Origin of the sequence: Salinicola avicenniae (assembly GCF_023736115.1) — a bacterium.
In the GTDB taxonomy this organism is placed as follows: domain Bacteria; phylum Pseudomonadota; class Gammaproteobacteria; order Pseudomonadales; family Halomonadaceae; genus Salinicola; species Salinicola avicenniae.
In genome coordinates this window covers 115344-346029 of the sequence record NZ_JAKQZC010000002.1, presented here as the reverse complement: position 1 = coordinate 346029, position 230686 = coordinate 115344, and the positions used below count along the sequence as shown (strand labels likewise).

Sequence of the window (230686 nt, the reverse complement as noted above, 5' to 3'; positions counted from 1 at the left end):
CTCGCTGGCGCGCCCGAGCCAGTATTGCCAGTGCGCGTCGCTACGGACCTCGGGCGGCAGCGTTTCGGTCCAGTGCACTACGTTATCCCAATGGCCCGCGGTCACGGCGTTGCGGATCCGCAGTTCGATCAGGTCGGCATCCGCCAGCCGCGGGAGCGTGTCGTCCACCCAGCCCTGGTTGTTGTCGACGTTGCGCACCATCGAGTAGAAGGCCAGGTCGTGCTCGACCTGCTCGCGCTGGGCGTCCTCGAGCGGGGCGTGGGGTGCGATCTTGCGCCAGGCTTCCAGTGCGGCTTCGGTGTCCGCGCGGGTGAAACCGTGCATGGCCGCGGTAATCAGGGCGCCACTGGCCTGCCCCTGCGGCCCCAGGTCCAGCGGAATCTGCGTGACGGCGGGATAGCTGCCCCGCACGGTATCGAAGCTGTCCAGCGCGCGCTGCCAGCGGTCGTCGAGGCTGCGTTCGAGATAGGTGACCAGCCCGCTCTGGCCGTTTTCCCACGCCAGCATCATGCGTTCCCAGATATCTTGGTCGTCGATCTCGCCGCGTGCCTGTAGCGTCGAGAATAACGTGTCGCATTCGTTCGGCTGGGATTCTCCGACATGCCATAGCGTGTCGCCGCCGCTCGCGGCCCGTGCCGGGTCGCGGTCCAGCAGCGCGGTATAGTAGTAGCACTGGCGGATCGTGCCGGACGGCTCGCCGTCGCTGATCGCCAGCAGATCATCGAAGCGGCCTAGCTGACCGAAGCGCGTCTGGGCCGAGCCGCGCATCCAGTCGGCCAGGGGCGAGTCGCCGTAGCGTGTGATGAAGGCGTTGACGTCGTCGGCGGAGGCGCTGGAGAGCCGTGCGCGTAGCCGATGATAGGCGACGTAACCTGCCAGGATATGATCGTTGATCGCCGTCTGATCGATATCGCCCCAGCGGTGGTCGCGGGCGGCCGCCAGGGCGGATTTCATGGCAGCGTCGGCGGCGGGCGTCGCAGCGTCATCCAGGGCGCTGGCTTGACTGACGACGCCCAGGCCCAGCGCGCCGATCAGCCCCCATTGGAGCCAGCGTCTATGGGTAGGAAATGCGGGCATGGGCACTCTCTCTCGCTATGGTGCTCGTAAAAAACTCGGCGTTTCCGCCTCGGGGGCGCTCGTCGTCGATTATCGTCGGCGAGTGCCGTGCCGGAAACGGCAATACCATTGAATCCTAGCTGGATCATAACCACATAACGAGCCGTTCAATGCGAAATGAGTGGGTCGTTTTGCGGCGCAATCACCGCGATGGATTGCGACCCCGGGTCGGCGACATCCCTGAATCACGGAGGTAGACCATGAATCCCTGGCGTTTCTTCTCTCGCCTGACCCAGCTCAGGCAGCGCGGCGGCGCACTGGCGCGCGTCGGACGCGCTTTTCGTGTCTTCGGACCAATGTGTGCCGATGTCATACGCGGCCGCTATCGGCCGATCCCGTGGGCCGCCTTCGGCTGGATGGTGCTGGCGGTGGTCTATCTCGTTTCACCGCTGGATCTCATTCCCGATTTCATCATGATTCTCGGACTGGTTGACGATGTCTTCGTTGTCGGCTGGCTTCTGACCCGAGTCGATCGGGCATTGACGGACTACCGCCGCTGGAAGGGAGTCGAGGTGCCGGAAGCGGATGGCGAGCGCTGACGGCTCGCTGGGCCCTTGGTCATCGTTGTCGGCAAGCCGGATGCCGGGGCGAGCTTCGAGGTCGTCATCGATCGACGCACGCAACCTCTTGAAATGCATCTACCCAACCCCATATCGCAGAACATCTTCGACAGACTTGTCTTCATCTGAACCGCGTCAACCAAGAGGGGCCCGTTCATGACCACCGCCACGCAAGAAGAGACGCTCGGCTTCCAGACCGAGGTCAAGCAGCTGCTGCACCTGATGATCCACTCCCTTTACTCCAATCGGGAAATCTTCCTGCGGGAGTTGATCTCCAATGCGGCGGACGCCTGCGACAAGCTGCGCTACGAGGCGCTGGACAACGATGCGCTTTACGCCGGCGATGCCGAGCTGCGCGTCGAGATCGAGCATGATGCCGACGCCGGCACGGTCACGGTGCGTGATACCGGTATCGGCATGAGCCGCGACGAGGTCATTCAGAACCTGGGGACGATCGCCAAGAGCGGCACTGCCGAATTTCTCAAGCAACTGTCCGGCGAGAAGCAGAAGGATGCCAAGCTGATCGGCCAGTTTGGTGTCGGCTTCTATTCCGGCTTCATCGTGGCCGACGAGATGGTGGTGCGCACGCGACGCGCTGACAGCGACCAGGGCATCGAGTGGCGTTCCAAGGGGGAAGGCGAGTTCACCATCGCTGACATCGACCGCCCCGAGCGCGGCACCGAAATCGTGCTGCATTTGAAAGAAGACGCTCGTGAGTTCGCCGACGACTTTCGACTCAAGAATCTGGTTCAGAAATACTCCGACCATATCGACGTCCCCGTGCGCATGCCGAAGGTCGAGAAGGCGCAGGACGAGGACGGTAACGAGATCGAGGGTAGCGAGACCGTTACATGGGAAACCGTCAACGAGGCGACAGCGCTGTGGGTACGCCCCAAGGCCGAGATCACCGATGACGAGTACAAGGCGTTCTACAAGCATATCGCCCATGATTTCAGCGATCCGCTAACCTGGAGCCACAACAAGGTCGAAGGCAAGCTCGAATATACCAGCCTGCTTTATCTGCCGGAGCGCGCGCCTTTCGATCTCTACCAGCGCGATGGCGTGCGGGGCCTCAAGCTTTACGTGCAGCGCGTCTTCATCATGGACGATGCCGAAGCCTTCCTGCCGCTCTACCTGCGTTTCGTCAAGGGCGTGCTGGACTCCAAGGATCTGCCGCTCAACGTCTCGCGTGAACTGCTGCAGAAGTCGCCGCAGGTCGATTCGATGAAGTCGGCGCTGACCAAGCGCGCCCTGGACATGCTCAAGAAGCTGGCCAAGGACAAGGAGGCGTATCAGACCTTCTGGAATACCTTTGGCGATGTGCTCAAGGAAGGTCCGGCGGAGGATCACGCCAACCGTGACAAGATCGCCGAGCTGCTGCGATTCTCCACCACGCATACCGACAGTACGACCCAAGATCAGTCACTGGCCGATTACGTCGGGCGCATGAAGGAAGGCCAGCAGAAGATCTACTACATCGTCGCGGATAGCTTCAACGCCGCGCGTCACAGCCCGCATCTCGAAATCTTCCGCAAGAAGGGTATCGAGGTCGTGCTGCTGCATGACCGGATCGATGAGTGGCTAATGAGCCATCTGACCGAGTTCGACGGCAAGGCTTTCGCCGACGTCGCCAAGGGCGACCTCGATCTCGACGACATGGCCGACGAGGAAGAGAAGAAGGCGCAGGAAGAGACAGCCAAGGCGAAGGAAGATCTGGTCAAGCGGGTCAAGGACGCCTTGGGTGACGACGTGCAGGAAGTGCGCGTTACGCACCGCCTCACCGATTCGCCGGCGTGCGTGGTGCTGCCGGAGCACGAGATGGGCTTCCAGATGCGTCGCTTGATGGAAGCGGCCGGTCAACCCGTGCCGGAGGTCAAGCCGATTCTCGAGCTCAATCCGGCCCACGCGCTGGTCTCGCGTCTCGAAGGCGCCGATGGCAGCGGCTTCGACGATCTCGCGCGCATCCTGCTCGATCAGGCCGTGATCGCCGAGGGCGGTCATCTGGACGATCCGGCGGCGTACGTGCAGCGTCTGAATGCTTTGCTAAGTGCCTGATTGATTTATCAGTCACGGCGTCAGCGCCAGGACGGCCGGCCCCTCGGGGCCGGCCGTTGTCGTTGTCGCGCCAGCCCCATTGCACGTTTTTTCCTCAACCCTGCGGCCAATTGCTGTTAATCTGCCGCGATCTTTAGTAACGGAGAGCGAATATGTCGCGATCCCTTTCGATCGATCATTCGCGTCGGCGGCCGCGCCTCGCCAGGCTGGCTGCCGCCGCCCTGCTGAGCCTGGCCGTTTCGGTCCCGCTAGCGGTCACGGCCCAAGCCGACGCCCGGCCGGCGGCACCGACGCTCGACGGCGAGGTCCACCAGCCCGCGCTGGACCCGGTCAATGAACTGCCGGACCTGCGTGACATTCAGGCCGGTCCGAAGCGCAAGGCTGCCTTTCTCGAGATGCTGGTGCCGCTGGTCCAGGCCGAGAACGCGCGTATCCAGCGCGAGCGCAACTGGCTGATCGGTGTGACGACACGGGTCAACCCGGTGTCGCCGGACGAATCTCGGCGCCTGCAAGCGCTGTGTGACGAATACGCGATTGCCTGTGACAGTCGCGAGGTCAACGACGAGCTGCTGTCTCGCGTCAATACGGTGCCGCTGGAGATGGTCGTGATCCAGGCGGTCGAGGAGTCGGGATGGGGCACCTCGCGCATTGCCAGGGACAGCAACAATCTGTTCGGCATGCGCTGTTTCCGGCGCGGTTGCGGCATCGCACAGCAGGGGACTTCGCGCCGCTTCCAGACTTTCGACAGCGTCCGGGATGGGGTTCGCGCCTATCTGCACAACCTCAATACGCATCGTGCCTACGCGCAGCTACGTAATCGCCGTGCCACGCTGGCGGCGAGGGGCAAGTCGATCTCAGCCGAGGCGATGATCGACGAGCTGCACAATTATTCGACGTCGGCGGATTACCAGCAGCAACTCTTGTCGCTGCTGCGAACCAACGGTGATCTGATTCGCCGCCACGGTAGCGAGAGCGTGGTGGCAGCCGCCAGCCCGGCCTGATTTCGCCTTGGGTGATGACGTTAGCCCTCGCTCGCGGTCTGCGTGCCGGGCGGTCGCACCACTTTTGGCGTGTCGTCTTGGCCGCTTGCGCTGCGCTACAATGCTCTTCCTTTTTCCCAGCCTCCCGAGGAGTTCGTCATGACCCTCGAGTCCCTGACCTTCGACAACGTCTGGTCACGCTTTCCTGAAGATTTTTTTGTGCGGGTCGCGCCCACGGCATGGCGCGAGACGCGCGTGCTGGATGTCAGCCCCACGGCTGCGCTGCGGCTGGGTTTGGATATCGAGTCGATCGATCCTGATCGCCTGGCGGCGTTGATGAGCGGCGAACGATTGCTGGCCGGTATGGACCCGCTGGCGCAGAAATACACCGGTCATCAGTTCGGTACCTACAACCCGGCGCTGGGCGACGGGCGCGGCCTGCTCCTGGGCGAGGCGCTGACGCCGCACGGCCCGGTCGATCTGCACCTCAAGGGCGCTGGGCAGACACCGTATTCGCGTTTCGGCGATGGCCGCGCGGTGCTGCGCTCCTCGATTCGTGAATATCTCGCCGGGGAGGCAATGAGTGGTCTGCGCATCCCCACCACGCAGGCGTTGGCGGTGGCGGTCAACGGCGAGAAGGTGATGCGCGAGCGCGTCGAGCCGGGCGCGACGCTGTTGCGGCTGGCCGACAGCCATGTTCGCTTCGGCCACTTCGAGTGGCTCTACCAGCAGCAGCGCCACGACGATCTCGAGCGGCTGATGCGCCACGTCATCGATCGTCACCGCTCGGATCTGGCGCAGCACGAGGCGCCGATGGAGGCGATGTTCCAAGACGCCGTCACGCGCACGGCGGAGCTGATTGCCCGCTGGCAGGCCTACGGTTTCGTGCATGCGGTCATGAACACCGACAACATGTCGATTCTGGGGCTGACGCTGGATTATGGCCCCTATGCCTTCATGGATCGCTACGAGCCGGACCTGACGCCCAACCATACCGATTCCAGCGGACGCTACGCGTTCGATCAACAGCCTGGCGTAGCGCTCTGGAATCTGACCGTGCTGGGTCAATCGTTGACGCCGCTGATTGCCGTGGAGCGGCTGCGCGAGATTCTCGATAGCTACGAACCGACCCTGCAGGCGGCTTACGCGATCCTGATGCGCGCACGTCTGGGACTGGAAACCGAACAGGATGACGACGGCGAGCTGATCGATGCCTGGCTGGATCTGCTGGCGCGTTCCCGTGCGGATTTCCATCGCAGTTTTCGCGCGCTGGCCGACCAGGACGTGGTGGGTGGCCTGTCGTTGAGCGAGGAGATCGACGACCCGGGCTTGGCCGATTGGCTGGAGCGCTATCGGCGGCGGTTGGCAATGGAGTCGCGTAGCGAGACCGAACGCCTGGCCGCGATGCGTCGCGTCAATCCGCTCTACGTGCTGCGAACCCATCTGGCGCAGCAGGTGATCGAGGCCGCGCAGGCCGGTGACACGGTGCCGCTGCAGACCTTCCGCGAGCTATTGGCGTCACCTTTCGAGGCGCGTCCTGGTATGGCGGCCTGGAGCGAGGCGCCGCCGCGCAATGCGCCCCCGGTCTGTCTCTCCTGTTCGTCGTGAGTCGATGCCTTGTCATGTGGCGGTGCCTTGTCATGTGGCGGTGCCTTGTCATGTGCCGGTACCTGGCGTGCGTTCATCCCCGAGGTGATCGGTAGTGGGCGGGTGCCAGGCAAACCGTCGAGCGCATCGACAATGGTGGAGTATCGACGCGCGACTATCGTAAAAGTCTGAAATAAGCGATCCATTATAATCAGGATAAAGCAGACCACAGGTCTGCTTTTTTATTGTCTAATCAAAATGTTAGTGGCGATATTTAGTATAACTTCAAGCTTATGATGTCTATAGGCGATTGATCGGGTTGGTTTTTCTCACGATGGCTTGATCCTCTCCCTCGCTTTCCTCAAAACTAGGATTACCCACCGTAGTTCACGGTTTTCATCGTTAACGTTAAGACGTTTATCGAGACCGCTCGCGGCGTTGTCATGCTGCTCGTCCAGCTTGGCAGTCGGTGACGGCTTGTCGTCATTCAGGAGGCTACACGCATGGCTCAGCGTTCCATGCCCCGAGGCTTCGGGAATCAGTCTGGCGTGGTCTGCGCAGGACGCGTGATCGCACATTTCAAGGAGGGGACCGCATGAAGATCGGTGCGCCGAAGGAGCTGGCCAAGGGCGAGGCGCGCGTGGCGTTGACGCCGGAAAGTGCCCAGCAGATACAGAAACTGGGGCATGACTGCCTGATCGAGAGCGGGGCAGGAGCCGCCGCCGGGTTCAGCGATGAGGCCTATCGCGAGGCCGGCGTCGTCGTGGTCGACGGTGCCGATGCGCTCTGGCGCGATGCCGAGGTGGTAATCAAGGTACGTGAGCCGGAAGAGCGCGAGGTCGAGCGACTGCGCGAGGGCCAGACGCTGATCGCCTTCTTCTGGCCGGCACAGAATGAAGACCGGCTCGAACGCTGTCGCGAGAAGGGGGCCACCGTGGTCGCCATGGATATGGTGCCGCGAATCTCCCGCGCCCAGAAGATGGATGCGCTTTCCAGTACCGCCAATATCGCCGGCTATCGGGCGGTGATCGAGGCCGGTAACCAGTTCGGCCGTTTTTTCACCGGCCAGGTGACCGCCGCGGGCAAGGTGCCACCGGCAAAGGTACTCGTCGTCGGTGCCGGCGTGGCGGGGCTTGCGGCCATCGGCACGGCGACCAGCCTCGGCGCCGTGGTACGCGCCTTTGACGTGCGTCCGGAAGTTGCCGAGCAGATCGAGTCGATGGGGGCGGAGTTCCTGTTCCTTGATTTCGAAGAGAACCAGGATGGTGCCGGTAGCGGCGGTTACGCGGCGCCCTCCAGTCCCGAATTCCGCGAAAAGCAGCTAGCGCTGTTCCGTGAGCAGGCGCCGGAGGTGGACATTGTCATCACCACGGCGCTGATTCCCGGCAGGCCCGCCCCGAAGCTGTGGCTCGACGAGATGGTCGCGTTGATGAAGCCAGGCTCGGTCGTTGTCGATCTGGCCGCCGAGAAGGGCGGCAACTGCGACGCCACCGTGCCGGACGAGCGTATTGTCACCGATAACGGCGTGATCGTGGTAGGTTACACCGATTTTCCCTCGCGCATGGCGACGCAGTCTTCGCTGCTCTACGCGACCAACATTCGCCATATGCTGACCGATCTGACGCCCGAGAAAGACGGTGTCATCGTGCACGATATGGAGGATGACGTGATTCGCGGCGCTACGGTGACGCACGGCGGCGAGATCACCTTCCCGCCGCCGCCGCCCAAGGTGAAGGCGATCGGTGCGAGCCAGCCCAAGGCCAAGCCGAAGGAGCCGACGCCGGAGGAGAAGCGCGCCGCCGAGCACGCGGCCTTCGTCAAGCAGACGCGGACCCAGGTCGGCATGCTGGTGGCCGGCGGCGTGGTGATGTGGCTGCTGGGCCTGGTGGCGCCGGCCTCGTTCATGCAGCACTTCATCGTCTTTGCGCTCGCCTGTTTCGTCGGGTTCCAGGTGATCTGGAGCGTCAGTCACTCGCTGCACACGCCGTTGATGGCCGTCACCAACGCTATTTCCGGCATCGTGATTCTCGGCGCAATTCTGCAGATCGGCTCGGGCAGTTGGCTGATCGCGTTGCTGGCCGGTATTTCGGTGCTGATTGCCTCGATCAACGTCGTCGGCGGCTTCCTCGTGACGCGTCGCATGCTCGCCATGTTCCAGAAATCTTGATCCGCGGAGACTCGATATGTTGCAGCAAGAATTCGTTTCCGCCGCGGCGATCGCGGCGAGTGTGCTGTTCATCCTGTCGCTGGGCGGGCTGAGCAATCAGGAAAAGGCCAAACGGGCGGTCTGGTACGGCATCGCCGGTATGGCTATCGCGGTGCTGTCGACCGCACTCGGGCCACGAATCGGCGGCTTCGGCTGGCTGATTCCGATGGCGTTGATCGGGGCGGCCATCGGTGTCTGGCTGGCACGCAAGGTCGAGATGACCGAGATGCCGCAGCTGGTGGCGGCCCTGCACAGCTTCGTCGGCCTGGCTGCGGTCTTCATCGGCTGGAATGCCGATATGGAGCGCACGCGGGTAGCGGCGATCCAGGCCGCCGGGGTCTCCTTCGACGGTCTCTCTGCCTTCGCCACGATGCTGGCGCACAAGACGCCGGCGGAGCTGACCTTCCTGCAGGTAGAAGTCGTACTGGGCGTCTTCATCGGCGCGGTAACGTTTACCGGCTCCGTGGTGGCTTTCGGCAAACTAGCCGGCAAAGTCGGTGGCAAGCCACATAAGCTGCCCGGCGGCCACTGGCTCAATGGGGGGGCGGTACTGCTTTCGCTGATTCTCGCGATCGCCTATTTCAACGGCGCTGGCTTCTGGACGCTGTTTCTGATCGCGGGACTGGCCTTCTTCATCGGTTGGCATCTGATCATGGGCATTGGCGGGGCCGATATGCCGGTCGTCGTGTCGATGCTCAATAGCTACTCCGGCTGGGCGGCGGCAGCGATCGGCTTCACGCTCTCCAACGATCTGCTGATCGTCACCGGCGCGCTGGTCGGCTCTTCGGGGGCGATCCTCTCCTACATCATGTGCAAGGCGATGAATCGCAATTTCGTCAGCGTGATTCTGGGCGGTTTCGGTGCGACGCAGAGCGAAGCGGCCGAGATCGAGGGCGAGCAGATATCGATCGATACCGGTGGCGTCGCCAGCGCGTTGAACGATGCGGAGAACGTGATCATCGTGCCGGGCTACGGTATGGCCGTGGCGCAGGCGCAGAATGCGGTCAGCGAACTGGTGCGCAAGCTGCGGGCGTCTGGCAAGAATGTGCGTTTCGGCATTCACCCGGTCGCCGGTCGCTTGCCGGGCCATATGAACGTACTGCTGGCGGAAGCGCGGGTGCCGTACGACATCGTCATGGAGATGGACGAGATCAATGACGACTTTGCCGACACCGACGTGGTGATCGTCATCGGCTCCAACGACATCGTCAATCCGGCCGCGCAGGAAGATCCGGGTAGCCCGATTGCTGGCATGCCGGTGCTCAAGGTCTGGGAGGCCAAGCAGGTCTTCGTCTGCAAGCGCGGGCAGGGGACCGGCTACTCCGGCATCGAGAACCCGCTGTTCTTCAAGGAGAACACGCGCATGCTCTACGGCGATGCGCGCTCGAGCATCGACGCGCTGGTGCCGATGATCGACTGAATCGCGTCGCTCGGCCACGCGTCGGCCCTTTTCTCGACCGACGAACCAACTCGCCCCGGGACTGCTCGCCAGTTACGGGGCGTTTTTCGTTACACTGTGGCTATCGCTCATCGTCAATGGAACGACAATGCCAGATAAAGCCGGATCAGACGAACGCATGCAGGTGGCCGTCCTTGGTGGCGGCAGTTTCGGCACCGCCATCGCGAGTATCGCCGCGGATAACGGCGCCGAGGTTCGCCAGTGGCTGCGCGACGAGACATTGGTCGAGCAGATCAACCGCGAGCATCGCAACGGGCGCTATCTGCCCGAGTACCCGATCAATGAGAACGTCGTGGCGTCGACCGATCTCGCATGGACCGTAGCCGAGGCGGCAGTGGTCTTTATCGCCATTCCGTCAAAGGCGTTTCGTGCCGTATTGCGTCAGGTGCGCGAGCATCTGCGCCCGGAGCAGATACTGGTCACCACGACCAAGGGGATTCAGGCGGAAGGCTTCAAGCTGATGAGCCAGTTGATCGAGGAGGAAACCGGTTCGCCTCACATCGGCGTACTTTCCGGCCCCAACCTCGCCGCTGAAATCGCGCAGAAACAGCTGACAGGAACGGTCATCGCCAGCGACGACCCGGTCACGCGGGCCTATGTGCAGGCTGCGCTCGGCTGCAGCTATTTCCGCGTCTACGCGGGTAATGACCGCTACGGCGCCGAGCTGGGCGGTTCGCTCAAGAACATCTATGCCATTGCCGCCGGGATGGCTGCGGCGCTCGGCATGGGCGAGAACACGCGCGCCATGCTGATGACCCGGGCGCTGGCGGAAATGAGCCGCTTCGCCGTGGCGCTGGGTGCCAACCCGATGACATTCCTTGGCCTCTCGGGTGTCGGCGATTTGATCGTGACCTGTTCCTCGCAGCTGTCGCGCAACTACCGTATCGGCTATGCGCTGGGCGAAGGACGCGATCTCGACGAGGCGATCGAGGCGCTGGGGCAGGTTGCCGAGGGGGTCAATACCGTCAAGCTGGTGTGCGAAAAGGCCCGGGCGGAGGAGATCTATATGCCGCTGGCGCAGGGGCTCTATCACGTCATGTTCGACGACGTTCCCGCCCGCGACATGGCGAAATCCCTGATGGAAAACGAGCAGAGCAGCGACGTCGAGTTCATGCTCTCCCGCGAGTCGGTTGCCGAGGCGCACCAGCTCGCGCCGGATGTCGACTGATGGGCTGGCTGGCGATCGTACGACACGGTGAAGCGGCTGCCGGTGCGCCCGATGCCGAGCGGCGATTGACGCGTCGCGGTGAGGTCGAGGCGGCCAGTGCCGGGCAATGGCTCGCGAGACGGCCTGAATTGGCGACGGCTCGGCTCTGGGCGAGCCCGTTCACGCGGGCGCGCCAGACGGCCGAGGCCATTGCGTGCGCCACCCGTCTGACGCAGGAAACGGCCGACGGCATCACGCCGGATGACGACCTCGAGGCATTGGTCGAACGTCTGACGGCGCACGAGACGACGCGCCCGCTGATTCTCGTCAGCCACATGCCGCTGGTCGGAGGACTGGCCGGTCGTCTGGTCGACGGCTCCCCCGGGGCCGGCCTGGCGTTTCCGACCGCCGGGATCGCGCTGCTGGAAGCCGATGTGTGGGCGGCGGGGTGTGCGACGCTGAGAGCGTTCGTGGCGCCCCCCCACGCCTGAGCGGAGCCATGCGACCGTGAGCGAATACGACGACAAGCCCCGCTCTTCACGCTCCACCGGCAGTGCGCGCCTGATCGACGTGGCGCGGGTTGCCGGTGTCGCGCCAATGACCGTGTCGCGCGCGCTCAACCAGCCCCATCTGGTCAGCGAGACGACGCGACAGAAGGTTCAGCAGGCGGTGCTCGAGACCGGCTATGTGCCTAACCGCGTGGCCGGCGCACTCGCCTCCAGTCGCAGCCGGCTGGTGGCGCTGTTGGTACCGACCGTCTCGCACTCGCTGTTTGCCGAGGTGGTACAGACGGTCATGAGCGTGCTGGCGCCCCAGGGCTATCAGGTTCTGCTGGGTCTGATCGGCTATACCCCAGAGCAGGAGGAGACGATCCTCGAGACCGTCCTCAGCCGCCGTCCGGATGGCATCGTGCTGACCGGCTGCCGGCACTCCGAGCTGGCGACGCGCCGACTACAGGCTGCCGAGGTGCCGCTGGTCGAGATCTGGGACATGGCCGAGACCCCGCTGGACATGCTGGTGGGCTTCTCTCATGAAGCGGTGGGGCAGGCGGTGGCCGAGCATCTACTGGCGCGCGGGCACCGGCGCTTTGGTTTGATTTCGGCCGACGATTCCCGGGCTCGTCGACGCGTTGCCGGTTTTACCGAGGCGCTGGCGGCCGGCGGGCGTGGCGAATACCGACTTCACGAGGTCGGCACGCCTTCGAGCATGCCCTGGGGGCGCGAGAAGAGTGCGGCCTTGCTGGACAGTCCGCAGCGCCCGGATGCGATCGTCTGCAGCTCCGACATCCTCGCCATGGGCGTGCTGGCCGAGGCGCAAAGCCGGGGGATCGCGGTGCCCGACGAGCTCGCGATCATGGGCTTCGGCGACAGCAGCTATGCCGGTGCCAGTTTTCCGGCGCTCAGTACGGTGCGCATCGACGGCGCGAGCATTGGCCGCGAGGCCGCCAAGCATCTGCTATCTCGCATGTCGATGCCCTACTTCGAACGGGCCGGCCAGAAGCGTGATCTGGGTTTCCAGATTATCGATCGTGACACGACCTGAATGGCGCTGATCCCGCCTAGTGCTTTGGTCGCAATTTGTGCTCGGTGTCTTTGTCATACAAATTGGTTGCGCTAACATCCGCTCGAAACAGCGCCCGACCGACGTTGATGATAGCGCTATCATTTCGCGGCGGGATGGAACGGGAGCATCTCTCCCCGCCACGCCAAACGAGGTAGACCCATGTCCTTTGATGCCATCAGCTGGATCCGTTTTTCTCACGTGCTGCTGCCGCTGGCGACGCCGATCAGCGATGCCAAGGTGTTGACCGGCCGTCAGAAGCCGATGACCGAGGTCTCTTTCCTGTTTGCCGAGATCGAGACTCGCGATGGTCATCGGGGGCTGGGCTTCAGCTACTCCAAGCGCGCAGGCGGTTACGGCCAGTTCGCGCATGCCAAGGAGATCGCACCGGCCATTCTGGGCGAGGACCCCAGCGACATCGGCAAGCTATGGCAGAAGTTGGTGTGGGCCGGTGCCTCCGTCGGCCGCAGTGGGCTCTCGACGCAGACCATTGCGGCCGTCGATGTCGCGCTGTGGGATCTGAAGGCCAAGCGGGCGGAACTGCCGCTGGCCAAGCTGATCGGTGCGCATCGTGACTCGGTCCAGTGCTACAACACGTCGGGCGGGTTCCTGCATACGCCGATCGAGGAAGTGAAGGAGAACGCGACCCGTTCTCTGGAGAACGGTATCAAGGGGGTCAAGATCAAGGTTGGCCAGCCGGACATGAAGGTGGATCTTCAGCGAGTCGAGGCCGTGCGCAAGCATCTCGGCGATGACGTGCCGCTGATGATCGACGCCAACCAGCAGTGGGACCGTGCCACGGCACTGCGTTTCGGTCGAGCCATGGAGCCCTACAACCTGGTCTGGATCGAGGAACCGCTGGATGCCTACGATGCCGAGGGTCACGCCGCGTTGGCGGCGGCGCTCGACACGCCGATTGCCACCGGGGAGATGCTGGCCAGCGTCGGCGAGCACATGGAGCTGATCAAGCACCGCAGCGCCGATATCATCCAGCCGGATGCGCCCCGCATCGGTGGTATCACCCAGTTCCTCAAGCTGGCCGCCGCCGCTGATGCCGCTGGCCTGCAGCTGGCCCCGCATTTTGCCATGGAGATCCATCTGCACCTTGCCGCCGCTTATCCCAGCGAGCCCTGGGTCGAGCACTTCGACTGGCTCGAGCCACTGTTCAACGAGAGCCTGGAAACCCGTGATGGCCGCATGCTGGTACCGAGTCGTCCCGGACTCGGCATCACTCTGACCGAGCAGGCGCGCGAATGGACGGTCGATAGTGCCGAGTTCGGCAAGCGTCAAGGCTGAGCCTTTCGTCCTGATCCTGTTCAAGAAGGAGTGCGAGATGCGTTTCCCCAAGGTAACCAAGATGACCGTCATGCCGGTGGCGGGTTATGACAGCTTTCTGCTCAATCTGAGCGGCGGTCACGCGCCCTGGTTCATCCGCTGCCTGCTAATTCTGGAAGACGATGCCGGCAATCAGGGCGTCGGCGAGATTCCCTCCAGCGAGGGTATCCTCAAAGGACTGGAGCAGTGTCGCGACCTGGTCATGGGCTCGCCGGTCAATGACGTCAAGCAGACACTCAACCGCTCGCGACTGCTGCTCGCCGGCAATGGCCGGGAGGAGCGGGGGCGCCAGACTTTCGATCTGCGTGTCGCGGTGCACGTGCTGACCGCGATCGAATCCGCGCTGTTCGATCTCTACGGACAGGCGGTAGGTCAGCCGGTGGCGGATTTGCTGGGCCGCTTCGGTCGCCAGCGCGACGAGGTAGAGGCGCTCGGCTATCTGTTTCTGCTTGGCGACCCGGCGAAGACCGATCTGCCGTATCCGCAGGCGGATAACCCGGTCGATGCCTGGGATGACGTGCGCCGGCGCGAGGCGTTGACGCCCGAGTCAGTCGCCGAACTGGCCAAGGCGGCCTATGCCCGCTACGGCTTCAAGGACTTCAAGCTCAAGGGCGGCGTATTGCGTGGTGAGGAGGAAGCCGACTGTATCCGCGCGTTGCACGAAGCCTTCCCCGAGGCGCGCCTGACGCTCGACCCCAACGGGGCCTGGACGCTCGATGAGGCGGTGAGGGTGCTCGAACCGATCAAGGACCTGCTCAGCTATGCGGAAGACCCGTGCGGTCAGGAGGAGAGCTGGTCCGGGCGCGAGACCATGGCCGAGTTCAAGAAGCGCACGGGGCTGCCAACGGCGACCAACATGATCGCCACCGACTTCAAGCAGCTGCAGTATGCCGTGGCACTCAATGCGGTCGACATCCCGCTGGCGGACTGCCACTTCTGGACCATGCAGGGCGCTGTCATGGTCGGTGAACTGTGCGATGAGTGGGGCATGACCTGGGGATCGCACTCCAACAACCACTTCGATGTCTCGCTGGCGATGATGACTCACGTCGCGGCGGCTTGCCCGGGCGACATCACCGCTATCGATACCCACTGGATCTGGCAGGACGGACAGCGCCTGACCGAAGCGCCGTTCGAGATTCGCGGCGGCAAGCTGGCGGTGCCGAAGACGCCAGGACTCGGTGTGACTCTGGACATGGCACAGGTCGAGAAGGCTCACGCGCTCTACAAGTCCCTCGACGTGCGCAGTCGCAATGACGCCATGGCGATGCAGTATCTCGTCGATGGCTGGTGCTTCGATCCCAAGCGCCCTGCCCTGGTGCGCTGATATCGACGGCCTCGGCCGGTTGTCTTCTCGGACGCCCTGGCCGGGGCGATGATCGATGGATCGAGGGACAAAGTGTCCGCCAGATATGTTTAATTACATTTTGTTTCATTAGACTAAGGGCTTCTGACGACCGGGAGCTCACAATGCGTCCACTCGGCCTCGCCACCTGTCTGGGCCTGCTACTGATAGGTCTGGTTTTCGTCGCGACCTCGATTCCCGGGTCGCCTGCGATCGAGACGTCCGCGCATTTGCCAAATGACTGGGCCTATCGCTGGGGAGATTCTCCGGTCAACGAATCGGGCGTACGGCAGTGGACGCGAGAAGAGGCGCCGACAGCAACGGCTCAGCTCCAGCGTGACGGACTGGCGGCAGCGACGTCGGCTTGGCGGCCGATCGCGTTTCCCGCCAATCCGCCGAATCGGCAGGGGCGGGAAAAGGTCTGGTTTCGGGCGACTCTCCCCGTCGGGCAGTGGCTGGATCCTGTGCTCTATATCACCAGTATCGACCTGATCGCTCAGGTCTACGTCGGTGATCGGCTTGTCTATCAGCATGGCGATTTCCAGACCCCGGGAGAGATCGTGTTTGCCGGCTGGCCATGGCATCTGATCCCGCTACCCGATGGTTTTGCCGGCCAGAGGCTGTATGTCCGCGTTTTTTCCGACTACACCAGCATCGGACTCTGGGGCGAAGTGAGCGTGATGGAACGCAGCGAGGCCCTGAGCCGGATCATCCAGCGCTCGGCCTGGGATGTGGCGGTGAGTGCGCTGGCCCTCGCCTTGGCCCTGTTTGCGGCGATTTTCGCGATTACCGGGGTCGAGCGTCGCGGGTTCGGCGCGATCGCGCTCTTCGCGGGCGCTTCGGGGCTCATGCTGCTGGCCGAGCTGCCAGCCAGGCAGCTGATTGTCGACGATGCGCTCGCCTGGGATGTCCTGCGTGCCTTCAGCTATTACATGCTGCCGGTGGCGATTGGACTGATTCTGGCGTATTGGCTCGAGGGGCGGGCGAGGCGCTGGATGACCTGGCTTTGGTCCCTGCACCTGCTGTATGTCGTGACGGTGATGGGGCTCGTGCAGGCTGGCATGCTTAGCCTATCCCTGACTTTCCCGATCTTCGATGGGCTGCTGATGATATCGCTGCCGATCATGCTGACGTTAGCGCTTTGCCAGTGGCGTCGTCTGGATCATACCCAGCGTACCGTGGTCCTGAGTTTTGCCGTCTTTTCGCCTCTGCTGCTGGCCGATATCCTGGTGGCCCATGCGTTCCTGCCCTGGCAGTCGATTCCGTTGAGCTATGGGGCACTTGCCTTTTCTCTGGCCTGCGTCTCGATCTCGCTTTACCGCTACCACCAGGTGCATCGTCAACTGGCGCGCGCGAACGAGACGCTGGAGCAGAAGGTGGCATCGCGCACGGCGGCACTTGGCCGTCTGGTCAACGAACTCGAGCGTCTCTCTTTCCGCGATGCGTTGACCGGGCTCTACAATCGGCGCCAGTTCGATCTCGTCTTTGAACGTTGCTGCCGTGAGTCGGCGGTTTGCCATCAGCCGTTTACCTTGCTGATTCTGGATATCGATCACTTCAAGCGCATCAACGACGATTTCGGGCACGATGCCGGTGACAGCGTGCTCGTGCAGGTAGCTACCACGCTGCAGGCTCATTTTCGCGATCAGGGAACGGTCTGCCGTCTGGGCGGGGAAGAGTTTGTCGTGTTACTGCCTGGTGAATCCCCTCAAGGCGCAAAGGCGCGTCTCGACGCCTTGCTGGCGACGCTGGCCTCGACGCCGCTTTATTACCGTGACAGGGCGCTCGGGTGCGTGACGCTCTCTGGCGGTATCGCCAGCTATCCCGATCACTCCCGCGCCCCCGGCGAACTGATCATACTGGCAGATCGCGCGCTCTATCGTGCCAAGCATCAGGGGCGCAACCGGGGGGTTATCGCCAGGGCGAACGAGGCCGCCACCGCCGACCGGGTGTCGGTTCAGGGCCAGTAAGGGCGGGCGGTTCAGTGCTGGGAAGCGCGGGGCAGTTCCCGGCCAGGAAGCGGGAACCGCCCTGTATCAGCCTTCTGGTGCTCGGCAGGAGGGCGTCGCCAGCGCGAGGGCGACGGCCTGGCTGCCAAAGTCTAATATTTTCGTAAGTATGATGTATGGCAATTTGATCGCGATAACAAGCAAGCGTCCTCATCGACCATGGAGCGCGTCATGCCACACACCGAACGATCTCTTCCCATTGTTTCCCGGTCACGCTTCTCGCCATCGCCGTCCTTACAAGATTCACGACAGCCGCCATTACGCTTCGCGAGCCGTCTCGGTGCGGCGGCTGTTGCTGCGCTGGCGATGGCGGGGAGTGTCTCCGTGCAAGCGGCCGACTGGCGCGGGTGGAACGTGCACCCGGACGGCTATCCCAACTCGGTGGCACTGCAGTCATTCGCCGACGAGGTCTCGGAGAAGACCGAGGGTCGTCTCAATCCCCGAGTCTACAACAATGCGGTGTTGGGCGATCAGCCCGATGCGATCGAGCAGACGCGTAGTGGCGCACTCGACTTCGGCAACTTCAACATGGGGCCGATGGGGCCGATCGTGTCTGAAACCAACGTGTTGTCGCTGCCGTTCCTGTTCAACAATGTCGACCAAATGTATCAGCTCATGGACGGTGAGATCGGAGAACGCTTCGCCGATGCGTTGGCGGAAAAGGATCTGATCGCGCTGTCCTGGTTCGGCTCCGGTGCGCGAAGCTTCTACAACACCGATCATCCCATCGAGACGCCGGATGATCTCCAGGGGCTGAAGCTTCGTGTCATGAACAACGACCTTTATGTGCAGATGGTCGATGCCCTGGGCGGCAACGCGACGCCGATGTCCTACGGCGAAGTCTTCCAGTCGCTCAAGACCGGTGTCATTGACGGTGCCGAGAACAACTATCCCTCGTTCGACTCCAGCAACCATTTCGAAGTTGCCAAGTACTATTCGGAGACCGAGCACCTGATCATTCCGGAGTGCCTGTGCGTGGCCGCCTCCAGCTGGGATGCACTCTCCGACGAGGATCAGTCGATCGTGCGGGAAGCCGCCCAGCATGCTGCCGAAGAGCAGCGCCAGCTATGGGCGGAAGGCGTTGAGAAAAGTCGCGAGGAGGTCGAAGCGGCGGGCGTCGAGATCAATCGGATCGATGACAAGGCAGCCTTTCAGTCGCGCATGGAGCCGATCTACCAGGCCTTCATCGCGTCTCATCCGGATCTGGAATCGCTGATCGACGACATTCGTCAGGCGCAGTAGGCGTCGGGTTTCCGGCGAGCCCCTGACGACAGGGGCTCGTCTTTCCGTCTTTGTCGGGCCGCCGGTCATCGGGCGGCCCGCTTCTCGAACACAGGGGCTCCATCGTGGATAACGTCTCGAGTACTGCCGGGAGCCACGGGCTCGACCGGGTGCTGGACGGTCTGGCGCGGCTGTGTCTGATCGTTGCCGGTGTGCTGCTGGTCTTTCTCATTCTGTCATTCGGTTGGTTGGTCTTCGGGCGCTATGTGCTTAATGACACGCCGACCTGGATCGAGCAGTCCTCTCTGCTCATCGTCGTCTACATCACCTGCCTGGGGGCCGCGGCGGGGGTACGCTTCAACTCCCATCTGAGTATCGATTTTCTGCGCGAGGGCGCGCCGCGCATACCGCGGATCGTGATGCATGCGATCGCCGATGGCTTCGTGTTGCTGTTCGGCGCCTTCATGGCCTGGCAGGGCTGGCTCATGGTGATGAACAACGTCGGACGCCCGATTCCGATGCTCGGGCTGTCGGAGAGCTGGCGTGCCTTGCCGCTGGTGATCTGCGGGGGGCTCATGGTGGTCTTCACCGTGGCCAATCTGTTGCAGCGCATGCTGCGTTCCGGTCGAGCAGGGAGCTGACTCATGGGACTGGCCATACTTTTCGGTGTTTTCGTCGTGGGATTGGTCGTCGGTGCGCCGATCGCCTTTGCGGTCGGGCTGGCGTCGATCGTGACCTTTCTCTACGAGGGGCTGCCGCTGTTTGTCGGCTTTCAGCGCATTATTTCGGGCATCTCGGTCTTCTCGCTGCTGGCCATTCCGTTTTTCATCTTTGCCGGTGAGCTGATGCTTCACGGCGGCATCTCCCGCCGTCTGGTGCGCTTTGCCTCGGCGGCGGTCGGACGCATGCGCGGGGGCCTCGGCATGGTCAACGTGACGTCTTCCATGCTGTTCGGCGGCATCTCCGGCTCCGCCGTGGCCGATACGTCGGCGCTAGGCTCGATCCTGATTCCGGTCATGAAGGAGAAGGGCTACGACACCGACTATGCGGTCAATGTCACGGTGACGTCGTCGATCGCTGGCGTGGTGATTCCGCCCAGTCACAACATGATTCTTTATGCGGTGGCTGCGGGCGGGGGCATTTCGGTCACCCAGTTGTTCGTCGCGGGGATCGTGCCGGGCATTCTGATGTGTCTGGCATTGGCTGTCGCGGCCTACGTGGTGGCGGTCAAGCGCGGTTATGGCGGCGAGACCTTCCCGGGCTGGGAGGCGCTGTTCGTGAGTTTCTTCGCTTCGTTACCGGGACTGATGACGGCGGTCATCATCGTCGGCGGGGTGTTGTCGGGCATTCTGACCGTGACGGAATCCGGTGCGTTCGGCGCGATATACGCCATCGTCGTGACCGGTCTCGTCTACCGGGAGCTGCGCTGGGAGCCGTTCAAGAAAGCGGTCTACCAGGCGGTCAAGACGACGGCGCTGGTCATGATTCTGGTCGGTTGTGCCTCGGCCTTTTCCTATCTGCTGGCCCTCTACAACGTGCCGCAACTGTTGGCCGACGGCCTGACATCGGTCTCGGACAATCCGATCGTCGTGCTGCTGATGCTCAACCTGCTGCTGCTGGCGCTGGGCATGATCATGGACATGGCGCCACTGATTCTGATCTGCACCCCGATCTTCCTGCCCGTGGCCCAGCAGTTCGGCATGGACCCGATCCAGTTCGGCATCATGATGATGATGAATCTCGGGGTCGGGCTCTGCACGCCGCCGGTGGGCGGCTGCCTGTTCGTCGGCAGCGCGATCGGTGGCATCAAGATCGAGCAGACAGTGAAGACGATCTGGCCGTTCTACCTGGCTCTGTTCGTGGTGCTGATGTTGGTGACCTATGTACCGTCGGTCTCGCTGGCCTTGCCGGATTGGTTGCAGGGGCTTGGTGGCTAGCCGTTGCTGCCCGACACATTTGGCACGCGCCGGTCGCGACTTGGCGGCGGGGCGTGCGCAGGATCGCTAAAGGAGACGCATCATGTTGAAACGACTACTAGTCACTGGGGCCGCCGGCGGCGTCGGACAGGCGATTCGTCCGCATCTAGGGCGTCTGGCCGAGCAGGTCCGGCTTTCCGATATCGCCGATCTGGGCGAAGCGGCCGCGCACGAGGAGATCGTCGGCTGCGAGCTATCGGATGCCGGCGCGGTTGAAGACCTGGTCGCCGGCTGCGACGGTATCGTGCATCTCGGCGGCATCTCGGTCGAGAAACCCTGGGAGGGGATTCTCCAGGCCAATATCGTGGGGGCTTACAATCTCTACGAAGCGGCGCGCAAGCAGGGCAAGCCTCGGGTGGTCTTCGCGAGTTCCAATCACACGATCGGTTTTTACGAACGCACCACGCGCCTTGATAACCAGGTGCCGCACCGCCCGGATTCGCTCTATGGGCTCTCCAAGTGCTTCGGCGAGGACCTGGCCAGCCTCTACCACGACAAGTTTGCCGTCGAGACACTGAGCGTGCGCATCGGCTCCTGCTTTCCGCAGCCCAAAGATCCGCGCATGCTGGCAACCTGGCTCGGCGTCGAGGATTTCGTGGCCCTGCTCGAACGCGCGTTTCAGGCACCGCAGCTGGGTTGCACGGTGGTCTACGGGGCCTCCGACAACGATGAGCAGTGGTGGGATAACCGTCACGCCCGGTTTCTCGGCTGGGTGCCGCGGGAAAGTTCGGCCCCGTGGCGAGCCGAGGTCGAACGGGCCGCGCCGCCGCAGTCTCCGGATGACCCCGCGGTGCGCTATCAGGGCGGCAAATTCGTCGCTCAGGGGCATCCCGACGACGAGTGAGCGTGCCTCGGCCATGCGCCAGGACGCCCGGAAGACGAATGGCGGCAGCGCGGGGCTGCCGATCTGTTAGGGTATCGCCTTGAAACATCAGACAGCGGTGGCGGCGGTGCGAGCCTGACAGTCAGGCCGGCATTGCCATCATCGAGCGATAGCACCGATGAGGTAGGCAAGACGATGGAGCAGACCAAGGCCTGGGAGATCAAACGCATATCGACGCAGGAGAGCCTGTCTCGTCAGATCGCCCGGCAGCTCGAATCCCTGATCACCCAGGGGCGTATCGCGGTAGGGGACAAGCTGCCGACTGAAAGCCAGCTATGCGAGATGTTCGGCGTCAGCCGCACGGCCGTGCGCGAGGCGATTGCGCATCTGAAGTCGATGGGGCTGGTCGAGACGCGGCGGGGCATCGGCACGCGCGTGCTGCGTTCCGCGCCGGAGCGGGCGTTTCCCGTGCGCCGGATCAGCGCCACCACGGCGGAAGATATCCTTCACGTGCTCGAGCTGCGCATGACGCTGGACGCCGAAGCGGCCGCACTGGCGGCCGTGCGACGTACCGAGGCGGATGTCGCCGCGCTCGAGGCGGCGCATGCCGAGTTCCTGGCCGCCTGCGAAAGCGGCAGTCAGGCACGCCATGAGGACTACGTCTTTCATCGCGCCGTCGTCGAAGCGACACACAATCCGTTCTTCGTCTCGCTCTACGATCAGCTCAATGAGGGGGCGATCCCGCGGACGAAATTGTTGGCCGTGGAACTCGACCCGGCGGCCTTGGCTTACTATCTTGAAAGGGTGGCGCGCGAGCATGCCGACGTTTTGCAGGCCATCGTCGCGGGCCAGCGCGAAGCCGCGCACGATGCCATGCATCGCCATCTCCAGCGGGCCTACGAGAACTACGCTGCCTATCAGGAAGGTGCCGGCGCCTGACCCGAGGGTTGTGGCGCAGCGGCGTTCGACGATATTCGATAGGCGGTGACATGCTCTGCCACGCCGTTCTGCGGTCGGGTGGCGCATCGATATCTCACTTCTATCCAAGGAGGAAACGTGAATCTGACTGGCGAACTACTGATCGGCGCCCAGACGGTCAAGGGCAGTCGAGATCCCGTCGTCGCGATCAATCCGGCCACCGGCGAGCGTCTCTCGCCCGAGTTTCCCGGCGGCACGCCTGCCGATGTGGCTCGCGCCTGCGAGCTGGCCTGGTCCGCCTTCGACAGCTATCGCGAGACCGCCCCGTCGGCGCGTGCGACTTTCCTCGAAACCGTGGCAGACGAAATCGAGGGCCTCGGTGATGCGCTGATCGAACGCGCCGTGGCGGAATCCGGCCTGCCTCAGGCACGCATTCAGGGCGAGCGCGGCCGCACCTGCGGTCAGCTACGCCTGTTCGCTCGCGTCGTGCGCGATGGCGAGTGGCTGGACGTTCGCGTCGATCCGGCGTTGCCGGATCGCCAGCCGCTGCCGCGGGTCGACTTGCGCCAGCGGCATATCGCGCTGGGTCCGGTTGCCGTCTTCGGTGCCAGCAACTTCCCGCTGGCGTTCTCGGTCGCTGGTGGCGATACCGCTTCCGCACTGGCCGCAGGCTGTCCGGTAGTCGTCAAGGCGCATCCGGCGCATCCCGGTACCTGTGAGCTCGTCGGCCGCGCTATCCAGGCGGCGGTCGCCAAATGCGGGCTGCCAGAGGGAGTGTTCTCGCTGATCCACGACTCCGGTCTCGAGGCCGGCCAGGCGCTGGTTGCGGACCCGCGCATCAAGGCTGCCGGTTTCACCGGCTCCCGCAAGGGTGGGCTGGCGCTTTGGAGCCTGGCTCAGCAGCGGCCCGAGCCAATTCCCTTCTACGCCGAGATGAGCAGCATCAACCCGGTCTTCCTGCTGCCGGCGGCGCTGGAGTCGCGCGGCAAGGCGCTGGGTGAGGCATTCGTCAACTCGCTCAACATGGGCGCAGGGCAGTTCTGTACGAACCCCGGTCTGGTCGTGGGTATCGAAGGGCCGGCGCTCGACGCTTTCGTCGAGGCTGCTGCTAGTGCCCTGAGCGGTGCGCAGGCACTGACCATGCTGACGCCCGGCATCCACGATGCTTATGAGCACGGCGTGTCGGCATTCGCCGGCAATGATAAGGTGCGCGAGGTTGCGCGGGGCCAGGAAGGCGACGGACCGAATCGCTGCCGCCCGGCGCTGTTCGTCGCCAAGGGCGAGGATGTGATCACCGACGAGGCCCTGCAGGCCGAGGTCTTCGGTGCCTCTTCACTGGTCGTCGCCTGTCGCGATGCCGCCGAAGTTAAGCGGGTAGCCGAAGCGCTGGAAGGTCAGCTCACGGCAACGCTACAGATGGATGATGCCGACCTAGAGGCGGCCCGAGCGCTACTGCCGACGCTGGAACGCAAGGCTGGACGTGTCATGGCCAATGGCTGGCCCACCGGCGTCGAGGTCTGCGATGCGATGGTCCATGGCGGCCCCTTTCCGGCGACCTCGGATTCGCGCACCACATCGGTCGGCACGGCGGCGATCTATCGCTTCCTGCGTCCGGTCTGCTATCAGGATCTACCGGACGCACTGCTCCCCGAGGCCACCCGTGAAGGCAATCCGCTTGGCCTGCGCCGTCTGGTAGATGGCCAACGCGAAAGCTGATACCAAAGTCGAGAGGGAAGGCAGTTACCGCCGCACGGTGATCGCCACCTGCCGGCAAAAGAACAGGCCGGCTACCGACACGACAAGGGCCGCTCCTCGGAGCGGCCCTTGTCGTGTCGGTAACTTGTCTATCGTGCGCAGACAATGGCGTCGTCTGGGGGCGGGCCTATGTCAGGCCCAGCCACTTGAGCAGGAACAGGCCCAGGCTCAGGGTGAACATCGAGCCGAATGTGGTGATCACGATGATATTGGCGGCCAGCTTATCGTTGCTCTTGAACGCCTTGGCCATGACGAAGCTCGCGGCGGCAGCGGGGCAGCCGAGATACAGCAACAAAATGCCCAGTGCCGGCCCCTGGATGCCACAGGCCAGCGCACCCAGTACGCCGAACAGGGGCACCCAGACCAGCTTCCACAGACTGGCGTCCAGCGCAATCGTGCTACTGGCACGGAACGCGGTGACCGATAGTGTGCCGCCGATGCAGATCAGGCCGAGCGGCAGCGACATGCCGGCGAGGTAGCCGCCTGACGTCATCATCCAGCCGGGTAGACGAATGTCGAGCAGGGCGAACGGAATCGCGGCGACGACGCTCAGGATCAGTGGATTCTTGGCGAGATTCTTGAGCAGGCTTCGCAGATCGGTGGCGGCGTGCTCGCTGTAGAGCGAGAGAATGATGACCGAGAAGATGTTGTAGATCACGATTACGGCGCCGGCGAGAATACCGCCCACGGAGAGGCCGTAGTCGCCATACTGGCTGGCGGCCAGAGCCAGCCCGACGATACCGTTATTGGCGCGGAAGGCGCCCTGGGTGAAGACGCCTCGCTCGACTCGTGGGTAACGCCAGATCGCCCAGCCCCAGGCGAGGAAAAAACTGACCAGGGTATAGGCGAGGAAGTAGATCAGCAGCGTCGGTTGCAGCGCCTGGCCGAGATCGGCCTTGATGATGCTGAGAAAAAGCAGGGCAGGCATCGTTACCTTGAAGACCAGCATCGATGCCGTGGTGATGAAGTGGCTGTCGATCCAGCCCAGGCGCTTGAGGGCGAGGCCGAGAAAGACCATCAGAAAGACGGGAAGTGTGATTTCCAGCGTGTGCGTGAAAGCGGCCAGCAGACCCATGTGTCAGTCTCCGCCTCGCACCAGCCAGAAGCCGACCACGAGGGCGGCGATCAGTACGGACCAGAAGAGGCGATTGCGCAGGCGGGTATCACGCTGAGAACCTTTGCGAGGCACGGTACAATCCTTGCTTCGAAGAAGTGGGTGAACGGCGTCGACGCGAGCGGGAATCGGTACGTCGACGGGCCCCGGGCGGGGTCGGTCGTTCGTTTGACGGCGACAGTTTAAGGGAATTCAGATGTCGATGCCTCGTTATCCTCTGGTGTTCGCCCATGCCAACGGCTTTACCGGTGCTAGCTATCGCTCGTTACTGGCACCGCTGGCAGCCGATGTCGAGCTTCATCCGCTCGATCGGCTGGCCCACGACCCGGCCTTCCCCGTGGGGCGCAACTGGCTTGCGCTGCGTGATGAATATCTTGCCGCCATCGAGCCGCTCTCTTCGCCCGTGGTTGCCGTCGGCCACTCGATGGGCGGCGTGCTCTCGATCATGGCGGCGCGCCATGCGCCGCAGCGATTCCGCGCAGTGATCGCGCTCGATCCGCCGCTGTTACTGGGGCGTGACGCCTGGATGCTCAAGGTCGCCAAGCTGGCCGGCTTCGTCGATCGGGTCACGCCGGCCGGCAAGACACTGCGTCGGCGAGAAGTCTGGCCCAGTCGCGATGCCATGGCGCGGTCGCTGCGACGGCGCAAGCTCTTTCAGGGCTTTACCGAGACGGCGATGCAGGACTATGTGACCGGTGCCACTCACATCGACGATAACGGCGCGACGAAGCTGCGTTTTGCGCCGCGAACCGAAGCAGCGGTATTTCGCCACTTGCCGGATCATCTGTCGGCTGTGTTGCGACGACTCTCGGTGCCGCTGACGGTGATTGCCGGCGAGCAATCCGACCTGCTGACGCCAGAGCGACGGCGAGCGCTCGAACGGCTGGGCGTGCGTGTGCGCTGCGTGCCCGGCGGTCACATGTTTCCGTTCGAACATCCCGAGGAGACTCGCCAGTTGCTGCGCGAGGTCCTTGCCGAACTGAAGCAGGCGTCGGCATGACGCCTGTCGAACTGACGTTTGACGATGGCCGCGTCGCCGCGCTCGCCTGGGGTGATAGCGAGGCACCGATCTGGTTGGCGCTGCACGGCTGGCTGGATAATGCCGCCTCTTTCTCGCGTCTCGCGCCCCGGCTGGTCGAGGCGCTAGGCATCCGGCTGGTGGCGCTGGATCTGCCGGGGCATGGGCGGTCCCGCCCACGCGGCGAAGGTGCGGACTATCCACTGTGGGGCTATCTGGCTCCGGTACTGGATCTCCTCGATGCCATGGCGCTGAACAGTGTCACTGTCGTTGGCCATTCCATGGGGGCGGGTGTTGCCACGCTATTGGCCGCGACCTACCCGGAGCGGATTACCCGGCTGGTGTTGCTCGATGGCCTGGCGGCGCTGACCGGCGAACCGGAAGCGACGGCCGTTCAGTTGCGTTCGGCGCTGGATGCGCGTCGCCGCCGGCGCACTCGGGGTGGCAGCGGGTATGTCGATCTCGAGTCCGCCGTTGAGGCCCGGGTTCGTGGTGGCGTAACGCCTATCGATGCTGACACCGCGCGCCCGATCGTCGCGCGCAATCTCGTCAGCGATGTCGAGGGTCGCTTTCGCTGGCGCATGGATCCACGCCTGCGAGCGCCCTCGCTGTTGCGCTGGACACCGGCTCAGATGCTGGCGGCAGTGGCCGCCGTCAGCGCACCAGTGCTGCTGATCGAAGCGGCTACCGGCGTGCTGCGCGACCGCCCGTTGCACGACGCTGCCTGCGCGCAGCTCGCGCGCTTGTCACGCCGTCGGCTCGATGGCGGCCATCATCTGCATCTCGAGGCGCGAGCGGTAGCGCAAGTCGCCGAGACGGTCGTAAGCTGGCATCGAGAGGTGTCGGAAGCTACCGTCGGTCAAGAGGGAGAGTCGAAGACATGAAACCGCGCGTGTCGTTGGTGCTGGGGAGTGGTGGCGCCCGTGGCTATGCCCATATCGGCGTGATCGAGGAACTCGAGGCGCGCGGCTACGAGATCGCCGCGATCTCGGGCTGCTCGATGGGCGCGCTGGTCGGTGGCGTCTATGCTGCCGGCCAGCTGTCCGCCTATCGTGACTGGGTCTGCCAGCTCGACTATTTCGATGTGCTGCGGCTGGTCGATATCACCTGGAGCGCCATGGGGGCGATGCGGGCCGGCAAGGTGATGAGCAAGCTGTCGTCACTGATCGGCGAGGTGCAGATCGAAGACCTGCCGATGCCGTTCACGGCCGTGGCAACCGACCTCACTCGTCAGCGCGAGGTGTGGTTTCAGAGCGGGCCGCTGTTGCGTGCGATCCGGGCCTCCATCGCGGTGCCCGGTATCATCACGCCAGTGCAGCAGAATGGCCACGTGCTGGTCGACGGCGGGCTGCTCAACCCGCTGCCGATCATCCCGACGGTTTCCGTGCCCGCGGATCTGGTGCTGGCCGTCAATGCGACGGCGCAGACGCCGAGGCCAATCTCGCTGGAGGACCTGCTGCCGGCGGATCAGGCGGCCGAGGAGCATGCTCGGGAAATGGAGCGAGAGGCCGAGGGCAAGAGTTTCGGCGGCTGGGTGAAGGGCGTGCGTTCGCGCGTGCAGGGCATGATCTCGACGCGCAGCGACGAGGACGAGTCGGCGCCGGAGAATACCAGCTGGTCGAGTCAGACCGAGCGCGCCTGGAGCAAGCTGGACATGATGCTGGCATCGTTCGATATCACGCAGGCGGCGTTGGCCAAGTACAAAGTGGCGGGCTACCCGCCGGACGTGCTGATCGAGGTGCCCAAAAGCGTCTGCGGGGCTTACGAGTTTCACCGCGCCGAAGCCCTGATCGAACTGGGGCGTTATCTCGCCGCCCAGGCGGTGGATCGCTACGAAGGACAGCGCGACTGTACTTCGGTCCCTGCCGCGCCCTTGAACAGCGCGCGGCACCCGGCAAGCAGTGCCGATCCGCAGCGACGCCTGCCGCTACCACTCTCCTCACCGAAGCGCCACGGCTGAGGGCGAGGCCCTAGCGGTGCAGCCAGCGCTGACGAATCGTTTCGTATTCGCCCTGCTGGCGGGTCAGGTGCAGCCACTGGTCGACATACTGCTGCCATGCCGCGTCGTCGCGCGGCAACAAGTAGGCCTTTTCCACGTAGGTGAAGGGTGTCTCCGGATGCACGGCGCAGAGGTTGTCGTGACGGTTGGCTTGCAGTTCGGTCTCGATGGCATCGGTCACCATCACGTCGGCGCGGCCGTCGGCGATCTCGTCGAAGATTCGCGTGTTGTCGTCGAACACCTGCACGTCGGCATGCGTGAAGTGCGTGCGGGTGAATCGTTCATTGGTGCCGCCGGGGTTGACGATCACGCGGGTCGAGGGGCTGTCGATCTGCGCGACGGTGCGGTAACGCTCGGCATCCTCGCAGCGCACGATCGGCGTCTTGCCGCCGATATGGTAGGGCTGCGTGAAGGCCGCCTGCCGCTGGCGTTCGAGGTTGACCGAGATGCCGCTCATGGCGATATCGCAGCGGTCGGCCAGAAAGTCGGCCATCAGCGTCGGCCAGGTCGTCGGCACGAAATCGGCATCGACGCCGAGGGAGTCGGCCAGCGAGCGGCCCATGTCGATATCGATGCCTTCGAAGTTGCCGTCGCCGGTCCGCGCGCTGAAAGGCGCGTAGTCGCCGGTGGTGCAGACGCGCAATTCGCCACGGGCCAGCACGCTATCCAGCGTCGACGAGGCTCGCGTCGGCGCCGAGGACGGCGGTTCGACGGCGAGCGCCGGTGTGGCGGCGAGGGTCAGCAGGGCGGTCAAGGCGGCCTGGCTGTGGCAACGGGCGGGGCGGGACATCGGCGCAGAACTCCGGGCAGAAAGGCGTGGCGCCGAACCTTGCCACAGTGCCGCGCTTACCGCCACCGGCGGCGGGGTCAGTCGTCGCGGGTTCGCAACAGCACGTAAAGCGCCCCCGTGCCGCCGTCGATCTCGCTGGCGGAGCAGAAGGCGAGAACGCGTGACCAGCTCTTGAGCCAAGCATTGACGTGACTCTTGATCACCGGATAGTCGGCGCCGCTGCCGCGATAACCTCGGGCCTTGCCGTGAACCACCAGCACGCAGCGGGCGCGATTGGCAATGGCGTCGTCGATGAACGACTCGAGCTCCAGGCGAGCTTCCTCCAGGGTATAGCCGTGCAGGTCGAGCCCGCCCTCCCAGGCGATGCGACCGCGCTTGAGCTGGGCGAAGGTTCGCGGTGGCAGGTCGGGAATGGCGAACTCGAGTCGCTGATGCGGCGTCACGGCCTCGACGCCGCCGTCGGACAGCTGCGATTGCGGTGCCGGTGGGGCCTGTTCGGCGGCCTCGCGGCGCGCGTCGGCGTTCAGCCGCTGGTTCGCCTTGCGGCGCGCGGTCGTGGCGCGTCCGACATCGGCGCGATTGATCTTGAGTCGCTTGACGCCGGCCGCTTCCAGCGCCTGGCGGAAGGCGTTGCTGCCGTCATCGTCGTCGCTTGGGGTCATCGCCACTTAACCTCTCGGTGTCCTCGGCCTCTTGGTATCCTCGGGCCATCGGTGTCTTGCCGGGTTGTCCATCGCGGCCGTCGGTGGCGCGCGGCTCGGCAGCCGCGCGCAAGGGTAAACGATTGTGCCGCGCATGGCATGGGCGGCTGTGCACCCGCCGGCCTTGCGGGTACAATCGTCGTCCGTTTTTCCAGTAGATGCGAGCCCCGCCATGCCCTCCCTGCCGTCGACCCTGACGCTAGCCGACGACGATCTCGCCGACGACCTGATCAGCGTGCGCGACTGCCTGCGCTGGGCCACCAGCGAATTTCACGCGCATCGCGTGCATTTCGGCCACGGTACCGATAGTGCCTGGGACGAGGCGGTTGCCCTGGTGCTGGGGGCGCTGCATCTGCCCTGGGATGTCGACCCGGCCGTGCTGGATGCGCGTCTGGTTCGGCAAGAGCGGTCGCGCATCGTGGCGCTGGTGCGTTCGCGCATCGAGACGCGGCGACCGCTGCCTTATCTGCTCGGCGAGGCCTTCTTTGCCGGCCTGCCGTTCGAGGTCGACGAGCGTGTGCTGATTCCGCGTTCGCCGACGGCCGAGCTGATCGAGCAGGGCTTCGAGGCGTGGTTCTCCGAAGCGCCACCGGCGCGCGTGCTCGATCTGTGCACCGGCTCCGGCTGTATCGGTATCGCCACGGCCATTCATTTGCCGACCTGCGAGGTCGACCTGGTCGATATCAGTCTCGAGGCGCTCGAGGTCGCCAAAGCCAACATCGTGCGTCACGATGTCGGGCGGCGCGTGCGCGCGGTCGCCTCCGACCTGTTCGAGGGCGTGGCCGGCCAGCACTACGATCTGATCGTCAGTAATCCGCCCTATGTCGACAGCCGCGACCTGGCCGCGATGCCGGCGGAGTATCGCCACGAGCCAGATCTGGCACTTGGCGCCGGCCATGATGGGCTCGATATCGTGCGCCGCATCCTGCGCGAAGCGAGAACCTATCTCAATGATGGTGGCGTGCTGATCGTGGAAGTCGGCAATTCGCAGGCGCATCTTGAGTCCGCTTTCCCGGCGGTCCCGTTCCTGTGGCTGGAATTCGAGCGTGGTGGCGAGGGCGTGTTTGCGCTCACCGCCGAGGAACTCGATGCCTATGCGGAACACTTCGCCGTCGATCCGGCCTGATCCGCTCACCGCTTTCGTTCATCTTTCACCTGAGGCACGCGCATGTCCGGCAATACCTTCGGCAAACTGTTCACCGTCACCACCTTCGGGGAGAGCCATGGCCCCGCGCTGGGGGCGATCGTCGACGGCTGTCCGCCGGGTATCGAGATCAGCGAAGCGGATCTGCAGCGCGATCTCGATCGCCGGCGCCCGGGGTCGTCGCGGCATACCACGCAGCGTCGTGAACCGGATGCCGTGCGCATCCTTTCCGGTGTCTTCGAGGGGCGCACCACGGGTACGCCGATCGGCTTGATGATCGAGAATACCGACCAGCGCTCCAAGGACTATTCGAAGATCAAGGATCAGTTCCGCCCGGCGCATGCGGATTACACCTATCACCACAAGTACGGTATGCGCGATTACCGTGGTGGCGGGCGCTCCAGCGCGCGCGAGACCGCCATGCGGGTGGCGGCCGGTGCGATTGCCAAGGCCTGGCTGGCGCAGGAGGGTGTCAGCGTGCGTGGCTACATGAGCCAGCTCGGTCCGATCGCGATCGATTTCAAGGGCTGGGAAGGGGTCGATGACAACCCGTTCTTTTGTCCCGACCCCGACAAGCTCGGTGAACTCGAGACCTACATGGATCAGCTGCGTCGAGACCAGGACTCGGTCGGTGCGAAGATCACCGTGGTCGCCGAGGGCGTGCCGGTCGGTCTGGGCGAGCCGGTCTTCGACCGCCTGGATGCCGATCTGGCCCATGCGCTGATGGGCATCAATGCGGTGAAGGGTGTCGAGATCGGCGATGGGTTTGACGTCGTCAGCCAGCGTGGCAGCGAGCACCGGGACGAGATGACGCCGCAGGGGTTTCTCTCCAATCACGCCGGTGGTGTGCTCGGCGGTATCTCCAGTGGCCAGCCGCTCATTGCCCATCTGGCGCTCAAGCCGACCTCCAGCATTACTCAGCCGGGGCGTTCGATCGACATTCACGGCGATCCGGTCGAGGTGGTCACGAAAGGGCGTCATGATCCTTGCGTCGGCATCCGCGCCACGCCCATCGCCGAGGCGATGATGGCGCTGACGCTGATGGATCACTGGCTGCGTCACCGGGCGCAGAACGGTGATGTCCAGGTCGAGACGCCGCGTCTGGGCCAGCAGTAAGCCGAGGCGTCAGGCAACCGCGCTCGCCTGAACGCGAGTGAATACGCCTGGCGCGTGACGGGCCGTCTATCTGTCCATTACCTCTCGGTCCGTCACGATATTGGCCTTCCCACTTCGCTATTCTTCGCGTCGTCAGTCTTCACGTCGCCAGTCTGCCCGCGTTCGGCGTGGCAAGGCGGCTCGCGATCGGTCGTTTCCGCCGACTCCTGATTTGTCGCCCCCTGGTTTTTCTCGCCCTGGCTTGCTGATTCCGGTGCCCGCTGAGGCGCCGCCTGCCGTTGGGCGTCGGATTCGGGTTCACCACCCTGTGCCGCTTCGTCTTCCCGCTGGCGCGCCTTGACCTTGCGATGCCGAAGCTGCTGGCGATAGCCGTAGGTGGCGTTGCGTATCGTCTCGTCGCTCTCCAGGCTGGAGCCAAGCGCGCCCGCGACCGTGGCCACCGAGGCGGCAAGCCACGCCAACGCCGGAAAGTTGAGCCAGGTGATCGTTTGCCCGACGGTGGACTCGAGCAGACTGGCCGGCACGAAGAGAATGACCGCCACCAGAAAGAGTCCGAACAGAATGGCGTAATAGCAGGCGACACCGGCGGTCAGCGTCAGCACCGTGGTCAGGTTGTAGAGCAGGCTGAGCCGTTTCGAGCGACTGTAGCGTGCGGGTTCCCACAGGCCATGATCGAGAATCAGCCAGATCACCATGGCGGCCATCGCCGCGCCCATGAGTATTACAAATCGATAGAGTTCGTAGGCGGCGCTGAGCTTCCACAGCGAGGGGAAAATCAGCCCGTAGGCGCCGGTGGCAAAGGCCACGGCGACGATGCGCCGGAAGGCGGGCACGATGGTCCAGGGCCGATTGGCGCGGACCATGCCACCCAGAAGCTTGGCATGACCGCGCACCGTCGCCGCCGAGATGAAGCGTACATCAACCGCCTGCTTGTCGGCCTGCGGTGTGACGCGCTGGATCGGCACCAGTCGTTCCGAGAGCCGAGCCCCCATCAGTTCCCGCGCGTTGCGGTTGCGAATGCCGCTCTCCTGACGGGCTGCCGTACCCCGGTCCATTTGTGCCTGCTGGCGCTCTCGGTCTTCGCCGTCGCTGCCGTGGTGCATCTCGTTGACCAGATGAAGGACCGCTTCGCGCAGGCGTCGTCTGAGCGGGGAGGCACCCAGCGCCGGCTGCGAGATCACGGCGACGCCGCGGTTCTCGCTGGCTTCGGCCAACGTCAGTTGGTCGCCCCGGAACAGCGGCAAGTCGGTAATGCAGACGACGTAGTCCCAGTCATTGTCGCGCTTGAGGGCCTCGGCTTGGGCGATGACATCGGAAGTGGCATCGTCCGCACCGATCAGGGCATCGGTGACGCATTCCACCTGCCAGTCGTGGCGGTCATCCGTGTGGGCCTTCAGCAGCTCCGGGAGCTCACCGGCAATCTGCGACGCCACCCGCTCCGGTAGCTCCGGTGCCGGTATCAGCCCCAGCCGCAGCGTGTCATTCCTCTGATTGGCCGGCGTTCCGGATTGGTCCGGGGCCCGCTGCTGCTCCTGCGCCATGGGCGACAGCTCCTTCTGTTATTGACGTTTCTCTGCGTGTCTGTCGATTCGCGGCGACCGGTCGTGCGGGTGCGCCGTGATACAAATGGCTGAAGCTTAGGCCAGGCTCGGCCCGCTTGCCTGTTGAGGAGAGGTGGGGTTGGCTGTCTGGCACTGTCATGGCGCTTATCGTTGTCGTGACCCTCGCTTTCGTTGTCTGCCGGTTATCGCGGCGGCTGTCTTACCGGGCGGCGGTCCGATTTCTGATCACGTCCAGTTCGGCGATCATGGCGCGACCGGCGTTGGAGAGCGAGCGTTCACGGTGTCGCAGATAGCCGAGACGCCGCACGATGGCGGGATGATCGACTGGCAGAATCGCGACCTCCTCGTCGATCATGCTCTCCGGCAGCACGCTCCAGCCCAGGCCGATACTGGCCATCATCTTCAACGTTTCCAGATAGTTGGTCGAAAGCGCGACATCGATGTTGAGCGAGGCGCGTTCGAAGGCATCGATGACAATGTCGCGGGTGAAGGTGAGCGGCCCCGGCAGTACGGCCGGGTAGTCGACCAGCGCGGCGAAGGCGAGGCTATCGGCCTGGGCCAGAGGGTGGTCCGGCGCCGCCACGAAACGTAGCCGGTCGACCCACACAGGCACCGATTCCACCTGCGGGTTGGGGGCGGGCGAGAGCGTGACCACGGCGAGCTCGATCTCGCCGGAGACAACGCCGTGGTAGGCCTGTTCTGAGTCGAGGAAGCGCAGGTTGAGATCGACGTTCCGGTGCGCCTGGGTAAAGGCCTTGAGCACGGGTGGCAGGCGATGCAGACCCACGTGATGGCTGGTCGCCAGCGTCAGGCTGCCGCTCACCTCACCGGTCAGGTTGCTCAAGGTGCGGCGGCTGTCCTCCACCAGCAATAGAATCTCGCGCGCCCGCGGCAGCAGCAGACGTCCGGCTTCCGTCAGACCGACACGGCGGTTGATGCGGTCGAAAAGCTTGGCGCCGGTCTGGTGTTCCAGAGTGGCGATACGCTTGCTGATCGCCGGTTGGGTAAGGTGCAGTCGCTCGCCCGCGAGCGAGAACGACTGCGTGTCGGCGACGGCGATAAAGGCCTGCAGGCTTTGGGTATCCATCTCGGTTCCGGGTGAGGTGGCTGGGCTATAGGGGCTGGACTATAGGGGGCTGGGCTATAGGCGTCAGGGGCCGGGTGGCTTCCGGGTATCGATTATGAATCGATAAATTCTGTTATGGAATCCAAGGGATAATCAAGATGAATTGATTTTATGCGTGGCGAGCGCGTAAGTTGAACATCCGAATTCATGGGCGTCGGGCTCGACGTCTCGACTCATCATCGCGTCATTGGCAGCGCGATCGTTGTAAACATGGCGTCGCGAACCGCATCAGACGGGCGACGGAGGAGATTCCACATGGCAGGCCAGACGCTTTACGACAAGCTGTGGACGCAGCATTTGGTGACGAGCCGCGATGACGGTTCCGCCCTGATCTATATCGACCGTCACCTGCTGCACGAAGTGACGTCGCCGCAGGCCTTCGAGGGGCTGCGCCTGGCCGGGCGCAAGCCGTGGCGCCGTGACGCCAACCTCGCGACGCCGGACCATAACGTGCCGACCACGCTCAAGGAGCGCAGTGCGGGCAATGCGGGGATTCTCGATGATGTGTCGCGCATTCAGGTGGAAACGCTAGATGCCAACTGCGAGAGCTTTGATATCGAAGAGTTCCGCATCAACGACGAGCGCCAGGGCATCGTCCACGTGGTGGGGCCGGAGCAGGGCGCCACGCTGCCGGGCATGACGGTGGTCTGCGGGGATTCGCACACGGCGACCCATGGCGCCTTTGCCGCGCTTTCCCACGGTATCGGGACTTCCGAGGTCGAGCACGTGCTCGCGACCCAGTGCCTGATCGCGCAGAAGATGAAAAACATGCAGGTGCGCGTCGAGGGCCAGCTCGGTCTGGGCGTGACCGCCAAGGATATCGTGCTGGCGGTCATCGGCCGCATCGGCACGGCCGGAGGGACCGGCTACGCCATCGAGTTCGCCGGCAGCGCCCTGCGCGACTTGTCGATGGAAGGTCGCATGACCATCTGCAACATGGCGATCGAGGCGGGCGCGCGCGTGGGTCTGGTCGCGGTCGATGACACTACCATCGAGTATCTGCGCGGCCGCCCCTATGCGCCGAGCGCCGAGCAGTGGCCGGCGGCAGTCGACGCCTGGTGCGAGCTGGTCTCCGATGATGACGCGCATTTCGACAAGGTGGTCGAGCTCGACGCCGCCGAGATCGAACCGCAGGTCACCTGGGGCACCAGCCCGGAGATGGTGGTCAACGTCTCCGCCACGGTGCCCGATCCGGCCGAGGCCGATGACGAGACTGTCGCGCGAGGCATGACCCGCGCGCTCGAGTACATGGGCCTCGAGGCGGGCCAGAAGATGACCGATATCCAGCTCGACAAGGTGTTCATCGGCTCCTGTACCAACTCACGTATCGAGGATCTGCGCGAAGCGGCGAAGGTCGCGCAGGGGCGTAAGGTGGCCGACAACATTCAGCTGGCGATGGTCGTGCCCGGTTCCGGTCTGGTGAAGCGTCTGGCCGAAGCCGAAGGATTGGACAAGATTTTCGTCGAAGCTGGCTTCGAGTGGCGCGAGCCCGGCTGCTCCATGTGCCTGGCGATGAACGCCGACAAGCTGGGCGCCGGCGAGCGCTGCGCCTCGACCTCGAACCGTAACTTCGAGGGCCGGCAGGGCTACGGCGGGCGTACGCATCTGGTGAGCCCGGCGATGGCCGCCGCCGCGGCCATCGAAGGCCGCTTCGTCGATGTGCGCGACTACGACGACGCATCCGCCCTCACGAAGAGCGCCTGAGACCCGACTGGAGAGATCCGAGATGAAAAAGTTCGAACGCCTTAACGGTCTGGTCGCGCCGCTCGATCGCGCCAACGTCGACACCGACCTGATCATTCCCAAGCAGTTCCTGAAATCGATCAAGCGCACGGGCTTCGGCCCTAACCTGTTCGACGAGCTGCGCTATCTGGACGAGGGCTTCCCCGGTCAGGATGCCTCGAGCCGGCCGTTGAATCCCGATTTCGTGCTCAACCAGTCACGTTACCAGGGGGCTCAGGTGCTGCTGGCGCGGCGCAATTTCGGCTGCGGCAGTTCGCGTGAGCATGCGCCGTGGGCACTGGATGATTTCGGTTTCCGCGTGGTAATCGCGCCGAGCTTTGCCGACATCTTCTACAACAACTCGTTCAAGAACGGCATCCTGCTGATTACGCTCGACGAGGCCACCGTCGAGCGGCTGTTCCAGGAGACTGAAGCCAACGAAGGCTACCGTCTCGATATCGATCTCGAGGCACAGACGATCACCACGCCGAGCGGTGAGGTCATCGCCTTCGAGGCCGACCCGTTCCGCAAGCACTGCCTGCTGGAAGGGCTCGACGATATCGGCCTGACGCTGGAACAGTCCGGTGCCATTCGCGACTTCGAATCTCGTCATCGCGCAGCCCAGCCGTGGCTGTTTCGTGATGCCTGATGCCGTCGAGGGCGCTGCACACCGCGCCGTCGTCGAGCGTCAGTTCGGCGGCCAGGCTGCAGCCTATCTGGCGAGCCAGGTCCACGCCCAGGGCGATGAGTTTCAGGCACTGCGTGAGCGTGTTGGCGAGATGGCCCGCCCGCGGGTGCTCGATCTTGGCTGTGGCGCCGGCCACGTCGGGTTTCAGGTGGCCGACCTGGCGGGCGAGGTCGTTGCTTATGACCTGTCATCGCGAATGCTGGCTACGGTCACCGAAGCGGCCCGCGAACGGGGGCATGACAATATCCGCACGGTTCAGGGTGTGGCTGAGTCGCTGCCGTTCGCCGATGCGAGCTTCGACGTCGTCTACAGTCGCTTCTCCGCGCATCACTGGCGTGATGTCGGGCTGGCGCTGCGCGAGGTGAAGCGTGTGCTCAGGCCGGGCGGCGTGGCGGCTTTCATCGATGTCGTGGCCCCGGGCCAACCGCTGCTCGACAGCTTCTTGCAGACGGTTGAAATGCTACGGGACACCAGTCACGTGCGCGACTACAGCGTGGGCGAATGGACGCGATACGCCGGCGAGGCTGGCCTGAACGTGACCGCCACGCAGCGTCAGCGACTGCGGCTCGACTTTGCCAGCTGGATCGAACGCATGCAGACGCCTGATGTGATGCGCGACGCGATTCACCGCCTGCAGCAGCAGGTCGGCCAGGAAGTCCGCGACGCCTTCGAGATCGACAAGGATGGCTCCTTCACGACCGATATGCTGGTGCTGTGGGCGGCCAAAGAACACGTTTGAGGAAAAGGCATGAGCAAGAAGATTCTGGTATTGCCCGGTGACGGTATCGGGCCGGAAATTACTGCGGAAGCGGTCAAGATCCTGAACGCCTGCCGCGACGCTGGGCTTGACGCCGAGCTCGAGGAAGGACTGGTCGGCGGTGCCGGCTACGACGCCGAGGGGCATCCGTTGCCCGACGCGACGCTGGCGAAGGCGAAGGCCGCCGATGCCATCCTGCTGGGAGCCGTCGGCGGGCCAAAGTGGGACACGCTGGAGGATCTCTCCAAGCGTCCGGAGAAAGGCCTGCTGGGCTTGCGCAAGAACCTGAACCTGTTCGGCAATCTGCGTCCGGCGCTGCTCTACCCGCAGCTCGCCGAGGCGTCGACGTTGAGGCCGGAAGTGGTCTCCGGGCTCGATATCATGATCGTGCGGGAGCTGACCGGCGGCATCTATTTCGGCCAGCCGCGCGGGGTCGAGGAGCGCGACGGCGAGCGGGTCGGCTTCAACACCTACGTCTACTCGGAATCCGAGATCGAACGTATCGGCCGCGTCGCCTTCGAGATGGCGCAGAAGCGCGGCAAGAGGCTCTGCTCGGTCGACAAGGCCAACGTGCTCGAGGTCACCATCCTCTGGCGCGAGGTGATGAATCGTCTGGCGCCGGAGTATCCGGATGTCGAGCTGTCGCACATGTACGTCGACAACGCCGCGATGCAGCTGGTGCGCGCGCCCAAGCAGTTCGATGTCGTGGTCACCGGCAACATGTTCGGCGACATCCTGTCGGATGCGGCGGCGATGTTGACCGGATCGATCGGCATGCTGCCGTCGGCGTCGCTCAACGCGCATCAGCAGGGCATGTACGAGCCCTGCCACGGCAGCGCCCCGGACATCGCGGGCCAGGGGCTCGCCAATCCGCTGGCGACGATTCTCTCGGTCGCCATGATGCTGCGCTATTCGCTGGGTGAGCCGGCGCTCGCCGAGCGCATCGAGCGTGCTGTCGGCAAGGTGCTGGATCAGGGACTGCGCACCGCGGATATCGCCTATCCGGGCACGCGACAGGTATCGACCGCAGAGATGGGCGACGCCGTGCTGGCGGCTTTTGCCGAGAGCTGATCGAGTACGGGGCAGGGCAACGTGGGCGAAAGCGCGCGAACGATGCGCTAAGCTGTAGTCCTGTCTTCTATATCGAGGGTCTGCCGCCGCGACGCGGCCGGCAGGCCGGATCACGCCATTCATGATATTCGGGGTACGTTTTCCATGTTGAGAGTCGGATTCGTCGGCTGGCGCGGAATGGTCGGTTCCGTGCTGATGCAACGCATGCTGGACGACAACGATTTCGCCGGCATCGAGCCGGTCTTCTTCTCCACGTCGCAGACCGGGCAGCCGGGGCCGGACATCGGCGTCGAAGTGCCGGCGCTGAAGGATGCCAACGACATCGACCAGCTCAAGGCGATGGATGCCATCGTCACCTGTCAGGGGGGCGACTACACCACGGCGGTCTATGCCTCGCTGCGACAGGCGGGCTGGCAGGGCTACTGGATCGATGCGGCGAGCACGCTGCGCATGGCCGAGGAGTCGACCATCGTGCTCGACCCGGTCAACCGCCATGTCATCGATGCTCAGCTCGCCCGGGGGGCCAAGACCTTCGTCGGCGGCAACTGCACCGTCAGCCTGATGTTGATGGGGCTGGGCGGCCTGTTCGAGGCCAACCTGATCGAGTGGATGACCTCCATGACCTATCAGGCCGCTTCCGGCTCCGGTGCCAAGCATATGCGCGAGCTGCTCGCGCAGATGGGTGCGCTCAACGGCGCCGTTGCCAAGGAGCTCGCCACGCCCGCGAGCGCCATTCTGGATATCGACCGCGAGGTCACCGCGACCCTGCGTAGCAGCGATTTCCCGACCGAGAACTTCGGTGCCCCGCTGGCCGGCAGTCTGCTGCCGTGGATCGACAAGCCGATGGAGAACGGTCAGAGCAAGGAAGAGTGGAAGGGCGGCGTCGAGACCAACAAGATTCTCGCAACCGGCGCCAACCCGATCCCGATCGATGGTCTCTGTGTGCGTATCGGCGCCATGCGCTCCCATAGCCAGGCTTTCACCATCAAGCTCAGGCAGGATGTGCCGCTCGACGAGATCGAAGATCGCCTGGCGAAGCACAACGACTGGGTCAAGGTCGTGCCCAACGACAAGGATGCCACGCTCGAACAGCTGACGCCGGCCGCGATCAGCGGCACGCTGACCGTGCCGGTGGGGCGGTTGCGCAAGCTTGCCATGGGCGGTGACTATCTGACGGCGTTCAGCGCCGGTGACCAGCTGCTCTGGGGGGCCGCCGAGCCGCTGAAGCGCATGCTCAAGATCGTGCGCGAGCACGCCTGACATTGCTGCCCGTCGTCGGCCGATGCCTCGATTGGATGCATCGGTTAGCCGACAGCGGCCGACGAGATTCGCCTCGTTCTGACGAAGCCCCCGGGGAGCCCCCTCGGGGGCTTCGTCGTCTTGCGGGCATGGCTCGCTGACGGGCAGCGACGACTGGCATCGCGGAGAAGCGGTCGCCACGGTGTGCGGTTCGTCGAGCTTTCCCGCGGCCGTCCGTGTGTCCCTCTGTCGACTCCTCTCACTGTTACATTCTGTTAAAGCTTTGAGGCGTCACGCCGATCAACGCTCCAGAGACCTTTCGAATGAATCGGCGGATACGAGATGCGACAAGGATTGACGGTGACAGCAGGCGTGCTGCTGGGGGGCATGCTGCTCTGGGGCCTATCGGCACCTTCAGCGCTGGCGCTCGGGTTGGGCGAGCCCCGGCAGACCTCGGCACTGAACCAGCCGCTCCACGTCTTGTTTCCGCTCACCGATACCACCGGACTCGCCCCGGAGCAGATCACGGTCACACTGGGGGACGAGGCTGCCTACCAGCGAGCGGGCCTCGAGCGTACGGCACTGCTTGACGGGCTTTCCTCCCAGGTAGTCGGCCACGACGGGCGCTTGGCGGTCGAGCTCGAGAGCGAGCGTCGGGTACGCGACCCGTTTCTCGATCTGCTGCTGGTGGTGACCTGGCCGGACGGACAGTGGCAGCGACAGGTCTCGCTACTGTTCGATCCCGCCGGCTATGCTCAGGCCCAGCCGCTGCTGAGCGGTGATGCCGGGAAGGCGCCGGTGAGCGTGAGCCCGGCGCCGCGTCTGGCTTCAGCCAATCCGCCCGCCGGCGGAGCGTCGGCCTCGGCTTGGCCCACGCGGCTCGCGGTACAAAGCGGTGACTCGCTGTCGTCCTTGGCAGCATCGCTACTGTCGCACGACGGCGTGGGGCGCCATGCGCTGATGCTGGCGCTTTATCGAGCCAATCCCGAGGCGTTTGTCGGCGGTGATGTGGATCGCCTGCGTGCCGGTGTCACGCTCGTCGTGCCATCTGCCGCCGAGATTGCCGGCCAGGCGGAGGGCGCCGCGCTGGCCGCGCTGCGCCAGCACACCTCGCGATCGCCCGCCGAAGCCGACGACGGCCTGACGGCGATCGAGATCGAGAGCGCGCGTCAGCAGGGGGAGGCGGATGTGGCGCCGCTCGGGGTCATCGCCTCGTTGCAATCGCAAGTGGCGGCGCTGACGGCGGACAAGGCTCGTCAGCAGGCGGCACTCGACTCGCTGGAGGCACAGCGTGATCGTTTGGCGGCCGCGCTGGGGGCATTGTCGCCCACCGCGGAGGACACCTCCACAACGCCCGCCGCCCCGGTCCTTGCCGGGGCTATCGAGCGCGGTGACGGGACCGCGATACTGCCGGCCGTCGAGACGGCCGCGGCGGATGTCATGGCCGCACCCGTGGCAGATCAACTGCCAGCCAACGCGCTGCCGTGGTGGCAGTGGCCTCTGGCACACCCGGTGGGTGCCGGTAGTGTGGCACTCGCCTGTCTGCTGGCGCTGTGGGGCGTTCAGCGGTCGAGAGGGCGACGAGGACGCATCGAGCCAGCGGAGGGCGAGTCCGCGACCGATACGCCGGAAACGCTCGAGACGGCCGAGGTGATGTCGGACGCCGACGCCGCGGAGACAAAAGCGGCAAAATCCGGAAAATCCGGGAAGCGCAGTAGGTTGAGTCTGTCGCGTGGTCGGACCGACAGCAATCGGGAGACCGAGTCCAGCGTGATCGATCAGGCCGATATCTATCTGGCCTACGGCCGCTACGAGGAAGCGCGAGACTGGCTCGTCCCGCGTCTCGACGACGATCCCGAAGGCCGGCGCCGGCTAGGGCTGATTCGTGCACTGGGGGAGCTGCGTGACCTCGATGGTATGGAGGCGACATTCGCGCGCATCGATGCCACGTTGCCGGCGACGACGCGACAGCAGGCACAGGTGCTGGTCGACGAGTATCGCGCGCGCTACGTGGAAGAGAGCTGGGAAGAGGCAACCGCCGGCGCGGCGACGGCCGGAGCCGGGGCCGCTATCGACGACGTGGATGCACTTTTCGAGGCTGAAACGCGACGCCAGCCTGCGTCGGTGGCGCCCGCCGCTGCCGTTTCCGTCGCCTCTGACGGCGCCGCGCCCTTGTCGCCCGCCCCCGCGCCAGCATCGCTCGCCACCCCGGATTCACTGGCGCGCTCGGAGGCTTTCGAGGCGGCCCCTCGAGCGATCAGTATCGCCTACGAGCCGCCGCCCCTCGAGTGGTCGTCCACCTCGCTGGACGATGACGCGGCCGTCGAGCCGGCCGCCCTGTCACAGGAGGCAACACTCGAATTTGCGCCGTTGCCGGGCGTTGTGACGCCGCTCGGTGACGGCGAATCGGGAGAGGCCGGGCGTGATCCCGAGGCGCCCGTCGCATCGCCTCGGGAGCACGATGCTTCCCAGTCGGCACAGCCGACCGCCATCCCCGATGACTGGGAGGTCGAGGTGGTGGAATTCCACTCGCCGCATCGGGATAATAGGCGCCCCTGAAGACTCCCCGCTACGCAGGTCTCGATGGCGCTCTTTACCCGACAGGATGACAACCGACCGCTGAGTGGCCGTCTGGCGCTCGGCGTCGAGTACGATGGCACGCACTATTGCGGCTGGCAGCGGCTGAAACACGCCGACTCGGTCCAGGGGGCGCTCGAGGCGGCGCTATCCAAGATCGCCGCCACGCCGGTGCGCGTGCTGTGCAGTGGCCGTACCGATAGTGGGGTGCATGCCACGCGCCAGATCGTGCATTTCGATGCTCCGGTCGAGCGGACCCAGAAGGCCTGGGTCTTTGGCGCCAATGCCAAATTGCCGCGCGACATTGCGGTGCGCTGGCTGGTGCCGGTGGCCGACGACTTTCATTCGCGTTTTTCGGCGTTGGCACGACGCTACCGCTACGTGATCCTCAACCAGCCCACCCGCCCGGTCATGGAGCGCCACAACGTCACCTGGTGTCGAGAGCCGCTGGACGCCGAGCGCATGCAGCGTGCGGCTCAGGCGCTGGTAGGCGAGCACGATTTTTCCAGTTATCGGGCGGCTGGCTGTCAGTCGAGTACACCGATTCGGCATCTGCACTTTATCGACGTGCGCCGCCACGGCTCGCTGGTATTCATCGACGTTCAGGCCAACGCGTTCCTCCACCACATGATCCGCAACCTGGCCGGTGTGCTGATGGCGGTCGGGCGGGGCGATGAGGATGAGCACTATCCGGCGCGCCTGCTGGCGCTCAAGGATCGCAAGCTCGGCAACGTCACGGCCCCTTCGTGCGGGCTGCATTTCGTCGATGTGCGTTACGACGAGCGCTTCGACTTGCCCGAAGAGCCGGTCGGGCCACAGATGCTGGGTTTTCTCGGCGACTGGACCGGCGATCGCGACTGCATCCCCGACACGTTGCTGATGCGCCGACGCCGGGTCTGGCCGAAATGGATCGATGAGCAGGGGCGCGTTGTCGAAACCAACCCGGCCATCCGCGAGGAGCTGAACTGATGAATCCGGTACGCATCAAGATCTGTGGCATGACCCGCCGGGCGGACATCGATGCCGCGGTGGCTGCGGGTGCCGATGCGCTGGGGTTCGTGCTCTGGCCGGGCAGCCGTCGGGCGATCACGCTTGACCGGCTGGCAACGCTGAGTGCCGAAGTGGCGCCGTTCGTGACACGGGTCGGGCTGTTCGTCGATCCGGACGCGGCGACCGTCGAGGCAGCGCTGCCGTTTCTGGATCTGCTGCAGTTTCACGGCGACGAGCCGGCGGCGTTCTGCGAAGGTTTCGGCAAGCCCTGGATCAAGGCGCTGCGCATGCGCGACGACATCGATCTTCGCATGGCCGCCGAGCGCTATGCCGGCGCCGGCGCGCTGCTGCTGGATGCCTATCGGCCGGGCGTGCCCGGGGGCACCGGCGAGACGTTCGACTGGGCGCGCATTCCCGACGCTTTGCCGAAACCTGTTATCCTCGCGGGAGGCTTGACGCCGGACAACGTGGCCGAGGCCATCGCTCAGGTTCGCCCCTTCGCCGTGGACGTCTCCGGCGGTGTCGAGGCAAAGCCTGACGCCGGCGTCGGTGGCCCGGGCGTCAAGGACGCCGCTGCCATTCGCGCATTCTGCGACCGCGTTCACGCGGCCAATGCGGCCCACGCTGCCGCTTCACTTACCGCATCATGATGAGGGTCCCTTCGTGAGCCGATTCCACGATTTGACGCAACTGCCGGACGCTCGCGGCCACTTCGGCCCCTACGGTGGCCGCTTCGTCTCCGAGACGCTGAGCTTTGCGCTCGAGGAGCTCGAGAACATCTACGCCAGCCTGAAGGACGATCCCGACTTCCAGGCTGAATTCGACCGCGATCTGACGCACTACGTGGGTCGCCCGTCGCCGCTTTACCACGCCGAGCGCTGGTCGCGCGAGATCGGCGGCGCGCAGATCTGGCTCAAGCGCGAGGATCTCAACCACACCGGCGCGCACAAGGTAAACAACACCATCGGGCAGGCGCTGCTGGCCAAGAAGTCCGGCAAGCCGCGGGTGATCGCCGAGACCGGTGCCGGCCAGCACGGCGTGGCCACCGCGACGGTTGCCGCGCGCCTCGGTCTCCAGTGCGAGGTCTACATGGGCGCGGAAGACGTCGAGCGGCAGAAGCTCAACGTCTATCGCATGCGCCTGCTCGGGGCCAGCGTGGTGCCGGTCGAGTCCGGCTCGCGCACGCTCAAGGATGCGATGAACGAAGCGTTGCGCGACTGGGTCACCAATGTCGACGATACCTTCTACATCATCGGCACCGTGGCCGGGCCGCACCCCTATCCGATGCTGGTGCGCGACTTCAACGCGGTTGTCGGCCGCGAGGCTCGGCGTCAGTCGCTCGAACAGATCGGCCGCCTGCCGGATGCGCTGGTTGCCTGTGTCGGTGGCGGTTCCAACGCCATGGGGCTGTTCTATCCGTTCGTCGAGGATGACGACGTGCGCATGTATGGCGTCGAAGCCGGCGGCGATGGTGTCGCCTCCGGCCGTCACGCCGCGCCGCTGACCTCGAACGCGCCCCAGGGCGTGCTGCATGGCAATCGCACCTATCTGATGTCCGACGAGGGCGGCCAGATTGCCGACACGCACTCCGTCTCCGCCGGACTCGATTATCCGGGCGTCGGACCGGAGCATGCCCTGTGGAAAGACGTCGGCCGGGTCAACTACGTGGCCGCCGACGACGATGACGTGCTGGCCGCCTTCCGCGAGCTGACCTGCGTCGAGGGCATCATGCCGGCGCTCGAATCCGCGCACGCCCTGGCGCATGCCAAGAAGCTGGCGGCAGAGATGCGACCCGATCAGCATATCGTCGTCAACCTGTCCGGTCGGGGTGACAAGGACATTCATACCGTCGCCAAGATCGACGGCATCGAGTTTTGACGGCGGGGACCGACATGCCATCCAGTTCAGATTTCAGTCAACACAATCGCATCGACCGGCGCTTCGCCACGCTCAAGGCCGAGGGCCGCAAGGCGCTGATCCCCTACATCACGGCGGGGGACCCGGCGCCGTCGCATACCGTCGACTTCATGCATGCCTGCGTCGAGGCGGGGGCTGATGTCATCGAACTCGGCGTGCCGTTCTCGGACCCGATGGCCGACGGCCCGGTGATCCAGAAGGCATGCGAGCGGGCGCTGGTGCACGGCACCCGCCTGGTTGACGTGCTCGACATGGTCGCGGCGTTCCGCGAGCGCGACAGCGAGACCCCGGTGGTGCTGATGGGTTACCTCAATCCGGTCGAGCGCATGGGCTATCGCGAGTTCGCCCGCCAGGCGCAGGCCAGCGGTGTCGACGGTTTTCTGGCCGTCGACATGCCACCGGAGGAGATGGGCGAAAACAGTGCCCTGTTCGCGGAGCACGCGCTGCAGTCGATCTTCCTGCTCGCGCCTACCACTTCCGAGTCGCGCGCCGCTACAATATGCGACCACGGGCAAGGCTACCTCTACTATGTCTCGCTGAAAGGCGTGACCGGGGCCGCGACGCTGGACGCCGAGGCTGTGGGCGAGCAGCTCGCCCGGTTGCGTCGCCTGACGGACCTCCCGCTCTGCGTCGGTTTCGGTATCCGCGACGGCGCCTCGGCGGCGGCGATCAGCCGGGTAGCCGATGGCGTTATCGTCGGCAGTGCCCTAGTCGGACGTATCGCCGAGCGTGCAGAGACGCCAGAGACGATCCCCGCTGCGCTCAAGGCCATTCTCGGCGAGATGCGCCAGGCACTGGATAGCGAGGCATCCGCCTGAGCGGCCGGCGACGTTCTGGTATCATCGCCGTCTTCGGTTTTCGCAATACTTTGTTTTCGTCAATTAGGGAATCGTTCCTGACATGAGCTGGCTAGACAAGATCGTTCCGTCGATGAGCCGCGTTCAGCGCAATGACCGCCGTGCCAGCGTGCCGGACGGCCTCTGGCGCAAGTGCCCGAGCTGCGAGGCGGTGCTCTATCTCCCCGAGCTGGAAAAGCACCAGAACGTGTGCCCCAAGTGTCAGCATCACCTGCGTCTGACGGCACGCAAACGTCTCAACTGGTTCCTCGATGCCGAGGGACGTGAGGAGATTGCGGGCGACCTGCAGCCGAGTGATCGGCTCAAGTTCCGCGACTCCAAGAAGTACAAGGATCGTCTGGCGGCGGCTCAGAAGGCGACCGACGAGAATGACGCGCTGATCGCGATGCGCGGTACGCTGGACGGCCTGCCGGTCGTGGCAGTGGCATTTGAATTCTCGTTCATGGGCGGTTCGATGGGGGCCATCGTCGGCGAGAAATTCGTGCGCGCGGCGACCCTGGCGCTCGAGGAAGAGATTCCGCTGGTCTGTTTCGCGGCTTCCGGCGGCGCTCGCATGCAGGAAGCGCTGTTCTCGCTGATGCAGATGGCCAAGACCTCGGCAGCGCTCGAGAAACTCAAGCAGGCCGGCGTGCCCTATATCTCCGTGCTGACTGACCCCGTCTTTGGCGGTGTCTCCGCGTCGCTGGCCATGCTGGGTGACCTCAACGTGGCCGAGCCCAATGCGCTGATCGGTTTCGCCGGTCCGCGCGTCATCGAACAGACGGTCCGCGAGAAGCTGCCGGAAGGTTTCCAGCGCAGTGAATTCCTGCTCGAGCATGGCACCGTCGACATGATCGTCGCTCGCCCGGAACTGCGCGAGCGCCTCGGCAGTGTGCTGCGCAAGCTGACCCACCAGCCGCTTGCCGGCGACGCGCCGCAGGACGAATCGGCGGCGGATTTTTCACCGCTCAGCGATGAGTCGGATCTCTCGCAGACGTCACGATAAGGCGATGCCGACCTCATGAGTGCCACTCTCGACGACTGGCTCGTCCGTCTGGAAAGCCAGCACCCCGTCGCCATCGATCTCGGTCTCGAGCGCGTGGCGGCGGTCGCCGAACGGCTGCAGTTGACCGCCGCGCCGCTGGCGACGCGTGTCGTCACCGTGGCGGGCACCAATGGCAAGGGGTCGACCGTGGCCATGCTCGAGCGCCTTGCGCGAGCGCATGGTCTGAGCACCGCCAGCTATACCTCTCCGCATCTGCTGCGCTATAACGAGCGCCTCTGTTTCGACGGCACGCCAACCGATGACGATACGCTGGTTGCCGCCTTCGAACGCGTCGAGCAGGCGCGCCTCGACGGCGACCCGATCAGTCTGACCTATTTCGAGGCCGGTACGCTGGCCGCGCTGGTGGCGATTGCCGACGTGCACCCCGAACTCGCCATTCTTGAGGTGGGTCTCGGCGGTCGCCTGGATGCCGTCAACGTGATCGACAGCGATATTGCCGTGGTGACCACGATCGCTCGCGATCACGCCGACTTTCTGGGTGACGATCTCGAGGGGATCGGCTTCGAGAAGGCGGGCATTCTGCGTGCCGGTCGTCCCGCCGTGCTGGGCAGTCGTTCGCTGCCGCAGAGCGTCTCGACGCGTATCGATGCGCTGGGCGTGCGGGCGCATTGGCTTGGGCGTGATTTCGACCATACGGACGCCGCCCTGGATGCCGAACCGGACGACGGTGATGAAGGCCGCTGGACCTGGGCGGGTGTTGATGGCACCGGCCGCCAGCGGGTCCTGGTGGGCCTGCCCGACCCCGGTCTGCCGCTCGACAATGCCGCCGTCGCACTGCAGGTGCTCGCACTCTGTGATGTGACGCCAGAGGCCGGTTCGGTCCGGACGGCGCTGGCCTCGGTCGCGCTGCCGGGGCGCCTGCAGTGGCTGGGCAACTGGTGTCTCGATGTAGCGCATAACCCGCATGCAGCGGCCTATGTGGCATCGCGGCTGGCCCGGCGTGAACGGCCCGCGCGCCGCATCGCCTTGCTTGGCATGCTGGCCGACAAGGATGCAGCGGCCGTGGCCGCAGCGCTGGCGCCGGTCATCGATGCCTGGCTGCCGGTGGGCTTGGAAGGTGCGCGGGGTCGCGATGGGGCGTCATTGGCCGCACTGCTGGCGGACGAGGGTTATGCAACCTTGCCGCCGGCGGCAACCCCGACCGCTGGCGTGGCCTGGTTGACAGCGCAGGCGAGCGCGGACGACGAGATACTGGTCTGTGGTTCTTTTCTGACCGTCGCCGAGGCGCTGGCGGCGCTCGAGACGACATGATTCTGCGTAACCCGGCGGTGGCCCACGACGTGGCGTGCCGTCGAAGCTTGTCCAAGGAGGTACCGGTCCGATGAAATATGGATGGCGTGAACGTATCAGCGGCGCGGTCATTCTGGTGGCGCTAGGGGCCATTTTCCTGCCGATGCTCTTCGACGACCCGGCGCCGCGCGAGCAGGAACCGGAACCTGTCATGGTGATCGAACAGCCGATCGAGGGCGGTGAGACACGGCAGCGCATCATCGAGTCGCCGCAGCCTCCGGCATCCGTGGCTTCCGGCGAGAATCGCGCCCAGGAAGCCGTGCCGGAGCCGGACACCCGCGCGCAGCTTGGCGGCGGCAGCGAGGATACCTTTGCCGGTAACGCAGCGCCTGAGGATGGTGAACAAGGTGGTGCCGATGAGGCTGCAAGCGACAACGATGGCGACACCGGCAGTCAGAGCGCGCCTGCAACGGCGCGGGATGAGCCGCGTGCCGATCCGATCGCCGAGCTGGCGCAGTCGAGTGCCGAACGCAATGCGGAGACCGACGCCTCCTCCTCGACAGCCGCGCCGCAGCGCACGCCGGCGAGCAGCGGCGGCGGCTGGGTCGTGCAGGTGGGCAGTTTCGGCCAGGCCGATAACGCCAGCCGGCTGACGCAGCAATTGAAGGACGAGGGCTTTTCGGCCTATTCGCAGCCCCGTGACAACAACCTGACGACTGTCTATGTCGGGCCGTTCGATTCCTCCGATGCCGGTGAGCAGGCGCGTTCGGAGCTCAAGCAGGCGGTCAACATTCAGGGCCTGCTGATCCGGAACCCGGGGAACTGATGACGCTGACCTGGCTCGACTACGTTTTCCTGCTGGCATTGACGATTTCCATGCTGGCGGGTTTCATGCGCGGTCTGGTGAGAGAGGCTCTGGGGTTGGGCGCGTGGATCGTCGCACTGCTGGCGGCGCGTGTCTTCGCCGCGCCGATCGCCGATGCGCTGACAGACTATATTTCGCATCCGGACGCGCGGCTCGTATTGGCGTTCGTTCTGATCATCTTCGTCGTGGTGATGATCTGCGGTTTCCTCATTCGCCTGCTCAACGCGGCGATCGAGTGGGTCGGCATGGGCTTCTTCAACCGCGTGGCAGGCGCTGTCTTCGGCGTCATGCGCGGCGCGGCGATCCTCGTCATCGCCACGGTCGTGATCGGACTGACGCCGCTTTCGCAGCTCAACGCCTGGCAGCAGGCACAGCTCAGGCCCTCGTTCGAGTCGCTTCGCGACTGGGCCGTGGTCCAGCTTCAGAGCTGGGACGTTGACGCCTCGGCAGCGGAGGACGCCATGCGTCAGCTTCCCCTGACGTTGCCGGGCAGGGACAATTCACTATCCAAGCAGAGCGGTCAGGGCGTGGCACCCACCCCGGCCGAACAACCGGCACCCTGACCCGGGTGCAATCAAGCGAGGTAAGGCGGCATGTGCGGTATCGTGGGCCTCATGGCCAATGAAGCGGTCAATCAGTCTATCTATGATGCACTGACGGTTTTGCAGCACCGCGGACAGGACGCCGCCGGCATGATGACCTGGGATGACGGTCGTTTTCTGCTGCGCAAGAACAACGGTCTGGTGCGCGACGTATTCCACACGCGCCACATGAAGCGTCTTCAGGGCAATCTGGGTATCGGCCACGTGCGTTACCCGACTGCCGGGTCGGCGAGCGAGGCCGAATCCCAGCCGTTCTACGTCAACTCGCCCTACGGCATTACCCTGGCGCACAACGGCAACCTGACCAACTCCGACCAGCTCAAGCAGGAGCTGTTCTCCTCCGACCTGCGTCACATCAACACCAGTTCGGACTCGGAGGTCCTGCTCAACGTCTTCGCGCACGAGCTGGGCAAGCAGGGGCTCTATCTTTCACCGGAAGATATCTTCGACGCGGTCCGACGCGTGCATCGCCGCTGCCGCGGCGGCTATGCGGCGGTAGCCATCATCAACGGCTTCGGCCTGGTCGCCTTCCGCGATCCGCACGGCATCCGGCCGGTGGTCTACGGCACTCGTGCCGGCGTCGACGAGCAGGGTGAGGCGAGCGAAGAGGTGATGATCGCCTCCGAGTCGGTGGCGCTGGATGTCGGCGGCTTCGAGCTGGTGCGCGATCTCGCACCGGGTGAGGCGATCTTCGTCGACATGCAGAAGAACGTGCATACCCAGCAGTGCGCCGACTCTCCGCTGCTGACGCCGTGCATCTTCGAGCATGTCTATCTGGCGCGGCCCGACTCCATGCTCGACGGTGCCTATGTCTATGGCACACGCATGCAGATGGGGCGCAAGCTGGGCGATCGCATCCAGCGCGAGTGGCCGGATCACGACATCGACGTGGTCATCCCGATCCCGGATACCTCGCGTACCACGGCGCTCGAGCTGGCCCAGCACATCGGCGTGACCTTCCGCGAAGGCTTCATGAAGAACCGCTATATCGGCCGCACCTTCATCATGCCGGGGCAGACGCAGCGCAAGAAGTCGGTGCGTCAGAAGCTCAACGCGATCGCCAGCGAATTCGCTGGCAAGAACGTGATGCTGGTTGACGACTCCATCGTGCGCGGCACGACCTGCAAGCAGATCATCCAGATGGCCCGGGATGCCGGTGCCAACAAGGTCTACTTCGCCTCCGCCGCGCCGGCGGTTCGCTACCCCAACGTCTACGGTATCGATATGCCGGTGGCAACCGAGCTGATTGCCCATGGCCGTAGCGATGCCGAAGTGGGTGAACTGATCGGTGCCGATCGGTTGATCTATCAGGATCTCGAAGACCTCAAGACGGCCTGTCGTGAGGTGAATCCGGCGCTGAAAGATTTCGACTGCTCGGTGTTCGATGGCAACTATGTGACCGGCGACGTCGACGAGGCCTATTTCGCGGCACTGGAAGCGGCCCGCAACGACGCCGCCAAGCAGCAGGAGAGTCTCAACGCCGTCGTCGACCTGCACAACGACAGCGAAGACGACTGACCGCGAGTCTGCTCGACAGGCGCCGCGACGGCGAGGCGCCCGCTGACGCCGATAATCCGTCATCCCGGCCCGGCAAGCTGCTTGCGGGCCGTTTCAGGAGTAAACATGATTTCCGACGACGCATCCTCGTCCGATTTCGACCCCGGCACGCTCGGCCTCGAGACGCTGGCGATTCGGGCCGGCCACGAGCGCACCCACGAGCAGGAGCACGGCGAGCCGATCTTCCCGACTTCCAGCTTCGTCTACGGCAGTGCGGCGGAGGCCGCGCGCAAGTTCAAGGGTGAGGAACCCGGCAACGTCTACTCGCGCTTTACCAATCCGACGGTGCGCAACTTCGAGCAGCGCCTGGCGGCGCTGGAGGGCGGGGAACGCTGCGTCGCGACCAGCTCCGGCATGGCGGCCATTCTCTCCACGGCGTTGGCGCTGCTCGAGGCGGGCGACGAGGTGATCGTCTCGCGTTCGGTCTTCGGTTCCACCATCGCGCTGTTCGACAAGTATCTCGCCAAGTTCGGCATCAAGCCGCGCTATGTCGAACTCAACGATCTCGCGGGCTGGGAAGCGGCGATCACGCCGAAGACCAAGCTGCTGTTCGCGGAGACGCCTTCCAATCCGCTCAACGAACTGGTCGATATCGCTGCACTGGCGGATCTGGCGCACCGTCACGGCGCGCTGTTGGCGATCGACAACTGCTTCCTGACGCCGGCGCTGCAGCGACCGCTCGATCTCGGTGCCGATCTGGTGATTCACTCCGCAACCAAGTATATCGACGGCCAGGGGCGCGCGATCGGGGGGGCGGTGGTTGGTCGCCATGCCGAGCTCGAGCAGCTGTTCGGCGTCGTGCGCACCTGCGGCCCGTCGATGAGCCCGTTCAACGCCTGGATCTTCCTGAAGGGCCTGGAAACACTCAGCCTGCGCATGGAGGCCCACAGCCGCAACGCACTGGCACTGGCACAGTGGCTCGAGACGCAACCGGCCGTCGAGCGGGTCTATTACAGCGGGCTCGAGAGCCATCCGCAGCATGCGCTCGCCTGTCAGCAGCAGCGGGGCTTCGGTGCGGTCATGGGGGTCGAGGTGAAAGGCGGGCAGGCGGCGGCCTGGCAGGTGATCGACAGCACCCGCGTGATGTCGATCACCGGCAATCTGGGTGACGTCAAGACCACCATCACGCACCCGGGCACCACGACGCACGGCCGTCTGAGCGACGAACAGCGGGCGTCCGCCGGCATTCGTGACGGTTTGATCCGGCTCGCCGTCGGGTTGGAAACGCTCGACGATCTCAAGGCGGATCTGGCGCGCGGGCTCGATCGGCACTCGTGATGTCTCGACGCGACGGCTGCCGGCCGTCGTCGCTTCCCGGGAAAAGGGCTCGCCACGGCGGGCCCTTTTTTGTTGGAAGTGGGCCTTTTCGGGATGGAGGGCCGTGGTTGAGAAAAGGCCGTGGTTTAGAACGGACTGTGGTTTAGAAATGGCTCCGCCTTTGAATAGGGCGGGGCGATGTCATGGCCGGTTTGTCCGGGCGTTTCTCTCCCGTCATCACGCCTTTCACTGATTGCTATCTGTTGCCCCTGCGCGATCCCTCGTATGCTCATCCAGAACGCTTGCGAGGACGACGCGATGTGGGGCAATTCCCGCAACGGCTGGGGCTGGGTCAGCATCGTCATTCACTGGCTGAGTGCCCTGGCCATCTTCGGTCTGTTTGGGCTGGGTTGGTGGATGACCGGTCTGGGCTACTACGACACCTGGTATCACCTGGCGCCGTGGTGGCATAAATCGGTTGGCGTACTGGTGCTGCTGATCAGCGTGCTGCGTGTGGTCTGGCGTCTGTTGCAGCCGACCCCGGCCGCTCACGGTAGCGCACTTGAGCGATCTGCGGCCCATGTCGGCCACGGCCTGATCTATGCGCTGCTGTTCGTGACGCTGCTCTCCGGTTATCTGATATCCACGGCAGAAGGAGAGGGGATCGCGGTCTTCGACTTCTTCACCGCGCCGGCGCTGATCGAGGGGCTGCCGCACCAGGCCGTCCTGGCCGGCGAGGTGCACCGCTACGCCGCCTGGGCGTTAGTCATCCTCGCCGTGGGCCATGGGCTTGCGGCCTGCAAGCATCACTGGATCGACCGTCAGGATACGCTGATGCGCATGCTCCGCTCGCGCCCGGCAGGCCGGCGCTGACAGCAGAACAACCGGGCTGGTTCAATACCCCGACAGGCGATGCCCGTCGCCGACTCGCGCAATCCATTGCGCCATTCACCAGGAAGGAGATCGAGATGTTGAAGAAGACCGCGCTGGCGACCCTGATCGCCGCCGCCTCTACGGTACCGCTGGCCCAGGCCGCCGATTACCAGATCGATACCGAAGGTCAGCACGCCTTTGTCCAGTTCAAGATCAGCCACCTTGGCTACTCTTACATCCTGGGGGACTTCAAGTCGTTCGATGGCAGCTTTCAGTATGATCCCGAGTCGCCTGCCGACAGTCAGGTCGACGTCACCGTCGATGTTGACAGCCTCGAGACCAACCATGCCGAGCGTAACAAGCACATCCTGAGCAGCGACTTTCTCAACGCCAGCGAATTTCCTCAGGCGACTTTTCACGCAACCGCGTTCGACGTGGACGAGTCGGGCGATGAAGCCGAGATGACCGGCGATTTGACGATTCACGGTGTGACCCGCTCGGTGGCCTTTGATGTCGATCATATCGGTGGCGGCGAGGACCCGTGGGGTGGCTATCGCCAAGGGTTCGAAGCGACTACCTCGCTCGATCTGGCCGATTTCGATATCGACATGAGTCAGTTCGCCGAGCCGATGCACAGCGTCGAGCTGTATATCGTGCTTGAGGGCATTCGCCAGTAGCACCTGCCGCTGGTGCCGTATTTCACGATCCCGGCTTCGGCCGGGATCGTGCGTTTCGAGGCCGGTTGTCGGGCTGGTCGTGGGCGTTATCCACATCATCCACATCTTGTCGCGAGGCCGTGTCTCGGCGCCACGCTCCTTGCCTCGTAGCCGAGGGGAAGGCGAGCGAGGTGTCGCGCACAGGATGCCTTGGCTACGGCTATGGTTGTGCCGGGTAGTCATTGTATGGATTGTGTCTAATTGCATGCATGTTTATCGCCAAGTAAGATCGCCTGAGCCCGGTCGCTGATACCGGCGCTGTCCAGGTAACTTGGCGATGAGTTCAGGAGCCCTCATGCAAACCGTGGTCGTCCTTGCGTTGATTTTTGCCGGCGTGGCCTTCGCCGTCTATCAGGTCTATGACATCTACTACTCGCAGAACTTCGGCGATGCCGAAAAACGTGCCGAGTCGTCAAGTGCCTCCGGCGAGTCCGCGTCGGCCCACGAGAACCACCTGAGGCAGCTGCTGGGCGAGCAGTTGGCATCCGCGGCCATGAACGATCCGGCGCTCTCCGCCAACCCGGAACCGCTCGTCAGGAGACGGCGCACAATTCTGTTGGCTGGGGCGAACGAGGTGCGTATCCGCTACCTGCCGTTCTGGACCGGCAAGCCTGTGTCGCGGGATTATCGTCAGCCGTTGCTGATCGTGGTGTTGTGCAACTGCCTGCTAGCCATGTTCCTGGGCGGCCTAAGCCTCTATACGATGACTTATCGAGTTCCCGGTGAGGCTTTTGCCTGGATGAACGACGAAACGGTCATTTTGGCCATTCTGGCGGTAGTGGTGTTCGCCACTCACGTCTTGTCGAAGCTGGATCTCTTTCTGCACGATATCTATCAGATCGGTCAGCTGAACCGCCGTAGGGTTTGAGCCCCGCGCGATTCGACCAGGCAGCGGAACGTGGCGTACGGCGCTCGAACCGGGCGCGCCGCTGCCTCCAACGGCCTTGCGTGACGATGGCCTTGTACGACGTATTGTATGGAAGCAAGGGCGCATGACTGAAGAGAGTAGGCCTTGGGTCCCTCGCCTGGGAGAATCGGCGCAGCCTCTCTATCGCTCGATTGCCGATGCCATTGCCGAGGATATCGCGACAGGTCGGCTGAAGAGCGATCAGCAGCTGCCGACGCAGCGGCAATTAGCTGAGCGACTGGGGATCAATTTCACCACGGTGACCCGAGCCTACAACGAGGCTCGCAAACGGGGCCTGATCGAGGCTCGCGTCGGACGTGGCAGTTTCGTCAGACAATTGATGCGGCCCCGGATCTTGCACGCCCAGGAAGAGAAACGTGTGGTCGATATGACCATGAACCTGCCTCCCGAGCCGATCGAGGGTGAGCTCGACACCCTGATGCAGGCCGGGTTCGACGCGCTCAAGCCAAACCTCAATCATCTGCTGCGCTATCAGGATTTCGGTGGCACCCAGGCCGATAGGGAAGCGGGTGTCCGTTGGCTGTCGCAACGATGGAAGGACATCGAGGCGGATCAGCTGCTGGTCTGCCCCGGTGCCCAAAGTGCGTTGCTTTCGATCTTCACGTTGCTCAAGGCGACGGCGCCGGGCGCGACGATTTGCTGCGCCTCGCTCACCTATCCGGGGTTGCGTGCGCTGGCCGCACAGTTTGGCGTGAGTCTGGTTGGGCTGCCGATGGATGACGAGGGAATCGATGCCGGCGCCTTTGCCGCTGCCTGCGCCCAGCACGCCCCCAAGGCGCTCTACTGCAACCCGACCTTGCATAATCCGACGACAATCACGGTGTCGGCGCGGCGGCGGGTGGCATTGGCCGAGGTGGCGCGGCACTACCAGGTGCCGATCATCGAGGATGACGCCTACGGTATGTTGCCGAAACAGACTATGGCACCGCTGGCCACCCATGCCCCGGAACTGACGTTCTATATCGCGGGGTTGGCGAAATGCATGGGGGCAGGGCTGAGGCTAGCCTATGTTGTGGCGCCAGGGGCCATCGAGGCGCGGCGACTTGCCGACGCCATGCGCGCGACCACCGTCATGGCTTCGCCGCTGAACGCGGCGCTGGCGACAGAGTGGATCCGCACAGGCGCCGCCAGCAGTCTGCTCGACGCGATAAGGCGCGAGGCTATCGCGCGGCAGAAGATCGTCGCGGAATTGCTGCCCGCGGCCAGCTACTGCTCGCAACCCGAGGCCTTTCATCTATGGATCACTCTCACACCCCACTGGACGCGAGCCGCATTTTCCCATCGACTGGGCACCCTCGGCATCAGCGTCGTGCCTAGCGATGCCTTTGCCGTCTCCGAAGTGCCGCCGGAGGCCGTACGTGTCTGTCTCGGAGGGGATATCGATCGTCAGGCGTTGAGAAGGGCGTTGGGCGATATCTCACGCACCTTGGAGAGTCTGCCCGAGCAACAGGTCGGTATTATCTAACAGGTCATTAGGCTATGTGTGTACCGCCATCCGAGCGGGTGGCGACGTGACGCCGATGCTCCACCGGCTGTGAAGCGCTTCCCCGGCGCGGCGCACCGCATGATCAGTACTGCAGATAGTGTGCAACCTCGCGACGGTCGCGTCGGTGCTTGAGCCGACGCACCCAGCGGCCGCGACACCACCACGAGCCGCGCCAGGCAATATCCCGCAGGTCCCCAAGGTTGAGAGCTCGCCAGTGTGGGTGCGAGCGTGGCGGAGAGGACGGCTCGCCGCGCCTCTCGCGCGACTGCAGGATCGAGTCGATCAGTATCGCCGCTCGCGCTCGTGGCGATAACGCCTGTTTCGCCGCAGCTTGGCCGGGAAGTATCAGCCTCGGGTCCTCGTGACTGCGCAGCCGGGCATCCACCGCGATCTCGCCGTGCTCGTCAGTCTCGAGGGCGAGGCATCGTTCTGCCATTGACGGGCGTGATCGGTCGGTGATCAACAGCCAATCCGCCTCGACCAGGCTGCCGTCGTCGAGGATCAGTTGCCCCGAGGCATAGCGGCTAGCGCGGGCCACGAGTTCGAGCTGCAGGCCGCGCCGGTCGAGGCGCTGCATCAGCCAGCGATTGGCGCGCCGTCCGGCACCCGGTAGCGGCTGCCGATCATTGCCGATCAGCGAGACCGTCAATGGTCGTCCGTAGCGCTCGCCCAGAGCCAGCAGGTTGGCGGCCAGTTCGACGCCGACCGGTCCTCCGCCCACGACGGCAAGACGCGGCAGCGTGGCTGAAGCGTCGGCTAGCCGCGTCTCCAGCTGCTGACGCAGACGCCAGAGGTCGTCGACGCCGGGGCCGAAGAGGTCGCCGGCACTGACGCATCCGGGCAAGCTGCCCTCGTCCAGCTCGGGAGGCAGATCGATCGAGAGCCAGTCATAGGTGAGCGTGCGGCCGTCGTCGAGTGTCAGTTGTCGCATCCGGCGATCGACGGCGGTCGGCATCGCCACGAAATGATCGCCTCCATGCGCCGCAATGCGCGCCGCGGGCAGGCAGATCTCATCCCGCTGCCACTCACCGCCCAGCATGCCACCGAGCCAATCGGCGTAGACGAAATCCCTGCGTGTGAGCAGCGTGACGTTCAGGCCACAGCGCGTGAAGCGTTCGGCATTGGCGGCTACATGAAGGTGGGTGTCGCCGTTGCCGACGAGGACCAGATGAGGGGTGTCGGCGACAGGAGGCTGGCCTTGTGGCATGCGCGATCCGGGCAGAAAACCGAGGTTCAGTCTAGCATGGGAACGGGGTAATACCGCGAATGCGGTCGCCGCCGATCGTGGCGAACACGACTATCGACTTTCATGCGCAACAGGAGGGCATTCATGGCGCGCCATATTCTGCCGCAACCCGGTCTGGGCACCTACCGTCTGAAGGAACAAGCCGTCATCGATTCCGTGACATCGGCGCTCGAGCTGGGGTATCGGCATCTGGACAGTGCACGCATGTACGAGAACGAGCGCGCCGTGGGCAAGGCGATTCGCCAGAGCGGCATTGCCCGCGACGAGCTATTTGTCACCACCAAGATCTGGTGGAACGAGCTTGAGCCCAAGGCGTTGACTGCCGCCGTGGAGGAGAGCCTCGACAACTTTGGCCTGGAGCAGCTGGATTTGGTGTTGATCCACTGGCCCTCGCCCGGCGGTGAGGTAGCCATGGCCGACTATATCGGGGCGTTGGATGCGGTACGCGCGCGCGGCCTGACGCGACATATCGGCGTCTCCAACTTCACCATCGCGCAGATCGACGAGGCGCTGACGCTGCCCGGTGGCGAGAACATCGTTACCAACCAGATCGAGGTGCATCCGTTTCTCGCCAATCGCAAGCTGGTCGAACACTGTCAGGCCAAGGGATTGGACGTGACGGCCTACATGCCGCTGGCGGTCGGCAAGGTGCTAGAAGAGCCGGTACTCAAGCGCATCGCCGAGACTCACGGTGCGACACCTGCCCAGATCGCCTTGGCCTGGATCGCCGCGCGCGACATTGTCGTGATTCCATCGTCGACCAAGCCGGCCAACCAGAAATCCAATCTCGAGGCGCTCGATATCCATTTGAGCGAGGCGGAGATGGCCGAGATCGATCGGCTCGACCGTGGCGATCGTCAGGCCAACCCGTCCTTCGCCCCACGCTGGGACGAGTGAGCGGTAGGGAATGTTTTCCGGGGTCCGTTGTCGGAGAGGCGTACAGGTTTTGAGGTAACGCCATGATGATGAAGCGTATTCTGGGAACTGGTTCGGTATTGGCGGGGGTGTTGGTCACGTCCCTGGCACTGGCGCAGGGCGAGTCCGACACCACGGTGGAGGGGCTAAGTGCGGAGAACGAGACGCAGGCCCCGGCCAATGCCTCGCAGGTCGACAACGAATCGATCGAGACATCCGGCGGGGTCGGCAGTGACAACGCCGGTTTCACCGACGGAGGGGCTCAGACGCCGGTCGATCAACGGCCCAATGCTCTGAGCTTCGACCAGCTCGATGTCAACGGCGACGGTGTCATCGACGAAGACGAGGCGGTGAGCGCCGAACAGCAGTCGATGTTTCAGCAGCTGAACGACGAGGCGGCAGGGGGTGTCACGCGAACGCGTTTCCATGAGGCCATGGGCGCGGATACGCTCTCCGACTGATGCTGCAGGCGCCGTCGTTCAGCGGCCGATGCCTTTCCGAGACAGGTTCGCCTAACGCAGTCGCCCGGCCAAATTGGCCGGGCGACTGCTTTACAGGGTGACGTCAAACGGCGCGTCTCCGATCCCCTGCAGTGATCCGCGGTTATCGGATCATTTGACGACCGCAGCGATTGCCTTGGCGACGTAGGGCAGGTTTTCGCTGGTAAAGCCCGCGACGTTGGCGCGCCCGGAGCCCACCATGTAGATGCTAAACTCGTCGCGCAGGCGCTTGACCTGTTCGGCGGTCAGGCCGGTGTAGGAGAACATGCCGCGCTGCTGGGCGACATGAGCAAAGCGCTGATCCAGGCCATAGGGCTTGAGCGCTTCGACCAGGTCGGTGCGCAGGCCATTGATTCGGCCACACATTTCGGTCAACTCTTCGCGCCATACGCTGGCCAGTTCGGCCGATTCGAGAATCTCGGTGACGACGGCCGCGCCGTGGGAGGGCGGGTTGGAGTAGTTCTCGCGGGCGACGATCGCCATCTGCGAGCGCACGTTCTCCATCTGCTCCGTGTTTTTGGCGATGACGATCAGGCTGCCGGTGCGCTCGCGATAGAGACCGAAGTTCTTCGAGCAGGAGCTGGTGATCAGCACTTCATCGAGGTTCTCCGCCATCAGGCGCACGCCGAAGGCGTCAGGTTCCAGGCCGTCGCCGAATCCCTGATAGGCGAAGTCGACCAGCGGCAGCAGGCCGCGGGACTTGACTACTTCCAGCACCTGGCGCCACTGCTCCTGATCGAGATCGAAGCCCGACGGGTTATGGCAGCAGGCATGCAACAGCACCACGTCGCCCTGCGGAATCGTCTTCAGGGTGGCGAGCATGCCGTCGAAATCGAGGCGATTGTCGGCGCTGACGTAGGGATACTTGTGCATCGGGATGCCCGCCGCCTCGAAGATGCCGAGGTGGTTGGGCCAGGTCGGATCGGAAAGCCAGATCGATCTGCCGGGGAGGTTCGTCTTGATGAAATCCGCCGCCAGTCGCAGCGCCCCGGTGCCGCCGGGGGACTGGGTCAGGCTGGCCCGATTGGCGGCCAGAACCGGCGATTCAGCGCCCAGCACCAGCGGCAGAATGGCCTTGCCATAGCGCGGATCACCGTGAGAGCCGATATAGCTCTTGGTCGTCTCACTCTCCAGCAGGTGCGCTTCGGCCTGTTTCACGGCGCGCATGATCGGGGTGTTACCGGCCGGATCCCGATAGACGCCGACCCCGAGGTCGACCTTTTGCGGGTTGGAATCCTGATTATAAGCTTCGATCAGCCCAAGGATGGCATCCCCGGGGACGCGCTCGATCTTTTCAAACATTAGTTGTCTCCAGCATGGGAGTGCGCTAGCTCGTCGGTTCTGGCGGCCATGATGAAATCGTTCCGATGCAGGCCTCGGAGTGTGTGCGTCCACCAGATGACAGTGGTCTTGCCCCATTCGGTGGTGAGTGCCGGATGATGACCTTGCGCTTCGGCGATATCGCCCACGCGGTTGGTGAATGCCAGGGCCTGCGCGAAGTCACGAAACCTGAAGGTTCGCTCGAGTTGCATGATGCCATCGCGCTCGAGGATCCGCCACTCGGGAACCTCGGGTGACAGGTGGGCGGCCTCGGCCGACGTGAGCGGTGGCGTGTCGCCATCACAGACGGTGCAGGCAAGACGCGAGAGGGTCGACATGCGGGCAGCTCCGGGCGTGGGGGTTGGTTGCGGCTTTCTGGCCGTTTCTGTTCCGACCCGCAGAACCGGCCTCGTGCAGTTCGGCAGGATGGGCTGATAGGGTTCAACGTAGTGGTTTTTTACCGTCCAGCATAGCAGCGCTGTCGCGTCGCCAGACGGGGCGATGACCGGCGTAGGTCTCAGGTCACAGCCATAGGGTGGGGCGGAGGCGACGGTGACCATGACCCGAAGCGGGAACCTTGGCATAATGCGGCGCTTCGGCAATGGCGGACCATCCCTGGTTCGCTACCGCGGTTCGCTCAGGACCCTTCTGTTTGTTGTTCCCCGTCTGGAGTCGACATGACCGCCTGGAACAAGTTGCTGGTCGCGACGACGCGGCTGCTCGATCTGCATGACAGCGCCCACGAGCCGGGCTCTCCCTTTGTCCAGGTCTCCCAGGAACAGCGTCGCGGCATGCGCGATGGCTACTGGCTCGACCTCGGCTGTCTGCTGCTGGACTACCTGCTGGAAGTCGATTTTGCCACCAACAGCGCCTTCGTGACCCAGCGCCGTTGCCTGGCCCACCTGCGCAACGACTATCCGAATCTGCCGGCCGACGATTTGAGTTTCGTTGTCAACCTGCTGGCCACGCCGAGCGAAATTCATTACCGCGAGTGGCAGGCGCGCGAGCCCGACGATGGCGAGCTCGGCGAGCGCTCGGTGCGCAGTACCAAGCGTACGGCACTGATCGAGAAGCAGGGCCAGACCGGCCAGGTGCGCCTGACCCCCAGCGGCCGTCAGGCGGTGACGCTGGCCAGCCAGGTCGAGGACCTGCTCTATTCCGAATACGACGCGGCCAAGGTGGTCGCGGCGCTCTCGCGCGGTGACTACGTGCGGGTACCCGATATCACCCAGCAGATCCTGATGGCGATTCGCGCCCTGACCCAGGAGTTGCGCCGAGTCCGCGAGAACCCGACCCACGAGGGCAAGCTCTCCGCATTGCTGGACAACGAGCGCCACTACCACAACGCGCTCAGTACGATTCAGGGCACGCTGCTGAGCGCTCGCGCGCAGCTTGCGACGCCGGCCATGATCGAGAGCTTCGAGCGCTGGGCCGAACGCCAGGAAGACGAATGGGATCTGCGCATGCTCTCCGGCGCGATCGGTCGCGTGCTGACGGCCATCGAGAACCTGTCGCGCCGACTCTCCGAACTGCTCTCCGATATCGCCGAAGGGCGGATTCAGTCGATGGGGGTGATCGATTTCGCCGCGCTGGCACAGCGTATGCTGCTGACGCCACCGCCGCGGCAGCTGCAGGAGGCGGTGGTCGCCCGCATGATGCCGCTGAGCGTGCGGGTCACCATGCCGAGGGGCGAGACCATGGTCGGCCTCGTCGAGACGCGTCGCGCCGAGCGTAGCGGCGCCGCCCTGGTCTTCGACGAGGCGCGCGACAGGCCCGGCGCAGACCCGCTGCTGGCGCGCTATCTCAAGTCGCGCGGTCCGGCGTTGCGCCAGCGTTTGCGCCAGGCGCCGCTGTCGTTGCCGGAAGCGCTGGGCGAAGGCTGGCATCGCTTCGACGCGGACGCCGAGACGCTGGACTGCCTGCCGCAGTTACTCAACACCTTCGTCGATACGCAGCTGCTCGATGACAACCTTAGCGTGGGGATCGACGAAACGCCCTTCACGATCGAACTCCCCGACGGTCGCCGTATCGAAGGCGCCGTCACGCCGTCGCTGCGCCTGCGCGAGCCGGCGGCCGTGGAAGAACAGGATCTCTAACCGATGAACATGATGGAAATGGGCGAGGTGGTCGCCTACCTGCTGCGCTATCGCACGGCGGAACGCGTCCCAAGCGGCGGCCGCAAGCGGCGTTCTGCTCGCGATGGGCAGCTCTCCGAGCGCGATGTCTGCGCGTTGATCGACGATGCCCAGGAGAACGAACGCGAGGCATTGCGTGACTTTCTCGCTGGTCAGGGGCTGCGGCTCAAGGTGTTCGAGGCGGGCGACTACCCGGGTATTGCACCCGGATCGCGCTTCTTCGCACTGCTGCCGGATCCGGAGCTGGAGCAGCCGCCGCTCTACACCCGCGAACCGGTTTTCGAAGCGCTCAAGCTGCGCCAGGAGAGCCGTGCCGAACTCGCGCTCTGGTATCTACAGCTGTGGCTTCTGCTGCATACGCTGCTCTACACGCGGCTCAACCGTGCGCTCTCCGATGTCAGCCGCTATCAGGAAGCGACCTTCGTCACTCGCGAACTGGTCGAACTGGTCCGAGATCAGCTGGAGACGCTGCGTGGCCTGGGAGAGCGGGCGCCGGAGAACAGCCGCGTGCTGCTCGACGAGCGCGGCGAAGATATTCCGCGTCGCGTCAAGGCGTTCGTCGATCTGCTCGTCCGCGCAGGCCATCTCGAAGCCGTGCGCGAATCCGGCGACGAAGAGATCTGGCAGCAGACCCTGCTGGGGTCGCTGGAAGCGGAACAGATCGGGGTTCACCATCTTTCGCACCTGGCCGAGCTGACCTCGGGCGAGCGTGATCCGACGGTGTCGTTGGACAGCGCGACCGAAGGCGACGCGACCGAAGAGGGCGCGATCGAGTCCGCCGCAGCGGCCGACCTTGAAAGCGATCAGGCCGAACGGGGGGCGACCGAGCCTCACGCCGCCGACAGGTTCGACGCCGACCCGGCACCAGCACCGGCTGCGCCGGATAGCTCAGCCCCTGAGTCAAACGCCGAGGAGGAACGCCGGTGAGCGTCATCAATCGCATCGAGATCGCCAACCTGCTCAACAAGCACGGCGATATCGCCTCGCCGTGGGAAGCCAAGATGCGTCACTTGCTGCTCGATCTGCGCGGTCAGTCCAGCGCCATCAGCATGGAGAACGGCTTCGGCAAGACCACCATGGCGGAGGCGCTGATCGGCCTGCTCTCCCGCGATCGTCAGCTGCTGACGCGCACCCGGCGCAAGTGCTCGCCGAGCAAGGTCAACGGCGAGGCCCGCAGCTGGACCCATCTGCGCGTCGAGTTCCGAGCCCAAGGGGGAGACGCCCAGCAGGATGACATGCTGGCGGTGGCCGGGGAGGAAGTCGCCGGCGAGACCTTTGTCTTCGGCCTGTACGGATACAGCGACGGCAGTGGGCTGGTGTTCTATCACTACGCCGGAAAGCTGGGTGACGTGCCGGTGCATCACATTACCCGCGACGGCAAGCTGGCGCTCTACGCCAACGCCGACGTGCAGAGTGCGATGCGCGCGCACGGCGTCACTCGCGCTTCCAATCGAGAAGAGTGGCTCGAGGCGGTGGGGAGCCACATCTCTCGCCGCGAGCTGGCCCAGCTGGCGGCCTTCCAGAAAGAGGGGGGCGCCGACAAGAGCCAGATCTTCAACGCGATCAAGCCGCGCGCGGGTGAGAAGGCCGATCAGGCGTTCTTCTACGAGGTACTGGCGCCGCAGATTCTTTCCGGGGCCACCCGGGGCGAGACCGACGAAGAAGAGGAGTTGATCGAGGATGTCATCCTCAACTCCGGGACGCGAATCACCGAACTGCGGCATCGCCTGGCCGAGGCGGAAAACGACCAGCAGCGCGCCGACGACAAGGTCGAGCGTCTGGCCCAACTCAATGAGGAAGGCGAGAGTCTGCTCGAGTCACGGCGCCAACTGGCCGACCTGGATGCCTCTTTGCAGGATGCCGAGCGGTTGCTAGGCGGCCAGGCACTGGCGCCGCTGCCCGGTCTGCCGGGCGGCGAACGGCACGAGCTCGAGGCGGGTATCGCGGACCTCGTTGCCGGATTCGCCTGGGGGATTGGCGACACCGAGCGGCCGCGGGTCTCCACCTGGCTTCTGGCGCGCCTGACCCGACAGTCCGAACGCAACGTCCGGCTGGCGCTTTCCGAGCGCGGGGCACGGGTCGATACGCATCGGCGCCTCGTGCATCTGCCCGACGCCGCCTGGCTGAGCGCGCGCGATGTCGGGCATGTCGCGTTTGATGCCGCCCGCGCCTGGCTGGCCGATAGCCACGCCTTCAACGACGATGCCGCGCGCTATCGCGCGCTGGGACAGCTCGACGAGGCCGCGGAGGCATTCGAAGGGCTGGATGGCAACCGCTTCCGCGAGGAGGTGATCGCCGATCGTGAATATCGTCGCTCGCTGCGCCTGGACGCCGAGCAGCTCGACGAGGACGTCGAGCGCCTCGAGCAGGAGCGGGAACAACTCGAGTCGCGGCAGCGTGACTTTATCGACAATCAGAGCGTCTACACGCAGGCACTGGCGGAAGGGCTCTTCAGCGAGGCGGAGCTGGAAGCGCCGGAAGCGACCCGCGAGGCGACACAGGCGGCGCTGGCGGATGCGCGCCGTGCACACGCCGCGCATCTGGGACGGATGGGTGAGCTCAAGCAGCCGGCCGAGTGGCACGCCGCCTTCGTCGAGGCGAACCCGGACACCTCGCCGGAGATGCTGCTGGAAATGAAGCTCGAACGTCAGGAGACGCTCGAGGCGCAGCTAGCCGAACAGGATGCCGAGGCCGCCGATCTCAACGGTCAGCGCGAGACAGTACGCGGCACCTTGCAGCAGCGCCGCGAGCAGCGCCAGCGGCTCGAGGGGGAACTCGCGCCGCTGGCGGCCGGGCGCGAGGCCTGGCAGCGCTTTGCCGAACAGTGGCCGGATGACACGCCGGTGGGGTTCTGGAGCGCGCGCAAGAGCGCGCTGGCCGAACTCGAGCAGGCGCTGGCGGACGCGCGTCGGGCGCAGCAGGATGCCCAGTCGCAGCGCGAGCGCCTGGAGCCGCTCAAGGACTCCGCCGAACGCTACCGGCAGTGGCACGGCGAGGACTCGCCGGTGCATCTGCGGGACACGCTCTATCGGCAGTCTCGCGAGAAACAGGATGAACGCTATCGAATCGATCAGGCGGCGCAGCAGTTGGAGACGCTGGTGGCGTCGCTGGCCACGTTCCGCGAGGCCAGCGACATCGCGCCCGCGGATTGGCTCAAGGATGCCAAGAGCCGCTATCCACGCCTGTTGCGCGAGCAGGAGACCCTGGCCGAGGCGATCGAGGCACGCGAAGGCTATCTCGAGAGCCTGAGCGGCGATCCGCTAGCGCGGCTGGCGGCCGAGACCGAAGCCCAGCAGTTGCTGGAGACGCGCGAGCTGGCGTTTCGTCCGCTGCACGAAGTGATCGCCGGCTTCGAGGGTGAGGCCGAGCAGCGTCGCGCCTGGCTGGCGCAGGCGTCAGGCCAGCTCTTCGCGCCGGTAATCGAGGGCGAAGCGGCCGCAAGGGAGGCCGCGCAGTGCCTGATCGATGCCGGTTGCGGTGTGCCTGTACTGGAACTGTCGCGCCTGCGCCGGACGCTTTCCCAGGGTGGTTTGCCGCTCGGCGCGGTGCAGGGCGTCGAGACACTGGCGGTCAAGGCGGCGCTCGATCCGGCCTACCTGACGGCGCTGCGAGAAGAGACCCAGCAGCGTCTGGAGATCGACCGTCAGCGTCAGCAAGCGCTGGCTGAAGAGATCGGTAGGTTGGATCCGCACGGCGAACGCTTCCATCTGGCGCTGCGCGCTCAGGAGGCGCTAGACCAGGAGGCGGAGCGTCACCTGGCCACGCTTGCCGAGCAGCGGGCCAGCGTCGAGGCGGCGCAGGCTGAGCTGGCACCGCGTCTCGAGGAAGCCGCGCTGAAGTTGATCGATGATTATCAGCGCTTTCTGGAAGCGGGCGGCGAGGCAGCCCTTGACGCCGCGCGCGAGGCGGTCGAATCGGCCCTCGAGCGGTTCGAGATCCTCGGGCCCCAGCGCGAACAGGCCGCGCAGGCGCTCGAGACGCATGGCGATCTGTGGCTGGCCGCCGAGCGCTTTGCCGCGGCGGGTGGGGTCGAACGCCTGGGCGAGATCGATACCCAACTGGCGACATTGAGTGAGACCTGCGCTGAACTCGACGAGCAGCTGGCCGAGCTGACATTGCAGCGAGAGGCGCTCGACTCGCGTCGCGACGAGTGCCGTGGGCAGCTTGCTGGGCTATTTGCTGACGGCGAGCGCGAGCGGCTGCGCCGTCTGGCGGCTTTCGTCGCCGAGGGTGGCCTGGACTTCATGCGCGAGGCGGAGGCCCGAGAGGCCGAGCTGGAAAGTGCACTGGCGCAAGCCAGCAGACGCGCCGACTTCGACTTCGCGCGCATTCGCGCTTTCCTGCAGGTCCGCGATGAGAAGGGCGGCAATCGAACGCTCGAACGCGATATCGGCCGTCTGAAGCAGGCCCTCAAGGAGACTCGCGAGAAACGCAAGCGCAACGGTCGCGAGCAGGACACGGTGGAGACGCGTTTGGCGCGCCACCAGCAGTCGCTAGGCGTGACCGACCAGCTTGCGGTGGCGTGGCTTGAAGTGCTCAGGCAACTGCCCGAAGGCTGGGCCGGTCGTGCCTTGGCCGACGCCGAGGCGGCCTGGCCAGTTGGCGATGCCGACGCGGCCCGCTTCGACGATGCACTCGACCACTGGCGCCGTTGGTTGGCGGCACCGCTCGACCCCGAAGCGCCCGAGGCGTTCGACGCCGACGCTTTCGAAACCTGCCAGCAGACGTTGCTGGAGGGGCTCGGCGGGCTCAACCTGGGCGAGCGTGCGCGTAACCGCGAGCGTCAGTCCCGCGATGTCGTCGCTCGCGAGCGGGCGCTCGGGTTATCGCTGGAAGCCGCCAGCGATAGCCGGCTGTTTAATGAGTCGGAACGCGCGCGCCTGGGCACGCTGGAAGGTGTCAGCCACGAAGCGCTGGCCTCGCTGCGTGCGCTGCATCAGCAGTTGCAGAGCCAGCTCGATGAGCACCGTGGTCGCGTGGTGCGTTTGCATACTTCGCGCGAACAGATTGAGGACACGCTGGTCGAGCGTCTCAGCTCGATCATTATCGATGCCGCGGGCAATCTCGAGATCCTCCGTCGCGTCGCGCAGCGTGCCAGCGACGGCGGCGCCTATTTCGAGGTCAAGGCGGCGCTGATCGCCGACGAGGCGGTACGCGAGCTGATCCAGCAACTGCTGGCGGATATCGACGCGCATCTGGCCGTGCAGCGTCGCCGCCTGGAGCAGTCCGGCGACGGAGCGCAGGCCCGGGGCAGCCGCGATGACGAGCTGACGCGGCAGATTCGCCGGCGTATCTATCGGGGCCTGTTCCGCGACGTCAGTATTCGGATCAAGCACGATGCCATTCGTCCGCACGGGCGACTCTTCTCGCTCAACGAGGACATGTCGGAAGGGCAGCGCGAGGCGGTATCGCTGATGTGGCTGGTCAAGCTCTCCGAGTTTGCGATCGAGCGCGAACTACGGGAGCTGCCGGGCCATCACAAGCGCCGTGCCAGGGCCAGTCGCGAGAGCGTCATTCTGCTCGACGGGCTCTTCTCGAAGTTGTCGCATCGTCGTCTGATTCAGGATTCGCTGGAGTCGCTGCGCAACACGCGCGGGCGCTTCCAGATGATCGGCCTGATTCACAACCCTAACTACGAGAATGATCCGAGCATCTTTCCCACCTATCTGGTCGGCAGCGTGATCGGCGGCCAGCAGGGGCAGGGCGGTCATGTCATCGTGCGCGAGGGGCGTCAGATCGACCCAGAGGAGACCGGGCGTGGCGTCGGCGAGGCGAGCCTGTTCGGAATTCACGTCACCGAGGCGCCGGTGAACTGAGCCATGGCATGAAGGGACCCTCGATATGAAGGGGTCCTCGACATGAAGGTGGCCATCGAGCTGACGCGGCTCGCCGAGATGGCAGACGGGGCCCGCGCCAAGCGCGGGCCCCGTCGCGTTACGGGCTGTCGGCACCCGGTCAGCGCGGGGAGTCGTAGCGCCCGGCACGGTTCTGGGAAAACACGACCTGCCACAGCTGAATGTCGCGAGCCCGGAAGGCGCCGGCGCAGGACCCCAGATAGTAGAGGAACATGCGCTTGACGCGCTCGCTGTAGTTGTCGGCGATCTCGTGCCAGCGGGCGAGCAGATTGTCCTGCCAGGCCATCAGCGTGGTGTCGTAGTCGGGACCGAAGTTCTGCCAGTCCTCCATGACCAGCTTGTCCTCCGCGGCTTCGGCGATCTGTTGCACGGAAGGCAGGATACCGTTGGGGAAGATGTACTTGTTGATCCAGGGGTCGACACTGACTTCGTTGGAGTTAGAGCCGATGGTGTGCAGCACGAACAGGCCCCCCGGCTTGAGCAGACGTTCGACGGTATCGAAGTAGGTACCGTAGTTGCGCTGGCCGACATGCTCGAACATGCCGATCGAGACGATACGATCGAACTCGCCACTCAGCTCCCGGTAATCCTCGAGAATGATCTCTACCGGCAGGCCGGCGCAGCGCTCGCGACCGAACTTGGCCTGTTCTTCCGAAATGGTGATGCCGGTCACCTCCACGCCATAGTGGCGCGCGGCGTGTTCGGCGAAGCTGGCCCAGCCGCAGCCGATGTCGAGCACTTTCATGCCGGGTTTCAGACCGAGCTTGCGACAGGCGAGGTCGAGCTTGGCCTTCTGCGCTTCGTGCAGGGTCGTGGCCTCTTTCCAGTAGCCACAGGAGTAGCACATGGTTTCGTCGAGCATGCGCGTGAACAGGTCGTTGCCGAAATCGTAGTGTTCCTTGCCAACGATGTAGGCGCGAGCCTTGCTCTGCAGATTCATGACGCTCGATTGCAGCTTGTAGATGATTCGCTCTGTGGTGGTATGGGCGGCACCGCCAAGTCCGTGACGCAGCAGGCGGTGGATCATCTCGTCGATGCGATCGCATTCCCACCAGCCATCCATGTAGGCTTCGCCGAAGCCGATGGAACCCTGGCGGAGAATGCGTGTAAAAAGATCGGGGTGACGAACGCGGATATCCCATGGCTGGCTGCCGTTAAGCGTGACACCGGATCCTTCGAGCAGGTTCTCGATAGTTTGACGAGCGCGCGTGTCGGGGAGCGCGACGGGGGCGATCGGAGCGTTACTGGTCATGGTTCTTCCTAGCCGAGGGCGCTTGACGCTCCCTGACCGCGTTGACACCGTCCCCTAGCTGGCGAAAAACAACCTGTGATATGCGGACTCGGCCGCGATGACGTGATTTGCGGTCATTTTTCACGCGTCGGCGACGCGAGTGATGAAGCCATGCGGTGGAAGCGTGGCGCCACGATCCCTGTTCTCTGATTGTTGGAAGTTGCGCTTTTAGATTGCGTGCTAACGGGTTCGCCGTCAAGAAGACGCCCGCTATGCGTCCAATAGTCTAGACGGACTTGCTATTTTTGCGTGGCGAAATCGACAGCGGCGAGGGGGTGAGGTTGACTGGGGGCACACACCGTTATCGGGAGACAGGTCGAATGCACGTGATCGTGGATCTTTGTGTCGTGCCGCTGGGCGTCGGGGTGTCGGTATCGACGTATGTGGCACGGTGTCAGGAAGTGATCGAGGCTTCGGGGCTCGAGCATCGTATGCATGCCTACGGGACCAATATCGAGGGGCCTTGGGACGAGGTGATGGCAGTGGTGAAGGCCTGCCATGAAGAGGTGCACGAGATGGGCGCGCCCCGCATTACTACGACGCTGAAGATGGGCACGCGGACTGACCGCGATCAGCGAATGTCAGACAAGGTCGACAGCGTGTCACGTCGTCGAGCGATCGATTGAACGCGTCAGGGGGCGAAAACGACACTGCCCGCGAGCGAGTCGCGGGCAGCATATCGGCGTTGCGTCCTTGGCGAGAACCAAGCGTGCCTTAACGGCAGCGGATGGTCCAGGTCGCCTTGTAGCCGTCGCCTTCCTGGGTTGCCGCCTGCAGCTCGGTGTCCTCGTCGACGGTTGCTCCCTCAAGCTGGTCGTTGGCGTCGGCGACTTTCTGCGGATCGTCGTTTGGCCCCAGCATCTGCTGCTCGACGATCACGAACTCTTCGCGATCTTCCGCTTCGCACTGTTCGAGCGCTCGCTCCTTGGCGTTCTCCAGCGCTTCGTCCTGATCGTCGCCCAGACCGGTCACGACGTAATCGGTGCTGTCTTTCTCCATCGAGCTGCTGTCGCTGGCGCAGCCGGCGAGCGTGCTCAGGGCAAGGGCGCCGGCCAGGGCGATCCAGACGGGGTTGCGAGTTGCCTTATGCATCATGTCACTCTCTCCGTGTGTCGTGTTCCACAAACTATATCTGACGATCAGCCCGATCCATTCCGTCGGCCGTGCTGACATACTTGTTAGTCTAGATCGTCGAAATAAAACTGCAAGCCATTGGAAATAAAGGTAAATGTCGCCACGCCGAGACGCGCGTGTCGGCGTGGCGCGACAGTTCAGTCGGCGCCGGAGGGCGGCATCAGCCAGTGGTCGCTCGCCGCGAGCAGATGGGCGGTCAGGGCATCCAGCAGTTCGCCGCCGTGACGCCAGTAGTGCCAGTAAAGCGACACGTCCATCGGCTTTGCTGGATCGAGTTCGACGAGGTCGCCCGCCTCTCGTGCCTGCTGTCCCTGACTTTCCGGGATCAGCGCGTAGCCTATGCCGGAGAGCGCCATGTGCAGGACGCCTTCCGAGGACGGACACAGGTGGTGGGGGAACGGCTCCTTGAAGCCGTAGGCGTCGAGATAGCGTTGCTGAAGGCGGTCGTCGGGGCCATAGAGAATTGCCGGCGCGCGGCCCAGCGAGGCCTCGTCGATCCCTTCAGGGAAATACCGCTCGGCGAAACCGGGGCTGGCCATGATCTGGTATCGCATGGTGCCCAAAGGACGGGCCCGCGCGCCCTGCACGGGGCGCGCGGTTGCGCAGATGCAGCCGGCCACTTCGCCGTCCCGCATACGTCGCAGGGCAACCTCCTGATCGTCGACGACCAGGTCGAGCAGCACGCCGCGGCGATGACAGAACTCGCCAATGGTCGGCGCCCACCAGGTGGCCAGGCTGTCGGCATTGATCGCCAGCCGGAGCCGCTGCGTGCCTTCGCCGAGCGCGGGAATCTGATCCAGCAGGTCGTGCTCGAGCAGGCGGACCTGCTGAGCATGGTTGAGCAGACGCTGGCCCAGCGGAGTCGGCAGCAGACGCGGCGTGCGTACCACGACCGGCTGGCCTAACCGTGCCTCCAGCAGTTTGATGCGCTGGCTGACCGCCGACTGCGTCAGGTTGAGCTGCTGGGCTCCGCGTTCGAATCCCCCCTGATCGACGATCGCCGCCAGGGCTTCCAGAAGCTTGTAGTCAAGCATTAGGTTTTCTAATGACCCGTTACATCAATTCATTTCAGTTAATGAGATTAGCATCGCAAGCTGAACGCGTTTCTTTATCTGGGTTAAGTCAATGGGAATTTCTTTCAGTCAAGGGTTATTGGTTGGCAGCGCGCTCATCGTCGCCATCGGGGCGCAGAACGCGTTCGTGCTGCGCCAAGGGCTGCGACGCGAGTACGCCTGGCGGGTGGCGGCGATCTGTGCGCTCTGTGATCTGTTGCTGGTGGCGCTCGGGGTCGCCGGCATGGGGCGTCTGCTGGCGGCAAGCCAATGGGCGATGACGCTGGCGCGCTGGGGCGGCGTGGCCTGGCTGGTGTGGCAGGCCGTGCAGGCGCTTGGCCGCACTTTTCGGCCGGTCGCACTGGTTCCGGCTGCCGCTTCCGCCACGGGGGCCGGGGCTGTTGTGCTGGCTACGCTGGCGGTGACGCTGCTCAACCCGCATGTCTATCTGGATACGCTGGTCATGCTGGGGGCGATCGGGGCGCAGCAGCCGAGTGCGGCCGGCTTTATCATGGGTGCCGCACTCGCCTCGCTGCTCTGGTTCTTTGGCCTGGCAGGCGCGGGACACTGGCTGGCGCCGCACTTGAACAGTCGACGCTGGTGGCAGGTCATCGATCTCACGGTCGCGCTCGTCATGTTGACGGTAGCCTGGCAACTCGCCTGGCGACCGCTCTGAGCCCGGCGTGGGTCGCTGCGGTGCTGTGCCGTTAGTCAAGAGGACTTGGCCGCTCGCCACGAGGGCTTAGCCAATCTGAATTTCACCGCGCGCGTAGCGCAAGCCTCGAGCCTGTCGTGTTGCCAGAAAATAGCCCACCGAGAGCGGGCCGACGCGCCCCAGCAGCATGGTCAACCCCAGCAGGAACTGGCCGGGTAGTGACAGATCGGCGGTGACCCCGCGGGACAGGCCGACGGTGCCGAAGGCGGAGACGGCCTCGAAGGCGAGATCGAGGAAGGTCTGATCGCGATCGGTCACGCTGAGGCCGAATAGCGTCAGGAAGACCAGCAGGACCCCGGCCAGCGCTACCGTGATCGCCTTGATCACGGTTTCCTGCGGGATCGAACGGCCAAAGGCGGTCGGGTGCTCGGTGTTGCGGTAGAAGGCGCGGGCGGTCAGCAGCAGGACCACGAAGGTGGTGATCTTGATCCCGCTGGCGGTGGAGCTCGAGCCGCCGCCAATGAACATCAACAGCATGACCAGCAGGCTGGAGGCGTCGGTCAGCGCACCGGGGTCCAGGGTGTTGAAACCGGCGGTGCGTGGTGTGACGGCTTGAAACCAGGCGGCTTGCAGACGGGCGAAGACATCATCTAGGCCGCCCAGCGTGTCGGGATTGGACCACTCCAGCCAGAGCAGCAGCGCGGTGGCCGCAAGATTCAGCCACAGGGTCGCCAACAGCACCACCTTGGTCTGCATGGCGAGCCGGGACCAACGTCGCTGGCGATAAAGATCGCTGATCACCACGAAGCCGAGTCCGCCAACGATGAACAGGGTGGTCACGACGAGCGTGATCAGCGGGTCGTCGACCGCCTTTGTCAGACTCTCCGACCAGGTGGAGAAACCCGCGTTATTGAAGGCGGAGACAGCGTGGAAAAGGCTATGCCATAACCCTTGGCTCAGTCCGTACTCGGGAACCCAGCGCAGCGCGAGCAGCAGCGTACCGCCGCTTTCCACCAGCAGCGCGAAGACCATGACCAGCCGCACCAGTCGGGCTACCTGGCTGAAGGCGATCTCGCCGAGAGCTTCGCGTACCAGGCTCTGTTGCTGCAGCGGGAGGCGTGCGCCCAGCAGCAGCACGGTGAGCGCAGCGAAGGTCATGAAACCGAGTCCGCCGACCTGGATCAGCAGCAGTAGTATCAGCTGTCCGGTAAACGTCAGGTCCTGTCCCACGTCGATCACGCTCAGGCCGGTTACCGTGACCGCCGAGGTGGCGGTGAACAACGCTTCGTGCCAGGCCAACGGACGCGTGGCGCTACCGGGCAGCCATAACAATAGCGCACCGAGGGCACAGAGCAGCGTAAAACCGACGAGCAGGATTTCCGGTGGCGACAGACGGATGACACGGCCGTGCGGGGCACGGCGAAACGGGCGTCGCAGGCGTGCGGCCAGACTCATGGTGTTGGCTCCGCGCACACCGTTGATGGCCATTGCCGGCACCGCCGTCCGGCCGCGGACGGGCGCCCCGTCATAACTGTCTGCCGACTTTGCGTAGCGCTTCCAGGTCGCCCATCAGGACCAGGTTATCGCCGGCCTGCAGCGGCGTCGTGTCATCCGGATTCTGGATCACTTCGTCGCCGCGTTTGATGGCGACGAGGTGCAGGTTGTCACGGTCGATCGCCAGCGAGGCGACGCTGGTGCACTGCTCCACCAGCCGCTCGGTGGTTTCTAGTTCGACGATGAACTGGCGCTCGCCGAGGCGGATGAAGTCGATCATGGCGTGATAGTTGAGGCTCTCGGCCACGCGCATGCCGACGTCGCGCTCGGGGTAGATCACGCGGTCCGCCCCGAGTCGTTTGAGCAGCTTGTTGTGGGCATCGGAGTGGGCCTTGGCCCAGATCTCCTTCGCCCCGAGCTCCTTGACGTGCAGTGTGCAGATCACGCTCGACTCAAGATTGTCGTCGACATCGATGACGACCGCGTCGTAGGTCTCGAGTGCCAGCTCCGCCAAGGCGGTCTCGTCGGTCAGGTCGGCGATCACGGCATGGTCGAGCGTGTCCGAGAGGGCATCGACGCGGCTTTCGTCGCGGTCAACGCCGAGTACCTGATTGTCATGACGCTTGAGTTCGCGGGCCACGGTACTGCCGAAATACCCCAGACCCAGGATGGCGAATTGCCGGGACATCGAGAGACTCCTTTCTCCGTGAGCGTCGCGGGGGCGGCGTCCTTGCCGACTAGCTTGGCACAGCGGCCACGTCCGCTCCACAGTGCACCGTGACCTGGTCGTGGGCCCTTGCCTCCGGGTCGCTGCGCCGCGCCTTGTCACCGCGCTTTGTGACCAGACGCTATCTTGGCCCTTCGGGGCGGTCGCGATACGGCCGACGCGACGCTACAATCGCGCCCTCGCCGCGTCGGCGGGATGGCTGGCGGTACCGTGGTGGCGCCTCGCGTCTCCGCGGTACGACCGTCGTACAGGTCGTGCAGGCAGCGGTCTTTTGGACTTCAGTTTTTCGGAATTCGGTTTTTCGGATTTCGGTCTTTCAGGTATCGATATGTCAGGCATCAGTAGCGTCGAATCAGGACAAGAGGACACATGAGCGCAATCGCACGACCCAAGAATCTGTGGCTGGGGCGCTGGGGCTTCGTTCTGGCGGCCACCGGCTCGTCCGTCGGGCTGGGCAATATCTGGAAGTTCCCGTATATGACGGGCGAGTACGGCGGCGGTGCCTTCGTGCTGGTCTATCTCCTCTGCATCGTCGCGGTCGGCGTGCCGGTGATGATGGCGGAAGTCGCGGTGGGGCGGCGTGGGCGTGGCAGCCCGGTCGATGCCATTCGCCGTGTGGCAAGGGAGGCCGGGCGCAGCGGCTTGTGGTCGGCGCTGGGCTGGATGGCGATGCTGTGCGGTTTCATGATCCTGTCGTTCTATGTCGTCGTGGCCGGGTGGTCGGTCTCCTATCTGTGGAAGTCGCTCAGCGGTGGCCTTCAGGCCGATAGCGTGGCCGGCATGGCGGCGATCTTCGAGGCCAATAACGCCAACCCGTGGAATCTCGGTTTCTGGAGCACGCTGGTAACCCTGGCGACGATGAGTATCGTCGGGCTGGGCGTACAGGGCGGTATCGAACGCAGCGTGCGCTGGATGATGCCCGGGCTGGTGCTGATGCTGGCGGTGATGATCGTCTATGCCATGTTCAGTGGCGGTTTCGCGGCAGGCGTGGATTTCCTGTTTGCCTTCGAGTTCGGCAAGCTCAGCGGGGCAGGCGTGCTCGCGGCGATGGGGCATGCTTTCTTCACGCTGTCGCTCGCCTCGGGAGCGATATTGACCTATGGCGCCTATTTGCCTGAGACGCAGTCGATCTGGCGCACCACGCTGACGGTGGCGATCTGCGACACCCTGGTCGCGTTGATGGCCGGTCTGGCGATCTTTCCGGTGATCTTCGCCAACGGCATGGACCCCGATTCCGGGCCGGGCCTGATCTTCATGAGCCTGCCGCTGGCTTTCCAGCAGATGCCGCTGGGTGGTGTCGTCGAGGTGATCTTCTTTCTGATGCTGGCGGTCGCGGCGTTGACCTCCGCGATCTCGATGATCGAGGCGACGGTTGCCTGGCTCAACGAGAGCCATGGGATACCGCGCCGGCGTGCGGCCTGGGGCGTCGGTATCGTGCTCTGGCTGGTCAGCACGCTGGCGATGCTGTCGTTCAACCTGGGGGCGGAGTGGAAATGGGGCGGTCGCCATGTCTTCGACTGGCTCGATTTCCTCACCTCACGCCTGATGATGCCGCTGGGAGGGCTCGGTATGGCCGTGCTGGCTGGCTTCCTGCTGCGCCGCGAGGCGATGCGCGACGAGCTTGGCCTGCCGGCAACGCTCTTCACGGCGTGGCGGTTGGTCATTCGTTACATCAGCCCACTGGCGATCCTGGTGGTCTTCCTGGACGCGCTGGGCTGGCTCGGCGGCGGGTTCGATTGGCGCTGGCTGCTCGCGGTGCCGCTGGCGGGACTGGTCGTCGAGGGACTATCCGCGCGTCGTACCGGCGACAGGCAGGCCTGACGCCGGCAGATGCCAGCCGGGCGATCCCGATCGCCCGGAGCGGTATCAGTCGTCGATCTCCCAGGTCACGCTGACACCGGCATCGATGCTGATGTCGCCACTGCGATACTGCGGTGCGCTGCCGCCACTGTCGGCGGCCGCGGCCCGCATCATCTGCGGCTGATAGCGTGGGGCATTGGTCTCTTCGATCGACACCACGTCACCGAGATCGACATCCAGGGTTTCCGCCATCATTTCGGCTTTCTGGTGCGCACGCTGCAATGCTTGCTTGAGCGCTCGGTCGTCGGCGGCATCGCTGTCCTGCAGGCCATAGCTGACGCCGTCGAGCGAGTCCACGCCGGCGGCCGTCAAGGCGTCGAGCACGGTCGGCAGGCGATCGAGATCGCTCAAGGTGAGTGAGACGGGACGTTCGATCTGGGTGCGGACCTGAGGCGGCGTGTCGTCGCCATTGCGCGCGGTCTGCACATAGTCGGGGCGGACACTGAGCGATCCGGCACGGATCTGGCGACTCTCGACACCGGCATTCTCCAGCGCGTGGATCAGCTCGGCGGTGCGCGATTCCAGACGATCACGCGCGTCGCCGATGGCATCGCGGTCGCCGCTGGTGGCCTCGCCCTGCGGGCGGGCCGGCGTGCGTTCCCACAGGCGGGCGTTTAGTGTCGCCATGTCCGGCGCGATCTCCAGTGTCGCGTCGGCCTGGACATGAATCTGGCGCGGCGTGCTGTCGGCGAATGCCGGAGTGACCAGGGCCGCTGTCGTCAGCAGTCCGGCAAGGCTCAGGCCAACGGCGCGAGCGAGCGGGCGGGCGGTTACGAGAGACATGGCGTTTCCTCTGTCTTGGCAAGGGCGAAACCGCCGCCGCGAGCGCTGAGAGGCGCGCGCCGGCGACGGCGGCTACTCATGCTATGCTCGCCGGCGACAATTTCCCAACCAGGCGGGGGACGATGCGCCTTCTTTCCCTATTGTCTTGTGGTCGGGCCTATCTGCGGCAGGGCCTATGGTGCCATTTTGGCCCTTGGTGCGTGGCGGCGTTGACCCTGTTGTTCGCGGCGTCGGTGCCGGCGGCGGTGACCGTCGAGGATGATACTGGCCATCGGTTGACGCTGACGCAACCGGCTGAGCGAGTGATCGCGCTGGCTCCTCACCTGACGGAGATGGCCTTCGCCGTCGACGCCGGCGCGCAGCTCGTCGGCGTCATTGACGGCAGCGACTATCCACCTGCAGCGCGATCGATCAAGCGGATCGGCAATTACCGTGGCATTCCGCTGGAAGCGATCGTGGCCAGCCAGCCAGATCTGGTGCTGGCGTGGGCGAGTGGTACGCCGGATGCGCTCGTGGAACAGCTGACGCGGCTTGATATCCCGGTCTATCGCAGCGAGCCGCGGCGCCTGCCGCAGGTCGCCGACGATCTGCGCGCGATCGGTCGTCTGACCGGCCACGTCAAGGCGGGAGAACTGGCGGCAGAGCGCTTCGAGCAGGGATTGGCGGCAACGGCACAGACGCTGACGCCGGCGCCTCGGGTGTTCTACCAGTTGGGGCAGACGCCATTGACCACGCTGGCCGGTGGCCAGATCGTCACGCAGGTGGTGCGTCACTGCGGGGGGGAGCCGCTGTTCGCTGGGGGACGCGTGCTGGTGCCGGAGATCAGCCGCGAGTCCCTGCTCGAGGCGCAGCCGCAGGTGATACTCGCCGCCGGTCGCGACGATCGCTGGCAGGCGTTCTGGCGTGGCCAAGAGGCGCTGCCGGCGGTTCGCGACGACGCCCTCTACACCCTGTCGCCGGACGCGATCAGTCGGCCCGGTCCACGCATGATCGACGCCGTCGAACAGGTCTGTGCGGCGCTGCGCGAGGCCGGCACCCACTGAGCGCTGATGCCTCGCGCAGTGGGCGGTATTTGCCTCCGGCGCATGCCGAGGTCAGTAGTCGATGCCGCGTCGTGCCTGCAGGCCGGCGTTGAAGGCGTGGCGGGTTTCCTGCATCTCGGTCACGGTATCGGCCATTTCCAGCAGCTCGCGGTGCGCGTTGCGCCCGGTCACGATCACGCTCTGCTCCGGCGGACGATTGGCAATGGCATGGCGGACCGTCTCGATGTCGAGATAGCCGAACTTGAGCATGTAGGTGATCTCGTCGAGCACGACCAGATAGACCTCAGGGTCCGCCAGCAGGCGTTCGGCCTCGCGCCAGACCTCGAGGCAGGCGGCGGTGTCGCTGTCGCGATTCTGGGTCTCCCAGGTGAAGCCGGTCGCCATGATGTGCACGTCCAGATTGGGGTCCGCGATCAGCCGCTCGCGTTCGCCGCACTCCCACAGTCCCTTGATGAACTGGATCACGCCGACGCGGTAGCCGTAGCCCAGCGCGCGGGTCACGGTGCCCCAGGCGGCGGTCGTCTTGCCCTTGCCGTTGCCGGTGAAGACCAGTAGCTGTCCGCGCTGCTCGGTGGCGGCGGCAACCTTGTCGTCGACATGGCTCTTCAGCTTCTGCATCGCCTTCTGATGGCGCTGTTGGCGGTCGGTCATGGAAACTCCGTGCGGATGGCCGGGGCCGGGTGATAACGAAGGGGCCGGGTTAAGACGAAGGCGCGGGATAGCCGAGCGTCGCGGCCATCGAGTCGAGGTTTGCGGCGACCCAGCGCGCGTCGATCGGCCCCCAGTCCCGAATCACGTAGTGACCGATCTGATGGCGTTCGCCGGCCGACTGCTCGAACTCGCAGACGATATCCAGCTCGCCAAGGGCGCCGAGCGTATCCTGCGCGGTTCGCCTTGGCATGCCGCTGGCCTCGACAAGGGCAGGAACGCTGGTGGCGATGCCGGCGTCGATCAGGCCGGCGACGTAGAGTCGGCGGTAGAAACTGGTTCGGGTCTTGCTCAGGGACATGGGCGACATCATCGACGAGAGTGTCGTCCCATGGTAAGCGATGCCCGGCGCCGGGTCATGGGTGGGGGCTCTCCCGTATCACTCAGGCTGCGACCTCTTCCAGCAGTAGCCCCCGATAGTCGAGCAGCCAGTCGACGAAGCTGCGAATGCCCGTCTCCAGCGAAACGGTCGGCGTATAGCCCACGGTGGCCTGCAGCTTTTGGGTATCCGCCCAGGTGCGTTCGACGTCGCCCGGCTGCATCGGTTTGAAACGCTTGATCGCGGCGATGCCCAAGGTGCGCTCGAGCGTCTCGACGAAATCGAGCAGCGCGACCGGCGATCCGCGGCCGATGTTATAGATCTCATGCGGCGCGAGCCCTTCGCGAGAGGGCGCCCGGGGCAGCAATCGCACGATGCTCTCGACGACGTCGTCGATGTAGGTGAAGTCTCGCGCCATGCGCCCGTGATTGAAGATCTCGATCGGCTCGCCACGTAGCAGGCTGCCGGCGAACAGGCAGGGGGCCATGTCCGGGCGGCCCCAGGGGCCGTAGACCGTGAAAAAGCGCATGCCGGTGGCCGGTAAACGATGCAGGTCCGCATAGCTGTAGGCCATCATCTCGTTGGCGCGCTTGGTCGCGGCGTAGATCGATGCCGGGTGATCCGCCGGATCGGTCTCGCGGAAGGGGAGAGTCGCCTGTCGTCCGTAGACCGAGCTGGACGATGCATAGAGGAGATGCTCGACCGCATAACGCTGACACAGGTCGAGCACATTGAGAAAGCCGGTCAGATTGCTGTGACTATACGCGTGCGGATGCGTGACGGAGTGGCGCACGCCCGCCTGGGCCGCCAGGTGCACGACATGCGTGAAGCGTTCGCGCGCGAAGAGCGACTCCATCGCCGGCAGGTCGGCGATATCGAGCGTCTCCACGCGTAGATGCCGGAGGCGGCCCCACCGTGCCTGCTTCAGCGCCGTCGAATAGTAGTCATTGAGGTTGTCGACGCCTACCACGCGGTGGCCATCGCGGGCGAGGCGGTCGGCGAGGTGAAAGCCGATAAAGCCGGCCGCGCCGGTGACGAGAATATTCATGCCTGTTCCTGTCGTTGATGAAACCTGCGCCGCCGGGGCGGCAAGCTTGCAAGATCGGACACGGTCAGTCGCACGAGACGCTCGATCTCCCGAGATCGAGGGCGTCTACGGGCACTATAACCAGTTTTCCGCCGCGGTAGTCGAAAACATGGGCGGCCGTGGGACGCGTAATCCAGGCGCTCAGATCGCGGCTTCGGCCGACCAGCCAGCCGCTCGGATGCGATTGCTGGAACTCGCAGATCGACCGAGCGTCGCCATCCAGTGTCAGCAGTGGGCGCTGCAGGCGACCGGCGAACTGGAAGGTCGCCTGATAGCCGTTGCCGTCGAACGCCACCGGAACATTGGCCAGTTCCAGCGCGGCAAGGAGACGTCCCGGCGCCTCGACGTCATAGCGGCTCCATAGCGGCCCCAGCAGCAGCTGTGTGGCGAGCAGTACGGCGACGCCGCTGGCGAGTGCCAGCTGTCGCGTGGCGCGTGCGGCGTGTCGCCGGGGCTGGCGCCAGAGCAGGGCGGCCCACAACAGCAGTGCCGCGGCACCGAACGGAGACAGGGTCTGCGCATTCAGGACGCCGTGACCGAGGACACCAAGCCCGAGCCCGGCCAGGCCGAGCAGTGCAATGGCTAGCGCGACGCCCCGTTGACGCCCGGTCAAGCTGCCGCCGCGCTGCCCCAGCCGGTCCATGATCAGCAGGGCCAGCGCCGGTAGCAGCGGCATCAGGTAGTGAATCTGCTTGCCACTGATCAGCGAGAAGACCAGCAGCGACGGCAGCAGCCAGAACCACGCCAGTCGCTGATGGCGATGACGCGGACGTTCCGGCCAGGCGGCGGGCCACAGCGACCAGGGAAAGGCGAGCACCGGCAGCCACGGCAGATACCACCAGTCGGGCCGGGCATGCGCCATGGCGTCGTGCAGGCGGTCGACGCTTTGCGACCACAGCAGGTCGGTGGCATAGGCCTTGCCGCCGATCACGACGGCGGGCAGTAGCCAGGCCAGCAATATCGCCATGCCAAGCGTGAGCGCCAAGACGAGATGGCGTCGCCCTTCGGTGCCCAGCGGCGTGGCCCGCCACCAGCGCATGCCGAGCACGATCGGCGCCAGCACAAGCAAAGCCACCGGGCCCTTGGCCAGCAGCGCCAGGCCGAGCCACACCCCGGCGTTCACGGCCCGTGCGCGGCTCAGGCGGTCCCCCGCCAGTGGCGAGATGACGCCCAGCAGACAGGCAGTGAGCAGAACATCGAACATCAGCGCGCCGCTGTAGAGCGACCACATCAGCATCGACATCAGTACCAGCGGCGCCAGACGGGCGCGGCTGCCGGCGTAACCCAGGCGGCGCGCGAGGCGGTAGAGGTGGGCCATGGCCACCAGCGATGCCAGCGGCGAGATCAGCCTGGGCCACCAGTCATTGACGCCGAATAGCGTCCAGCCGAGGTGGATCAGCCAGAACAGCAGTGGCGGCTTGTCGGCGTAGGTGTCGCCATTCATCAGCGGTACCCACCAGGCGTGGGCGTTCCACATCTCCCAGGCCACCGAGACGTAGCGTGTCTCGTCGATCGGCATGAGGGGTCGCGAGAGCGCACCTGCCAGGGACAGGGACCAGAGCACGGCGACGACCAGCCAATCCCGATAGCGGGAGTGCCAGGCGGGCGCGAGCCAGCGTTTGGAGACGTTGAGCGTGGTAATCACGGTTATCGTCCGGGCCAGTGTTGGCGCCAACACTGCGGCGTGACACTTAACGCAACATTAGGGGGCGCGCATCGACGTGGGGGGCGATTCACGGCAGGCAGGATTGTCGTGCGGGGTCGCCGATAGCCGGCCGTCTGCGCTACCGAGATAAGAAAGCGTTAAGCTGGCTGTGTCTCAATGCAACACGATTCTCGGAAACTGCTGACTCGTTGGCGAAGACAAGGGCGGACTCGGCAATGCGCGTACTGCTGATAGAAGATGATCCACTGCTGGGCGACGGTGTTCGCACCGCGCTGATTCGCGAAGGTTATGCGGTGGACTGGATGACGCGGGGCGGCGATGCGCTGGAAGCGGCGCGGGTGGAACCCTTCTCGCTGGCGATTCTGGATCTCGGCCTGCCCGACATGGACGGCCTGGCGGTACTGCGGGAGTTGCGCCGTGGCGCTTCGCTGCCGGTCCTGATTCTCACCGCGCGGGACGCGGTCGATCAGCGCATCGCCGGGCTCGATGCCGGTGCCGATGATTACGTGCTGAAACCCTTCGATCTGCAGGAGCTGCTGGCGCGCATGCGGGTCATCACCCGGCGTGCCGAGGGGCGTTCGACGCAGCTGTTGTCGATCGGGCGTCTGACCATCGACGAGGCGCAGCACGAGGTGTGCTGGGACGGGACGCCGATCACTCTCGGCCGGCGCGAGTTCGCACTGCTGCTGGAGCTGGCCCGGCATCGTGACAAGGTGATGTCGCGGCCCAAGCTGGAGAGCCTGCTCTATGGCTGGGGAGAGGAGATCGGCTCCAATGCGTTGGAAGTGCATGTGCACCACCTGCGACGCAAGCTCGACAAGCACCTGATCACCACGGTGCGTGGCATCGGCTATCGTCTGGACAGCCGTGCGGCATGACCTCGATTCGTCGCTACCTGAACCTGACGCTGGCCGGGGTGCTGATCGTGGTGATGGCGCTGGCGGTGACCGCGGCCTATCTGGTGACCCGGCATGAGATGGAAGAGATCTTCGATGCGCAACTGAGTCTTCAGGCGCGTATCGTGTCCGCGCTGGTCGACGTCAACACCACGGCGGACGAGTACGCCGCCATCGCCGAACAGCTTTCGCAGCCCGACCACTTCGCCCGTTGGTATGATCAGACCGACAACGTGGTCTCGCGGGTCAGCGAACCGCGCCTCTATTTCCACGAGGAGCGGATGCTGTCGCTGGGCTTCTGGGATGCGGCTCGGCGGCCGGTATTGATGGGGGCTCGCTGGAACGAGGCGGGCGAAAGCTTTCCCCCGCCTCCGTCGGAAGGGCATCGATGGGTCGATTACGATGGCGACCACTGGCGCGTGTTCAGCATGCCGATCGAGGGGCAGCGCTGGGTCAGTGTCGGGATTCGCCAATCCTTCCAGGATGAACTCTCCAACAAGGTGGCCATCGGCAACTTCGTGCCGCTACTGCTGGCGTTGCCGGTGCTGATCTGGCTGATCGCCCGACTGATCCGACGAGGGCTCAAGCCGATCGACCACCTGTCGCGCCAGGTGCAGACGCGGGACGAAAACGACCTCAAGGCGATTCGCGTCGCCGTACCTCGCGAGCTGCAGCCCCTGCGCAGTGCGCTGAACGATTTTATCGAGCGGCTCGGCCAGACACTCGAGCGCGAGCGCCGCTTCACCGCGGATGCGGCGCACGAGCTGCGTACGCCGCTGGCGGCCATGAAAATTCACCTCGACAACGCTCGCTATGGTGAACCCGAGGCGCTGGACAAGGCCTACAACGGCATCGAGCGCCTGCAGCGAGTGGTCGAACAACTGCTGTTGCTGGCGCGACTGGATCTGAACGGCGAGCGGCCCCAGCCGCAAACGCTGGCGTTGCAGACCCTGGTGCTCGACCTGGCCGCCGATCTCTGGCCGCTGGCGGAATCGCACGATCAGTCGCTGATCGTCGAGGAGGGAGCGGCGGTAGCCGTTCGGGCCAACCCGACGGAGCTCGGTATCCTGCTGCGCAACCTGATGGACAATGCCTTGCGCTATACGCCTCCGGGCGGTGAGGTACGTGTGGCCATGGGGGTTGAGCAGGGGCACCCCTGGCTGAGTATCGCGGACACTGGCCCGGGGATCCCCGATGCGCTGCTGGAAGCGGTGACCCAGCGCTTCCAGCGCGCGGCCGACCAGCGGATCAGCGGCAGCGGCCTGGGCCTGGCGATCGCCGTGGAGATCGCCGAGCGGCAGCGCCTGAGCCTGATGCTGGCCAACCAGGAATCGGGTGGGCTGATCGTCCGCCTACGCTGGTGGGATGCCGTCGAGTCGAATCGCGAGGCGGTAGCGTCCCACTCCCTCTCCTAGCGGCCGATGCATCTCTCTTCTGGCTGCCGATCCCCTCTCTCCTGGCGGCCGATGCGCCGATCGCGCATGTTGCCGCCTTTATCGGATAGGTCGCCGCCTTCGCAATCCTTTCAGCGGGTCAGAGACGCGGCGCCTGGCCGCTGGGGTCGGGCAGCGTCGTCGGCGCCACGTAGAGCGGCGCGGCCCCGACGTCGCCAGCGCAGCCTTGAGTCGCGGTACCCGGTATCAGCCACCAGTCATCACCGTTCTGCACGCCCATGTCCCTGACCTGTTCACGATCCAGGCAGGGGTAGTCCTCCGCTTGCCGCGCCATGGCCAGCATCCAGCGGCCGCGGTCTTCCGCCAGCCAGGCGAAGGCGCGGCGAAACTGGTCCGCCGACGGCGTGCGGTCGCCGAACTGGACGCTGGGCTGGCGTGACTGCAGGAGGAACTCCTCGTCGAAGTCCGGCAGCGCCAGCCACGTCCCTTCGCCAGTGATCGTGACGACCTGATTCATCATGGCGCGAGGAGAGCGTGCCGGGTCCTGCAGGGTGTAGCCCCAGGTCGACCAGCTGACCCAGAACGCGACCAGCCAGAGTGTCAGCGCGTAGAGACCGCGGCGCGGTTTCAGCCAGATCAGCAGTATCAGGGCCAGTGCGCCGATGACGCTCCACCAGGCCCAGGGGTAAAGGTCATGGCGCTTGGCCAGGCTGTCGAGTACCGGTAGCCCGAGCGCGCCGAGAAGACCGGCGCCGAGCAGCAGGCCGCCGAGCAGCGCCAGCAGGCCGAAGCCTAGCCAGTGCAGCAGCCGGATTCTCAGCAGGCCGGGCAGTAGCGGCGCCAGCGCGAGTACCAGCAACGGCAGTGTCGGCAGCATGTAGACACCCCGCTTGCCGGGCGACAGCGAGAAGAACATCACGATCAGCACAAGTGATGCCAGAGGCAGCAGCACGGCGACATCGGCGCGTCGCGCGCGGCGCCACCAGGCGGGGAGCGCCCAGGGCAATGCCAGGACCAGCGGTATCCAGGCCCACGGCAGGACTTTGACCAGGTAGTAGTACCAGGGCTCGAGATGGGCCCAGGAGTCGGCATATCGCTGGCCCGTCTGCTTGAACAGGATATTGTCGCGGTAGGTTGCCAGGCCGGGATCATCGCCGAAGGTGGCCATCAGGATCATCGGTACGCCCCAGGCCGCGATGCAAAGTAGCAGTACCCCGGCGCCCCGGACGAGGTCCGCCAGTCGCAACGGTGTTGCCAACCCGCGCCAGGCGAACCAGAGCCAGGCCGGCAGCAGCGTCAGCGGCAGGATGCCGACCCCCTTGGTGATGATGCCGATGCCCATGGCTGCCCAGCCGATCAGCCACCAGCGCGGTGCCGGCCCGAGCAGGGCGTGGCGTAGCAGTCCGTAGCTGGCCAAGGTGGTGAAGAACGTCAGCATCATGTCAATCTGCGCGGTCTTGGCCTGCAGCACGAACTGCAGCGAGGCAAGCAGGGCGCCGCCGGCCAGCAGCGACACGCGACGGCCATGCAGGCGGCGGCAGAGGTCGATCACCAGGACCAGCACGCCCATGGCGCTCAACGTGGTGGGAATCAGGAAGCCAAGGCGAACGGAGCCGGTCAGCCAGATCGACAGCGCCGAGGCCCACATGAAGACCGGTGGTTTATCCGGGTACAGTTCCCCGCCACGGTGGGGAAACCAGAATTCGCCGGTGCGCAGCATCTCCAGCGCATTCAGGGCGAAGCGCGGTTCGTCGGCAGGCCAGGGATCGCGCCAACCGATCCCCACCCCGAGCAGCAGCACGGCGAACAGCAGTAGCAGCAGCCAGGCGCGACGGTAACTGGACGCGTCGGAACCGATCCAGAACGCGCCGTGAGAAGGGAGCAAGCGAGGGCCGAGCAGACGACGGAAGACTTCGGCGGACCGCCGGCTCATGGCGCCGTCCCCTCCCGCTTCTCTCTCCGGATCAGCATCAGGTTGCGGAGGTAGATCACCAGTCCGGCGCCCTGACCGGCGATAAAGACCGGATCACGTCGGTAGATGGCGTAGGCCAGCAGCGTCGCGCCGCCGCCCAGGCTGAAGAACCAGAACGCGACCGGAATGACACTGCGACGGGCCCGCTCGCTGACCAGCCACTGGATAATGAAACGCGCCGAGAACAGCGCCTGGCCAACGAAGCCGATCGTGACCCACACCCACTCCGTCATCATGACGAGGACTCCTCCGCTGCCACGCTGTCGCGATCGACGGTGGGAGAGGCCTCGGCGACTAGCGGTGCCGGCAGCCGGCTGCGACGGCGAAGCCACATCACACCGACCATGTCGATCAGGCCGACCCACAACCGATTGTTGAGTCCGTAATGAGAGCGACCCGTGCCACGCGGGCGGTGATTGACCGGCAACGACACGCAGGTCCCCCCCTGAGCGCGGACCAGCGCCGGCAGGAAACGGTGCATGTGATCGAAGTAGGGCAGCGCCAGGAAAGCCTCGCGGCTGACCACCTTGAGGCCGCAACCGGTATCCGGCGTGGCATCCTTGAGCAGGGCGCTGCGTACCCGGTTGGCGATGCGCGAGGAGAGTCGCTTGAGCCAGTCGTCGCGGCGATTGACGCGATGACCTGCCACTAGCGTGACGTCTCCCCGGCGGGCACGTTCAAACAGCGCCGGCAGGTCGGCCGGATCGTTTTGGCCGTCGCCGTCGAGGGTCGCCAGCCACGCGCCACGCGCGGCGCGGGCAGCCTGCCAGACCGAGGTGCTCTGGCCGGCGCTGGCGGCATGTCGCAGCGGTCTTAGCCTGGCGTCGTCGGTTGCTCGTCGGCTCAGCAGCGTCCAGGTGTCATCGGTCGAGGCATCGTCGACGACGATGACCTCATGTTCGATCTGGGCCAGCGCTGCAGTGATCTCGTCAAGCAGGGCGGGAAGGTTGCCGGCTTCATCCTTGGCCGGGATCAGGATCGATAACAGGGGCGAGTGCATCAATAGGCGTTCCTGGCAATCGCATTCCCCGACATGGCGTGAAGTGGCAGGTCACCTTCGCGACGGGGGCTACGGGGAGGAAACCATGGGGCTCCCTCTCTTTATGAAATCGTTGCGCGTGAAAAGCAAACCGTTGTCCGCGCAGGGCGTGAGGCAACATGGTCACTGTCGCGACTTAACGAAGACTTAAAGAGCGCCGTGGCTGGCATTGAGCCAGTCCGCCAAAGGTCGAGGGAAAGGATGCAGCGGGAGAAAAGCGGGCCCGTCGGCCGCCTCGCGGCGGTGGCAAAGTGGGCAAAGCCCAACGGCCGGTAAGGGGGCTCAGCTGAACAGGTCCGGCTGGGCGAGCGGAGGTCGGAAACTGCCGGTATCGAGCCCGGCATCGGGACGCCGCGACAGGCCATGGCGTCGGGCGGCGTGGCGGAAACGCTGGGCGATCATGTCGACGAACAGCCCGTCGCCCTGCATGCGATGGCCGAAACGGCTGTCGTTGTTCTGGCCGCCACGGGACTGGCGGATCAGGCTCATCACCTTGGCGGCTCGCGCCGGATAGTGAGCTTCCAGCCAGGCCTCGAAAAGCGGAGCGACCTCGCGTGGCAGCCGCAGCAGTGTCCAGCTGGCGCTGCTGGCCCCGGCACTGGCCGCCGCCGTGAGTAGCCGTTCGATCTCGCTGTCGTTGATCGCGGGAATCACCGGCGCCACCAACACGCCCACCGGGATGCCACAGTCGCCTAGTTCGCGGATGACCTTGAGCCGGGCTGTCGGCGAAGCCGCGCGTGGCTCCAGCGTGCGCTTCAGGTCGTCGTCCAGGGTGGTGAGGCTGATGAAGACGCGAACCAGTCGCCGTTCCGCCATCTGCGCGAGCAGATCCCGATCACGCAGAATCAGCGTGCTCTTGGTCACCAGCGTCACGGGATGACGGCATTCCAGCAGTACGTCCAGCAGTGATCGGGTGGTGCGGTAGTCGGCTTCCAGTGGTTGATAGCAGTCGGTATTGCCGGAGAGATTGATGGGGCGGCAGACGTATCCAGGCTTGCACAGCTCTTCGCGAAGCCGGTCAGCCATGCCGTGCTTGGCGATCAGGCGAGTCTCGAAATCGAGCCCGGGCGACAGGTCCCAATACGCATGACTGGGGCGCGCGTAACAGTAGATGCAACCATGCTCGCAGCCTCGGTAGGGATTGAGCGAGCGGTCGAAGCCCAGGTCCGGCGACCGATTCCAGGAGAGCGCCGTTCGTGGCGTCTCCTGCTGTATTTGCGTCGGCAGGCGCGTCGTCTCGATCTCCTGCCACCAGCCATCGTCCTCTCTTTCGACACGGCTGGGCAGGAAGCGATTATCGGGATTGAAGGTGGCGCCACGGCCCTTGCGAGGTGAGGAGGACATGGTTGTACTCCAGGAAGCTGTTTATAAATACAGTATTCTGGTGAGGTAGACGGAAAAAAGCAAACTCCACTGAAGATTGGCACCAAGTCTCGTAATTAAATGTCACCCAATGGATTTGATGTGTCATTTTGTATCGACTTGGGGTGGTTTTTCATCTCCAATAAATCAGGATCGTTCAATGTCAAATCGCCGGTTTCAACGCACGGCGCCATTGTCCGATGGCTAGCCGAGTCTCCCGCCGGGAAACCGGTATCATGAAAATTCGTTTGGGTAAGGGAAAAAGCATGACAGCAACCGTGTTACGCACGGCCGGCACCGTCGTCACTGTCACCGTGGGTATTGTTCTGGGCTGGACGGCCGCCTATCAGTTGCCCGGCAGCGAGAAGGCTGCCGATGATGGTGTACCGTCAGAACCGCGTGAGGTGGGTGACGCACTGACAGGTGAACTGACCTCCGCGAGTCAGCTCAACGTCAAGGACGGTAGCCGTTACGCGCGGATACCGGTGCAGCTCGACGCCGATACCTTCGTGCAGTTCGAGCTCGATGGCCCCCTCGACGGCACCCTGAGCCTGCTCGATGCCAACGACAAGTGGTTGGCCTCTTCCGCCAACACGGTCGCGGCTTCCGGGCTCGCTAGCGAGGGCGGTTCGGTCAGCGTCGGCGCCAACATCGAGGAGGCGGGCACCTACTGGCTGGCGGTCAGTGGCCGTGACAGTCGTAGCTACGGCCCCTTCGAGGTCGAGAGCCGTACACTCGACGTGCGTAACGACGGCGATCTTGCCACCGAAGATGAGGTTGCCGGGTTCCTCACGAAGGATCCCAACACTTATACGCTTGGCGTCGAGGAAGCTGGCCTGTACCGCTTCACCATGCGCAGCGACGTGGTGGACGCCTACCTTCACTTGACCGGCGACGGCGTGGACGCCAGCGACGACGATTCCGGTGGTGGGACGAGCGGCTACGACGCCCAGCTGACGGCATACCTGGAGCCCGGCGACTATGAGATCGAGGCGAGTGCCTACGGCTCCGTGACGAGCGGCATGTATTCGCTGGTGGCGGAGCCGCAGCCGCTGCCGCTGCCGACCGGTGACACCTTGCGCAACGGCGGTGAAGTCTCGGCCGGAGACGAGCTGACCGGCTACATGAGCGGGGATGGCCGCGAATACACCTTGAATGTCGACGAGGCGGCCAGCTACACGATCGACATGCGAGCCGACGACCTGGATTCCTATCTCGAGTTGACCGGCGAAGGGGTGACCCTGAGCGACGACGACAGCGGCGGCGACTACGATGCTCGTATCCAGGCGGTTCTGCAGCCGGGTACCTATACCATCCGCGCCTCGAGCTACGGCTCCGGTAGCGCGGGGCTATTCACGCTGGCGGTGGCCACCTCGGAAGCGAATGTCCTCTCCGAGGAAGAGCGTCGCCTCGACGGCGTCGGGCGTCTCGAGGACATGCTGATGTCTAACGGTGGTACCGACTACGTCTGGCACATCGACGAGGCCGGTCGCTATGCCGTGACCATGCGCTCCAGCGACCTGGATGCCTTTCTGATGCTGACGGGTGACTCCGGCATCGATCTGTCCGACGATGATAGCGGTGGTGGCTACGACGCTCGCATCGAGACGAATCTGGCGCCGGGTGACTACACGGTCAATGCCAGCAGCTACGGTGGTGGCACGGGCAGCTTCGAGCTGCAGACCGAGAAACTCGACTGACGCGCTTTCCCGGCGTCACGGCATAAAAAACGCCTCGCAGCCTGGCTGCGAGGCGTTTTCGTTTTCAGTCGGTTACCGGCCAGCAGTTACCGGCGCGAGACGCCGCTCAGAAGCGCAGTCGGACGCCGGCTTCCAGATAGCGGTCCTGCGTGTTGTAGCCGTCGGCAAGCTGGTACTCCTTGTCGAAGGCGTTCTCCAGCTTGGCGGAAAGCTCGATCTCCGGCGTGACTTGCCAAGCGGTGCGCAGGTCGACGACGCCGTAGCCGGCGACATCGACATCGCTGTAGTCACTGTCGGGTCGTTCACGGGAGGCGCGTAAGGTCATGCCAATGCCGATGGTTTCATAGCGATAGTCGGCATCGAGACGGCCGTAGAGTTCGGCGCGCCTGGCCAGCTGGTCACCGGTTTCCCGGTTTTCCGGATCCTGGCGTGTCACCGATGCCTTGAGTGACAGGCCGCCCTGTTGCCAGCCACCAGAGAGCTCGACGCCGCGGATTCTCGCTTCGTCGACGTTGTAGTACTGATAGCGACCGCTCGCGCCCAGTTCGGTATTGAGCAGGTCATCGATGCGGTTCTCGAAGACACTGACGCTGGCATTCCAGCCGCTGCGATCATAGCGCCAGAAGAGCTCGGTATTCTTGGAGGTCTCGGCATCCAGATCCCGGTTGCCGTAGGCGCTGTAGAGCTGGTAGAGCGTCGGTGCCTTGTAGGCGGTGCCATAGCTGGCGCCGATTTGCTGGTAGGCCGTCAGATGGTAGGCGTAGGCGATGTTGCCGGTTGTCTCGTCACCGAAAAGCGAGTCGTCATCATAGCGTAGCGACCCGCTCAACTGGTGGCGGCCGTATTGGCGCTGAACCAGCCCGTAGACGCCGACGTTGTCGCGGCTATCCCGGTCCACCGTATCCCAGATACTGTCGTAATCGATGCTGTCGTGGCGGTAGTCAACGCCGAGACTCTCGAGGCCGTCGTCATGGGTGAAAGTGTGCTGGAGGCCGAGCTCATCCCGCTGCGTCTTGGTCATCGTCTCGCGCTCGCCGGCCTGGCGATCATCGCGACGCTCGTCGAAATGCCCCGCCGTCAGGCGCATGTTCCAATCCGGCTTTAGTGCGACATCGAGGTTGCCGCTGACATTCTGCTGGTAGCCGTCGCTGGTGTAGTCGCTGGCGCCGTAGCTGTCGTAGTCGCTGTTGAAGTCCTGGCGCAGCGCCCGCAGGCTGCCGCTGACCCGGTCGCTGAAGCGATGCGCGATGCCGAGCTGGCCGCCGGTGGACTCGAAGCCGTCATCCTCGCCGCTGAGGTCGGCTTCGGTGGCATTGAAGCCGTCGCCGTCACGATGGAACAGGGTGGCATTAACTCGCGTGTCCGCGTTGCCTGTCGACACGTGGGCGCTCTGCTTGGCGAAGCCGTCCTCGCCCGCCCGCAAGTTAAGGTCGCCGTGTGTGCCTTCGCCACCGCTACGGGTAAAGATCTGGATCACACCGCCAATGGCATCGGAGCCATAAGCGGCAGCGCGCGGTCCCCGGACGATCTCGACGCGCTCGATCATCTCGGGCGTCAGAAATTCGAGACTCGTGGCTCCGTTCGACGACGAGGCGGAGTTGATACGCACGCCATCGACCAGCACCAGGGTGTGATTCGAGTTGGTGCCGCGCAGGAACACGCTCGAGGTGGTGCCCGGTGCACCGTTCTGCGCGATTTCGATACCGGCGCGTCCCTGCAGCAGTTCGATCAGGTCATCGGCCTGACTGCGTTCGATCTCGTCGCGGTCGATGATGGTGGTACTGGCCAGCACGTCGGCCTGCGATTGCGGCAGGCGGTTGGCAGTGACTTGAACGTCGTCCAGCTGCTCCTGAGCCTGCGCGATCTGGACCGTCATCGAGAGGGCCAGTGCGACGCCGGAGGCGACGGCGTTTGGTTTGACATGCATGTGAAATGATCCCCAAGCGCATCACGGCATCACCGGATTCGGGCGCCGCTTTCGTGTCATCGGATACGCGATGGGAGGACAGCGGGGACGGCCCGGCAACGGGCAATGGGTACCCGGCAGGCGTGTCGCCACTGATCGAGCCCTCCGCATCAACCAGTGAGGAGAAACGTGCCGGTCTCCGGACTTGCGCGCGATGACAGTGTCTGTCATCCGACGCCCACGCCTTCCCGCGATGACGACGGTTCCCTTGATGTCTCGGTCGTCGGTTCACAGTGGCTGGAGGGGCCTGGCGGCCCGCCCGGTGGGGTCTGACGCGATTACCGTTGCGGGGGCAGTACGGGATTTTCACCCGTTTCCCGAGCACACGTCTCTCGACGGATCAGATTTTCGCAGTTTCCGTTCGGCAAGGGAAACGCCGACGCCTCAGGAAGAGGCGTCGGTCTCGCTGGCCTCCTGCAGCACCAGCTCGACGCGACGATTGCTCGCGCGCCCGTCGGGTGTGTCGTTGTCGGCCAGCGGGTGGGTCGAGGCATAGCCGATGGCGCGCAGGCGATCGCCATCGACACCGGCCAGGCGCAGCACACGGACCACGGCCGAGGCACGCGCCGCCGACAGTTCCCAGTTGGAGGGGAAGCGGTCGGTAGCGATCGGCACGCTGTCGGTGTGTCCCTCGACGGAAATGGTGCCCCGAAACTCCTCGAGCAGGGGGACCAGACGGTCGATCAGTCGGCGACCGTTGTCGCTGAGCCCGACGGCGCTCGAGTCGAACAGCAAGTGATCCTGGATGCGCAGGTTGAAGCCATGGGGGATGGCCGTGACTTCGACGCCATCGATCTGCGGCAGGGCTGGCGGTGCGTCGGGCAGGTCGAACAGCGGGACACGAAAAGCCAGTGACACCGTTGATGTCGACAGCGGCTGCATGGCGGGCTCTGAGTGAAGGGCGGGCGCTGGATCGTAGAAACCGACATCGCTGGCCAGCGGGGACGGGGCCAACTGACGCGGGGGGCGATAGAACTCGCCCAGCGTCTGCGAGGGCAGTGGCGCAGCCACGACGGTGGTTGGCACCTTGAGCGGCAGAAAGGAAGCGGCGGGAGCCAGCGCGACATCGCGGTCAAGCAGCTGGCCGCCGTAGAGCGCTAGCATCAGCACGAAGAAGGTGATCAACAGCATCAGCATGTCGAGATAGCTCATCAGCCACGAGTCGCTGTCGCTATCGCGGGCGGCATCCTCGAACGGGCCCTGATCGAACAGCAGATCCGTGAACGGGCCGCCGGGATTGATGGCGATCTGGCTCATGAGGTTTCGGTCGCCGGCGTGGCAGCGAAGGTGCCTGGGCTGTCGCGCATCTCGTCGTGATGTTCGACGCGATAGGTATTGAGCGCTTCCTCGATAAAGGCGGGCAGGCGACGCTTGCTGACCATGCAGATGCCCTCGAGCAGCAGCGTCATGGCCATCAGCCGAGCTTCGGTGCGGCGCTCGAGTTTCACGGCGATCGGCTTGAACACGAGATTCGCGAGCAGAATGCCGTAGAAGGTGGACATCAGCGCCACGGCGAGTCGCGGACCGATGACGGCGAGGTCGCCGGCCTGGATGACCTCCAGCATGTTGATCAGCCCAACCAGCGTGCCCAGCATCCCGAAGGCTGGCGCGTAGACGGCCATGGTCCGCAGGATCTGCGCTTCGATACGCTCGCGAGCCTTGACCCGGACCATGCGCCAGCGAAGCATCTCGCGAATCTCTTCCTCGCGGGTATTGGCGATGACCATCTGCATGCCGGTGCGCAGAAACGGATTGGTGGTCTGTTCCAGGGTACCTTCGATGGCGCGGATGTTGCCGCGGCTCCAGTGTCGAGACATCTCGATAAGCTGCTCGAGGTCACTGTCCAGTTCCGCCGCGAGCGGCTCGCGGCGAAAGACTACGGCGATCTGACGCCAGAGCCGCTGCATCTCCGCGAGCGGGTAGCTGATGAAACTGGCAGCCAGCGTGCCGGTCAGCACAATGGCAAGCCCGGTCAGGTTGAAAAAGGTGCCGGGGGCCTGTGCGGTGAATAGCACTACCGTGGCCAGCAGCAAGGCGCTGGCAATGAGGCCGATAAGCGTGGAGGGATTCATGAACGGCTCGCTACCTGGAAGACGGGCGTGGTGCTCATCTTAAGCCGGGGGGCGCGCGGCCAAAGGCGCTAATTGGCGCTGCTATGAGGCGCTTTTTGCGATCACGTGAGCGCCTTCGTCATCATTCAGGCGCTTTGGGCGGCCGGTACTTGGCGCTCGCCGGCCGCCTCGTAGTCGATAAAGCGGGTCGGGTCATCGCTGATCACGCCATCGACGCCCCAGTCCCATAACTTCTCGAAGGTGACCGGATCGTTGGCGGTGTAGCAGAACAGCTTGATCTGTTCGTCGGCGATCTCGCGGGCGCGCTTGATCTTCAGCTTGCGCCAGTCGAGATGCAGGCTGTAGGCGTCAAGGCGCTCGGTCTCTCTCCACCAGTGCTTGGGCGCCTTGTCGTCGAGCACGCCAAGCCGCAGTCGAGACGGGTCCGGCTCCACCTCGCGGGCGGCCGTGAGCGCGTGCCGATTGAAGGAGGAGACGATCAGCTGGGACGGCGACAGGCGCGCCAGTACGGTGGGCAGCGAGGCATGGACGAGCTCGGCGGCATGGCGGCCGCGGGCGACCTTGAGTTCGAGATTGAGGCCCATCCCGAGGCGTTGGATCAGGGCGAGCATGGCGTCCAGGGTCGCCATGCGCTCGCCGCGATACTGGGCGCCGAACCAGCCGCCGACATCGAGTTTGTTGGCGCGCTCGGCCGTCAACTGGCTCAGTTTGCCGCGACTGTCCGAGCAGCGCTTGACGCCGGGGTCGTGCCAGATGACCGGTGTGCCATCGCCGAGCAGCTGCACATCCAGTTCCACCCAGGTGCAGCCGGCATCGTGGGCGGCCTGAACCGCGGCTAGCGTATTTTCGGGGGCGCGAGCGGAAAGACCTCGATGGGCGATATACCGGGGTAGTTCGAAGCGGGCGTCGGATCGGATCATGCGGCTGATGTCTCCGGCGTCCGCCATGCCAAGCGTTCGCCACTGTCCAGAGCGAAGAGGTGAGGGCGTGGGCGGGGCGGCCGCACGACCAGAATTTGACCTTCGTCCACCAGGCGAGCGCCGTCAAGACGAATCTCTGGCCCGATGAGAGAAAAGGTGTGCCGAAGAGACATCGTCGTGCCACCTTCCTGTTTTTACCCTATCGGCAGGGAACACGATGACTGAACCCCGCATTGTCCTGGTTTGCCACTGAGGGGCGATGTTTACCACTGAGGGGCGATATCGGCATCGGGTCATGACGCAATCGTCACTTGTCGACCGCGCCCTAGACTAGGGCGGGCAGATGGCAGAACGATGACAGGTCGCCGGCGCGGGTTGCGGCGCAGGCGTGAGTCAAGGTGCCCGTCTAAGGTCTGGGGGACGAACGTCGGGGCGTCGAACCTACTGGTAGCGAGAGTATGGTAGGCTGCGCGCCTTTGCCCATGGCGTGGCCCGGTGCCGGCGCCGAACGTTTCCAGCGCGGAGAGTGTGATGAAGGTCGTCCACGTCAAGAATCCCGAGAGTCGCGAGGCCTGTCTCGCCAAGCTATGCGCCAATATCTACGGTCAGGATGCCGGGTTGGCGCCGTTGGTGACCTTTGCCGGCGTTCTGGGCGTCCTGTTCGAGCAGGACGCGGCGCGTCTGTTCGCGCTGACCGACGACGAGCACCAGATCCTCTCGCTGGTCATGGTCTCCTCGGATGTCGATGGCGCGACCATGGAGGTTGGCATGCTGTCGACCGCCGAAAAGGGGGCGAGCACCGCACATAGTCGGGAGCTCGTGCGCATCCTCGCGGAGAAGGCACCGCTGCGCGTGACGGCGAACGACAAGGATGGCGAGGCGTTCTTCCGGACGTGCGGCATCGAGCGCTGGATCGACGGCGAGGATGGACTGCGGATCGGGCTGGGGCCGCGACATCCCGCGCCGGTGCAAGGGATCCTGCCGAGCACGGTGCGCTTCAATGGCGAGGGCATCCTGCGGACTTTCAAGCAGGAGCGCGAGACGTTCGAGCACTACAAGTCGCGTTTTCTCGACGCGCTGGCGCGGTATACGCCGACCTTGTAAGCGATTGGCGACTTGACCCGCCCGGTGAATGGCGCTTCGATGAACGTTGACGAGTGACGATTAGCCGAATAAGGAAAGGTCATGGCCAAGCGTATCCAGATAACCCGCACGGGCGGTCCCGAGGTTCTCGAAAGCGTGGAGGTCGAGCCGGCCGCGCCGCAGGCGGGTGAGGTGCGTGTCCGCAACCATGCTATCGGTCTCAACTTCATCGATATCTATTTCCGCACCGGTCTCTATGCGGCTCCCGCCATGCCTTCCGGGCTCGGTACGGAAGGAGCGGGCGTCGTGGATGCCGTCGGCGATGGGGTGACGGACCTCGCGGAAGGCGATCGCGTGGCCTATGCCCAGGGGCCGCTCGGTGCCTATGCCGAGTACCACGTCCTGCCGGCCGCCAAGGTGGTCAAGCTGCCCGAGGATATTGCCTTCGAGATCGCGGCGGCGAGCATGCTCAAGGGGCTGACCGCCCAGTATCTGCTGCGCCAGACCTACCCGCTTCGGGGCGGCGAGACGATTCTCTTTCATGCGGCGGCCGGCGGCGTCGGGTCGATAGCCTGCCAGTGGGCACATGCGCTCGGCGTCAAGGTGATCGGCACCGTGGGTTCCGAGGAGAAAGCGGCGCTGGCCAAGCGCAACGGCGCCTGGGCGACGATCAACTATCGTGAGGAAGACGTGGTCGAACGGGTGCGTGAGCTGACCGATGGCGCCATGGTGCCGGTGGTCTACGACTCCGTCGGCAAGGATACCTGGCTGACCTCTCTCGACTGCCTCGCACCACGTGGCCTGATGGTGAGCTTCGGCAACGCCTCGGGGGCGGTCGAAGGCGTTAATGTCGGCATCCTGAATCAAAAGGGCTCGCTGTTCCTGACTCGCCCGAGTCTCAATGGCTATGCCGATACACGCGAGCGCTTCCAGGAGATGTGTCTCGACCTGTTCGACATGCTGGAGAGCGGCAAGGTCAAGGTCGACATCGCGCAGCGCTTTGCTCTCGACGAGGCTGGCAAGGCGCAGGAGGCGTTGGCTTCGCGACGTACCACCGGCTCGACGATTCTCGTGCCGTGATCGGGTGACCGAATCGGCGGTCGGTGTGGCGTATTGCCTCGCGGTGGCCCGACAGGCCAGAACATGAACGAACCGGTGTCGCCTTGGGGCGGTACCGGTTTTTTTGAGAGTGCCTGCCGAGGCGCTGGCGGCCCGTAGGCGCATTGCCCTCGCGACAGGGAGTCGTTGCCATGCCGGATGCCTATTGGGTCTTTGCCGTTCTGGGGCTGACGCTGATCGCTTTTGTCTGGGGGCGCTTCCGCTACGATCTGGTTGCGATGGCGGCGCTGTTGTCCTGCGTGATGTTGGGCGTGGTGCCGGCAGACAAGGCCTTTGCCGGCTTCGGGCATCCGGCGGTGATCACGGTCGCTGCGGTGTTGATTCTGAGTCGCGGCTTCGAACACGCCGGCGTGGTCGACTGGATTGCCGAGAAAACGCTCAAGGCGGGGAGTCGCCCTGTCTGGCAGCTTGCCGTGCTGACCCTGACGGTCACGTTGCTGTCGGCGATGATGAACAATGTGGGGGCGTTGGCGCTGTTGTTGCCCGTGGCGGTAAGGGTGGCCCGCGAGCACGACACGTCCCCCTCGCTGCTGTTGATGCCGTTGGCCTTCGGTTCGCTGCTGGGGGGGCTGATGACCCTGATCGGGACGCCGCCCAATATCATCATCAGCAGCTTTCGTGCGTCGCGCGGGGAAGGGGCGTTCAGTATGTTCGACTTCACCCCGGTTGGCGCCGGCGTCGCCCTCGCCGGTGTGCTGTTCATGATCGCCGTCGGCTGGCGCCTCACGCCACGGCGCCAGACACGCGCCAGTGCCGATGAGCTTTTCGAGACGGCGGCCTATCTCTCCGAGCTACGCGTGGCCGAGGAGGCCAAGGCGGTTGGCTGGACCCTGCACAAGCTGCGTGATCTCTGTCGTGAGCCGATTCCCATCCTCGCCGTGCTGCGTGGCGACGAGCGCTACTCCGGCCATGCCTTCCATGGCCCGCTGGCGGCCGGTGATATCGTGCTGCTCGAGGCCGGACCGGAGGATCTCAAGCTGCTCGAGGACAAGGCCGGCCTTGCGATCGGTGCGCCGGAAGATACGGAAGGCGCGGACGATGTGGAAGGCGCGGACGACGGTGCCGGCAAGCACGAGGCGCCACAGCAGGGAGAAAACAGCCAGGCGAAGGAGGGCGCTCCGCGTCCCTCGCTGGACGCGGAGGATTTGCAGCTGATCGAGGTCGTCGTCCGCAACGACTCGATGATGATCAATCGAACCGTGGCCCAGCTGCGACTGCTCAACCAGCACGGCTTGCATCTGGTAGCGGTATCGCGGGATGGCTCGCGCCTGAAACAGCGACTGCGCGACGTGCGCTTCCGCCCTGGCGATGTCCTGTTGCTGCAGGGCGACGAGGATGGCCTGGGCGACAGTCTGTCGACGCTGGGGTGTCTGCCGCTGGCCAGTCGCAAGCTGTCTCTGGGGCAGCCGCGACAGCTGTGGCTGGCGCTCGGTGTCTTCGCATTGGCGGTCGCGGCGATGATCTTCGATCTGCTGCCGGCCGCGGTAGCCATGTCGCTGGCGGCGCTGGTGACGCTGGGGCTAGGTGTCCTGCCGCTGCGAGAGGGATACGATGCGATCGAAGGCTCGGTTATCGTGCTGCTCGCGGCCATGCTGCCGGTCGGGCAGGCGCTGGAAACCAGCGGCGGCGCCGGCATGATCGCCGAATGGTTGTTGCGGCTGGGCAGCGATTGGCCGCCGGTGGTGACGCTGAGTGTACTGTTCGCGCTGACGCTGCTGCTCTCCAACATCATCAACAATGCCGCAGCGGCATTGCTGATGGCACCGATCGCTGCCGGGCTCGCGAGCGGTTTCGGCGTGTCGCTCGACCCCTTCCTGATGACGGTGGCAGTCAGCGCATCCTGTGCCTTCCTGACCCCCATCGGGCATCAGTCGAACACGCTGGTGATGGGGCCGGGCGGCTACCGGTTTCACGACTACTGGAAACTGGGCCTGCCGCTGACCCTGGTGGTCATGGTGACCGCCATTCCCTTGATTTTGCTCATTTGGCCGTTATCGTGAGCCGATTCCATCAGCCCGGTTCATGATGATGACTACGTCCGACTTCCTTCTCCCCCGCCGCCGTCCCGGCCGTCTGAGGCGGTGGCCAAGCGCCTGGCTGGCCGCCGGCGCAGCGCTGTTGCTTGCCGGCTGTGCCGGCCCTGACGCTCGGCCGGCGGGGACCACCACGCCCGGCGCCGTCAGCGAACCATCGGATACGGCCTCGACTCGGACTGCCTCGGTCCCGCGACGAGTCGGCGAGGCGACCTACTATGCAGACTTCTTCGAAGGACGCCCTACGGCGAGCGGCGAACTCTACGACAGTCAGGCGATGACAGCGGCGCATCGTACGCTGCCGTTCGGGACGCGGGTGAAGGTCACTACGCTGGATACCGGCGAGAGTGCCGTGGTCACGATCAACGATCGGGGTCCTTTCGTGAAGGGGCGCATCATCGATCTGTCGGCGCGTGCTGCCGAGCAGATCGGGTTGATCGAGCAAGGCAAGGCCGATGTCCAGTTGCAGGTCCTGTCGCCCTAGGGGGCGAGGCAGCGGCACGCCTGTTCGTTCGTGCTGATAGAAACGACGACGCCCGGCTCGATGAGCCGGGCGTCGTATCATGGCCGTCATGCCGCTCGGTGAAGCTCACGGCATCAGGCGGGCGCGTCGTCCGTCTCGCGACGGCTGGCGGTTTTGGCCTGTCGCGTGACAAAGGCATCGAAGGCGAAGTCGTCCACCGTCAGCATCTCCAGCACCTCCGCTTCGTGGGCTCGCATGAAGGTGGCATCTTCCTCGCTTATCAGCTCGGCCTCGTACGCGGCGTCGATCCATTGCTCCGGATGCAAGGCGTCTTCAGGAAGCTGACGCTTCCCTTTGGCCTTCTGGAGCGTGCGGTAGATCGCCTCGGCACGTTCGGCGTCAGCCAGCAGGGCGTTGTAGCGGGCCAGCGCGTTTTCTTTCTGACCGCTCTCCCAGGTATCCCAGGTGTCGCGAATCATCTTGTGGCGCAGCGCGCTGTCGGTGGAAATCGCCTTTGCGATCTCTCGCGTCAGCCGGTCCTGTGGCTTCGACCAGCGGCGTCCCAGCGGCATGGTGACGACCGATAGCGTCTTGCCCAGCGCCCGATTGGGCAGGTTGTCGAAGAGGTCGATGAACGCCTGTTCCGTACGGTTCAGCAGTAGCCGACAGCTGTAGTGGAAGAGCGCGGGTTCGGCATCGACGCGGTCGGTGTCGTGCCACTGCTTGAGCACCATCGACAGCAGATAGAGATTGGACAGGACATCGCCGAGCCGGGCCGAGATCATTTCGCGCTGCTTGAGCTTGGCACCGAGGCTGGCCATGGCGGCATCCGCGCAGAGACTGAAGGCAGAAGAGAGCCGCGCGGCGTCCTGAGCGTAGGGTTTGGCGACGTCGTCGAACGGCACTTCCGGTCGGCCGATGCCGAACGCTTCGGTAAAGGCACGCGCCGCGTTGCCGAAGATCAGGCCGAGATGACGGAAGAAAAGGCGGTCGAAGGCCTGGGCGTCGTTGGCATCCTTGGCGGCGAGCTCTTCGAGGACGTAGGGATGACAGCGAATCGCTCCCTGACCGAAGATCATCAGGTTGCGGGTCATGATGTTGGCGCCCTCGACCGTGATCGAGACCGGGTTGGCGCTGTAGCCGATCCCCAGGTAGTTGCGCGGCCCGAGCGTTACCGTGCGGCCGCCGTGCACGTCCATGGCGTCGCTCAGGATGTCGCGCTGGAACTCGGTCAGCTGGCTCTTGAGGATGGCCGAGGGGACGGCTGGCTTGACGCCCTGGTCGATGGTGTTGGCCGTCTGCATGACCGCAGCCTGGGAGATATACGCCTTGGCGGCGATGCGCGCCAGCGGCTCCTGCACGCCCTCCATGTCCGCGACTGCGACATTGAACTGGCGCCGTATGCGGGTGAACCCGCCGCTCCAGCCCACGGCGTAGCGACCGATGCCGGCGGCCCCGGAGGGCAGCGTGATGCAGCGGCCCACGGAAAGACACTCGACCAGCATGCGCCAGCCCTGGCCGGCCATTTCCAGGCCGCCGATCAGGTAGTCCAGCGGGATGAAGACATCCTTGCCGCGGATCGGGCCGTTCATGAACGGGCTGCCGATGGGATGGTGGCGGCGGCCGATCTCCATGCCTTCGGTGTCACGCGGGATCAGCGCGCAGCTGATGCCGATATCGCTCTCGCCACGCTCCAGCAGGTTGTCCGGATCGAACAGGCGGAAGGCGAGACCGACCACCGTGGCGACGGGAGCCAGCGTGATCCAGCGTTTCTCGAACGTCAGCCTGAGCCCCAGCACTTCCTTGCCTTCGTGCTGGCCGCGACAGACGATGCCGACATCCGGAATCGAGGTGGCATCGCTGCCGGCGCGTGGCCCGGTGAGGGCGAAACAGGGGATCTCGCGGCCATCGGCCAGGCGTGGCAGGTAGTGGTCTTTCTGCGCTTCGGTCCCGTACTTCAGCAGCAGCTCCCCCGGCCCAAGCGAGTTGGGCACGCCGACGGTGCTCATCAGGGTTTCGTTGAAGGCCAGCTTCTGCAGCACGGCCGACTGCGCCTTGGCCGAGAACTCCAGCCCACCGTAGGCCTTGGGAATGATCATGCCGAAGAACCGCTCGCGCTTCAGGTAGTCCCACAGTTCGGGCGGCATGTCGGCGCGCTCGCGGGCGATTTCCCAGGCGTTGCACATACCGGCGGCGACCGAGCATTGCTTGTCGATAAAGGCCTGCTCCTCGTCGCTCAGCTTGGCATGGCGGTAGTCGATCAGCGTCTGCCAGTCCGGGCGACCGCTAAAGAGCTGGCCGTCCCAGGCGACTGTGCCGGCATCCAGCGCGACTCGCTCGGTCTCGGACACGCGCGGCGCGATCTTCTTGAACAGGGCAAAAAGCCGCGGCGACAGCCAGCGCCGGCGCAGCGGCGCGAGGCCGCAGATCGCGACGACGGCTGCGGCAATGAGCAGTAGCGAACCGATGACCGTCGCGTCCAGAATCAGCCCGATGACGCCGAGGATCGCCAGCACCGCCAGCGCAGCGGTGGCACCGGCCTCGCGGCGCATGACGATCAGGCATCCAGCGATAGCGGCGAGGAGAAGCAGCAGTGTGGTCATGTCGAACTCCGAAGGAGGGAAGCCGAAATTCAGACGGGCGTTTGAATTTGATTTTAGCCTAGCGGATTGCCCGGAAAGAGGCTAGAGGCGAGAGACTTATCCTTTGGGCTAGCCCCTCCAAGGCTCCGCGTGGATCGGGGGGATGCACGCGCTCACGATGGTGTAGCAGGAGGCCGAAAGGTGGCGTTGGGGGGGAGGTCGAAAGGGCCGACAACGGGGCTTCTGAGGAAGGCGATGACGCGTCGGCGATGGCTAGCTTGTTCGCCCGCCGGCGCATGAGCGCCGAAGGGCGGGACGATCAGGCCTCGTCGTAGCCCTGTTCCTTGAGTGCTAGATGCCAGCCGCCAAGATCCTTGAAGCGATTGACGATGGCGCAGAACAGCTCAGCGGTGCGCTCGGTGTCGTAGCTGGCCGAATGCGCGGAGGCATTGTCGAAGTCGATGCCTGCAGCCTGGCAGGCACGTGCGAGCACGGTCTGGCCGTAGGTCAACGCCGACAGGGTCGCCGTATCGAAGCTGGAGAACGGATGAAAGGGGTTGCGCTTGATGGCGCAGCGGTTGACGGCCGCGTTGAGAAACCCTTGGTCGAAGGACGCGTTGTGTCCGACCAGGATGGCCCGCGAGCAGCCGTGAGACTTGATCGTCTTGCGTATTGGCTTGAAGATGCCGTCCAGCGCTTCCCGCTCGCTGACCGCGATCTCCTGGCGGAAAGGGCTCTGCAGGTCGATGCCGGTGAAATCCAACGCAGATTGCTCCACGTTGGCGCCCTCGAAGGGGGCGATATGGAAGGCGATCGTCTCTAGCGGCAGCAGGTTGCCCTGCTCGTCGATAGTGAGGGGAACGGCGGCGATCTCGAGCAGGGCGTCGGTTGCCGCGTTGAAGCCGCCTGTCTCGATATCCACCACCACCGGGAGATACCCGCGAAAACGCTGCGCCATCAGCTCCCTTGTGCTGGCGTCCGACATGCAATGACTCCCGTTCCCTAGAAATGGCGGCGATAGGTTATCGCGCAAAGATGATGCAATGAGGTGACGGCGGATGCCGCGCCGAATCGCGTGAAGTCTAGCAGTTTCGGCCAGCGGCGTCCCGCTGCTCGGTATTCTCCGTGCGCGCGGGGCGTTATAATCGCGGTTTGCCTGGGGGCCCTTGTCGACGCTGCGACGTCGCGAGGCCGCCGCCATCCGGACCGCCGCCGGGCCGCGACGGTCGATGAACAATCAGCAAGGAGTTGTCGCATGTCCGACGTCAAGAAGGTCGTCCTCGCCTATTCCGGCGGCCTGGACACTTCCGTGATCGTGAAGTGGCTGCAGGAAACCTACGACTGCGAGGTCGTCACCTTCACTGCCGATATCGGTCAGGGAGAAGAGGTGGAGCCGGCGCGGGCCAAGGCGCAGGCGCTTGGGGTCAAGGAAATCTACATCGAAGACCTGCGCGAGGAGTTCGTGCGTGATTATGTCTACCCGATGTTTCGCGCCAACACCATTTACGAGGGTGAGTATCTGCTCGGTACCTCTATCGCCCGCCCGCTGATTGCCAAGCGTCTGATCGAGATTGCCAACGAGACCGGCGCCGACGCGATCTCGCACGGTGCGACCGGCAAGGGCAACGATCAGGTGCGCTTCGAGCTGGGCGCCTATGCGTTGAAGCCCGGCGTCAAGGTCATCGCGCCGTGGCGCGAGTGGGATCTCAACTCGCGTGAAAAGCTGATGAGCTACTGCGAGCAGCACGAGATTCCCGTCGACTTCTCCAAGAGCAAGAAGAAGTCGCCCTATTCGATGGACGCCAATCTGCTGCACATCTCCTACGAGGGCGGCATTCTGGAAGATCCTTGGGCCGAGGCCGAAGAGGACATGTGGCGCTGGAGTGTCTCGCCGGAAGCGGCCCCGGATCAGCCGACCTATATCGAGCTGAGCTACGAGAAGGGCGATATTGTCGCGATCGACGGTGAGTCGCTGAAGCCGCATGAGGTGCTGTCGAAGCTCAACAAGCTGGGTGGCGAGAACGGCATCGGCCGCCTCGACATCGTCGAGAACCGCTACGTCGGCATGAAGTCCCGTGGCTGCTACGAGACGCCGGGCGGCACGATCATGCTGCGTGCCCACCGTGCGATCGAGTCGATCACTCTGGACCGCGAAGCGGCCCATCTGAAAGACGAGCTGATGCCGAAGTACGCCAAGGTGATCTACAACGGCTACTGGTGGAGCCCTGAGCGTCGCATGCTGCAGGCGGCCATCGACGAGACCCAGGAATTCGTCAACGGCACGGTGCGGGTCAAGCTCTACAAGGGCAGCGCCACCGTGGTGGGTCGCAAGTCCGAACAGTCGCTGTTCGACGAGTCGATCGCGACCTTCGAAGACGACGCCGGTGCTTATGACCAGAAGGATGCCGAGGGCTTCATCAAGCTCAACGCGCTGCGCCTGCGTATCGCCGCCGGCAAGGGGCGCTCCGCCGATTGAGGCGCCGACCGGCGCGGCATGCCGCCGTACCGGTCATCGACAGGAGGGCAGGTAGCATGCTGAAGAAACTCTTTTCCGGACTGCTGAGTGGGGGGCGCGACAGCGCCACCCCGAAGCCGGAGCGCGAGGCGGTCGAGCATAAGGGCTTTCTGATCGTACCCGAGCCGCAGGATGCCGGCGGCCAGTATCGGGTCAGCGGTTGGATCCGCAAGCCGGATGCGGATGGCGGCATGCGTCAGCGCCGCTTCGAGCGCTCCGATGTGGTTCCGGGCGAAGATGCCTGCGTCGAACTCACCGTCGCCAAGAGTCAGCGCTATATCGATGACGTGGGCGACGACATGTTCGAGCAGGAGCACTGACGGCCGCCAGCACGTGTCTCGCACTGCGAGTCCTGCCATGACGACGGCGCCTTTCGGCGCCGTCGTTGCGTTGGATGGTCACACCAGAAAGCGTTTGCAGAGTGAGTCGGTATGAAAGCGCTGTTGCTTTCCGCCTATGCCGCCGTCAGCCATCGTGAATGGGCCGACGGGCTGCAGGCGGCATTTCCCGAGATAGCCTGGACGCGGCTCGAGCTGCCGCCACGCCATTTCTCCTGGCGCATACGGGCCAACCCGTTGCTGTGGAAGACCGAGGCTTCGGCCTTGCTGGACCGGTCCTACGACCTGGTGGTAGCCACCTCGATGGTTGACCTGGCCACGCTGGTCGGTCTCTGCCCGTCGTTGGCACATGCCCGCAAGGTGGTTTATTTCCACGAGAATCAGTTCGCGTTTCCGCCTTCCGGCCATCAGGCGCCTCGACCCGAGCCGATGATGGTCAATCTCTATGCAGCCATGGCGGCCGACGTGGTGGTGTTCAATAGCGCCTACAATCGCGACAGCCTGATTGCCGGGGCGCGGGCGTTTCTGCATCGCATGCCGGACAACCCCAAACTCGATGACTGGTTCGCGCGCCTGGCCCTCGAGGCGTGGATACTGCCGGTGCCGTTGGCCGATATGACGCCGAAAGCCGCCGGTGGCGGCTGCCGTATCGTCTGGAATCATCGCTGGGAATACGACAAGAACCCCGAGGCGTTCTTTGCCGCGCTTGAGCAGCTGGTGACGCTCGGCGTCGACTTCGAGCTGGCGGTCATGGGGCAGCAGTTCCGACAGTCGCCGGCGGTCTTCGATAGCGCGCGTGCCTGGCTTGGCGAGCGGATCGTCTGCTGGGGCGAGCAGCCGGTCGAAGCCTATCGCGAGATGCTCGAGGCCAGTGACATCGTGGTGTCGACCACCAATCACGAGTTTCAGGGCCTGGCGATCATGGAGGCGGTCACGCGAGGCTGCCTGCCGCTGGTGCCCGATCGGCTCTGTTTTCCCGAATACTATGCCGATGCTTATCGCTATCCCGGTGATGCCGGTGGCCTGGCTGCGCGGCTGGCCGACTGGCTCCGGTTTCCGTCGTCTCGACCGCCCCTGCCGGACGCCTGCGGCTGGCAGTGGCACGCCTGGCGGAAAGGCTACGCCGCGGCCCTCGGGTTAGAGCATGCCTGAGCCGAGATCGCAGTGGCGAGGTTGGTGATCGCTGCCTATCGTTGAGCGACACACCGACATGAGGCAAATTCGCCATGATCGTCGTTCATCACTTGGAGAACTCCCGCTCTCTGAGAATTCTCTGGCTGCTCGAGGAGCTGGAGGTCGACTACGAGATCGTGCGCTATCAGCGTGATGCCCGATCGATGCTGGCCCCTGCGGCCTTGCAGCAGGTGCATCCGCTGGGCAAGTCGCCGGTAGTGGTCGATGGGGAGCAGGTGATTGCCGAATCGGGGGCCATCATCGAGTATCTGGTCGCAACGCACGGAGGGGAGTGGCTGGTGCCCTCCGCCGGTACCGCGTCCCGGGTGCGTTATCTGGAGTGGCTTCACTACGCGGAGGGTTCGCTCATGCCGCTGCTGGTGATGCGCCTGGTCATCTCGCGGCTATCGAAGTCGCCGGTGCCGGCCCCCCTGCGTCCGGTCGGCAAGCTGCTGGCTGGCGGGATGCGGCGGCAGTTTCTCGACCCGCAGCTGCAGCGTCACCTGGCCTACTGCGAACAGTGTGCCGGCGCGCACACCTGGCTGACCGGCGAGCATTTCTCGGCGGCGGACATTCAAATGGGGTTTCCGCTGCTGGCGCTCGATCTCCGTGGGGGGCTCGAGGGCTATCCGGCTTTGAAGCGGCTGCTGCAGGCCATGCGTGAGCGGCCGGCCTACCGACGCGCGGTCGAGAAAGGCGGTGAGCTTAACCTGTGATCTCCCGTTCGACGCAGGTAAGGGTGATATGCTGAGACGATACCGTGATGTTCGAAAGGCTGGCGGCACGCTGCCGAAGCAGGGCTGGAGGAAATGACATGGCGACAACAGATGGGCGCGCGGTGCGTGCATCATGGGCGGGGCTGATCCTGGTGGGGTTGGCCAGTAGTGTTGCCTCGGCCGCGGCGGAAGAGTCGCCGTTCGATCATCAGCCGGAGACTCGGCTTGCCTGCGAACGGTTACAAGCACAGATCGACCGCACCATTCGCGACAATGGGGCGCAGGACTTTCTGCTCGAGGTCGTCGACAACGACCAGGTCACCGACGGGCGGGTACGACCGGGGCGCCCTCATGCGGGCGCAGAGGTCGTCGGCAGCTGCGATGGCGGCACGCGGAAGGTGGTCTATCGCCGCGGGGCGCCGAACGCCCGGAGCGGTGAACGCGCGGCGGGTACGAGCTAGGTCAAGCCGGCGGTCGGGTTCGATTCAGTCGAGCTCGACCTTGTCCGGGTATTCGCAGAGGTCTTCAATCACGCAGCTGCCGCAGCGTGGTTTGCGCGCCAGGCAGGTATAGCGCCCGTGCAGGATCAGCCAGTGATGGGCATCCTTCAAGTAGGCGCGAGGTACGTGCCGCAGCAGCTTCTGTTCGACTTCCAGGACGTTCTTGCCCTTGGCGATCCGGGTGCGATTGGCGACGCGGAAGATATGCGTGTCGACAGCCATTGTCAGCTCGCCGAATGCCGTGTTCAGAATGACATTGGCTGTCTTGCGGCCGACACCGGGTAGCGCCTCCAGTCCTTCCCGGGTGCGGGGGATGTCGCCGCCATACTGTTCGACCAAGAGGTGACAGGTCTTCATTAGATTCTCGGCCTTGGTGTTGTAGAGACCGATGGTCTTGATGTGTTCCTTGAGGCCGTCGATGCCGAGGTCGATGATCGCCTGTGGGGTATTGGCCACTGGGAACAGGCGCGCTGTTGCCTTGTTGACGCCGACATCGGTCGCCTGTGCGGAGAGCAGAACAGCGGCCAGCAGCTCGAAAGGCGTCGTCCAGTTCAGCTCCGTGGTTGGCTCGGGATTGTGTTCCTTCAGGCGCGCAAAAATACGCGCTCGCTTGTCCGCGTTCATGTCTGTGTTCCCTGATCCTTTTTGGCCCCGCCCGCGCCGCCACCGGTCGAGTGGTGAGCCAGAGCGATAAGACGCTCTGCCGCGAGGATCTTCTCTTGGGCCCGCGCGGCGCCTTCCGTGTCCTTCAGGCGTTCGAAGTGGGCGAGCTCCTGACGCGCTTTTCGCCGCGCCTGCTCGGCCGCGGCAACGGCGATGTGCTGGTGGTTCTGCTGAGGAAATTCGTTGCCGGCGACGGCCAGCCCGAGTCGATGGTCGAGTGCCTCGAGTTGTCGTGTGAAAGCGTCCAGCCGCTCGTGCAGTCCGGGGCGTTGTGCCGTTTCCGCCTTCTCGAGCTGGCGCTGGGTACGCTTGTAGCGCGCCGCCAGTGTCGCGCGCTGTGCCTTCAGGGCCGTGAGGTCCTGTTCGCCTCCCTGGCCGCTATCGGCTGCACGTTCGGTGGTCGCCGATGCCTGGCTGGCGCGCGTCGCGGCGATCCGCTGCTCGCGCTTCTGTTGCTTCTCCACCGCGCGTCGGGCCAGTCTCTGATTGCGTGCCTCGAAGCGGCGTCGCCCGTTGCTCGCCCGCGCGTCGAGAAAGGCCGCGCGCTCAGCGTCGTTTTCGGCCTGCCGCCATTGCGGATGTTCGATCAGGTCGATGCAGTCTACCGGGCAAGGTGCCATGCAGAGTTCGCAGCCAGTGCACTCGGCGTTGATGACGCTGTGCATCTGCTTGGCCGCACCGACGATCGCATCGACAGGGCAGGCTTGAATGCACTTCGTGCAGCCGATGCACTCGGCCTCGCGGATGACGGCCAGCAGCGGTGTCTGCGGCGCTTCGATCAAGGCCAGAGCCGGTTGTCCGGTCAAGGCCGCCAGTCGGTCTCGAGTGGCTTCGCCGCCCGGGGGGCAGCGGTTGATCGCTTCGCCGTCGACGATCGCCTCGGCATATGGGCGGCAACCGTCAAAGCCACACTTGCGGCACTGGGTCTGCGGCAATTCGGCATCGATGCGGTCGACGGGGATCGTGGCAGCAGCGGGCAAGAGAGCGGACTCCGGGCGGGAAAGGGCACGCATTATAAACCCATCGCCGCTGCCCTTCGAGCCGCTCAGGCGGGTTGTCGATCCTCTTGCATGACCCGGTTGCGGCCTGCCTGCTTGGCGCTATAGAGTGCGCTGTCTGCCCGCGACAGCAGTGTCGATGCTGAATGCTCCGTGGGCGTGCTGACGGCAACGCCAAGACTGATAGTGACCCAGCCGCGAGGCGAGTGCGCATGCGGCAGGTGTAACTCGACGACCCCTTGGCGCAGCTGTTCCGCGAGGTCGCCCGCGCGTTGCTGGTCGGCTCCCGGCATGATCACTGCAAACTCTTCGCCGCCGACGCGGGCCAACAGCAGATCGTCGATATCCGCCAGCGTACAGACTCGATCGAGACAGCTTGCCAGACGCTTCAGGCAGCGGTCCCCTTCGGGATGGCCGTAACCGTCGTTGTAGGCTTTGAAATCATCGATGTCGATCATGATGGCGGCGATGGGGGGCGGGATATCCGGCGCGGTCAGCAGGTGCTCGAGGTGGGCATCGAAGTGACGGCGATTGGCCAGCCCCGTCAGGTGGTCGGTCTGCGACAGCTCCAACAGGCGGTGGTTGCGCTGGCGCTGATGGCGAATCAGGACGGCGAACTCCCTCGCCAGCCCCCCGACCTCGTCCTGACGTGTCAGCAGGGCAGCCGGCACCTCACTGCAGAAGTCCTCCTGTCTGGCTCGTCGAGTGAAGCGCGAGAGCTGACGCAGCGGGCGCAGGATCACCAGTTCCAGTAACACCACGATCAATATGATGACTACCAGCAGCAGGCCAGCGGTCCACCACTGGGCATAATGCAGGGTCGTCAGATGTTCGATAAAGGCGCGGCGAGGAATGCGGGTGCTCATCAGCCAAGTCTGATCGTTGCTGACGAAGCCGCGCGAGACTTCGGCATTGCCGTCACCGGTGGGGCGCACCTGCAGTGCCGCAGGTGCGCTATCCGGCTGTTGACGCAGCATTAGCCGGCGGCCGGTCGTCTGGCGAAATCGCTCGTGCCAGCGATCGTTCAACGGCCGTATCTGTACGAGCCACCCGGCTGCCGGTCCCATGCCGTTGGAGCGAACCACTGGGTGGGTGGCCGCCAGATAACGGCGGTCGTTCAAGCTGAACAGATAGGCCTCCGGCTCGTCATCCGACAGATTGTCGTCAAGCCAGAGCCGATCCAGAAAAGGCTGCATCCAGCGACAGGTGAAGAAGGGCATGGAGCAGGAGGCGTAGTGGCCGGTATCGGGGTCGATACCGGCGCCCCAGTGCATCTGGTAATGCGCGTCGAGAAACAGCATGGCCTGAAAGTCGAGATCCTCGAACAGGCTATCGCTGAGGTTGACCTGAAGGTAGCGCTTATTGTGACCCTGGATGAACGTATAAGTATCGTCCCAGATCGCCCAGTCCTTGCTCGTCATCATCAGGGTGCGCATCTCGCCTCCAAGCGCGCGTTCGAGACGGTCCATCTCGAGGTCCGCCGATGCTATCTCCTGCGACCTGACATTGGGATAGATCAGCAAGGTGCCGATCAGCAGCAGGGCCGCCATGGCGATGATCAACAGTCCCAGCAGGCTGACAACGAAGCGCCCGCGTAGGGAAAGCAGAAAGGATTGAAGACCGGACATCGCGACACCTGGGCATCCACTTTGCGCCAAAGTGGGCCGAATAAAAGTTAGTGTGCATTGTCTATCGGCGAGGCAGGTGGGAACTTTATTTTATTTAACAGTTATTTACGTTTTACGATTTTGCTGCTGGCAAACGCACGGCGGCCGGCGCCGCGCGTTTGCCCTCGATGGTAGCCGGACCTTCAGGTCACGCGTTCGCCCGGGTTCGCGCCGCTGTCCGGCGAGAGCAGATAGATGCCGTCGTCGTTGCCGGCGGCTAGCACCATGCCTTCGGAGACGCCGAAGCGCATCTTGCGCGGGGCCAGATTGGCAACCATGACGGTCAGGCGGCCTTCGAGCGCTTCCGGGGCGTAAGCCTTGCGAATACCCGAGAACACGGTGCGTGTCTCGCCGCCCAGATCCAGGGTCAGTTCGAGCAGCTTGTTGGAACCCTCGACATAGGCCGCTTTCTCGATTCGGGCGATACGCAGGTCGACCTTGACGAAGTCGTCGAAGGCGATCTCCTCGCTGATCGGGTCATCGGCCAGCGGACTGGCGCTGTCCACAGAAGGTGCCTGGCCGGTCAGTTGCTTCTCCGCCTCGAGCACTTCTTTGGAGGCTGCCATCATGGCGTCGATCCGGTCGCTCTCGATGCGTGTCATCAACGGCTTGAATTTGCCGATGACGTGATCCTTCAGCACGTGCTGGCGGCTCTCCCAGTCGAGAGACTCGACCTGCAGGAAGAGGCGCGCCTGTTCGGCCATGGCTGGCACAACCGGCTGTAGGTAGACCAGCAGAATACGGAACAGGTTGATCCCGACCGAGCAGATGTCGATCACTTCCTGTTCGCGACCGCCTTCCTTCGCCAGTACCCAGGGCGCCTTGTCGGCGATGTAGGCGTTGGCTTCGTCGGCCAGTTCCATTACCCGGCGCATGGCGCGACCGAACTCGCGCGCTTCGAAGTCGGCCGCGATCTCGTCACCCGCATAGATGAAACGTGCCACCAGGTCCGGTTCGGCGCAGGTCGACGACAGCTTGCCGTCGGCCAGCTTCTTGATGAAGCCGGCGCAGCGGCTGGCAATGTTGACCACCTTGCCGACCAGATCCGAGTTCACCCGGGCGGCGAAGTCCTCGAGGTTGAGATCCAGGTCATCGACCCGCGAAGTCAGCTTGGCCGCGAAGTAATAGCGCAGGTACTCCGGGTTCAGGTAGTCGGCGTAGGTCTGCGCCTTGATGAAGGTCCCGCGGGATTTCGACATCTTGGCGCCATTGACCGTGACGAAGCCGTGGCAGTTGACGCCGGTCGGCGTGCGCATGCCGGCGCCTTCGAGCATGGCCGGCCAGAACAGGGCGTGAAAATAGACGATGTCCTTGCCGATGAAGTGGTAGACCTCGGCGGTCGAATCCGCCTTCCAGTAGCTGTCGAAATCGAGGCCTTCGCGATCGCACAGGTTCTGGAAGCTGGCCAGATAGCCGATCGGCGCGTCCAGCCAGACATAGAAGTACTTGCCCGGCGCATCCGGAATCTCGAAGCCGAAGTAGGGAGCATCGCGGGAGATATCCCACTCGTTCAGGCCGGATTCGAACCACTCCTGCAGCTTGTTGGCGATCTGCGGCTGCACGCGGCCGGAGCGCGTCCAGCGCTGCAGGAAAGCCTCGAAGTCGGGGAGCTTGAAGAAGTAGTGGGTCGACGTTCGGACTTCCGGTGTCGCGCCGCTGATCGCGGAAACCGGCTTGATCAGCTCGGCCGGGGTGTAGGTGGCACTGCAGACTTCGCAGTTGTCGCCATACTGATCTTCCGCGCCACACTTGGGGCACGTGCCCTTGATGAAGCGATCGGCCAGAAACAGCCCCTTGACCGGATCGTACATCTGCTCGATATCGAGGGTGCTGATGTGGCCGGCATCGCGCAGCGCCGTATAGATGCGCTCGCTGTGAGCGCGATTCTCTTCGGAGTGGGTCGAGTGGTAGTTGTCGAAGGCGACACCGAATCGGGCGAAGTCCGCCTGGTGTTCCTCGCTGACCTTGGCGATCAGCTGTTCCGGCGTAATGCCTTCCTGCTCGGCCCGCAGCATGATCGCGGTGCCATGGGCGTCATCGGCGCAAACATAATGGCATTCGTGGCCACGGCTCTTCTGGAAGCGTACCCAGATATCGGTCTGGATGTATTCCAGCAGGTGGCCCAGGTGGATCGAGCCGTTGGCGTAGGGCAGCGCGCTGGTGACGAGGATCTGGCGCGAAAGCGAGGCGTTGTTCGACATGGTGGCTGAACGATTCCCGTGACGATAGCCGCGATGACCCGGATATCGGGCCTCACGACTGGCAATAGGCTGAAAACTTGGCCGACGATTGTAGCATCGATGGCACGGGGGTGTTGCTCGCCGTGTTTGACGAGCACCGCTTCGAGATGGCTTAGGCAAGATCGTTTGGGCGAGAGTCGAAGGTCATGGGGCGTTGGAGTCCTTGCGGTATGTCGGGGCTGACAGTTTCCTGTCCAACGAGAGACAATCCGGCTTTTCGGTTGATGCATCGAGAGGCTTCGGTGGGCTATCACGGTTTCATTCTGACTCGCCATTGGCGGGATACGCCGGGTGGTACCGAGGTATCACTGTGGCTTGCGACAGATGATGGGCCACAGAGAGTCGTATTGCCTTCGCAAACGTCGGTGGCCTTTGTTCCAGCGGATCAGCGTGAAGCGGTCGAGCGACTGATCCCACAGGAGCGGGATGTCGAGCTGCGTGAGCTCGAGCTGAAAGACTTCGACCACCGCCCGATGCTTGGCCTCTATTGCCGCCAGCATCGCCAGTTGATGAATCTGGAGCGTCGCCTGGCCGACGCCGGTGTCGATGTGCTCGAGGCCGATATTCGGCCGCCGGATCGTTATCTCATGGAGCGTTTTATCACTGCGCCAGTCATGTTTGCCGGTGAGGAGCGGGTCGTCGGTGAGGAACAGTCAGATGGCGCCTTGGTCAATGCACAGTTGAGGCCGGCGCCGGATTATCGTCCCGCGCTCAGCCTCTGCTCGCTGGATATCGAGACCAGCGAGCGCGGTGAACTCTATTCGATCGGCATTCATGGCTGCGGGCAGCGCGTTGTCTATATGCTTGGGCCGCCGGCGGGAGAGGGGAGCGAGGCCGACCGCGATCGGGATTTCGACCTGGTCTACTGCGGTTCGCGGGGCGGTCTGTTGCAGGCGCTGAATGGCTGGTTCTTGCGCTTCGATCCGGATGCGATCATCGGCTGGAACGTGATCCAGTTCGATTTGCGCAAGCTCGAGCAGCACGCCGAGCGCCTGGGCGTGCCGTTGACGCTCGGGCGGGGCGGCACACCAATGGAGTGGCGCGCGCATGGACACAACCCCGATCATCATTTCGTCACCGTTCCCGGCCGGCTGGCGATTGATGGCATCGAAGCGTTGAAATCGGCGACCTGGAGCTTTCCCTCCTTCAGTCTGGAGAACGTGGCCCAGACGCTGCTGGGCGAAGGTAAGTCGATCGACAACCCCTACCAGCGCATGGCGGATATCAACCGCATGTTTGCGACCGACAAGCCGGCACTGGCGCGCTACAACCTCAAGGACTGCGAGCTGGTCTCGCGCATCTTTGCCCATACGCGAATCATCGACTTCCTGCTTGAGCGGGCCAGCGTCACTGGCCTGGCGGCCGATCGCAGCGGTGGCTCGGTCGCAGCCTTCTCGCACCTCTATCTGCCGCGGCTGCATCGGCTCGGCTTCGTCGCGCCGACACTCGGCAGCCGCGACGGCGCCGATAGTCCTGGCGGCTACGTGATGGATTCGCGTCCCGGGCTCTATGACTCGGTGCTGGTACTCGACTTCAAGAGCCTCTATCCGTCGATCATCCGCTCTTTCCTGATCGATCCGGCGGGGCTGGTGGAGGGGCTGGCTCAGCCGGATGATGCCCATTCCGTGCCCGGCTTTCTCGATGCACGTTTCTCGCGCACGCGGCACGCGCTACCGGAGATTGTGGCGCGGGTATGGGAGGGCCGCGAAGCGGCCAAGCGCGACGGCAATGCGCCCCTGGCGCAGGCGCTGAAGATCATCATGAATGCCTTCTACGGCGTGCTCGGTTCGCGGGGCTGCCGGTTTTTCGATCCGCGGCTGGCGTCATCGATCACCATGCGCGGCCACGAGATCATGCGCCGCACGCGTGAGCTTATCGAAAGCGAAAATCGAGAAGCTGGTTATACCGTTATCTACGGTGATACCGACTCGACGTTCGTCTGGCTCGGTAGGGCGCATTCGGCGGATGAGGCAACGGCGATCGGCGAGCGTCTGGTCGCGCGGGTAAATGCCTGGTGGCGCCAACATCTGGAAGCGGAGTATGGCCTGGACAGTGCATTGGAACTGCAGTTCGAGACGCATTTCAGCCGCTTTCTCATGCCGACCATCCGCGGTGCCGAAGAGGGCAGCAAGAAGCGCTATGCCGGCGTGGTACGCGAGCCGGAGGGTACGGAACGGCTGGTGTTCAAGGGGCTGGAGTCGGTGCGCGCTGACTGGTCGCCACTGGCGAAAACCTTTCAGCGTGAGCTCTATCGCCGAATTTTCGCCGGCGAGTCATACCGGGAGTATGTGCGGGCGATCGTCAGCGAGACGCTGGCTGGCCAGCATGACGCCGAGCTTGTCTATCGCAAGCGTTTGCGTCGGCGGCTGGATGACTACCAGCGCAATGTGCCGCCCCATGTGCGTGCCGCACGCCTGGCCGACGACTTCAATCGCCGGATGGGGCGGCCGCTGCAGTACCAGAAGGGGGGCTGGATACGCTATGTGATCAGCGTGGCAGGGCCGGAGCCGCTCGAGGTGCAGCGCTCGCCGATCGACTACCAACACTATGTCAGTCGCCAGCTGCAGCCGGTAGCCGACGGTATTCTGCCGTTTATCGGCGATACCTTCGAGTCGCTGACCGACCAGCAGCTGGGGCTGTTCTAAGGGCGACCGGAGCGCTAACCGGCGGTATCCGTCTCGCGCTCCTCGGCGGCGGGCGAGTAGACCGTGAAGTTGTCGAAACCCTGTGCGGCAAGATGTTCGACCTGCAGGCGACTCATGGTGCCTTGGGCGCAGTAGAGCCGATAGTGGCCATCACGCGGCAGTTCTCCGGCACGGGAGGCAAGATCGAAATAGGGGATGAGTAAGGGTGTCTCGTTGTCCGGGAGCGTCAGCGGGGCGGCTTCCCGTTCGTCGGGATGGCGAATATCGATCACGCGCGTGTCACCGCGCGGGGCGGATGTCTCTCGGGAGCTGGTGCCGCCATCGGTACGGCGGTTACCGGCATCGGACCGGATATCGGAATCGGTATCGCGCTCTGTTGTGCCTGCGGATGCCGACGTGCCAGCGGATGACGAAGTGCTAGTGAATGCCGAGCTCGCCCTGCGGCTGTCTCGCAGACGGTCGCTGCGCGTGATCCGAGCGGCCGCCACGGCGGTGTCCAGCACCTGCGGATCGAGCGCGGCTTCGGCGCTCTCGACCGCCTGCGCACGGGGGCGGGTATTGGGGCGCCGGGAGATCGTGCCGCACACTTCTGGCAGTCCCTCGGCGAGCGCTGCCGTACCGATACGTCGCGCCTGGTCGATGATGCTTGCCTTGTCGCTGGCGATCAGCGGGCGCAGCACCGGTCGCTCGGTGACGGCGTCGATCAGCCCAAGGTTGATCAGGCTCTGGCTGGAGACCTGCGCCAGGGCATCCCCGGTAATCAGCGCGTTGACGCGCAGTCGGGCAGCCAGACGGTTAGCGGCGCGAATCATCTGGCGTTTCAGGATGACGCCGGCGACTCCGGCAGGGGCGGCGCGCTGAATCTCGTGCATGACCTCGACGAACGGCACGCTGATGAAATCGACCCGATGAGAGGCGCCGTACTGCTGCCACAGTCGATGGGCCGCTTCGCGGACGGTGTACTCCTGATCGGCTCCGCCGAGATCGAAGTAGAGGAAGTGCGTCTTGAGTCCGCGGCGCATCAGCTGCCAAGCCGCTACTGGTGAGTCGTAGCCGCCGGAAATCAGTGCTAGTCCGGCGCCTTGGGTGCCCATCGGATAGCCACCGAGCCCAGGCAGGCGTCGTTCGATCAACGTCAGGGTGTCATCGCGGACCTCGACTCGTACATCGATCTCCGGATGCTTGAGGTCGACGCGGGCGGCGGGGGCCGCGTCGATCAGTGCCGCGCCGAGATAGCGTTCCAGCGCTTCCGAGCTGAACGTGTGATCGCCGCGGCGTTTGACGCTGACCCGGAAGCGTCGCGTTGCCAGCGCGTTGCGCCACAGGGGAACCAAGTGGGCGGCCACGTCGGCGAAGGAGTGCCATTTCAGGGAGCGCGCGATCTGGATCTCGTGGATGCCGCTGATGCCGCCTAGGCGGGTTTCCAGGGCTTCGCGGCTTGCCGCGTCCAGCGCGGTACGCGGGCGCACCTCCAGCACGTCCCAGTGGTCACTGACACGCACCCGTGGCGAGATAGGATCGAGTGCGTTGCGGATATTGGTGCGCAGGTGACGCACCATCTCCCGTCTGACAGGACGAGACTTGGTCACGATTTCCGGGAAGAGCTTGACGCGATAACGCATGAGTGAGCTTTGGGCTATAAGGATTGAGCGACCGCATTCGGGCCAGCGAATTCGAATGAGCCAATGGGAACTAGGCCGTTCGCACAGTTCGCATTAGTGAGTCCGCATTAGATAGGCCGCATTAGACAGGTCGCATGAGAAAGTTCGGACTGGCACATGCGGCGTCGAGCGGGACGCGGGTGGCGTAGCGTATCAGCTGGCCAGCGTGGCCTCCAGCGTTGCCAACCTCCACGAAAAGCGCGATGAAACTGCTACGCTGATAGTGGCTTTTCGGTCCCGTTGCGCGGGGCGCAGCATGGGAAAGTCGCAAGGGAGGCAAGTGCAATGCAGTACGAACTCTACTACTGGCCAGGCATTCCCGGGCGCGGGGAATTCGTGAGGCTCGCGCTCGAGGATGCGCAGGCCGACTATGTCGATGTCGGCAGGCAGATCAATGGCGCCTGCAAGGTCAGCGAGTTCCTTCACGGCAATGATCCGGGGCAGCCGCATTTCGCGCCACCGGTCCTGCGCGCAGGTGATATGACCCTGTCTCACGTGGCGAACATCCTGCAATTTCTGGCACCGTCGCTTGGTCTGATTGCCGAGGACGAGGCCAGCCGGCTGTGGGCCAATGGCCTACAGTTGACGCTGACCGATTTCGTCGCAGAGATTCACGATACGCACCACCCGATCGGCGTTTCGCTCTACTATGAAGACCAGAAACGGGAGGCGCTGCAGCGCACGGAGGTTTTTGTGCAGGAGCGTCTGCCCAAGTTTCTGCACTACTTCGAGCGCGTACTGGCGGCGAATGCCGACAGCGAGGCTTATCTGGTCGGCACTGCCCACAGTTACGTCGACCTGTCGCTGTTTCAGGTCGTCACGGGCCTGCGCTATGCGTTTCCGCGGGCGATGGATCGGCTCGAGGAAGAGCTGCCGGCAGTGACCGCGCTGGTTGATCGTGTCGGTCAGCGCCCCCACGTTGCCGCCTACCTGACGTCCGACAGGCGGCAGGACTTCAACGAGGATGGTCTGTTTCGACACTACCCCGAGCTGGATCTATGAGCGGAGCCAGTCGAATCGCCCAAAGGGCGAACGCCCTGACGGGACGCGCCGATTAGCGTGCTAAAGTAGAGCGACACCCGGACACGCAGCAACAAGGAGACTAGACATGCCACTACTCGACAGCTTCATGGTTGACCACACCAAGATGAAAGCACCGGCGGTGCGCGTCGCCAAGCAGATGAAGACGCCAGCCGGGGACAACATCACGGTTTTCGACCTGCGCTTCTGCATTCCGAACGAGGAGATTCTCTCCGAACGCGGTATCCATACGCTCGAGCACCTGTTCGCCGGCTTCATGCGACAGCATCTGAACGGCGATGGTGTCGAGATCATCGATATCTCGCCGATGGGCTGCCGCACCGGCTTCTACATGAGCTTGATCGGGCAGGCCGACGAGGCGCGCGTGGGAGAAGCCTGGGATGCCTCGATGAAGGACGTACTGGCGTTGACCGATCAGAAATCGATCCCCGAGCTTAACATCTACCAGTGCGGCACCGCGGAAATGCACTCGCTCGACGAGGCGCAGCAGATTGCCCGGAACGTGACCACGCGCGGTATCGGCGTGAACTCGAACAGTGAGCTCAAACTGACCGAAGAGTTCCTCGCCGCGCACGGCGCCTGATCGTATCGCTTCGCGACGGACTCTGCCGAAGGCTTGAGTGACCCGCTTGTAGAAGGCCCGCGACCTTGCAGATTGCTCTGGTCGCGGGCCTTTTTCGTCGGAGGCCTTCAATGTCCGAGGTACCGGCTCTGTTTGGCAGCGCGCACGCGGGCAAGAAGGGCGGTGCCGGCTCCGAAATGGCGAACCTTTGCGATGCAGCGTGTCGAAAGGTAACGCGGCGTTTGTCGCCGAATCTCGATAGTGACCGCTGATCAGCGCCAGGGAGTCGTGATGCTCGATACCGTTCAACAGTTCTTTCAACGCGTCCTTGCGACGCCGGCATCCGGTGACGATGATGCGATCACGCCATCGTTGGCCGTCGCCGCACTGCTTGCAGAGGTCCTGCGGGCCGACTACGAAACCGATCCGCGGGAGTTGGCGGTATTGCGAGAGGTGCTCGCCAGGCAGTTTTCGCTGTCGCCCGCCGACGTCGATGCGCTCGTGACACAGGCGCAGCAGCAGGTGGAGTCGGCCGTCGATCATTTCCAGTATGTGTCTCTGCTCAACGAGCGTTATGACTACGCTCAGCGAGTCGATCTGATTGCCGCGATGTGGCGGCTCGCCTATGCGGATGAGGAGTTGGCGGCACTCGAGGAGCACCGCATTCGCCGGCTCGCCGATCTCCTTTATGTGACACATGCCGACTTCATTCGCACCAAGCTCGCGGTCAAGGCGTCGCTGGGTCTGGCATGAGCCGGACCGTGTCATTTGTGGCATGGTGTCACTCAATTTTCCGACTGCTCCGCTAGGGTATTCTCCCTTCGGCTCGTTATACTCGGGGCATCTCCAACTCGCGGAATCGGAACAAGGAGTGGTTCGTGATCGAAGGCATCAAACATATCGTGGCGGTCGCTTCCGGCAAGGGCGGCGTCGGCAAATCGACCGTCACCGCCAATCTGGCGCTGGCGATGGCCGCCGAGGGCTACCGTGTCGGTCTGCTCGATGCGGATATCTACGGGCCCAGTCAGGCACGCATGCTCGGTCTGCCGGAAAATACGCGACCGGAGGTCGTCGACGAGAAAAACATGAAGCCTGTCATGGCGCACGGCATCCAGTCGATGTCGATGGCGTTCATGGTGGATATCAGCCAGCCGATGGTATGGCGCGGGCCGATGGTCTCCGGCGCCTTTCAGCAGTTGCTCAATCAGACGCTGTGGGACGATCTGGACTATCTGTTCATCGACATGCCGCCCGGTACCGGCGATATCCAGTTGACGCTGTCGCAGAAGGTGCCGGTGGATGGCGCGGTGATCGTGACCACGCCCCAGGATATTGCGCTACTCGATGCGCAGAAGGGCATCGAAATGTTTCGCAAGGTCAACGTGCCGGTGCTCGGCGTGGTCGAGAACATGAGTCTGCACGTTTGCTCGAACTGCGGACACAGCGAGCCTATCTTCGGTGAAGGCGGTGGCGAACGCATTGCCGAACAGTACGGTGCCTCGCTGCTGGGGCGACTGCCACTCCAGCTGTCGATTCGCGAACAGGCTGACGGCGGCCGGCCGAGTGTCGTCGCGGAGCCTGAGGGCGAGGTGGCGCAGACGTTCCGCCGCGTGGCACGGGCTGTCGTCGAGGGCGTTGCGGGTCAGGATACCGCGGGGCCATCGATCTCCTTTAGCGACTGACGCACGACGCGTCGGCCGCTTCAGGTTTGGCCTGTGCGGTGGCATTTCTTTCGCGGTGGCGGGCCGCTATCATGTCGCACCATCCGATCAGAGGGCGTCCTTTCGGGCGTCCGTCACGGTTTCAAGGACCCCGCATGAGTATCAAATCCGACAAGTGGATTCGCCGCATGGCGGAACGGGAGGGCATGATCGAGCCGTTCGAGGCCGATCAGGTTCGCCACGTGAACAACCAGCGCGTGATCTCCTACGGCACTTCGAGCTACGGCTATGATGTGCGCTGCGCCGACGAGTTCAAGGTGTTCACCAATATCCACTCCGCGGTGGTCGATCCCAAATCGTTCGACGAGAAGAGCTTCGTTGACGTCAAGGGCGATGCCTGCGTCATCCCGCCCAATTCCTTCGCATTGGCGCGTACCGTCGAGTACTTTCGTATTCCGCGCAGTGTGCTGACGATCTGCCTGGGTAAGTCCACTTACGCGCGCTGCGGCATTATCGTCAACGTCACGCCGCTGGAGCCGGAGTGGGAAGGGCACGTGACGCTCGAGTTTTCCAACACGACCAATCTGCCGGCGCGTATCTACGCCAATGAGGGTGTCGCGCAGATGCTGTTCCTCGAGTCCGACGAGGAGTGCGATGTCTCCTACAAGGATCGTGGCGGCAAGTACATGGGCCAGCGCGGCGTCACGCTGCCACGGACCTGAGTTAGCCGATCCGCAGATGTCGTTTGGCAGAGCCCTAGGGACCGCACGCGACGCAAACGGGGCGCCCTCGGCATGAGGGCGCCCCGTTTTGCTTTCGGCCTGCCGATCAGGCGGCCGTCGTGTCAGGCCGAGCGGTCGTCGTCGCGGTTGGCGATCGTCTCGCGGTAACCGTCCAGGAACGGTTGTTCGGCCGGATCGAGTCGATCCATGCCGCTGACGACGCGGTGCCAGTAAGGGTAGAGCGGTGCCGGCCGGGTCAGCTGCTCGAGACTACGATGCTCCTCATCGCTCAACACCAGGTCCGCCGCGGCTAGGTTGTCCCGCAGATGATCTTCGGTGCGAGCCCCCATGATCAGCGATGTCACGCCCGGGCGATCCTTGAGCCAGGCGAGGCAGACGCGTGCCGGCGAACAGTCGTGCGCCTCGCCGATCGCGACCAGGGCCTCGATGATGTCGTAGGCGCGCTCCATGTCGTGGATATAGGGCTCCGGCCAGCCGTTGCCCTGGCGGGTATCCGGCGGCGTCGGCTGACCCCGGCGTACCTTGCCGGTGAGAAAGCCTTCCCCCATCGGCCCCCAGATCAGCGAACCGACGTTCTGGTCCAGGGCCAGCGGCATCAGTTCGTACTCGGCCTCGCGAGATTCCGGCGTGTAGTAGATCTGCTGGCTTACCGGCTTGATCATGCCCTGCGCCTCGGCCTTGCCGAGCGTCTTCATCATTTGCCAGCCGGTGTAGTTGGAAGTGCCCCAATAGCGAACCTTGCCGCTGGCGACCAGCTGGTGCATTGCCTCCAGCGTCTCCTCGATCGGCGTCACGCCGTCCCAGTTGTGCAGCTGGTAGAGATCGATGTGGTCGGTGCCGAGGCGCTTGAGGCTGGCTTCCACGGCGCGCACCAGGTGATAGCGCGACGCGCCGGACGCGTTGGGATCATCGCCGAGCGGGCTGCGCCCCTTGGTGGCAAGGATGATGTCGTGGCGCTTGCTGCCGAGTGCCTTGCCGGTGATCTCCTCGGCAACGCCGACGGAGTAGAGGTCAGCCGTATCCACCAAATTGACGCCGGCTTCGAAGGCGATATCGAGCAGCTTTTCGGCATCCTTGCGGTCGACGCTGGCGGCTTTCTCGAAGCCGTTGGCACCGCCGAACGGCACCGTGCCGAGCGTCAGTGAAGAGACCATCAGGCCCGAGTTGCCCAGTGGACGGTAGTCCATCGCGTTTGACCTCCTTGTCGCTGCGTTAGGCGAATGTGTTACGCCCGTCCGTTCAAACGGGCGGGCGTCATTCAGTCTGGCAGAGATCGGCGCTCAGGCAAGCTGTCGGCGGGAGGGGGTAAGCCGTGGGATCGAGTGAAGCCGAGGATCAGTCGTCGAGGTCTTCGTCCAGCTCCTCGGCGGCATCCGCGTGAGACATGCGCAGGCCGGTGGCGGGCAGCGGCATGCCATCGAGCGTGACCTTGCCATCCTGCGTCAGTTTGACGCGCCCCTCGAGGAACCAACGGACGGCGATGGGATAGATTAGATGCTCGCGAGCGTGCACCTTGTCGATCAGCGCCTCGATCTCCTGATCCGGTTCGACATTGACCACCGCTTGAATCACCACCGGGCCGCCGTCCAGCTCTTCGGTGACGAAGTGCACGCTGACACCGTGCTCGCTGACACCATCCGCCAGTGCCCGACGGTGGGTGTCGAGACCTTGGTAGGCGGGCAGCAGCGACGGGTGAATGTTGAGCATGCGCCCGCGATAGCGGTCGACGAACGACGGCGTGAGAATGCGCATGAAGCCGGCCAGTACGACCAGATCCGGATCGTGACGATCGATGACCTTGATCAGGGCGGCATCGAACGCGTCGCGGGAATCGTACTCGCGATGGGGCAGGGCGACGGCGTCGACGCCGGCATCCTTCGCTCGCTTGAGGCCGTAGGCGTCGGCTTTATTGGAGACCACGGCGACAATCTCGCCACCGAGCTCCCCGTGCTCCTGCGCATCAAGCAGCGCCTGCAGGTTGCTGCCGTTACCGGAGATCAGCACCACGACGCGGGGCTTCTCCGCAGCGGCGGCTTCGAAGTCGTTTAGCGTGTCTTGCTGCTGAGAGTTGTCACCGCTCATGCCGGCAGATTCTCCAGCTGTACCGATTCCGCGTCCGACTCGCGCGAGACGATCTCACCGAGACGGAAGACGCGCTCGCCGGCCGCTTCGAGGTGAGCGGTCGCCTGTTCGGCCTGTTCGGCGGCCACGACCACCACCATACCGATGCCACAGTTGAGCACCCGGTACATCTCGTGATCTTCGACGTTGCCCTGCTGCTGCAGCCAGTCGAAGATTGCCGGGCGCTGCCAGCTCGTCACATCGATACGTGCCGCCAGCGAGTCGGGTAGCACGCGCGGGATGTTCTCCAGCAGGCCGCCGCCCGTGATGTGCGACATGGCATGAACGTCGACGCCGCTCTCCTTGATCAGCGATAGCAGCGGCTTGACGTAGATACGCGTCGGCGCCATCAGCAAGTCGCCCAGCGGCGTGCCGTCGAGCGTCTCGTCGAGCTTGCCACCGCCGACCTCGAGGATCTTGCGGATCAACGAATAGCCGTTCGAGTGCGGGCCGGAGGAGGCCAGGCCAAGCAGAACGTCGCCGGCACCGACTTTGCTGCCATCGAGGATGCCGGACTTTTCGACCACACCGACACAGAAGCCGGCGAGATCGTAGTCGCTGCCCTCGTACATGCCCGGCATCTCGGCGGTTTCGCCGCCGACCAGCGCACAGCCGGCCTGATGGCAGCCCTCGCCAATGCCGGTGACGACGTCGGCCGCGATATCGACGTCGAGCTTGCCGGTCGCGTAGTAGTCGAGGAACTGCAGCGGCTCGGCACCGGCCACGACCAGGTCATTGACGCACATCGCCACCAGATCGATACCGATGGTGTCGTGACGACCGAGATCCATCGCCAGACGCAGCTTCGTGCCGACACCGTCGGTGCCCGTCACGAGCACCGGCTCGCGATAGCCCGCGGGCAGCTCGCACAGCGCGCCGAAACCGCCCAGGCCGCCCATGACTTCCGGGCGCGAGGTGCGCTTCGCCACGCCCTTGATCCGTTCGACCAGCGCGTTGCCAGCATCGATATCGACGCCAGCGTCACGATACGTGAGCGGCTGGTCGCTGAGCGAACGGGGCGCGTTCGGGGAATCGGAAGAGGAGCGCGTCATGGAGGGACCTTTCTCGCGGAGCCAATGAATAGGGATGATGTTCAGCGGGGCGCATTGTAGCATTGCCTTTATTGAGGGGGCAGTCGAAGGACGACGCGTGCGATGACGAAAGTACAAATCTGGAGCCTGATCGGGGTGGCGCTGACGCTCTGGCTGCTGATTCTGCTCGAACCGATACTCATGCCGTTCTTCGTCAGCATGATTCTGGCCTATCTCGGCGACCCGGTGACCGACCGGCTGGAAGCGCGCGGGCTCTCCCGGCGGCTCGCGGTCAGCGTGGTGTTTCTGCTGCTCGGGGTGGTGATCGTCGGCGGCATGCTGGTTCTGGTGCCGATGCTCGGTCGCCAGCTGGCCCAGCTGTTCGAGGCGCTGCCGGGGATCTTCAACTGGGTTCAGGTGACGATCCTGCCGGAGATCCGCACGCTGACCGGCGTCGACTTCACTACCGACTTCGACCAACTGCGCGATGCGTTGATGGGCAACTGGCGCGAGACCGGCACTTTCGCGGCGTCACTGCTGGCGCAGGCGTCGCGTTCGGGGCTGGCCTTCGCGGTCTGGGTCGGCAATATCGCGCTGATTCCGGTGGTGACCTTCTACCTGCTGCTCGACTGGGACCGCATCAAGGGTTATGTCCGTGACATGCTGCCGCGTCAGGTCGAGCCCCGCGTCACGGCGCTCGCTACCGAGTGCGACGAAGTCCTGTCGGCGTTCCTGCGCGGCCAACTGCTGGTGATGCTGAGCCTCGGCGTGATCTATGCCATCGGGCTCAGCGTGATCGGCCTGAAGTTCGGCCTGTTGATCGGCCTCATGGCGGGGCTGGCGAGCATCGTTCCCTATCTCGGCGTGATCGTCGGAATTCTCGCGGCGGGGGTGGTCGCCTTCTTCCAGTTCGAAGGCTGGCTGCCGTTGATCGGCGTGCTGGTGGTCTTCGGGATTGGACAGATCGCGGAGAGCACGCTGCTGCAGCCTCTGCTGCTGGGTGACAAGATCGGTCTGCACCCGGTAGCGGTCATCTTCGCCGTGCTGGCCGGCGGGCAGCTGTTTGGTTTCACCGGCATTCTGCTGGCACTGCCGGCCGCGGCGGTGGTGATGGTGCTGCTGCGCTACGTCTATCGCCGCTATCGCCAGAGCCAGCTCTACGATCGCTCTCGCCAGGCGGGAGATCGACCATCGCTGTCGGAGCAGGAGACCCCATGAGCCCCGGGCCCGCTCAACTGCCGCTTGGTGTGGGTCTACGCGACGACGCCACCTTTGCCAACTACTTCGCCGGTGACAATGCCTCGCTAGTCAGCCATCTGCAGACGCAGCTCGGGCCGCAAGGGGAGTCGTTTCTCTATCTCTGGGGCGGCGAGGGCGTGGGCTGTAGCCATCTGCTGCAGGCGGCCTGTCATGCCGCGGACGCGGCGGGCAAGCGGGCGCTCTATCTGCCGCTGGATACGCTTGGCCATTTTCCGCCGGATATCCTCGAGGAACCGGAGCGGCTTGACCTGCTCGCGATCGACGATCTGCAACTCGTGGTCGGGCGCAAACGCTGGGAAGAGGCGCTGTTCCATGGCTTCAACCGGCTGCGCGACGCCGGCAAGCGCCTGGTGATCGCCGCCGACCGTTCGCCGCGACAGTTGGAGGTCAACCTGCCGGACCTGGCATCGCGCCTGACCTGGGGCATGGTGTTTCATGTCCAACCGCTCGACGATGCCCAGCGTCTGGCCGCGTTGCAGCTCCGTGCCCGTGTGCGCGGCATGCAGCTGCCGGACGAGGTGGCGCGTTACATTCTGCATCGCGGGCCGCGTCAGCTCGACCGGCTCTCCGAGATCCTTGCCCGGCTCGATCGAGCCTCGCTGTCGGCCAAGCGCAAGCTGACCATCCCCTTCGTCAAGCAGGCGCTCGAATGGTGATCCCGCGGGTTCAGAGCGTGATATCGCTGTAGTGGCCGCTCGGCGTGTGTGTCGCTCGGCGCTCGCGGATCATCTGGTGAAGCGTACTCATCAGGCGCGCGGCGCCGGGCGACATGCGCCGCTCGCGTAGACTGATCAACCCGAATGGCTGAACGCTGAGTGCATCCGGCGAAGGCAGGATCGCGAAGCGCGGCTGATCGCACAGTAGTTCGGCGACCTCTCGCGTGGTCACGGTCACGGAATCCGACTTGTCCACCATGGCCAGCGCCATATAGATATCCGGCGTGTTGAGAATGCGTTGGGGCGGGGCCACGCCGTGATGCAGGAACAGGTGCTCGACGCGCTGGCGCATCAGTGACCCCGCGGGTTGCAGGACCCACGGATAGTCAAGCATCGCACTCAGTTCAGGAGCGGGCCCCGCGGTCAGCGGGTGGCCGGCTCGACAGACGAAGCAGAGCGCTTCCTCGCCGATCTCCTCGAAGACGAAATCTCCCGCCGGCATGTCTCCCGGAATCCGCGCGATGGCGAAATCGAACTCGCCGTCGCGCAGTCTAGGCACCAGGTGGCGACTGACATCGACGTCGATATTCACCTGCAGATGCGGCGTATCCCGGTGCACCCGTTCGACGGCGCTGGCCAGCAGCGTGACGGCCGGCGCCAGGACCGTGCCGATCGACACCGTGCCGGCATTGCCTTCGTTCAGCGCATTGAGCTCCTCGCCGACCTGGCCGAGCGAGGTGAGCATGGTGCGGGCATGTCGAATGAGGCTCTCGCCATACCAGTTGGGCGTGACGCCGCGCGAGTGGCGTTCGAACAGCGTCACGCCGAGCAGCGTTTCCAGATCGCCGAGTAATTTTGACGCCGCCGGCTGGCTCATGCCGAGCCGCTCGGCGGCGCGGTGCAGGTTGCGCTGGTCATCCAGTGCCACGAACAGCTGTAGATGTCGGAACTTGAGCCGCACGCGCAGAAACCAGTCCGGCGGCAGCAGCGTAGGGCGCTGGGGTTTCATGGTCTTTTTCGTATCCTTTGTCGACGTAAGGCTGAGGAAAAGATCAGCTAATGCGCTAGCGACCCCCGCGTCAGCAGACTAGATTGCGTGAGGTAAACACCGATGATGTCTCGGCTAATGTCGGCATGAATCGCAGATGAAACGCCAATCTGTCCATTAACCTTTCGCGCTTATGGATGAGGATTTTCTATCGAAACCTGTCGGTTTCAGGCGCTGACAAGGCAACGGAATATCTGGAATCTTTGGCACGACGTTGCGCGATATAACCGGCAAGCGAGATACCTCGGTTACTCTGTTACCAACTCTGGAGTCCTCGATGAAAACGAACGATTTCTTGATGCCCTGGCGTCTGGGTATCTGCTGCTTCGGCATGGTCTTGAGCCAGGCGGCCACGGCGGCGGCTTCTCCCGACGAGAGTGACATGGCACCGGTCATGCCTTCCGGGATCGAGCGCGCCGACTTCGGTGTGCTGCCCGATGGCCAGCAGGTCGACTGCTATCGCATCGTCAATGCGAACGGCCTGGAGATGCGGGTCATCAACTATGGCGGCATCATCGTGTCGCTAAAGACACCGGACCGTGATGGCCGCCTCGACGACATCGTGCTCGGTTTCGACTCGCTCGACGATTATCTCTCCGATGCCTACCGTCAGGCCAACCCCTACTTTGGTGCCCTGATCGGCCGCTACGACAATCGAATCGACGGCGGCCGCTTCACGCTCGACGGCGAGGCGGTTCAGCTGGTGACCAACGAGGGGAGCAATACCCTGCACGGCGGCGAGCGCGGCTTCGACCGGCGGCTATGGCATGCCGAGCCGTTTTCCTCCTCGCGGGGGCGCGGTCTGGTGCTGACCTACACCAGTGCCGATGGGGAGCAGGGGTTCCCCGGTCGTCTGGCGACGCGTGTCAGTTACACGTTGACCGACAGCAACGAGCTCGTGGTCGACTACCAGGCACGAACCAGTCGCGCCACGCCGGTCAACCTGACCCAGCACAGCTACTTCAATCTTCAGGGCGAGGGTAGCGGCCCGATCCTCGACCATCGGCTGACGATCAATGCCAGTGCCTACACGCCGGTCGATGCTTCATTGATTCCCACGGGCGAGATTGCGCCCGTGGAAGGCACGCCATTCGATTTTCGTGAGTCGACCGCGATCGGCGCACGGCTCGGCCAGCAGAATACCCAGTTGGCCTACGCCAAGGGATACGACCACAATTTCGTGCTGATACACGGCGATCCGGCCGACGCCGGTGCGCTGACGCCAGCCGCCCGCGTCAGTGAGCCCGACAGCGGTCGCGTGCTGGAGGTCGCGACGACGGAGCCGGGCCTGCAGTTCTACGCCGGAAACTTCCTCGACGGCACGCTGACAGGCAAGAGTGGGCGCCCCTACACCCATCGTTCGGGCTTGGCGCTGGAAACCCAGCATTTCCCGGACTCGCCGAACCAGCCCAATTTCCCGTCCACGCTTCTGCAGCCCGGCGATACGTATCACTCGCGCACGGTTTTTCGATTCTCCACTGATGCGACGATGCGACCATGACGCTCCCTTTATCTTTGTGCCTGTCATGATTTTCTATCGCCAAAACGGGGTGTCATGGACACCCCGTTTGTCATTGTCAGTCTTTATTTTTGCGGAATTCCTCTTTTTATTTTGAATTCGTTAATCCCTCTTACGAAAGTCGAAAACGACTTTAGTCTCGAGAAAATATGCCTGATTAATTTTCAAACGGCTGTTTTTCCGGCCTCCTTTTATCTTGATATTCACGTGGATATCACCCTGTTGTTGTTCTGTTATTACTCGGTTATCACGGTGCCGCTTATCGTCGGCATGGTATTGGCCACGTCAATTCCTAATGCCGCGTCAATGCCTAATGCCACGTCAGCCCGAGAAGGGCCGGAGAATTGCCATGCAATCGTCGATTCCTGCAACACTGCTTGCGCTGGGGCTCAGTCTTGGTCTCTGTGCTACCGGCGCTGCCGCCCAGGACGAGGTCAAGATCGGCTTCATCGTCAAGAAGCCGGAACAGGCCTGGTTCATCAACGAACAGGATGCCGCCACGGCGCTGGGAGAAGAAAAAGGCTTCGAGGTCGTTAGCCTGGCGGGCGAGGATGGTCAGCAGGTACTCAGCGCGATCGACAACCTCAACTCTCAGGGCGCGGACGGGTTCGTCATCTGTCCGCCCGATGTGCGACTCGGCCCGGCGATCGTCAATCGTGCGGAGCAGTACGGCATGAAGGTCGTCACGGTGGATGACCAGTTCCTCGGTCCGGACGGTGAGCCGATCGCCTCGGTACCGCATCTGGGCATGTCCGGCTACAAGATCGGTCGCCAAGTAGGCGAGGCGATTGCCGCCGAGATGGAAGCGCGCGGCTGGGACCTCGACGAGACAGCGGCACTGCGTATCAGCAACAACGAGCTGCCGACCGCCAAGGCGCGTACCGACGGGGCGACCGATGCACTGCTCGACGCGGGCTTCGTCCAAGACAATATCTTCGATGCGCCGCAGCAGAATACCGATACCAGCAGTGCGTTTGCCGCTGCGTCACCGGTGCTCTCCAAGAACGGTCGGTTCGAGCACTGGGTGATCTATGCGCTCAACGAGGAGAGCGTCCTCGGTGGGGTGCGAGCCAGCGAACAGTACGGGCTTTCCGCCGATCAGGTAATCGGAATCGGGATCAACGGCTCCGGGGCGGCCTTTGCCGAATTCCAGCGTCAGAGCCCGACCGGCTTTTACGGCACCGTGGCGGTCAGTTCGACCATGCACGGTCGTCAGACGGCTGACAATCTCTATACCTGGATCACCACTGACGAGAAGCCGCCGGCGAATACCGAGACCACCGGGACATTGATGACGCGGGACAACTGGCAGCAGGTCCGTGCGGACCTGGGGCTGTAGGAGGCGTTCCATGTCCCAGACCACGTTGCGTGTCGATGGCATTACCGTCGAGTTTCCTGGCGTCAAAGCGCTCGACGGTGTGAGTTTCACCGCTCGAGGGGGCGAAGTGCACGCCTTGATGGGCGAGAACGGTGCGGGCAAGTCGACACTGCTGAAGGTGTTGAGCGGCGTCAACCGCGTGAGCGACGGTCGCCTGTGGATCGACGACGAGCCGATCGTCTTCATCAATGCGCGCGAGGCGCTTCGGCACGGCATCGCGATCATCTATCAGGAACTGACGCTGTCGCCGAACTTGTCGGTGGCGGAGAACCTGCTGCTCGGCCAGCTGCCAGTCCGGCGTGGCTTCCTCGACCGTCGGCGTCTCCGCGAGCGGGCGATGACCATTCTCGAGGAGTTGGGCGAGGAGGGCATTTCTCCTGCCACCAAGGTGCGCGAGCTGTCGATCGGCCAGCAGCAGATGATCGAGATCGGCCGCGCGCTGCTGAGAGACGCTCGCATCATCGCCTTCGATGAGCCGACCAGTTCACTCTCGGTCCAGGAGATTCGCCATCTCAAGCGTATCGTGGCGCGCCTGCGCGACGAGGGGCGAGTCGTGCTCTATGTCACGCATCGCATGGAGGAGGTGTTCGAGATGTGCGATGCGGTCACGGTGTTTCGGGACGGTCGCCATATTCGCACCCATGACTCGCTCGACGGGCTGGATCACGACACGTTGGTGAGCGAGATGGTCGGACGCGAGATCGAGGATGTCTACGGCTATCGCACGCGTGACGCGGGAGACGTGCTGATGCGCATCGACCGCCTGGAAGGACGCGGTGTGCGGGCACCGGTCAGCCTCGAGATACGCCGCGGCGAAGTGCTGGGGCTTTTCGGTCTGGTCGGCGCCGGGCGCAGCGAGTTGATGCGCTTGGTCTGCGGCGCGGCGCAAGCCACGGGCGGGCGCGTCGAGTTCGGCGGTGATGCCCGCCGCTTCGGCACCCCGGGCGACGCGATTCGGGCGGGTATCGCCATGTGCCCGGAGGACCGCAAATCCCAGGGCATCTTTCCGGTTGCCAGCGTCTCGGACAACCTCAACATCAGTTGCCGGCGCTTCTTCAAACGCTGGGGCGTGTTTCGCCATGCGCAACGCGAGACCCGCAATACGCAGGCCTACATTCGCCAGTTGCGCATCAAGACGCCTGGGCCGCGAACGCCGATCGCCAATCTCTCCGGTGGCAACCAGCAGAAGGTGATTCTCGCCCGCTGGCTGGCCGAGGAAATTGACCTGTTCGTGATGGACGAACCGACCCGCGGGATCGATGTCGGCGCACGGCGGGACATCTATTCGTTGCTCTACGATCTGGCCGAACAGGGCAAGGGCGTGCTGGTGATCTCCAGCGATCTCGCCGAGGTCAGCTCGATCTGCGATCGCATCGGCGTCATGCGCGACGGTGAATTGATCGACATCGTGCCGCGTGAGTCGGCGACGCCCGAACGCCTGCTGGGCCTGGCGCTACCGGCCTGATCGCCGCCCCGAGACTTTCCCACATTACGAATTCCCCACCGCCGCCTGCCACAGGAGGTTTCGTCATGACACAGGAGACTTCGTCATGAGTAGTGACAAGATGGCCGCGCGTCCCGCGATGACCCAGCAAGCGCGGCGCGGCTTGCCCAAGCCGCTGCGCACCCTGCTGGATACTTCGGGCCTGATCGCGATCTTCATTCTGCTGTTCATCGGGCTATCGGTATTGGTGCCCGATTTTCTGACCGGTCGCAATATCGTGGGGCTGCTGCTCTCGGTCACGCTGATCGGCACCATTGCCACCACCATGATGATGGTGCTCGCGCTCGGCGAAGTGGATCTGTCGGTGGCCTCGATCGTTGCCTTTACCGGAGTGGTCGCTGCCGTGGTGACCTCGAATACCGGCAGCGTGCTGATCGGCGTGGCTGTCGGGATAGGCGCAGGAGCGGCGGTCGGCGCCTTCAACGGCTTCGTCGTGGCGCGTTTCGGAATCAATTCGCTGATCGCCACGCTGGCAGCGATGGAGTTCGTCCGGGGCCTGGCCTATATCACCTCCGGCGGTGACGCCGTGATGATCACGGTGCCCGGGTTTTTCGATCTCGGTAGCGCGGCATTTCTTGGGCTCACGCTACCGGTCTGGACCATGATTGGCTGCTTCGTGGTCTTCGGCGTGGTGCTCAACCTGACGGCTTTCGGTCGTAATACGCTGGCGACCGGCGGTAATGCCGAGGCGGCCAGTCTGGCCGGGGTCAATGTCCGTCGTCTCAAGATCACGGTCTTCGCCCTGCAGGGGCTGGTGGCGGGGATTGCCGGCGTTCTGCTGACGTCACGCATGGGGCTGGGCGATCCCAACACCTCCCTGGGGCTCGAGCTTGCCGTCATCTCGGCCTGCGTACTCGGCGGGGTTTCGCTCTCCGGGGGGGTTGCCTCGATTACCGGGGTGCTGGTCGGCGTTCTGATCATGGGGTGCGTGCAGAATGCCATGGGGCTGCTCAACGTACCGACGTTCTATCAGTATCTGGTGCGCGGAGCGATTCTGCTGCTGGCCGTGATGTTCGACCGCTGGAAGCAGAGTCGCCGGGCCGGTGGGGGCTAGGCGCTGGTGTCGCAGTCACGCTGCAACTTTGGTCGCGCTGCGCGCGGGTAAATGTATGACAAGGTCGCGGGTTGCCGCTGGATGCTCGTCTCCTGATAACAATATCGATATCGATAATGGCAAATGATGGCATTTCCCGGTTATTGATTGCAGCGCTAACGTCTCTCCACCTCCACGGCGCGCACGCCAAGCCGAAGCCGTGGCGGTCGTTAGGAGGACGTGATGCAAGAGACTGCAAAAGCGGCGGCGGAACTTTCCACGCTGGGGCTGATGGCGATTGCCGCCGCGGCGATCGCTGTACTGTTGATACTGATTATCCGGGTACGTCTGCACCCATTCTTCGCGCTGGTCATCGTCAGTATCGCGACGGCGCTGGCGACCGGCATCTCGGTCGCCGACCTGCTACCGACGCTGCTCGACGGATTCGGCACGACGCTCGGCAACGTGGCGCTGTTGATCGGCTTCGGCGCCGTGCTGGGCCGTCTGGTGGCGGTGTCCGGCGGCGCCCGGGTGCTGGCCGATACGTTGATTCGTCTGTTTGGTCGCGAACGGGCGCCGTTGGGGCTGTCGATTGCCTGTCTGCTGTTCGGCTTTCCGATCTTTCTCGACGCCGCCTTCGTCGTGATGTTGCCGGTCATCTACTCGGTGGCCCGCGAACTGAAGGCGTCGCTGCTGCTCTACGGGTTACCGGCGGCAGGTGCCTTTCTGGTCATGCATGCGCTGATGCCGCCGCACCCCGGGCCCGTTGCCGCGGCGGTATTCCTCGAGGCGGATATCGGGCAGGTGCTGTTCGTGGCGCTGCTGGTGGCGTTGCCGACCTGGTATGTCATGGGCTACCGCCTCTCGCTGGCGCTGGCCAAGCGCACGCCGTTTCAGCCGGTGCCCGACTTCATGGGAAGCGACAGCGCCGAGGTGCCGACGGCAAAGCGTCCGGCCTTCACCACGGTGCTGCTGGTACTGCTGCTGCCGCTGGCGCTGATTTTCCTCAATACCGGATTGTCCACGCTAGTGCAGAGCGGGGCGCTGGATGGCGACAACCCGCTGGTGGCGGCGCTGATGCTGATCGGCGAAACCCCGATCGCGCTCTTGATCAGCACCTGTATCGCGATGTGGCTGCTGGTGCTACGGCACCGTGAGCGCGGTGCGATGGAGTCGATCAACGAGATCGTCGAGCAGGCGCTCTCGCCGGTCTGTTCGATCATTCTGATCACCGGCGCGGGCGGCATGTTCGGTGGTGTGCTGACCGCCAGCGGCATCGGCGACGCGTTGGCGGAGAGCCTGCAGGCACTGGGTCTGCCGGTGATTGTCGCCGGCTACGTGATCGCTGCCGTGATTCGCATTGCGCAAGGGTCGGCCACCGTCGCCGGAACCACGGCCGCTGGCATCATGGCGCCGGTGGTGCTGGGCGATGCGAGCCTGGCCGGGTTGCCGGCGGCCTGCGTGACCGTGGCGATTGTCGCCGGTGCCATCGGCTACTCCCACGTCAATGATTCCGGCTTCTGGCTGGTGGGACGGTTTCTAGGCGTGGATACCCAGACCATGCTCAAGACCTGGACGCTGGTGTCCATCGGGATCTCGCTGATGGCGTTCGGCCTGGCATGGCTGGCGTTCTCGCTGCTGTGAGGCGCGCGCGTGACGAGCCTGTAGAGGGAGCGTGACTGTGTCTGATCGTGGCTGTTTTTGGGTCGTGACTATTCGCTGCCGTCAATCGGCAGCGCGAGGAGGAAGAGAATGAGTGACTCACAGGATACCCCGCGCAAGCTGCGTTCGGCGGAATGGTTCGGCACCGCCGACAAGAACGGCTTCATGTATCGCAGCTGGATGAAGAACCAGGGGATTCCCGACCATGAATTTCAGGGCAAGCCGATCATCGGCATCTGCAATACCTGGTCGGAGCTGACGCCCTGCAACGCGCATTTCCGCAAGCTTGCCGAGCACGTCAAGAAGGGGGTGCTCGAGGCCGGCGGCTACCCGGTGGAGTTCCCGGTATTCTCCAACGGCGAGTCGAACCTGCGGCCGACCGCGATGTTCACGCGCAATCTCGCCAGCATGGACGTGGAAGAAGCCATTCGCGGTAACCCGATCGATGCCGTGGTGTTGCTGGTCGGCTGCGACAAGACCACGCCGTCGCTGCTGATGGGGGCGGCGAGCTGCGACGTGCCGGCGATCGTGGTCACCGGCGGGCCCATGCTCAACGGCAAGCACAAGGGCCAGGACATCGGCTCCGGCACCGTGGTGTGGCAGCTCTCCGAGCAGGTCAAGGCGGGGCAGATCTCGATGCATGACTTCATGGCCGCGGAAGCCGGCATGTCACGTTCCGCCGGTACCTGTAACACCATGGGCACGGCTTCCACGATGGCGTGCATGGCCGAGTCGCTGGGTGTGTCGCTGCCGCACAATGCGGCGATTCCGGCGGTCGACTCGCGCCGCTATGTGCTGGCGCACCTCTCCGGCAATCGCATCGTCGAGATGGTGAACGAGGACCTACGGCTGTCGAAGATCCTGACCCGCGAGGCGTTCGAGAACGCGATTCGTACCAACGCGGCGATCGGCGGTTCGACCAATGCGGTGATCCATCTGAAGGCGATCGCCGGGCGCATCGGCGTCGACCTGACGCTGGACGACTGGAGTCGCGTCGGCCGCGGTACGCCAACGCTCGTCGATCTGCAGCCGTCCGGCCGCTATCTGATGGAGGAGTTCTACTATGCCGGCGGGTTGCCGGCTGTGCTCCGGCGGCTCGGCGAGGCGGATCGGATACCCCACAAGCATGCGCTCACCGTCAACGGCAGGACGCTCTGGGAGAATGTGCAGGATGCACCACTCTACAACGACGACGTCATTCGTCCGCTCGACCATCCGCTGCGGGAAGACGGTGGCATGTGCATCCTGCGCGGCAATCTCGCCCCTAACGGCGCCGTGCTCAAACCCTCGGCAGCCAAGGCCGAGCTGATGACCCATCGCGGCCGGGCTGTGGTGTTCGAGAACTTCGACGACTACAAGGCGCGCATCAACGATCCGGACCTCGACGTCGAGCCCGACGATATCCTGGTGATGAAGCATTGTGGGCCGCGCGGCTATCACGGTATGGCCGAGGTCGGCAACATGGGGCTGCCGCCGAAGATCCTCGAGCAGGGCATTACCGATATGGTGCGTATCTCGGACGCGCGCATGAGCGGCACCGCCTATGGCACCGTGGTGCTGCACGTGGCGCCGGAAGCGGCAGCCGGCGGCCCGCTGGCGGCCGTACGAAATGGCGACATGATCGCGCTCGACTGCGACACCGGCTCGCTGGAGCTCGAGGTTGATGCCGATGAGATCGCACGTCGACTGGCGGCGGCCGACCCGACGGCGGCGTCGAACCAGATCGCCAGCAGCGGCGGTTATCGCCAGCTCTACATCGAGCACGTGCTGCAGGCCGACGAAGGGTGCGACTTCGATTTCCTGCGTGGTTGCCGCGGGTCCGAGGTGCCGCGTCATTCTCACTGACGGCGGCCGTGGTGGATTGCACTGTGATGGATTGCGCTGTGGTGGATTGCACTATCGGCACGAGCTAGCCCATCACGCAGGGCTGTCGAGCCGTGTCGCTATTCGCCCAGTAGCGTGGCGGTGACCCGCCGGGTGCCGCCCCGTTCGCGGTGCTCGCCTAGCCAGATGCCTTGCCAGGTGCCGGTCAGCAGCTCGCCGCGCTCGACGGCTATGGTGAGTTCGGTGCCGAACAGGCTAGCCAGCACGTGGGCGGGCATGTCGTCCGGCCCCTCCAGCGTGTGGCGCATGCCGGCGAGGTTGGCCGGTGCCAGCTTGTCGGCAAACAGGGCCATGTCGTGACGGACATCCGAATCGGCGTTCTCGTTGAGGGTCAGCGACGCCGAGGTGTGCATCAGCTGCAGGTGCAGCAGGCCGGTGTCGATTTCGACCAGATCCGGTAGCGCGTCGAGCACTTCCCGGGTCACGAGATGAAAGCCGCGTGAGCGGGGCTTCAGCGAAAACTGGTGTCGGCGCCACATGCGATGATTGCTCCTTGGCGGTCAGTGCGCGATGGATCGATGGGCTAACGCTCGGCACGAGCGACGCCGAGGTGACTGTCTGGCGTCTGCTGGACGAGTGCGTCAGGGCCATAGCGTAGTCGCTGCCAGCGGTCATGTCCCGTGCCCGATCCGATGACGATACCTGGAGGCCGCCGCCGGCGGCGCGACCAAAGTCGCAGCCACCCTACGCGTAAATACGCATAGGCTGGATGGGCGTCGTTGACCAGGGAAGAGGAGGGGCCGAGATGGATCGTCGTCGCGAGGATGGAGAGACACGCTACTGGCCGCTCGGCCCGTTCAAGGTGCGGCTGCCTTTCTGGCATTACCGCTTCGAGTGGCCAGACTACTGCCAGGGGCTTTTGATGTGTGCGGTGGACCTGGCGGCGATCCCGTTGATGACCGAGCTGCTGGGGATGCCATTCGAGGTGGCGCTGGCGGTGGTGCTGCTCAACGGCTTTCTCTATCTGGCTCACCATCTGCTGGGCGACCCGGTCGTGCCCGGCTGGATCACGCCCGCCATCCCGCTGTTGATGGCCTATTGCCAAACCTTCCCTGAGGGCCCGGAGCGGATCCACGCGCTGATCGCGTTTCAGATGATGCTCGGGATCTTCTGCATCGGCTTGGGTGCGTCGGGTCTCTCGACGCGCGTTGTCCGGCTGGTGCCGCCGGCGCTCAGGGCCGGGATCATCATCGGCGCCGGCATCGCCGCGGTGATGACGGTATTCGAGGTGGGGGGGCGCTTCGACAGCTTCCCCTGGACGATCTCGATTGCCATCGGCGCGGCCTTCTATCTGCTTTTTTCCCGGCATTTTTCCCAGTTGAAGACTTCGCATCCGCTCTGGTCGCTCGTCGGCAAGCTGGGCATTTTCCCGATCATCGTGGTCGCCATCATCATTGCGCCGCTGTTCGCGGAAGCGCCCTGGCCAACGATCGAGTGGGGCTTCGTCTCGCCGGATTTCGCGACGCTGTGGCAGGAGTACACGCTATTCGGGCTTGGTTTGCCGCCGTTGCCGATGTTTCTGCAGGCGATTCCCACGGTGCTGGCCGCCTATATCGTGGTCTTCGGTGATGTGCTCCAGGGCAAGGCGCTACTGGATGAAGCCGATGTGGTGCGTCGCGACGAGCGCGTGGAGTATTCACCCAACCGCGCGCATCTCATCTTCGGTGGGCGTAACGCGACGATGAGTGTGATCGGCCCGGACGTGGCGATGTGTGGTCCGCTGTGGGCGGCGATGCATGTCGTTATCGTCGAGCGCTTCAAGGAAGGGCGGCGGGCGATGGATTCGATCTTCGGCGGCGCCGGTTCCTTCCGCTGGGGAACCAATACCGGACTATTGCTGCTGCCGATCGTCAGTCTGGTGCAACCGATTCTCGGCGTGGCACTGGCCTTGACGCTGTTGATCCAGGGCTATGTCAGCGTGCGCATCGGCGTACTAGCCGCACGTAGCCAGCGCGATCTGGGCATTGCCGGCGTGATCGCCGCGGTACTGGCCACCAAGGGGGCGGCCTGGGCCTTTGCCGTCGGCGTGGCACTCTGCCTGCTGATCTACGGCCGCCGCTTCTTCCAGGGCGAGGATGACAACACCTTCACCGCGAGCGATGCCTCCGAACCGGCATCGTCCGAGCCTTCCGACCGGAAGCCCGCTGAGTGAGGCGATCCGGTTCTGCCACAGGAGAGTCTGCATGAAGATACGTGCCGCCGTGATCCACGAGATGGAGCGACCGCAGCCCTACGCTGAATCTCTGCCGCTGTCGGTGGAAGAGGTCGAACTCGATGGACCGGGACCGGGTGAGGTGTTGGTCAAGCTCCGCGCCGCGGGTCTTTGCCATTCGGATCTGTCGACCATCAACGGCGACCGCCCGCGGCCGCTGCCGATGGTGCTCGGCCATGAGGCGGCCGGTGAGGTGGCCGAGGTGGGCGAGGGCGTCACCGATCTGGTGCCCGGCGATCACGTGGTGTTCTCGTTCGCGCCGAGCTGCGGTACCTGTGCCTCCTGCCTTTCCGGTCGCGCGGCGCTTTGCCAGCCGGGTGCGCAGGCCAACACGGCAGGTGAGCTGCTGGGGGGCGGGCTGCGCTTGCACAAGGGTAGCGAGAAGGTCTATCACCATATCGGGGTGTCGGGCTTCGCCGAGTACACCGTCGCTTCGCGTCGTTCGCTGACCAAGATCGATCCCGAGTTACCGTTTCATATCGCCGCGCTCTTCGGCTGTGCGGTGCTGACGGGCGTCGGTGCCGTGGTGCATACCGCGGGCCTGCGCCTCGGTCAGTCTGTCCTGGTGGTCGGGCTCGGCGGTGTCGGGCTGGCTGCCGTGATGGGCGCGGTGGGCGGAGGCGCACGCCAGGTGATCGCCGCGGATATCGCGCCGGACAAACTGGAGACGGCGAAGGCGCTGGGCGCGACCCATATCGTCAACAGCGGCGACCCCGACGCGGTGGCCCAGGTGCGGGACATCAGCGGTGGCGGCGTCGATATTGCCGCCGAGTTTGCGGGTGTGGCGAAAGCCCTGGAGTTCGCCTACGAATCGACCGGGCGTGGCGGTACGACCGTCACCTCCGGCCTGCCGCATCCGGACGTGCGCCTGGCGATCAGCCCGACGCGCATGGTCGCCGAGGAACGTACGTTGAAGGGCTCCTATCTTGGTGGTCACGTGCCGTCGCTGGACGTACCGGAGTACATCGCGCTTTACCAATCAGGTCGTCTGCCCGTCGATCGCCTGCTGACGCATCGGCTGAGACTGGACGAGATCAACGTGGGATTCGACCGGCTGGCCAAGGGAGAAGCGATCCGTCAGGTGATCGACTTCGATTGACGCGGCATGAGGTCTGCGTCGACTCGTCGGCTTACGATGCCCCGGTCTCGTTGCAGGTTGGCGCGGGCGCGGCGTCACGAGCGGGATTGAAACTGGCCCATCGGGAGGTCATATCGTAAGGAAGCGTCCGGGCCGACCAGCCCGGACGCGGCGTTTCGAGGTCGGCGACAGAACCGGCCTGATCAACGACTGCTAGTCTTGAATGAGTCTTTCGGCATGTCATCCGCCATCAACAGGAGAAGGTCATGACTCAGACACGCGTCGAGCGCGACAGCATGGGCGAACTGGAAGTCCCCGAAAGTGCGCTCTACGGGGCCCAGACCCAGCGCGCCGTCAACAACTTCCCGGTCAGCGGCGAGCCGCTGCCGAGTGAATTCATCGCGGCCGTGGCGCGAATCAAGCGTGCCGCCGCGGAGGTCAATCAGGAGCTTGGCCTGCTCGACGAGGCGCGAGCCCGGGCAATCATTGCCGCTGCCGACGAGATCATCGATGGCCGGCATGCCGATCAGTTTCCCATCGATGTTTTCCAGACCGGCTCCGGCACCTCGACCAACATGAATGTTAACGAGGTGATCTCTCACCTGGCGAGTCGCGACGGGCTCGACGTCGGGCCCAACGACCACGTCAACATGGGGCAGTCGAGCAACGACGTGATTCCGACTGCGATCCATCTGGCGACGGCGGTGCAGGCCAAAACCCGACTGTTGCCGGCGCTGACCTACCTGCGGGCGTCGATCGATGACAAGGCGGCTTCCGTCGATGACGTGGTCAAGACCGGTCGTACGCATCTGATGGATGCCATGCCGGTACGGCTGAGTCAGGAGCTGGGCGGCTGGTCCAGCCAGATCGGGCAGGCGATCGAGCGGCTCGAGGACGGGCTCAAGCGGATCACCCGGCTGGCGCTTGGCGGCACCGCGGTCGGCACCGGCGTCAACGCGCATCCCGACTTCGCCGGCAAGGTGGCCGAGCGGCTGGCGCGTGACACGCAGCTCGAATTCCGGCCCAACGACAGCTTCTTCGCGAGCCTCGCCTCTCAGGATGCGGCGGTCGAGTTCTCCGGCCACCTCAAGAGCTACGCCGTGGCGGTGATGAAGATCGCCAATGATCTGCGCTGGATGAACGCCGGGCCGCTGGCGGGACTGGGCGAGATCGAACTGGAAGCGCTGCAGCCGGGCAGCTCGATCATGCCGGGCAAAGTCAATCCGGTGATTCCCGAGTCGGCGGCGCAGGTGGCGGCGCAGGTAATCGGCAACGACGCCGCGATTACCGTCGGTGGACAGAGCGGCAATTTTCAGTTGAACGTCATGCTGCCGATGATCGCGCACAACCTGCTGGGGTCGATCCGGCTGTTGAGCAATGTCAGCCGGCTGCTGGCGGATCGTGCCATTGCCACGTTCAACGTGCGTCGCGACAACATCGAGACGCCGCTCTCCAAGAATCCGATCCTGGTGACCGCGCTCAATTCGGTAATCGGCTACAACGCGGCGGCCGCGGTGGCCAAGAAGGCCTATCAGGCAGGCCGGCCGATCATTGATGTGGCCGAAGAGGAGACGGCGCTTTCCCGCGAGGAGCTGGAGCGGCTGCTGGACCCGGCCAGGCTGACCGAGGGCGGCATTCCCGAATAGGTCGATCGCCGGTTCGTTAACACGCACAACGCCACCCCTAGGGGTGGCGTTGTGTTTTTGGGGATGAACGCACCTCAGGGCCCCCAAAGCGTCGCGCCGGCGGGCCGGCGCAGCGGGATCACTCTTCGACCTGGATGATCTTCATGGTGTTGGTGCCGCCGTGGGCGTTCATGTGATCGCCGCGGGTCAGGATTACGTGATCGCCCTTGGCCGCGAGGCCACGGCTGACCAGTTCGTTGACCGCCCCGGTATTGATCTCGGTCAGCGGGAAGCGCGAACTGTCGAAGACCATCGAGACGACACCCCGATAGAGAGCCATGCGCCGTTGGACTTTCTGATTCTCGGCGAGACCGATGATCGGCAGGCCGGAACGGATGCGCGAGGCAATCAGCGGCGTGTAGCCGGACGCGGTCAGACAGGCGATCGCGACCACGCCGGAAAGGTGGTTGGCAGCGTACATGGCCGACAGTGCGACGGTCTCGTCGATACGCGAGAAGCCTTCGTGGATACGGTGCTTGGACTCCTGCGCGCTACGCTCGCGCTCGGCGCCGAGGCACAGCCGGTTCATGGCGCGAATCGTCTCCACCGGGAAGTCGCCGGCGGCTGTCTCGGCCGACAGCATGACCGCATCCGTGCCGTCGAGCACGGCATTGGCAACGTCGAAGACCTCGGCTCGCGTCGGCAGCGGCGAGTCGATCATCGACTCCATCATCTGCGTCGCGGTGATGACGACTTTGTTGAGCGTCCGAGCGCGGGCAATCAGGCGCTTCTGCACGCCGATCAGCTGGGCGTCGCCGATTTCCACGCCGAGATCGCCGCGAGCGACCATGACCGCTTCCGAAGCGCGGATGATGTCGTCCAGCGTTTCTGGGTCGGCCACGGCCTCGGCGCGCTCGATCTTGGCCACCAGGCCGATCTCCTGACCCGCTTCGCCCAGCAGTTCGCGAGCGTGCTGCATGTCCGCGCCGCTACGCGGGAAGGAGACGGCCAGATAGTCGACACCGATATCGATCGCCGTCTTGAGGTCTTCCTTGTCCTTTTCGGTCAGCGCGGCGGCGGAGAGGCCGCCGCCCTGCTTGTTGATGCCCTTGTTGTTGGTCAGCTTGCCGCCGACCTTGACCGTGGTGAAGATCTGAGACCCTTCGATGCGGTCTACCTCGAGCACCAGGCGACCATCGTCGAGCAGCAGGACATCGCCCGCGGTCACGTCGTCGGCCAGTTCCTTGTAGTCGCAGCCCACGCGCGTCTCGTCCCCGGCATCGCGGTCGAGCGAGACGTCGAGCACGAACGGCTGACCTTTCTCCAGCTTGACGCCACCCTCGGCAGCGAAGCGCGCGATGCGAATCTTCGGCCCCTGCAGGTCGCCCAGGGCGGCCACGGCGCGCCCGTGGCGTTCGGCGGATTCTCTTACCGCCTTCAGGCGGCGGCGATGGTCCTCCGGATTGCCGTGGGAAAAGTTTAGACGGACGACGTCGACGCCGGCCTCGATGATGGCATCCAGCACGCCCTCGCGATCCGTGGCGGGACCGAGGGTGGCGACAATCTTGGTGCGGCGAATCGGGCCGTGAAACGCGTGCTGCATGGAAACTCTCCTGGCAACTGATTGATTCGTCCCGCCGCGCCGTCGCGGGCGACGATATGTGGTTATTTTACAACAAGGTGAACGGGTTGTCTGAGAAGCCGCTTTAGACTATTGCATCAAGATGATGGTGTCTCCGGGCGATAAGAGTTCATCGTGAATGTTGTTGTTCGGAGTGTAGCGCGACAGCCTGCGGTGTGACATGGACGAATCGGCATCGAGCCGCAACACTGCAACCAGTCGCTGTCGATCACTGCGTCCAGTCAGCGTTAATAATTGCCGTCCCGCGACTTGGAATCGCCGTTGCAGGCCCCATGATGGGGGGCCATCGAGGCAGAACGAGCGGCTTCCGACAAAGCCAACCTTCGGCTGGCGCCGCGAGAAAGGCTAGGGTAGGGTAGGCGCATTTTCCGGCCGGCCCCCGATTCTTGACTGTTGGAAGGTGTTGGCAAGTGTGGGCAAGTCATCGTCGTCGAGCACGCCACCGGCCGAGACAGCCGCCGATAAACGAAGCTATATAAATGAAGCAGGAGCGCTATGGGCAAGTCACTGGTGATCGTGGAGTCTCCGGCCAAGGCCAAGACCATCAACAAATATCTCGGCAACGATTTCGTGGTGAAGTCGAGTGTCGGGCATATTCGTGACCTGCCGACCAGTGGATCGTCCAAACAGGCCAGCGACCCCAAGGAGCGGGCGCGTCAGGCTGCCGCGACACGCAAGATGTCGCCGGAAGAGAAGGCTGAATACAAGAAGCAGAAGCAGTGGGATCAACTGATCCGGCGCATGGGCATCGATCCCGAGCACGGCTGGCAGGCCAATTACGAAGTGCTGCCGGGCAAGGAGAAGGTGGTCGACGAGCTGAAGAAGCTGGCCGACAAGAGCGATACCATCTATCTCGCGACCGATCTTGACCGCGAGGGGGAGGCGATTGCCTGGCATCTCAAGGAGACCATCGGCGGCGATGATTCGCGCTACAAGCGCGTGGTCTTCAATGAGATCACCAAGAATGCGATTCAGGAAGCCTTCAAACAGCCCGGTACGCTCAACCTGGCGCGGGTCGAAGCGCAGCAGAGCCGGCGCTTCCTGGACCGCGTGGTCGGCTTCATGGTGTCGCCGCTACTTTGGAGCAAGGTCGCGCGTGGCCTGTCCGCGGGGCGCGTGCAGTCGGTGGCGGTGCGTCTGATCGTCGATCGCGAGCGTGAGATTCGTGCGTTCAATCCCGAAGAGTTCTGGGACGTGCACGCCGATACGGTGACGGCCGACGGCGAGCCGTTGCGCTTCGAGGTCGTGCGTCAGAACGGCGAGACCTTCCGCCCGACCTCCGAGCAGGAGACGATGACGCGCATCGCGCCGTTGCGTCAGGATTCGCTGAGCGTCACCAGCCGCGAGACGCGACCGACCAGCTCCAAGCCCGGTGCGCCGTTCATCACCTCGACGCTACAGCAGGCCGCGAGCGGACGACTTGGGTTCTCGGTGCGCAAGACGATGACGCTGGCCCAGCGCCTCTACGAGGCGGGGTACATCACCTACATGCGTACCGACTCCACCAACCTGTCTCAGGATGCGGTGGCCAGTGCTCGCGATTTTATTCAGGACGAGTACGGCGAGCGTTACCTGCCGGAAGCGCCCAACCGCTATTCGAGCAAGCAGAACGCCCAGGAGGCGCACGAGGCGATTCGTCCCTCGAGCGTGACGCAGCGCGCCGACGATCTGCCGGTGGAGCGCGATGCGCAGCGTCTCTACGAATTGATCTGGCGCCAGTTCGTGGCGTGCCAGATGGTGCCGGCGGAGTACCTGGCCACCACGCTGACCATCGAGACCGACGGTTTCGAGCTGAAGGCGCGCGGCCGCGTACTCAAGTTCGACGGTTATACCCGCGTGATGAAGTCGATGACCAAGAAGGACGAGCAGGCACAGCTGCCGGATATCGGCGAGGGCGCGACGCTCAAGCTCGAGCAGCTCGACCCGCAGCAGCACTTCACCAAACCGCCGGCGCGCTACACCGAAGCGAGCCTGGTCAAGGAGCTGGAGAAGCGCGGGATCGGTCGTCCTTCCACCTATGCGGCCATCATTTCGACCATCCAGGACCGTGGCTACGTCAAGCTCGACAACCGGCGTTTCTATGCCGAGAAGCTCGGCGAGATCGTCACCGACCGCCTGGTCGAATCGTTCAACGATCTGCTCGACTACGGCTTTACCGCGCGTATGGAAGACCAGTTGGACGAGGTCGCCGAAGGGCACGAGAACTGGCAGCAGCTGCTCGACGCCTTCTACGCTGATTTCAAGCGCAAGCTGGAGCACGCCGAAGGCGAAGAGGGCATGCGCCCCAACGAACCGATCGAGACCGATATCGCCTGTCCCAGCTGTGGCCGGCCGATGCAGATCCGTATCGCGTCGACCGGCGTGTTCCTCGGCTGTTCCGGCTACAATCTACCGCCGAAGGAGCGCTGCAAGACCACCATCGATCTGATTCCGGGCGAAGAAGCGGTGCCGGCGGATGCCGACGAGGCTGCCGAGACGGATGCGCTGCGCGCCAAGCGGCGGAATCCGAATACCGGTACAGCGATGGACAGCTACCTGATCGACGAGGGCCGCAAGCTCTATATCAGCAATGACGATGACGGCTATTACGAAATCGAGCAGGGGCGCTTTCGCATCAAGGGCTACGATGGCCCGGTCATCGAGTGCGACAAATGCGGCTCGGAGATGCAGTTGAAGAGCGGCCGTTTTGGCAAGTACTTCGCCTGCACCAGCGACGAGTGCGGTAATACCCGCAAGCTGCTCAAGAGCGGCGAGGTCGCGCCGCCCAAGATCGACCCGATCCCCATGCCGGAGCTCCAGTGCCAGAAGGTCGACGACCACTACGTGCTGCGCGACGGCGCCAGCGGGCTGTTCCTGGCGGCCAGCCAGTTCCCCAAGAATCGCGAGACGCGGCCGCCGCTGGTCAAGGAGCTCAAGGCGCATGCCGGCGAGCTGCCTGACAAGTACCACTTTCTGCTCGAAGCGCCGAGCGAGGATCCGGACGGCCGGCCGGCGCAGATCCGCTTCTCGCGCAAGACCAAGAGTCAGTACGTGATGACCGATCAGGACGGCAAGGCGACCGGCTGGCGCGCCACCTACGAAGACGGCCGCTGGCAGGTCGAGGACAAGCGCAAGTGAGTCCTGTTGCGCGCACCAACCAGCTTCTCTACCAGGTAGAGCTGCTGCTGGCACAGTCGCCTGGCGACGACGAGCATGCGCCCGCGCGGCGCATGGCGCTGGAGGAAGCGGCACTGGGCCAGCTCGAGCTGGCACTCGATGCGCTACTGCGCGAGGTGACGTCGCATACTGACCTGCTGCGCAACGGTTGGCGGCAGTGGTTGGCGGATACGACTGTAAACGTCGCCGAACTCTCGCGGCTGCGCGAGCTGGCAAACACCGATGGGAGTTGGCTTGCCTGCCTGCTGCAGCGTCTCGACGCACTCCATGGGGACGACGGCGCGTCGCGTCGCGAGCCGGCTGCCGGCATGATCGCCAGTGCCGCCACGGTGCCGCTGGCGCGGGAGCTTGCGTGGTGTCATCGCGAACTCAAGGCCTTGTTGCCCGGTCTGCGCGAGGGCAGCTACGAGTGGTGACGCTCTCCGGGTAAACGTGGTAGCCTGTGAATAGACATCAACGGCCGGGGTTCAAACCCTGGTCGTTTTTTATTGCTGGTCATCCTTCACATCAGTTGTCGTCGCGACGGGAGAAGTTAGCCGTGTCAGATACCGCGATTCTGGAAATCGTCGAACTTGCCAACGGAGATGTGGTGCTGCGACCGGCCGAGGCGTCAAGCGAGCCGCTGGTCTCGATCCGTTTCTCCGAAGAGGCGCTGGACCTGTTGCGCCGCAGTCGTTTCGACGTCGCGCGTGAAATGCTCGATCACGCGATCACGCGGACCCATCTCTGGGACGGTGACGACGACGAGGCGCCCGAGCAAGCGGCCGAGACCGTTCACTGAGAAACGGCCGCGAAAGCCCTTACTGACCGAAGCCGGCCACCAGCGCAGCGATGATGGCGACGGCGGCAGCCGTCAGGGCTGTCGGCAGCATGCCACGGCGGCGGGTCGCGCTGTAGAGAAAGAAGGTCGGGAATGCGACGGTCATGGCGACCATCGAGATTACCCAGGCATAGTTGGCCATCGGGGCGTGGCTCCTGCGTCGGTGTAACGATAAGTTCGACTTGTCGAGCGCGCATTATACAGATCGCGTCGCGGCTTGCGGTAAACGCGACGACGACTTCAGGGGACTTCCATGGCATCACACTGGCCCGCGTCCGAGAGCGGGGCACTGCGTCTTTCCACGATAATGGCCGCGCTCATTGGCGGCGTCGCGCTCGCGGCGTCGGCGCTGACCGGCTCCCAGGCCATTCTTCTCGATGGCCTCTTCAATGCCATCTATGCCGTCGTCGGTCTCTTCGCGCTGCGCATCGGGCGTCTGGTAGTGGCGCCGGACGACGATACCTATCCTTTCGGCTACGGCTATTTCGAATCGATGGTCAATGCCTGCAAAGGCTTATTGATGCTAGGCGTGTCGGCGCTGGCGCTGTTCAACTCCGGGGCGGCGCTGTTCGCTGGCGGCAACGCGATCGCCGCGGGTTCGGCGATCGGCTATGCCGTCTTCGCGACCCTGGCCTGCAGTCTGACCGCCTGGGTCCTGCGTCGCGTGCGCCATCGATTGGCCAGCCCGCTGGTCGATGCCGATATCGATAACTGGCAGATCAATGCGCTGATATCCGGCGCGGTACTGCTCGCGTTCTGCCTGATCCCGCTAGCGCGTGTTCTCGGCTGGAACGTGATCGTGCCCTATATCGATGCCTGCCTGGTGATCGCCGTGGTCCTGCTGTGCCTGGGCGTGCCGATACGCATGGCGCGAGGGGCATTGCTGGAGCTGCTCAACCGCTCGCCGGCGCCGGCGCTGGTGCGGCCGGTGAAGGCGGCGGTCGAGTCGACGTTGGCGCCGCTGTCGCCGCAGGCGCTCTATGTGCGCATGGTCCGACCCGGGCGCATGCTCTATGTGACCGTGCACGTGGTGGTCGAGCGGGGCCATCCGCTATCGCTTTCGGAGGCCGACGCCTGGCGAGCGCGTCTCGATAGGGCCGTGCGTGACGTATTTGCACCGGTGATCGTCGAAACGCTATTCACGGCCGAGGCGCGCTGGGCCGTGCCCAGTGCGGGTCATGGCGTCGCCGAATCCTGAGTGTTCGGCGACGCGGCGTGTTTTCAGCCGGCCCGTGGGTCAGCGTAGTTTGCTGATACGCAGTTCGGCGACCTGGGCCGGCGGCAGGAAGGAGTCCGGCCGCGCCTCTTCCCAGTAATTCTGGAACACCGTGTGCTGGCTGTTGCCTTCGAGCAGCTCGTCCGGCTTGAGAAAGGTGAACAGCTTGTCGTAGGACTGGATCTCATCGCTGGAAACGCGGCGGATGATATGTTCCGGCCCCAGTTCGCTAGGGTGCTTCAGCCCCGCCGCGGCCAGCATCTCTGCCAGTCCACGCAGCGTATTGCGATGAAAGTGGTAGACCCGATCGCTTTTGTCGGTGACATCCAGGTGGCGGCTGCGCGACGGGTCCTGGGTGGCGACGCCGCTGGGGCACTTGTCGGAGTGGCAGTTGAGTGCCTGGATGCAGCCGAGCGAGAACATGAAACCGCGCGCCGCGTTGCACCAGTCCGCGCCCAGGGCCAGCGTCCTGGCAATGTTGAAGCCCGAGGTGATCTTGCCGGCGGCGCCAATCCGGATCTCCTCACGTAGCCCGGCCCCCACCAGCGTATTGTGAACCAGCATCAGTGCCTCGGTCAGCGGGACGCCGAGGCGGTTGATGAACTCCAGCGGGGCGGCGCCGGTACCGCCTTCGCCCCCGTCAACGACGACGAAGTCGGGACGCTGTCCCGTCTCGCGCATCGCCTTGACCATGGCGAACCACTCCCACGGATGCCCGATCGCCAGCTTGATGCCGATCGGCTTGCCGCCGGAAAGCTTGCGCAGGCGACCGATGAAGTGCATCAGCTCGAGCGGTGTCGAGAACGCGCTGTGGGCGGCCGGCGAGACGACGTCCTCGCCGACCGGGACCTCGCGGGCCTCGGCGATTTCAGGTGTCACCTTGGCCGCCGGCAAGATGCCGCCGTGCCCCGGCTTGGCACCCTGGGATAGCTTGATCTCGATCATCTTCACCTGCGCGTCGCGGGCATTGGCGGCGAAGCGCTCTTCGTTGAAGGTGCCATCATCGTGGCGGCAGCCGAAGTAGCCGGAGCCGATCTCCCACACGAGGTCACCGCCGTGAATGCGGTGGTAGCGGGAGATCGAGCCTTCGCCGGTATCGTGGGAGAAGCCCCCTCGACGCGCGCCAGCATTGAGCGCCTCGATGGCATTAGCCGACAGCGAACCGAAGCTCATCGCCGAGATGTTGAAGACGCTGGTGCTGTAGGGCTGGGTGCAGAGGCTGCTGCCGACCGTGACGCGAAAGTCATGGTCCTCGATGTGACTGGGCCGCAGCGAGTGATTGATCCACTCGTGGCCGGGGGCGTACATGTCCAGTAGCGAGCCGAACGGCTTCTTGTCGCTCTCGTTCTTGGCGCGCTGATAGACGACTGCGCGCTGCTCGCGAGAGAACGGACGCTCGTCGAGGTCGGACTGAATGAAGTACTGGCGGATTTCCGGCCCGATCGACTCCAGCAGGTAGCGACAGTGCGCGAGAATCGGATAGTTGCGACTCAGCGTGCGTCGCTTCTGCCAGCGGTCGTGCGTGCCTAGCCCCGCCAGGGCGCCGAAGATCGCGACGCCCCACCACCAGCCGGCGGAGAAGGCCAGACCGATCAGCGACAGAACGAGTAGGCAGATGACGGCGAAATAGGTGGTATGGCGCAGCGGAATGCGGGAGAGGCCCTTGGCTTGGATCATGCGAACATCGGCTCCTGGCTGGATAATCGTCACGGTGCCGGAGTCACCGCGGCGATCAGCATAGCGCAGGAGCCGATTGGCCTACGAATTCGCGATCGTCACTTGAAGCGTGGAAATTCGCCGGCCTTCAGGCGACGCATATAGCTCTTGTAGTCAGCCTTGACCTCGCTGGCGAACCAGTAGAGCCCGATGATGTTGGGAATCGAGCAGGCGAATAGCATGGCGTCCGAGAAGTCGACGACCGCCCCGAGGCTCATGGTCGCCCCAAGTATGGTGAAGAGAATGAAGATGATCTGCATGATCAAGCTGACGCGCGGCGTGCGTCCGAACAGATAGTTGCCGGCCAGTACGATGTAGTAGGAGTAGGCGAGAATCGTCGAGAAGGCGAACAGCACCACGGCCACCGCCAGCACGAACGGGAACCAGGGCAGGGCAGAACCGAAGGCTTCCGACGTCAACTGCACGCCGCTGATATCGCCGGCATTTTGATAGGCGCCCGAGACGACGATGACCAGTGCGGTCATGCTACAGATGACCACGGTATCGATGAACGGTTCATGCAGGGCCACGATCCCCTCGGTGATCGGCTCGTCGGTCTTGACGGCGGAGTGAGCGATGGCAGCTGTGCCGATGCCGGCCTCGTTGGAAAAGGTGGCGCGTCGAATGCCCTGAATCAGCGCGCCGATGAAGCCGCCGGCGACGCCTTCCGGCGAGAAAGCGCCGCTAATGATCTCGACCACCGCGCCGGGGATTCGGTCGAAGTGAATCGCCAGTACCGTCAGGCCGCCGAGCAGATAGAGAATGGCCATGCCGGGCACCAGCTTGTCGGTCACGCTGGCGATACGCTTGACCCCGCCGATGGTGACGATGCCGACCAGCGTGGCGACAATGATGCCGAACAGCCAGGCCTTGTCGGCAAAAAAGCTGCTCTGTTCCCCGGTGACCGCCAGGACCTGCTGATAGGCCTGGTTGACCTGGAACATGTTGCCGCCGCCGATGGCGGCGCCGATGATCATCAGCGCGAAGAACGCGGCCAGGAATTTGCCCAGGCCGGGTAGGCCGCGGCGCTCGAAGTTACGACTCAGATAGCGCATGGCGCCGCCAGAGACTGAGCCGTCCTCGTTCTCGATGCGGTATTTGACCCCCAGCGTACACTCGACGAACTTGCTGCTCATGCCGAGCAGCCCCATGACGATCATCCAGACGGTGGCGCCGGGGCCTCCGAGCGAGATCGCGACGGCCACGCCAGCGATATTGCCGAGTCCGACGGTGCCGGAGAGTGCGGTCGCCAGGGCCTGGAAATGAGAGATCTCGCCCGCCGAGCGGGGGTTGGTATAGACGCCGCGCAGCAGCTGGAAAGCGTGGCCGAACGATCGCAGATTGATGAAACCGAAGTAGACGGTGAAGAAAGTCGCGGCGATCCCCAGCCACGCAACGATCAGCGGCAGGTCGACGCCGGCGACCGGCACGGAAAAGAAGATGATGCCGGCAACGGTATTGGCGACCGGGCCGATGATGGCGTTGATGGCCGCATCGATACTGCCTTCGGCTTCCTGCGCCTGGGCCGGCAGTATCCAGAGGGACGCGAGAACAATAGCGAATAGGGCGAATGGCCTTCGCAGCATGATGGCACTCCTGCTCAGTGAATTGTCTTTGTCGAGCGAGTGGCGTGTGTCGACCGGGTCGACGGTCCTTGTCGTTGTGACGGTCGTTGTCGTTGTGGTCGTTGTGGTCGATGCGCCCCTCTGCGGGGGCTGGCACCGATGGCTCAGGGCACGACCATAACCGGAATCGGGCAGATCTGGACCAGATGGCTGGTGGTGCTGCCGAAGATGAGATTCAATGGCGAGCGGCCTTGTCGACCGACGTAGATCTCTTGGGCGCCGACCTCCTTGGCGTAGTCGATCAGCAGGCGTGAGGGATGGCCATAGCGCACTTCGCCATCGATCTTGAGACCGTCCCGGGACAGCTCTACCAGCAGAGGCTGAAGCACGCGGTTTTCGACCTCGGCCATCTCACGCTTACGATCGGCGCCGCGGGTTTCCGCTTCCTGATGTGTGTAGATCTTGTAGGGCGACCAGTCGATGACGTAGAGCACCTTCAGGTCGGCGGGCATCAACTTGGCGCGTTCGGCGGCAAATCGTGCGGCGCGGGCGCTGCCCTCGCTGCCATCGACACCGACGACGAATATCTGGCTCATCCTTCTCTCTCCTCCGAGTGGGCGGCGGGGCCGCCATGGCGAGACCGGCTTCGCGTTGGTGAGAGGGCGTGGACTGACGACTGTTTTGTTTTCAGCATGGCCAAAAGCGAAGAAAGTGCAAATCCCGGCGTTTATCCAGCGTTGGTGGCCGCGCCGCGCGACGACGCCGTTTATCTGTAGCAGGAGTCTATCTACGTGAGGCATCACCGTTCTTTTCTGCGCCTGCGTCTGATCGTGCTGGCGTTGCATCTCTATATCGGCTGGCGATTGGTGCCGGCAATCTCATCGAGCGCGGCGGCCGGCATGCTGTTGGCGGCCTACCTGCTGGTGAGCGCTTTGATGATCCCGCTGGTCATTCGGGTCAGCTGGCTCAACGGCCGCTGGCTGGCCTGGCCGGTGTCGTTGATGACTGGGGCTTTCTCGTTCCTGCTGGGGGCAACCCTGCTGCGCGACGTAGCCCTGATCGCGTGGCGTGTCGCCGGGCCGTTACCGTCGGATTTGGCGTGCCGCAGCGCCTGGGTCGCGCTCGGTGTCGCGCTGGTTGTCTCCTGCTATGCGGTGTGGCAGGCGCGGCGGTTGCCGCGAACGCGCGAGGTGGATGTCCCGCTAAGGGGTCTGCCCGCACCGCTCGAGGGCTTCTCGATCGTGCAGTTGAGCGATCTGCATGTCGGCCCCACTATCAAGGGGCGCCATCTGCAGCGTATCGTCGCGCGCACCAATGCACTATCACCGGATCTCGTCGCGATTACCGGTGACCTCACCGATGGGCGCGTCGATGAGCTGGCCGACGACGTCGCGCCACTCGCGGCGCTAGAGGCCGTGCACGGTGTTTTCTGCGTGACTGGTAACCATGAGTACTACAGCGAGGCCGAAGCGTGGGTGGGCGCGCTGCGTCGTCTGGGGCTGCAGGTGCTGGTCAACGAGGCGACGCTGCTTGAGCGTGACGGCGCGCGCTTGGCTGTGGCCGGTATCACCGATCTTTCTGCTGGCTACTACGTGCCGGCGCACCGTAGCGACCCGGTACAGGCCGCGCGGGAGATTCCGGCCGGGGTGGCGACAGTGCTGCTCGCGCATCAGCCCAATTCCGCACCGGCGGCGGCCGAAGCGGGGTTCGACCTGCAGCTGTCCGGGCACACGCATGGCGGGCAGATCTGGCCCTGGAGCCTGCTGGCGAAACGCGCCAATCGCTTTCTGGCAGGGCTTCATCGGGAGGGCGAGATGTGGGTCTATACCAGTCGCGGCACCGGCTACTGGGGGCCGCCGATGCGCTTCGGTGCGCCGGCCGAGATTACGCGCCTGCGGCTCTGTCGCGCGGAATGACCGTCAAACGCCCGTGACGGTCAGCACGGGCGTTGGACGGTTGGCATGATAACGGCCAACGTTGGCGCCTGCGGTTCAGGCCGCCTTGGCCTTGCGGTTGAGCGTGTCTAGCAGCTCGTCGATACGCTCGAAGCGCGCTTCCTCCTTTTCCATGTCGCCGTGGAAACGCAGCGTATCGGCGCCGTCCAGCTTGTAGTGGTTCGGGTGACGCTGGATCAGTTCGACCAGGGTCATTGGATCCACCTGCGGATCGCTGCCGAAGATCAGCCGGCCACGCTCGGCGCCGGCCTCCAGCTTGGCGATACCCAGCCGCTCGGCCCGCTGGCGTAGTCGAGTCTGGCGGAACAGCGTCTTGAGGGGCGCTGGCAGCAGACCGAATCGGTCGATCATCTCGACCTGCAGCTCCTTGAGCTCGCCTTCGTTGGCGGCGCTCGAGATGCGCTTGTACATGATCAGGCGCTGCTGGATGTCCGGCAGATAGTCGTCGGGTATCAGTGCCGGCAGATTGAGACTGATCTCCGTGCCTTCATCCAGCGGGGCTTCGATATTGGGGGTCTTGCCGGCCCGAATGGCTTTTACGGCGCGGTCCAACATCTGCATGTAGAGGCTGTAGCCGACCGTTTCCATCTGTCCGCTCTGCTCGTCCCCGAGCAGCTCGCCGGCGCCGCGGATCTCCATGTCGTGGCTGGCCAGGGTAAAACCGGCGCCGAGGTCGTCGCTCTGGGTGATCGCCTCTAGGCGTTTGACCGCGTCCTTGGTCATCGCCTTGGGCGAGGGCGTCAGCAGATAGGCGTAGGCCTGGTGGTGGCTGCGGCCGACGCGGCCGCGCAGCTGGTGTAGCTGGGCCAGGCCAAATTTGTCGGCGCGCTCGATGATGATGGTATTGGCGCTGGGGACATCGATGCCGGTCTCGATGATCGTCGAGCAGACCAGGACGTTGAAGCGCTTGTGATAGAAGTCCGACATGACGCGCTCCAGCGCGCGTTCGGGCAGTTGTCCGTGGGCGACGCCGACGCGGGCTTCCGGCACCAGTTCGCGAATCTTGTCCGCGCTGGCCTCGATCGTCTTGACTTCGTTGTGCAGCAGGTAGACCTGCCCGCCGCGCAGGATCTCGCGCAGGATCGCTTCCTTGACCACAGGCTCGTTGCGCTGCTGCACGAAGGTCTTGACCGAGAGGCGCCGTGCCGGTGGCGTGGCGATGATCGAGAGATCGCGAATGCCGTTCATCGCCATGTTGAGCGTGCGCGGAATCGGTGTCGCGGTCAGGGTGAGGATGTCGACCTCGGCGCGTAGCTGCTTGAGACGCTCCTTCTGGGCGACGCCGAAGCGGTGCTCTTCGTCGATGATCATCAGCCCTAGGTTGGGCATCTTGACCGATTTCGACAATAGTTTGTGGGTGCCGATGACGATGTCCGCACGCCCTTCGGAGATGCGTGCGAGAGTATCTCCCTCGCCCTTACCGCCGGTGAAACGGGAGAGCATCTCGATCTGTACGGCGGTGTCGGCGAAGCGGTCGCGGAAGTTGTCGTAGTGCTGCTGAGCGAGCAGGGTGGTGGGCACCAACACCACGACCTGACGGCCGGAGTTGACCGCCAGGAAGGCCGCGCGCATTGCCACCTCGGTCTTGCCGAAGCCGACGTCGCCGCAGACCACGCGGTCCATCGGTCGGGGCGCGGTCATGTCGCCGATTACGGCCTCGATGGCTGCCTGCTGGTCAGGAGTTTCCTCGAAGGGGAAGCTGGCCGCGAAGCGGGCGTACTCCTCGCTAGGCAGGTCGCAGGCGAAGCCTTCGCGGGCCTCTCGGCGTGCATAGATATCCAGCAGTTCGGCGGCGGTGTCTCGGACTTTCTCGGCGGCCTTCTTCTTGGCCTTGTCCCAGCTGTCGGAACCGAGCTTGTGCAAGGGCGCGAGCTCATCGCTGGCGCCAGCATAGCGCGAGATCAGCTGCAGATTATCCACCGGCACGTAAAGTTTGGCGCCGCCGGCGTACTCGAGCGCGAGAAACTCGGCAGCCTGACCGCCGGCGTTGAGGGTCTCCAGGCCCAGGTAGCGGCCCACGCCATGATGCTGGTGAACCACCGGTGAGCCGGGCTTGAGCTCAGAGAGATGGCGCACGGCCAGCTCGTTGTCGTCGGTGGCCTTGGCGCGGCGCCGGCTTTGGCGTACCACCTCGCCGTACAGTTCGGTCTCGGTGATTACCGCGAGGGCCGGGTCGCCCAGCCACAGCCCTTCATCCAGCGCACCTTCCGTGATGGCGCAGGCCTGTCCACCCTCGAGGAAGGCTTGCCAGCCGTCGACATGCGGGATGTCGCGCTGAAGCGGGGCGAGGGCCTCGTCGAGGGCTTCGCGGCGACCGCGGGACTCGGCGACGAACAGTACGCGCAGATCGCGGTGGCCGTCGAGGAACTGCATCAGCGTCGCCAGCGGCTGCTGGGCCCGGGCATTGATCGCGACGCTCGGTGGCGCTTGGGTGGTGCTCTTGGCCGCTGGTTTCGTGGTGGTGTCGTCGACGAACTCCACGCGTGGGTGGCGCTTGATCGCGGCGAACACCTCGGCGACCGGAACGAAGGCCTTGGCTGGCGGCAGAAGCGGTCGGGTTGGGTCGACTCCAAGGTTTTCGTAGCGGCTCTCGATCGCGTGCCAGTGATGTTCGGCCGCTTCGAAGGCCGACGGCAGCAGGGCGACCCGGGTCTCGTCGGCCAGATGTTCGAAGAGGGTTGCGGTCTCCTCGAAGAACAGCGGCAGATACTGCTCGAGTCCCGGAGAGGGGATGCCCTTGATCGCGTCGACGTAGAGCGGGCACTGTCGAGGATCGACGTCGAACAGCGTCTCGAAGCCTTCGCGGAAGCAGGCGATGGCGGATCGCGAGAGGGAATACTCGTGTGCCGGCAGCAGTTCCACGCGTTCGACTTTCTCCTGCGAACGCTGCGTATCCGGATCGAAGCGTCGCAGGCTGTCGATCTCGTCGTCGAACAGATCGATGCGCAGCGGCGCCTCGTTGCCCATCGGATAGAGATCGATCAGGGCGCCGCGCATGGCGTACTCGCCGGGCTCGTAGACTGTCTCCACGGCGCGGTACCCGGCGCGCGACAGTCGCTCACGGAAGCCTTCCCGATCGAGCCGTTCGCCGGTCGCCAACGTCAACACGCGCCCGGCCACATAGTCCCTGGGCGGCAGGCGTTGCATCAGGGTGTTGATCGGTACCAGCACGATGCCCTGTGTGCCCTCCTGCAGCTCGCGAAGGGTGCGCAGGCGGGCCGAGACGATGTCCTGGTGCGGTGAGAAGCTGTCGTAGGGCAGCGTCTCCCAGTCCGGGAACGGCATGACCGGCACCTGCGCATAGAAGCGCAGGGCACTTTCGAGCCGCTGTGCGCTGGCGGTGTCGGGCGTGATGACCAGTAGCGGGGCGTCTTGGGCCAGCCGCGAGAGCGCCAGGGCCTTGGCGCTGCCGTGGGGAAGCTGGCAATAGGTGGTTTCCCGAGTGCCGGTCGGCACGGGCGGTGCGAGCGGTGTGAATTGCGACATGAGCCTTTCGACGAACGAATTTGCGTGCAGGGATGATAGCAGGCCGGGCGCACTTGCGGGGGATAGCATCGGTGGACATCGCATCTGTGCGCGAGGGGGCGACTGCCTTCGACCTTTGTAGTGAAACTACAGCAATTGCGACTACGCCGACATTGCAGTTCGTTTCGTAGGATGAAGATAATTCGGCAGTTTTTGCACGGGCCGATAGCGGGAAATCGGTCCCGCCCGATTCCCCCGACGATGAGAAGAGAGGCCCGAACGTGAGTCAGGAACAGCTCGATACCGTCTTCCAGGCATGGCAGGACAACGAAGCACGCGCAGAAGAGATGATCCCGCTGCTGGGCAAGCTCTATCGCCAGTACAACGTGATCCCGTCGCTTTTCGGCCGTTCGCTGATCAATCGTTCTGTCACCCGGATCCTCAAGAACCATCGCTATGTGCGTAAGGTCGAGGGCACCGAGCTGTCGGTGGCGGATACGCTGCCGATGGTGCGAGCGATGGCCGAGCTCGAGCCAGGCCCCGCGCACATCGATATCGGGCGGCTGGGCGTGGCCTTCAAGAAATCCGGCGAAACCGACGTGGTCGCATTTCTCAAGCGGGAGCTTGGCGACATTATCGGCGGGCATGATGCCAGCGGCATGGGCGGCGAGCCGCAGGACGTGGTGCTCTACGGCTTCGGGCGCATCGGCCGCATTCTGGCGCGGATTCTGATCGAGAAGGCCGGAGGCGGTAACCTGCTGCGACTGCGTGCGATCGTGGTGCGCGGCAGCGGTGAGGATCTGGAGAAGCGGGCCAGCCTGCTGCGCCGGGACTCAGTTCATGGACCGTTTTCCGGTTCGATCGACGTTGACCTCGACAATCACGCCCTGATCGCCAATGGCCACACCATCCAGATCATCTATGCCGATTCGCCGGCAGAGGTCGACTACACCGCCTATGGCATCGACGACGCCATCGTGGTCGACAATACCGGCAAGTGGCGCGATCAGGAGGGACTCTCCCAGCACCTGGCCTCGCGCGGCGTGGCCAAGGTGCTGCTGACGGCGCCCGGCAAGGGCGACCTGAAGAACATTGTGCATGGCATCAACCACGAGACGATCGGCGACGAGGATCGCATCGTGTCGGCGGCCTCCTGTACCACCAATGCCATCGTGCCGGTGCTCAAGGCGATGGACGATGAGTTCGGTATCGTTCACGGGCACGTCGAGACCGTGCATTCCTACACCAATGACCAGAATCTGATCGACAACTACCACAAGGGGGATCGTCGGGGGCGCAGTGCGCCGCTCAATATGGTGCTGACGGAGACCGGTGCCGCCAAGGCGGTGGCCAAGGCCTTGCCGGCACTGTCTGGCAAGCTGACCGGCAATGCGATCCGTGTCCCCACGCCCAATGTCTCGATGGCCATCCTGAATCTGTCGCTGGGGCGCGAGACGGATCGGGATTCATTGAACGAATACCTGCGTCAAATGGCGCTTCATTCGGCGATGCACAAGCAGATCGATTATGTCGACTCGCCGGAAGTTGTCTCTTCCGATTTCGTCGGCAATCGCCACGCAGGGGTCGTGGATGCCAAGGCGACCATCGCCGACGGGCGCAACGCCGTACTTTATGTCTGGTACGACAACGAGTTCGGCTACAGTTGCCAGGTCGTGCGCATCCTTCAATACATGTCCAACGTTCGGCATCGCTATCTGCCGGCGGCGGTCTGATAGACCTTCTGTCATTAGACTTTGGTCTTACGAAAGTCCCGGTAACGCCGGGACTTTTCGCGTTATCGGCCCCCAATGCCCGCAGGGGGTGAGTGGTCTTTCCAGGCACGTATCTTTATAATGGGCCGCGATTTTTGGGTGCGGTCCATGTGGCAATGGGTCGCAGGGTCCACTCCTTTTCTCTGATTAAGAAAGCATTCGGATTCCGTGACGTCCCTTCCTCCGTCCGCGATGCCGCGCGACGCGGGATGCGCCGGGGGATCACTGCATAAATGCCCGCGCGGGCGAATCGTTGCGTCGCGCGATGTCCGGACACTCGCCTAGTCTGTCGCGTTTCCGGCTCGCATCCACGGTGTGCCGCCGCCTGGCCGTTTATTCAGCGCGTCCCTGACGTCCGTCGGCTCTTTTCTTGCGTATATCAGAATCGACAACTGGGCGAGACTATGATCGAAGTCAAACGAGGCCTGGATCTCCCCGTCGCCGGGGCGCCGGAGCAGCGTATCGAGGCGGGGCGCAGCGTGCGTCACGTGGCGCTGCTCGGGACCGACTACGTTGGCATGAAGCCGACGATGGAGGTTCGCGAAGGCGATCGGGTGAAGCGGGGCCAGCTGCTGTTCACCGACAAGAAAGTAGCCGGCGTGCGCTTTACCGCGCCCGGCGGCGGCGAGGTGATCGCCGTCAATCGAGGCGAGAAGCGTCGCCTGCTCTCCGTGGTGATCAAGCTCGATGAAGCGGAAGAGAGCGAGACATTCACGGCTTACGGCGCTGCCGGCCTGGCTTCTCTGGAGCGCCAACAGGTGGTCGATCAACTCGTCGACTCCGGCCTCTGGACCGCGCTGCGCACCCGGCCCTTTTCCCGTACCCCGGCACTCGACGCTGTGCCCGCCGATATCTTCGTGACCGCCATCGATACGCATCCGCTGTCGGCGGACCCGCGGGTGGTCATCGAGGCCGACGCCGAGGCGTTCCGTCACGGGCTGGAAGTAATCCGTCATCTTACCCCGGGCAAGGTTTTCGTCTGTCGCCGTGGCGACACCGAGCTGCCCGGTGACGAACTGGACGGCATCCGCGCCGAGGGCTTCGATGGACTACATCCGGCGGGCCTAGTCGGTACGCACATTCACCATCTCTCGCCGGTAGGGCTCAAGCGCGAGGTGTGGCATCTGGACTATCAGGACGTGATCGCCATCGGCAAGCTGTTCGTCGACGGTCAGCTCGATCCGACTCGAGTTGTTGCCGTGGGCGGCCCGCGAGCCAAGCAGCCGCGGCTGCTGCGCACGCGTCTCGGGGCCAGCAGTGCCGAGCTGCTCGAGGGCGAGGTCGAACGGCCAGACGATACCCGCGTCATTTCCGGCTCGATCTTCGGTGGCATGCAGTGCGAGGGTAGTCGTCAGTATCTGGGGCGCTTCCATCGCCAGTTCTCGCTGCTGGAAGAGGGCAACAAGCGCGCCTTTCTGGGCTGGCTATCGCCGGGCCGCAATCGGCACTCGGTCATGGGGATCTACGTGTCCCAGTTTCTCGGTCTACCGAACTACGCGCCCAACACCTCGACCAACGGTTCCGAGCGCGCCATGGTGCCGGTCGGTGCCTACGAGAAGGTGATGCCGCTCGACATTCTGCCGACCCAGCTGCTGCGCTCGCTGATCGTCGGCGATATCGAGTCGTCGATGCAGCTCGGCTGCCTGGAGCTGGATGAAGAGGATCTGTCGCTGTGCACCTATGTGTGCCCGGGCAAGTATGAGTACGGCCCCATCCTGCGCGACAACCTGACCATGATCGAGAAAGAGGCCTGATGATGGGGATTCGCAATACGCTCGACAAGCTGGAGCCTCATTTCGAGAAAGGGGGCAAGTACGAGAAGTTCTACGCCCTCTACGAGGCCGTAGACACGATCTTCTACTCGCCGCCCAGCGTGACCAAGAGCATGACGCATGTGCGCGATGGCATTGATCTCAAGCGCATCATGATCACGGTCTGGCTGTGTACCTTTCCGGCCATGTTCTTCGGCATGTACAACGCTGGCCTGCAGGCGAACATGGCGATCGCCGACGGCTTCGGCGCGATCGGCGGTTGGCGCGAGTCGTTGACCCTGCTGCTTGCCGGCAGTCATGACCCCGGCAGTGTCTGGGCCAATTTCGTGCTTGGTGCCACCTACTTCCTGCCGATCTACCTAGTGACCTTTGTCGTCGGGGGCTTCTGGGAAGTGCTGTTCGCGATCAAGCGCGGTCACGAGGTCAACGAAGGTTTCTTCGTCACCTCCGTGCTGTTCGCGTTAACGCTGCCGGCGACGATCCCGTTGTGGCAGGTCGCACTCGGCATCTCCTTCGGCGTGGTCATCGGCAAGGAGATTTTCGGCGGCACCGGCAAGAACTTCCTCAATCCGGCGCTGACCGGCCGTGCCTTCCTCTACTTCGCTTATCCCGCGCAGATCTCGGGTGATAGCGTCTGGGTGGCTGCCGACGGTTACACTGGCGCCACCGCACTCTCCAACGCCTCCCTCAACGGCATGGATGGCCTGCATCAGCAGTACAGCTGGTGGGATGCTTTCTTCGGCTTCATCCAGGGGTCCGTTGGCGAGACGTCGACGCTGGCGATCCTGATCGGTGCGGCGGTGCTGCTGCTGACGCGAATTGCTTCCTGGCGCATCATGGGGGGCGTGCTCCTTGGTATGGCGCTGACGGCCTCGCTGTTCAACCTGATCGGCTCCGACAGCAACCCGATGTTCGCGATGCCGTGGTACTGGCATCTAGTGGTCGGCGGTTTCGCCTTCGGCATGGTGTTCATGGCGACCGATCCGGTCTCGGCCTCGATGACCAACCCCGGCAAGCTGATCTTTGGCCTGCTGATCGGCGTGATGACGGTTCTGATCCGCGTCGTCAATCCGGCATTCCCCGAGGGCATCATGCTGGCGATCCTGTTCGCCAACCTGTTCGCGCCGCTTATCGATCACATTTTCGTGCAGGCCAACATCAAGCGGCGCGAGAAGCGTCTGGCCGCACTGGCGCCCGCCGAGAAGGAGGCTGTCTGATGGCGAGCAACAACTCGATCAAGAAGACGCTCATCGTGGCGTTCTCGCTCTGCGTGGTCTGCTCTGTGGTGGTCTCTTCGGCGGCGGTGGTGCTCAAGCCGAAGCAGGTCCAGAACCAGGAGCTCGATCGCAAGAGCAACATTCTTCAGGTCACGCAGCTCTACCGCCCGGGTGATGACGTCGAGGACAAGTACGCCGAGCTGATCACGCCGCGCGTGGTCAATCTCGAGAACGGTGAGTACTCCGAGGATCTCGATCCCGGTAGCTACGACCAGTTCGAGGCGGCTCAGGATCCGGCGACCTCGCGTACGCTTTCCGGCGAACAGGACCTGGCCGGCATCGGCCGCCAGGAAGACTTCTCGACGGTCTACCTGGTCGGCGATCCCGAAAACCCGGATCAGATCGTACTCCCGATCCGAGGTCAGGGGTTGTGGGGGCTGATGGAAGGCTTCCTCTCGGTGCGTGGCGACGGCAACACCATCGTCGGGCTCTCCTACTATGATCAGTCGGAGACGCCGGGGCTGGGCGGTGAGGTCGACAACCCGCGCTGGAAGGCGCAGTGGGATGGCAAGAAGATCTATGACGACGGGGATTTTCAGGACCCCGAGATCCAGCTCGTGAAAGGCGGTGCCAGCGGCGAATACGAAGTCGATGCGCTGTCGGGTGCCTCGCTGACCAGTCGAGGCGTCACCAACATGTTGCGGTTCTGGCTGAGTGAGCAGGGCTACGCCCCGTATCTTGCCCGGTTCCACGACGATTCCGCAGGAGGAGCGTGAAGATGGCTACGGACTCCGTTAAAGACGTCGTTCTATCACCGGTCTTCAAGAACAACCCGATCGCACTGCAGGTACTGGGCATCTGCTCGGCGCTGGCAGTGACCAACTCCATGAACGTGTCGCTGGTCATGGGGTTGGCCGTGATCGCGGTCACCGCGTTCTCGAACCTCTTCGTGTCGCTGATCCGCAGCCACATCCCGTCGTCGATCCGCATCATCGTGCAGATGACGATCATCGCCTCGCTGGTCATCGTGGTCGATCAGGTGCTGCGCGCCTACGCCTATGAAATGTCCAAGCAGCTGTCGGTCTTCGTCGGCCTGATCATCACCAACTGCATCGTCATGGGGCGCGCCGAGGCGTACGCCATGCAGAACGGGCCGGTGATGAGTTTCCTCGATGGGGTCGGCAACGGTCTCGGCTACGCCGTGATCCTGCTGGTCGTCGGTTTCTTCCGCGAATTGCTGGGTTCCGGCAGTGTGTTCGGCTTCACCGTCCTGACGCCGGTGCAGAACGGCGGTTGGTACGTGCCCAATGGCCTGATGCTGCTGCCGCCTTCGGCGTTCTTCGTCATCGGCCTGTTCATCTGGGTATTGCGATCGTTCAACCCGGACCAGATCGAGAAGACCGAATATCGCATCGTTGCCAACAGCAAGGCCAAGATCAAGGAGACCGCCAATGTTTGAGCACTATCTTAGCCTGTTCGTGAAGGCGGTCTTCGTCGAGAACATGGCGCTGGCCTTCTTCCTCGGCATGTGTACCTTCCTAGCCGTCTCCAAGAAGATCTCCTCGGCCATCGGTCTCGGGATCGCGGTCATCGTGGTGCTGACCATCACGGTGCCGGTTAACAATCTGATCCTGAACTATCTGCTCAAGGCCGGCGCGTTGAGTTGGACCGGTCTGGAAGGGGCGGAGAACATCGACCTGAGCTTCCTCGGGCTTCTGAGCTACATCGGCGTGATCGCGGCGATCGTGCAGATTCTCGAGATGTTCCTCGACAAGTTCGTGCCGGCGCTCTACAACGCGCTCGGCGTGTTCCTGCCGCTGATTACCGTCAACTGCGCGATCATGGGGGCTTCTCTGTTCATGGTGCAGCGCGACTACAGCTTTGGTGAGTCCGTGGTCTACGGCGCCGGCGCCGGCGCCGGCTGGGCGCTGGCGATCATGGCGCTGGCAGGCATCCGCGAGAAGCTCAAGTACAGCGACGTACCGGCCAGCCTGCAGGGGCTGGGGATCACCTTCATCACCGCGGGTCTGATGTCACTGGGCTTCATGTCCTTCTCCGGCATCCAGCTGTGACGTTCAACGGAACCTAGGAAACAGGAAACCGACATGGTCGATACATCCATCATCGTGCTCGGCGTTGTCATGTTCACCGTGATCGTGCTCGGGCTGGTTGCCGTGATCCTGGCGGCGCGCTCGCGTCTGGTCAGCAGCGGCGACGTGGCGATCGAGATCAACGGCGATCCCGACAACACCGTGACTACGCAGGCTGGCGGCAAGCTGCTGCAGACGCTGGCTGCCAACGGCATCTTTCTCTCGTCCGCCTGCGGCGGCGGCGGCTCCTGCGCCCAGTGCAAGTGCCAGGTCGAAGAGGGCGGCGGCTCGATTCTGCCCACCGAGGAGTCGCACTTCACGCTGCGTGAGAAGAAGGAGGGGTGGCGCCTCTCCTGCCAAGTGCCGGTCAAGCAGGACATGAAGATTCGCGTCCCCGACGAGGTCTTCGGGGTGAAGAAGTGGGAATGCGAGGTCATCGAGAACCCCAACGTTGCTACCTTCATCAAGGAGCTGAATCTCAAGCTGCCTGAAGGCGAGGAAGTGGCCTTCCGCGCTGGCGGCTACGTGCAGCTGGTCGCTCCCCCGTACGACGTGAAATTCTCCGACTTCGAGATCGAGGAGGAATATCGCGGCGACTGGGAGAAGTTCAAGCTGTTCGATATCGGCTACAAGAACGATGAAGAGGTGATCCGCGCTTACTCGATGGCGAACTACCCCGAAGAGAAGGGGATTCTCAAGTTCAATATCCGTATCGCGACGCCGCCGCCCAACTCCAGTCATCCGCCGGGGCTGATGTCCACCTATGTCTTCAGCCTGAAACCGGGCGACAAGGTAACGGTCATGGGGCCGTTCGGCGAGTTCTTCGCCAAGGATACCGACGCCGAGATGGTCTTCATCGGTGGCGGTGCCGGCATGGCGCCGATGCGCAGCCACATTTTCGACCAGCTCAAGCGCCTGAAATCCAAGCGCAAGATGTCGTTCTGGTACGGCGCTCGATCCTGGCGCGAGACCTTCTACAACGAGGAGTATGATCAGCTGTCCGAGGAGTTCGACAACTTCGACTGGCATCTGGCGCTTTCCGACCCGCTGCCGGAGGACAATTGGGAGGGGCCGACGGGCTTCATCCACAATGTGCTCTACGAGAACTATCTCAAGGATCACCCGGCGCCGGAGGACTGCGAGTACTACATGTGCGGGCCACCGATGATGAACGCGTCCGTGATCAAGATGCTGACCGATCTCGGCGTCGAGCCCGAAAACATCATGCTGGATGACTTCGGCGGATGACGATGCGTTGTCGACGCAGATGGACAGGGCCAACCCTTTGCGGGTTGGCCCTGCTGCTATTGACCCTGCTGGCCGGCTGCTCGCAGCCGGCGGAATCCTATCGTCTCGAGGGGCCGATCTTCGGCACCGGTTTTCATGTCACGTTCTACGGCGATTACGACGACGCCCGCCTGGCCGAGATCGAGACGGCAGTCAAGGCGTCGTTGGAGGAGGTCGATGGATTGATGTCGACCTACAAGCCCGATTCGGAACTGTCGCGCTTCAATCGAGCCGCGGTCGGGGAGCCATTCACGCTCTCTCCGCCGACGGCTGAGGTCATGCGCGAGGCGATTCGTATCGGTGATATCTCCGGTGGGGCCTTCGATGTCACCGTGGGCAGCGCGGTCAACCTCTGGGGTTTTGGTCCCGACCATCGCCCGGACGAAGTGCCCGCGGATGACCGTATTACCCAGGCGCTGGCGCGCGTGGACTATCGTGCCCTGGCGCTCGACGGCAACACCCTGACCAAGCGCAAGCCCGTCTATGTCGACCTCTCCGGGATCGCCAAGGGGTACGGCGTCGATCGGGTGGCGGACACGCTGGACGAGTTGGGAATCGAACGCTACCTGGTGGAAGTCGGCGGCGAGATACGCGCTCGCGGCGACAAGCCCGGCGGCGAGCCCTGGCGGATTGCGGTGGAGAAACCGGTCTCGAACGAGCGCGCCGTGCAGCGTATCATTGAACTGGATGATTCGGCTGTTGCCACATCGGGGGACTACCGCAACTACTTCGAAAGCGGCGGTCGGCGTTACTCGCACACGATCGACCCGCGGACCGGTCGCCCGGTAACGCATCATCTGGTGTCCGTGACGGTCATCAGCGACGGCTGCATGACCGCCGATGCCCTGGCGACGGCGATTGATGTGCTAGGGCCTCAGGGCGGACTCGAGATGGCCGAGCGTGAGGCACTGGCGGTCTATCTCGTGGTCAAGACGCCGGATGGGTTCGAGACGCGAGTCTCCTCGGCGTTCCAGCGCTATCTCAGTCACACCGATGAGGAGAATGCATCATGACGATCTGGATTCTGGCTTTTGCCATCATGCTGTTGCTGGTCGCCGGCATGGCGATCGGTGTCATTCTCGGGCGCAAGCCGATCGCCGGTTCCTGCGGCGGGCTCAACACGCTCGGTCTAAAGAACGGCTGTGAGATCTGCGGCGGCAACGATCAGGTCTGCGAAGAAGAGAGTCGCAAGAATCAGGCAAGCGCGCGCCGACGCAGCGACGAGAATCGCGGCGCGGATCTCGGCTACGACGCGATCAAGCGCTGAGGCGATCGCGACGCTTGTCATGTCGAGGCGTTCGGTGACACACCGGTCGCCTTGAGTCGCCACGCGGCCACCTGCGGGCCGTTTAACGATTTCCGGACCAGTTGAGGAGACAGCGAAGCACATGGCAGTTCACAACTACGACGTCGTGGTCATCGGCTCGGGGCCCGCAGGTGAGAGCGCGGCGATCAACGCGGCGAAGCACGGCAAGCGCGTGGCGATCATCGAGAAGCAGTCAGCGGTCGGGGGTAATTGCACCCATTGGGGCACGATCCCTTCCAAGGCGCTGCGCCATCAGGTCAAGCAGATCATGCAGTTCAACACCAACCGCATGTTCCGCGATATCGGCGAGCCGCGCTGGTTCTCCTTTCCGCGCGTGCTCGAGCGTTCCCGGGTCACGATCGATCAGCAGGTCGAGCTGCGCACGCAGTTCTATGCCCGCAACCGCATCGATCTGTTCTTCGGCGTGGCGCGATTCCGCGACGAGCACACGGTCGTGGTTCGCGACAATCATGAGGGTGCTGAGGAGCTGATTGCCCAGCAGTTCGTGGTGGCGACTGGCTCGCGGCCCTATCGCCCGGCGGACGTGAACTTCCGTCACCCGCGCATCTACTGTTCCGACACCATTCTCGGGCTCTCGCATACACCGCGCACCCTGATCATCTACGGTGCCGGCGTGATCGGCTCCGAGTATGCCTCGATCTTTTCCGGGCTGGGCGTCAAGGTCGACCTGATCGACACGCGCGAGCGCCTGCTGTCGTTTCTCGACGACGAGATCAGCGATGCACTCTCCTACGAGCTGCGCAACAACGGCGTACTGATTCGGCACAACGAATCCTACAGCAGCGTCGAGGGTGACGAGTCCGGCGTGGTGGTCAACCTGCAGTCGGGCAAACGGCTGCGCGCCGACGCCTTTCTGTGGGCCAACGGGCGCACGGGCAACACCGACGAGCTGGGGCTGGAGACCATCGGCCTTCAGGCCAATGGCCGCGGTCAGTTGCAGGTCGACGATCATTACCGGACCGACATTCCACATATCTATGCGGTCGGTGACGTCATCGGCTGGCCCAGTCTGGCCAGCGCCGCCTACGACCAGGGGCGTAGTGCCAGCGATGAGTTCCTGGGCGAAGAGTTTCGCTTGGTCGAGGATATTCCGACTGGCATCTACACGATTCCCGAAATCAGCTCGGTAGGCCGGACCGAGCGTGAGCTGACCGAGTCGAAGGTGCCTTACGAGGTGGCTCAGGCTTTCTTCAAGGATACCGCTCGCGCACAGATCACCGGCGACACCGCCGGCATGCTCAAGATTCTCTTTCACCGCGAGACGCTCGAGATTCTCGGCATCCACTGTTTCGGTGATCAGGCCTCCGAAATCGTGCATATCGGGCAGGCGATCATGCAGCAGAAAGGCGAGGCCAACAGCCTGCGCTACTTCATCAACACGACCTTCAACTACCCCACCATGGCCGAGGCCTATCGCGTGGCCGCACAGAACGGGCTCAACCGATTGTTCTAAGCGCTATCGTCATTGGCTGGCTGCTGTCTCGACGCCCGGTCTTGTGACCGGGCGTCTTACGTTATTCTTCCGGTATCTGTGTGGCTGATCCGCCGGCTGCGTCCTGTCGTTTTCGCTTCTCGCGCTCTTCGGCAAGCTGTAGTGACGGGTTGCGATAGCGATAGACGCGCAAGCTGGGCAGGAATGGCTCGTCCTCGAGACGCTGGTCGGCCCGCCGGGCGCGGGTTCGCGTCGCCGGAGGGTGGGTCGGCGGATCATTGAGATGGGGGAGCCGGCCGGACGGGGCGGGGATGAACAGGGGGAGCGGCAGGTTCATGGCGCGGCGCAGACGACCGTCTTCCAGCGCTTCGCGAAAGAAGAGGTTGGCGCGCATGACCGGCGCCTGCTGCTGAACCTGTGCCAGCGGCTCGCCATCGGGTACGTTGCCCAGCTGGCGCAGCTGTAGCTGGATATGGGTGGCAGCGATATCCATCTGCTGCAGCCGTGCTTCGGCGTCGGCCACGCTGAGCCGCTTGATCGAGCGGCCGCTGGTGTACCAGGCCAGCCGCACGCGTGACAGCGGTGCATCGGCCACCGGTAGTTGGCGCCAGCACTGTTTCAGATGCAGCCTCGCCAGTCCTTGACCCCGAAGGTGGTCATGAAGCCCGGGGTGGCGAAAGGGTAAGACTGCCTTGATCTCGGGGATCAGTTTCGGTGCCGATTCGCGAATTCGCTTCAGCGTGGCGGCGAAACGGGCCTTGCTGGCGTTGACGCGGTGAACGCCGGCCATCAGTGTTTCATCGGCGACAATCAGACCGATATAGTTGCGGGTCTCGCGGCCATCCTGTCCATCCTGATACCAGAAATCGGTCAGGGCGCGGCGTAGCCACTCGGCGTCCACCGTGGCGCCGCCCAGGGCCCAGGCAGACGTCGGCGCCGCCGCGAAACGGGAAGCCAGGCCATCGACGGCCTCGATCAGGCGATCGAAGTCCGCTTCCAGCTCGGCCAGCAGGCGGTATTGCAGTTCCATGTCGTCTCCTTGCGTGCGCCGTATTTTATACCGTTATCTTGATGGCCAGGCAATAACACGCAGATGCGGCAGGCGTCAGAACGGCCGGCGACGAGCCGGCCTTGGCGATGTCAGCGGTCGCGGTAGCGTCGGGTCAGGTCGCCGTAGGCGTCGACGCGACGATCGCGGAGGTAGGGCCACATGCGACGAACCTGCTCGCTACGCGTCAGGTCCAGCTCGACCAGCAGGTTCTCGGACGATTCACCGGCATGCGCCAGAAACTCGCCCTGCGGCCCACAGATAAAGCTGCCGCCCCAGAAATCGATTCCCTCGCCGACGCCGGAAAGATCCGGCTCGTGACCCACGCGGTTGGCGACGATCACCGGTAGGCCATTGGCAACGCCATGGGCGCGCTGAATCAGCGTCCAGGCATCCTTCTGGCGTTGTTTCTCCGGCTGGTCGTCGGGCGGATGCCAGCCGATGGCGGTCGGGTAGAGCAGCAGTTCGGCGCCGGCCAGCGCCATCAGGCGGGCGGCCTCCGGGTACCACTGGTCCCAGCACACCAGCACGCCGAGACGTCCGACCGAGGTGTCGATCGGCTCGAACCCCTGACCGGCATCACCGTCGCCAGGCGTGAAATAGAATTTTTCGTAGAAACCCGGGTCGTCGGGAATATGCATCTTGCGATAGTGGCCGACCCGCCCCCGGCCCCGGTCCATGACCACGGCGGTGTTGTGGTAGAGGCCGGGTGCGCGACGCTCGAAGATCGAGCCGACGATGACGATGTCGAGTTCGCGGGCGAGTGCGGCCAGAGTCTGCGACGTCGGGCCATCCAGGGGCTCGGCGAGGTCGAAAAGCTCGGCGTCCTCGCTCTGGCAGAAATAGTGGGTGGCGTGCAGTTCCTGCAGCAGCACCAGTTCAGCGCCGCGCCCGGCCAATTCGCGTATGCCGGCCTCGCTGGCTTCGAGACTTCGCGTTTTCTCGGGCCAGGCCGACTGCTGGACCAGGCCTACCTTCAGTGTTTTGGACATGCTGTCTCCTTCGAGAGTCTTGGCAGGTGACCGCGTGAGTGTCTGCCGCCTATCGGTCCGGCCACCGGCTAAGGGGGCGGTGGTTGCTCAGCTCGGCGAGGCCGCGAGGGTGCCTTGTGGCAGCTGCATGGTCAGGCAGTGCAGGCTGCCATGCTGCCGGATGACCGCACGGCAGTCGATCGGGATCACGTCACGACCGGGGAAGGCGGCATCCAGGGCGCGCAGTGCCTGCCAATCCGCCGGGTCCGCATAGGTGGGGACCAGCACGGCGCCATTGATGATCAGGAAGTTGGCGTAGGTCGCCGGCAAGCGGTGGCCATCTTCCGGATCGTGACAGGCGCGCGGCCATGGCAGGGGCACCAGACGGTAAGGCGATCCATCTTCGCGCCGTAGAGCCTTCAATTCCTGCTCCATCGCGGCCAATGCCGCATAGTGCGGGTCGTCGGGATCATCGCAGCGGACGTAGGCGATAGTTGCCGGGTCGCAGAAACGGGCCAGTGTATCGACGTGGCTGTCGGTGTCGTCGCCCTCGAGATACCCGTGTTCCAGCCATAGCACGCGCGAAATGCCGAGATCGTCAGCCAGGCGTCTCTCGATGGCATCGCGATCGAGGGTCGGGTTGCGGTTGGGGTTGAGCAGACACTGACGGGTAGTCAGCAGGGTGCCTTCGCCATCGGTATCGATGGCACCACCCTCGAGCACGAGCTCGCGAGTGACAAGAGGCGCCGAGAAGACCCCCTGGTCCGCCAAGGCACGATTGAGACGGTTATCACGGTCGGCGGCAAACTTTCCACCCCAGCCGGTGAACACATAGTCCAGCAGCTCGATTGCGCCGTGATGTTCGATCGCGATGGGGCCGTGATCCCGAGCCCAGGTATCGTCGCTTTCCACGACAAGCAGGTGCAGGCGCTCAGCGGGGACGCCGAGGGCCAGAAAGCGTGCCTCGAGTCGCGCCTGCAGGCCGGCATCGAACACGCTGACGAGCACTGGTTGGTAGCGCGTGATCGCGACGATCAGCGCTTCGAAGGTGGCTTCGATGCGTTCGAGGAGCGGCGCCCAATCGCTGTCGGGGGCCGGCCAGGTCAACTGAATGGCGTCCTGAGGGTGCCATTCGGGGAACAGACGCGGGTTCATGGTGGTCTCCATAGCGGGACGCGGCATTGTAGAGCCTGGCAGGTGCGATGCAAGCGCTTCGCTGCGGGTTCCCGCAGCCCGCGGCGGCGGCGTCGAATTCGGCCTGTCGCGCGGCCAGTGTAGCGTGCGCTGCAGGTCAGACAAGCCCGGCGTGGCCGACGCGAGCGGGACGTTTGCTGGGGCACCGAAAACCCGTACCATGAGCCGCTGCTGACAAGGATGCGAATTCGATGCTCGACCGATTACCCTTTCTCGTGGGGCTGCGCTACGTGCGCGCCAAGCGACGCAATCACTTTATTTCGTTCATCTCCCTGACGTCGATGCTCGGCCTGTCCCTGGGTGTGGCCGTGCTGATTCTGGTGCTGTCGGTCATGAACGGCTTCGACCATGAACTGCGCACGCGCGTGCTGGGTATGGTGCCGCACACGCGGATCGAACAGCAGGGTGGCATGCAGGACTGGAAGGCGCTGGCGGAACGCGTCAGCGAGCATCGCAACGTGGTGGCTGCTGCCCCCTATGTACAGCAGCAGGGCATGTTCTCTGCCGGCGGCCGCACTCAGGGCGCGCTAGTCACCGGTGTCGAGCCGTCCTACGAGCACGATGTCTCGATCATTGATCAGCATATGCAGTCGGGAACGCTCGACGACCTGTCGCCCGGTAGCTGGCATGTCGTCCTGGGGGATCTCCTGGCGCGCAATCTGGGGGTCGGGGTCGGCGACCGGGTCACCTTGCTGGTGCCGGAAGCGTCGATCACGCCGGGTGGCGTATTTCCGAGGCTCAAGCGATTCACGGTCAGCGGGGTCTTCAAGGTAGGCGCCGATCTGGATGCCAATCTGGCCTATGCCAATATCGAGGACATGCAGACCCTGGCCCGGCTTGGCGACAAGGTGGACGGGCTGCGCCTCGAGCTCGACGACCTGTTCCAGGCCGGCCCGGTGACGCGAGACATCGTCTCCTCGCTGGGAGCCGGCTATCGCGGCCTGGACTGGACCTATACGCACGGCAACCTGTTCCAGGCGATCCAGATGGAGAAGCACATGATCGGCCTGCTGCTGATGGTGATCGTTGCGGTGGCAGCCTTCAATATCGTCTCGACGCTGGTGATGGTGGTCACGGACAAGCACGCGGACATCGCGATTCTGCGCACCATCGGCGCCACGCCGCGCTCGATCATGGGTATCTTCGTGGTGCAGGGGCTGGCGATCGGCCTGATCGGCATCGTGATCGGCGTGGCTGCCGGCATCGCGCTGGCCTTGTCGATCTCGGATATTATCGCCTGGGTCCAGGCGGTGACCGGGATCCAGTTTCTCGATCCGAACGTCTATTTCATCAGTTACCTGCCATCACGGCTGCAGGGCAGCGACGTGGGGGTGATCGTCTCCAGTGCGCTAGTCCTGACGTTCCTGTCGACGCTCTATCCCGCCTGGCGTGCGGCGCGTATCCAACCGGCAGAGGTTCTGCGCTATGAATGATATCTCCACTCGCAGCAACGCCGAGATCATGTTGAATTGCCGCGACCTGACACGAATCTACAGCGAAGGGCCCCAGGACCTGACGGTTCTCGACCATCTCGATCTTGAGGTTCGCGCCGGCGAGCGGGTCGCGGTCGTCGGTAGTTCGGGGTCGGGCAAGACCACCTTGCTGAACCTGCTGGGCGGGCTCGACCGCCCATCGCATGGCGAAGTCGTGATCGGTGGCCAGTCGCTCGCCGGCCTGGGTGAGGCGGCGCTGGGGCGTTTTCGCAATCGCTATATCGGCTTCGTCTATCAGTTCCACCATCTGTTGGCGGAATTCACGGCGGCGGAGAACGTGGCGCTGCCGCTGATTGTCCGCGGCCAGGGGCGCAAGGCAGCGACCGACCGAGCGCGCGGTATTCTGGATCGGGTGGGCATGGCACCGCGCAGTGACCATAAGCCGGGCGAGTTGTCCGGCGGCGAGCGGCAGCGTGTGGCCATCGCCCGAGCGCTGGTGACCGACCCGAGCCTGGTGCTGATGGATGAACCCACCGGCAACCTGGATCAGACCACGGCGTCGCACATCCTGGGATTGATGGATGAACTGGCATCGACCACTGACTGCGCGTTTGTCGTGGTGACGCATGACCTCTCGCTGGCGGCACATCAGGATCGCACGCTGCGGCTCGATCAGGGGCGTTTGAGCGAAGGCGGAGCCCGCGTAGCCCGCGCTGCCCTCGGGCAGCGCTCAAGTTCACGCCGCCCTGGACGATGATTCGTTCAGGGCGGCGTTGTCATTGAGGGCCTGATGCAGGCTGGTCAACTTCTCTGAACGGAAATCGCCATCCCGCGTGATGTTGTCGACATCGGCTCGATGCGTGGGGCGAAGGAACCGGCAAGCGTCAGGAGTGCTGGCGTCGTGCGCGACGTCGTGCGCGACGTCGCCAGCTGCGGGAGACCTGCCAGCGCCAGATGACGCGAATGAGCAGGTTGCTGGTAATGGCGAGCGCAAGGCCCACGGCGAACGAGCCGACGAAAAGCGGGACGACGATGTCTGCCATCTTCTCCGCGATCCAGGCAGTCGTGATGTGATCCGGTACCGCGCGTGCCGGAGTATCCAGTAGCCAGGCCCCGACGCGATAGTTGAAGTAGAACACGACCGGCATGGTGAGCGGATTCGTCAGCCACACCAGGCTGACCGACAGCGGCAGGTTGCCGCGCAGGCAGTAGGCGCCGAAGGCGGCGACCAGCATTTGTCCGGGAATCGGCAGCATGGCGGCAAACAGGCCGACCATACAGGCGTTGGCGACGCTACGCCGGGATAGCATCCACAGGGTGGGGTCGCCCAGCATGTGGTGCATGAAGCGCAACGAGCGAGTCCGCTGCAGCCTCTCCTGGCTGGGAATGTAGCGTTGTAACCATCGACGAGACATGAGGCGGCTCGCTGGAGAAGAGGGCCCATTATCCATACAACATCGTGGCCTCGCCATGACCTGGGTGACGCGAAAGGACGATCGACGTGAGTTGGCCGTTTCTCGGTTGCCGACGCCCGCCGCGCGTCGGCTGGGCGATGCCGCTCGCGCTCGCCGCCCTGGCCGGTGCGCTGGTCGGTGATCTCCCCGCCTGGCCGCCACTGCCGGTGTGGTTGCCAGCGCTGCCGTTACTGCTGGCGCTGGCCTGTCGTCGCGGCATCTGGCCAATGCTGCTGATGGCGCTGTTTCTTCATGGCGTGCAGGGGAGCGGCGAGGTGCGTCACTCGCGTCTGCCGGCGGCGATGGCAGGGCAAGATTTCGTGCTCACCGGGCGGCTGTCACAGGTCGATGCCGAAGCGCATCGCACCCGTTTTCGGCTGTCGGTGGCGCGTTGCCACGCGCTCGAGCCCGCCGGCCGCTGCCCGCCACTGTCGAGCGTTAGGTTGTCGTGGTACGGCGCGCCGATGTTGGCCGCCGGCGAACGCTGGCAGCTCACGGCGCGGCTGCGTGAGCCGCTGGGTTTCGCCAATCCCGATACCTTCGACTACGGTGCCTGGCTGCGCCGCGAGCATATCGATGCCTTGGGTTATGTGCGAGGTGACGACGCGGCGCGCCTGAGTCACGCCTCTTTCTCGCTACGTCGGGCGGCATTGGAGCGGCTCGATGACGTCTCGCTGACGCCGTTGGCACATCGCTGGCTGGCGGCCCTGACGCTGGGTGCCGACGACCGGTTGAGCGACGCCGATTGGGAGCTGTTCAACGCTACCGGCACGACACATCTGATGGTGATCTCCGGTCTTCACGTTGGCCTTGTTGCCACGTTGGTCCTGTGGCTGCTGCGAATCGCGGCACGGGGGTGGCAGCCGCACGCCTGGCGCATGCAGGTGTGGCCGTGGTGGGGGGCCGGCATGGCCGCCTTTGCCTATGCGGGACTAGCCGGGTTCGAGCCTCCTGCCATGCGTGCTGCGATCATGGCAAGCATTGGACTGTGGGCGGCCAGCGGTCGCCATGCCCCGGGGTGGTGGCAGGCCTGGTGGTTGGCGCTGGCGGCGGTGTCGGCGACCGACCCGCTGGCGCCGTGGCGGCCCGGGGTTTGGCTGTCATTCACCGCCGTTGCCGTGCTGATCCTGGCCTGGTCCGGGCGTCGGGTGCCACACGGCGTGAAGGGGTGGCTCTTGGCGCTATTGCGCAGTCAGTGGCTGCTGGCCCCTATCATGGCGGCTGCGGTCCTGCTCGCTTTCGATCGCTTCGTACCGCTGGCGCCGCTCGTCAACCTGATTGCGGTACCGCTGGTTAGCAGCGTAATGGTGCCGCTGGCCTTTGTCGGCTGGCTGGCCGTCGCCTGGCCCCCGCTGGCGGTCTGGCTCTGGTGGCCGTTCGAGCGAGTGGCGCATCTGCTGTCCCTGGGGCTAGCGCAGGCCGGAGAGGCCATGCCGGTCTGGTCGCTACAGGCTTGGTGGCAAGAGCCGGTCGCCGCGGCGCTGCTGCTGTGGGGCTTGATCTGGCTGCTGCCGGGGCTGACGTGGCGATGGCGCGCTGCGGCGTCCGGGCTCCTGCTGGTGTCCGTCGGCTTGCTGCAGCCGCCAGCGCTGGCACCTGACGAGATGACGGTGACCGTCTATGACGTCGGGCAGGGACAGCTTGTCGAGATCGATACCGCCCAACGGCAGGTCCTGGTCGACACTGGCCCCCGATTTTCCTCCGGTTTTATGCCGGCCTCGCTGCTCTGGCCGCCGGGGCGGCATTTCGATGACGTGATCGTGACACATGGCGATGTCGACCATGCCGGCGGGGTGGCGGCGCTGCGGCGCCAGCACGAGGTAGCGCACTGGTGGGCGCCGCGCGGCAATGAGCTCGGTCTGCCGTCCCGTCCCTGTGAGGCGGGCCTGGTCTGGCAGGATGGTGCGACGACTTGGCGCTTCCTGTCGCCCCCGGCGAACGCTGTGGCACTGGACCGAAACGACCGTTCCTGTGTTCTTCTGATAAGTAGCGGGCGGCACCGGGTGCTGATCACGGGCGATGCGAGTGCGGCGAGAGAGCGGGCGTTTGTCGCGGCCCTCGGCAAGGCGCGCCTCGATCTGCTGGTCGCCGGACATCACGGCAGCGCCACCAGTTCGTCACCGGCTCTGGTGGCGGCAGCGCGGCCACGGGATGTCATCTTCAGCAGTGGCCGCGACAACGCCTTCGGTCATCCTGCCGCCGAGGTCGTCGAGCGTTTCGAGGCCGCCGGTAGCCGTCTCTGGAATACGGCCTACGATGGTGCCGTCCGCGCCAGCTTTGGCGCGGATCGGGTCGAGATCCACGCGCAGCGCCAGCCGGGCTGGTCGCGACGCTCGGCTGTCGACCGCTCTGATGTTGGGGTAGAATCCAGCCCCTGAATGCGCCCGCGTCGCGCGATGACGGCCTCTTCTGCTGTCATCATCTTCCCGCTCGGTGCGTTATCCCGGTGGGGTAGATGCGAGCCGGGCACCGAGACCTCTTCAGCAGTCGAACGGAGTTACCGTGTCAAGAGCTTCCAGTTGGGCACTCTATCGACGTCTTCTCGAATACGTGCGCTCGGAATGGCGTTCGTTTTTCCTCGCCGTACTGGGCTATGCCATCTACGCGGCATCCAGTACGGCGCTCGCCGAAATGATGAAGCGTCTCATCGACGGTATCCAAGAGCCGGATGCTGCCTTCCGCTTTTTCCTGCCGCTGTTCGTCATCGGCATGTTTGCGACCCGCGGGGTCGGGACTTTTCTCGGCACCTATTTCATGAGCAACGTGGCACGCAACGTGGTGCACCGACTGCGCTGCAACGTGTTCAACCATATGCTGCATCTGCCCGGGCGCTTCTTCGACATGCACTCGAGCGGCCACCTGATCTCGCGCGTGACCTATCATGTCGAGCAGGTGACCGGCGCGGCGACCAGCGCCATTACCATTGTGCTGCGCGAAGGCCTTTTCGTGATCGGATTGATCGGCTATCTGTTCTGGACGAACTGGCTGCTGACACTGATCTTCATGGCAGTGACGCCCCTGATCGGCCTGGTGGTGCGCTATACCAGCAAGCGCTTCCGACGGATCTCGCGGCGCATCCAGAACTCGATGGGTGATGTGACCCATGTCGCCTCGGAGGCGCTGACCGGTTACCGGGTCGTGCGCACCCACGGGGCGGAAGAGTACGAGAAACGCCGCTTCGAGGCGGCCAGCAACTACAATCGCGAGCAGAGCATCAAGGAGGCGATGACCAAGGCGACGAGCACCCCGATCATCCAATTGCTCGTGGCGCTGGCGCTGGCTGGCCTGGTCTGGCTGGCCATGGCGCCAGAGCTGATGGACGCCATGACCCCGGGCGAATTCGTTGCCTTCATCACCGCCGCATCGCTGATGGCTAAGCCAATCCGCTCGCTCACCGACGTCAACAGCATCATTCAGAAGGGGCTGTCGGCTTCGCAGGAGCTGTTCGGACTGCTCAATCAACCGACCGAGATCGACGACGGCGAGCGTGAGCCCCAGCGTCTGGCCGGCCACGTCCGTTTCGAGAACGTCCACTTCGCCTATGCCGAGGATCAGCCCGAGGTGCTCAAGGGCATCGATCTCGAGGTGCCCGCAGGGCAGATGGTGGCGATCGTGGGGCGCTCCGGCAGCGGCAAGTCGACGTTGATGGGGCTGTTGCCGCGTTTCTACCGGCCGACGGCAGGGCGCATCTTGATCGACGACGTGGATATCCAGACGTACCAACTGTCGCCGCTGCGCCAGCAGATCGCGCTGGTCTCGCAGCAGGTCACGCTTTTCAATACCACGATCGCCGAGAACATCGCCTACGGGGCGCCGGATTCCAGCCGCGAGCAGGTCGAGGCAGCGGCCCGGGCGGCCTATGCGCACGAGTTCATCGAACGCCTGCCCAACGGCTACGACACCCTTGTGGGCGACAATGGCGTCATGCTCTCCGGGGGGCAGCGCCAGCGGCTGGCGATTGCTCGCGCGATCTTCAAGGATGCGCCGATTCTCGTACTCGACGAGGCGACCTCGGCGCTCGATACCGAGTCGGAGCGTTACATTCAGCGGGCCCTCGAAGAGGTCTGCAAGGGACGCACGACATTTGTCATCGCGCACCGGCTATCCACCATCGAACGTGCCGATCGCATTGTCGTCATGGAGCAGGGGCAGCTGATCGAGAGCGGCACGCATGCCGAGCTGTTGCGGAAGGAGGGCGCCTACGCCTCGTTGCACCAGCTGCAGTTCCAGGAGGAAGCTTGACGCCGATCGAGCGGGCCTGGTACCGAGACGCCCGCTGGCTGACGCTACTGGCGCCGCTGGAAGGTCTCTACCGGCTGCTGGCTGGCCGCCGTCGCCAGGCCTATCTCGAAGGCCGGCGTACGGTATGGCTGCCGCCAGTGCCGGTGATCGTCGTCGGCAATCTGTCGGTGGGCGGCACAGGCAAGTCTCCGCTGGTTGCCTGGCTGGTGCGCTGGCTACAAATGCAGGGCTGGCAGCCGGGTATCGTCTCGCGTGGATACGGCGGCAAGGCGGCGAGCTATCCGCTGCTAGTCTCGCCGGCCACGCCGGTGGCGCAGAGTGGTGACGAGCCGTTGATGCTGGCGCAGCAGACCGGCGTCGCCGTGGCGGTGGATCCGGATCGGCCGCGTGCCGCGCGGGCGCTGTTGGAACAGGCCGGCTGCGATATCGTGATCGCCGATGACGGCCTGCAGCACTACGCGCTGGGACGTACCCTGGAGCTGGCCGTGGTCGACGGGGCGCGAGGCTTCGGCAATCGCCGCTGTCTGCCGCGGGGGCCGCTGCGCGAGCCATTGGCGCGGTTGGGCGAGGTCGATGCGCTGGTGGGCAACGGTGGCTTCTCGGCACTGCAGGCCGATGATGGCTTGCGCGTCGACGGCGAGCAGCGAACCCCGCGTTTCGCGATGACTCTAGTGCCGGTCGGTTGGCGGCATTTGCTTGACGGGTGCCGGCGACCGGTCACGGAATCACCGGCGGCCGCAGGCGAATCGGTCGCGGCCATCGCCGGCATCGGTCATCCGCAGCGTTTCTTCGATACGCTTGATGCCTTGGGCATCGCGCACGAGGCCTACCCCTTTTCCGATCATCACCGCTTCTCCGCGGTCGATCTGCCGGCAGCGTCGACGATCCTGATGACGGCCAAGGATGGGGTGAAGTGTGCCGATTTGGCCGACGCGCGCTGCTGGGTACTGGATGTGGAGGCGCGTCCCGAGCCGGATTTCGAGGCCTGGCTGCGCGAGCAGCTCGAAGCGCTTGCGATGGCGAGGGATTGATGCGAATGGCGGTCCGCGTCTAAATATTAGCGATCTCTGGTGCTTGGCGCAGCCACGCGTCATCATCGAAGAGGTTACCTGTCGGGCGTGGCGTTGAAGCGCCGAGTCGGCCTGCGGGTAGAAATGGATTGAGACTCACGAGGAATGGTCATGGATAAGGAACTGATGGCGATGCTGATCTGTCCGGTCAGCCATAGCGAGCTGACCTACGATCGCGAACGGCAGGAGCTGAAGAGCTCGGTCAGCGGGCTAGCCTATCCGGTGCGTGACGGTATTCCGGTGATGCTGGAAAACGAGGCACGCGTGATGACGACCGAGGAGAAGCTCGGCAAGGCGGCGCCTGCACCATGACCGATTTCATTGTGGTCATCCCCGCACGCTACGGTTCCAGCCGCCTGCCTGGCAAGCCGCTGATGGAGATCGAAGGCCTGCCGATGGTGCAGCACGTCTGGCAGCGGGCCAAGGAGAGCGGGGCGACCCGTGTGGTCATTGCCACCGACGATGCGCGTATCGAGCAGGCGGCACAGGGCTTCGGCGCCGAGGTGGTGATGACGCGAGACGATCACCACTCCGGCACCGATCGTCTGGCGGAGGTTGCTGCGACGCTGGCGCTGCCGCCGGAAGCGATCGTGGTTAACGTCCAGGGCGACGAACCGCTGCTGCCGTCTAGTGCGATCAATCGGGTCGCCGAGCGTCTGGCTGCGGACGACGGCGCCTCTGTCTCGACCCTGGCCGAGCCGATCCATGAGGTCGAGACGCTGTTCAATCCCAACGTCGTGAAAGTCGTGACCGACCATAGCGGTCGCGCGCTTTACTTCTCGCGTGCGCCGATCCCGTGGGACCGGAACGCCTGGAAGACCGAGCCGCCGACACTGCTGGAGACTGACGCCTGGCTGCGCCATATCGGTCTTTATGCCTATCGCGCCGGTTTTCTGGCGGCGTTCGTCGACTGGCCGCCGGCACCGCTCGAGCAGCTCGAGCAGCTCGAGCAACTGCGGGCGCTTCAGCACGGGCATCTGGTGCAGGTGGCGACGGTTTCATCGCCGTTACCTGGCGGTGTCGATACGCTGGAAGACTTGGAGCGTGTGCGCGAACACTTTGCTGCCCATCCTGACACGCAGGCCCAACGAGGACAGGCATGAGCGCTGAGCATCGTGCGTGGCGTGTGCTGCTCGTCTGCATGGGCAACATTTGTCGCTCGCCCACCGCGGAAGGCATGCTGCGTCAACGTCTGCAGGCCGCGGGCTTGAGCGAACAGGTGTTCGTGGACTCCTGTGGGACCGGTGCCTGGCACGTCGGCGAGCCGCCCGATCCGCGTGCCATCGAGGCCGCCAGCCGCCGGGGCATTGATATTTCCGGCCTGCGCGGACGCCAGCTTCGCGGAGCCGACTTCGCGGACTTCGATGAAATTCTGGTGATGGACAGCGACAATCTTCGTGCCGTGCTGGCCTTGCAGCGGTCGTGTAGCGGAGCAGCGGTATCGCGCTTTTTGCGTTATGCGGGTCAGCCAGAGGGCGATGTGCCCGACCCCTACTTCGGTGGGGAAGCGGGTTTCCAGCTCGTGCTCGATCACCTGGAAGCGGCGGTCGAAGGTCTGGTGGCGTCGCTGTCACACCGTCTCGCGGACTCCCATGCCTGATTGTCTCGCCTCGTTGCGGCAGGACCATGACCTGTCCACCGTCAACACGCTGGCGCTCGAGAGTCGCGCCGCCAACTTTCTGCGTGTCGATCAGTTGGCCGAGGTGACGGCGGCGCTTCGCCTGGCCGAGGCGCGGGGTTGGCCGCTATGGGTCGTAGGGGGCGGCAGTAACGTGCTACTGCCGCCTCGCCTAGAGGGGTTGACGCTGGCGCCAGGGTTCGGTGGCCTCGAGTTCAGCGCCCCGAGAGACGGGACGGTTCTGGTCGAGGTCGGGGCAGGCGTGAACTGGCATGCGCTGGTGGAAGCCTGTGTAAGTCTTGACCTGTGGGGGTTGGAGAACCTGGCGCTGATCCCGGGGCGGGCTGGGGCGGCGCCCATCCAGAACATCGGTGCCTACGGCGTCGAGCTGGGTGACAGGCTGGCCTGGGTCGAGATCATTGATCGACGCGACGGTGAACGACGACGGTTATCGCGTGAGGCCTGTGAGCTGGGCTATCGTGACAGCATCTTCAAGCGCGAGCTTAATGGTCAGGTGGTCATTACGCGACTGGGGCTTGCGCTCTCCACAAGGCCGATGCCGCAGCTCGACTATGGTGTCCTGCGTGAGCGGGTCCAGGGTGCGCCGACGCCGCGAGCCATCTTTGATGCCGTCTGTGCCATTCGCCGCGAGAAGCTTCCCGACCCGGCTTCGCTGCCCAATGCCGGCAGTTTCTTCAAGAATCCGGTGGTCTCGTCCGCACGGGCGCTGGCCCTGCAGGAGGACTATCCCGGTATGCCGACCTATCGGCAGGCCGATGGTGCGGTCAAGCTGGCTGCGGGCTGGCTGATCGAGCAGTGTGGGTGGAAGGGCGCGCGGGAGGGCGCCTTTGGCGTTCACGCGCAGCAGGCGCTGGTACTGGTCCATTTCGGCGGCGGGACGCTCGATCAGTTGCTGGCCTTTGCCGGGCGTATCGCAGCGGCGGTCGAGACGCGTTTCGGCGTGGCGCTGGAGCGTGAGCCGCGTTGCCTGGGGTGCGACAGCTGGCGATAGCTCGAGAGGCCGTGTGGCCGGCATGGCCCGGCCCATTGGCGCCGACGTTGGCCTGATCTTCCGGCCCTTCACGCCGATCCATAAGCGCCAGCCATAAAAAAGCCCAGACCGTGAGGTCTGGGCTTTTGCGTTGCCGGTCGAGCTAGGCCATCAGCTGTCGCCGTGGTTCTGCTCGCGACGACGCTTCTCGCGCGGATCGTTGTGAGCGCGGCGGCGGCGCGGTCGCGGCGTATCGGTATCCGCGGGCGCAGCCGACGTCTCTGTCGAGGTGTCGGTCGGCGCCGCTGCCTCGTCAGGGATCTCGGCGGCGGGCTGGGCTGCCTGCGATTGATCCTGATCCGTTTCGCTCGGCTGGGTTTCGCTCGATGTCGCCTCTGCGTCCGATGTCGCATCCGTGGTTGATGTCCCATCCATGGTCGACATGGCCTTCTCGGTCGCCTCCGACGAGGCGCTTTCCGCCGTTTCGGCCTTCTCCGGTACCGGCGAAGCGGTGGCCGTCGGCTCGATTGGCGCTTCCACGTCGTTGGCAGAGGTCGGCGCTGCCGTCGGCGTCGCCGGTTCGCGGCGCGCTTCCCTCGAGTTAGAGGCGCCGTCCGACGCTGTCTCTCTGTCGTCGCTATCGATCGCCTCAGGCGCCGTTTCCGTCGACTTGGCATCTTCTGCCTGCGTCTGCGTCACGGCTGGAGCGGTATCCTGCTCGTGCGCCGTCTCCTCGGGTGTCTCGGCCGATGTCTGCTGGCTGTCGAGGTCCGAAGAGGCCGGCGATGCGGCGTCGTTGGCGGTCGCTGCCTCGCTCGCAGCGGCGCTGTGCTCGGCGGCGGCAGGTGTAGCCTTTGCCGTTTCCGACTGTTCCGCTTCCGGTTGCGCCGACGCGGAGGAGGGCGATTCAGTGGCAGCGATCTGAGCCGGTGTCTCGACGGCCGTCGAAGGCTTTTCATCATCCTGGCTGGACGATGCTTCGGACGCCTCGGGCTTGACCGTCGCCGGCGAGATGGACTCGGGCGCGTCGGCATGCGCCTGCGTCGGTTCGGCTTCGGTCACGCTGGCTGTCGGCTCTTCACTAGCCACCTTGCTGACGGCTTCGCTGTCGGGGGTCGCCTGCTGTTCAGCTTCTGCCTGGAGACGCTGCTGTTCCTCGGCGGCCGCCGGATTCAAGGCATGCTTGCGCGAGCGCTTGCGCGGGTTGTTGCGGGCGCGCTTGGGCTTCGTGTTGATGGCCTCGGTTACCGGCGCTGCCGGTGTGCTGGCTGCCTCGCGAGTCTCCTGCCCTGACTTGTTGCCATCGCTCTGCTTGTCGGTACTCGGCTTGGCCGTGTCGTTCTGCTTGCTGGCGCCATCGTTACCGCCACCGCCGCGATTGGCGTTAGCCCGGTCGTTCGACTTGTCGCCCTTACCGCGATTGTCCTGACGATTGCCGCTCGATTTATTGCCGGACTTGTCGCCGCGACTGCCATCATTCTTGCCGCCCTCGTTCTTGCCTCGGCCCTCCTGGCGACTGTCACTGCTGCGATTGTCGTTGCCGCGGCTATCGTTGCCACGATTGTCGCTGTTGTTGCGACCGTCGTTGCCGTTCTGGCGCTCCGACGTATTGCGGCGTCGACGATTGCCGCCCTGGCGATTGCCGCCTTCGCTGGATTTGGCGTTGCTGTCGTCATTGTCGCGACGATTGCCGTTATCACGCTCGTTGCGCTGAGAGGCATTGCCACGCGAGCCGCGATTGTTGCCGCCGGCGTTGCCACGCGACGACGGCTTGTCGCTGCGTGATTCGCGCGACTTGTCCGTACTGCCATCACGCTGGCTGGGTGTGGCCGGTTGCGGAACTTCCTCGTCGGCGCGGCGGCGGCCGAAAAGACCGCGAAACAGCTGCATCAGCCCGCTATTGGGTTGCGGCTGGGACTGCGTGGTCGTTGTGGTCGAGGTCGTTGCGGCCTTGGTTGACGCGGACTTGGCTGGCGTTGCTGCGGGGCTCGCCGCCGGTGCCGGCGAAGAGGCCGGCTGCTCTGCCGGTTCGCGATGCAGCGAGTCCGGGGCAGGGGCCGAGTGCTGTACGGTCTGCACGGCCGCCTGGGAGCGTTGGATCGGCTTGGCCAGGCTGACTTCGGGCTCCTTGGTGATCTCACTATCGACGGAGAGCTCGAAGCTGGACTTGGCCTCGTCGCCGTCCTCTGAGACGTGGTCGTCGCGCAGACGCTGAACGTCGTAATGCGGCGTATCCATGTCCGGATTCGGCAGTAGCACGACCTTCACGCTCTGCCGGCGTTCGACGTCCGAGAGGACGTTGCGCTTTTCGTTGAGCAGGTAGGTTGCCACGGGCACCGGCAGGATCGCGCGAATCTGGGCACTACGCTCCTTCATCGCCTCTTCCTCGATCAGGCGAAGGATCGACAGGGCCATCGAGCGGACATCGCGGATCGTGCCCTGGCCATCGCAGCGTGGGCAGACCACGCCGCTGGTTTCGCCGAGGGAGGGGCGCAGGCGCTGGCGTGACATTTCCATCAGCCCGAAGCGTGAAATGCGGCCAATCTGGACGCGGGCGCGGTCGAGCTTGAGGGCGTCGCGGACGCGGTTCTCGACCTCACGCTGGTTGCGTGCCGGCGACATGTCGATGAAATCGATCACCACCAGGCCGCCGATGTCGCGCAGACGCAGCTGGCGGGCGATCTCGTCGGCCGCTTCCAGGTTGGTCTGTAGGGCGGTTTCCTCGATATCGGCACCGCGCGTGGCACGCGCCGAGTTGATGTCGATGGAGACCAGCGCCTCGGTGTGGTCGATCACGACGGAGCCGCCGGAGGGCAGCTTGACCTCGCGCTGGTAGGCCGTTTCGATCTGCGACTCGATCTGGAAGCGCGAGAACAGCGGCACGTCGTCGGTGTAGAACTTGATCTTCTGCTGGTAGGAGGGCATGACCTGGCGAATGAAGCTCAACGCTTCTTCATGCACTTCCTTGCTGTCGATCAGCACCTCGCCGATGTCCTGGCGGAGGTAGTCGCGCATTGCGCGGATGATGACGTTGGACTCGCGATAGATCAGGAACGGGGCGGGCTGCTTGACCGCTTCCGTGGTGATCGCTTCCCAGACCTGTGCCAGGTAGTCGAGGTCCCACTGCAGTTCTTCCGGCGAGCGACCGATGCCGGCGGTACGCACGATGACGCCCATCTTGTCCGGCAGTGTGAGCTGGCCCATCGCTTCCTTGAGCTGGCTGCGCTCTTCGCCCTCGATGCGGCGCGAGATGCCACCAGCGCGCGGGTTGTTCGGCATCAGCACGAGGAAGCGACCAGCCAGGCTGATGAAGGTGGTCAGCGCCGCCCCTTTGTTGCCGCGTTCTTCCTTGTCGACCTGAACGATGACTTCCTGGCCTTCCTTCAACACCTCCTTGATGTTGGGGCGTCCGGACGGGTCCTTGGAGAAGTATTCGCGGGAGATTTCCTTCAGCGGCAGAAAGCCGTGACGTTCAGCGCCGAAGTCGACGAACGCGGCTTCCAGGCTGGGTTCCAGGCGAGTGATCTTGCCGCGGTAGATGTTGGCTTTCTTTTGCTCTCGCGCCCCGGACTCGATGTCGAGGTCATAGAGGCGCTGTCCATCGACGAGCGCGACACGCAGCTCTTCCGGCTGTGTCGCGTTGATGAGCATTCTTTTCATAGGGTCTCGCTAATTGCGCGTGCCGGTGGCAGGCGTACCGCAATCGGCGACGACGAACCGCAAGCGGTCGTGCTGTGCTCGCGCACGTTGAGATGGCGACCCGGGCAGGATGAACGAGCGCAGCAGTACCAATATAACGAGTATCCGCGTCAGGAACTCGAGGGGGATGTCCGGAAACCGCGGGTCGGCTGGCGTGTGTCGGCCATCGATGCGAATTCAGGTCGACGTGCGTCGAGCCCGTTGGCGTACTTGCTGATTACCATTACATCTCTGCTTTTCTACTTTCATTACCTGCTTGTCGGGTGCTGCACGAACGTGTGTCGAGAACGAAACGGTGGCGGAACATGTCACGGTGCGCAATCGTGTGGCGCATCCGGTCCCGCAGACTGCCGTCTATGTCACTTGGCATTGTTCGGTTCGGCGACGCCTTCCACCGGAACAGTGGGTTTACCGCGGTCGAGCGAGGCGCGATATCGCGATCCGTTCGACTGGCGGAGCTGGGCGTTCCAAACGTGTTTTGATCTTTCAGACGTCGCGGGCAAACGGCCCTGCGGGTTTCCGGAAGATCGAGACATTTTGTCGCTCTGGCCGACAGATCCAGTGGTCGGCGCTGTGATGGGCAACAACCCATTGAGCGAGCTGGCAATATAACAGTAATGCGCAGGGTGCGGCAATTGAGCTCGCGCCGCTCCGGCAGTGCGTTAGAATGGCCGCCGGCGGCGCACGGGCGCCGCCGAGTCGCGCCATCGAGGAGTCCAGGCATGGCCGAAGGCCAGGAAGTGCAATTCATCGAAGTGAGCGAGTCGCAGCAGGGACAGCGGATCGACAATTTCTTGCGCGCTCGGCTCAAGGGCGCGCCCAAATCTCTGATCTATCGCATCGTTCGTAAGGGCGAGGTGCGAGTCAACAAGAAGCGAATCAAGGCAGACTATCGCGTGCAGAGCGGCGATGTCGTGCGGGTTCCGCCACTGCGTCTGACGCCTGAGAAGGCTGTGAAGGAAGCCAGCGAGGGGTTGCGCAACCTGCTGGCCGGCAGCGTGCTGGTCGAGGGCCCCGACTGGCTGGTGATTAACAAGCCGTCGGGGCTTGCCGTGCATGGCGGGAGCGGGGTGAAGATCGGGCTCATCGAGGCGCTGCGACAGGTGCGCGAAGATCTCGATTTTCTGGAGCTGGTGCATCGTCTGGATCGCGATACGTCGGGCTGCCTGCTACTGGCAAAGAATCGCGAGTCGCTGCTGTCGTTGAATACCGCAATGAAAGAGCGGCGAATGGAGAAGAAGTATCTCGCGCTGGTGCAGGGTCGCTGGCCGGCGCGGCGTGACTATGTCAGCGCGAGGCTTGATCGCTTCGACGCCGGCAATGGTGAACGCCGGGTGCGAGTGGATGACAAGGGCAAGGTCTCGCGGACGCGTTTCGCGGTTAACGAGACCTTGCCGAAGGTGACGCTAATAGAGGCGGAGCCGGTCACCGGGCGGACCCACCAGATTCGCGTGCACGCGGCCCATGCCGGTCACGCACTGCTCGGGGACGATAAGTACGGCACTGCCGAGGGTGAGCGGTTGTCGCGAGCGCTGGGGCTTGAGCGGCTCTTTCTGCACGCGCTGACGTTGACGTTCCCCGACCCGCGCAGCGGCCGGCCGGTTCGCGCGCGCGCGCCGCTGGAGCCATCGCTGGAGGCGGTGCTGGAGCGTGCTCGGCATGGCGGATGATTCGCTGCTGAGCGCGTCGGTCTCTTGTCGTTACCGGCTGGTAATCTTCGACTGGGATGGCACGCTGATGGATTCGGCGCCGCGCATTGTTGCCTGCATGCAGGCCGCCGCGCGGGCCCAGGGGGTTCCGGTGCTTGACGATGACGCCATTCGCGACATCATCGGCCTGGGGCTGCCCGAAGCCCTGGCAGCCCTGTATCCGCAGCTGCCGCTGGCGGAGCGTGAGGCGTTGCAGTCAGCCTATGGGCAGCAGTTTCGGGCTGCGGATCAGGTGCCGGCGCCTTTCTTTGCCGGCGTCGTCGAGGGGCTTGGTCGTTTGCAGCGGGTGCCGGGCTGTCAGTTGGCTGTTGCGACCGGGAAGAGTCGGCGAGGGCTGGATAGAGTCTTCGCGCATGAGCAGTGCGGGGCCTGGTTCGTCGCCAGTCGCACCGCGGATCTGACGCGCTCGAAGCCACATCCGCAGATGCTCGAGGAGTTGCTCGAGGCTTGCGACGTCTCGCCGGAAGAGACGGTCATGGTCGGCGATACGGCCTATGATCTGGAGATGGCGAGGGCCCTCGGCGTCGATCGGGTGGCCGTCACCTATGGCGTGCATGCGCGAGAGCGCCTGTTGCGGAGCGACCCGATCCTGGTGGTCGATGCGTTCGAAGTGCTGGTCGACTGGCTTCTCGAGAAGCATGATCAGATGATCTGAGCGGGCGGGATTCAAGGAGGCGAGGTGAGCGACGATCGGCAGGATGACTGGACCCAGGGGCCTGAATTGAGCCGGGAAGAGGCGCGCCGTCGAGCCGCCGAAAAGCAGGGGGCGGATAGGCCGCCGGCAGCCGAGGTCAGTGCCGAGTCGGTCAGGCTGGCGCAGGTGGAGATGCTGGACCGCTGGATTGGCGGGGTGCTCCAGGAGCAGCGTCGCGCCCGGCGCTGGAAAATATTCTTCCGTCTGCTGATGGCATTCGTTGTGCTTGCCGGACTGATGCTCAGTGTCTATGCGCTGCTGATGGCGCAGGGTGAGGACGTGGCCGAGGCCGATCCGCATCTCGGTATCGTCGAGGTCAGCGGGCCTATCGATGCCAAAGGGTCGACCAACGCCGAGCGGATCATCGAGGGGCTGCATCGCGCTTGGGAGAATCCTGCGGCCGAGGCGGTGGTGGTCCACATCAACAGCCCCGGCGGCAGCCCGGTGCAGTCACAGCGTGTCTATGACGAGATTCGCTATCTGGCGTCGCAGGGCGATAAGCCGATCTTCGCGGTCATCGAGGATATTGGTGCCAGCGGCGCCTATTACATGGCGTCTGCGGCGGATCGTATCTACGCATCGCCGGCCAGCCTGGTCGGCTCGATCGGCGTCATTAGTGCCGGTTTCGGGCTGCAGGAGGCGATCGATCGGTTGGGAATCGAGCGTCGGGTCTTCACGGCCGGTGAGAACAAGGCCTTCATGGATCCGTTCACCCCGATGCGTCCTCAGCAGCGCGATTTTTGGCAGTCGGTGCTGGACGACACACACCGCCAGTTCATCGACGATGTGAAGCGTGGGCGCGGCGAGCGCCTGGTCGACGACGCGCAGCTGTTTTCCGGGCTGGTCTGGACCGGCGAGCAGGCGCGAGCGCTAGGGCTGGTCGACGAGATCGGCAATCTGGAGCAGCTCTCGCGCGAGCGTTTCGGGGAGATCCGGCTGCAGGACTACACGCCGGCGCTGGACCCCTGGTCGCTATTCTCCCAGCGTCTGACCAGCGCGGCGGCGCATTGGGTGGGGTTTGCCGACGGTAGTTCGCCGGTGCGTTATCAGCTTCCTTGAGCGAGCGGGTCGATGCCGGCGTCGCGCAGCAGGGCGCACAGCCTGATCAGCGGCAGACCGATCAGGGTGTTGGGGTCATCGCCCGCGAAGCGTTCGAACAGGGCGATGCCTAGTCCCTCCATGCGAAAGCTGCCGGCGCTGTCGAAGGGCTCGTCACGCCGTACGTAATTGTCGATTTCCTGCGAGGACAGCTCCCGAAATTGGACGTCATACGTCTCGTGCACGACGCGATGACGGCCGGCGCCAGTGTCGATGAGAGCGAGGCCGGCCATGAACGTGACCTGCTTGCCGGAAAAACGGCGCAGGTTGGCGCAGGCAGTGTCGATGTCGCCGGGCTTGCCGAGAATATCGCCCTCGAACAGTGCGAGCTGGTCGCAGCCAATGATCAGATGGTCGGGATAGTCGTCGGCGATGGCCTGGGCCTTGGTGAGCGCCAGGCGGTGCGCCAGGGTCGTGGCTTCCTCGCCGGGGCGGCGTGTCTCGTCGATCTCCGGGGCGGCCCAGGTATAGGGGATCTCCAGGCGATCGAGCAGCTGGCGGCGGTAGCGGGAGCTGGAGGCGAGGACCAGTCTAGACATGAGACTTCCTTGTCGGCTTGAGGGGCTTTAGTGGAAAGGCGAGTGATAATGTTGATGCCAGCCCCAGAATAGCGCGGATCAAGTGCTTTGACAGAGACAGGGTGAATCCCTATTATGGCGCGCCTATGTTGACCAGACGACTTCCAGCAACCGTCGAGCCTTATCGTCTCGCGGCCAATCATGAAAACCTCGAGGGGCTTGTCGCTCTCGATAAGCTGGCGCGTCTTCGAGACGAGATCGGCGAGCAGCAGGGCGATGCGACAGTGACGCTGCAGTTCGAGGTGGATGCCCAGCGGCGTCACCTCATCGACGGCGAGCTGTCGGCAACGTTGTTCGTGCCATGTCGGCGCTGCCTGCAGCCGATGCTGGTCGAAGTCGAAAGCCGGTTTCAGCTCGGTATCGTCAGCGACGATGCCTTGGCGGCGCATCTGCCAGCCGACTACGAGCCGGTGCTGGTCAACAACGAACAGCTCGACCTGCTCGAGGCCGTCGAGGATGAGTTGATCCTCAGTCTGCCTCAGGTGGTCTATCACGACGAGGCGGACTGTGCCGTCTCGCGTGAGCAACTGAGCAGTGGTGATGCCGACTTCGAGACGGCGTCCCGCCCCGACAGTCCCTTTGACGTGCTCAAGGCGTTGAAGGGGAAATCTGAATCCGAATGACATTGACGTTGGAGTCATATCATGGCCGTTCAACAAAACCGTAAGACCCGTTCCAAGCGCGGCATGCGTCGTGCTCACGATGCGCTGAGCACGCCGGCCCTGTCCCAGGACAAGGAAACCGGTACCACGCATCGTCGTCACCACGTTGCGCCGGACGGCTTCTATCGTGGTCGCAAGGTCGTCGACGTTTAACGAGACCGTCGACGACTGGCTGAGCGATGCGCATTGCCATTGATGCCATGGGCGGGGACTTCGGTCCCCGCGCCACTGTTGGTGGCCTGCTTTTTGCGTTGTCGCGCCATGCCGATCTCGAGCCAATCGTTTTCGGTCCGGTTAGCCAGCTCGAGCCAATCGTGGCGGCACAAGCCAAAGCGCTGCGTGTCGCCTCTCTGGTCGAGCGCATCACTATCGTGGATGCGCCACGCCAGGTGCTGCAGTCCACGCCACCTCTGGAAGTTTTCGAAGACCCCGTCGGTACCAGCTTGCACGGCATGCTGGTCGCCGTGCGTGACGCGCGCGCCGATGCCGGTGTGACCTGCGGCAACACCGGTGCACTGATGGCGCTTGCACGGCACGAGCTCGGGAACGTGGCAGGCATTGCCCGGCCGGCGATTAGTTCGGCGGTGCCGACGCGTGATGGCGGGCGCTGCTATCTGCTCGACCTGGGTGCCAGTGTCGACGTTCACGCGCGCCATCTAATCGACTTCGCCGACATGGGGGCGATCATGGCGCGGGCGGTGGACCGTATCGCGCGCCCGCGGGTTGCCTTGCTCAATATGGGCGTCGAAGTCGGTAAGGGCGTGGCGCGCGTGCGTGAAGCCGATGCGCAGCTGCGTTCGCGTGGCGATCACGGCTTTGACTATGTTGGCTATCTCGAAGGCGACGCGATCTTCTCGGGGCGGGCTGATGTGGTGGTGTGCGATGGTTTTGTCGGTAACGCCGTGCTCAAGGCGAGCGAAGGCGTGGCGCAAATGTTGTTGAAGCGGCTTCAGGAAACGTTCGACTCGCACTGGTCGACGCGCCTCGTCAGTGCCTTGGCACGACCGGCATTGATGCGCTTCAAGGCGCAGCTGGACCCGGTGCGTCACAATGGCGCCAGTCTGCTGGGGCTGAAGCGTATTGTGGTGAAGAGTCACGGTAATGCCAGCGCCCGCGCCTTTGCCTACGCGATCGAGCGCGCCATGCGGGAGGTCGGTGTCGGCTTGCCGGAATATCTCAGCCAGGCCTGGTCCGCAAGCGGGGCGACGCCTGCTATCTCGTCGGTCGGCGATGACGGCCGAGTGGATAGTGGGTCTCGCGATAAAACGAGGCTCGACGGTCCATCACTTCAAGGGTGAGCGCGATGACGCAATCACTGGCTCTGGTCTTCCCGGGTCAAGGGTCGCAGCAACAAGGAATGCTGCGAGAATTGGCCGAACGCTATAGCGTTGTGAGAACGACGTTCGATGAGGCTTCCGAGGCGCTCGGCTATGACCTTTGGCACGTTGTTCAGGAAGGGCCTGAAGACAAGCTCAATTCCACTGCCTGCACGCAACCGGCACTGTTGGCTTCCAGCGTGGCCATCTGGCGCGTCTGGCAGGAGCTCGAGGGGCCGCGGCCGGCCATGATGGCGGGTCACAGTCTTGGAGAGTACAGCGCCATGGTGTGTGGCGGTGCGCTCAATTTTGCCGAAGGTGTCCGTCTCGTCCGTCTGCGGGGTGAGGCCATGCAGGAAGCGGTGCCTGAAGGCGTTGGCGCCATGGCTGCAATACTCGGGCTCGATGATGCCGTAGTCGAGGCGGCGTGCCGTGATGCCGCAGGCAGCGAGGTCGTGGCGGCGGTAAACTACAATTCTCCGGGGCAGGTCGTGATCGCTGGTCATCGTGCCGCGGTCGATCGCGCGATTGTTCTCTGTCAGGATGCCGGGGCGAAGCGCGCGCTGCCGCTACCGGTGTCGGTGCCTTCCCATTGCGCGCTGATGAAGCCGGCGGCAGAGCGCCTCGAAGGTGCGATCGCCGAGCTCGATATTCGTCTACCGCGCTACGCGGTCTATCAGAATGTCAACGCATCGGTGCCTGCTTCGGTCGAGGCGCTACGCCAGAGCCTTGTCGAGCAGCTTTATCGGCCGGTGCGCTGGACCGACTGCGTCAATGCCATGTACGACAACGGCGCCAGCGTCTTTATCGAATGCGGCCCGGGCAAGGTGTTGACCGGGTTGAGTAAGCGTATCCAACGCCAGGCCAAGGGGCTGGCAGTCAATGATCCGGACACGCTGGTGTCCGCGCTCGAGCTGGCGCGCGATGCGCTGGACGTACAAGAGCCTTGATAAGGAAGAGATCATGACCGAACGTAGAGTTGCGCTGGTGACCGGCGCTAGTCGCGGCATCGGCCGAGCCGTGGCGCGCGAGCTCGGGCGTCAGGGGCATATTGTCGTCGCTACCGCGACCAGCGAGGGCGGTGCGGCCAAGATCGACGAGGATCTCAAGGCCCACGATATCGAAGGGCTGGGCGTGATGCTGGACGTCACCGACCAAGCCAGCGTCGACGCAGTCTTCAAGCGTATTACCGAAGCATTCGGCGCGCCCACCATACTGGTCAATAATGCCGGCATTACGCGGGATAATCTGCTGATGCGCATGAAGGACAATGAATGGGATGACGTACTCGATACCAACCTGAAGTCGGTCTATCGTGTCTCCAAGGCGGCGCTGAAAGGCATGACGCGGGCGCGCTTCGGTCGTATCGTCAATGTCAGTTCCGTTGTCGCAATGATGGGTAACCTGGGGCAGGCCAACTACGCGGCGGCCAAGGCGGGCATGGAAGGTTTTACCCGCGCGCTGGCGCGAGAAGTGGCCACGCGAGCGATTACCGTCAATGCCGTGGCGCCCGGGTTCATCGATACCGACATGACGCAAGCTTTGCCCGAAGCGCAGCGTGACGCGCTTCTGGGTCAGATTCCGCTGGCGCGGCTTGGTCAGCCGGAAGAGATCGCTGCCGCCATCGGGTTTCTCGCCAGCGATGCTGCCGGTTATATCACCGGTGAAACGCTGCAGGTCAACGGCGGCATGAACATGCGGTAATGCCCCTACGACGCGGGTTGCGTCGTATTGGGGTGGTCTATAAACTACCCGCAGCTTTTTAGCTGGCGGATTCGTACCACTAGGAGTAACGACATAATGAGCACCATCGAAGAGCGCGTGAAGAAGGTTGTTGCCGAACGCCTGAACGTCAAGGAAGAGGACATCCAGAACACCTCATCCTTCACCGAAGACCTCGGCGCGGATTCGCTGGATACCGTCGAACTGGTGATGGCGCTCGAAGAGGAATTCGACACCGAGATTCCCGACGAAGAAGCTGAAAAGATCACGACCGTTCAGGAAGCGATCGACTACATCGTCGCGCACCAGTAAGGCGTAACGGGCCGATTCGTCGGCCGTGTTGCGTCGGCTGAAACGCCGATGTCGGGAAAGCCGCTCTTTCGAGAGCGGCTTTCTGCGTTTTGGCGGTTTGATAATGTCGCTACGACATGCAGTCGGCGGCTGCGAAGATTGATCCTCGGCATGTCGCCAAACTCGTTGCGTAACTGGTCCATCGGGGGTGTTGTTCAGGTATAATTCGCGCCAGTCGAGCCGAGATCGAGGCGTCGATACCGAGGTAGGGGCAACTTGCTTCGGTTCCGTTTCATCGGCCATCAGGAAGTTCGGAGGAGATTCGATGCCGCGCAGAAGAGTGGTGGTGACGGGCTTGGGCCTGGTAACCCCGGTAGGCAACACGGTCGAGAAGAGCTGGAGCAGCCTTCTCGCAGGAAAGAGTGGCATCGCGCCGATCGATCACTTCGATACGGACGGGTTCAATACGCGTTTCGGCGGTGCGGTCAAGGATTTCGATATCGGCGAGTATCTTAACCCCAAGGATGCTCGCAAGATGGACCTGTTCATCCAGTACGGGGTTGCCGCAGCCACGCAGGCGATGCGCGATAGTGGCATCGAGTGCACGGACGAGAATGCGCATCGCATCGGCGTTGCCATTGGCTCCGGTATCGGTGGCCTGCCAATGATCGAGCGCAATCACGATGCGCTCAATCGGGGCGGTCCACGCAAGATATCCCCTTTCTTCGTGCCGGGTTCGATCATCAACATGATCTCCGGCAGCCTGGCGATTCAGCATGGTTTCAAGGGGCCCAACATCGCGATCACCACGGCCTGTACGACCGGGACGCATAACATCGGCTACAGCGCACGCACCATCGCCTATGGCGATGCCGACGTGATGTTCTGCGGTGGCGCCGAGATGGCGACCACGCCGCTCGGGCTGGGTGGCTTTTCGTCGGCGCGGGCGCTCTCTACCCGCAATGACGATCCGGAGGCAGCTAGCCGCCCCTGGGATCGGGATCGTGACGGCTTTGTGCTCTCCGACGGTGCCGGCGTGATGATGCTCGAGGAGTATGAGCACGCCAAGCGCCGCGGTGCCAAGATCTATGCCGAGCTGACCGGATTCGGTATGAGCGACGACGCCTATCACATGACCTCGCCGCCGGAAGATGGCAGCGGTGCAGCGGCCTCTATGGCCAATGCGGTTCGCGACGCCGGCATCGACCCCTCCACGATCGACTACATCAATGCGCACGGGACCTCGACCTCAGCGGGCGACGTCGCGGAAAGTCGTGCGGTCGAGCGTGTCATGGGGAGTGCGGCGCGACAGGTGGCGGTCAGTTCCACCAAGTCGATGATCGGGCACCTGCTGGGCGCTGCGGGGGCGGTCGAGGCGATCTTCTGTGTGCTGGCGATTCGCGATCAGGTCGCACCGCCGACGATCAATCTCGACAATCCCGACGAGGGCTGCGAGCTCGATTACGTGCCGCATACGGCGCGCGAGATGACCATTCGCACCACGCTCTCCAACTCCTTCGGTTTCGGCGGCACCAATGGGTCGCTGATCTTCTCCAAGGTCTAAGTCGACATGCGCGATGAAGCGCTGCCGTTTGACGACCGAGGTCTGGCCTACGGCGACGGGCTGTTCGAGACGGTTCTGGTGCGCGACGGCCAGCCACTGTTGTGGGATCGTCACATGGCACGTCTGGCGCGAGGCGTCGAGCGCCTAGCGCTGCCGGCGCCGGACTACGCGGCCATGGCGGCGGTACCGGGGCAGTGCGGCTCCGGTCTGCAGGTCCTCAAGCTGATGCTGACGCGTGGCAGCGGCGGTCGCGGTTATCGCCCACCGGCGGCCGCCGAGGCGCGCTGGCGCTGGGCGGTCGCGCCGTTCCGGCCGCAGGAGGCGCGCTGGTTCGAGGGCGTCACGGCCCGCCTGTGCGATCTGCGACTGGGCCACCAGCCACGACTCGCCGGCATCAAGCATCTTGCGCGACTCGAAAACGTGCTCGCTCGCCAAGAGTGGCAAGACGACGCCATCGCCGAGGGGGTGCTGCTGGATAGTGCGGGCAATCTGGTCGAAACGACCGCGATGAATCTGGTATGGCAGTGCGGCGAGCGCTACGAGACGCCTTGCCTGTCGCGCTGCGGGGTCGCCGGCACGCTGCTGGAAGCGCTCGATGCTCATTTTACCCTGCATCGCGTGACGGCAACGCCGGCCAGGCTGCAGCAGGCCGATGCGGTCTGGCTGCTCAACAGTGTGCAGGGAGTATGGCCGCTGCACCGGCTGCTCGACGGCCGCGGCGCAGCGCTTGCCCACTGGTCGGTCTCACCGGGATCGGCTTTTCAGCAGCAGGCCCATCGGCTGCTTGGTTATCCGCTGGCTCCCGGCGACTGATCCACTGCTGTCTACCGCCATGCGTACCCGCGGGCGGCCAATAAGGATGAACATGCGACGCCTCAAGCTACTGATTGCCCTGGTGCTGCTCGCCGCATTGGCGTTGGCCGGCGCCTACTATTACTGGCAGATGCAGTTGGATTCGCCGATCGCCATCGATGAGGAAACGGTCTTCGAGGTGCCTCGCGGTGCCGCGTTTACGCAGGTGGTAGGCGATCTCGAGGCGGAAGGGATCATCGCTGCCGCCTGGCCATACCGGCTGCTGGCGCGTGTGTCGCCGGGGTCGACGCGCGGGTTGCGTGCCGGTGAATTCGCGCTGTCGCCGGACATGACCGGTCGAGCGTTGCTCGCCAAGCTCTCCAGCGACGAGGTCATCACCTATCGCTTGACGATTCCCGAAGGCTGGACTTTCCAGCAGATGCGCGAGTTGCTGAGGCGCTCTCCCAAGCTCGAGCAGGACACCGAATCGATGAGCGATGCCGAGATCATGGCGGCGCTCGGCGACCCGGACACGCACCCCGAAGGGCAGTTCTTTCCCGATACCTACCGCTACCACAAGGGGATCTCGGATCTCGAAGTGCTGCGTCGGGCGCATCGGCGGATGCAGCAGACGCTGGAGCGGGTCTGGGACGAGCGCGACGACGACTTGCCGCTCGATTCGCCATATGAGGCGCTGATCCTGGCATCGCTGATCGAGCGGGAAACCGGTCTGGCAGCGGAGCGGCGCGAGATTGCCGGAGTCTTCGTGCGGCGTCTGCAGCGAGGCATGCGTCTGCAGACCGACCCGACCGTCATCTACGGCATGGGCGACAGCTACGTCGGCAATATCACCCGGGCCGACCTGCGGCGCCAGAACGCCTACAATACCTACGTCATCGATGGTCTGCCGCCGACGCCTATCGCCATGCCGGGCGAGGGGGCGCTGGAGGCCGCGGTCCATCCGGCGGCGGGTAACGCGCTCTATTTCGTGGCCCGCGGCGACGGCTCGCATCAGTTTTCGCGCACGCTGCAAGAGCACAATGCCGCGGTGCGACGCTTCATTCTCAACCGCCAGTAAGCGCCCCCGGCATGCCTGCCGGGTATCCGCCTTTTGCCATTGAAGAGACAACATTGCCATGAGCCGAGGGCAGAACGAGCAGCGGTGCGGCCGCTTCATCACGCTGGAAGGTGGCGAAGGGGTCGGCAAGACGACCAATGTGGGCTTTGTCTGCGACTGGCTCACCGCACGCGGCATCGAGGTCGTGCGCACGCGGGAGCCCGGTGGTACCCCCGGCGCCGAGGCGATCCGTGAACTCCTGCTGGATCCCGAGCGCGAGGAGCGCTGGAGTGACGACGCTGAACTGCTGCTGGTGTTTGCCGCCCGAGCGCAGCATCTCGCCACCTGTATCAGGCCGGCGCTGGCCCGTGGCGCCTGGGTCGTGTGTGATCGTTTTACCGATGCAACCTTCGCCTACCAGGGTGGCGGTCGCGGGCTCGATCCCGACCGTATCGAGACGCTCGAGACCCTGGTGCAGCAGGGGCTGCAGCCCGATCTGACGCTGCTGCTCGACCTGCCAGTTGGCGCAGCGGCGCAGCGGGTTGACCGGCGCGGCGCGGCGCGTGACCGCTTCGAGCGCGAGCGTCATGCCTTCTTTGAAGCGGTACGCCAGACGTACTTGGCGCGCGCCGACGCACAGTCGCGCTTTGCCGTCATCGACGCCTCGCCGTCGCTCGAGGGGGTCCAGCAGTCGCTATCGAACACACTGGCGCAGCGGGTGGGTGCATGGTTGTAACGCCGCTGCCCTGGCAGCAGCCGCGTTGGGCGCAGTTGGTGGATCTGCAGCGTCGCGATCGGCTACCCCACGCTTTGCTGGTCTCCGGGCCCGCCGGTATCGGCAAGCAGCCGCTGGTCGATGCCTTAATCGCGCGTACGCTCTGTCGCGCCCCGGCGGAGGCTGCCTGCGGGGCGTGCCATAGCTGCCACATGCTGGCAGCCGGTTATCACCCGGACCTGCTGCGCGTCACGCCGACGGAAAAGTCGCGTCAGATCCGTATCGATGCCATCCGCCAGGTCAATGGTTTCGTCTCCCAGACCGCCCAGCAGGGCGGTCATCGCGTGATTCGCATCGAACCGGCCGAGTCGATGAATGTCGCTGCCTCCAACGCGCTGCTCAAGAGTCTCGAGGAACCCGGCGAGCGTACGCTCTTCGTCCTGGTCGCCGATCTGCCGTCGCGACTGTTGCCGACCATTCGCTCGCGCTGCCAGCACTGGAATCTGTCCCTACCCCCTGTCCAGGCAGCCGAATCCTGGTTGGCGGAGCGCCTCGGCGACGCCGAAGAGGCGCGCTTCTGGCTGCGCGTGGCCGGCGGGTTACCGTTGCTTGCCGAGGAGCTCGCCGGTGCCGAGGCACGTGCGCTGCGTCAGGACCTGCGGGAGCTGTTCGACGCGCTGGTGCGCGGCGGCGAGCCGGTGGCCGAGGCCGCGCGGCTCGATGCCCAGGCGCTGGACCGCGTGCTATGGTATGGCATCGCCTGGCTGGAGGACCTGATCCGGTTGGGACTGTCCGGGGAAGCCGACCGCGTGCGCAATCGTGACCTGCTGCCGCTCTATCGTCAGGCAGTCAAGAATGCCCGGGTCCGCGACTGGTTCCGGCTGCTCGACTACGCGCGCGAGCAGCGTCGGCTGCTGGCCGCCGGCGGTAACCCCAATCCACAGCTGGTGCTGGAAGCCTGGCTGGTACGCTGGTCGGCGCTGTTGCGTTCCTGAGGGGGCAAGCAGCGTCGGCCGTGTCAGTCTGACCATGGGCTCAAGCCGGTTGGCGAACGAGAGGGAAGTGCCATGAATGCTCACAAAGCCCTGTCGCTGACGATTCGCGACGATGACACCCTGCGCAGTGCCTATATCGGCTGGCTGCATCATGGCGGCCTTTTCGTGCCCACGGCGCAATCCTATGGTCTGGGTCAGCGCATCTATCTGCTGGTCACGCTGCCAGAGTCGGATGACCGCGTGACCGTCGAAGGCGAGGTGGTGTGGCTGACGCCACCCGGTGCGGACAACCGCGTCGCTGGGATCGGCGTGCACTTTGGTGCGGGTGACCGCGCCCTCCGCGAGCGGATCGAGGCGCGTCTCGGTGCCATGCCAGGGCGTCAGCACCTGCCGAGTCATACGCTCTAGCCGCTACGGCATCGCTTCTCGCCGGTGCCTGGCCGGCGGCCATCAAGCCTTTTTCATGAATTCGAATGTTGAGTAGCCCGCATGTTCGTCGACTCTCACTGTCATCTCGATCGTCTCGATCTCAAGCCCTACGACGGCGATCTCGATCGCGCGCTCGACGCAGCACGTTTGCGCGGCGTGCGCCGGTTCCTGGCAATCGCCACGTCGCTGGAGAGCGCGCCGGCGGTGGCGGACATCGCCAGCCGGCATGCCGATATCGCGATCAGCGTTGGCCTGCATCCCCTGCATACGGCCGACGAGGAGCCGACTCGCGAGGCGATCCGTGATTGCGCCGAGGCGCTCGGGGCCGTGGCCATTGGTGAGACCGGGCTCGACTTTCACTACGACAGCGTGCCGCGAGCGGTGCAGCGTCAGCGCTTCGTGGCGCATCTGCAGGCCGCCCGCCAATTGGAATTGCCGGTCGTGATTCACACGCGCGAGGCGCGTGACGAGACGTTGGATCTGATTCGCGAGCACATCGATCCGGCGGTCGGCGGGGTGCTCCACTGCTTCACCGAAGATCTCGACATGGCCCGGGAGGCGGTTCGTCACGGTTTCTACATCTCGCTGTCCGGCATCGTGACGTTCGCCAGCGCTGAATCGCTGCGCGAGGTGGCGCGCCGAGTGCCGCTCGACCGTCTGTTGATCGAAACCGACAGCCCGTTCCTGGCGCCCGTGCCGCATCGAAGCAAGCCGAACGAGCCACAGTGGGTGGTCGAGGTCGCGGAATGTATCGCCAACGAGCGGGGCATCACCGTCGACGAGGTGGCGATGCAGACGCGCGCCAACTTCTATCGCCTGTTCTCGGCCTGCGTACCGAGCGAGTCCGACGAGCCATCGCTGGCCTGAAGGTATCGAAGGGAGGCCTGCCAATGACGCTGGATTCGCTGTTTCAACAGCTCGAGGGTTGCGAGATCCCGCCTCTCGAGCGCTGGGACCCGCCGTTCTGTGGCGAGATGAATCTGAGAATCACCGGCGACGGCGACTGGTTGCACGAGGGCAGCCCGATCCGGCGTGCGCCACTCAGACAGCTGCTGAGCCGCGTACTGCGTCGCGAAGGTGATGGCGCTTACTACCTGGTGACGCCGGCCGAGAAACTGCGCATCCAGGTCGAGGATCTGCCGCTGCAGATCCTCGATGCCGACCCGGTCAGCGATCACACGACTGCCGAGTCCGCAACGATATGGCGTATGACGACTGCCGAGGGCGATCACGTGTTCCTGGGGCGGCATCATCGTCTATGGCTTCTCGCCGACACGGCCGGCGTAGAGCGGCCGGCGGTGCCGATCCGCCATGGGCTCGAAGCGCGGCTGCATCGCAACGTTTTCTATCGTCTGATCGATCAGGCCGTTATCCGTGATGACGAGCTCGGCCTGTGGAGTGACGGTGTCTGGCAGCCGTTGGGCCGTCTCGACGAGTCGTCGTCATGAGCGGTTCGGCCAGCGAGACGATCGATGCGGGGTTGACGCCCGAGCAGCGTGCCGTCGTAGCGCACGATTCCGGGCATGCGCGCGTTGCCGCCGTGGCGGGCGCGGGCAAGACCACGACGTTGGTGCGCCGGGTGCTGCATCTGCTCGCGCGGGGCGAGAACCCGCGTCGGCTGCTGGTGCTGATGTTCAACCGGGCGGCGCGGGATGATTTTCGCGACAAGCTAGCGCGCGAGGCGCCAGCCGGCGCCGTGCTGCCCGAGGTTCGCACCTTTCATTCGATCGGGCATCGCTTGACTCAGAGTCTGACGCGTTGGGGCTATCTGGCGCCGCGCCAACTGTTGCAAGCGGATTGGCAGCGCGAGCGCCTGTTGCGTCAGGCGGTGCTGCAGAGCCTCGAAGGTGGCGATGCCGAGACGCGTGATGCGGCGCTCGATGCCGAACGCCTTGAGGCCTTTGGCCAGTTCTGTGATCTGGTCAAGGCGGAGATGACGGTGCCCGCCGCCTTGTTCGAACGGCTGGATCTGGGGGGCAACGAGCGTCATTTCATCGACGCTTTCGAGATCGCCGAGTCGCTGCTTGAGGCGTCCGGTGCGATGACTTATGCCGATCTCCTCTATCGGCCACTGCGCTGTCTGGAGCAGGAGCCGGCCGCGCGACAGCGTGTGCAGGGCTATCTCGCCCATGTCATCGTCGATGAATATCAGGACATCAACGAAGCTCAGTTGCGGTTGCTGCGGCTGCTGGCCGGGGATCAGGCGCAGGTAATGGCCGTGGGTGACGCCAACCAGTGCATCTACGAATGGCGGGGCGCGCGGCCGGATGCCATGCTCGCCCGCTTCGATGCGCTCTTCGGCAGCGCCAGCGAGTATCCGCTCTCTTTCACCTTTCGGCATGGCCACGCGCTGGCACTGGCCGCCAACCATGCCATTCGGGGCAACCGGACGCGGCATGACCAGCTCTGTCTGGCCGCTGACGGCAACCCGGTAACGCGCCTGCAGGTCGGCAGCGGCGCCTCGTCACTGCTGGCGACCCTGCGCGAGTGGCATGATGCGGGGCGTCGCAGCGACGAGGCCTGTGTGCTGGTCCGCAGCTGGTCGCTGTCGGTCTCCGTCCAGCTACAGCTGCTGCGGGCCGGTATTCCATTTCGGCTGGCGCAGGAAGAGCGGTTCGTCTTTCGGCTGCCGCTGGTTCAGGCGCTGGCGGGTTATCTTCAACTGGCGCGGCATCCCGAGCTGCTGCACGATCCCGAACACCTGATGCTGCTGTTTTCGCAACCGACGACCTTCGTGGCGCATGAACGTCTGCGCCGGCTGCTGGACTCCTTGGCCCAAACCCAGGAGTGGCCGGCGCGCGAGTCGCCGCTGCTGCAAGGCTTGAAGCCGGGCCAGCGCAGGCATCTCAAGCGGCGCTGGCAGTTGCTGTGCGAGCTGCCGTCGCGGGTGGCCTGGCCGCCTGCCAAGCTGCTCGAACACGTCGTCGATGCCATCGATGCGGAAAAGGTTTTGCGGCGCTCGGCGGCACGGCGGGAAAAGGGCGACGAGGACGTGCGTCTGCTCGACGTATTGATCGAGCAGGCCGGTGAGCTATCGAACGATCCCGAAGCCTTTATCGAACTGCTGCGCAATCCGGTGGAAAACCGTCCTGATGGTGTGCTGATCGGTACGGTCCATGCGGCGAAGGGGCTCGAGTGGCCGCTGGTGATTGTCTGGGGCCTCAACGAGGAGGACTTCCCGCACTTCAGCCGCGACAATCCGCTCTCGCCGGAGCGCCTCGAAGAGGAGCGCCGGCTCTACTATGTTGGCATTACTCGCGCTCGAGAGCGTCTGCTGTTGATCCACGATGGTGGTGACCATCGCCCCAGCCGTTTTCTTGACGAAACCGCGGTCGACGAGTGCGATCGTTTCGGCGACGCGTTGGCGAGCGGGGCCGAGGCACCGCTCTCGGTGCGCGAGCCCACGCTGGTCAGTGAGTATCTGGCGCGGGTCGGGCTCTCGCTGCCGCTGCAGGCGGCGGCCGGTCGGCCCGCAGGCCCGACGACCGCCGATTGGCAGGTCGGCGAACGCCTGCGACATGCCAACTTTGGTGTCGGTGAGGTCGTTGTCGTCGAAGGCGACCCGGCCAATCCGGTGATCGAAGTGCGTTTCGATGCCGCCGGTCGGCGGCGATTGATTGCGACGCGTGCCCCGCTGGAGCGGCTCTCCACGGCATGATCGCGCCTCGAGCGTTCTCCGTTGGGCGGCGTCAGCTGAAAACAGGCCCCCGACTGGTTTCTATCTCTATCTCACAGGAGGATGTCATGCAGAGTGTCTTGATGACGGCAGCCGAGCTGCAGGCGCAGCTGGCATCGACAGCGCCGCCGCGGGTCCTCGACTGCCGTGCCCGCCTGGAAGACGCTGCCGCTGGCCAGACGCTATGGGCGTCGGGGCATGTGCCGGGGAGTTTGCACATGGACATGGATCGCGATCTGTCGGCACCACCCGGCGAGGGCGGTCGCCATCCGCTGCCTAGCCCTGAAGCGTTCACCGCAACGCTCAGGCGTTTCGGTATCGAGCCGGGGCAGCGGGTGGTGGTCTACGATGATCGCGGTGGCCAGCTGGCGGCGGCTCGCGCCTGGTGGATGCTCGCCTGCTGGGCGGGACATCCCGACGTCCAGGTGTTGGATGGCGGTTTACCCGCGTGGCGGGAGGCGGGAGGCGAGCTCGGCGTAGAGACCGGGTCCGAGGTCGCGGCCAGCGATTGGCAGCCCCGCTACGATGACGAGGCCTGGGTTGCCGCCGACGAGCTGCTTGCCGGCGGCGGTCAGCTGGTCGACGCTCGTGGCGAGGCGCGCTTTCGCGGCGACGAGGAGCCGATCGATCCGGTTGCCGGTCACATCCCCGGGGCTATCTGCCGCCCGTCCAGTGCCAACCTGACCGAGGAGGGTGGCTTCAAACCGGCGGACCAGCTGGCGCGAGAACTCCCGGGCGGCGCTTCGGTAACCGCCTACTGCGGCTCCGGCGTCTCGGCCTGTCACGATATCCTGGCGTACGCCGTGGCCGGTATGCCGCTGCCGCGACTCTACGTCGGCTCCTGGAGCGAGTGGGTGCGCGATCCGTCGCGGCCGGTCGCGACTGGCGCCTGATCGATATCGCCCGGGGGCGGGCGAGTGTCAGCGTTATCGCCTGAGATAGGAACGCCTCGCGAGCGACCGGCTCGCGAGGCGTTGAGGTTCGGTGGGGCGCGTGAGATTACATGTTGGGATAGTTCGGCCCGCCACCGCCTTCCGGCGCGACCCAGGTGATGTTCTGGGCCGGGTCCTTGATATCGCACGTCTTGCAGTGGATGCAGTTCTGGAAGTTGATCCGGAACTGGGGTTCACCGTCTTCCTCCACCACCTCGTAGACACCTACCGGGCAGTAGCGCTGCGCGGGCTCGGCGTATTCCGGCAGGTTCTTCGCGATCGGAATCGTCGGGTCGGCGAGTTTCAGGTGGCAGGGCTGGTTCTCGTCATGATTGGTGTTGGAAAGAAATACCGAGGACGGCTTGTCGAAAGAGAGCTTGCCGTCGGGCTTCGGGTAGTCGATGGGCGTGGCCTCGGCCGCCCGCTGCAGACGATGGTCCGGCGCCGTGTCGTGCTGGGTTGGCAGTTTTCCCCCGAGCAGTTGGTCGACGACATTGAAGGCGCCTCCCTTGAGCGTGCCGAACTTGTGAATCGCCGGGCCGAAACTACGGCTTGCCGCGAGTTCCTGCCAGGCCCAGCTGGCTTCCCAGGCCTCGGTGAAGGCGGTGAGTTCCTGTCCGCCGGCTTCATCCGATGAGCCGCTCAGCGCCGCGAATACCGTTTCGGCGGCGACCAGCCCCGATTTCATCGCGGTATGGATGCCCTTTATCTTGGCGAAATTGAGCGTGCCGGCGTCGCAGCCGAGCAGCAGTGCGCCGGGCATGGTCATTTTGGGTAGGCAGTTGGCGCCGCCCTTGGTGATCGCGCGGGCGCCATAGGCGACACGCGAGCCGCCTTCCAGATGACGTGCCAGCAGCGGGTGGTGCTTCATGCGCTGAAACTCGTCGAATGGCGACAGATGCGGATTCCGATAGGCAAGATCGACGATCAGGCCGACCACGACCTGTTGATTCTCGGCGTGATAAAGGAACCAGCCGCCGTGGCTGTCGTCGCCGTCGGCACCCGCTAGCGGCCAGCCGCTGCCATGCAGCACCAGACCGGGCTCGTGCTGCTCCGCTGGGACATCCCACAGCTCCTTGAAGCCGATCGCATAGTGCTGTGGATCCTTTCCCTTGGCGAGCTCGAAGGTCTCGATCAGGCGTTTGCCGATATGGCCGCGGGCGCCTTCGCAGAACAGCGTATAGCGGGCGCGCAGTTCCATGCCGGGCATATAGTTGGCGGTTTCGCTGCCATCGGCGGCGACCCCCATGTCGCCGGTGACGATGCCGCGCACCACGCCGTCCTCGACGATCGCCTCCTGGGCCGCGAAGCCGGGGAAGATCTCGACGCCCAGCGCTTCGGCCTGTTCCGCCAGCCAGCGGCACAGGTTGCCGGCGCTGATGACGTAGTTTTCGCGGTCGCCGCCGACGTTATGCATCGTCTTGGGCACCAGCGCGTTGGGCAGCTTCTGGGCGCGTTGCGCGTCTTTCAGCAGGTAGAGTTCATCGCGCACGACACGGGCCTTGAGAGGTGCGCCGCGTTCCTGCCAGTCAGGGAACAGTTCCGCCAGGGCACGGGGTTCCAGCACCGCGCCGGAGAGAATGTGCGCGCCCACCTCGGAGCCTTTTTCCACCACGCAGACCGTCAGCTCGCGCTCGGCGGCATTGGCCTGTTGCATCAGTCGGCAGGCGGCCGACAGTCCGCTGGGGCCGGCACCCACGATGACCACGTCGAATTCCATGGATTCACGTTCCAAACCACATCTCCTTGCGTCAAGCTCGTTCGGTCCTGGGCGCGGCGTCGGCGGGCAACAAGGTCGCGCCATCGCCCGCTGTCGCTCGCCTTATATCGTAATGTTTGGTTTGTCTGGCTACGTTATGCGATGTTGCGCTTTTCTTATGCCAAGGCGCTGCTTCGGCCGACGCCATCAAATGGGCTATCATCGCATTTTTCGCGCGGCGATGCCCTCCTGGCGGGTGCCAGTCGATCAGGGCCAGCGCCCGGGATGGAGGGCGTTTTCGGTCATCGGGACGTTTGACCCCGGCCGGCCGGGGCGCGACCATTGCCGCGCAGAGGCAAGCCGGGCGGGACACGTTGGTGTCCGGTCCGCGACCCGACATCCCGGCGATTCATCGCCAGCCTTGGTACGCCGCATCGCCCCGGCGGCCAATGGTGGCGCCGGGGCGGTCTGTTCATTTTCACGCGAGGACACCCATGAAAGTACTCGTCGCGGTCAAACGCGTCATCGATTACAACGTCAAGATCCGCGTCAAGCCGGATCACACCGACGTCGACCTTACCAACGTCAAGATGGCGATGAACCCGTTCTGTGAAATAGCCGTCGAAGAGGCCGTGCGCCTGAAGGAGAAGGGCGTGGCGACCGAGATTGTCGCCGTGACCGTTGGCCCGAAGACGGCGCAGGAGCAACTGCGCACCGCGCTGGCGCTGGGCGCCGACCGCGCCATTCATGTCGAGACCGATGCGCGTGTCGAATCGCTCGGCGTGGCCAAGTTGCTGAAAGGCGTCGTCGACGAGGAGCAGCCCGATCTGGTGATTCTCGGCAAGCAGGCGATCGATACCGACAACAACCAGACCGGCCAGATGCTGGCGGCGCTGACCGGCATGCCGCAGGGCACCTTCGCCTCCGAGGTCTCGATCGAGAACGGTGAGGTAAGCGTGACGCGTGAGATCGACGGTGGCCTGCAAACGGTCAAGCTGCGTCTGCCTGCCGTGGTAACCAGCGACCTGCGCCTGAACGAGCCGCGCTACGCCAAGCTGCCTGACATCATGAAGGCCAAGAAGAAGCCGCTTGAAACGCGCACGCCGGAAACACTGGGCGTCAGTATTGCCGCGCCGCCGACGCTACTCAAGGTCGAGACGCCGGCCGAGCGCCAAGGGGGCGTGAAGGTCGCTTCCGTCGACGAGCTGGTCGACAAACTCAAGAATGAAGCCAAAGTGCTTTGATAGGAGCTGATCGCATGAGCATTCTGGTTCTAGCCGAATATCACGAAGGCCAGCTCGCGGCCGGCACCGCCCACGTGGTCGCGGCCGCGCAGGCGATCGGTGGCGATATCGATATCCTGGTGGCCGGTGACAACGTCGCCGGCGTGGCGGAGGCCGCGGCACGCCTCGATGGCGTCTCCCGCGTGCGGGTGGCGGATAACGCCGTCTACGCTCACCAGCTTGCCGAGCCGACGGCGGACCTGCTGGTCGCCTTGGCCGACGACTACACACACCTGCTGGCAGCCGCCACGACCACCGGCAAGAACGTGCTGCCGCGCGTCGCTGCCCTAAAGGACGTCAATCAGATCTCCGAGATCCTGGCCGTCGACAGCCCCGATACGTTCAAGCGGCCGATTTACGCCGGCAATGCCATTGCCACCGTGCGCAGCGAAGACTCGCTCAAGGTGATTACCGTGCGAACGACCGCGTTCGATGCGGTGGGCGAGAGCGGGGCCGCAGCCATCGAGGCCGTGGATGTGGTCGTCGACAACGCCCTTTCCACGTTCGTCGACGAGACGCTGGCGCAGAACGAACGCCCGGAGCTGGGGGGAGCCCGCGTCGTGATCTCGGGGGGGCGCGGCATGGGCAACGGCGAGAACTTCAAGCTGCTTGAGGGGATCGCCGACAAGCTGGGTGCCGCGATCGGGGCTTCGCGTGCCGCAGTGGATGCGGGTTTCGTGCCCAACGATATGCAAGTGGGGCAGACCGGCAAGATCGTGGCGCCGGAGCTCTACATTGCCGTCGGCATCAGCGGCGCGATCCAGCACCTGGCGGGCATGAAGGATTCACGAGTGATCGTCGCGATCAACAAGGACGACGAGGCGCCGATCTTCCAGGTCGCGGACTATGGTCTGGTCGGAGACCTGTTCGAACTGCTGCCGGAGCTCGAGCAGAAGCTCTGAGTGACGCACACGAGGCATCGGGCCGGCCCTTCGGGGCCGGCCTTTTTTATGCATGGCTTGCCGTCGGTCGCGATGGTGTGCGGTCATTCGACGGATTGATAATTGTTCTTGTTTGTATTAGCTTGTCGTTCGAATTCAGCCCGTCACGCCGCCTCCCCGGCGGCGCTCGTTACCAGCTGTTCATCGCTCACCCGTAAGGAGATAGCGTGGTGTTTCATTTCCCGCGGAAACGAGGCCCGGGCCGCCGACTGCTGGTGTCCTGCCTCGCCGCCGTGAGTCTGGGCGGGGTCGCGACCCTCGCCAGTGCCCAGGATTCGCTCAGCCAGGCCGGTATTGAAGCTCAGCAGACTCAGGCCGACCTGCAGTCACGTATCGACGATGCCGACGACGCCACGCGCGAGGCGCTGCAACGTTTGCGCCAGGCTAATCGTCAGGCGGATCGACTCGAAAGCTACAATGCCGAATTGGTGCCGATCGTCGAGAGCCAGGCGCAGCGCATCAGTCGTCAGGAATCGGCGCTGGCACAGATCTCGGTGACCCGGGAGGCGCTCCCGGGCGAGATGCGCGAGATGGTCGATCAGCTCCATCAACTGGTGGCGGCGGACATGCCGTTCCTGCGTCAGGAGCGTCTGGCGCGAGTCGAAGATCTGGAGAATATGTTGGGCAGCGATACGCTGGATCGCGCCGACAAGCTGCAGCGTATTTTTTCCGCCTGGCGTACCGAGCTCGACTACGGCCGCGACATGGACCAATGGAGTGGTCCGCTCGACGGCGCCCAGTCCGATGCGGCGAGCGACGCGAGTCAGTATGCACGCGAGGTCGACTACCTGCGCGTCGGGCGGGCCGGTTGGTACTACGTGACGCCCGATGATCGTGCCGGCGGTGTGTGGAGCGTGGCCGACGGTCAGTGGCAGCCGCTCGACGCCGCCGATGTGCGGGAAGTCCGCCGTGGTATCCGCATCGCCGAGGAGCAGAATGCGCCCGCGCTGCTTGAACTGCCGGCGTCGTTGACGGTCGAGCAGGGCGTTTCGGTGCCGGCGCAGAGCTCGTCCATGTCGAATCCAGAAGCTTCGACGGAGGGACAATCATGAGGCTTCGCACATTCGGCCTGGCACTGCCATTGACCTTGATCTCGTTGCTGCCAGGCATTGCCGCCGCACAGTCCACGGACTCGGCCACTTCGCAGGATTCCCTGCAGCAGACACTGGCAACCTTCCGTGCCGATGCCGAAGCGGCACAGGCACGCGACTCGACGCGCTTGCGAGCGCTGCTCGACGACCGCGAGTCGCTCGATGCCGCCGTGGCCGAGGCCGAACAGCGGCTGCAGGCCGCACAGTCCCGGCGTGACGAACTCGACAGTCGTCAGCGTGAACAGGGCGAACGTCTGGCGGCGCTGCAGCAGCAACGCGCCGACGAAGCCGGCGATATCGAGCAGCTGTCGGGCTTGGTCAAGCAGCAGGCCGGCGAGCTGCGGGATCAGCTCGGCAATGGCTGGCTGACCGTGGGCGGCGACGCGGCGCTGCCCCCGCGGCTGGATGATCGCGGTCTGATCGATGTGCCGACGCTGGATCGCGTGCGCGGTGCCATGGCTGGACTCATCGCCGAGAGTGCGCGCGGTGTGCGTTTCGAAGCGCCCGTCGCGGCCGCGAACGGGGATGTCTCCTCCAGCGAGGTCGTGCGGCTCGGCGGCATCGTCGCTTTCAGCGACGGCGATCTGCTGCAGCGGATCGGAGAGTCCGGTCGGCTGACGCGCTTTGCGCATACGCCATCGTCCGCGCACGACGCGCTGCTCGCCTTGCAGTCCGGTGATGGCAATCGTTTCGTCATCGATCCCACCGAGGGTGACGTGTTGGAGGCGCTCGCGCAGGCGCCCTCGCTATGGGAGCGCTTCCAGCAGGGCGGCTACGTCGGTTACGTCATCATCGCGCTCGGCATCATCGGGCTGCTGGTTGCGCTGGCTCAGTACCTCTACCTGCTCACGGTCAGCAAGCGCATGCATCGCCAGATGCGAACGCCAAGTTCGCTCAGCGACGACAATCCGCTCGGGCGGGTGCTCAAGCGGTTTGCCGCCCTGGGTCGGGACCATGCCCCGGAGGCCCTGGAAGCGCGTCTCGACGAAGCGCTGCTGGCCGAGCAGCCGAAGCTCGAGCGTGGCCAGCCCGTCGTCAAACTGATCGCCGCAGTGGCACCGTTGCTGGGGCTGCTGGGCACCGTGACCGGGATGATCGTGACCTTCCAGTCGATCACCGTGTTCGGCACCGGAGATCCGCAGCTGATGGCCGGGGGGATCAGTCAGGCACTGGTGACGACCGTGCTCGGTCTGATCACCGCGGTGCCGCTGTTGTTCGTGAATACCGCACTGGCGAGTCGCAGCCGGCGCCTGATCGGTCTGCTCGAAGGGCGGGCCAGTGCCGTGCTCGCCGAGCACCTGGAAACCGAGCCGCGCACCGCCGCGCAGCCGCAGCAGGAGCACCGCCATGGTGCCCACGCTTGAGCCGATCCGCTGGCTGATCAATGCCGGTGGCGAGGTCCTGGTGCTCATCATGCTGGTGGCGATGGCGTTGTTCGCGATTTCGCTAGAACGCCTCTTCTACTGGCGCTTTACCCATCGTCGTGCGCGCCGCGTGCTGATCGATGCCTGGATTCAGCGTCGCGACCACACCAGCTGGAGTGCGCTGACGCTGCGCGAGGTGTGGACTCGCGAACTGATCGCACGGTTACGGTTGCCGCTGCCATGGCTCAAGCTGCTGATCGCGATCTGCCCGTTGCTCGGCTTGCTGGGCACGGTCACGGGCATGATTCAGGTCTTCGATAGCCTGGCATTGACCGAGAGCGGTCAGGCCCGGGCCATGGCGGATGGCGTGGCTCGGGCAACGTTACCCACCTTGACCGGGATGGCCGTGGCGGTGGTCGGACTCCTGTTCGTTACCCGTCTGGAACAGATTATTCGGCGCGAGGACCAGCGACTGCACGATCGCATGGCCCGCGCCGTGGAGGACTCTCATGCGTAGGCGTCGCTTGCGGGAAGCCAGTGACGAATCGACCGGCATCGATCTGACGCCGATGCTGGATGTCGTGTTCATCATGCTGATCTTCTTCATTGTCACGACCAGCTTCATCAAGGAGAGCGGGGTCGAGATCGATCGCCCGGAATCGAGCCAGGCGAGCGCCCGTCCGAACGCTCAGGTGCTCGTGGCGATCACCGCGGAAGGTGCGGTATGGGTCGACGGCGAAGCGGTCGATGCGCATCGCGTTGGTGCCCGCGTGGCGGATCTTGTGTCCGATGACGGTAGCGTAGTCGTCCAGGCTGACAGCCGCTCGACGACCGGCCAGCTGATCGAGGTCATGGATCGCATTCGTCAGGCGGGCGTCGATAACGTGGCGGTCGCCGCCAACCGGGATGCCGGCTGATGCGCAGGGTGGCCGGACTGCTCGGCGGGATGCTGCTGGCACTGCTGCTGTTCTATCTGCTGGCGCTGCTGGTCGCGCCGCCGCAGCCTGATCGCACACGAATCGAGATGTCGCACGCCATCTCCATGGTTGAAGCGCCGCCGCAGGAAGCAGCGCAGCCGACGCCGACCTCGCCGCGGTTGCCGACGCCGCCGAGTGCGCCACCGCCGCCGCCCGAGGCCGCGCCCGTGCCGGCAGCGGAATCACCCAGCCCGGTGGAGATTCCCGAGACGCAGACGCCGTCGATGCAGGCCCCGGATGTGACGCTCGACGACAGCTTGCCCGAGCTCAGCGAAGCGCGTCCACAGCCGGAACCGCAACCCGACCCCCAGCCTGACCCCGAGCCGACCCCCGCGCCGAGTGAGCAGGCGGCGCCGGCAGAGACGGCCGAGGCCGCGCCGGCAGAGCAGAGCGCGCCGTCGGAAACGGCGCCGCCGCAGGGCACCCGGGCATCACCGCGAGACGTCGGTGAGGTGGCACCGTCCAGTCGCGTCAATCCTTCCTATCCGATGCGCGCTCGACGGCGCGGGATGGAAGGCTACGTCGAGGTCAGCTTCGTGATACAGCTGGACGGCAGCGTGGATGGCAGTAGCTTGCGGGTGATCGATGCCCAGCCGGCGAACGTCTTTGACCGGGCCGTCGAGGAAGCCGTTTCGCAGTGGCGTTTCCCGCCGGCGGATGATGTGCGTCGGGCGACGCAGCGTATCCAGTTCCAGTTGGAGTAACCATGAGGCGTCCAGTCAGTGCCACCTTGAGCCGCTTCGGATGCGCGCTGGCGGTGGCCGTCATCAGTGTCGCGAGCCTTGTCGTCGTGACCCCGGCGCAGGCCGAGGGGCCGGCGCTGCGTGGAGATATGATCGCGGCGCTGGAGTCGATGCAGTCTCGTCTGGCCGATGGCGATCTCGCGACCGTGGCCCAGAGCGCAGCGACTTCCGCCGAGCGGTTGCAGGGCGGCAATGCGGCCGATCGCTGGGCGCGGGCGCTTTTCCTGCAGCTGGCGGCCAATGCCAATGCCCGCCGTGGCGAGCCGGGTGCCGCGGCGGATCAGCTGGCGCAGGCGCGTCGGATCGATCAGGCGCCTGCCTCTCGGCGTTTGGCGTGGCTCGCGCAGGAAGCGAGGTTGCGGCTGAAAGCGGAGCAGACCGAGCGCGGTGCGGACCTGCTTACAACCTGGGTCGAGCAGAGTGGTGGCGATGACGATTCGCGCTGGCTGCTGATCCAGGCGCGGGCCTCTCTCGGCCAGTGGCAGGCGGCGGCCAATTCGCTGGATCGCCTGCGCGAGCAGGGGAGCCAAGGGTGGAGCGGCGAGCAACTTCAGCTAGCCAGCCGCGTCTATCAGGCCGTCGGGCGCTTCGACGAGGCGCTGTCGCTGCTGGGCGATGATGGCGATAGTCCGGCGGTCTGGCGCCGGGCTGCGGCGCTGGCACAGCAGGCCGGTAACGACGGGCGTGCAGCCGCTATCTGGGACGCCGGCTGGCGCCGTGGCCAGCTCACTTCTGCGGAAGATCTGTTGCAGCTGGCCAAGCTGCATATCGCCGGGGGCACCCCAGCGCGGGCCGGCGAATATCTCGCGCGCTGGCTCGAGGAGGGCAAGCTCGCGTCCACTGATGCCAACCGTCGCCTGCTGGCACAGGCGTGGACCGCGGCGCGCGATCATGCCAAGGCGCTGTCCGCCTGGCAGGCGTTGGCGACGCAGAGTCAGCGTGACGAAGACTGGCGTCAGCTGGCGGAAGTCGCCTACGGCTGGGGCGAGTGGCAGACAGCGATCGAGGCGCTATCGCAGCTTGACACGCTCTCCGGACGCGAGCAGCTGCTGAAGGGGGGCGCGTCACTGCAGATCGATCGGCCGGCCGCCGCGCGCGAGGCCTTTCGCCAGGCGCAGGCGGCCGGTGAGTCGCAGGCGACACAGTGGCTGGAGTCTCTTGGCAACGGCTAGGCAGGCGACATGTCCAATACTGGTGTGCGCAAATGACAACGCCCCGCATCGCGGGGCGTTGTCATTACGGCGCCGGGTTGCCTTCGTGCCTGGAGGGGTCAGTCCAGCGCGAAGTCGCTCCAGACGGGCGCGTGATCGGAAGGGCGTTCCATCCCGCGCAGGTCGTAGTCGACGCCGGAGGCGCGGGTCGTGCTCGCCAGCGGTTCGCTCACCAGGATGTAATCGATCCGCAGGCCGCGCTTGGGGTCACGATCGAAGCCCTTCGAGCGGTAGTCGAACCAGCTGAAGTAGTCGCTGCTGTCCGGATGGCAGAGGCGGTAGCTGTCCTTGAGGCCCCAGCCCTTGAGACGCTCGAGCCACTCGCGCTCTTCCGGCTGAAAGCTGGTCTTGCCTTCCCGTAGCCAGCGCTTGCGATTGTCTTCGCCGATACCGATATCGATATCGGCGGGCGAGATATTGAAGTCGCCCATGATGGCAAGCGGCTCGTCGGGCCGGTGGCGGTCGTTCAGCAGCTGCTGCAGGCCGTTGTAGAAGTCGCGCTTGTTGGGGAACTTGGTCGGGTGCGAGACGTTCTCGCCCTGCGGGAAGTAGCCGTTCCAGACCGTCAGCGAGCGGCCATCGGCGAGCGCGAGCGTGGTGCCGATCAGTCGGCGCTGGGCGTCGTCGGTGTCACCGGGCAGGCCGTAATGTACCGCCGTGGGGACGGCCTTGGTCAGCATGGCCACCCCGTAGTGACCTTTTTGTCCATGGAAGTGGACGTGATAACCCATCGCCTCGACCGCTTCGCGTGGAAACTCGCTGTCCTGAACCTTGGTCTCCTGTAGCCCAATGACATCGGGCGAGTGCGCGTCGATCAGCGCTGCCAGCTGATGCAGGCGGGCGCGAATACCATTGATGTTGAACGAGACCAGGCGCATCACTCGGTATCCTTATCGCCAGAAGGCTGGGCATGCAGCGGTAGGGCAGGCGCGCTCTGACGCTGCCGCTTGCGCTCGGCCTGCTGCTGGCGTTGCCGGGTCTTCTTGTCGACGTAGCGGCGGGACGGGCTCACTTCATCGGGATTGTCATGGCGCCAGCGGCGATAGTCCTTGCGCTTGCCGGTTCGTATCGTCACTTTGTCGGCCAGCGACCGAGTCTTCTTTCTGCGAGTCATGCGCGACCTATGGCGTGGACGCGGATACGGGGCATCCGCGGGGGCGATCATCAAAACGTCATTCTACCAGCCCGTCGCCGGACTGCCATCGCCTCTACGGCTGGCATGGCTCCCCGATTCACCCGGGCCGCGCTCCCAACCTGACACACGGGGCTCGCGACGTTGACGCGCTGGGCTGGTACAATAGCGCCGGCTCTCGCCCTGCGGGGCCTGGCTCGGTCACGCGACCGGGCGGCGCCGTCTAGGGCCCGACGTGATCGTCGCGAGCCTCATCGTCAATCGAATTCGGACATTCGTCATCATTATGAGTGAGTCTGACAACACCCAGGCCCCGGCACAGAACCGCAGACCCAAGCGGCGTCGACGCAAGCCACGTAAATCGCAGTCGCGAAACGCTTCCAACTGGTCGCTGAAACAGTTCCAGGTCGAGCCTGTTGCCGGACGCTGGCGTTTTCACGATTTCGATCTTCCGCTGCCGCTGATGCGGGCGATTCAGGCGGAAGGCTTCGAATACTGCACGCCGATTCAAGCGGAAGCATTGATGCATACGCTGCTCGGTGGCGACGTGGTCGGCAAGGCGCAGACCGGCACCGGCAAGACCGCTGCCTTCCTGATTTCGATGCTGGCCTACTTCCTCGAAGAGGAAGCGCCGGATGGCCAGAAGCCGGGCACGCCGCGCGCGCTGATCGTGGCGCCGACGCGCGAGCTGGCGCTGCAGATCGAGAAGGATGCCAAGGCGCTGGCGCGCTTCTCCTCGCTCAACGTGGCGAGTGTGGTCGGCGGCATGGACTACCAGAAGCAGCGCAGCGAGCTGGTCAAGAATCTGGATATCTTGGTCGCGACGCCGGGACGTCTGCTCGACTTCCAGCAGAAGCGCGATATCGACCTGTCTCAGGTAGAAGTGCTGGTGCTGGACGAAGCGGATCGCATGCTCTCGATGGGCTTTATCCCGGACGTCAAGCGCATCATTCGCTACACGCCCAAGCGCGAGGAGCGTCAGACGTTCCTGTTCTCCGCGACGTTCACGCCGGACATTCTCAATCTGGCGGAACAGTGGACGGTCGATCCCGCACACGTCGAGATCGAGGTGACCACCGAGAATGCGGCCAACATCGATCAGCGTGTCTACCTGATCAGCGACAGCGAAAAGCGTCAGCTGCTGGTCAATCTGCTCAAGCAGGAGTCGATGGAGCGCGTGATCGTGTTCGGCAACCGACGTGATCTGGTACGTGAGCTGGATCAGCTGCTGCGTGAGGCCGGTATCAATGTCGCCATGCTGTCCGGTGACGTGCCGCAGAATCAGCGTATCCAGACCCTGGAGCAGTTCCGGGCGGGTGAGGTGACCGTTCTCGTGGCAACTGACGTTGCCGGTCGTGGCATTCACATCGAAGATGTCAGCCATGTCGTCAACTTCACGCTGCCGGAAGATCCGGAAGACTACGTGCACCGCATCGGGCGTACCGGCCGCGCTGGCGCCCAAGGCGTTTCCATCAGCTTCGTCGGCGAGGAAGATGCGTTTTCGCTGCCCGAGATCGAGAACTACATCCAGGACAAGCTCCCCTGCGAGCATCCGCCCGAATCGCTGATGCCGTGACCGACATGGTCATGTCGACCGCTCGCCGCCGGCGAGCGGTCTTTCCCCTCTGATCGATGCTCCCCCGGATACGCCATGCTCGACGAGACGCTCAAGCAGGAGATTCAGGAGGCCTACCGGCGCGTGCTGGAAGGCCTCGATCTCACGCCTCGCTACGGTCAGCGTCTGATGATCGCCGAGATCGCACGGACGCTGGCCGGCATCGAACGCGATGACCAGGGGCGGCGAACGTCCAACGAGCATGTCTGCGTGCTCGAAGCGGGCACCGGGACTGGCAAGACCCTGGCCTATCTGCTGGCGGCGCTGCCGGTCGCCAAGGCGCGCGGCAAGCGCCTGGTCGTGGCCACCGCCACCGTGGCGCTGCAGGAGCAGGTGCTGAACCAGGACCTGCCCAAGCTGCGGGAGCATAGCGGACTCGACTTCCACTATGCGCTGGCCAAGGGGCGCGGCCGCTATCTTTGCGTGGCCAAGCTGGATCAGGCGTTGGAGGGCGTCGAGCCGAACCCGACACTATCGCTGTTCGAGCAGACCATCGCCACCGATGCCGGTGGCGATTTTCCGCAACTGATTCAGGAGATGGCGGAGACCTACGCTGCCGGTGAATGGGAAGGGGATCGCGACAGCTGGCCGGTGGCGATCGAGGATCGTGACTGGCGGCGCCTGACCGTGGATCACCGCCAGTGCACCAATCGCCGCTGCGGTCACTTCAGCGCTTGTGCCTACTTTCGCTCGCGCCGCCATCTCGAACAGGCCGATATCGTTGTCGCCAATCACGACCTGGTCCTGGCCGATCTGGCACTGGGCGGTGGCATGGTGCTGCCGTCGCCCAAGGAGTGCATCTATGTCTTCGACGAAGGGCACCACCTGCCGGACAAGGCGCTCGATCACTTCTATCATCGCTTCGGCATCAACGCGACGCTGCGTTGGCTGCGCACGCTCAAGAAGTCGCTGACCGAGTTGAATACGGCGCTGGGCGCCCAGCCGACCCTGGCGCGACTGCTGAGCAGTTTTCCGGAGCGGATCGCGGCGCTTGAGCCGCGACTCGGCGATGCCTATTCGCTTGGGCATCAGATCGCCGGGCTCGAGCAGGGCGCGGGCAGCGAGACGCAGCATTTCCGCTTTCCCAACGGGCGTGCGCCGCAGCCGCTGGTCGACCTGGCCCAGCAGTTGCTGGTGCCGTTCGCCGAGCTTTGCCGCGATCTGGAGACGATGACCGAGATCCTGCGTGAAAGCCTCGATCCCGACAAGTCGACGGGGCTGGCGCGCGAGCAGGCCGAGCCCTGGCTGCCGCTGACGGCGCTGCTGCATGGCCGGGCAATGGATGCCCACGCGCTGTGGCAGGCCATGGCCACGCCGGATGTCGCCGGACAGACGCCGCAGGCACGGTGGCTGACATTCGAGCAGTTCGGCAGTGAGCCGGAGCTGACCTATTCAGCCAGTCCGGTATCGGCGGCGGAGACCTTGGCACGACATCTCTGGGGAAGTTGCTACGGTGCAGTGGTGACCAGCGCAACCCTGACGGCGCTCAATCGCTTCGAGCGCCTGCAGGAGCGCGCCGGACTGGCCAATCGTTATCGCTATCAGCGCCTGCCGAGTCCTTTCGACTATTCTCGGGCCACGCTCAGTATTCCGCGCGAGGCAGTCGATCCCGGCGATGCCGCGGCCCATGACCGTGCCATCGTCCAGTTCATCGACGGGCTCGCGGACGACGAGGCTGCCCTGGTGCTGTTCTCCTCGCGCAAGCAGCTGAAGAGTGTGGCGGATGCGCTTGGCGAACCCTGGGCGTCACGCCTGCTGGCGCAAGGGCGTCTGCCCAAGCGCGCACTGCTGGAGCGTCACCGGGCGGCGGTGGAGGGCGGTGAAGGGAGTCTGATCTTCGGTCTGGCGAGCTTTGCCGAGGGGATCGATCTCCCCGGACGCTATCTGACGCACGTGGTGATCACCCGACTGCCGTTCTCGGTGCCGGATGACCCCGTCGGTGCGACCCTCGCCGAGTGGATCGAGAGTCAGGGTGGCAACCCCTTCATGCGCATTTCGGTGCCGGACGCGTCGATCAAGCTGGTGCAGGCTTGCGGGCGGCTGATCCGCAAGGAGAACGACAGCGGTCGTATCACGCTGCTCGACCGACGCGTGCTGACGCGCCGCTACGGCAAGGCGCTGCTGGAAGCGCTGCCGCCGTTTCGTCGCGAGATCGAAGGTGTCGCCAGCGAGGCGCCGGCAAGAGCCTGACGCGAGCCCGTCATCGATAACGGTCGCCATCACAATAACGCCCGCCGGGTGGCGGGCGTCGATAAGAGGCAAGCGAAAATCCGCCGCCGCGATCCGCGGCGGCTTCCAGGTCACTCGGTCTGGCGGCGCGCGGCCAGAGCTGGCTGCAGGCGTTCGGCCATGTCCGTCAATGTGCGTTCCGTGGTCGCCCAGTCGATGCAGGCATCGGTCACGGAGACGCCGTACTCGAGCTGGCTGCGGTCCTCGGGAATCTTCTGGCTGCCCCAGCCGAGATTGGACTCGATCATCAGGCCGATAATCGAGCGGTTGCCGTCGAGGATCTGGTGAGTGACGTTTTCCATCACCAGCGGCTGCAGTGCCGGATCCTTGTTCGAGTTGGCATGTGAGCAGTCCACCATCAGGTTGGCCTTGAGCCCCGATTTATCGAGTTCCTGCTCGGCCAGCGTGACGCTGACGCTATCGTAGTTGGGCTTGCCGTTGCCGCCCCGAAGCACGACGTGGCCGTAGCGATTGCCGCGCGTGCGGATAACGGCCACCTGACCCGCTTGGTCGATGCCCAGGAAATTGTGCGGGCTGGCGACCGATTTCAGCGCGTTGACGGCGACGTCAAGGCTGCCATCGGTACCGTTCTTGAAGCCGACCGGGCCGGACAGCCCGGAAGCCATCTCGCGGTGGGTCTGGGATTCGGTGGTACGCGCGCCGATGGCCGACCAGCTGATGCAGTCCTGCAGATACTGCGGTGAAATCGGGTCAAGCGCTTCGGTGGCCAGCGGCAGGCCGATCTCGGCCAGATCGACCAGCAGGCGGCGCGCGATATGCAGGCCTTCCTCGATGTCGAACGAATCGTTTAGATGCGGATCGTTGATCAGCCCTTTCCAGCCGGTCGTGGTGCGTGGCTTCTCGAAGTAGACACGCATGACGATATAGAGGCTGTCGCTGACCGCGTCGGCCAGTTGGCGCAGGCGTTTGGCATAATCGCGCGCGGCTTGCGGGTCATGGATCGAGCAGGGCCCCACGACGACCAGCAGGCGCGGGTCTTCTCGATCGAGGATGCGCTGAATGGTCTGGCGGCCTTCGATCACGGTGCGCTCGGCCGCCTCCGAAAGCGGGATGGCTTGCTTCAGCGCATCCGGCGTGATCAGGACATCCTGGGAGAGGACATTGAGGTTGTTGGTCTGCTGTTCCGACATGCTGGGCCCATTGACTTCGTATGACTGCGCTAGGAGCGCGTACTATGGGGGCTGCGGGGGCCAAAAATCAACTTCACGCCCGTGGCGCAGGCCCTATCGCGCGTCATCTGCGGCTTGAAGGGGCGCGGCAAAACAGGAACACTGAGCGCGCTCTGCGTGCGCATACCGCATTTCTGTTATAAGTTGCACGCCTGTCACTGAATCGTGAGCTGGAAGGCTCCAGGTTAAATCATGAGTGTATCGTTTCCCTGTCATCCACATTGTTATCCCGGCACTCCCCGGCCGCGCGGCGTCTTCTTGTCTTCGGGGAGGCGCTGAATGGGCGCTCGTGAGACCGATCAACAACTTGTCGAGCGTGCCCAGAAAGGGGATACCCGAGCCTTCGATCTGCTGGTCAAGAAATACCAACATAAGATACTCGGCCTGATCGGCCGTTATGTTCACGATCATGCCGAGGTGCAGGACGTCGCTCAGGAAGCCTTTATCAAGGCGTACCGGGCGTTGGGCAGCTTCCGTGCGGAGAGTGCCTTTTATACCTGGATGTATCGCATCGCGATCAATACCGCCAAGAACTATCTGGTCTCTCGCGGGCGCCGTCCGCCGGGCAGTGACCTGGATATCAGCGATGCCGAGATCGTCGACCAGAGTGGGCGGTTGTCGGATATCGAGTCCCCCGAGGCCGCGATTGCGCGCGATCAGCTGCAGTCCGCGGTCTTCGAGGCGATCGAGAACCTGCCCGACGATTTGCGTACGGCGATCACGCTACGTGAGTTCGACGGGCTCTCCTACGAGGATATCGCGACTGTGATGGAGTGCCCGGTGGGCACGGTGCGGTCGCGTATCTTTAGAGCGCGAGAGGCGGTCGATCGCCACATCGAGCCGCTACTCGAGCACAGTTCAAAAGATGCCATCGGTGACGGCTGAGCGATCGTCGGCGATCGATGACAAGAAAGATGAATCGAAAATGAACTGTCGGCGATTTCTGTCGTCATAGGGGAGCAGGCAAGAACACGAATGTCGTGGCAGGACGACGATTGTCACGAGATTATGAGGGTGGATAGACCTTCGGCAAGTGCTCAGGCGAGGTCCAGTTCGTAGAGCAGTCGGATGCCGCCCTGAGTGTCGCCATCATTCAACACGTGGCAAGCCGCGAGGCTGAGTGTGAGGGTGTGACTATGAAGCAGGTGAACGAGTCGTTTTCCGCGCTAATGGATAACGAAGCCGATGAATTCGATCTCAGGCGTACGCTGAAGACGCTTGAGCAGTCGCCGGAAGCGGCGAGTGCATGGCGGCGTTATCATCTGGCGCGGAGCATGATGCGGCGCGAACAGGATAGCATCGTCGATGTCGATATCTCGGCGGGCGTCATGGCAGCGTTGGCAGACGAGCCGAAGCCGGCGGTGGGCTCGACCGAGACGCCAAGGCGCCACTCCTTCTCCTTCATGGGGGGAGCAGCGGTCGCAGCGGCCGTATCGCTGATGGTCATCACGGGTGTCCAGGTCGTCAATGGCCGCTTTGCCGAGCCGACGACAGGTACTTCGGAAGTAGCGTCAAGCGGTGCCGGTTCGGTATCAGCCGATCTCGCGGCCCAGCCAGCCGCCGCCGGGGAGGCGCAAGCGACGCCGGCCTCGATGCAGGCACCCGCGTCGAGCGGCCTGCCCTATTTTGGTACCGGCGGCAGTTCGAATAACGGCCTGATGACGGTAGGCGAGTCGGCAATGCAGCCCATGTTTTCGGCGCCGAGCACGCGACAATCGCCGAATGTCGACCTCGAGCAGATGCAAACGCTGCAGTCCTACCTTGAACGCCACTCGGTCGGCGCTGCCTACAGCACGGGTGACAACTGGATGCCGCTACTGCGGACGCCGGGTCTGTTTACCGGTCAGGTCGATGCCGGCGGAGCGACGGAAACCCGTTGATGCGTTGGTCTTGCCTGACGTGGAGCGGCCTGGCGGCCATGTTGCTGGCCGCACCGTCATGGCTGCAGGCCCAGTCTTCACCGCCATCCGAGGTGAATGTCGAAACCTTCGACTGCCGGACGCTCGCGGCTGCGGATGAGCGCGACTCTCCACCACCGGCCGCGGCGCTGTTCGAGCGCAGTCTCTGGGCCAGTCACTGTTACCTCTTCGATGCCCGGGCGGTGCGGATCAGCGCTGACGGCGTTCGGACACTCGCTCTGAGCCACGGCGTCGAAGCGGGTATCGAAACCGAATCGGCACGCTTTCTGGATGGGCCGCCGCTGACAATCGAAAAGCGCGGGAACGTAGGAGAACGTGCCCGCCGGGGCCTGCTCGATTTCTCGGCCGGCATGCCGCCGGGCGGATTGGTCGAGCAGGTGGGTCAACAGTATCGTCTTCAGCCAGCCGATCTCGAACGGGTTGCCGGCCGTCCTGCCTGGCGACTGGATATCGAGCCAGAAGATGCGCTTCGTTATGGCTATCGACTCTGGCTGGATCGTCAGACCAGCCTGCCACTCAAGCGTGAGATCATTGGCGTCGACGGCCGGATTCTCGAGACCTTCCAGATCACCGAGCTCCAATCGCCCTCGCTCTATCAGGGGGCGCTACGACTCGACGATGGCGGAGAACCCTCCGCATCACCTTGGCAGCCCGATTGGTTGCCCAGCGGGTTCGAGGCGCAGCCGACGCCGCCGGATGGGCCTGGCAAGACAGCCCGCGTCGAGCACCGCCTTTATAGCGACGGGTTGGCTAGCATCAGTCTGTTCGTCGAACCGGTTGCCGAAGATCGGCGCCCGCTGCTCTCCGGTATGCATCGACTGGGTATTTCCTACGCGGCGGTGCGTCACGTCATGCGCCAGGGGCGGCCGATGCAGATTCTGGTACTGGGCGAAGCCCCGCCGGAAGTGCTGGCACGGATCGCGGCGCGCGTCACCTGGCATGAGGGTGTCGATGGCGAGCAGTCGAGCCGTGACAGTGACGAGGCAGGGTCCTGAGGCCGAACGCTCGGCAAAGAATCTTTACATCCCATTGAACTCTTCGCGGTTTTCCGCATCAATGAAAGTGCCGCACCCGCCCACACGAGGTGCGGCGTTATCGTGATGGCGCGGGATTCAATCGTGTTGCTTTCCCTCCCGTGTGCATCGTCAACGAATGACTCGCATGAGTCTTCATTCTGGTGTTAGGAGTGCTCAATGGAACGCATGACAAAATGGTTTGCGCCCTGGCTGCTGATGGTCGTTGCCCTGATGTCCGTACAGGCGGCCCAGGCGCGTGAACTGCCGGACTTCACTGATCTGGTCAAGCAGGCCGCCCCCGGCGTGGTCAATATCTCCACCACCAGCACGGTGAACGCTGGTGGCGCCTACGGTCAGCAGGAGATGCCGGAGATTTTCCGCCGCTTCTTTGGTGACCAGATGCCGCCAATGCCCGGTATGCCCGGCGGTAATGAGGAACGCAAGTCGCTGGGGTCCGGGTTCGTGATCCGTGCGGACGGTTATATTCTGACCAACGCGCACGTGGTCAAGGATGCCGACGAGATCACGGTCCGCCTCAATGACCGGCGGGAACTGCCGGCGGAGCTGGTCGGGTCCGATCCGCGTACCGATGTCGCGCTGCTGAAGGTCGATGCCGACGATCTGCAGACCCTGCAGATTGGCGATTCCGATGATCTCGAGGTTGGCGAATGGGTCGCCGCAATCGGCTCGCCATTCGGTTTTGACCATTCGGTGACAGCCGGTATCGTCAGCGCCATCAATCGGACGCTGCCCAGCGATACCTACGTCCCGTTCATTCAGACCGATGTCGCGATCAATCCGGGGAACTCCGGTGGGCCGCTGTTCAACCTCGACGGCCAGGTCGTCGGCATCAATTCGCAGATTTATACCCGTAGCGGTGGCTTCATGGGCCTGTCCTTCGCCATCCCGATCAGCGTCGCGATGGAGGTCGCCGATCAGCTGCGCACGGAAGGGCATGTCAGCCGCGGCTGGCTCGGCGTCGTGATCCAGCCGGTCTCCCGGGATCTGGCTGAATCGTTCGGGCTCGACGACGCGCGTGGCGCGCTGGTCTCCGATGTCAGCGACGACAGTCCTGCCGCCGAGGCGGGTCTGCAGGCGGGGGATGTCATTCTCGGCGTTGACGGCACCGATATCGACGATTCCACCACGTTGCCGCGTCTGATCGGTCAGGTAGCCCCGGGCGATGAAGTGCAGCTGCAGGTCATGCGCGGCGGTGACGAGCAGGATATCGATGTCACGGTCGGCGACTGGCCGGAATCGCTTCAGGCCGACGGTTCGCGCGGTGGCAAGTCGGCGGATGATCAGGCCAAGCTGGGCATCGCGATCAGCGATCTAAGCGATCAGCAGAAGCAGCAGCTCGATATCGATCACGGTGTACTGGTGCGTCGCGTCGATCCGCGCGGGGCGGCTGCGGGTGCCGGTATCCAGCCTGGTGATGTCATCGTCAGCTTCGACCAGCAGGCGGTCAGCAGCGCCGATGAGCTGATCGACGCGGTCAAGCAGGCCGACGGAGATCGGGCCATCCCCGTGCGCCTGATCCGCGATGGCAACTCGCTGTTCGTGGCGCTGCGCCTCGGCAGCGACGACTGATTCACCTCGGCGTACAGCCGACCGGCACGACCTGCGGCCCCGCCACGGCGGGGCCGCAGTCGTTGGGTTGACGCAGCTGTCCTTGCCACCGGCATGTCGGTACAATGCGCCACATCCGCAACTTCCCGCGCGGCTCCTTCCTTTGACGAACGGATCGGCGCGTGTGTACCAATGACCGGTAAGGTTTCAATGGCAGACGCTGAAAGCAACGAGCAACTGAAGTTCATCCGGAACTTCTCGATCATCGCCCATATCGACCATGGCAAGTCCACGCTCGCCGATCGGATCATCCAGGTCTGCGGTGGTCTGACCGACCGAGAGCTGAAGGAGCAGGTGCTGGATTCGATGGATCTCGAGCGCGAGCGCGGGATCACCATCAAGGCGCAGTCCGTCACGCTCGATTACAAAGCGCAGGACGGCCATACCTACCAGCTCAATTTCATCGATACCCCGGGGCACGTGGACTTCTCCTACGAGGTGTCGCGTTCGCTCTACGCCTGCGAGGGCGCGCTGCTGGTGGTCGATGCCGGGCAGGGCGTCGAGGCGCAGTCGGTGGCCAACTGCTATACCGCCATCGAGCAGAACCTCGAGGTGCTGCCGGTGCTCAACAAGATGGATCTGCCGCAGGCGGATCCGGAGCGTGTGGCGCACGAGATCGAGGAGATCATTGGCCTGGAGGCGCAGGATGCGGTACGTGTTTCGGCCAAGAGCGGTCTCAACATGGATCTGCTGCTGGAGCGGCTGGTACGCGATATTCCGCCGCCCAAAGGCGACCGTGATGGTGACCTGCAGGCATTGATCATCGACTCCTGGTTCGACAACTACCAGGGCGTCGTCTCGCTGGTACGGCTGTTCGACGGCACGCTCAAGAAGGGCGACAAGATCCACATGAAGTCGACCGGGCGTGACTGGGAAGTCAACGACATCGGTTACTTCACGCCCAAGCAGCATTCGACCGGGATGCTGCGTGCGGGCGAGGTCGGTTTCGTGATTGCCGGCATCAAGGACATTCACGGTGCCCCGGTGGGCGATACCATCACCCACACCAAGACCAAGGACGTGCCGCGTTTGCCCGGCTTCCAGAAGGTGAAGCCGCAGGTCTACGCCGGCATGTTCCCGGTCAGCTCCGACGACTACGAGGACTTCCGCGACGCGCTCGAGAAGCTGGCGCTCAACGATGCCTCGCTCGACTACGTGCCCGAGAACTCCGACGCGCTCGGCTTCGGTTTCCGCGTCGGCTTTCTCGGCACGCTGCACATGGAGATCATTCAGGAGCGTCTCGAGCGGGAGTACGACCTCGATCTGCTGACCACGGCGCCGACCGTCATCTACGAGCTGGAGATGGATGATGGCGAAGTGCGCTACATCTCCAACCCGTCCAAGTTGCCTGACTTCGCCAACGTCGCGGAAATGCGCGAACCCATCGTGCGCGCCAATATCCTGGTGCCGCAGGAGTTCGTGGGTAATGTCATCACCGAGTGCGTCAATCGGCGTGGCATGCAGCTCGACATGCAGGTGCTCGGCAACCAGATGCAGCTCGTCTACGAGCTGCCGATGGCGGAAGTGGTGATGGACTTCTTCGACCGTCTGAAGTCGATCTCCAAGGGTTACGCCTCGCTCGACTACAGCTTCGAGCGTTTCGAGGCGGCCAAGCTGGTGCGCCTGGACATCCTGATCAACGGTGATCGTGTCGACGCGCTGGCGCTGATCATTCATCGCGACCATGCCCACACCCGTGGACGCATCCTGGTCGACAAGATGAAAGAGCTGATTCCGCGCCAGATGTTCGACGTCGCGGTGCAGGCGGCGATCGGCGGGCATGTGGTGGCGCGCTCCACAGTCAAGGCGTTGCGCAAGAACGTCACCGCCAAGTGCTACGGCGGCGATACGACCCGCAAGAAGAAACTGTTGGAGAAGCAGAAAGCCGGCAAGAAGCGCATGAAGCAGGTGGGGCGTGTCGAGATTCCCCAGGATGCGTTCCTTGCCGTTCTTAAAGTGAACGAGTAGGAAACCTCATGGATTTTTCACTGTTACTGGTGCTGGCTGTCGCCATCACGGGACTCGTGTGGCTTGCCGACAGCCTGCTGTGGCGCGGCAAGCGTCGCCGGCGCCAGCGCGAAGCGGCTGAAGCGCAAGGCACGCTAGCGGGCGCCAGCGAGGTCGCCACAGACGGCAAGGGCAAGTCGGAAGAGGGCGTTTACAAGGACCCCTGGCCGGTTGACTACGCACGCTCTTTTTTCCCGGTGCTGTTGATCGTGCTGGTGTTGCGCAGTTTCGTCATCGAGCCGTTTCAGATTCCGTCGGGCTCCATGCGCCCGACGCTGGAAGTGGGTGATTTCATCCTCGTCAACAAGTTCGCCTACGGCCTGCGCCTGCCGGTCACCAATACCGAGATTGCGGACATCGGCGAGCCGGAACGTGGCGATGTGATGGTCTTCCGTTTCCCCGAGGACCCGTCGGTCAACTTTATCAAGCGCGTGATTGGGCTGCCGGGTGACCACATCCGCTACGAGAACAAGCAGCTTTACGTCAACGGCGAGCCGGTACCGAAGTCGATGCTCGACCCCGAGCCGGCCGAGGCGCCGGGTGAAGAGCGCTTCCAGGAGCAGCTCGGTGATGTCGAGCACAGCATCTTCAACAATCCGCAGAGCCCGGGACCGCAAATGCGCGAAATCGTGGTCCCTGACAATGAGTATTTCATGATGGGCGACAACCGCGATCACTCCAACGACAGCCGCTATTGGGGGTTCGTGCCGGAAGCGAACATCGTTGGCAAGGCGTTCGCTGTCTGGATGCATTGGGATGGTGGTTTGCCTAGCTTCAGTTCGGTGCGCCAGATAGACTGACGCCAGCCGCGGGCGCCGATTCGGTGCGCCCGCTACCGCTTTGCGCCGCAGCGGCAACGGGCAATCCCCGCGGTCGCTGCGCGTCGTGATCGGCTTTTCGAGTAGATTCAAAGACAACGATTGATGGGAATGACGTGAGTGATCCTTTGCAAGGGTTCAGTCGGCGTATCGGTCATGAGTTTCATGATCGCGCGCTGCTGGAACTGGCGCTGACACACCGCAGTGTCGGTGGCGCTAACAACGAACGACTCGAGTTCCTGGGGGACTCGATCGTCAACTTCGTGATCGGCGAAGCGCTGTTCACGCGCTTCCCGGCCGCGCGCGAGGGCCAGCTGTCGCGGTTGCGCGCCGGGCTGGTCAAGGGCCAGACGCTGGCGGTGGTCGCGCGTGAGTTTGCGCTCGGCGAGTGCCTGCGGCTCGGCTCCGGTGAAATGAAGAGCGGTGGACACCGGCGCGAATCGATTCTGGCCGACGCGCTGGAGGCGGTGATCGGGGCGATCTATCTTGATGCGGGGATGGACGTGGCGCGCCGTCGTGTACTCGCCTGGTTCGCCACCCGGCTGGAGTCGATCGACCTTCATAACACCCAGAAGGATCCGAAGACACGGCTCCAGGAGTTTCTGCAGTCGCGTCAGCAGGCGTTGCCGCGCTACGAGGTGACCTCGGTCGAAGGCGAGGCGCATGCGCAGACCTTCAGCGTCGAATGTCACGTCGCCATGCTCGGCGACAAGCCGACCCTGGGGGAAGGCAGCAGCCGCCGTCTGGCCGAACAGCAGGCCGCCGAGGTGGCACTGGCCAAAATCGAACCGTCGAGAGGCAAGCGCTGATGACGCAAAGCTGTGGTTTCGTCGCCATCGTCGGCAGGCCCAACGTGGGCAAATCGACACTGATGAATCGCATCCTGGGCCAGAAGATCTCGATCACCTCGCGCCGGCCGCAGACAACCCGGCACCAGATCATGGGGATCAAGACGGTCGACGAGACGCAGTTCATCTACGTCGACACGCCGGGCATGCATCTACAGACGCGGGATCGCAACAAGGCGATCAACCGTTTCATGAACCAGGCGGCCTCCCAGGCACTGCGGGATGTCGACTGCGTGGTCTTTCTGGTCGATCGGACGCGCTGGACCGACGAGGATCAGGTCGTGCTCGATAAGCTGGTTCACGTCGAAGCGCCGGTCATTCTCGCGGTCAACAAGGTCGACTGGCTCGAGGACAAGGCAACCCTGCTGCCATGGCTGGCGTCGCTGTCGAACCGGCGCGAGTTTGCCGCGATCCTGCCCATTTCGGCCAAGCACGGCACCAATGTGCCAGAGCTGGAGGCCGAGGTCGCGAAGCTTCTACCGGAAGGCATGCACTATTTTCCGGAGGATCAGGTCACCGACAAGAGCCAGCGTTTTCTGGCGGCGGAACTGGTACGTGAGAAGGTCATGCGTCAGCTGGGCGACGAACTGCCGTACCAGATGACCGTCGAGATCGAGGAGTTTCGCGACGAAGGCAAGGTGGTCCATATCAGCGCGTTGATGCTGGTCGAACGGCCGGGACAGAAGAAGATTCTGATCGGTGACAAGGGCGAGCGCATCAAGAAGATCGGCATCGAAGCGCGCCAGGAGATGGAGCGCGCCTTCGACAGCAAAGTGATGCTTAACCTCTGGGTCAAGGTCAAGCGAGGCTGGTCGGACAACGACCGTGCCCTGAAGAGTCTCGGTTACGATCTCGACTGACGCGTCGTCCGCGCTGCCGGCAGTCGAGATGCCTGTCGGCACGCCCTGCCACGAGAGGCTTCGGCCATGACACCCCAGCCGGCCTATCTACTGCACAAGCGTCCCTATCGGGAAACCAGTGCCCTGGTTGACGTGATCACGCTCGAGCACGGCCACGTGCGCGCGGTCGCTCAGGGTGTGCAGCGTGCCGGCAGCAAGTCGCGTAGCAAGCTGCAGCCCTTCGCACCGCTGCATCTGACCTGGGTCGGCGAGGGCGATCTCAAGCGATTGCGCATGATGGAAACGACGCAGAGTTCGGTGCTGCTGGCCGGCGAGGGGCTGCTGTGCGGCCTCTATGCCAACGAGCTGCTGACCCGTGCGCTTCCTGTCGGGCTGCCGGCCGGTGACGTTTTTGCGATCTACGCCTGGGCGATCGAGCGCCTGACGCGACCTGCCGAGCGCGCGCCGACGCTGCGGCGACTCGAAATCACACTGCTGGAAGCGTTGGATGCCGAACCGGTCTTCCTGCAGTCCGACGATACCCCGCTGGATCCCAGCGTGCGTTATACCTATCTCCCTGATACGCGACGCTTTCATCCTATCGCGGCCGATCGGCCCGGCTGGGACGGGCGTAGTCTCAAGCTGCTGGCGCGAGGCGATTGGGAGGTCCCGGGGCTGGCGGGGCTCAGCAAGGCCCTGACTCGCGCGGCGCTGGCCCCCCTGATCGGCAGCCAGCCGCTGCGCTCGCGGGAATTGATGCTGCGCCTGAATCAGCGCCGGCGTGATGCGGCCGCGGTCCGCTGACGCGCCGGCGATCTAGCCGAGATTGATCGACACGCTTAACTCCGTTCAAAAGGATATCGACTTCATGATTGCGACTCGCATCCAGCTTGGCGTCAACATTGACCACGTGGCGACCCTGCGTCAGGCACGTGGTACCCGCTACCCGGATCCGGTACAGGCTGCGCTGCTGGCGGAAGAGGCCGGCGCCGATGGGATCACGCTGCATCTGCGCGAGGATCGGCGCCATATCCAGGAGCGCGACGTCGAGCTGATCGCGGCGGTCATCAACACGCGCATGAATCTGGAAATGGCGGTGACCGAGCCGATGCTGGCACTGGCCGAGCGCCTGCAGCCCGCGGATGTCTGCCTGGTACCGGAAAAACGCGAGGAGCTGACCACCGAGGGGGGGCTGGATGTGGTCGGCGGGCGCGAGGCGATTGCCGATG

At 64.3% G+C, this 230686-nt stretch carries 199 protein-coding genes and 1 riboswitch (2 of these 200 only partly in view); of the genes, 144 read left to right on the top strand and 55 right to left on the bottom strand.

Annotated features, from left to right (window positions below):
- A protein-coding gene (locus MC381_RS05020) for a transglycosylase SLT domain-containing protein (protein ID WP_251976639.1) crosses the window boundary here: on the bottom strand, window positions 1-1077 show its 5' portion. It extends 900 nt beyond the left edge of the window; 1077 of the gene's 1977 nt are visible here — the first part of the coding sequence; its start codon is at window positions 1075-1077; its stop codon lies off the left edge, out of view.
- Between the two features lie 239 nt (window positions 1078-1316).
- On the opposite strand from MC381_RS05020, the gene MC381_RS05015 reads away from it, so the two are divergent.
- The 18 genes from MC381_RS05015 (at window position 1317) to MC381_RS04930 (ending at window position 24013) form a co-directional block, all read left to right on the top strand.
- Window positions 1317-1655, top strand: a complete 339-nt coding sequence (locus MC381_RS05015) for a YkvA family protein (protein ID WP_251976638.1) — start codon at window positions 1317-1319, stop codon at window positions 1653-1655.
- A 177-nt stretch (window positions 1656-1832) separates the two neighbouring features.
- Complete coding sequence (gene htpG / locus MC381_RS05010) at window positions 1833-3731, top strand: molecular chaperone HtpG (RefSeq protein ID WP_251976637.1); 1899 nt, start codon at window positions 1833-1835, stop codon at window positions 3729-3731.
- A 152-nt stretch (window positions 3732-3883) separates the two neighbouring features.
- On the top strand, window positions 3884-4732 hold the full coding sequence (locus MC381_RS05005; protein ID WP_251976636.1) for a protein bax: 849 nt from the start codon (window positions 3884-3886) through the stop codon (window positions 4730-4732).
- 138 nt (window positions 4733-4870) lie between these two features.
- Entirely contained in the window at window positions 4871-6319 is a 1449-nt protein-coding gene (locus MC381_RS05000) for a protein adenylyltransferase SelO (protein ID WP_251976635.1), read from the top strand.
- Between the two features lie 574 nt (window positions 6320-6893).
- Complete coding sequence (locus MC381_RS04995) at window positions 6894-8465, top strand: Re/Si-specific NAD(P)(+) transhydrogenase subunit alpha (RefSeq protein ID WP_251976634.1); 1572 nt, start codon at window positions 6894-6896, stop codon at window positions 8463-8465.
- A gap of 16 nt (window positions 8466-8481) precedes the next feature.
- The gene (locus tag MC381_RS04990; RefSeq protein WP_251976633.1) at window positions 8482-9924 is read left to right on the top strand and encodes an NAD(P)(+) transhydrogenase (Re/Si-specific) subunit beta; all 1443 of its coding nucleotides are present in this window, start codon (window positions 8482-8484) and stop codon (window positions 9922-9924) included.
- 157 nt (window positions 9925-10081) lie between these two features.
- A complete protein-coding gene (locus tag MC381_RS04985) occupies window positions 10082-11131 on the top strand; it encodes an NAD(P)H-dependent glycerol-3-phosphate dehydrogenase (protein ID WP_251976632.1) in 1050 nt (349 codons plus the stop codon).
- Window positions 11131-11601 (top strand): phosphohistidine phosphatase SixA, encoded by a 471-nt coding sequence (sixA, locus tag MC381_RS04980; protein WP_251976631.1) that lies wholly within the window; start codon window positions 11131-11133, stop codon window positions 11599-11601. Before MC381_RS04985 ends, sixA begins: the two co-directional genes overlap by 1 nt.
- A gap of 16 nt (window positions 11602-11617) precedes the next feature.
- Window positions 11618-12652, top strand: coding sequence for a LacI family DNA-binding transcriptional regulator (locus MC381_RS04975; RefSeq protein WP_251976630.1), 1035 nt, complete (start codon window positions 11618-11620; stop codon window positions 12650-12652).
- A 180-nt stretch (window positions 12653-12832) separates the two neighbouring features.
- Window positions 12833-13966, top strand: coding sequence for an L-talarate/galactarate dehydratase (locus MC381_RS04970; protein ID WP_286009643.1), 1134 nt, complete (start codon window positions 12833-12835; stop codon window positions 13964-13966).
- A 37-nt stretch (window positions 13967-14003) separates the two neighbouring features.
- Window positions 14004-15332 (top strand): enolase C-terminal domain-like protein, encoded by a 1329-nt coding sequence (locus MC381_RS04965; protein ID WP_251976629.1) that lies wholly within the window; start codon window positions 14004-14006, stop codon window positions 15330-15332.
- Between the two features lie 143 nt (window positions 15333-15475).
- A complete protein-coding gene (locus MC381_RS04960; protein WP_251976628.1) occupies window positions 15476-17320 on the top strand; it encodes a diguanylate cyclase in 1845 nt (614 codons plus the stop codon).
- A gap of 345 nt (window positions 17321-17665) precedes the next feature.
- On the top strand, window positions 17666-18601 hold the full coding sequence (locus MC381_RS04955) for a TRAP transporter substrate-binding protein (RefSeq protein WP_251976627.1): 936 nt from the start codon (window positions 17666-17668) through the stop codon (window positions 18599-18601).
- 104 nt (window positions 18602-18705) lie between these two features.
- Entirely contained in the window at window positions 18706-19221 is a 516-nt protein-coding gene (locus tag MC381_RS04950) for a TRAP transporter small permease (protein WP_251976626.1), read from the top strand.
- A gap of 3 nt (window positions 19222-19224) precedes the next feature.
- A complete protein-coding gene (locus MC381_RS04945; RefSeq protein WP_251976625.1) occupies window positions 19225-20517 on the top strand; it encodes a TRAP transporter large permease in 1293 nt (430 codons plus the stop codon).
- Window positions 20518-20599: 82 nt separating this feature from the next.
- Window positions 20600-21400: an NAD-dependent epimerase/dehydratase family protein gene (locus MC381_RS04940; protein WP_251976624.1), complete on the top strand. Its 801-nt coding sequence runs from the start codon at window positions 20600-20602 to the stop codon at window positions 21398-21400.
- A 174-nt stretch (window positions 21401-21574) separates the two neighbouring features.
- Window positions 21575-22318: a FadR/GntR family transcriptional regulator gene (locus MC381_RS04935; protein ID WP_251976623.1), complete on the top strand. Its 744-nt coding sequence runs from the start codon at window positions 21575-21577 to the stop codon at window positions 22316-22318.
- 117 nt (window positions 22319-22435) lie between these two features.
- Window positions 22436-24013 carry an aldehyde dehydrogenase (NADP(+)) gene (locus tag MC381_RS04930; RefSeq protein ID WP_251976622.1) on the top strand — a complete coding sequence of 526 codons (1578 nt, stop codon included), beginning with the start codon at window positions 22436-22438 and terminating at the stop codon, window positions 24011-24013.
- 166 nt (window positions 24014-24179) lie between these two features.
- On the opposite strand, the gene MC381_RS04925 is transcribed toward MC381_RS04930, so the two are convergent.
- Window positions 24180-25127, bottom strand: coding sequence for an AEC family transporter (locus tag MC381_RS04925; protein ID WP_251976621.1), 948 nt, complete (start codon window positions 25125-25127; stop codon window positions 24180-24182).
- A gap of 235 nt (window positions 25128-25362) precedes the next feature.
- On the opposite strand from MC381_RS04925, the gene MC381_RS04920 reads away from it, so the two are divergent.
- Genes MC381_RS04920 through MC381_RS04910 form a run of 3 tightly spaced genes read left to right on the top strand, consistent with a single transcriptional unit; the run spans window position 25363 to window position 28144 of the window.
- Window positions 25363-26166 (top strand): alpha/beta fold hydrolase, encoded by an 804-nt coding sequence (locus MC381_RS04920; RefSeq protein ID WP_319022830.1) that lies wholly within the window; start codon window positions 25363-25365, stop codon window positions 26164-26166.
- The gene (locus MC381_RS04915; RefSeq protein WP_251976620.1) at window positions 26163-27068 is read left to right on the top strand and encodes an alpha/beta hydrolase; all 906 of its coding nucleotides are present in this window, start codon (window positions 26163-26165) and stop codon (window positions 27066-27068) included. The genes MC381_RS04920 and MC381_RS04915 overlap by 4 nt, the downstream gene beginning before the upstream one ends.
- Window positions 27065-28144 (top strand): patatin-like phospholipase family protein, encoded by a 1080-nt coding sequence (locus MC381_RS04910; protein ID WP_251976619.1) that lies wholly within the window; start codon window positions 27065-27067, stop codon window positions 28142-28144. The genes MC381_RS04915 and MC381_RS04910 overlap by 4 nt, the downstream gene beginning before the upstream one ends.
- 10 nt (window positions 28145-28154) lie before the next feature.
- Here MC381_RS04910 and MC381_RS04905 read toward each other — a convergent pair whose 3' ends face one another.
- Both MC381_RS04905 and MC381_RS04900 read right to left on the bottom strand, forming a co-directional pair.
- A complete protein-coding gene (locus MC381_RS04905) occupies window positions 28155-28973 on the bottom strand; it encodes a transporter substrate-binding domain-containing protein (RefSeq protein ID WP_251976618.1) in 819 nt (272 codons plus the stop codon).
- A 77-nt stretch (window positions 28974-29050) separates the two neighbouring features.
- The gene (locus MC381_RS04900) at window positions 29051-29635 is read right to left on the bottom strand and encodes a Smr/MutS family protein (protein ID WP_251976617.1); all 585 of its coding nucleotides are present in this window, start codon (window positions 29633-29635) and stop codon (window positions 29051-29053) included.
- A 211-nt stretch (window positions 29636-29846) separates the two neighbouring features.
- Between MC381_RS04900 and prmB the strand changes: the two genes are divergently transcribed.
- Window positions 29847-30800 carry a 50S ribosomal protein L3 N(5)-glutamine methyltransferase gene (prmB, locus tag MC381_RS04895; RefSeq protein ID WP_251976616.1) on the top strand — a complete coding sequence of 318 codons (954 nt, stop codon included), beginning with the start codon at window positions 29847-29849 and terminating at the stop codon, window positions 30798-30800.
- Between the two features lie 42 nt (window positions 30801-30842).
- The gene (gene aroC / locus MC381_RS04890; protein ID WP_251976615.1) at window positions 30843-31934 is read left to right on the top strand and encodes a chorismate synthase; all 1092 of its coding nucleotides are present in this window, start codon (window positions 30843-30845) and stop codon (window positions 31932-31934) included.
- A gap of 92 nt (window positions 31935-32026) precedes the next feature.
- Here aroC and MC381_RS04885 read toward each other — a convergent pair whose 3' ends face one another.
- The gene (locus MC381_RS04885) at window positions 32027-33475 is read right to left on the bottom strand and encodes an MFS transporter (RefSeq protein ID WP_251976614.1); all 1449 of its coding nucleotides are present in this window, start codon (window positions 33473-33475) and stop codon (window positions 32027-32029) included.
- Window positions 33476-33695: 220 nt separating this feature from the next.
- On the bottom strand, window positions 33696-34583 hold the full coding sequence (locus MC381_RS04880; RefSeq protein WP_251976613.1) for a LysR family transcriptional regulator: 888 nt from the start codon (window positions 34581-34583) through the stop codon (window positions 33696-33698).
- A 294-nt stretch (window positions 34584-34877) separates the two neighbouring features.
- Here MC381_RS04880 and leuC point away from each other — a divergent pair, with 294 nt between their 5' ends.
- The 20 genes from leuC to MC381_RS04780 all read left to right on the top strand — a co-directional run bounded on the left by leuC (window position 34878) and on the right by MC381_RS04780 (window position 56978).
- Window positions 34878-36326, top strand: a complete 1449-nt coding sequence (gene leuC, locus MC381_RS04875) for a 3-isopropylmalate dehydratase large subunit (protein WP_251976612.1) — start codon at window positions 34878-34880, stop codon at window positions 36324-36326.
- 22 nt (window positions 36327-36348) lie between these two features.
- The gene (gene leuD / locus MC381_RS04870; protein WP_251976611.1) at window positions 36349-36993 is read left to right on the top strand and encodes a 3-isopropylmalate dehydratase small subunit; all 645 of its coding nucleotides are present in this window, start codon (window positions 36349-36351) and stop codon (window positions 36991-36993) included.
- Window positions 36986-37771: a class I SAM-dependent methyltransferase gene (locus MC381_RS04865; RefSeq protein ID WP_264297418.1), complete on the top strand. Its 786-nt coding sequence runs from the start codon at window positions 36986-36988 to the stop codon at window positions 37769-37771. The genes leuD and MC381_RS04865 overlap by 8 nt, the downstream gene beginning before the upstream one ends.
- A gap of 9 nt (window positions 37772-37780) precedes the next feature.
- Entirely contained in the window at window positions 37781-38860 is a 1080-nt protein-coding gene (leuB, locus tag MC381_RS04860; RefSeq protein ID WP_251976610.1) for a 3-isopropylmalate dehydrogenase, read from the top strand.
- 144 nt (window positions 38861-39004) lie between these two features.
- Entirely contained in the window at window positions 39005-40120 is a 1116-nt protein-coding gene (asd, locus tag MC381_RS04855; protein ID WP_251976609.1) for an aspartate-semialdehyde dehydrogenase, read from the top strand.
- A gap of 321 nt (window positions 40121-40441) precedes the next feature.
- Window positions 40442-42658, top strand: coding sequence for a FimV/HubP family polar landmark protein (locus tag MC381_RS04850; protein WP_251976608.1), 2217 nt, complete (start codon window positions 40442-40444; stop codon window positions 42656-42658).
- Window positions 42659-42682: 24 nt separating this feature from the next.
- On the top strand, window positions 42683-43645 hold the full coding sequence (gene truA, locus MC381_RS04845) for a tRNA pseudouridine(38-40) synthase TruA (protein ID WP_251976607.1): 963 nt from the start codon (window positions 42683-42685) through the stop codon (window positions 43643-43645).
- Window positions 43645-44316: a phosphoribosylanthranilate isomerase gene (locus tag MC381_RS04840; protein WP_251976606.1), complete on the top strand. Its 672-nt coding sequence runs from the start codon at window positions 43645-43647 to the stop codon at window positions 44314-44316. Before truA ends, MC381_RS04840 begins: the two co-directional genes overlap by 1 nt.
- 13 nt (window positions 44317-44329) lie before the next feature.
- Complete coding sequence (trpB, locus tag MC381_RS04835; protein ID WP_251976605.1) at window positions 44330-45544, top strand: tryptophan synthase subunit beta; 1215 nt, start codon at window positions 44330-44332, stop codon at window positions 45542-45544.
- Between the two features lie 14 nt (window positions 45545-45558).
- Window positions 45559-46401 (top strand): tryptophan synthase subunit alpha, encoded by an 843-nt coding sequence (gene trpA, locus MC381_RS04830; RefSeq protein ID WP_251976604.1) that lies wholly within the window; start codon window positions 45559-45561, stop codon window positions 46399-46401.
- Between the two features lie 82 nt (window positions 46402-46483).
- On the top strand, window positions 46484-47425 hold the full coding sequence (gene accD / locus MC381_RS04825; protein ID WP_251976603.1) for an acetyl-CoA carboxylase, carboxyltransferase subunit beta: 942 nt from the start codon (window positions 46484-46486) through the stop codon (window positions 47423-47425).
- 15 nt (window positions 47426-47440) lie between these two features.
- On the top strand, window positions 47441-48736 hold the full coding sequence (locus tag MC381_RS04820; protein WP_251976602.1) for a bifunctional folylpolyglutamate synthase/dihydrofolate synthase: 1296 nt from the start codon (window positions 47441-47443) through the stop codon (window positions 48734-48736).
- Between the two features lie 70 nt (window positions 48737-48806).
- The gene (locus MC381_RS04815; protein WP_251976601.1) at window positions 48807-49541 is read left to right on the top strand and encodes an SPOR domain-containing protein; all 735 of its coding nucleotides are present in this window, start codon (window positions 48807-48809) and stop codon (window positions 49539-49541) included.
- Entirely contained in the window at window positions 49541-50143 is a 603-nt protein-coding gene (locus MC381_RS04810; protein ID WP_251976600.1) for a CvpA family protein, read from the top strand. Before MC381_RS04815 ends, MC381_RS04810 begins: the two co-directional genes overlap by 1 nt.
- 30 nt (window positions 50144-50173) lie before the next feature.
- Window positions 50174-51700: an amidophosphoribosyltransferase gene (gene purF / locus MC381_RS04805; RefSeq protein ID WP_251976599.1), complete on the top strand. Its 1527-nt coding sequence runs from the start codon at window positions 50174-50176 to the stop codon at window positions 51698-51700.
- A gap of 105 nt (window positions 51701-51805) precedes the next feature.
- On the top strand, window positions 51806-53017 hold the full coding sequence (locus tag MC381_RS04800) for an O-succinylhomoserine sulfhydrylase (protein ID WP_251976598.1): 1212 nt from the start codon (window positions 51806-51808) through the stop codon (window positions 53015-53017).
- A gap of 297 nt (window positions 53018-53314) precedes the next feature.
- Window positions 53315-53869, top strand: coding sequence for a cytochrome b (locus MC381_RS04795; protein ID WP_251976597.1), 555 nt, complete (start codon window positions 53315-53317; stop codon window positions 53867-53869).
- 95 nt (window positions 53870-53964) lie between these two features.
- Window positions 53965-54546, top strand: a complete 582-nt coding sequence (locus MC381_RS04790; protein WP_251976596.1) for a YceI family protein — start codon at window positions 53965-53967, stop codon at window positions 54544-54546.
- A gap of 334 nt (window positions 54547-54880) precedes the next feature.
- Complete coding sequence (locus MC381_RS04785) at window positions 54881-55453, top strand: hypothetical protein (protein ID WP_251976595.1); 573 nt, start codon at window positions 54881-54883, stop codon at window positions 55451-55453.
- Window positions 55454-55577: 124 nt separating this feature from the next.
- Entirely contained in the window at window positions 55578-56978 is a 1401-nt protein-coding gene (locus MC381_RS04780; protein WP_251976594.1) for an aminotransferase-like domain-containing protein, read from the top strand.
- A gap of 103 nt (window positions 56979-57081) precedes the next feature.
- Here the strand turns inward: MC381_RS04780 and MC381_RS04775 are convergent, their stop codons facing one another.
- Window positions 57082-58206: an FAD-dependent oxidoreductase gene (locus MC381_RS04775; protein ID WP_251976593.1), complete on the bottom strand. Its 1125-nt coding sequence runs from the start codon at window positions 58204-58206 to the stop codon at window positions 57082-57084.
- A 123-nt stretch (window positions 58207-58329) separates the two neighbouring features.
- Between MC381_RS04775 and dkgB the strand changes: the two genes are divergently transcribed.
- Together dkgB and MC381_RS04765 are read left to right on the top strand one after the other, a co-directional pair.
- Entirely contained in the window at window positions 58330-59142 is an 813-nt protein-coding gene (gene dkgB, locus MC381_RS04770; protein ID WP_251976592.1) for a 2,5-didehydrogluconate reductase DkgB, read from the top strand.
- 62 nt (window positions 59143-59204) lie between these two features.
- The gene (locus MC381_RS04765) at window positions 59205-59621 is read left to right on the top strand and encodes a hypothetical protein (RefSeq protein ID WP_251976591.1); all 417 of its coding nucleotides are present in this window, start codon (window positions 59205-59207) and stop codon (window positions 59619-59621) included.
- 150 nt (window positions 59622-59771) lie between these two features.
- Here MC381_RS04765 and MC381_RS04760 read toward each other — a convergent pair whose 3' ends face one another.
- Entirely contained in the window at window positions 59772-60962 is a 1191-nt protein-coding gene (locus tag MC381_RS04760; protein ID WP_251976590.1) for an amino acid aminotransferase, read from the bottom strand.
- On the bottom strand, window positions 60962-61318 hold the full coding sequence (locus MC381_RS04755) for a 4a-hydroxytetrahydrobiopterin dehydratase (RefSeq protein ID WP_251976589.1): 357 nt from the start codon (window positions 61316-61318) through the stop codon (window positions 60962-60964). Before MC381_RS04755 ends, MC381_RS04760 begins: the two co-directional genes overlap by 1 nt.
- A gap of 339 nt (window positions 61319-61657) precedes the next feature.
- Here MC381_RS04755 and MC381_RS04750 point away from each other — a divergent pair, with 339 nt between their 5' ends.
- The 3 genes from MC381_RS04750 to MC381_RS04740 are packed head-to-tail and all read left to right on the top strand — an operon-like array spanning window position 61658 to window position 68931.
- On the top strand, window positions 61658-63076 hold the full coding sequence (locus MC381_RS04750) for a hypothetical protein (RefSeq protein WP_251976588.1): 1419 nt from the start codon (window positions 61658-61660) through the stop codon (window positions 63074-63076).
- Between the two features lie 3 nt (window positions 63077-63079).
- Window positions 63080-64042 (top strand): hypothetical protein, encoded by a 963-nt coding sequence (locus tag MC381_RS04745; RefSeq protein ID WP_251976587.1) that lies wholly within the window; start codon window positions 63080-63082, stop codon window positions 64040-64042.
- The gene (locus MC381_RS04740; protein WP_251976586.1) at window positions 64039-68931 is read left to right on the top strand and encodes a coiled-coil domain-containing protein; all 4893 of its coding nucleotides are present in this window, start codon (window positions 64039-64041) and stop codon (window positions 68929-68931) included. The genes MC381_RS04745 and MC381_RS04740 overlap by 4 nt, the downstream gene beginning before the upstream one ends.
- A gap of 139 nt (window positions 68932-69070) precedes the next feature.
- On the opposite strand, the gene cfa is transcribed toward MC381_RS04740, so the two are convergent.
- Window positions 69071-70222, bottom strand: coding sequence for a cyclopropane fatty acyl phospholipid synthase (gene cfa / locus MC381_RS04735; RefSeq protein ID WP_251976585.1), 1152 nt, complete (start codon window positions 70220-70222; stop codon window positions 69071-69073).
- A gap of 359 nt (window positions 70223-70581) precedes the next feature.
- On the opposite strand from cfa, the gene MC381_RS04730 reads away from it, so the two are divergent.
- The gene (locus MC381_RS04730; protein ID WP_251976584.1) at window positions 70582-70887 is read left to right on the top strand and encodes an MTH1187 family thiamine-binding protein; all 306 of its coding nucleotides are present in this window, start codon (window positions 70582-70584) and stop codon (window positions 70885-70887) included.
- A gap of 88 nt (window positions 70888-70975) precedes the next feature.
- On the opposite strand, the gene MC381_RS04725 is transcribed toward MC381_RS04730, so the two are convergent.
- Both MC381_RS04725 and MC381_RS04720 read right to left on the bottom strand, forming a co-directional pair.
- A complete protein-coding gene (locus MC381_RS04725) occupies window positions 70976-71356 on the bottom strand; it encodes a hypothetical protein (protein ID WP_251976583.1) in 381 nt (126 codons plus the stop codon).
- Between the two features lie 176 nt (window positions 71357-71532).
- The gene (locus tag MC381_RS04720) at window positions 71533-72429 is read right to left on the bottom strand and encodes a LysR family transcriptional regulator ArgP (protein WP_251976582.1); all 897 of its coding nucleotides are present in this window, start codon (window positions 72427-72429) and stop codon (window positions 71533-71535) included.
- 91 nt (window positions 72430-72520) lie between these two features.
- On the opposite strand from MC381_RS04720, the gene MC381_RS04715 reads away from it, so the two are divergent.
- Window positions 72521-73123 (top strand): LysE/ArgO family amino acid transporter, encoded by a 603-nt coding sequence (locus tag MC381_RS04715; RefSeq protein WP_251976581.1) that lies wholly within the window; start codon window positions 72521-72523, stop codon window positions 73121-73123.
- A gap of 66 nt (window positions 73124-73189) precedes the next feature.
- Here MC381_RS04715 and MC381_RS04710 read toward each other — a convergent pair whose 3' ends face one another.
- Together MC381_RS04710 and MC381_RS04705 are read right to left on the bottom strand one after the other, a co-directional pair.
- A complete protein-coding gene (locus tag MC381_RS04710; RefSeq protein ID WP_251976580.1) occupies window positions 73190-74557 on the bottom strand; it encodes a TrkH family potassium uptake protein in 1368 nt (455 codons plus the stop codon).
- A gap of 70 nt (window positions 74558-74627) precedes the next feature.
- Window positions 74628-75284, bottom strand: a complete 657-nt coding sequence (locus MC381_RS04705; protein ID WP_251976579.1) for a potassium channel family protein — start codon at window positions 75282-75284, stop codon at window positions 74628-74630.
- Between the two features lie 408 nt (window positions 75285-75692).
- On the opposite strand from MC381_RS04705, the gene MC381_RS04700 reads away from it, so the two are divergent.
- Window positions 75693-77144, top strand: a complete 1452-nt coding sequence (locus MC381_RS04700; RefSeq protein WP_251976578.1) for a sodium-dependent transporter — start codon at window positions 75693-75695, stop codon at window positions 77142-77144.
- 45 nt (window positions 77145-77189) lie between these two features.
- Here MC381_RS04700 and MC381_RS04695 read toward each other — a convergent pair whose 3' ends face one another.
- Window positions 77190-77966, bottom strand: coding sequence for an SIMPL domain-containing protein (locus MC381_RS04695; protein WP_251976577.1), 777 nt, complete (start codon window positions 77964-77966; stop codon window positions 77190-77192).
- Window positions 77967-78088: 122 nt separating this feature from the next.
- On the opposite strand from MC381_RS04695, the gene MC381_RS04690 reads away from it, so the two are divergent.
- On the top strand, window positions 78089-79009 hold the full coding sequence (locus MC381_RS04690; RefSeq protein WP_251976576.1) for a cobalamin-binding protein: 921 nt from the start codon (window positions 78089-78091) through the stop codon (window positions 79007-79009).
- A gap of 51 nt (window positions 79010-79060) precedes the next feature.
- On the opposite strand, the gene cobO is transcribed toward MC381_RS04690, so the two are convergent.
- From cobO to MC381_RS04670, 4 genes are all read right to left on the bottom strand, one after another.
- Window positions 79061-79660 carry a cob(I)yrinic acid a,c-diamide adenosyltransferase gene (gene cobO, locus MC381_RS04685; RefSeq protein WP_251976575.1) on the bottom strand — a complete coding sequence of 200 codons (600 nt, stop codon included), beginning with the start codon at window positions 79658-79660 and terminating at the stop codon, window positions 79061-79063.
- A 49-nt stretch (window positions 79661-79709) separates the two neighbouring features.
- On the bottom strand, window positions 79710-80018 hold the full coding sequence (locus MC381_RS04680) for a winged helix-turn-helix domain-containing protein (protein ID WP_251976574.1): 309 nt from the start codon (window positions 80016-80018) through the stop codon (window positions 79710-79712).
- Between the two features lie 82 nt (window positions 80019-80100).
- Window positions 80101-81084 (bottom strand): SDR family NAD(P)-dependent oxidoreductase, encoded by a 984-nt coding sequence (locus tag MC381_RS04675; protein WP_251976573.1) that lies wholly within the window; start codon window positions 81082-81084, stop codon window positions 80101-80103.
- A 64-nt stretch (window positions 81085-81148) separates the two neighbouring features.
- Window positions 81149-82768 (bottom strand): ArnT family glycosyltransferase, encoded by a 1620-nt coding sequence (locus tag MC381_RS04670; protein WP_251976572.1) that lies wholly within the window; start codon window positions 82766-82768, stop codon window positions 81149-81151.
- A 236-nt stretch (window positions 82769-83004) separates the two neighbouring features.
- Between MC381_RS04670 and MC381_RS04665 the strand changes: the two genes are divergently transcribed.
- Together MC381_RS04665 and MC381_RS04660 are read left to right on the top strand one after the other, a co-directional pair.
- Window positions 83005-83667, top strand: coding sequence for a response regulator (locus tag MC381_RS04665; protein WP_251976571.1), 663 nt, complete (start codon window positions 83005-83007; stop codon window positions 83665-83667).
- On the top strand, window positions 83664-85100 hold the full coding sequence (locus tag MC381_RS04660) for an ATP-binding protein (protein WP_251976570.1): 1437 nt from the start codon (window positions 83664-83666) through the stop codon (window positions 85098-85100). The genes MC381_RS04665 and MC381_RS04660 overlap by 4 nt, the downstream gene beginning before the upstream one ends.
- Before the next feature lie 118 nt (window positions 85101-85218).
- Here the strand turns inward: MC381_RS04660 and MC381_RS04655 are convergent, their stop codons facing one another.
- The 4 genes from MC381_RS04655 to MC381_RS04640 all read right to left on the bottom strand — a co-directional run bounded on the left by MC381_RS04655 (window position 85219) and on the right by MC381_RS04640 (window position 89434).
- Window positions 85219-87012: an ArnT family glycosyltransferase gene (locus tag MC381_RS04655; RefSeq protein ID WP_251976569.1), complete on the bottom strand. Its 1794-nt coding sequence runs from the start codon at window positions 87010-87012 to the stop codon at window positions 85219-85221.
- Window positions 87009-87287 carry a lipid-A-disaccharide synthase N-terminal domain-containing protein gene (locus tag MC381_RS04650; protein WP_251976568.1) on the bottom strand — a complete coding sequence of 93 codons (279 nt, stop codon included), beginning with the start codon at window positions 87285-87287 and terminating at the stop codon, window positions 87009-87011. The genes MC381_RS04655 and MC381_RS04650 overlap by 4 nt, the downstream gene beginning before the upstream one ends.
- The gene (locus MC381_RS04645) at window positions 87284-88051 is read right to left on the bottom strand and encodes a glycosyltransferase family 2 protein (protein WP_251976567.1); all 768 of its coding nucleotides are present in this window, start codon (window positions 88049-88051) and stop codon (window positions 87284-87286) included. The genes MC381_RS04650 and MC381_RS04645 overlap by 4 nt, the downstream gene beginning before the upstream one ends.
- Window positions 88052-88372: 321 nt before the next feature.
- Complete coding sequence (locus MC381_RS04640; protein ID WP_251976566.1) at window positions 88373-89434, bottom strand: PA0069 family radical SAM protein; 1062 nt, start codon at window positions 89432-89434, stop codon at window positions 88373-88375.
- A 284-nt stretch (window positions 89435-89718) separates the two neighbouring features.
- Between MC381_RS04640 and MC381_RS04635 the strand changes: the two genes are divergently transcribed.
- Complete coding sequence (locus MC381_RS04635; protein ID WP_251976565.1) at window positions 89719-91152, top strand: hypothetical protein; 1434 nt, start codon at window positions 89719-89721, stop codon at window positions 91150-91152.
- A 106-nt stretch (window positions 91153-91258) separates the two neighbouring features.
- Here the strand turns inward: MC381_RS04635 and MC381_RS04630 are convergent, their stop codons facing one another.
- From MC381_RS04630 to MC381_RS04615, 4 genes are all read right to left on the bottom strand, one after another.
- Window positions 91259-93079: a TonB-dependent receptor domain-containing protein gene (locus MC381_RS04630; RefSeq protein WP_251976564.1), complete on the bottom strand. Its 1821-nt coding sequence runs from the start codon at window positions 93077-93079 to the stop codon at window positions 91259-91261.
- A gap of 152 nt (window positions 93080-93231) precedes the next feature.
- A riboswitch (cobalamin riboswitch) is annotated at window positions 93232-93462 on the bottom strand.
- A gap of 40 nt (window positions 93463-93502) precedes the next feature.
- On the bottom strand, window positions 93503-94375 hold the full coding sequence (locus MC381_RS04625) for an OmpA family protein (RefSeq protein WP_251976563.1): 873 nt from the start codon (window positions 94373-94375) through the stop codon (window positions 93503-93505).
- The gene (locus MC381_RS04620; RefSeq protein ID WP_251976562.1) at window positions 94372-95190 is read right to left on the bottom strand and encodes a motility protein A; all 819 of its coding nucleotides are present in this window, start codon (window positions 95188-95190) and stop codon (window positions 94372-94374) included. The genes MC381_RS04625 and MC381_RS04620 overlap by 4 nt, the downstream gene beginning before the upstream one ends.
- Before the next feature lie 125 nt (window positions 95191-95315).
- Entirely contained in the window at window positions 95316-96110 is a 795-nt protein-coding gene (locus MC381_RS04615; RefSeq protein ID WP_251976561.1) for a glycerophosphodiester phosphodiesterase family protein, read from the bottom strand.
- Window positions 96111-96641: 531 nt separating this feature from the next.
- Here MC381_RS04615 and MC381_RS04610 point away from each other — a divergent pair.
- The 4 genes from MC381_RS04610 to MC381_RS04595 all read left to right on the top strand — a co-directional run bounded on the left by MC381_RS04610 (window position 96642) and on the right by MC381_RS04595 (window position 100829).
- On the top strand, window positions 96642-97214 hold the full coding sequence (locus MC381_RS04610; protein WP_251976560.1) for a hypothetical protein: 573 nt from the start codon (window positions 96642-96644) through the stop codon (window positions 97212-97214).
- Between the two features lie 81 nt (window positions 97215-97295).
- Complete coding sequence (locus tag MC381_RS04605; protein WP_251976559.1) at window positions 97296-98273, top strand: quinone oxidoreductase family protein; 978 nt, start codon at window positions 97296-97298, stop codon at window positions 98271-98273.
- A gap of 170 nt (window positions 98274-98443) precedes the next feature.
- Complete coding sequence (locus MC381_RS04600; protein ID WP_251976558.1) at window positions 98444-100312, top strand: SLC13 family permease; 1869 nt, start codon at window positions 98444-98446, stop codon at window positions 100310-100312.
- Window positions 100313-100334: 22 nt separating this feature from the next.
- Window positions 100335-100829 (top strand): septal ring lytic transglycosylase RlpA family protein, encoded by a 495-nt coding sequence (locus MC381_RS04595; protein WP_251976557.1) that lies wholly within the window; start codon window positions 100335-100337, stop codon window positions 100827-100829.
- Between the two features lie 113 nt (window positions 100830-100942).
- Here the strand turns inward: MC381_RS04595 and MC381_RS04590 are convergent, their stop codons facing one another.
- Together MC381_RS04590 and rnt are read right to left on the bottom strand one after the other, a co-directional pair.
- Entirely contained in the window at window positions 100943-103411 is a 2469-nt protein-coding gene (locus MC381_RS04590) for an acyl-CoA dehydrogenase (protein ID WP_251976556.1), read from the bottom strand.
- 298 nt (window positions 103412-103709) lie between these two features.
- A complete protein-coding gene (gene rnt, locus MC381_RS04585; protein WP_251976555.1) occupies window positions 103710-104375 on the bottom strand; it encodes a ribonuclease T in 666 nt (221 codons plus the stop codon).
- Window positions 104376-104438: 63 nt separating this feature from the next.
- On the opposite strand from rnt, the gene MC381_RS04580 reads away from it, so the two are divergent.
- From MC381_RS04580 to MC381_RS04560, 5 genes are all read left to right on the top strand, one after another.
- Window positions 104439-105866: an argininosuccinate synthase gene (locus MC381_RS04580; protein WP_335342006.1), complete on the top strand. Its 1428-nt coding sequence runs from the start codon at window positions 104439-104441 to the stop codon at window positions 105864-105866.
- A 56-nt stretch (window positions 105867-105922) separates the two neighbouring features.
- Complete coding sequence (locus MC381_RS04575; protein WP_251976553.1) at window positions 105923-106225, top strand: HlyU family transcriptional regulator; 303 nt, start codon at window positions 105923-105925, stop codon at window positions 106223-106225.
- 111 nt (window positions 106226-106336) lie between these two features.
- On the top strand, window positions 106337-107395 hold the full coding sequence (locus MC381_RS04570; RefSeq protein ID WP_251976552.1) for a tRNA-queuosine alpha-mannosyltransferase domain-containing protein: 1059 nt from the start codon (window positions 106337-106339) through the stop codon (window positions 107393-107395).
- 74 nt (window positions 107396-107469) lie between these two features.
- Complete coding sequence (locus MC381_RS04565; RefSeq protein ID WP_251976551.1) at window positions 107470-108132, top strand: glutathione S-transferase family protein; 663 nt, start codon at window positions 107470-107472, stop codon at window positions 108130-108132.
- Window positions 108133-108230: 98 nt separating this feature from the next.
- Window positions 108231-108593 carry a DUF1161 domain-containing protein gene (locus MC381_RS04560; RefSeq protein ID WP_251976550.1) on the top strand — a complete coding sequence of 121 codons (363 nt, stop codon included), beginning with the start codon at window positions 108231-108233 and terminating at the stop codon, window positions 108591-108593.
- A 24-nt stretch (window positions 108594-108617) separates the two neighbouring features.
- On the opposite strand, the gene nth is transcribed toward MC381_RS04560, so the two are convergent.
- The 4 genes from nth to metG all read right to left on the bottom strand — a co-directional run bounded on the left by nth (window position 108618) and on the right by metG (window position 114161).
- Window positions 108618-109256 carry an endonuclease III gene (gene nth / locus MC381_RS04555; RefSeq protein WP_251976549.1) on the bottom strand — a complete coding sequence of 213 codons (639 nt, stop codon included), beginning with the start codon at window positions 109254-109256 and terminating at the stop codon, window positions 108618-108620.
- A complete protein-coding gene (locus tag MC381_RS04550; protein WP_251976548.1) occupies window positions 109253-110275 on the bottom strand; it encodes an RnfABCDGE type electron transport complex subunit B in 1023 nt (340 codons plus the stop codon). Before MC381_RS04550 ends, nth begins: the two co-directional genes overlap by 4 nt.
- A gap of 65 nt (window positions 110276-110340) precedes the next feature.
- On the bottom strand, window positions 110341-111921 hold the full coding sequence (locus tag MC381_RS04545; protein WP_251976547.1) for a sensor domain-containing diguanylate cyclase: 1581 nt from the start codon (window positions 111919-111921) through the stop codon (window positions 110341-110343).
- A gap of 182 nt (window positions 111922-112103) precedes the next feature.
- Window positions 112104-114161, bottom strand: a complete 2058-nt coding sequence (gene metG / locus MC381_RS04540; protein WP_251976546.1) for a methionine--tRNA ligase — start codon at window positions 114159-114161, stop codon at window positions 112104-112106.
- 263 nt (window positions 114162-114424) lie between these two features.
- Between metG and MC381_RS04535 the strand changes: the two genes are divergently transcribed.
- Window positions 114425-116845, top strand: a complete 2421-nt coding sequence (locus tag MC381_RS04535; RefSeq protein ID WP_251976545.1) for a DNA polymerase II — start codon at window positions 114425-114427, stop codon at window positions 116843-116845.
- Window positions 116846-116859: 14 nt separating this feature from the next.
- Here MC381_RS04535 and thiI read toward each other — a convergent pair whose 3' ends face one another.
- A complete protein-coding gene (gene thiI / locus MC381_RS04530) occupies window positions 116860-118467 on the bottom strand; it encodes a tRNA uracil 4-sulfurtransferase ThiI (RefSeq protein WP_251976544.1) in 1608 nt (535 codons plus the stop codon).
- 324 nt (window positions 118468-118791) lie between these two features.
- On the opposite strand from thiI, the gene MC381_RS04525 reads away from it, so the two are divergent.
- The 5 genes from MC381_RS04525 to dcd all read left to right on the top strand — a co-directional run bounded on the left by MC381_RS04525 (window position 118792) and on the right by dcd (window position 122492).
- Window positions 118792-119508 carry a glutathione S-transferase gene (locus MC381_RS04525; protein ID WP_251976543.1) on the top strand — a complete coding sequence of 239 codons (717 nt, stop codon included), beginning with the start codon at window positions 118792-118794 and terminating at the stop codon, window positions 119506-119508.
- A gap of 106 nt (window positions 119509-119614) precedes the next feature.
- Window positions 119615-120130, top strand: a complete 516-nt coding sequence (gene luxS / locus MC381_RS04520) for an S-ribosylhomocysteine lyase (protein ID WP_251976542.1) — start codon at window positions 119615-119617, stop codon at window positions 120128-120130.
- A gap of 270 nt (window positions 120131-120400) precedes the next feature.
- A complete protein-coding gene (locus MC381_RS04515) occupies window positions 120401-120862 on the top strand; it encodes a tellurite resistance TerB family protein (protein WP_251976541.1) in 462 nt (153 codons plus the stop codon).
- Between the two features lie 89 nt (window positions 120863-120951).
- Complete coding sequence (apbC, locus tag MC381_RS04510; RefSeq protein WP_264297425.1) at window positions 120952-121791, top strand: iron-sulfur cluster carrier protein ApbC; 840 nt, start codon at window positions 120952-120954, stop codon at window positions 121789-121791.
- 134 nt (window positions 121792-121925) lie between these two features.
- Entirely contained in the window at window positions 121926-122492 is a 567-nt protein-coding gene (gene dcd, locus MC381_RS04505) for a dCTP deaminase (protein ID WP_251976540.1), read from the top strand.
- 122 nt (window positions 122493-122614) lie between these two features.
- On the opposite strand, the gene MC381_RS04500 is transcribed toward dcd, so the two are convergent.
- The 3 genes from MC381_RS04500 to purM form a co-directional block, all read right to left on the bottom strand.
- Window positions 122615-123700 carry an aldo/keto reductase gene (locus MC381_RS04500; protein WP_251976539.1) on the bottom strand — a complete coding sequence of 362 codons (1086 nt, stop codon included), beginning with the start codon at window positions 123698-123700 and terminating at the stop codon, window positions 122615-122617.
- A gap of 148 nt (window positions 123701-123848) precedes the next feature.
- Window positions 123849-124595, bottom strand: a complete 747-nt coding sequence (purN, locus tag MC381_RS04495; protein WP_251976538.1) for a phosphoribosylglycinamide formyltransferase — start codon at window positions 124593-124595, stop codon at window positions 123849-123851.
- On the bottom strand, window positions 124592-125686 hold the full coding sequence (purM, locus tag MC381_RS04490; RefSeq protein WP_251976537.1) for a phosphoribosylformylglycinamidine cyclo-ligase: 1095 nt from the start codon (window positions 125684-125686) through the stop codon (window positions 124592-124594). The genes purN and purM overlap by 4 nt, the downstream gene beginning before the upstream one ends.
- 102 nt (window positions 125687-125788) lie before the next feature.
- On the opposite strand from purM, the gene MC381_RS04485 reads away from it, so the two are divergent.
- Together MC381_RS04485 and hda are read left to right on the top strand one after the other, a co-directional pair.
- Window positions 125789-126883: an AI-2E family transporter gene (locus MC381_RS04485; protein ID WP_251976536.1), complete on the top strand. Its 1095-nt coding sequence runs from the start codon at window positions 125789-125791 to the stop codon at window positions 126881-126883.
- Window positions 126880-127581, top strand: a complete 702-nt coding sequence (hda, locus tag MC381_RS04480) for a DnaA regulatory inactivator Hda (protein ID WP_251976535.1) — start codon at window positions 126880-126882, stop codon at window positions 127579-127581. Before MC381_RS04485 ends, hda begins: the two co-directional genes overlap by 4 nt.
- Before the next feature lie 10 nt (window positions 127582-127591).
- Here hda and MC381_RS04475 read toward each other — a convergent pair whose 3' ends face one another.
- Window positions 127592-128590, bottom strand: a complete 999-nt coding sequence (locus MC381_RS04475) for a LysR substrate-binding domain-containing protein (protein WP_251976534.1) — start codon at window positions 128588-128590, stop codon at window positions 127592-127594.
- A gap of 316 nt (window positions 128591-128906) precedes the next feature.
- Between MC381_RS04475 and MC381_RS04470 the strand changes: the two genes are divergently transcribed.
- From MC381_RS04470 to MC381_RS04445, 6 genes are all read left to right on the top strand, one after another.
- Entirely contained in the window at window positions 128907-130130 is a 1224-nt protein-coding gene (locus MC381_RS04470) for an aldose epimerase family protein (protein WP_319022831.1), read from the top strand.
- A 367-nt stretch (window positions 130131-130497) separates the two neighbouring features.
- Window positions 130498-131487, top strand: a complete 990-nt coding sequence (locus MC381_RS04465) for an arabinose ABC transporter substrate-binding protein (protein ID WP_251976533.1) — start codon at window positions 130498-130500, stop codon at window positions 131485-131487.
- 10 nt (window positions 131488-131497) lie between these two features.
- Window positions 131498-132991: an L-arabinose ABC transporter ATP-binding protein AraG gene (gene araG, locus MC381_RS04460; RefSeq protein ID WP_251976532.1), complete on the top strand. Its 1494-nt coding sequence runs from the start codon at window positions 131498-131500 to the stop codon at window positions 132989-132991.
- Window positions 132992-133076: 85 nt separating this feature from the next.
- Window positions 133077-134084, top strand: coding sequence for an L-arabinose ABC transporter permease AraH (araH, locus tag MC381_RS04455; protein WP_251976531.1), 1008 nt, complete (start codon window positions 133077-133079; stop codon window positions 134082-134084).
- 222 nt (window positions 134085-134306) lie between these two features.
- Window positions 134307-135707, top strand: coding sequence for a GntP family permease (locus tag MC381_RS04450; RefSeq protein ID WP_251976530.1), 1401 nt, complete (start codon window positions 134307-134309; stop codon window positions 135705-135707).
- A gap of 108 nt (window positions 135708-135815) precedes the next feature.
- Window positions 135816-137570, top strand: coding sequence for an IlvD/Edd family dehydratase (locus tag MC381_RS04445; RefSeq protein ID WP_251976529.1), 1755 nt, complete (start codon window positions 135816-135818; stop codon window positions 137568-137570).
- A 98-nt stretch (window positions 137571-137668) separates the two neighbouring features.
- Here MC381_RS04445 and MC381_RS04440 read toward each other — a convergent pair whose 3' ends face one another.
- Window positions 137669-138088, bottom strand: coding sequence for a secondary thiamine-phosphate synthase enzyme YjbQ (locus MC381_RS04440; protein WP_251976528.1), 420 nt, complete (start codon window positions 138086-138088; stop codon window positions 137669-137671).
- 266 nt (window positions 138089-138354) lie between these two features.
- On the opposite strand from MC381_RS04440, the gene MC381_RS04435 reads away from it, so the two are divergent.
- The 3 genes from MC381_RS04435 (at window position 138355) to MC381_RS04425 (ending at window position 142545) form a co-directional block, all read left to right on the top strand.
- Window positions 138355-139761, top strand: coding sequence for a hypothetical protein (locus tag MC381_RS04435; protein ID WP_251976527.1), 1407 nt, complete (start codon window positions 138355-138357; stop codon window positions 139759-139761).
- A 31-nt stretch (window positions 139762-139792) separates the two neighbouring features.
- Window positions 139793-140920 (top strand): zinc-dependent alcohol dehydrogenase family protein, encoded by a 1128-nt coding sequence (locus MC381_RS04430; RefSeq protein WP_251976526.1) that lies wholly within the window; start codon window positions 139793-139795, stop codon window positions 140918-140920.
- Window positions 140921-141165: 245 nt separating this feature from the next.
- The gene (locus MC381_RS04425) at window positions 141166-142545 is read left to right on the top strand and encodes a class II fumarate hydratase (RefSeq protein ID WP_251976525.1); all 1380 of its coding nucleotides are present in this window, start codon (window positions 141166-141168) and stop codon (window positions 142543-142545) included.
- Between the two features lie 118 nt (window positions 142546-142663).
- Here the strand turns inward: MC381_RS04425 and pyk are convergent, their stop codons facing one another.
- The gene (pyk, locus tag MC381_RS04420; RefSeq protein ID WP_251976524.1) at window positions 142664-144127 is read right to left on the bottom strand and encodes a pyruvate kinase; all 1464 of its coding nucleotides are present in this window, start codon (window positions 144125-144127) and stop codon (window positions 142664-142666) included.
- A gap of 534 nt (window positions 144128-144661) precedes the next feature.
- On the opposite strand from pyk, the gene topA reads away from it, so the two are divergent.
- The 3 genes from topA to MC381_RS04405 all read left to right on the top strand — a co-directional run bounded on the left by topA (window position 144662) and on the right by MC381_RS04405 (window position 148103).
- Window positions 144662-147283, top strand: coding sequence for a type I DNA topoisomerase (topA, locus tag MC381_RS04415; RefSeq protein WP_251976523.1), 2622 nt, complete (start codon window positions 144662-144664; stop codon window positions 147281-147283).
- The gene (locus tag MC381_RS04410) at window positions 147280-147738 is read left to right on the top strand and encodes a DUF6586 family protein (protein WP_251976522.1); all 459 of its coding nucleotides are present in this window, start codon (window positions 147280-147282) and stop codon (window positions 147736-147738) included. The genes topA and MC381_RS04410 overlap by 4 nt, the downstream gene beginning before the upstream one ends.
- Window positions 147739-147860: 122 nt before the next feature.
- Window positions 147861-148103 carry a hypothetical protein gene (locus tag MC381_RS04405; RefSeq protein ID WP_251976521.1) on the top strand — a complete coding sequence of 81 codons (243 nt, stop codon included), beginning with the start codon at window positions 147861-147863 and terminating at the stop codon, window positions 148101-148103.
- A gap of 19 nt (window positions 148104-148122) precedes the next feature.
- Here MC381_RS04405 and MC381_RS04400 read toward each other — a convergent pair whose 3' ends face one another.
- Window positions 148123-148284 (bottom strand): hypothetical protein, encoded by a 162-nt coding sequence (locus MC381_RS04400; protein ID WP_251976520.1) that lies wholly within the window; start codon window positions 148282-148284, stop codon window positions 148123-148125.
- A gap of 111 nt (window positions 148285-148395) precedes the next feature.
- Between MC381_RS04400 and MC381_RS04395 the strand changes: the two genes are divergently transcribed.
- Window positions 148396-149340, top strand: a complete 945-nt coding sequence (locus MC381_RS04395) for a cation diffusion facilitator family transporter (protein ID WP_251976519.1) — start codon at window positions 148396-148398, stop codon at window positions 149338-149340.
- Window positions 149341-149379: 39 nt separating this feature from the next.
- Here MC381_RS04395 and MC381_RS04390 read toward each other — a convergent pair whose 3' ends face one another.
- From MC381_RS04390 to MC381_RS04380, 3 genes are all read right to left on the bottom strand, one after another.
- Window positions 149380-151035 carry an FMN-binding glutamate synthase family protein gene (locus MC381_RS04390; protein WP_251976518.1) on the bottom strand — a complete coding sequence of 552 codons (1656 nt, stop codon included), beginning with the start codon at window positions 151033-151035 and terminating at the stop codon, window positions 149380-149382.
- 98 nt (window positions 151036-151133) lie between these two features.
- The gene (locus MC381_RS04385; protein ID WP_251976517.1) at window positions 151134-152660 is read right to left on the bottom strand and encodes an alanine/glycine:cation symporter family protein; all 1527 of its coding nucleotides are present in this window, start codon (window positions 152658-152660) and stop codon (window positions 151134-151136) included.
- Window positions 152661-152803: 143 nt separating this feature from the next.
- The gene (locus tag MC381_RS04380; protein WP_251976516.1) at window positions 152804-153235 is read right to left on the bottom strand and encodes a universal stress protein; all 432 of its coding nucleotides are present in this window, start codon (window positions 153233-153235) and stop codon (window positions 152804-152806) included.
- Between the two features lie 195 nt (window positions 153236-153430).
- On the opposite strand from MC381_RS04380, the gene MC381_RS04375 reads away from it, so the two are divergent.
- Window positions 153431-154555: a metallophosphoesterase gene (locus tag MC381_RS04375; RefSeq protein WP_251976515.1), complete on the top strand. Its 1125-nt coding sequence runs from the start codon at window positions 153431-153433 to the stop codon at window positions 154553-154555.
- 75 nt (window positions 154556-154630) lie between these two features.
- Here MC381_RS04375 and mfd read toward each other — a convergent pair whose 3' ends face one another.
- A complete protein-coding gene (gene mfd, locus MC381_RS04370; protein ID WP_251976514.1) occupies window positions 154631-158080 on the bottom strand; it encodes a transcription-repair coupling factor in 3450 nt (1149 codons plus the stop codon).
- 260 nt (window positions 158081-158340) lie between these two features.
- Here mfd and MC381_RS04365 point away from each other — a divergent pair, with 260 nt between their 5' ends.
- From MC381_RS04365 to sthA, 10 genes are all read left to right on the top strand, one after another.
- Window positions 158341-159792: a glyceraldehyde-3-phosphate dehydrogenase gene (locus MC381_RS04365; RefSeq protein WP_251976513.1), complete on the top strand. Its 1452-nt coding sequence runs from the start codon at window positions 158341-158343 to the stop codon at window positions 159790-159792.
- 443 nt (window positions 159793-160235) lie between these two features.
- Window positions 160236-161585 (top strand): Na(+)-translocating NADH-quinone reductase subunit A, encoded by a 1350-nt coding sequence (locus MC381_RS04360; RefSeq protein ID WP_251976512.1) that lies wholly within the window; start codon window positions 160236-160238, stop codon window positions 161583-161585.
- Complete coding sequence (locus tag MC381_RS04355; RefSeq protein ID WP_251976511.1) at window positions 161585-162820, top strand: NADH:ubiquinone reductase (Na(+)-transporting) subunit B; 1236 nt, start codon at window positions 161585-161587, stop codon at window positions 162818-162820. The genes MC381_RS04360 and MC381_RS04355 overlap by 1 nt, the downstream gene beginning before the upstream one ends.
- Complete coding sequence (locus MC381_RS04350) at window positions 162817-163596, top strand: Na(+)-translocating NADH-quinone reductase subunit C (RefSeq protein ID WP_251976917.1); 780 nt, start codon at window positions 162817-162819, stop codon at window positions 163594-163596. Before MC381_RS04355 ends, MC381_RS04350 begins: the two co-directional genes overlap by 4 nt.
- 2 nt (window positions 163597-163598) lie before the next feature.
- A complete protein-coding gene (locus MC381_RS04345; protein ID WP_251976510.1) occupies window positions 163599-164279 on the top strand; it encodes an NADH:ubiquinone reductase (Na(+)-transporting) subunit D in 681 nt (226 codons plus the stop codon).
- Window positions 164272-164892: an NADH:ubiquinone reductase (Na(+)-transporting) subunit E gene (nqrE, locus tag MC381_RS04340; RefSeq protein WP_251976509.1), complete on the top strand. Its 621-nt coding sequence runs from the start codon at window positions 164272-164274 to the stop codon at window positions 164890-164892. The genes MC381_RS04345 and nqrE overlap by 8 nt, the downstream gene beginning before the upstream one ends.
- Window positions 164893-164925: 33 nt before the next feature.
- A complete protein-coding gene (nqrF, locus tag MC381_RS04335; RefSeq protein WP_251976508.1) occupies window positions 164926-166158 on the top strand; it encodes an NADH:ubiquinone reductase (Na(+)-transporting) subunit F in 1233 nt (410 codons plus the stop codon).
- 44 nt (window positions 166159-166202) lie between these two features.
- Complete coding sequence (locus tag MC381_RS04330) at window positions 166203-167210, top strand: FAD:protein FMN transferase (RefSeq protein WP_251976507.1); 1008 nt, start codon at window positions 166203-166205, stop codon at window positions 167208-167210.
- Entirely contained in the window at window positions 167207-167464 is a 258-nt protein-coding gene (nqrM, locus tag MC381_RS04325; RefSeq protein WP_251976506.1) for a (Na+)-NQR maturation NqrM, read from the top strand. Before MC381_RS04330 ends, nqrM begins: the two co-directional genes overlap by 4 nt.
- 121 nt (window positions 167465-167585) lie before the next feature.
- Window positions 167586-168977 carry a Si-specific NAD(P)(+) transhydrogenase gene (sthA, locus tag MC381_RS04320; RefSeq protein WP_251976505.1) on the top strand — a complete coding sequence of 464 codons (1392 nt, stop codon included), beginning with the start codon at window positions 167586-167588 and terminating at the stop codon, window positions 168975-168977.
- Between the two features lie 61 nt (window positions 168978-169038).
- On the opposite strand, the gene MC381_RS04315 is transcribed toward sthA, so the two are convergent.
- The 3 genes from MC381_RS04315 to MC381_RS04305 all read right to left on the bottom strand — a co-directional run bounded on the left by MC381_RS04315 (window position 169039) and on the right by MC381_RS04305 (window position 172130).
- Window positions 169039-169986: a DNA replication terminus site-binding protein gene (locus MC381_RS04315; RefSeq protein WP_251976504.1), complete on the bottom strand. Its 948-nt coding sequence runs from the start codon at window positions 169984-169986 to the stop codon at window positions 169039-169041.
- Between the two features lie 110 nt (window positions 169987-170096).
- A complete protein-coding gene (locus MC381_RS04310; RefSeq protein ID WP_251976503.1) occupies window positions 170097-170996 on the bottom strand; it encodes a carbon-nitrogen hydrolase in 900 nt (299 codons plus the stop codon).
- 87 nt (window positions 170997-171083) lie between these two features.
- Complete coding sequence (locus tag MC381_RS04305; RefSeq protein ID WP_251976502.1) at window positions 171084-172130, bottom strand: agmatine deiminase family protein; 1047 nt, start codon at window positions 172128-172130, stop codon at window positions 171084-171086.
- 230 nt (window positions 172131-172360) lie between these two features.
- On the opposite strand from MC381_RS04305, the gene MC381_RS04300 reads away from it, so the two are divergent.
- Both MC381_RS04300 and MC381_RS04295 read left to right on the top strand, forming a co-directional pair.
- A complete protein-coding gene (locus MC381_RS04300) occupies window positions 172361-173602 on the top strand; it encodes a lipoprotein-releasing ABC transporter permease subunit (RefSeq protein ID WP_251976501.1) in 1242 nt (413 codons plus the stop codon).
- Window positions 173595-174359 (top strand): ABC transporter ATP-binding protein, encoded by a 765-nt coding sequence (locus tag MC381_RS04295; RefSeq protein WP_251976500.1) that lies wholly within the window; start codon window positions 173595-173597, stop codon window positions 174357-174359. The genes MC381_RS04300 and MC381_RS04295 overlap by 8 nt, the downstream gene beginning before the upstream one ends.
- Window positions 174360-174486: 127 nt before the next feature.
- Here MC381_RS04295 and MC381_RS04290 read toward each other — a convergent pair whose 3' ends face one another.
- On the bottom strand, window positions 174487-175017 hold the full coding sequence (locus MC381_RS04290; RefSeq protein ID WP_251976499.1) for a DUF2062 domain-containing protein: 531 nt from the start codon (window positions 175015-175017) through the stop codon (window positions 174487-174489).
- Window positions 175018-175103: 86 nt separating this feature from the next.
- On the opposite strand from MC381_RS04290, the gene MC381_RS04285 reads away from it, so the two are divergent.
- The 7 genes from MC381_RS04285 to murB all read left to right on the top strand — a co-directional run bounded on the left by MC381_RS04285 (window position 175104) and on the right by murB (window position 182998).
- On the top strand, window positions 175104-177434 hold the full coding sequence (locus MC381_RS04285; protein WP_251976498.1) for a DNA internalization-related competence protein ComEC/Rec2: 2331 nt from the start codon (window positions 175104-175106) through the stop codon (window positions 177432-177434).
- 124 nt (window positions 177435-177558) lie between these two features.
- Window positions 177559-179298 carry a lipid A export permease/ATP-binding protein MsbA gene (msbA, locus tag MC381_RS04280; protein ID WP_251976497.1) on the top strand — a complete coding sequence of 580 codons (1740 nt, stop codon included), beginning with the start codon at window positions 177559-177561 and terminating at the stop codon, window positions 179296-179298.
- Window positions 179295-180329, top strand: coding sequence for a tetraacyldisaccharide 4'-kinase (lpxK, locus tag MC381_RS04275; RefSeq protein WP_251976496.1), 1035 nt, complete (start codon window positions 179295-179297; stop codon window positions 180327-180329). Before msbA ends, lpxK begins: the two co-directional genes overlap by 4 nt.
- Before the next feature lie 150 nt (window positions 180330-180479).
- Complete coding sequence (locus tag MC381_RS04270; protein ID WP_251976495.1) at window positions 180480-180680, top strand: Trm112 family protein; 201 nt, start codon at window positions 180480-180482, stop codon at window positions 180678-180680.
- Window positions 180677-181471 carry a 3-deoxy-manno-octulosonate cytidylyltransferase gene (gene kdsB, locus MC381_RS04265; RefSeq protein ID WP_251976494.1) on the top strand — a complete coding sequence of 265 codons (795 nt, stop codon included), beginning with the start codon at window positions 180677-180679 and terminating at the stop codon, window positions 181469-181471. Before MC381_RS04270 ends, kdsB begins: the two co-directional genes overlap by 4 nt.
- Window positions 181468-181968 (top strand): low molecular weight protein-tyrosine-phosphatase, encoded by a 501-nt coding sequence (locus MC381_RS04260; protein WP_251976493.1) that lies wholly within the window; start codon window positions 181468-181470, stop codon window positions 181966-181968. The genes kdsB and MC381_RS04260 overlap by 4 nt, the downstream gene beginning before the upstream one ends.
- Window positions 181961-182998, top strand: coding sequence for a UDP-N-acetylmuramate dehydrogenase (gene murB / locus MC381_RS04255; RefSeq protein WP_251976492.1), 1038 nt, complete (start codon window positions 181961-181963; stop codon window positions 182996-182998). Before MC381_RS04260 ends, murB begins: the two co-directional genes overlap by 8 nt.
- Window positions 182999-183148: 150 nt before the next feature.
- On the opposite strand, the gene rne is transcribed toward murB, so the two are convergent.
- Complete coding sequence (gene rne / locus MC381_RS04250) at window positions 183149-186637, bottom strand: ribonuclease E (RefSeq protein WP_251976491.1); 3489 nt, start codon at window positions 186635-186637, stop codon at window positions 183149-183151.
- 761 nt (window positions 186638-187398) lie between these two features.
- On the opposite strand from rne, the gene MC381_RS04245 reads away from it, so the two are divergent.
- The 3 genes from MC381_RS04245 to sppA are packed head-to-tail and all read left to right on the top strand — an operon-like array spanning window position 187399 to window position 190138.
- A complete protein-coding gene (locus MC381_RS04245) occupies window positions 187399-188346 on the top strand; it encodes an RluA family pseudouridine synthase (RefSeq protein ID WP_251976490.1) in 948 nt (315 codons plus the stop codon).
- Window positions 188336-189040: an HAD-IA family hydrolase gene (locus MC381_RS04240; protein WP_251976489.1), complete on the top strand. Its 705-nt coding sequence runs from the start codon at window positions 188336-188338 to the stop codon at window positions 189038-189040. The genes MC381_RS04245 and MC381_RS04240 overlap by 11 nt, the downstream gene beginning before the upstream one ends.
- A 24-nt stretch (window positions 189041-189064) precedes the next feature.
- Complete coding sequence (sppA, locus tag MC381_RS04235) at window positions 189065-190138, top strand: signal peptide peptidase SppA (protein WP_251976488.1); 1074 nt, start codon at window positions 189065-189067, stop codon at window positions 190136-190138.
- Here sppA and MC381_RS04230 read toward each other — a convergent pair.
- On the bottom strand, window positions 190126-190716 hold the full coding sequence (locus MC381_RS04230) for a Maf family protein (protein WP_251976487.1): 591 nt from the start codon (window positions 190714-190716) through the stop codon (window positions 190126-190128). The genes sppA and MC381_RS04230 overlap by 13 nt on opposite strands.
- A gap of 125 nt (window positions 190717-190841) precedes the next feature.
- On the opposite strand from MC381_RS04230, the gene MC381_RS04225 reads away from it, so the two are divergent.
- The 16 genes from MC381_RS04225 to MC381_RS04150 all read left to right on the top strand — a co-directional run bounded on the left by MC381_RS04225 (window position 190842) and on the right by MC381_RS04150 (window position 204867).
- Complete coding sequence (locus MC381_RS04225) at window positions 190842-191378, top strand: YceD family protein (protein WP_251976486.1); 537 nt, start codon at window positions 190842-190844, stop codon at window positions 191376-191378.
- Between the two features lie 21 nt (window positions 191379-191399).
- Window positions 191400-191570 carry a 50S ribosomal protein L32 gene (gene rpmF / locus MC381_RS04220; RefSeq protein ID WP_251976485.1) on the top strand — a complete coding sequence of 57 codons (171 nt, stop codon included), beginning with the start codon at window positions 191400-191402 and terminating at the stop codon, window positions 191568-191570.
- Window positions 191571-191596: 26 nt separating this feature from the next.
- Window positions 191597-192715: a phosphate acyltransferase PlsX gene (gene plsX / locus MC381_RS04215; RefSeq protein ID WP_251976484.1), complete on the top strand. Its 1119-nt coding sequence runs from the start codon at window positions 191597-191599 to the stop codon at window positions 192713-192715.
- Between the two features lie 5 nt (window positions 192716-192720).
- The gene (fabD, locus tag MC381_RS04210; RefSeq protein ID WP_251976483.1) at window positions 192721-193683 is read left to right on the top strand and encodes an ACP S-malonyltransferase; all 963 of its coding nucleotides are present in this window, start codon (window positions 192721-192723) and stop codon (window positions 193681-193683) included.
- 10 nt (window positions 193684-193693) lie between these two features.
- The gene (gene fabG, locus MC381_RS04205) at window positions 193694-194437 is read left to right on the top strand and encodes a 3-oxoacyl-ACP reductase FabG (RefSeq protein ID WP_251976916.1); all 744 of its coding nucleotides are present in this window, start codon (window positions 193694-193696) and stop codon (window positions 194435-194437) included.
- A gap of 96 nt (window positions 194438-194533) precedes the next feature.
- Window positions 194534-194767, top strand: a complete 234-nt coding sequence (gene acpP / locus MC381_RS04200; protein ID WP_110600108.1) for an acyl carrier protein — start codon at window positions 194534-194536, stop codon at window positions 194765-194767.
- A 304-nt stretch (window positions 194768-195071) separates the two neighbouring features.
- Window positions 195072-196310 (top strand): beta-ketoacyl-ACP synthase II, encoded by a 1239-nt coding sequence (gene fabF, locus MC381_RS04195; protein WP_251976482.1) that lies wholly within the window; start codon window positions 195072-195074, stop codon window positions 196308-196310.
- Between the two features lie 6 nt (window positions 196311-196316).
- Window positions 196317-197123, top strand: coding sequence for an aminodeoxychorismate lyase (gene pabC / locus MC381_RS04190; protein ID WP_251976481.1), 807 nt, complete (start codon window positions 196317-196319; stop codon window positions 197121-197123).
- A gap of 46 nt (window positions 197124-197169) precedes the next feature.
- On the top strand, window positions 197170-198180 hold the full coding sequence (gene mltG, locus MC381_RS04185; protein ID WP_374708158.1) for an endolytic transglycosylase MltG: 1011 nt from the start codon (window positions 197170-197172) through the stop codon (window positions 198178-198180).
- 58 nt (window positions 198181-198238) lie between these two features.
- Window positions 198239-198895: a dTMP kinase gene (gene tmk, locus MC381_RS04180; RefSeq protein WP_251976479.1), complete on the top strand. Its 657-nt coding sequence runs from the start codon at window positions 198239-198241 to the stop codon at window positions 198893-198895.
- Window positions 198886-199869: a DNA polymerase III subunit delta' gene (locus MC381_RS04175; RefSeq protein ID WP_251976478.1), complete on the top strand. Its 984-nt coding sequence runs from the start codon at window positions 198886-198888 to the stop codon at window positions 199867-199869. The genes tmk and MC381_RS04175 overlap by 10 nt, the downstream gene beginning before the upstream one ends.
- A 72-nt stretch (window positions 199870-199941) precedes the next feature.
- The gene (locus MC381_RS04170) at window positions 199942-200277 is read left to right on the top strand and encodes a PilZ domain-containing protein (RefSeq protein ID WP_251976477.1); all 336 of its coding nucleotides are present in this window, start codon (window positions 199942-199944) and stop codon (window positions 200275-200277) included.
- 81 nt (window positions 200278-200358) lie between these two features.
- The gene (locus MC381_RS04165; RefSeq protein WP_251976476.1) at window positions 200359-201165 is read left to right on the top strand and encodes a TatD family hydrolase; all 807 of its coding nucleotides are present in this window, start codon (window positions 200359-200361) and stop codon (window positions 201163-201165) included.
- A 23-nt stretch (window positions 201166-201188) separates the two neighbouring features.
- Window positions 201189-201746, top strand: a complete 558-nt coding sequence (locus MC381_RS04160) for a DUF1285 domain-containing protein (protein ID WP_251976475.1) — start codon at window positions 201189-201191, stop codon at window positions 201744-201746.
- Window positions 201743-203956 carry an ATP-dependent helicase gene (locus MC381_RS04155; protein ID WP_251976474.1) on the top strand — a complete coding sequence of 738 codons (2214 nt, stop codon included), beginning with the start codon at window positions 201743-201745 and terminating at the stop codon, window positions 203954-203956. Before MC381_RS04160 ends, MC381_RS04155 begins: the two co-directional genes overlap by 4 nt.
- An 86-nt stretch (window positions 203957-204042) precedes the next feature.
- Entirely contained in the window at window positions 204043-204867 is an 825-nt protein-coding gene (locus MC381_RS04150; RefSeq protein WP_251976473.1) for a sulfurtransferase, read from the top strand.
- A 106-nt stretch (window positions 204868-204973) separates the two neighbouring features.
- Here MC381_RS04150 and MC381_RS04145 read toward each other — a convergent pair whose 3' ends face one another.
- Entirely contained in the window at window positions 204974-206626 is a 1653-nt protein-coding gene (locus MC381_RS04145; RefSeq protein ID WP_251976915.1) for an electron transfer flavoprotein-ubiquinone oxidoreductase, read from the bottom strand.
- A gap of 473 nt (window positions 206627-207099) precedes the next feature.
- Here MC381_RS04145 and MC381_RS04140 point away from each other — a divergent pair, with 473 nt between their 5' ends.
- From MC381_RS04140 to MC381_RS04105, 8 genes are all read left to right on the top strand, one after another.
- Window positions 207100-207849 carry an electron transfer flavoprotein subunit beta/FixA family protein gene (locus tag MC381_RS04140; RefSeq protein ID WP_251976472.1) on the top strand — a complete coding sequence of 250 codons (750 nt, stop codon included), beginning with the start codon at window positions 207100-207102 and terminating at the stop codon, window positions 207847-207849.
- A gap of 14 nt (window positions 207850-207863) precedes the next feature.
- On the top strand, window positions 207864-208790 hold the full coding sequence (locus tag MC381_RS04135; protein ID WP_251976471.1) for an electron transfer flavoprotein subunit alpha/FixB family protein: 927 nt from the start codon (window positions 207864-207866) through the stop codon (window positions 208788-208790).
- A 206-nt stretch (window positions 208791-208996) separates the two neighbouring features.
- Window positions 208997-209881, top strand: coding sequence for a DUF3450 domain-containing protein (locus MC381_RS04130; protein ID WP_251976470.1), 885 nt, complete (start codon window positions 208997-208999; stop codon window positions 209879-209881).
- On the top strand, window positions 209878-211284 hold the full coding sequence (locus tag MC381_RS04125; protein WP_251976469.1) for a MotA/TolQ/ExbB proton channel family protein: 1407 nt from the start codon (window positions 209878-209880) through the stop codon (window positions 211282-211284). The genes MC381_RS04130 and MC381_RS04125 overlap by 4 nt, the downstream gene beginning before the upstream one ends.
- Window positions 211268-211801 (top strand): MotA/TolQ/ExbB proton channel family protein, encoded by a 534-nt coding sequence (locus MC381_RS04120; protein WP_251976468.1) that lies wholly within the window; start codon window positions 211268-211270, stop codon window positions 211799-211801. The genes MC381_RS04125 and MC381_RS04120 overlap by 17 nt, the downstream gene beginning before the upstream one ends.
- Window positions 211794-212201, top strand: a complete 408-nt coding sequence (locus tag MC381_RS04115; RefSeq protein WP_251976467.1) for an ExbD/TolR family protein — start codon at window positions 211794-211796, stop codon at window positions 212199-212201. The genes MC381_RS04120 and MC381_RS04115 overlap by 8 nt, the downstream gene beginning before the upstream one ends.
- Entirely contained in the window at window positions 212201-212965 is a 765-nt protein-coding gene (locus MC381_RS04110) for an energy transducer TonB (RefSeq protein ID WP_251976466.1), read from the top strand. Before MC381_RS04115 ends, MC381_RS04110 begins: the two co-directional genes overlap by 1 nt.
- A 2-nt stretch (window positions 212966-212967) precedes the next feature.
- The gene (locus tag MC381_RS04105; RefSeq protein ID WP_251976465.1) at window positions 212968-214176 is read left to right on the top strand and encodes a tetratricopeptide repeat protein; all 1209 of its coding nucleotides are present in this window, start codon (window positions 212968-212970) and stop codon (window positions 214174-214176) included.
- A 98-nt stretch (window positions 214177-214274) separates the two neighbouring features.
- On the opposite strand, the gene xthA is transcribed toward MC381_RS04105, so the two are convergent.
- Both xthA and MC381_RS04095 read right to left on the bottom strand, forming a co-directional pair.
- Window positions 214275-215093: an exodeoxyribonuclease III gene (gene xthA, locus MC381_RS04100; protein ID WP_251976464.1), complete on the bottom strand. Its 819-nt coding sequence runs from the start codon at window positions 215091-215093 to the stop codon at window positions 214275-214277.
- The gene (locus MC381_RS04095) at window positions 215093-215329 is read right to left on the bottom strand and encodes a hypothetical protein (protein WP_251976463.1); all 237 of its coding nucleotides are present in this window, start codon (window positions 215327-215329) and stop codon (window positions 215093-215095) included. The genes xthA and MC381_RS04095 overlap by 1 nt, the downstream gene beginning before the upstream one ends.
- Before the next feature lie 304 nt (window positions 215330-215633).
- Between MC381_RS04095 and MC381_RS04090 the strand changes: the two genes are divergently transcribed.
- Both MC381_RS04090 and dinG read left to right on the top strand, forming a co-directional pair.
- Complete coding sequence (locus tag MC381_RS04090) at window positions 215634-216923, top strand: DEAD/DEAH box helicase (protein WP_251976462.1); 1290 nt, start codon at window positions 215634-215636, stop codon at window positions 216921-216923.
- A gap of 75 nt (window positions 216924-216998) precedes the next feature.
- On the top strand, window positions 216999-219152 hold the full coding sequence (dinG, locus tag MC381_RS04085; protein ID WP_251976461.1) for an ATP-dependent DNA helicase DinG: 2154 nt from the start codon (window positions 216999-217001) through the stop codon (window positions 219150-219152).
- Between the two features lie 110 nt (window positions 219153-219262).
- Here dinG and MC381_RS04080 read toward each other — a convergent pair whose 3' ends face one another.
- Entirely contained in the window at window positions 219263-220342 is a 1080-nt protein-coding gene (locus MC381_RS04080; RefSeq protein WP_251976460.1) for a 3-deoxy-7-phosphoheptulonate synthase, read from the bottom strand.
- Between the two features lie 318 nt (window positions 220343-220660).
- Here MC381_RS04080 and rpoE point away from each other — a divergent pair, with 318 nt between their 5' ends.
- From rpoE to pdxJ, 10 genes are all read left to right on the top strand, one after another.
- Entirely contained in the window at window positions 220661-221266 is a 606-nt protein-coding gene (gene rpoE, locus MC381_RS04075) for an RNA polymerase sigma factor RpoE (protein WP_251976459.1), read from the top strand.
- A gap of 251 nt (window positions 221267-221517) precedes the next feature.
- Window positions 221518-222261, top strand: a complete 744-nt coding sequence (locus MC381_RS04070; RefSeq protein ID WP_251976458.1) for a sigma-E factor negative regulatory protein — start codon at window positions 221518-221520, stop codon at window positions 222259-222261.
- Complete coding sequence (locus tag MC381_RS04065) at window positions 222261-223295, top strand: MucB/RseB C-terminal domain-containing protein (RefSeq protein ID WP_251976457.1); 1035 nt, start codon at window positions 222261-222263, stop codon at window positions 223293-223295. Before MC381_RS04070 ends, MC381_RS04065 begins: the two co-directional genes overlap by 1 nt.
- Window positions 223296-223493: 198 nt before the next feature.
- Entirely contained in the window at window positions 223494-224906 is a 1413-nt protein-coding gene (locus tag MC381_RS04060) for a DegQ family serine endoprotease (RefSeq protein ID WP_251976456.1), read from the top strand.
- Between the two features lie 189 nt (window positions 224907-225095).
- Window positions 225096-226913, top strand: coding sequence for a translation elongation factor 4 (gene lepA, locus MC381_RS04055; protein WP_251976455.1), 1818 nt, complete (start codon window positions 225096-225098; stop codon window positions 226911-226913).
- An 8-nt stretch (window positions 226914-226921) separates the two neighbouring features.
- Window positions 226922-227752 (top strand): signal peptidase I, encoded by an 831-nt coding sequence (gene lepB / locus MC381_RS04050; protein ID WP_251976454.1) that lies wholly within the window; start codon window positions 226922-226924, stop codon window positions 227750-227752.
- A 146-nt stretch (window positions 227753-227898) separates the two neighbouring features.
- Window positions 227899-228579: a ribonuclease III gene (gene rnc, locus MC381_RS04045; RefSeq protein ID WP_286009653.1), complete on the top strand. Its 681-nt coding sequence runs from the start codon at window positions 227899-227901 to the stop codon at window positions 228577-228579.
- Window positions 228579-229478: a GTPase Era gene (era, locus tag MC381_RS04040; protein WP_251976452.1), complete on the top strand. Its 900-nt coding sequence runs from the start codon at window positions 228579-228581 to the stop codon at window positions 229476-229478. Before rnc ends, era begins: the two co-directional genes overlap by 1 nt.
- 66 nt (window positions 229479-229544) lie before the next feature.
- The gene (recO, locus tag MC381_RS04035; protein WP_251976451.1) at window positions 229545-230261 is read left to right on the top strand and encodes a DNA repair protein RecO; all 717 of its coding nucleotides are present in this window, start codon (window positions 229545-229547) and stop codon (window positions 230259-230261) included.
- Window positions 230262-230325: 64 nt separating this feature from the next.
- Window positions 230326-230686: the beginning of a pyridoxine 5'-phosphate synthase gene (gene pdxJ / locus MC381_RS04030; RefSeq protein WP_251976450.1), read on the top strand. Its footprint extends 461 nt past the window's final position; 361 of the gene's 822 nt are visible here — the first part of the coding sequence; its start codon is at window positions 230326-230328; the stop codon falls past the right edge of the window.

Coding starts and splice junctions, on each gene's coding strand:
- MC381_RS05015 (WP_251976638.1), top strand. CDS start 1,317: ATGAATCCCTGGCGTTTCTTCTCTCGCCTGACCCAGCTCAGGCAGCGC.
- htpG (WP_251976637.1), top strand. CDS start 1,833: ATGACCACCGCCACGCAAGAAGAGACGCTCGGCTTCCAGACCGAGGTC.
- MC381_RS05005 (WP_251976636.1), top strand. CDS start 3,884: ATGTCGCGATCCCTTTCGATCGATCATTCGCGTCGGCGGCCGCGCCTC.
- MC381_RS05000 (WP_251976635.1), top strand. CDS start 4,871: ATGACCCTCGAGTCCCTGACCTTCGACAACGTCTGGTCACGCTTTCCT.
- MC381_RS04995 (WP_251976634.1), top strand. CDS start 6,894: ATGAAGATCGGTGCGCCGAAGGAGCTGGCCAAGGGCGAGGCGCGCGTG.
- MC381_RS04990 (WP_251976633.1), top strand. CDS start 8,482: ATGTTGCAGCAAGAATTCGTTTCCGCCGCGGCGATCGCGGCGAGTGTG.
- MC381_RS04985 (WP_251976632.1), top strand. CDS start 10,082: ATGCAGGTGGCCGTCCTTGGTGGCGGCAGTTTCGGCACCGCCATCGCG.
- sixA (WP_251976631.1), top strand. CDS start 11,131: ATGGGCTGGCTGGCGATCGTACGACACGGTGAAGCGGCTGCCGGTGCG.
- MC381_RS04970 (WP_286009643.1), top strand. CDS start 12,833: ATGTCCTTTGATGCCATCAGCTGGATCCGTTTTTCTCACGTGCTGCTG.
- MC381_RS04965 (WP_251976629.1), top strand. CDS start 14,004: ATGCGTTTCCCCAAGGTAACCAAGATGACCGTCATGCCGGTGGCGGGT.
- MC381_RS04960 (WP_251976628.1), top strand. CDS start 15,476: ATGCGTCCACTCGGCCTCGCCACCTGTCTGGGCCTGCTACTGATAGGT.
- MC381_RS04955 (WP_251976627.1), top strand. CDS start 17,666: ATGGCGGGGAGTGTCTCCGTGCAAGCGGCCGACTGGCGCGGGTGGAAC.
- MC381_RS04945 (WP_251976625.1), top strand. CDS start 19,225: ATGGGACTGGCCATACTTTTCGGTGTTTTCGTCGTGGGATTGGTCGTC.
- MC381_RS04940 (WP_251976624.1), top strand. CDS start 20,600: ATGTTGAAACGACTACTAGTCACTGGGGCCGCCGGCGGCGTCGGACAG.
- MC381_RS04935 (WP_251976623.1), top strand. CDS start 21,575: ATGGAGCAGACCAAGGCCTGGGAGATCAAACGCATATCGACGCAGGAG.
- MC381_RS04925 (WP_251976621.1), bottom strand. CDS start 25,127: ATGGGTCTGCTGGCCGCTTTCACGCACACGCTGGAAATCACACTTCCC.
- MC381_RS04920 (WP_319022830.1), top strand. CDS start 25,363: ATGTCGATGCCTCGTTATCCTCTGGTGTTCGCCCATGCCAACGGCTTT.
- MC381_RS04915 (WP_251976620.1), top strand. CDS start 26,163: ATGACGCCTGTCGAACTGACGTTTGACGATGGCCGCGTCGCCGCGCTC.
- MC381_RS04910 (WP_251976619.1), top strand. CDS start 27,065: ATGAAACCGCGCGTGTCGTTGGTGCTGGGGAGTGGTGGCGCCCGTGGC.
- MC381_RS04905 (WP_251976618.1), bottom strand. CDS start 28,973: ATGTCCCGCCCCGCCCGTTGCCACAGCCAGGCCGCCTTGACCGCCCTG.
- MC381_RS04900 (WP_251976617.1), bottom strand. CDS start 29,635: ATGACCCCAAGCGACGACGATGACGGCAGCAACGCCTTCCGCCAGGCG.
- prmB (WP_251976616.1), top strand. CDS start 29,847: ATGCCCTCCCTGCCGTCGACCCTGACGCTAGCCGACGACGATCTCGCC.
- aroC (WP_251976615.1), top strand. CDS start 30,843: ATGTCCGGCAATACCTTCGGCAAACTGTTCACCGTCACCACCTTCGGG.
- MC381_RS04885 (WP_251976614.1), bottom strand. CDS start 33,475: ATGGCGCAGGAGCAGCAGCGGGCCCCGGACCAATCCGGAACGCCGGCC.
- MC381_RS04880 (WP_251976613.1), bottom strand. CDS start 34,583: ATGGATACCCAAAGCCTGCAGGCCTTTATCGCCGTCGCCGACACGCAG.
- leuC (WP_251976612.1), top strand. CDS start 34,878: ATGGCAGGCCAGACGCTTTACGACAAGCTGTGGACGCAGCATTTGGTG.
- leuD (WP_251976611.1), top strand. CDS start 36,349: ATGAAAAAGTTCGAACGCCTTAACGGTCTGGTCGCGCCGCTCGATCGC.
- MC381_RS04865 (WP_264297418.1), top strand. CDS start 36,986: ATGCCTGATGCCGTCGAGGGCGCTGCACACCGCGCCGTCGTCGAGCGT.
- leuB (WP_251976610.1), top strand. CDS start 37,781: ATGAGCAAGAAGATTCTGGTATTGCCCGGTGACGGTATCGGGCCGGAA.
- asd (WP_251976609.1), top strand. CDS start 39,005: ATGTTGAGAGTCGGATTCGTCGGCTGGCGCGGAATGGTCGGTTCCGTG.
- MC381_RS04850 (WP_251976608.1), top strand. CDS start 40,442: ATGCGACAAGGATTGACGGTGACAGCAGGCGTGCTGCTGGGGGGCATG.
- truA (WP_251976607.1), top strand. CDS start 42,683: ATGGCGCTCTTTACCCGACAGGATGACAACCGACCGCTGAGTGGCCGT.
- MC381_RS04840 (WP_251976606.1), top strand. CDS start 43,645: ATGAATCCGGTACGCATCAAGATCTGTGGCATGACCCGCCGGGCGGAC.
- trpA (WP_251976604.1), top strand. CDS start 45,559: ATGCCATCCAGTTCAGATTTCAGTCAACACAATCGCATCGACCGGCGC.
- accD (WP_251976603.1), top strand. CDS start 46,484: ATGAGCTGGCTAGACAAGATCGTTCCGTCGATGAGCCGCGTTCAGCGC.
- MC381_RS04820 (WP_251976602.1), top strand. CDS start 47,441: ATGAGTGCCACTCTCGACGACTGGCTCGTCCGTCTGGAAAGCCAGCAC.
- MC381_RS04815 (WP_251976601.1), top strand. CDS start 48,807: ATGAAATATGGATGGCGTGAACGTATCAGCGGCGCGGTCATTCTGGTG.
- MC381_RS04810 (WP_251976600.1), top strand. CDS start 49,541: ATGACGCTGACCTGGCTCGACTACGTTTTCCTGCTGGCATTGACGATT.
- purF (WP_251976599.1), top strand. CDS start 50,174: ATGTGCGGTATCGTGGGCCTCATGGCCAATGAAGCGGTCAATCAGTCT.
- MC381_RS04800 (WP_251976598.1), top strand. CDS start 51,806: ATGATTTCCGACGACGCATCCTCGTCCGATTTCGACCCCGGCACGCTC.
- MC381_RS04795 (WP_251976597.1), top strand. CDS start 53,315: ATGTGGGGCAATTCCCGCAACGGCTGGGGCTGGGTCAGCATCGTCATT.
- MC381_RS04790 (WP_251976596.1), top strand. CDS start 53,965: ATGTTGAAGAAGACCGCGCTGGCGACCCTGATCGCCGCCGCCTCTACG.
- MC381_RS04785 (WP_251976595.1), top strand. CDS start 54,881: ATGCAAACCGTGGTCGTCCTTGCGTTGATTTTTGCCGGCGTGGCCTTC.
- MC381_RS04780 (WP_251976594.1), top strand. CDS start 55,578: ATGACTGAAGAGAGTAGGCCTTGGGTCCCTCGCCTGGGAGAATCGGCG.
- MC381_RS04775 (WP_251976593.1), bottom strand. CDS start 58,206: ATGCCACAAGGCCAGCCTCCTGTCGCCGACACCCCTCATCTGGTCCTC.
- dkgB (WP_251976592.1), top strand. CDS start 58,330: ATGGCGCGCCATATTCTGCCGCAACCCGGTCTGGGCACCTACCGTCTG.
- MC381_RS04765 (WP_251976591.1), top strand. CDS start 59,205: ATGATGATGAAGCGTATTCTGGGAACTGGTTCGGTATTGGCGGGGGTG.
- MC381_RS04760 (WP_251976590.1), bottom strand. CDS start 60,962: ATGTTTGAAAAGATCGAGCGCGTCCCCGGGGATGCCATCCTTGGGCTG.
- MC381_RS04755 (WP_251976589.1), bottom strand. CDS start 61,318: ATGTCGACCCTCTCGCGTCTTGCCTGCACCGTCTGTGATGGCGACACG.
- MC381_RS04750 (WP_251976588.1), top strand. CDS start 61,658: ATGACCGCCTGGAACAAGTTGCTGGTCGCGACGACGCGGCTGCTCGAT.
- MC381_RS04745 (WP_251976587.1), top strand. CDS start 63,080: ATGAACATGATGGAAATGGGCGAGGTGGTCGCCTACCTGCTGCGCTAT.
- cfa (WP_251976585.1), bottom strand. CDS start 70,222: ATGACCAGTAACGCTCCGATCGCCCCCGTCGCGCTCCCCGACACGCGC.
- MC381_RS04730 (WP_251976584.1), top strand. CDS start 70,582: ATGCACGTGATCGTGGATCTTTGTGTCGTGCCGCTGGGCGTCGGGGTG.
- MC381_RS04725 (WP_251976583.1), bottom strand. CDS start 71,356: ATGATGCATAAGGCAACTCGCAACCCCGTCTGGATCGCCCTGGCCGGC.
- MC381_RS04720 (WP_251976582.1), bottom strand. CDS start 72,429: ATGCTTGACTACAAGCTTCTGGAAGCCCTGGCGGCGATCGTCGATCAG.
- MC381_RS04715 (WP_251976581.1), top strand. CDS start 72,521: ATGGGAATTTCTTTCAGTCAAGGGTTATTGGTTGGCAGCGCGCTCATC.
- MC381_RS04710 (WP_251976580.1), bottom strand. CDS start 74,557: ATGAGTCTGGCCGCACGCCTGCGACGCCCGTTTCGCCGTGCCCCGCAC.
- MC381_RS04705 (WP_251976579.1), bottom strand. CDS start 75,284: ATGTCCCGGCAATTCGCCATCCTGGGTCTGGGGTATTTCGGCAGTACC.
- MC381_RS04700 (WP_251976578.1), top strand. CDS start 75,693: ATGAGCGCAATCGCACGACCCAAGAATCTGTGGCTGGGGCGCTGGGGC.
- MC381_RS04695 (WP_251976577.1), bottom strand. CDS start 77,966: ATGTCTCTCGTAACCGCCCGCCCGCTCGCTCGCGCCGTTGGCCTGAGC.
- MC381_RS04690 (WP_251976576.1), top strand. CDS start 78,089: ATGCGCCTTCTTTCCCTATTGTCTTGTGGTCGGGCCTATCTGCGGCAG.
- cobO (WP_251976575.1), bottom strand. CDS start 79,660: ATGACCGACCGCCAACAGCGCCATCAGAAGGCGATGCAGAAGCTGAAG.
- MC381_RS04680 (WP_251976574.1), bottom strand. CDS start 80,018: ATGTCCCTGAGCAAGACCCGAACCAGTTTCTACCGCCGACTCTACGTC.
- MC381_RS04675 (WP_251976573.1), bottom strand. CDS start 81,084: ATGAATATTCTCGTCACCGGCGCGGCCGGCTTTATCGGCTTTCACCTC.
- MC381_RS04665 (WP_251976571.1), top strand. CDS start 83,005: ATGCGCGTACTGCTGATAGAAGATGATCCACTGCTGGGCGACGGTGTT.
- MC381_RS04660 (WP_251976570.1), top strand. CDS start 83,664: ATGACCTCGATTCGTCGCTACCTGAACCTGACGCTGGCCGGGGTGCTG.
- MC381_RS04655 (WP_251976569.1), bottom strand. CDS start 87,012: ATGAGCCGGCGGTCCGCCGAAGTCTTCCGTCGTCTGCTCGGCCCTCGC.
- MC381_RS04650 (WP_251976568.1), bottom strand. CDS start 87,287: ATGATGACGGAGTGGGTGTGGGTCACGATCGGCTTCGTTGGCCAGGCG.
- MC381_RS04645 (WP_251976567.1), bottom strand. CDS start 88,051: ATGCACTCGCCCCTGTTATCGATCCTGATCCCGGCCAAGGATGAAGCC.
- MC381_RS04640 (WP_251976566.1), bottom strand. CDS start 89,434: ATGTCCTCCTCACCTCGCAAGGGCCGTGGCGCCACCTTCAATCCCGAT.
- MC381_RS04635 (WP_251976565.1), top strand. CDS start 89,719: ATGACAGCAACCGTGTTACGCACGGCCGGCACCGTCGTCACTGTCACC.
- MC381_RS04630 (WP_251976564.1), bottom strand. CDS start 93,079: ATGCATGTCAAACCAAACGCCGTCGCCTCCGGCGTCGCACTGGCCCTC.
- MC381_RS04625 (WP_251976563.1), bottom strand. CDS start 94,375: ATGAGCCAGATCGCCATCAATCCCGGCGGCCCGTTCACGGATCTGCTG.
- MC381_RS04620 (WP_251976562.1), bottom strand. CDS start 95,190: ATGAATCCCTCCACGCTTATCGGCCTCATTGCCAGCGCCTTGCTGCTG.
- MC381_RS04615 (WP_251976561.1), bottom strand. CDS start 96,110: ATGATCCGATCCGACGCCCGCTTCGAACTACCCCGGTATATCGCCCAT.
- MC381_RS04610 (WP_251976560.1), top strand. CDS start 96,642: ATGAAGGTCGTCCACGTCAAGAATCCCGAGAGTCGCGAGGCCTGTCTC.
- MC381_RS04605 (WP_251976559.1), top strand. CDS start 97,296: ATGGCCAAGCGTATCCAGATAACCCGCACGGGCGGTCCCGAGGTTCTC.
- MC381_RS04600 (WP_251976558.1), top strand. CDS start 98,444: ATGCCGGATGCCTATTGGGTCTTTGCCGTTCTGGGGCTGACGCTGATC.
- MC381_RS04595 (WP_251976557.1), top strand. CDS start 100,335: ATGATGATGACTACGTCCGACTTCCTTCTCCCCCGCCGCCGTCCCGGC.
- MC381_RS04590 (WP_251976556.1), bottom strand. CDS start 103,411: ATGACCACACTGCTGCTTCTCCTCGCCGCTATCGCTGGATGCCTGATC.
- rnt (WP_251976555.1), bottom strand. CDS start 104,375: ATGTCGGACGCCAGCACAAGGGAGCTGATGGCGCAGCGTTTTCGCGGG.
- MC381_RS04575 (WP_251976553.1), top strand. CDS start 105,923: ATGCTGAAGAAACTCTTTTCCGGACTGCTGAGTGGGGGGCGCGACAGC.
- MC381_RS04570 (WP_251976552.1), top strand. CDS start 106,337: ATGAAAGCGCTGTTGCTTTCCGCCTATGCCGCCGTCAGCCATCGTGAA.
- MC381_RS04565 (WP_251976551.1), top strand. CDS start 107,470: ATGATCGTCGTTCATCACTTGGAGAACTCCCGCTCTCTGAGAATTCTC.
- MC381_RS04560 (WP_251976550.1), top strand. CDS start 108,231: ATGGCGACAACAGATGGGCGCGCGGTGCGTGCATCATGGGCGGGGCTG.
- nth (WP_251976549.1), bottom strand. CDS start 109,256: ATGAACGCGGACAAGCGAGCGCGTATTTTTGCGCGCCTGAAGGAACAC.
- MC381_RS04545 (WP_251976547.1), bottom strand. CDS start 111,921: ATGTCCGGTCTTCAATCCTTTCTGCTTTCCCTACGCGGGCGCTTCGTT.
- metG (WP_251976546.1), bottom strand. CDS start 114,161: ATGTCGAACAACGCCTCGCTTTCGCGCCAGATCCTCGTCACCAGCGCG.
- MC381_RS04535 (WP_251976545.1), top strand. CDS start 114,425: ATGCATCGAGAGGCTTCGGTGGGCTATCACGGTTTCATTCTGACTCGC.
- thiI (WP_251976544.1), bottom strand. CDS start 118,467: ATGCGTTATCGCGTCAAGCTCTTCCCGGAAATCGTGACCAAGTCTCGT.
- MC381_RS04525 (WP_251976543.1), top strand. CDS start 118,792: ATGCAGTACGAACTCTACTACTGGCCAGGCATTCCCGGGCGCGGGGAA.
- luxS (WP_251976542.1), top strand. CDS start 119,615: ATGCCACTACTCGACAGCTTCATGGTTGACCACACCAAGATGAAAGCA.
- MC381_RS04515 (WP_251976541.1), top strand. CDS start 120,401: ATGCTCGATACCGTTCAACAGTTCTTTCAACGCGTCCTTGCGACGCCG.
- dcd (WP_251976540.1), top strand. CDS start 121,926: ATGAGTATCAAATCCGACAAGTGGATTCGCCGCATGGCGGAACGGGAG.
- MC381_RS04500 (WP_251976539.1), bottom strand. CDS start 123,700: ATGGACTACCGTCCACTGGGCAACTCGGGCCTGATGGTCTCTTCACTG.
- purN (WP_251976538.1), bottom strand. CDS start 124,595: ATGAGCGGTGACAACTCTCAGCAGCAAGACACGCTAAACGACTTCGAA.
- purM (WP_251976537.1), bottom strand. CDS start 125,686: ATGACGCGCTCCTCTTCCGATTCCCCGAACGCGCCCCGTTCGCTCAGC.
- MC381_RS04485 (WP_251976536.1), top strand. CDS start 125,789: ATGACGAAAGTACAAATCTGGAGCCTGATCGGGGTGGCGCTGACGCTC.
- hda (WP_251976535.1), top strand. CDS start 126,880: ATGAGCCCCGGGCCCGCTCAACTGCCGCTTGGTGTGGGTCTACGCGAC.
- MC381_RS04475 (WP_251976534.1), bottom strand. CDS start 128,590: ATGAAACCCCAGCGCCCTACGCTGCTGCCGCCGGACTGGTTTCTGCGC.
- MC381_RS04470 (WP_319022831.1), top strand. CDS start 128,907: ATGAAAACGAACGATTTCTTGATGCCCTGGCGTCTGGGTATCTGCTGC.
- MC381_RS04465 (WP_251976533.1), top strand. CDS start 130,498: ATGCAATCGTCGATTCCTGCAACACTGCTTGCGCTGGGGCTCAGTCTT.
- araG (WP_251976532.1), top strand. CDS start 131,498: ATGTCCCAGACCACGTTGCGTGTCGATGGCATTACCGTCGAGTTTCCT.
- araH (WP_251976531.1), top strand. CDS start 133,077: ATGAGTAGTGACAAGATGGCCGCGCGTCCCGCGATGACCCAGCAAGCG.
- MC381_RS04450 (WP_251976530.1), top strand. CDS start 134,307: ATGCAAGAGACTGCAAAAGCGGCGGCGGAACTTTCCACGCTGGGGCTG.
- MC381_RS04445 (WP_251976529.1), top strand. CDS start 135,816: ATGAGTGACTCACAGGATACCCCGCGCAAGCTGCGTTCGGCGGAATGG.
- MC381_RS04440 (WP_251976528.1), bottom strand. CDS start 138,088: ATGTGGCGCCGACACCAGTTTTCGCTGAAGCCCCGCTCACGCGGCTTT.
- MC381_RS04435 (WP_251976527.1), top strand. CDS start 138,355: ATGGATCGTCGTCGCGAGGATGGAGAGACACGCTACTGGCCGCTCGGC.
- MC381_RS04430 (WP_251976526.1), top strand. CDS start 139,793: ATGAAGATACGTGCCGCCGTGATCCACGAGATGGAGCGACCGCAGCCC.
- MC381_RS04425 (WP_251976525.1), top strand. CDS start 141,166: ATGACTCAGACACGCGTCGAGCGCGACAGCATGGGCGAACTGGAAGTC.
- pyk (WP_251976524.1), bottom strand. CDS start 144,127: ATGCAGCACGCGTTTCACGGCCCGATTCGCCGCACCAAGATTGTCGCC.
- topA (WP_251976523.1), top strand. CDS start 144,662: ATGGGCAAGTCACTGGTGATCGTGGAGTCTCCGGCCAAGGCCAAGACC.
- MC381_RS04400 (WP_251976520.1), bottom strand. CDS start 148,284: ATGGCCAACTATGCCTGGGTAATCTCGATGGTCGCCATGACCGTCGCA.
- MC381_RS04395 (WP_251976519.1), top strand. CDS start 148,396: ATGGCATCACACTGGCCCGCGTCCGAGAGCGGGGCACTGCGTCTTTCC.
- MC381_RS04390 (WP_251976518.1), bottom strand. CDS start 151,035: ATGATCCAAGCCAAGGGCCTCTCCCGCATTCCGCTGCGCCATACCACC.
- MC381_RS04385 (WP_251976517.1), bottom strand. CDS start 152,660: ATGCTGCGAAGGCCATTCGCCCTATTCGCTATTGTTCTCGCGTCCCTC.
- MC381_RS04380 (WP_251976516.1), bottom strand. CDS start 153,235: ATGAGCCAGATATTCGTCGTCGGTGTCGATGGCAGCGAGGGCAGCGCC.
- mfd (WP_251976514.1), bottom strand. CDS start 158,080: ATGTCGCAATTCACACCGCTCGCACCGCCCGTGCCGACCGGCACTCGG.
- MC381_RS04360 (WP_251976512.1), top strand. CDS start 160,236: ATGATCGAAGTCAAACGAGGCCTGGATCTCCCCGTCGCCGGGGCGCCG.
- MC381_RS04355 (WP_251976511.1), top strand. CDS start 161,585: ATGATGGGGATTCGCAATACGCTCGACAAGCTGGAGCCTCATTTCGAG.
- MC381_RS04345 (WP_251976510.1), top strand. CDS start 163,599: ATGGCTACGGACTCCGTTAAAGACGTCGTTCTATCACCGGTCTTCAAG.
- nqrE (WP_251976509.1), top strand. CDS start 164,272: ATGTTTGAGCACTATCTTAGCCTGTTCGTGAAGGCGGTCTTCGTCGAG.
- nqrF (WP_251976508.1), top strand. CDS start 164,926: ATGGTCGATACATCCATCATCGTGCTCGGCGTTGTCATGTTCACCGTG.
- nqrM (WP_251976506.1), top strand. CDS start 167,207: ATGACGATCTGGATTCTGGCTTTTGCCATCATGCTGTTGCTGGTCGCC.
- sthA (WP_251976505.1), top strand. CDS start 167,586: ATGGCAGTTCACAACTACGACGTCGTGGTCATCGGCTCGGGGCCCGCA.
- MC381_RS04315 (WP_251976504.1), bottom strand. CDS start 169,986: ATGGAACTGCAATACCGCCTGCTGGCCGAGCTGGAAGCGGACTTCGAT.
- MC381_RS04310 (WP_251976503.1), bottom strand. CDS start 170,996: ATGTCCAAAACACTGAAGGTAGGCCTGGTCCAGCAGTCGGCCTGGCCC.
- MC381_RS04305 (WP_251976502.1), bottom strand. CDS start 172,130: ATGAACCCGCGTCTGTTCCCCGAATGGCACCCTCAGGACGCCATTCAG.
- MC381_RS04300 (WP_251976501.1), top strand. CDS start 172,361: ATGCTCGACCGATTACCCTTTCTCGTGGGGCTGCGCTACGTGCGCGCC.
- MC381_RS04295 (WP_251976500.1), top strand. CDS start 173,595: ATGAATGATATCTCCACTCGCAGCAACGCCGAGATCATGTTGAATTGC.
- MC381_RS04290 (WP_251976499.1), bottom strand. CDS start 175,017: ATGTCTCGTCGATGGTTACAACGCTACATTCCCAGCCAGGAGAGGCTG.
- MC381_RS04270 (WP_251976495.1), top strand. CDS start 180,480: ATGGATAAGGAACTGATGGCGATGCTGATCTGTCCGGTCAGCCATAGC.
- kdsB (WP_251976494.1), top strand. CDS start 180,677: ATGACCGATTTCATTGTGGTCATCCCCGCACGCTACGGTTCCAGCCGC.
- MC381_RS04260 (WP_251976493.1), top strand. CDS start 181,468: ATGAGCGCTGAGCATCGTGCGTGGCGTGTGCTGCTCGTCTGCATGGGC.
- murB (WP_251976492.1), top strand. CDS start 181,961: ATGCCTGATTGTCTCGCCTCGTTGCGGCAGGACCATGACCTGTCCACC.
- rne (WP_251976491.1), bottom strand. CDS start 186,637: ATGAAAAGAATGCTCATCAACGCGACACAGCCGGAAGAGCTGCGTGTC.
- MC381_RS04245 (WP_251976490.1), top strand. CDS start 187,399: ATGGCCGAAGGCCAGGAAGTGCAATTCATCGAAGTGAGCGAGTCGCAG.
- MC381_RS04240 (WP_251976489.1), top strand. CDS start 188,336: ATGGCGGATGATTCGCTGCTGAGCGCGTCGGTCTCTTGTCGTTACCGG.
- MC381_RS04230 (WP_251976487.1), bottom strand. CDS start 190,716: ATGTCTAGACTGGTCCTCGCCTCCAGCTCCCGCTACCGCCGCCAGCTG.
- MC381_RS04225 (WP_251976486.1), top strand. CDS start 190,842: ATGTTGACCAGACGACTTCCAGCAACCGTCGAGCCTTATCGTCTCGCG.
- rpmF (WP_251976485.1), top strand. CDS start 191,400: ATGGCCGTTCAACAAAACCGTAAGACCCGTTCCAAGCGCGGCATGCGT.
- plsX (WP_251976484.1), top strand. CDS start 191,597: ATGCGCATTGCCATTGATGCCATGGGCGGGGACTTCGGTCCCCGCGCC.
- fabD (WP_251976483.1), top strand. CDS start 192,721: ATGACGCAATCACTGGCTCTGGTCTTCCCGGGTCAAGGGTCGCAGCAA.
- acpP (WP_110600108.1), top strand. CDS start 194,534: ATGAGCACCATCGAAGAGCGCGTGAAGAAGGTTGTTGCCGAACGCCTG.
- fabF (WP_251976482.1), top strand. CDS start 195,072: ATGCCGCGCAGAAGAGTGGTGGTGACGGGCTTGGGCCTGGTAACCCCG.
- pabC (WP_251976481.1), top strand. CDS start 196,317: ATGCGCGATGAAGCGCTGCCGTTTGACGACCGAGGTCTGGCCTACGGC.
- mltG (WP_374708158.1), top strand. CDS start 197,170: ATGAACATGCGACGCCTCAAGCTACTGATTGCCCTGGTGCTGCTCGCC.
- tmk (WP_251976479.1), top strand. CDS start 198,239: ATGAGCCGAGGGCAGAACGAGCAGCGGTGCGGCCGCTTCATCACGCTG.
- MC381_RS04175 (WP_251976478.1), top strand. CDS start 198,886: ATGGTTGTAACGCCGCTGCCCTGGCAGCAGCCGCGTTGGGCGCAGTTG.
- MC381_RS04170 (WP_251976477.1), top strand. CDS start 199,942: ATGAATGCTCACAAAGCCCTGTCGCTGACGATTCGCGACGATGACACC.
- MC381_RS04165 (WP_251976476.1), top strand. CDS start 200,359: ATGTTCGTCGACTCTCACTGTCATCTCGATCGTCTCGATCTCAAGCCC.
- MC381_RS04160 (WP_251976475.1), top strand. CDS start 201,189: ATGACGCTGGATTCGCTGTTTCAACAGCTCGAGGGTTGCGAGATCCCG.
- MC381_RS04155 (WP_251976474.1), top strand. CDS start 201,743: ATGAGCGGTTCGGCCAGCGAGACGATCGATGCGGGGTTGACGCCCGAG.
- MC381_RS04150 (WP_251976473.1), top strand. CDS start 204,043: ATGCAGAGTGTCTTGATGACGGCAGCCGAGCTGCAGGCGCAGCTGGCA.
- MC381_RS04145 (WP_251976915.1), bottom strand. CDS start 206,626: ATGGAATTCGACGTGGTCATCGTGGGTGCCGGCCCCAGCGGACTGTCG.
- MC381_RS04140 (WP_251976472.1), top strand. CDS start 207,100: ATGAAAGTACTCGTCGCGGTCAAACGCGTCATCGATTACAACGTCAAG.
- MC381_RS04135 (WP_251976471.1), top strand. CDS start 207,864: ATGAGCATTCTGGTTCTAGCCGAATATCACGAAGGCCAGCTCGCGGCC.
- MC381_RS04125 (WP_251976469.1), top strand. CDS start 209,878: ATGAGGCTTCGCACATTCGGCCTGGCACTGCCATTGACCTTGATCTCG.
- MC381_RS04120 (WP_251976468.1), top strand. CDS start 211,268: ATGGTGCCCACGCTTGAGCCGATCCGCTGGCTGATCAATGCCGGTGGC.
- MC381_RS04115 (WP_251976467.1), top strand. CDS start 211,794: ATGCGTAGGCGTCGCTTGCGGGAAGCCAGTGACGAATCGACCGGCATC.
- MC381_RS04110 (WP_251976466.1), top strand. CDS start 212,201: ATGCGCAGGGTGGCCGGACTGCTCGGCGGGATGCTGCTGGCACTGCTG.
- MC381_RS04105 (WP_251976465.1), top strand. CDS start 212,968: ATGAGGCGTCCAGTCAGTGCCACCTTGAGCCGCTTCGGATGCGCGCTG.
- xthA (WP_251976464.1), bottom strand. CDS start 215,093: ATGCGCCTGGTCTCGTTCAACATCAATGGTATTCGCGCCCGCCTGCAT.
- MC381_RS04095 (WP_251976463.1), bottom strand. CDS start 215,329: ATGACTCGCAGAAAGAAGACTCGGTCGCTGGCCGACAAAGTGACGATA.
- MC381_RS04090 (WP_251976462.1), top strand. CDS start 215,634: ATGAGTGAGTCTGACAACACCCAGGCCCCGGCACAGAACCGCAGACCC.
- dinG (WP_251976461.1), top strand. CDS start 216,999: ATGCTCGACGAGACGCTCAAGCAGGAGATTCAGGAGGCCTACCGGCGC.
- MC381_RS04080 (WP_251976460.1), bottom strand. CDS start 220,342: ATGTCGGAACAGCAGACCAACAACCTCAATGTCCTCTCCCAGGATGTC.
- rpoE (WP_251976459.1), top strand. CDS start 220,661: ATGGGCGCTCGTGAGACCGATCAACAACTTGTCGAGCGTGCCCAGAAA.
- MC381_RS04070 (WP_251976458.1), top strand. CDS start 221,518: ATGAAGCAGGTGAACGAGTCGTTTTCCGCGCTAATGGATAACGAAGCC.
- MC381_RS04065 (WP_251976457.1), top strand. CDS start 222,261: ATGCGTTGGTCTTGCCTGACGTGGAGCGGCCTGGCGGCCATGTTGCTG.
- MC381_RS04060 (WP_251976456.1), top strand. CDS start 223,494: ATGGAACGCATGACAAAATGGTTTGCGCCCTGGCTGCTGATGGTCGTT.
- lepA (WP_251976455.1), top strand. CDS start 225,096: ATGGCAGACGCTGAAAGCAACGAGCAACTGAAGTTCATCCGGAACTTC.
- lepB (WP_251976454.1), top strand. CDS start 226,922: ATGGATTTTTCACTGTTACTGGTGCTGGCTGTCGCCATCACGGGACTC.
- era (WP_251976452.1), top strand. CDS start 228,579: ATGACGCAAAGCTGTGGTTTCGTCGCCATCGTCGGCAGGCCCAACGTG.
- recO (WP_251976451.1), top strand. CDS start 229,545: ATGACACCCCAGCCGGCCTATCTACTGCACAAGCGTCCCTATCGGGAA.